The sequence below is a fragment of the Prauserella alba genome, from assembly GCF_024171735.1.
Lineage (GTDB): Bacteria > Actinomycetota > Actinomycetes > Mycobacteriales > Pseudonocardiaceae > Prauserella > Prauserella alba.
In genome coordinates this window covers 1-230,686 of the sequence record NZ_JAMTCH010000004.1, presented here as the reverse complement: position 1 = coordinate 230,686, position 230,686 = coordinate 1, and the positions used below count along the sequence as shown (strand labels likewise).

Sequence of the window (230,686 nt, the reverse complement as noted above, 5' to 3'; positions counted from 1 at the left end):
TGCGGATGGGGCCGGCCGCGGCGGCCATCGGGCCGATGCCGGGCTGGTCGATCTCGTGCACGACGGACGCGGCGTCGTCGAGCGCGAGGCGGGTGGCCTCGGCCATGTCCCGGTAGGGGCCCCACAGCACGCGGGACTCGTCCAGCAGGCGGGCGACCTCGGCGTAGGGGCGCGCGGCGAACCACGGCCGCAGGATCGCCTCGATCGTCTCCCGGAACCGGTAACGATCGGCTTCGTCGGACAGGTCGGCGCCGAGCGCCGGTTCGAGCGCCGCGAACACCTCCGCGGTGCCGGTGGCTCTGCAGAGTGCGCTCCACTGGCCGGACGTGAGTGCGACGACGATGACCCGGCGGCCGTCGGCCGTGGGGAAGTCGACGCCGAAGCTGCCGTAGGTGTGGTTGCCGATCCGCTCGCGGCCGCGGCCCGTCCGGTGGGCCTCGGCGAGCCAGCCGAGGTCACCGATGGCCGCCAGTGCGACGTCGGACAGCGCGATCGTCGACACCGATCCCGCGCCGGTGCGGGTGCGCCGGTGCAGTCCCGCGAGGATCGCCGTCACGGCGTACTGGCCGCACAGGAAGTCCCAGGCGGGCAGTGCGTGATTGACCGGTCCGTGGTGGTCGGCAGGGCCGGTGATGTCCGGAACGCCGACGGCGGCGTTGACCGTGTAGTCGACGCCGGGCTTGCCGCCCGCCGTTCCTTCGACGTGCACGTGGATCGTGTCCGCCCGGCGGCCGGACAGCTCGTCCGAGGTCAACCGGGTACGCCCCGCGACGTTGTCGAGGTAGATCCCGGAATCGGGCCCGGGTTCGGTCGCGAGCGCGAGGAGGAGTTCGCGGCCCTCGGGGGTGCGGAAGTCGAGAGCGAGTGAACGTTTGCCCTTGTTGAGGTTCGCCCAGTACAGGCTCGTGCCGTGCTCGTCGACGGGCCAGCGGTTGACGTCGCCCCCGCCACCCGGCGGGTCGACTCGCAGTACGTCGGCGCCGAGCCGGGCGAGTGCCATACCCCCGGACGGTCCCGCCACGAAGCTCGCGCATTCGACGACGCGGAGTCCGGCGAGCGGCTGGTCGGGAGATGCCGACGCCGTCATGCCCGCGGTCCTGCGGTGCCGCTCGGACGGGCGTGTGCACGAGGTGTGGCCGTGGCCGGCACGAGAGCGGCGGGCGTGGCCGCGGCGAGTGCGAGTGCGACCGGCACGTGCGCATCGGTCATGAGCGCGTCGGGCATGTCCGCGACCTCCAACGGTGCAGGCGGGCGTCCTTCTATTTTTTATAGCCTAAATATATAATCTGCGGAAGGGTGGAAGCTCGGCGAACGTGAGTGAGGCGGGTCATGACGAAGGCGGACAGGTCGAAGGGGGAGACGGTGCAGCGCACCAGGGGAAAGCGGTCCCTTCCCGATCAGGTCGCCGCGCACGTTCGCGAACTCGTCATGTCGGGGCAACTGCGGTTCCCCGAGTTCGTGCGGCTCGACCAGGTCGCCGCCGACCTCGGCATCAGCGTCACACCGGTCCGCGAGGGGCTGTTGACGCTGCGTGCCGAGGGGCTGCTGCAGCTCGAACCCCGGCGCGGGTTCATGGTCGCCCCGCTGTCGGGGGACGACGTCCGCGACCTGTTCTGGGTGCAGGCGCAACTGGAGGGCGAGCTCGCAGCGCGCGCGGCCCCGCGGCTGTCCGACGACGACCTCGGCCGGCTCGACGAGCTGCAGCAGGGGCTCGCCGACGCGCTCGCCGAGGGCAGGCTCGACGAGATCGAGGACCTCAACCACCGGTTCCACCACCTGCTCGCGATGGCGGGCCGGTCGCCGAAACTGACCTGGTTCCTCGGCCAGGCGGTCAAGCACACGCCGTCGCGCTACTACGAGACGATCGACGGCTGGGTGCAGGCATCCGTCGACGACCACTATCCGATCCTCGACGCGCTGCACGCACGCGACCCGGAGACGGCGCGAACGGCCATGCAGGACCACATCCGGCACGCCGGTGAGCTGTTGAGCCGGCACGTCGACCGCCGCACCACGGAGTGAAGCACCGGTACGGAAAGCGGCCGCACCTGGTGGGAGCCGTGCCGCCGGTGGGAGGCGCACCGTCGTGTGATGCGGCCGTGATGTCCGTACGCTGGCCGGCATGAGGATCAGGAAGACGATCGCGGCGTTGGCCGCGGTGAGTGCGCTCGGTGCGGTGGCCGCCTGTGACGAGCCGGTCGAGGACGACGGCAATCAGCAGGAGGAAGACGGCGGCGGCCAGTACGGCGACGGCGGCGGGGGCGACGGCGGCGAGGGTGAGGACGGCGGCGAGGGTGAAGACGGCGGCGAGGGCGATGAGGGCGGCGAAGGCGAGGACGGCGAGGGCTGATCGCCGCGGGCCTGGTCGGTCACGGCGGCCGATCGGGCCACGCCACCGGTCACGGGATTGGGTCGAGGTGCTGCCCGGGTAGTCCACGGCGACGTGGCAGACCCGGACACGAGGGGACCCGACATGGCCGGACAGGCGACCGTGACCGATGCCCATCTGCTCCACGACGACGAGCTGCGCTCACTCGATGCGTACTGGCGCGCGGCGAACTATCTGTCGGCCGGGCAGCTGTATCTGCTGGACAACCCGCTGTTGCGGGAGCCGCTGCGCGTCGAGCACATCAAGCCGCGGTTGCTGGGGCACTGGGGCACCACCCCCGGTCTGAACTTCGTCTACGCGCATCTGAACCGAATGATCCGGCGGCGCGAGCGCAACGTCATGTACGTGATGGGCCCCGGTCACGGCGGTCCTGGCGTGCTCGCGAACACCTGGCTCGAAGGCACCTACAGTGAGGCCTATCCCGCTGTCGGGCAGGACGAGGACGGCATGCGCCGACTGTTCCGTGAGTTCTCGTTCCCCGGCGGGATGCCGAGCCATGTGGCGGCGGAGACACCCGGTTCGATCCACGAGGGTGGCGAGCTCGGCTACTCGCTGGCGCACGCCTACGGTGCCGTGCTGGACAATCCGGACCTGCTGGTGGCATGTGTGATCGGCGACGGTGAGGCGGAGACGGGACCGATGGCCACCAGCTGGCACATCAACAAGTTCCTCAACCCGGCGACCGACGGTGCCGTGCTGCCGATCCTGCACCTCAACGGGTACAAGATCGCCAATCCGGCGGTTCTCGCCCGCATTCCGCAGGAGGAGCTCGACGCGCTGTTGCGTGGTTACGGATACCTGCCGTACTACGTCGAAGGTGACGAGCCCGCCACGATGCACCGGGCGATGGCCGCCACGCTCGACCGCATCGTGGACGACATCGGCGTCATCCAGGGCAGCGCGCGCGAACGGGGCCTCGCAGACCGTCCGCAGTGGCCCGTCCTCGTGCTGCGCACCCCGAAGGGCTGGACCTGTCCATCCGAAGTGGACGGAAAGCCGGTGGCCGACACGTGGCGTTCGCACCAGATCCCGCTGGCCGACGTCAGGGAGAACGCCGATCATCGGCAGCAACTGGAGTCGTGGCTGCGTTCCTACCGGCCGGAGGAACTGTTCGACGAGCACGGTGCGCCCCGGCCCGAGTTGGCGGCGCAGGTCCCGGCGGGCGAGCGCCGCATGGGCGCGAACCCGCACGCCAACGGCGGAAGACTGCTGAAACCGTTGCGGCTTCCCGATTTCCGCGAGCACGGCTCGGAGGTCACCAAGCCCGGGTCGACGATGTCGGAGCCGACCCGAGTGCTGGGACGCTGGTTACGGGATGTGCTGCGGGCCAACGAGGATCATCGCAACTTCCGCCTGTTCGGTCCCGACGAGACCGAGTCGAACCGGCTCGACGCGGTCTACGGCGCGAGCGGGAAACAGTGGCTCGGCGAGATTCGCGGCACCGATGAGCACCTGGCCAGGGACGGGCGCGTCATCGAGATGCTGTCGGAGCACGTGTGCCAAGGGTTGCTCGAAGGATATCTGCTCACCGGCAGGCACGGGCTGCTGTCCTGCTACGAGGCGTTCATTCACATCGTGGACTCGATGTTCAACCAGCATGCGAAGTGGTTGAAGACGAGTCACGGGCTCGACTGGCGCAGGCCCATCGCCTCGCTGAACTACCTGTTGACCTCGCACGTGTGGCGGCAGGATCACAACGGTTTCTCGCACCAGGATCCCGGGTTCATCGACCACGTGATGAACAAGAAGGCCGAGATCATCCGGGTCTATCTCCCGCCGGACACGAACACGCTGCTGTCGGTGGCCGACCACTGTTTGCGCAGCCGTGACTACGTCAACGTCGTGGTAGCCGGGAAGAACCGGACACCGGAGTGGCTGGATGCCGACGAGGCGGTGCTGCACTGCGCCCGCGGTGCGGGCATCTGGGAGTGGGCGAGTTCCGACGCCGGCAGGGAACCCGACGTGGTGCTGGCGTGTGCAGGGGACGCGCCGACGGTGGAAGTGCTGGCCGCGACGTCGATCCTGCGGGAGCGGCTGCCGGACTTGGCGGTGCGGGTCGTCAACATCGTCGATCTGATGCGGTTGCAGTCGGCGAGTGAACATCCGCACGGCATGACCGATGCCGAGTTCGACGCGCTGTTCACGACGGACCGGCCGGTGCTGCTCGCGTATCACGGCTATCCGTGGCTGATCCACCGGTTGACCTACCGCCGGCGCAACCACGGGAACATCCACGTTCGCGGCTACAAGGAGGAAGGCACCACGACCACGCCGTTCGACATGCTCGTGCGCAACGACATGGACCGGTTCCGCCTGGTCATCGACGTGCTGGACCGGGTGCCCGACCTCGGGGTTCCGACGGCGTGGCTGCGGCAGGACATGGCCGACGCGCGCACCCGGCACGACGCCTGGACCCGCGAGCACGGGGACGACCTGCCCGAGGTGCGGGACTGGGTGTGGCAGTCGTGACGGGATCACCCGTGCACGTCCTGGTCGTCAACGCCGGATCGTCGAGTCTGAAGGTGCGGCTGCTCGACGCGTCCGACGAGGTCGTCGACGACGTGACGATCGAAGACTGGGACGGCGCCGGCACGGCCGAGCTGGAGCGGTTCGTACGAGGTCTGCCGGCGGTCGATGCCGTGGGCCACCGCATCGTCCACGGCGGACGGCGGTTCCGCGAACCGGTGCGGATCGACGACGGAGTGCGCGAGGCGATCGAGGGGCTGGCCGACCTCGCCCCGCTGCACCAGCCGCGGGGTGTGGCCGGGATCGACGCCGTACGGCAGGTGCTGCCCGGCACACCGGCGGTCGCGTGCTTCGACACGGCGTTCCACACGACGATCCCGGATGCGGCCGCCACGTATGCGCTGCCCGCGGAATGGAACCGGCGGTGGGGGTTGCGACGGTACGGGTTTCACGGCCTGTCGCACGCGTACGTGGCCCGGCGGGCGGCGCAGCTGGCCGGGAGGCCGGCGCGGGAGTTGCGGATCGTGTCGTGTCACCTCGGGGCGGGTGCCTCGCTCGCCGCGGTGGCCGGTGGCCGGTCGGTCGACACGACGATGGGCTTCACGCCGCTGGCGGGGCTGGTCATGGCGACCCGCACCGGAAGTGTCGACCCCGGCCTGGTGCTGTGGCTGCAACAGCACGCGGGAACGGCCGCCGAGGACCTGTCTCACGCACTGGAGCGCGAATCCGGCCTGGCGGGGCTGGCGGGTGGGTCCGGCGACATGCGCGAGATCATGTCCGGAATGGAATCCGGCGACGAGGCGTCCCGGCTGGCGTTCGACGTGTACGTCCACCGGCTGCGGAGGGAGATCGCGGCGATGACGGGCAGTCTCGGCGGAATCGATGTGCTGGCGTTCACCGGTGGCGTGGGCGAGCACAGTGCCCGGGTGCGGGTGGAGGCCGCGGCCGGCCTGCGGTACCTGGGCGTGACCCTGGACGTGGCGAGCAACGAGGCGAGCGCGGGCGACGCCGACATCAGCACGGCGGCAGCACCGGTGCGCACCTTCGTGGTGGCTGCACGGGAGGACGTCGAGATCGCCGCCCACACCCGTCGCACGCTCGCCGAGTGACGGGTGTGGGCGGGACTCAGCGGTGGCCGGGTGGTGTCAGCAGTGCGCGCATGGCCACGACGTCCCGGTCACCGTGTCCGTGGACCACGGTACTGAGCAGCTGGGCCAGCGTCTGGGCGGACACCGGGGTGGGAATCCCGAGCCTACCGGCCGAATCGACGGCGAGCCGGAGGTCCTTCGCCGCGAGTTCGGCGCTGAACCGGGCCGTGTCGTCGCCCGCGATCATCCAGGGGAGACGGACCTGGGATTGGAACGAGTAGGCGCCCGTGTCGTCGAGCGCCGAGGCGAACAGCTCCGGGTCGATCCCGGCCTTCTCCGCGAGTGTGAGGCCCTCGCTCAGCACGGCGACGTTCGTCATCCCGATCATGTTCGAGATGAGCTTGAACACGGCCGCGGCCGACGGGGAACCGAACTCGTAGGTCCGCTCGCCCATGCGGTCGAAAACGGGTGCGAGGGTGGTGATCGCAGCACCGGAACCGCCGGTGAACAGCGGGATGGCGCCTTGCTCCGCAGCGGCCGGGGTCTTACCCAGAGCGCAGTGGACGAACGCGTTGCCGTGTTCCGCGAGCGTGGTCTCCAGGTCGTCCGCCGTGGTGGGGTCGATGGTCGACACGTCGACTGCTATCGCGGTTCCGGACAGGTGCGGTGCCACCTCGCGCCACACCTCGGTGACGATCTCCGGAGTGGGGAGGCTGGTGAACACGATGTCGGCGCCCTTGGCTGCTTCCACGGCGCTCCCGGCCGCAGCGGCACCGACCGCGGTACAGCGGTCCACTGCGGACGGTGAGTGGTCGGCGACCCGGACGTCGTACCCGCCGGTGGCAAGGCGCCGCGCGACGGCTCCGCCCATGTTTCCTGCGCCGATGAACGCAATTCTCATTCGAGCATCTCTCCTTCGTGGTGCCACGTGGGGTCGGACGTGCCTGGTGCCGTCACACCGCCGGATGTTCACACAGCCGGATGCCGGGCGGCGGCGGTCGCGGCGAGATCGGCCGCTTCCTCCGCGTCGACGTCCACGCTCGTGGGTTCCCATCGGATCGCCAGGAGGACGAGGAGGCCGATCAGCGGGGCTACTGCGACGACGTAGAACACCCCGGTACCCAGGTCGGCGCTGAGGATGGGGAAGAAGAACAGCGAGACCATGGATCCGATGCGCAGCATCGCCTGGCCGAAACCACTGCCGACGCCGCGAAGGGACGTCGGGTAGCTCAGGGTCGCGATGGTCATGCCCTGAGCGCCGGGACCGTAGGAGTGGAAGAACACGAACACGCCGAGCATCGCCCCGACGGCGACCAGCATCGCTCCTTCGGCGTTGCCGACCCAGCCAAGGCCGATGAGCATCGCGAAGCAGACGGCGAACCCGCTTGCGGCGAGCTTCCAGGAACCGAGCTTGTTGCTCAGCCGCACACCGAGAAGGCCACCGAGGACGCCGAAGACGAGGTTGAAGACCAACGGGCCCACGATGGATGTGAGCCTGCCCTGATGCAGGAGGGCGGCGATGATCACCGGCAACGCGAATCCGACCGCGTAGTACTGCACCGATTGCAGCGCGCTGACCGATGCGGCCAGAATCGTGCGTGCCCGGTAGCGCGGACTGAACAGGCGTGCGAACTCGCGCGGCCCGGATGACGGAGGCGTGGTCGCGGCGGATTCGGGTGCGGAGTCGTCGACGGTGACGGTGAGTCCGTACGACGACTTGAGGATCTCGGCGGCCCGGTGCAGATCGCCCTGCCGAGCGGCCCATGCAGGTGATTCGTTCATGTACCGGTGCCGGATGAGCATCACGGCGAGCGCAGGAACAGCGCCGAATCCCACGGCCCAGCGCCAGAGGTCGGTATGGCCCGATTCCGGTACGAGGAAGTAGAAGGGCACCAGCACCAGGAAGCTGCAGCCGGTGGCGAAGTACCACATAGGCTGCCACAGCGACACCTTTCCGCCGCGTCCGCGAAGTGCGTTGAACTCGGCGATGAAGGCCAGCGCGACGGGGAAGTCGATTCCTATCCCGATGCCGAGGACGAATCGCGCCCCGGTGAGTAGTTCGAAGGTGGGTGCGACCGCGCAGGCCAAGGCTGCGACGACGAAGAAGACCATGTCGGCCATGAACATCTTGTAGCGCCCGATGCGGTCGACGAGGTATCCGCCGACCAGGGCGCCGACGAGCGCACCGACCATGATGGAGGCCGACACGATGCCTTCTTGGATCGAGCTCAGCTCGAACGTGGCCGCGATGTCCTTGAGGCCGAAGGCGATCGCCGAGAAGTCGTAGGCGTCGATGAAGATGCCCCCGAGCGCGATGATGGTGATCGCGGTCGACTTTCCTCCCTTCGCCCGTCCGGAATTGATGAGCTCGTTGACGTCCGCCGCCGATGAGATGACAGGAGGCGGTCCGGAGTGTTCGGTCGGCATGATGAGACGTCCTTGTCCATGGCCGTTCGTGCGTACCGGGTCAGAGACCGATTGCGACGTACCTGGTCTCTTCGAACTCTTCAATGCCTGCGGCTGCGCCTTCGCGGCCGAGACCGGATTGCTTGGTGCCGCCCATCGGGGCGAACGCGACACTGGGAAGCGGGTTGTTGACCCCGACGATGCCGTTGTCCAACTGCTCCGACCAGCGCCATGCGCGTGCCTGGTCGCGGGTGTACACGTAGGCGGCCAGGCCCAGTTCCGTGCTGTTCGCCGCGGTCAGCGCCGCTTCCTCGGTATCGAACGAGAACACGCCCGCGACCGGGCCGAACACCTCGTCGGTCGCCAGTCCGACGTGGCCGGGAACGTCGGCCAGCAGGGTGGGCCGGGCGAAGTTCGGCCCCGGTACCTCGGCGTCGCGGGTCAGCTTCGTGGCGCCGGCGGCAACGGCCTCCTGGACGAGTTCGTCGACCTCGGTCACCCGATTACGGTCGATGCACGGGCCGAGATCGGGGGTGGGGTCGGCGAGTCCGTCCCCGATCGACATCGCATCCACGGCCGCTGCCAGACGTGTGGTGAACTCCTGATGGACGGCCGTGTGCACCAGGAAGCGGTTCGCCGCGATGCAGGATTGTCCGGTGTTGCGGAACTTCGCGAGCATCGCTCCCTCGACGGCGGCGTCGATGTCGGCGTCGTCGAACACGACGAAGGGCGCGTTGCCGCCGAGCTCGAGCAGTGGCCGCACGATCCGGTCTGCGGCCGCGGTCATGATGCGTCTGCCCACGTCCGTCGACCCGGTGAAGCTGACGACCCGTACCGCCGGATGGTCCAGATACGCATCGGTGATCTCGGCTGCCGGGCCGTGAACCAGGTTGAGCACACCGGGTGGCAGACCCGCGTCGTGGAGGCACCGCACGAGTTCGGTGGCCGCGAGCGGCGCCTTCTCCGATACCCGCGCCACCACGGTGCAGCCGGCTGCGAGAGCAGGCGCGAGCTTGCGAGCCTGGATGGAGCACGGGAAGTTCCACGGGGTCAGGCTCGCGACGACGCCCGCGGGTCTGCGCAGGCTGAGGTGCCGGCGATCCGACGACTCGTGGGTGTACACCGCACCGGAGGGCCGTCGCGTCTCCTCGGCGAACCAGCGCAGGTACTCGGCGGAGAAGGCGATCTCACCGATTCCCTCGGGAAGTCGTTTCCCCGCTTCTCTCGCCAACAACGTACCGAGTTCTGCCGAACGGTCGCGGAGTAGGTCCGCGGCCCGCAGGAGAATGTCGGCACGCTGTCGTGGTGGCGTCGCTGCCCAGCGGGGGAAGGCATCGGCCGCAGCGTCGGCCGCCGCAACGGCCTCCTTGCTGCCTCCGTAGGCGACGGTGTCGATCACGGTGTCGTCGACCGGATTCAGTACGTCCCGCACCGAATCCGTGCCGAACCATTCGCCGTTCACGAGCATGGTTCCGTTCCCCATCGACGACTCCTCCATGTTGGCGAGAGGTCTTACCTCTGCGGGGACGGTAGCGGGTGCGCGGACGCGGGACAAGCCCCGCGGTGATCACCGGCCGCGGTAATCACCGGCTCAGCTGCGGTCGCGTTCGGACTTCGCGTCCCGCGCGGATGCCGTGCGGGGTGAGGAACCGGCGCGGGAAGCCAGTGCCAGCAACTCGGCTGCTGCACCGGACGGCGCGGCGCCCGTGTGCCAGACCGCGCGCAGTGTCCGGTGCAGGTCGATCCCCGTGGTCGCCACCTCCCGTAGATTCCCCGCCGCGAGATCGGATGCGACGACGAGCTCACTGAGAAGCGCGGGCCCCGCTCCGGTGGCGACCGAACTGCGCACCGCGGTCGTGGAGCCCAGCTCCAGCAGTGGTTCCACGGGGGTGAGGCCCGTCGCCAGGAGCGCCTGCTCGACCGTGTCACGTGTACCCGAGCCGCTTTCCCTGCTGATTAACGGGGTGGTGGCGAGTTCGGCCGCGCCGACGGGCCTGCGCCTGCGCGCCCAGCGGTGGCCAGGGGCGACGACCAGCACCAGCCTGTCCCGCGCCACGATCTGCGAACGCAGGCTGCGGAGTCTGCGGGGGGACTCGATGAATCCGAGATCGATCTCGCCGCTGCGGACCAGCTCGCACACCCGTGTCGAGTTGAGCACCTGGAGGCCCACGTGAAGGTCGGCAACCTGCCGGCGCAGGTCACCGATCCACGTCGGCAGCAGGTGCTCGGCGACCGTCAGACTCGCCGCCAGCGACAGCTGCGCGGTGCGCTCTCTCCGCAGCGCGTTGACGCCTTCGACGAGCAGGTTGACGTCCTCGATCACCCGCTCCGCCCAGCTGCAGACGAGTCGCCCGTCCGAGGTCAGCGTCGATCCGGTGTGGGACCTGTCGAGCAACCGGACGCCGAAACGGCGCTCCAACGCGGAAATGCGCTTGCTCGCAGCGGGCTGGGTGGTGCCGACGTGCTCCGCGGCGGTGGTGAGGCTGCGGTGCTCACCCACGAGTACGAGCAGTTGCAAGGATTCGATGTCCGGCAGTTCGGTCATTCCCACAGGTTATGACGTGCGAACGAGTCGACGGTACCGCCGTCCGTGGCCCGGAACGACCATGAAGAGGTGACCAAACAAGAGTCGATCGTGGACCGATCCGCGCGTCGGCATGCACTACTGCCCGGTATCGCGGTGGCGACGGCGGGAACCGCCGCGGCGTTCGGACTGTCACGGCTGTGGCCGGTGCTGAGCGCCCTGACCGTCGCGGTCGTCCTCGGGGTGGCCGTCGGCCGCTGGATTCCCGAGCGGGCGAGGCCGGGCCTGGCGTGGGCGACCAAGCGGTTCCTGCGGGTGGGAGTCGTGCTGCTGGGCCTGCAGCTCGGCCTCGGCGAAGTGCTGGAACTGGGGCCCGGAGTGGTCGCCGCCGTCACGGTGACAGTGGTGGTGGCGTTCTTCGGCACGCTGGGCATGGGGCGCCTCCTGGGGGTGTCGCCGGGCCTGCGCCTGCTGGTGGCAACGGGATTCTCGATCTGCGGGGCCTCCGCCATCGCCGCGATGGACAGTGTGACCGAGAGCGACAGGGAAGACGTCGCCACCGGTGTGACTCTGGTGACGTTGTACGGCAGCGGGGCGATCGCCGCGGTTCCGCTGCTGGGCCGGTGGCTCGGCATGATGCCCGAGCAACTCGGCGCCTGGGCGGGCGTATCGATCCACGAGGTCGCGCAGGTCGTCGCCGCCGCCTCGCCCGCGGGTGCGGCGGCGGTTGCCGTCGCCGTGGTCGTGAAACTCACCCGTGTCGTGCTGCTGGCCCCCATGGTGGCGGGCGTCAGCGTTGCGAACCGCCGCCGCAACGGCACGGCGGCGGCCTCGGCCACCGGGAAGCGCCCGCCGCTCGTTCCGCTCTTCGTCGTGGCGTTCCTGGTGATGATGGCGGTCCGGAGCACGGGCGCGGTGCCGCCGATCCTGCTTTCGGTGTCCGATGTGGTCGGTACGTTGCTGTTCGCCGCGGCGTTGTTCGGTCTCGGTACGGGCGTGAACCTGGGTTCCCTGCTTCGGACAGGCAGGCGGGGACTGGCACTCGGCGCGCTCTCCACACTCCTGGTGGCTGTCGCCGGGTACACGGCACTGGCAGTGGCCGGTGCGGTCTGACCGATCCGGCCGGTCCGGACATGTGGACGGGGCACACCTTGATCGAGGTGTGCCCCGTCGCCGCGTGCGGTGGCCGACCGCCTATGCGCTGCGGTACAGCTTGGTGAGGGTGAACTCGCGGTGGTTGAGTGCCTCGGATGCAGTCACCCGGCCGTTGATGGTCCGCTCGACCAGATCGATCAGCGCGTCCCCGGCCTGTTCCACGGTGGCTTCCTGGGTCAGCACGTCGGAGCAGTCGACGTCGATGTGATCGGACATCGCCGACGTCGTCTTCGGGTTGGCGCTGATCTTCACCACGGGCTGGACCGGGTTGCCGATCACGTTGCCCTGCCCGGTGGGGAAGAGGTTGACGACGCCGCGCCCGGCCGCCATGAGCGTGACGCACTCGGCCGCCGCCGACGACGTGTCCATGAAGTGCAGGCCTGGGCCCGACGGGGCTTCGGCGGGGGCGAGCGCGCCCATGATCGGCACCGAACCCGTTTTCACGATGTTGCCCATGGCCTTCTCTTCGATCGTCGACAGTCCGCCTGCGATGTTGCCCTGCGTCGGCTGGGAACCGAGAAGGTTCGCCCCGGTCTGCTCGATCATCTCGACGTAGTCGTCGTAGAAGCCCTGGAATCGCTTGCGGACCTCCTCGCTGACGCAGCGCTCGGCGATGAGGTGCTCCCCGCCGGTCAGCTCACTGGTCTCCCCGAAGATCATGGTGCCGCCCGAATCGACCCACCGGTCGACGAGGTGGGCCGTGACCCGACAGGAACCCAGGCCGGTGGTGGTGTCCGACTCACCGTCCTTCATGGACAGCACGATGTCGGATCGATCCACCGGTTCCCTGGTGACCTCGCTGGCGTCCTGGAGGAACTTCTTCGCGTATCGGGACGCGCTCTCGATCACGCGGAGGTCGCCCCGCCCCTCGATCGCGATGCGATGTACGGGCTTGCCGGTTTTGGCGATGCCGTCGGCGACGACGTCCGTCCAGTTCGGCTCGATTCCGATCACGATGACGGCTGCGACGTTCGGATTGGCGCCGATGCCGATGAGGGTCCGGAACGTGAGGTCCAGGTCGTCGCCGAACTGCAGTCGCCCGAAAGCGTGCGGGAGTGCCAGGGTGCCGGGGACCAGTGACGCGATGCCCTCGGCGGCCGAGTTGGACAGGTCGTCCACCGGCAGGATGGCGACGTGGTTGCGGGTTCCGACCGAGCCGTCCGGTCGTCGGTAACCGGTCAGGCGACGCTGCTGAGCCACCGTGCGCTCCTAACGTTGTGCGTGTGGACGTAATCGCCACGTGCGATGTCCTGCGATGCGATCGCGGTCCGGACTCCGTACTCGATGACGTCGTCGCCCTCGCGGATGTCGCGGATGGCGACCTTGTGGCCGAGCGGAACCTCGTGGGCGAGTTGGAGTTCTTCGACGGCGTCGCTGTCGAGGTACCCGCCCGTGACGGGTCCCGGGGTGAGGTCCCGGACCGCGACGCCGACCGCGTCACCCGAGCGATGGGCCAGGAAGTCTGGCCGGGGAGCAGACATGTTCTCCTCTTTCGGTAAGTGGTCTTACCTCTTCCGGTTTCAGACGTTAGAAGCAGGGGAGAAGTGTTGTCAACGCGAGGCGAGGGTCCGCACGCGGTGACGGCCTTGTTGGCAACCGATGTTCGGTGCGTTACGTTCGTCGGACAGAGGTCAAACCTCAACGGGACGGGGATCGAGATCCAATGAACGGTGCGGAAATGGCCGGTCCGGTGGCGGTGGTCGAGAACGTGTGGGGCGAGGCATTCGACGCGCTCGCGCGGACACACGACGTCCGATGGGAGCCCGATGCGTGGGTGGACGACGACCTGCTGCGGCACACCCTCTCCGGCGCGCGTGCTGTGGTCGTGCGGAACAAGGCGAGCATCACGGCGGAGGTGTTGGCGGCGACACCGGAGCTGCGGATCGTGGCACGGGCGGGTACGGGTCTGGACAACATCGACCTCGATGCCGCCGACAGTGCAGGCGTCGTGGTGTCCGCGGCACTCGGCGTGAACGCGATGAGCGTGGCCGAGCACACGCTCGCGTTGGCTCTCGCGGTGCTGCGGGAGATTCCCGCCCATGACCGCAGGGTCCGGGACGGCCAGTGGAACCGGAGTTCGGGTCGCGAGCTCTCGGGCAAGACATGGGGACTGCTCGGCTTCGGCGCGACCGGTATGGCGGTCGCGCGCGTGCTACGAGGTCTCGACGTGCGTGTGCTGGCGTACGACCCGTACGTCGACCCCGCGGCTGCGGACGTGCGCGAGGCGGGGGTGACCGTGACGGACTGGGGCGACGTCATCGGTTCCGCCGATGTGCTCAGCGTCCACCTCCCGGCGACCGCCGAGACGCGGCACGTGCTGAGCGACGATGCGTTCGCCGCGATGCGGCCCGGCACGGTGCTGGTGAACGCGGGGCGCGGTGAGGTGATCGACGAACCGGCCCTCGCGGCGGCGCTGAGGTCGGGGGCCGTGGCCGGTGCGGGACTTGACGTGCGCGAGTCGGAACCGCCCGGCCGGAGCCCGCTCGACGCGCACCCGGCAGTCGTCTACACCCCGCACGTGGCGGGGCTGACGGTGGAGAGCCAGGAACGTATCGCGTCCGTGCTGGCCGAGGACGTCGGCGCCGTGCTGGCGGGGCGTCGCGCCGTGCACGCGGTCGGCAAACACGACCTGTGGACCCCGGCATGAGCGGCACGAACACGGCCGGGGAGCTGAGATCCCGCGCGCAGCAGCTGTTGACAGCGTCCGGGGTGCCCGAGCCGAACGCGGCCAGGACGGCGGAGATACTCGTGCTGGCGGACGCGTGGGGGGTGCACACTCACGGACTCATGCGGCTTCCGCACTACCTGGAACGGCTCGCCGCGGGCGGCTGCCGGGCCGACGCGGCACTGACACCGGTGTCCGACACGGGCGCCGTGGTCGTGTACGACGGCGGCGCAGGCCTCGGGCACTGGCAGCTGTGGCAGGCGGCCGAACGGGCTGCCGAACTGAGCGGCTCGACCGGTATCGCGGCCGTGGCGGTGCGCAACTCGTCCCATTGCGGCGCGCTCGGTACGTATGTGTACCCGGCCCTCGACGAGGGCTTGCTGACCCTGGTGTTCAGCAACGGTCCTGCGGTCATGCCGCCGTGGCAGGGCACGCGGCCGGTCCTGTCGACGAGTCCGCTCGCAGCCGGCGTGCCCGCGGAGCCGGGGCCCGTGGTGGTCGACCTGGCCACCAGTGCCGTGGCGCGGGGTGCCATCGCCTGGCGGGCGCAGCAGGGGCTCGAACTCGAACCGGGCTGGGCGTTCGACGCCGACGGCGCGCCGACCACCGACGCACAGTCCGCCCTGCAGGGCATGCTCGCGCCTATGGGCGGCAGCAAGGGATTCGTCATCGCGCTGCTGGTCGAAGCGTTGACGGGCGGTCTCGTGGGACCCAATCTGTCGTCGGCGGTGCCCGACATGTTCAACCGCGCCGACGACGCGGTTCCCCAGGGCATCGGCCACCTGGTGGTGACGATGCGGCCCGGCGCGTTCGATCCGGCGGCGGTGGAGCGATTCGCCGCGCTCGCCGAGCAGGTCGGTGACGCCGGCGGGCGCACGCCGGGTGCATCGCGGATCGCCCCGGCGGAACTGGCCGGCGACCACGTCGTCGAGGTCGCCGACAGCACCGTGACGTACCTGAACGACTGGGCGAAGCGCCTGGACACCGTCGCCGCGCGGGGGTGACCGTCACCCGGTCAGGGGGTGTCGTGCCGCGGTCGTCCCCGTGCGTGTCCCGTGTCGGGGTTGTCCTCGTTCCGAAGGTAGACTGGCCAGACCAGTTGGCCGGAAGGATGAGGCGTTGGACAACCTGTGGGAGCCGATTCAGCCACCGGGTTCGCTCGCCGGTCGGATCGCCGAGCGGATCGAGGAACTGATCACGGCGGAGCAACTGCGGCCGGGTGATCGCCTGCCGCCCGAACGGGAGCTCGCCACGATGCTGGGCGTGAGCCGTCCGTCGCTGCGGGAGGCCATCCGCTCCCTGTCCGCGCGCGGCCGGCTTGCGGTGCGTCACGGTCAGGGCGTCTTCGTCGAGGAGCCTGCGACGACGAAGCGGCTGACCCACAGCCTCACCTCGTACGAGCACGATCTCGACGAGCTGTTCGCCATGCGCGAGGTGCTCGAGGTGCCTGCCGCCGGCTGGGCCGCGAAGAACCGCACCGACGTCGGCATCGAGTGGCTTCAGGACGCCTACGACAAGCTCATCGAGGCCACGCGGGACCCGGTCGACTGGGACGAGGTGCAGCGGCTGGACGCCGCGTTCCACGAGGCGGTCGTGCGGGTCGCGGGCAACCGTTTCCTGATGCGCACCCTCGGGGTGCTGAACGAGATCATGGTGACCGGCATGGAGACGACGCTGCGCCTGCCGGGCAGGTTGGAGAAGTCGGCCGGCGAGCACACCCGGATCCTCGAGGCGATCAAGGCGGGCGATTCGCGCGCGGCACGTTCGGCGGCGCGGGCGCACATCCGCGGTGCGTACGCGGCGGCGCGCAGGCACATGGACAGCCCGGTGGCCGCGGAGGCCGGCGAGATGTGACCGGCCTCCGCCACCACGGATCCCGCTTCGGGGGTCGTCAACCGAAGACCATGGCCACCATGAGGGGCAGCAACAGCACCACCAGGACGATTCCGGCGATGTCGAAGGTGAATCCCGAGCGGACCATCTTGGTGATGGGCACCGCGCCCGATCCGTAGACGATCGCGTTCTGCGGCGTCGACACCGGCAGCATGAAGCCGAACGAGGCCGCGAACGTCGCCGCCAGTGCGGGAACGAACGGATCGACACCGGCGGCCGTCGCCACCGGGATCAGGATCGGCACCACCACCGACGCCGCCGCGGTGTTCGAGGTGGTCTCGGAGATGACGACCGCGAGGACGACGGCGAACACGAGGATCGCGATGTTGCTGCCCAGCCCGAGCGCCGCTGCCGCTCCGGTGCCGATCGACTCGGCGAGCTGGGTTTCGGCCAGCAGAGTGCCGAATATGATGCCGCAGCCGAACAGCACGATCGTTCCCCAGTCGATGCGGCTGGCTTCCGACCAGGTGAGGGTGAACTCCCGGTTGGACCATTTGGTCGGCAGTACGAAGAGCAGCGCAGCCCCGAGAACCGCGACGACGCCTTCGTCGAGGTGAGAGCTCACTGTTCGGTATGCGGCAGAGTCGTCGCCGGCGACCAGTGCCACGATGCCGGGCACGATCCAGAGGGTGACCGTCACTCCGAAGGCGATCAGGGTGTTGCGTTCCGCCCACGACATGCGGCCGAGCTTCGCGCGCTCGGCGGCGACGTAGTCCTCGATCCCGGAGAGCTTCTTGATCTCGGGACGGTTGAGCAGCAACAGCACGCCCGCGAGTAGCAGGAACATCACGATGCAGATCGGCAGCGCGGTGAGGAACCAGCTCAGGAACGAGATCTGCTGGCCGGTCGCCCGCTCGATGAACTCGCGGCCGATGAGGTTCGGCGCGGAACCGATCGGGGTGAGCAGCCCGCCGGCTCCCGATCCGTAGGCGAGCATCAGCATCAGCGCCACCCCGATGCGCAGCCGGAGTGGGTCGAACGGCGTGCCCTCGGGCAGATCCTTGCGAACAAGTTCCGCGATGACGGCGAGGATGCCGACCGCGGTGGGCAGCAGCATCGCGACCGTCGCCGTATTGGAGATGACCGCGGACAGTACGGCGGTGATCGCGCCGAACGCGCACACCACACGCGCCGACGTCTTGCCCACACCGGGCAGGGACAACACGAGGAAGGCGAACCGTCTCGCGAGACCGTGCCGGAGCATCGCCTGCGCCAGGATGAAGGCGCCGATGAACACGAAGACCGTGGAGGAACCGAACGGTGCCAGTGCTTCGTCGGCGGGTACGACACCGAACAGGACGATGGCGGACACCCCGATGAGCCCGCCGATGGGGATCGGTACGGGTTCGCAGACCCACAGCACGACCACGCCGAGGAGGATCGCCGCCAGTTTGTGCTGCGGGCCGTCGAGTGACGTGGGCAGGAACAGGAACAGCGTGGTCACCACCGGGGCCAGGACGAACCCGATGGTGCGACGGGCGCGTTCGAAGCGTTCCTCGGTGGGAGACAGTGTCTGTTCGCCGAGACTCCGGTACGTGGTGCCCGACAACAGGACGGAGGTGACATCACTCCCGGAGCTGCTCCGGGAGTGGCCGGGCACTCCGTCGGACCCGGCCTCGTCGTTGACCTCAGTAACCATGCGCCGCACCATACCGACGAGTGACACAGACCACTAGACCCAGACCACTGTCAACAGAGGTCTTACCTCTTTCTCTTCGAAAAGAATCGATTCTGGGCTAGGCTCGACCGCAGTCTGTGGAAGGGGTGGCCGATGTCGACGGTGATCGTCGGCGGTGCCGGGATCGTCGTCCTCGCGGCCGTGCTCGGCGGGGTGACCGGCTTCGGCTACAACCTCATCGCGACTCCGCTGATACTTCTCCTCGGATTCGATCCGCCGACCGTGGTGGCTGTGAACCTCGCGATCGCGCTCGCGACACGTGTCTCGGTCGTGGTGCGCCTGTGGCGTTCGATTCGATGGCGGCGTGCGATCCCGCTTGCCGTGGCGAGCTTTCCCGGTCTCGTTGCCGGTGCGCTGCTCGGTGGCTTGATCGATCCGTCCGGCATTCGGCTCGTCACGGGAGTGGTGGTGCTCGTCGTGGCACCGGTGATGGTGTTCCGGACGCCGAGTCCTGGCGAGCGGTCGCCGAGCCGCTACGCGCTCGCGGGGTTCGCCGGGGGAGCGCTGGGTACGACGACGTCGCTGAACGGTGTCCCGGTGGCGTTGACCCTGGCGGCCGACGCCCACGGTCAGCGCAGTTTCATCGCCGACCTGGCGGTGTATTTCGTGTCGAGCAACGCGGTCGGTCTCGTCGTGCTGGGTCTCAGGGACGGCGTGTTTCTCGGCGACATCGGGCTGTTGGCGTGGTGGTTGCCCGGTGCGCTGGTCGCGAACTGGATCGGCACGGCGTGGGGCGGCCGGGTTCGGCCGGACGTGTTCCGCACAGCAACGTTCCTGCTCGTGATGGCGGCGGGTGTCGCGACGCTGTTGTCGGTGTGATGTGGCCGGCGCCACTGCGGCGTTGACACCCGATCCGCGGGTGATGTTCATTACCTGAGGGCAGAGGTCAAACCACATCCGCATCGTCGCGGAGTTGGAGGTAACGATGCCGGCCGAGCGGATCTCCCGCGAACGACTGACCGAACCACCGGGCGAGATCTACACGACCACCGTGCTCGAGCCGAGCTTCCGGTTCATGCTCGACGAGTACTTCGGCGCCTTGCTCGACACCAACCGAGCCTGGGCCGTCATGTTGGGCGACACCGGAATCGTCGCGCCCGACAGCGTCCGGCTCCTGCTGGGGGCGCTGGATCGGATGTCGGCCGAGGGTGCGGAGGCGTTCGCCGAGTTCAATCCGGATTTCGAGTACTTCTACTCTCACCTCGAACACCGGCTGACCGAACTGGCCGGTGCGGCCGCCGCGGGCGAGATCAATCTGGGCAGAACGCGGCCCGAACCGCTCACGCGGATGGCGCTCCGGCCGCGGATCCTGCGGATCCACGGGGAGCTGCTGTCACTGGTCGAGGTACTGCTCGACCTCGCGGCCCGCGAGGCGGGCACCGTGATGCCGCAGTGGACGCACATGCAACCCGCGCAGCCGTCGACCTTCGGGCACTACCTCCTCGGCATCTCCGGGGCGCTGCTACGGGACACCGGCAGACTCGCGGCCGCCTACGGGACGACCAACGCGTGCACCCTCGGGTGCGGTGCGCTCGCCGGAACGTCCTATCCCGTCGACCGGGACCTCGTGGCCGCGCTGCTGGGGTTCGACGAGGTTCGGGAGAACACGATCGATTGTGTGGCGTCCGGGGACCACGGCCTCGAGACGGCTGCCGCCGTGGCGAACATCGGCGTCACGCTCAGCAGGCTCTGCGAGGACCTCTACATGTGGCACACCGACGAGTTCGGGCTGGTCGAGATCGGCGACTCGTTCGCGGGGTCCAGCAGCATGATGCCGCAGAAGAAGAACGCGTATCCCTTCGAGTACGTGCGTGCCCGCGGCGCACGCGCCGTCGGTGAGATGACCTCGGCGTTCGGGGCGTTGCACAACACGAACTTCGGCGACATCAAGGACGTCGAGGAGGAAATGGTGCCGCCGGTGTTCCGCGGGTGCGACGAGATGGTGACGTCGCTGCGCCTGCTGGGCGGGACGCTGGGCACGCTGGTGGTTCACCGGGACCGTTGCGCCGCCCGTGCCGCCTCGGGCTTCTCGACGGCCACCGAACTCGCCGCCGTGCTGCACCGGAAGTCCGATCTGGATTACCGGTCGGCACACCGTGTGGTCGGCCATCTGGTGCTGCTGGCGACGACCCGAGGGCTCTCGCCGGACGAGGTCGGCGCCGCGCTGCTCGACGAAGCGGCGCGGGACCTCCTCGGAAGGGACGCGGGCCTGGCCGATTCCCAGGTGCGCGAGGCGCTCGACCCGTCCGGGTTCGTCGCGGCTCACCAGGTTCAGGGTGGGCCGGCGCCCGAACCGGTGCGACACGCACTCGCCGGTGCGCGGCAGCAGCTGGCCGAACGGCAGGCGTGGCTGGACCGCGCCTGCCGTGGACTCGACGAGGCGTCGGACCGTCTCGACGTGCGGGTGCGCGAGTATCTGGGCGCGTCCCGTGGGTGAGGCGGCCACTGCGGATACGAACGCGGGAGAACTGCTGCGGGTGACCGTCACGCGCAGTGCCGACGATGCCCGGTCGGAGTTCCTCGTCACGCGTATCCGTCCGATGACGGTCCTCGACGCGCTGCTCGCGGTACAACGGGAACACGATCCCGCGGTGGCGTTCCGCTTCTCGTGCCGGGTCGGTATGTGCGGGACGTGCACGGTGCGGGTCGACGGACGTTCGGTACTCGCATGTCAGACGGACATCCCGGCCGACACCGTTCGGATCCGGGTGGACCCGCTCGCGGGCCTGCCCGTGGTGCGGGATCTGATCGTGGACACCGGTCCCTTCTGGCAGGCGTGGGGATCGGTGCGGCCGTACCTCGTGCCGGGCGAGGACGCCGACGTCGGCATGGACGGTGAACCGGCCGTGATCGCGCCGGATTCGGCTGAGCGCCGCGCCATCGATCCGGCTCTGGACTGCATCGGGTGCGCGGCGTGCTTCTCGAGTTGCGGTATCGCGAGCGCGCACCGGGACTTCGTCGGCCCGGCGGCGCTGAACCGCGCGATGGTGCTGATCGCCGACAGCCGGGACGATGCCACGGCCGAACGCCTCCGGGTCGTCGGCGCCGAGTCCGGTGTCGACCGGTGTCACTACATCTATGGCTGCAGCGCCGCGTGCCCCAAGGGGCTCGATCCCGCGGGTGCGATCCGCCGACTGCGTGGCAGGAGGTTCCGTGGCGACCGGTGAACTGTGGCGAGAACCCGAGGTGCTGGACACCGACGTTGCCGTGGTCGGCAGCGGAGGTGCCGGTCTCATGTGCGTGCTCCACGCATTGACGGCTCGTCCGGACCTGGACGTGACCGTGGTGAGCAAGGGCGCGGTGGGACGTTCCGGGTGCACCCGCATGGTGCAGGGCGGCTACAACGCGGTTCTCGACCCGGAAGACTCGGTGGAGCTGCACCTGCGCGACACCGTCCAGGGCGGCAAGTTCCTCAACGACCAGTCGCTGGCCAGGGCGCTGGTCGACGACGCGCCTCGGGTGATCAACGAGCTCGAGACCAGAGTCGGTTGCTTCTTCGACCGGCGAGCCGACGGCCGCATCCATCAGAAGGCCTTCGCCGGGCAGGCGTTCGACCGGACGGTGCATCGCGGTGACCTGACCGGCATCGAGATCATGGGGCGGCTCCGCGACCAGATGTTCCGGCTCGGTCCTCGTGAGCTGGAGGACGTGCGGGCCCTCGACCTGGTCCACGACGCCGAGGGTGAACTGGCCGGGTTGACGGCGTTGAACGTGCGTACCGGGGATCCGTTGGTCGTGCGGGCTCGTGTGGTGGTCGTGGCGACCGGCGGTTCGGCGACGATGTATCGCGTCGCGGCACCTGCGAGGGAGAAGACCGGTGACGGCGTCGCGATGTGCTGGCGAGCCGGTCTGCCGATGCGGGACATGGAGATGCTGCAGTTCCATCCGACCGGGCTGCTGGCTGGTCCGTCGCGGATGACGGGCGCGGTACTGGAGGAAGGGCTGCGCGGAGCAGGGGCGCACCTGTACAACGCGACCGGCGAGCGGTACATGGCCCGATACGACGCGGAACGGATGGAACGGTCCACACGGGACGTCGTGGCGAGGGCCGGATACCTCGAGATCATGGCGGGACGCGGCACGGACGAGGGTGGGGTGTCGATCGACATCTCGCATCTGGGCAGCGGCGAGGTCGAGCGGCGCTTTCCGGGCATGGTCGCGAGGACCCGGCAGATCGGACAGGACCTGGCCACCGGCCCGGTCCAGGTCTCGCCCACAGCACACTTCCACATGGGTGGCGTGCTCATCGACGCCGACTGCCGGACCGACGTCGACGGACTCCTCGTGGCGGGCGAGGACGCCGGTGGTACCCACGGCGCCAACCGGCTCGGCGGTAACGGTGTCGCGGAGTCGACCGTGTTCGGCGCACGTGCCGGGGACACCGCCGCCCGGCTGGCCCGGCAGCGCCCATTACGCACACCGGTGCAGACCGAGGTCAGGGCGTCGTTGGCGCGCGCGTACGCGCCGTTGACCCGATCACTCGGTCCGTGGCCGTTCGATCTGACGCGGCGGCTGAAGGAAATCATGTGGCGCTCGGTGGGCGTCGTACGCGACGGCGCCTCGCTCGAGAACGCGGGCAAGGAACTCGCGGCGCTGGCCGACGAGATCGAGCACATCGCCGTTCCCGGGCCCCCGCAGGTCAACTTCGCCTGGCAGGAGGCGCTCGACCTGGTCAACCAGGTGACCGTTGCCAGGGCCATGGCCCACGCGGCGGCCTGGCGCACCGAGACCCGCGGTGCACACGCACGTTCGGATTTTCCCGATACTCATGTCCGTGCGCGGTACCTGGTGCAGCGCGCGGGCGGCGACGGCCCGGCCGGTGCGATCGCCTCGGAGGAGCGTGACGTCGAGTTCAGCCACCTCCGGCCGGACGACCTCGAAGGGAGGCCGGGCTCGTGACCGTGGCGCAGTTCGTGTTCTTCTGTGGCTTCGCGCTGGTGGCCGTCGCGATCGTGGCGTTCGGCGTGGTGGTCGTGCGCAGCGCTCGCCGTGACGACGGCGGGCCGTTCGTGTCCCGTGCGCTGATGGCTCGGCTCGCCAGGCCGGGACGCGACCGTGCCGAGCTGCAACGGTGGGCGTTCTACCTGCACCGGGTCAGCGGACTGGGACTGTTCGCCTTCCTGTGCCTGCACGTCGGCGACGTCAGCCTGTACGTGATCTCACGCGAGATCTACGACGAGGTACATCAGGTGTACGGCAGCGTGCCGATGCGGCTCGCGGAGGTCGGGCTGTTGTTCGGGCTGCTGTTCCACACGGCGAACGGGTTGCGGCTCGTCACGGTCGACCTCGCCGACCTCGGGCTGACAGGCTCCACACGGGCGCTCTACGGCGTGCTCGGGATCAGCGTGGTCGGCACGCTCGTCGGCGCCGCGTTCATCCTGGGACCGGTGATCGCATGACGGTCGCCGACATCAGGGGTGATGCGAACTCCGCGCGCCGCAGGCGGGCGGCGTATGTCGCGTTGCGACTGTCCGGTGTGCTGCTCGCCGTGCTGGTGCTGGGCCATTTCGTCGCCACCCACGTCACGACGGACGTCGCAGACACCGACTCCCGCTTCATCGACCGGCGCTGGGCCACGGCATTGTGGCTGATCTGGGACGGGGTGATGCTGACCGCGACGCTCGCCCACGCGGTGCTCGGCCTGTGGACGGTGACCGCCGATTACACCGCGGGTGGGCGCAGGCGACTGTGGCGGGCGGCGCTGCTCGGCGGGGCGGGAATCGTCCTCCTCGGCGGACTGGCGTTGCTGTGGCTCGCGGCCACCGCGACGTGACCGGAGGCCGCGGCCCGGTTCCGGGCACGCTGCGGGACGGAACCGTCAGCACAGCGGAACCATCAGCACAGCGGAACCATCAGCGGGGCGGCGCCGTCAGTGCAGCGGAGCCGTCAGTGCAGCGTGGCCGTCAGTACAAGGGGGCGAGGACCGCGTGCTGGGCCACGGTCCGTGCGCCGAACGTGCGTTTCAGGTCCGTCATCTTCTTGCCGAGGACGACGCCCTTCTTGCCGGATGCGAGCGCGAACCGCACCGCCTGGGTGTACATGTCGAAGTACAGGTTCCGCCGTCCCCCGCGATGCAGCGGCAGTGTGGACCACGATCGCATCACTGGCCACTGTGGATGGTCGAGGATCAGCGCGAGGGCGCGCAGCGCACCGGAGAGCGGGTCGACGTACCGCACGCCGACGACGTCCGGCTGGCACAACAGGTTCTCGAGGTATCCGGTGAACATCGGCAACGGCACGATCGGCACGTCGTGGTGCTTCTCGGCGTTGTGCCGCAGCAGCGCGGCGACCTCTCCTGGGTCGGACTCGGTCATCGACCCGGTCCGCACCTCCAGGCGCGGATCGTCACCGATGGTCTGCTCGATCTGGGTGAGGCTGCGCCTGCGCGTCGTGCGCAGCTCGGACAGCCAGTGGTCCACGGATTCGAACGAGTCGGTGTCGAGCACGCTGATCGGTTCGGTGGGCCGCACGATCCGCGTCGGTGTTCCGATGGCCGCGGCATCGGTGTCGGCGAGCTGACGAGCGAGCAGCAGTCGCGCCCCGCCGACACGCTCGCGCATCGCCGGGACGTAGTCGGTCAGCAGCCGTTTCCCCGCGCCGTCGGCGAACCACCAGCCCGGCGCCGACGCGTTGTTCGGCGCCCGTACGTCGAGTCCCCCCAGCCGCCCGCCGCGTTTCGTGCGTGCGAAGCGGTGCCGTCTCGTCGGAGGTCCCACCCAGGCGGCCCACACGACCCCGTACGGACCGTCGCCGGAGTGCAGCACCGTCACGTACTGGGGCGTGCGCGCCGCCCACGCCTGTGCCGCGAGTGCGTCCCAGCACCAGTCGGCATGCAGGCCCGCGGTGGCGCGGAGCTCGCTCCAGTAGGCCGGTTCGGGGTCGAACCGCGGGTCGAGCACCTCGTGATCGGCGGTGCGAGCGGGTCTCGGCAACGCGCGGGTGGCCGTGCGGCCGCCGGACTCTGTCGAAGCCCCGGTCACCGGCACACCGGCCGCGCAGCGATGACGGTCCGCAGCGGCTGCGGTGCGAACCCGAGCGATCCCTTGACGTCCTGCATCCCGCGACCGGACGAGATCGACGGCCTGCCGTTGTCGATCATGAACCCGACCACTCGGGCGTAGGCGTCGAAGTACAGGTGCCGTCTGCCGCCCCGCTCGGGCGGGACGGCCGCCCAGTGCTGGTGCAGCGGTGTCACGACGTGGTCGAGCACGTTGGTGAACGCGAGCAGTCTGCCGGATGCAGCATCCCGGTACGTCAGGGTGGCCACGTCGGGACGGCGCACCAGCGCGTGCAGGTACTCGGCGGTCACGGCGCCGCGCAGGTCGAGCGGGACGCGGCCGAACTTCGCCCGGTGTGCGTGCAGCAGCGTGGCCAGCTCCGCGCCGGCGACGTCCTCCCTGGACCGTCCACATCGGATCGTCAGCGACCCGTCGGCGGCGATCTTGCGTCGCTGGCCGCGGATGCTGTGCCGCCTGCTCCGCGCGAGCGAGGAGACCCATTCGCCGACATCGGTGAAATCGTTCCTCAGCAACGTCGTGGGCACGGCATCGCGCACGACCCTGCCCCGGCCGGTGACGTCCGGGAGCTCGTCGTCGCCGAGGTAGCGGTGGATGACGCCGCCGCAGCCGGGGCCGATGAACGCCACGACCGCGCGCTCGGCCGCCCGCGTGATCTCCCGCCGTGCCGTGGCATCCAGCCCGGGTGCGAACACGCGGCCCGGCATACCGGGCATCCACGGCTGGTGCACCTCGGCGAGCCGGGGAAGGAACCGCGCCGGTCCGCCGACCGGTCTGCGGCGGTGCGGATCGCCGGGCCGTGCGACGGTGACCGACAGCGCGGCGACCGGTTCGCCCCGGTCGCGTGCGACGACCAGCAGGTTGGGGCATCGCGACGAGGCGGTCTCGAGGCGCAGCATGCCGTAGTCCCACGGCGCGGACAGTTGCCGGGCCGCGACGAAAGCGGCCCAGTCCGCGGGTTCGGGATCGTTGCGCGGATCCAGGACGTCGATGTGCACGGTCATGTCGTTCTCCCGGTGCGTGCTGGCGTGGTCGTGCGCTGCGGCGTCTCCCGCGGGGGTGCGGCCTGCGGGCCGCGCCGGTCGCCGAGCAGCGGGCGCGGGGCCGCAACGGTGTGCAGTTCGCGGACGTCGCGGAAACCGAGGGCGGCCTTCTCCTCCAGCATCGCTCTGCCCGCCGTCAGCGTGGTGGCACGCCGTTCGACGGCCTTGGCCACGGCCTGGGCGTAGGCGTGCCGGTGGAGGCCGGGCACGCCCCCGTCGGCCTTGGGCAGCGCCGCCCAGTGATGGAAGGCGGCCGCGGCCCGGTCGTTGATCATCGTGCTGAACCCGAGCAGTCGTCCCGCCGGTGTGCGGTAGGTACGCGTGAGGACGTTGGACCGACGCAGCAGCGACTCCAGGTACGCGGGCGACACCGGACTGCGGGTGTCCAGGTGCAGGCCGGCGAACCGCGAACGCTGGCCGCCCGCCCAGGCACGGGCGTCCTGACGTGCCCGGTGGGCGTTGAGGAGCGCGGCGAGTTCGGTGGGGTCCAGATCGCTGCGGCCCGCCCCGACGTCGGTGCACACCTCGGGGTCGGCGTCGATCGCGTCGATGGTGGCGCGGACGTCGTCGTCGAGGTGCGCGCGCCACGCCTCGAACGTCGCGGGCGGGTTCAGCACCGCGGCCGGGTCGATCTCCCGGCACGGCCGGCCAGGGCCGGCCATCGCACCGGCGAGGTCGGCGGTCATGGCCCGGTACAGCACTCCCAGCAGGCCCGGTCCGGCCCAGCGCACCAGCGCGCGTTCGAACTCGCGGACCGCGGCCCGCGCGTCGGCATCGGGGTGGAAGGCAGCGGCCGGGTAGCCACTGTGCAGCGGAAGGTAGACCTCCGCCCAGCGCGGTCGCCACCGGGCGAGCCGCGGGGCCGGCGGACCGAACCGGCCGGTGCGCCAGCTGCGGCACACCATGACCTGCAGTCCGCCGACCACCCGGCCGTGTTCGCGCACCACGGCGAGCACCGGGGGATTGCGTGCGGTCCAGGCCTCCAGCCGCATCAGGGGATAGCGCCAGACGGGGTGCAGGCCGTGGGAGCCCACGAAGCTCGCCCAGCCGGACGGTTCCGGATCGAACCGGGGGTCGGAGATCTCGACGTTCACCGGCCCATCACCGGCCTCGGCGCGATCACACCGTGCACGACCCGTGGCGTGAACCCGAGCGACGCCTTGACGTCGAGTTTGCCCCGGCCTGACGAGATGCGCGGCCTGCGGTGTGCGATGCACCATCGCACGGCGCGGACGTAGGCGTCGAAGTACAGCCCTGACCTGCCCCCGTGCTCGCGGGGCAGCGCCGCCCAGTGCTGTTTGACGACGACGTCCCGGTGGTCGAGCAGCGTGTTGAGTGCCAGCAGTCTGCCGTCGGTGTCGTGATAGGTGAGTGTGTGCACGTCGGGTCTGCGCACGAACGCCTCCACATACGGTGCCGTGATGGGTGAGCGCGTGTCGCCGGATCGCGCGGCGAACCGGGCGCGATGGTTGTTGAGCAGCTCCGCCACGGTGGCTGCGTCGAGGTCGGTCCGGCCGGGGCCGCCCCGGATCACGAGCGCGGGATCGGACTCGGCACGACGGTGGTGTCGGCGCAGCCCGCCGCGCCGACTCTTGCTCAGCGACGCGAGCCACTCGTCGACGTCGGCGAACGTGTTGTCGAGTACGGCGGACGAATCCGTGCGCCGGTGGATGCGGCCACGGCCGGCGAGTTCGGGAAGCAGGTCGGATCCGACCCCGCGGTAGAACACCCCGGTCAGACCGGCGCCGAGGTGCTGCGCGAGGACACGTTCCGCCGAGCGCACGGCCGCGTGCAGCCGGTCGCCGGAAACACCGGGCCGCCAGACGATCCCGGGCAGGCCGCTGAGCCACGGCTGGCTCACCTCGACCCACATCGGACCGCGACGGAAGCGGCGGGGAGCGTAGCTGGGTGAGCGCGTCGGCCGGCAGACCAGCGCCGACAGCGCCGCCACGATGCCACCGGTGTCGTGCACGGTGACCAGCAGCGGGGGATTGCGCGCCAACCAGCCTTCGACCCGCAGCAGATCCGGATCCCACACGGCGTGCGGGCGTGCGGCGTCGGCGAACTCCGCCCACCCACCGGGCGGCGGGTCGACACGCGGGTCGCAGATGCGCGCGGCGGCGGTGGTGCGTACGGACGCAGCCCTCATGTGTCGATCACGGGAGAGGCGTGCTTCGGACAGGCATGGACCTCACCCGGCACCCCGCCGCCGATGAGGACGTCGACCAGTCGCGGCGACGTGCGGTCGAGAACCGTGAACGCGAGACCACCCGGCGTCTCGCGCACGTAGACGTGCCTCCGGTCGACGTGCAGTCGGCCGCATTCCCTGAGGACACCGAGGTAGCCGAGCAGCGGATCGTGGAGCAGGCCGAACGGCCCGCCGCCCGGCCTGTCGATGCGGTGGTGCGGGACGCGATCGGGCGGTGGCAGCTCCGCGGGCAGCTCCGCGGACAGCATGTCGAGGTTCTTGGCCTCGCCAACGGCCAGCACTCGCTCACCCCGCCGCAGCGTGTCGACGATCTCCCTGAGGACGGGTTCGTCGCCTGCGGCGGTGGCGGCGTCGGGATGCAGGACGCAGCCGCGGGATCCGCGGGGCAGGCCCGTGGGCGGCCGGGCCACGTCGGAGTCCACCACGACGACGAGGCGGTGCGAGCGGCGCTCGGTGGCGTGGCCGAGCAGTCCGGCGAGCCCGCGTGCCGGGTCCGGTTCCGTCGAACCGCCCGCGAGTGGGGCGGTGTCGACAAGTCGGCGGTGTACCTCGTCGGCGGGCAGGGCACCGCCGCCGGTACCGGTCTTTCCAGGGACCAGCACCGGATCCGTACGGCCGCGCAGTGCCCAGGTCTCCCGGTACAGCGGCACCGTTGCGAAAGCCGAGGAGACGGCGCGCAGATAGGCGGCCCGCCACAACCGGAAGGCCAGCGAATTCCACATGCCGCGCAGTGTGCCACCGTTCCGACCGGATTCGTGCCGTGAATTCCGTGATTGCGCCGAAAGGCCCTCCGGGCCCCCGTTTCGGCCTCGGCTGAACGGCTCAATCCGGACTTTCCTCCTTGCTGCCGCAGTTTTGTCGGATATAACTCTCGAATCGTTCCTGCTGGGGGGCAGAGACTGCTGACGAGGAGAAACGCGAGGGCATTCATGCCGTGTTCGCCGAGATGGGTTCCGCTACGGGAATCCGCTCCGGTTCTGGTGTGTGACCTGTGATGGGGCCGAGTGTTGATCGCACCAGGATATCGAGTATCACAGTGGTGGTTCCGTGTTATAACGAAGTGGACAATATCACGGCATCGTACGAGGAGATCGTCGAGGAACTCGGCGACCTCGATCTAGAAGTCATCTATGTCGACGACGGAAGCGCGGACGGATCACTTGACATCATCCGCGGTCTGACGGAACAAGATCCGCGCGTCGGTTTCATTTCCTTCACGCGGAACTTCGGCTTCGAGGCCGCTTTTTCCGCAGGCTACCGATACGCCGCGCAGCCGTGGGTGCTGCACATCGACGCCGATCAGCAGTTCCCCGCCGCCGAGGCGCGCGTGCTGATCGACGAGGCGCAACAGGGTTACGACGCCGTGTTCGGGGTCCGGACGAACCGGCAGGACCCGTTGCTGCGGCGCTGGGGCACCGCGGTGTTCCACCATCTCGCCCAGCGAGTCCTGCGGGTCGAGATACCGCGTGGTGCGACCGCGTTCCGGCTGGTGCGTACCGATCTCGCACGTCGCGTCGTCGACCTCGAACTCGGCACGCCGTACTTCATGGCGACGGTGCCGCGGCTGACCAGTCGCTACACGACCGTGGCCGTCGGCCATCGGGCGAGGGAGCGCGGCGAGTCGAAGGTGGGCTTCCGTTTCCTCGCCTCGCACGCGGTGGAACTGTTCGTCGGCTTCACGCGCAGGCTGCCCGGCGTCGCCGCAGGTCTCGCGCTGGGGACCGCTGCGCTATGCGGTCTGCTGGCCGTGGCGGCGGGCACCGGAGTGATCGGCGGAGCCGCGGTGCCGGCCGCGCTGTTCGTGGTGCTCGCCGTGTTGACGGCCGTGCTGGCCGTGGGTGTCCGCTACCTCGTCACCGTCGGAGCCGGACAGCCGCGACCACGCCAGTTCTACATCCGGGAGACGTCCCTGCACGACCGGGTCGACCCCGCCGACCTGCTCCTCGACGAGCGGCCGGTCGCCCCGCAGCCCCGGCGGGCGGAGGTGACCTCGTGAAGACGCTGGTGGTACTGGGCGGCGCCGACGGTTCGGTCAGCGTGTATCAACGGGCGAGGGAACTGGGATACCGGACGATCTGTGTCGACATCCGGCCGAGCGCCCCGGGTGTGCTCCACGCCGACGAGTTCGTTCGGCTGAGCGTGCGCGCCCCGGAGCGGATCGCGAGCGCACTCGCCGGACGCGACGACATCGTCGGTGTGCTGTGCCCGGCCAGCGACGTCGGGTTGCCCGCTCTGGCATGGCTCACCCGGCACTGGAATCTCCCCGCGCGGCTACCCGACCTGGCGATGCGCGCCTCGGTCGACAAATCGGTGTTCCGCGAGCTGTGCGCGGAGCTGGACCTGCCGGGGTACCGGGCGGTCAGCGGTGCGCCGGACGACGACCTCGTCAAGCGGGCCCGCGAACTGCGCTTCCCCGCACTGGTCAAACCGGTCGACTCGTCGGGAAGCAGGGGAGTGGTGGCGTGTGCCGGACCGGGTTCCCTGCGTTCGGCGTTCACCGAGTCGGTGGCGTTCTCCCCGGAGGGCAAGCTCGTCGTGGAGGAGTATCTGACGGGGATGCACCTCACTGTCGAGGTGCTCATGCGCCGCGGCAGGGTGGCCTTCCACGCCGTCACCGAACGGACGATCACACCGCCGCCGTACTTCGTGACCACCTCGCACCTCGTACCCGCGGAACTTCCGTCCGGAGTGGACGCTGAGCTGGTGGGCATGCTCGAAGCGGTCTGCGATCGGATCGGTTACCCCGACGGTCCGCTGACACTCGATGCGGTACTCGGCCGTGACGGCAGGCTGTACCTCGTGGAGATGGGTGCGCGCATGGGCGGCAACGGCCTCGCCGAGCTCATCGAGTCGTGCTACGGCGTGGACGTCATGGCGGCGACCATGGCGACGGCGGTGGGTGACGAGCCGGTGCTCGCACCCCGGGAGCCGGTGCCGACGATGGTGCAGGTCTTCGGGGCCGACCGTGCGGGCAGGCTCGCCGAGGTCTGCGGCATCGACGAGGTCGCCGCGCATCCCGCTGTGGTCGACCTGCGGATGTTCGCCGACGAGGGGACGTTCGTGCGCGCCTACGAACAGGCGGGCTACAAACTCGGTTACGCGGTCCTTCAAGCAGCCACGATGGACGATCTGCGTGACTCGGCGGAAGTGGTACGCGGCGCACTGAAGTTCCGCCTCGACGACGTGGCTCAGGCGGTGCCGCAGCCGTGACCGGCGCTGCGGTGAGCGCGGCGCCCCGCCGGTCGATGATGCTCCGGCTGCTCCTCGGCCGGGGCTCCTTCCGTGCCAGCGTGCAGCTGATGCAGGTGGTGTTGGCCGTCGTCTGGGGCACGGTCGCCTACGGTCCGTTCGCCAACGCCCTGGGTGCGTGTGCGTGGCTGGTGTTCCTGCCCAACGCGGCCGAGAAGAGCGCCCTGAAGCTGGCGCCGAGGGTGCGGGTGACACGGGCGACGGTGGCCGCGCTGGCGGTGCGGTTCGCCGTCGCGCCGGTGCTGGCGTTCGCGGCCGCCCTGATCGTGACCGCGTTCGTGGCGCCGGAATCGGCGCTGGTGCCGTACCTGGCCGCAGCCTGCTGGCACACGTGTTCCGGCATGCTGATGACGGTGTCCGGGCTGCATCGGCTCAGGGGCAGCGCCTCGCTCGATGCCTGGGCGTTCACGGCGGGAGCGGCGCTGGTACTCGTGGTGACACTGACGACGTGGCTGGCCGACTGGTCCCCGCGCACGGTGCTGCTGGTGCTGCCCGCCGGGCTGGCCGCCGTCGCGTTGACGGCCGTCGGCCTGCTGCCCCGCGACTGGCGGCGGCCCGAACCGCTGCGGCGACGACGGCTCGTGCTCGCCTACGGGCGCACCACCTGGCTCCTCGGTGTGCCGGAGCTGCTCGACGCCCTGACCGTCGCGGTGGTGTTCTTCGTGCTCGCCGCTGTGGGCCGGGTGTCCGACAGCGGGCCGTTCTACCTCGCGATGCTCGCGGCGGGGGCATTCTGCTCGATCGTGCGGTACCAGCTCCGGATCCACCAGCCGGGCGTATCGCTGCGGCAGCGGGGCGCCGGTGCGGTGACCGCGCGGTCGAAGGCCACCGCGATCCTGCGCTCGGTCGTCGTGGGCGGGGCGGCGTTCGCCGTGCTGTTCGGGGCCGCCCTGCTGGTGCCCGCATCCCGCGACGCGCTGCTCGCCGACACGGGCATCGCCATGTGGACGGCGCTCGCCGCGTTGACCGTCGTCGAGATCGCCGTCGCGATCGCCGTGATGTACGGAATCTTTCTGATCGAGAACACCGGAGGCCCGTTGCTGGGCGTGAGTCTCCGGGGAGCGCTGTGCCGTCTCCTCGCGACGACGGTGGGCGCGCTGTGCCTGGTGCCGCCCCTCGGCGCCGCGGGCGGGTTCGCCGCAGTCGTGTTCGCGTTGGCGGCCGAGGCGGCGGCGCTGCACCACATGGTGCGAAGCCGGCCGTCCGGTCTGCCCGCCGGACGGCCTGCACGGTCCGACCTGTCATCCACCACGTAACACCACGGAGCGAGAGCATGTACGTACTCGGTATCAGCAGAGTCCACGACTCGGCGGCAGCGCTCGTCCACGACGGCACGATCGTCGCCTTCGCCGAGGAGGAGCGGTTCACCCGCGTCAAGCACGACGGGGGTCTGCCCGCGAACGCGATCAAGTTCTGCCTCGACCAGGCGGGTATCACGCTCGCCGAGGTCGACCACGTCGCCTACTACTGGCAGCGGTGGAAGGAGGCGATCCACGCAGCGAAGGTGTTCGCGCGGTACTTCCCCGGCACCCTCGACGTCTTCCGCAACCCGGACGGCGCTTCGGGGGGCAGGGCCGCCGGTCTGCTGAAGACACTCCGCAGCGGCGGGGGCAAGGGCGTCGACGACTACCACGTCGGCGGTGCGGTGCTCGCCCACATCAAACGCACCTACACCCTCGAACGCGACATCAAGGAGGCCGTCGGCCACTCCGGGCCGGTGAACTTCACGGTGCACCTGGTCGATCACCACCGCGCCCACGCAGGCAGCGCGTACTACATCTGCCCCTGGGACGAATCGGCGGTGCTGACCCTCGACGGCATCGGCAGTGACGGCGCCTCGACGCTGCTGGCGCACGGCAGGGGCGACACCATCCGAGAGCTGCGGCGGATCAAGTTCCCGCACTCGCTGGGGGCGATGTACGCCGGTGTCACCGGGTACCTCGGCTTCTACCCGACACGGGACGAGGGCAAGATCATGGGCCTGGCCCCGCTGGGCGACGACACGTACGTCGAGGCGTTCCGCGAGCTGGTGCACCTCGGCCCGGACGGCGGGTTCGAACTCGACCTCAGTTGGTTCGAACACCACCGCACCGGCAAACACGTGATGTCGCAGAAGTTCCACGACCTGTTCGGCCCCGCCCGGCCGAGAACGCGGGTGACGGCGGAGAACCCGGTGCCGCAGCACTACTGCGACATCGCGTACGCGCTGCAGGTGACGCTCGAGGAAGCCGGGCTGCACCTCGCCAGGTGGCTGCAGGCCGAAACCGGATCGACGAGGCTGAGCGTGGCCGGTGGGGTGGCGCTCAACAGCGTCATGAACGGGCGGATCCTGTTGGAGACCCCGTTCGAGGACTTCTTCGCCCAGCCCGCCGCGGCCGACGACGGGTGCGCCGTCGGCGCTGCCCTCGACGTCAGTGTGGGGACCTACCGCAGGCCGCGGCCGCGGAGCGGCTTCACCTACACCGGCCCCGAGTACACCGAGACCGACATGGAACTGGCGCTCAAGGATGCGGGGCTGGACTACGAGCGCCATGACGACATCGCGGCGCACGCGGCCAGGCGGATCGCCGACGGGCTGATCATCGGCTGGTTCCAGGGCCGGATGGAGTGCGGACCGCGGGCACTCGGCAACCGGTCGCTCGTGGCCGATCCGCGCGATCCCGAGTCGAAGACACGGATGAACGAGAAGGTCAAGCATCGGGAGGCCTTCCGGCCGTTCGCACCGTCCTGCTTGGCCGAACGTGCGGGCGAGTTCTTCGCCAGCGGCTATCCGTCGCCGGTGATGCTGCTCGTGTTCGACGTGCTGGAACACCAGCGGGAGGTCGTACCGGCGATCACCCATGTCGACGGCACCGCCCGGGTGCAGACGGTGTCGGAGGAGGACAATCCCCTCTACTACCGCATGATCCAGCACTTCGAACGGCTCACCGGTGTGCCGATGGTCGTCAACACCTCGTTCAACGACAACGAGGAACCGATCGTCATGAATCCGGCGGACGCCGTCGCGTGCTATCTCAAGACCGATGTGGACGCGCTCGCGCTCGGCCCGTTCTGGGTGGAGAAGCCACGCTTGGAGGACGACGACGCATGACCGCGACGATGCCGGGAGCCGGGCCGCCCGCTGCCGACGGCAGGGGCGACGACCGTCGACGGGGCTGGGTGGCCGCTCTGTATCGCGCGCGCGGCTGGCTGTGGGTGGTGCCGACGGTCCCCGCGGCGGTACTGGCGCTGCTGATCATGGTGGTGCTGCCGCCCGACCAGACGCTGGACAACCTTGCGGAATGGGCGTTCAAACTGAGCCCGTTCGCGTTCGCCGTGGTGGCGGTGGCCCTGTTGCCGAAGTGGCGCATGGCCCCTGGGCTACTGCTGCTCTGCGTGATCGGCTACATGGCCTACATCGACACCGAGATGGTCATGCGCATCCAGGAGTTCGGGCGCACGGCCGATCAGGACGGTTCCTTCGAGCCGGTGTACCAGTTCGAGCTGTTCATCACGACGTTCATCGTGCTGCTGATGCTGCTGGCCTACCGGCTGGGCGGGGCCAGGACGGCGAACGTGCTCAAGACTGGCGTCGCGGCGATCCTGGTCGTCGTGTCGGGGCTCAACGACCTGACGTTCTGGGCGCTCAACGACGTGTGGGCCGCGGGATCGCGGCCGTCGGAGTTGCCGTGGGCCTCGCACATCATCGTGTTCACCGGCGTACCGAGCGTCGCCACGGCAGTGGTGTTCATGGTCCTCCACGTCGTGCTGGCGGCCGTGGTCATCGCGCTTCCCGTGGGCCGGTGGGTGGACCGGGCGCTCGGCGTCGCGCCCGCGCGCCGCTGACCGGCGGGCGGTTCCCGGGCCCGGTTCCCCGCGTTGCTCCGGGTCGCGGGGCCGCTTAGGGTCGGGGACGTTCGCACATCCCGACCGGCCTGCCAGGCCGCCGTCCGCGATTCGTCCCGGCCGTGTCGCCGGTTCGCTTCCGCGGCGAAAGGACGGTGTTGTCGATGTCCGCGTTGCCTCCGCCCGACCGGTCCCGGTTGGCGGCACTCGACGAGCACTTCGGGTTCGGACTGTCGCAGGCCGAACTCGACGAGTTCGCTCCCGCCGTGGCGGGCACCCTCGAGCATCCGGAGGCCGTCGAGGAGCTGTACCGCCGCAGTGCGCCCGCTCCTGAGCAGCGGCAGTGGTCGTATCCACACGACAACCCGTGGGGCGCATGGCACGTGACGACGTCCGTGAGGGAGTCGGAGCAGGGGCCGCTCGCCGGCAGGACCGTCGCGATCAAGGACAACGTGGCGGTGTCGGGGGTTCCGATGATGAACGGTTCCCGCTCGGTCGAGGGCTTCATCCCGATTCGTGACGCGACGACGGTCACGCGCCTACTCGGTGCGGGCGCGACGATCGCCGGCAAGTCGGTGTGCGAGGACCTGTGCTTCTCCGGCGGGAGCTTCACGTCGAAGCCCGGGCCGGTGCGCAACCCGTGGGACGAGTCCCGCAACGCGGGCGGTTCCTCCAGTGGCAGCGCGGCGCTCGTCGCGAGCGGCGAAGTGGATCTCGCGCTGGGCGGGGACCAGGGCGGTTCGGTGCGGATGCCGAGTGCGTTCTGCGGGATCGTCGGGCACAAACCGACCCATGGTCTCGTTCCCTACACCGGTGCGTTCCCGATCGAGCGGACGATCGACCACCTCGGTCCCATGACCCGCACCGTCGAGGACGCCGCCCGCATGCTCACCGTGCTCGCCGGTGCGGACGGGGCGGATCCGCGCCAGCCCACGGCGATCTCCGGCGTCGACTACCTGGCGGCACTCGACGAACCGGCCGCGGGCATGCGCATCGGCGTCGTGACGGAGGGCTTCGGCACCCCGGTGTCCGATCCCGCCGTCGACGAGGCCGTCCGGGCGGGCGTGGACCGGTTGCGCGCGGCGGGGCTGGCGGCCGAGGACGTTTCGATCCCGTGGCACGTCGACGTGATGCACGTCTGGAACGTCATCGCCACCGAAGGCGCCGCCTACCAGATGCTGGACGGCAACGGGTTCGGCATGAACGTCGAGGACTTCTACGATCCCGAGCTCATCGCCCATTACGGCCGCGGCCGGCTGGAACACGGCGCCGAGTTGTCGAAGACGGTCAAGCTCGTCGGGCTGTCAGGGCGCTACACGTTCGAGGAAGGCGGCGGCCGGTACTACGCGATGGCGCGTCACCTGGTGCATCGGGCGCGCGCCGCCTACGACGCCGCGCTGACCCGCTGCGACGTCCTCGTCATGCCGACCGTGCCCTACCCGGCGCGCCCGTTGCCAACGGCCGACGTCCCGCTCGGGCAGTACCTGGACACCGCGTTGTCGATGATCGGCAACACCGCGCCGTTCAACACGACCGGTCACCCGGCGTGCAGCGTGCCCACCGCGTCGGTGGACGGCCTGCCCACGGGCATGATGATCGTCGGCAGGCACTTCGAGGACGCGGCGGTGCTGCGGGTGGCACGGACGTTCGAACAGGCCGTCGGCGGTTTCCCCGGCCCTCCCTCCGGCGACCGGTGACGCGCCGGTCAGCCGGGTGCGCAGGTCATGGCCAGGCCGCCGTCGACGGGCAGGCACACGCCGTTGACGTAGGCGGCCTCGTCGGAGGCGAGGAACAGGCTCGCGTTCGCGACGTCCCACGGCGTGCCCATGCGTCCCGTGGGACTCGCCGCGTGGCGGGCCGCCATCAGCTCGTCGAGCGATCCCGCCTGCGACGCCAACTGCTGGCGAACGAGGGGCGTCTCGATGAAGCCCGGCGCGACCGAGTTGGCGCGGATCCCCCGCGCTGCGTACGTCAGAGCGAGTGACACCGTCGCCTGGTTCACGGCCGCCTTCGCGGCCATGTACGCCGGATAGTCGTAGCCGACGTGGCGCAACGCCGCGAGCGAGGAGACGTTGACGATCGCTCCGCCGCCGCGGTTCAGCATCGCAGGCAGCACGTGCTTGCACGCCAGGAACACACCGTCCACATTGAGCGCGAACGCCCGGTGCCATTCCTCGAGGCTCAGGTCCATCGGACCGCCCAGCACCGTGACGCCCACGTTGTTGTGCAGGATGTCGGCGGGTCCGAACGTCTCGGCCGCCCGGCCGACGGCGTCGGCGACCTGGTCTCCGTCGGTGACGTCGGCGGTGATCGCCGTCGCCGCGCCGCCCTCGGCGCGGATGGCCTCGACGGTGTGGCCGGCCGCCTCGCCGCTGACGTCCACCACGGCGACCGACGCCCCGTGCCGGGCATAGGTCAGCGCGGCGGCCTGGCCGTTGGTCGCGCCGTCCGGCCCGCCACCGCCGCCGAACACGAGCGCCGTCCGCCCGGCCAGCCTGGACCCTTCGGTCATCCCTCTGCCTCCTTGGCATCGGTGTCGACGGCGCCGGTTGGCGCGCCGCTGCGGGTGCCTTCGACGTACAGTTCGAACGTCACGGCCACCGGGTTCTGCCCCGGCAGCACGAGCCCGGAGTGGACGTCACCGTTGCGGTCCACCAGCGATGCGGTGAGCACGGCCTCGCCGTCGGTGACGGTGCCGGTGAGCGAGGTGAACTCGGTGGCGGGCCAGTCGGCCTCCGCGATCCGGCCGGGACCCGTGCGAAGCCGGGCGCCGACGGTGCTGCCCAGGCCGGCGCGGACCACCGCGGAACGGAACCCGGCCCGTGCCGCCACGTCCGTCACCGCGGTGTGCAGGTCTTCACCGGGACGGAGGCGCGCCGCCACGGCGTTCGGGGAAGTCGCCTGCCCGCGCGCGTGCGGGGTGAACGCCGGCATGGCCGTTTCCGGGCACGTGTCGCTGATGTACGCCACGTCGTGCAGTAGCCGCACCGTCGCCTCGATCGCCGCAGCGCCGACCGTCGTCTCCGGCAGTAGGTGACCGCCGCGGACACGCCCGTGCTCGTCGATCCAGGTGGCGTGGACGTGCGCGAACCCCGCGCCGTCGCGGGTCCCCACCGTGGCGGAACCGCCCAGAACGAAACACGGGCCCGCGGGTTCGCAGGTCTCGCTGAAGTAGGCGGGCCGCTCGGCGCCGACGGCCGGGTGCACGTAGCGCAGCGTGCCGAAGCCGCCGTGCGCCAGTTCGACGCACGCCGCACGGTGGCCTGCGGATTCGGTGATCCGCCACAGCTCCGCCGCGATGTTCGCACCGGGCGGCAGCTCCGTCCGCACCACCGTCACGCCGGTGGGAACCGACACGATGCGTTCCGGTGACGGCGGCCCGGGGTGCTGCAGCGGAACCCCGGCCCTGCACTCGGCTCCGCGCCCGGTCACGAGCCGGCCAATCGCTGCTTGATGGTGCGTTTGACGACCTTGCCGTAGCCCGACTTCGGGATCTCGTCCCACCACACGAAGCGTTTCGGGATCTTGTACCGCGCGAGGGAATCCCCGAGCCACGACCGGAGTTCGTCCTCGTCGGCCGCGTGGTCCTCGGAGGCGACGCACACCGCGACGCCGATCTCGCCCCACTTCGGGTCCGGCACACCCACGACCGCAGCCTCGGCCACGGCCGGATGGTGCAGCAGTCGCTCCTCGATCTCCCGCGGGTACACATTGGACCCGCCGGAGATGAACATGTCGGAGGCCCTGCCCGTGACGTAGACGTATCCCTCGTCGTCGATCATGCCCAGATCGCCGGTGCGGAACCAGCCGTCGCGGAAGGACTCCGCGTTGGCCGCGTCGTTGCGCAGATAGCCGGGGAACACCGCGGGGCCCGCGACACAGATCTCGCCCTGCGTACCGGCGGGCAGTTCCGCGCCGCCGGAGTCCTGGATGCTGACCTGCATGCCGGTGCGGGGATAGCCACAGGTGCCGTACTCGACGCCCTCCGGCGGCCTGCGGTCGTGCTCGTCCGGCGGCAGCACCGTGATGTTGCCGGTGACCTCGCCCAGCCCGTAGTACTGCACGAGAACGTCGCCGAGCACCTCGCGGGCGCGCTGCTGATCGGCGCGGTACATCGGTGCGCCCGCGTAGATCACGTAGCGCAGCGAGCCGAGGTCGTGGCTGGCGGCCTCCGGCGCCTGGGTGAGCGTCGTGAGGATCGTCGGCACGGTGAAGGCGTTGGTCACGCGTTCGACGTCGACGAGCCGCCAGATCTCCGCGGGGTCCAGCCGGGTCGACGTCGGCAGCACCGTCTTCGCACCCCGTGCCACCTGCGGCAACAGGTGGATCCCGGCACCGTGGGACAGCGGTGCCACCACGATCTGCGCGTCGTCGGCACCGAGGCCGGGCAGCAGGTCGCAGAGGTGGTTGTTGACGACGAAGCCCAGCTGGTCGTGGGTGAGCACGACCGCCTTGGGTCTGCCGCTGGTGCCGGAGGTGAAGAAGTACCAGGCGTGGTCGCCGTTCCACACCGGCTCGTCCGCCTCGCGTTCGGCCGGAACGGGCAGGCCGGCCACGGCGCCGTCGGCGTCGGCCGCGGCGCCGATCCAGAGCGTGCCGCCGGTCAGCTCCGCGGCACCGGTGACGGCGCCGGCATGGTCGGCGTAGTCGGCGTGGCAGATGAGCGCGGCGGGGGTCGTCAGTTCGGCCAGCCCGGCGACCTCGGACGGAGTCAGGCGGAAGTTGGCCGGAGCGAACACGGCTCCCGCACGCCACACCCCGAACATCGCCGCCACGAACTCGATGTGGTTGGGGGAGTGCACCAGAACCGCGTCACCACGGCCGATGCCGCGGCGGCGCAGCTCGGCCGCGACCGCGGACGCCCGCGCGTCCACGTCCCGCCACGTCAGCCGCGTCGAGCCGGACACGACGGCGTCGCGGCCCGACAGCCGGGTGGCCGTCGCGGTCAGCAGATGGGCCAGGTTGACAGCGCGCAGCGTCATCGCACCCGCTCCAGCACCGAGCAGTAGTTGGCGACGGCGACACCGCCCATGTTGAACACCGCGGCGAGTTCGGCGTCGGGCACTTGCATGTCCCCGGCTTCACCGGTCAGTTGCAGGGCGGCCATGACGTGCTGCGACACCCCGGTGGCGCCGATGGGATGTCCCTTCGACTTCAGCCCGCCCGACGGGTTGACCGGCAGGTCGCCGTCGCGTTCGGTGAGTCCGGCGTCGAGCACGGTCGCTCCCTTGCCCGGTTCGGCGAGTCCGAACGCCTCGTACTGCAGCAGTTCGGCCACGGTGAAGCAGTCGTGGGTCTCGATGAGGTCCAGGTCCGACAGCCCGGCACCCGCCTCGTTCGTGGCCCCGGCGAACGCCGACCTGGCGCCCGCGAAGGCGAGCACGTCGTCACGGCGGCTCAGCGGCAGGTGGTCGTTGGCGTGCGCGCGGCCGCGCCACCCCACGGCGCGCGGCGCGGTCGCGGCGACGTCGGGCGACGCGACGACGACGGCGGCCGCCCCGTCGGAGACCAGGGAGCAGTCCGTGCGGCGGAGCGGATCGGCCACGAACGGGTTGCGGTCCGACACCTCGGCGCAGAACTCGAAGCCGAGGTCCTTGCGCAGGTGCGCGTACGGATTGCCGACCCCGTTGCGGTGGTTCTTCGCGGCGATGCGGGCGAGCGTGTCGCGGTGGTCGCCGTACCGCTCGAAATAGTCACGGGCGATCCCGGCGAACACCCCGGCGAAGCTGCCGGCCTGCTCCTCCTGCCTGCGGTAGGAGGCGGTCAGCAGCGCGTCGTTCACGACCTCCGCCTCGGCGGCCGTCATCTTCTCCGCGCCGGCGACGAGTGCGATCCGGCCGCGGCCCGACTGCACGAAGTCCAGCGCCGTGAACAGTGCCGACGACCCGGTCGCGCACGCGTTCTCGGTGTGCACGGCGGGCACGGTCGCCAGTTCGGGCGTGCCCGCACCGACCAGTCCCGCTTCGAATCCCTGCCGGGAGAATCCGCCGTTGAACACGCCGACGAAGATCCCGTCGACGTCTCCCGGCTCTGTTCCGGCGTGGTCGAGGGCCGCGCCGGTGACACCGGCCAGCAGCGCTTCCACGTCCGGTTCGGACGCCTTGCCGAACCGGGAATGCGCCCAGCCGATGATGGCGGGGGTGGCTGTCATGGTTGTCCTCTCGCGGGTCGGGACTCCTGAGAACGGGTCAGTGCGGCGTGGATGGTTTCGGCCTCGGTCTGCAGCAGTGCGGCGAGTTCGTCGCGCCGCTCCGGGTCGAACCGCTCGGCGATGCTGGCGACGCTGAGTGCGGCGACCGGACGGCCTGCGGCGTCGTGCACCGCGACGCCGAGCGCCCAGGACCCGGCGATGACCCGGCCGTCGTTGAGCGCATATCCGGCCTGGCGAGATCGTCGGACGAGGTTGCGCAGCGTCTCGTCGTCGAACCCGGGGTAATGGCTGCGGGTCGTCGCGGTCGCCGTCAGCACGGCCTCGACGTTCTCATCGGACAGTGCGCTGAGAACGGCGAGACTGCCGGCGCCGACGCCCAGCGGATGCCGGTCGCCGACGGCCAGGGCGTAGTTGCGGATCGGGCCGGGGCCCTCCTGCCTGCGCGTGCACACTCCGTAGCTGCCGTGGCGCACGGTGAGGAACGTCGTGTCGGTCGATGCGTCGGCGATCCTGATGAGACTGTCCGTGCTGACCTCGCTGAGGTCGCCTGCGCGGTGACCGGCCAGCTCACCGAGGACGCCGGCCTGCAGGCCGAGGCGATAGCACGCCGTGTCGGGATCTTGTTCGACGTACCCTTCGGCGACGAGCGCGACGAGGACCCTGCGCACGCTTGCCTTGGGGCGGCCACTGACGCGCGTGAGCTCGGCGAGTGACACGCCGTCGGGACGGTCGCGCGCGAGCACGCCGACGAGGTTCAACAGGACGAACGCCCGCTGGATGCTCTGTGATCCGGACGGCCGGTCGGTGTCGTCGGCGGTGTGAGCAATGGTCCATGATGCGGACCTCCGTGCTGCTTTCCCGTGCTCGGGTGGGGGCGCTGCGGGTCGCGGCGCGTCGGCATTGGCGCTCACAGCAGCCATCATGAGTCGATTCCCGCCTGACCGCAACGGTCCATATTGTGGACCACTGATCCCGGTTGTGCATTGACATTGCTGATCGGCTTCTCTCAATATCGGTGTGCCCTTCCGGGGCGGACGAGGAGAACGGACAATGATGTCGAAGCGCCTTCGGGGCGCCGTCGCACTGCTGGCCTGCCTGGTGCTCGGCGCATGCGGCTCGGTGACGGCCACGCCGGACAAACCGGTCTACACCTGGGACATGACCGTCACGGTCGGAGAGTCCTCCACCTGGTACCAAGCGGCCCAGCGGTTCGCCGAGACCCTGTCCCGCGAGTCCGGTGGCCGGATGAAACTCCGGATCTTCACCGGCGAGCAGCTCTCGGCGGGCGACCCCGCAGCAGGGGTCGAACAGCTGATGAACGGCGACAAGGACTTCTCCTACAACTCCACGATCATCTACGCGGGCATCGACCCGCGGTTCGGCGCGATCAACGCCCCGTTCCTGTACCGCGACTACGACGAGGCCGACCGCGCACTGCAGGGCGGTGCGACCGCCGCCTACGAGAAGCTCTCCTCCGAGATCGGTGTGAAGATGCTCGGGTTCGGCGAGAGCGGCTTCCGGCAGCTGACGAACAACGTCCGCCCGGTGAACGAGCCCGCCGACCTGGCCGGCATCAAGGTGCGCATCCCCGGTATCGGCATGTTCACCGACATCTTCCGCAGGCTCGGTGCCAACCCGACGACGATGAACTTCTCCGAGGTGTTCACCTCGCTCCAGCAGGGCACGATCGAGGGCCAGGAGAATCCGATGGACGTCATCTCGTCGGCAGGGCTCGCCGAGGTGCAGCGGCATCTGACCGTGTGGAACTACGTCTACGACCCGCTGATCCTCGGGATGAACCAGGACCTGTTCCGCTCGCTGAGCCCGGCGGACCGGAAGATCGTGGAGGCGGCCGCGGCCGATGCGAACGCGTTCCAGATCGAGACCAACCGGGGGCTGGAACAGCAGCAGATCGACGAGCAGTCGAAGCTGATGAAGACGACCGTGCTGACCGATGCGCAGGTCGCCCGTTTCCGTGCGGCGGTGCGGCCGCTGTACGAATCCTACGAGCCGGTGTGGGGCCCCGAGATGGTCCGCGCCGTGAGCCCGGAGCGCTGAGCCATGCAGAGGTCGAGTTCGGAACGCGTGCTCACGACCGCGGAGAACGTGCTGGCCGCCGTCCCGTTCGCGGTGGTGGCAGTGGTCGCGTTCGTCAACGTCATCAGCCGGTACTTCCTCAACGCATCACTGGCCTTCACCTCGGAACTGACCGTGAACCTCGCGGTGTGGATGGTGATGATGGGCGCGGTGATCGGACTGCGGGAAGGTGCTCATCTCGGGTTCAGCGCACTGCACGAGAAGGCCACCGGGATCGCGCGGCAGGTCATGACGGTGCTGATCACGGTCGCGATCCTGACGTTCCTGGTCGTGCTGCTGTACTTCGGTGTCGACATGGCGATCGCGCAGCTCGACAGCGGCAGGGCGACCCCGTCGATCCGGATTCCGCAATGGTTGTTCACCGCCGCCCTTCCGGTGGGTGCGCTCTTCGGCGTGTACCGGACCGTGCAGGCGAGCCGGGCCGGCTTCCGCAGGTCCACAATGGATTCGCAGCCGAGTGAGGAGGCCGACCGGTGATCGGTGTCGTGCTGTTCGGCAGCTTCTTCGTGTTGCTGCTGCTGGGTGTTCCCGTGGCGTTCGCGCTCGGGATGGCGGCCTGTGTCTCGCTGGTGGCGATGGGCGGCTTCGGCGAACTGTCGATCGTGCCGAACGTCTTCACCGCGTCGGTGGCATCGGAGACGTTGCTAGCCATCCCGTTCTTCATCCTCGCCGGCGTGATCATGGAGTATGCCGGCATCTCGCGCAGGCTCGTGGATTTCGCACACGCATGCGTGGGCAGGCGCAAACACGGGCTGGCGATCGTCGTCATCATCGCCGCCTTCTTCTTCTCGGCCATCTCGGGCTCGGGTCCCGCGACGGTGGCGGCCATCGGATCGATCCTCATTCCGGCGTTGATCCGCCAGGGCTACGCCGCCCGGCATGCGACGTCGCTGCTCGCCAGCGCGGGTTCGATGGGCATCATCGTGCCTCCCAGCGTCGCGTTCATCATCTTCGCGGTGGTCGTCAGCGACTACGCGGGGGTGTCGATCGTGCGGCTGTTCGTGGCGGGCATCGTGCCGGGCATTCTGCTGGCGGCCGCGCTCGTGGTGGCCAGCCTGTTCCTGCCGCGGACCCAACCGGTCAAGGTCGCCGCGGGGGCGGGCGCGGGCTCGGGCGGCGGTCACGGTGGCGACCGCGGCGATGGCGGTGACGCGGGCTCGCCGCCCGCCGGCGAGGGTGCCGAGGCGGCCGCATCACGCGGGCTCGGCGCGTCCTTCGGGAAGGCCGTCCCCGGCCTCCTGGTCCCGTTGATCATCCTCGGTGGCATCTACGGCGGCATCGTCACGCCGACCGAGTCGGCGGTCGTCGCGGCGGTCTACGCGCTGCTGGTCGGCCTGTTGGTCTACCGGGAGATCAGCCCGCGGCAGCTGTACCGCATCCTCGTGACCGCGTCGGCGCAGTCGGCCGTGGTGATGTTGATCGTGGGTGCCGCGTCGGTGTTCGCCTACGTGGTGACCGTCAACCAGATCGCGGAGAACCTCTCCGACGCCCTGCTGGGGCTGACCGGCAACACCGTGCTGATCGTGCTGCTGGCCATCGTGGTGCTGTTGATCGTCGGCGCGTTCATCGACGCGGTGTCCGCGCTGTACCTGTTCGTCCCGATCATCGCGCCGGTGCTGCTCGAAGCGGGTGTCGACGTGACGACCATCGGCGTGATGATGGTCGTGAACCTGGCGCTCGGGCTGGTCACACCGCCGGTCGGCGTCAACCTGTTCGTCGCGGCCGGCATCGCGAAGGTGCCGCTGGCCGAAGTGGTCAAGGGCATCCGCCCGTTCTTCGCCGCAGGCCTGGTCGTGCTGCTGCTCGTGGCATACGTGCCGGAACTGTCCAACTGGCTTCCGGATCTGCTGGGCTTCTAGAAGGGAACACGGGAGTGAATCCGTTCGACCTCACCGGTCGGGTCGCGCTCGTCACCGGCGGCGCACGCGGCATCGGGCTGGCCATCGCGCACGGCCTGGCGAGGCAGGGTGCGCACGTCGTGGTCGTCGACCTGGCCGACGCGTGCGACGACGTCACCGCGCTCGCCGCCGACTTCCCGGATCAGCACGTGCTGTACCGGCAGGTCGACGTGCGTGACGAGGAGGCGGTGCGCGCCTCCGTCGACGCGGCGGCCGAACGGCTCGGCTCGCTCGACGTGCTCGTCAACAACGCCGGGACGGCCAGCAGGAACGGGCTGGGCACGCTCACCGACGACGAGTGGTACCGCGATCTCGACACCAATCTGCGCGGGATGTTCCTCTACTGCCGCGCCGCCGAACCCCACATGAAGGCACAGGGGTCGGGGCGGATCATCAACATCAGCTCGATCTCCGGGATCATGGGCGGACCGCGGTCGGGAGGTGCAGGCGGCGGTCGTTCCGGTCCCGCGTACGCGGCCTCCAAGGGTGGCGTGATCGCGTTGACGAAGTGGCTCGCCAAGGAGCTCGGCGCCGACGGGATCACCTGCAACTCGGTGGCGCCCGGCCCGATCGCGACGGCGCTGACCGCGGACGTCGCCTACGCCCTTGACGACCAGGTGATCAACCGCATGGGCACGCCGGAGGAGGTGGCCGCGGCGGTGGGCTACCTGGCGGGTCCGGGCGCGGGATACGTGACGGGCCAAGTGCTCAAGGTGTGTGGCGGTGCGGCCATCGGCTGACGCCGTGGCATCCGGAGCCCGGTCGGCAGCGCGAGCGGGTCTCACGGCCGACCGAACGCCCATTCCGCTGGCCGCAGCCGGTGTGACGGAACCTGCCGCGGGCGGAGGCCCGGCATCGCCGAAGGCCTCAGCCCCAGTCCCAGCCCCCGGCCGCTGTCCGCGTGTCGATACGTGACAGCGGCCGGGTCGCAGGCGCCGGGCTACGAGACGCGCCCGCCGGTCGCCTCCGGCCGACCGGCGGGTTCGGCGTCGGAGGAGGCGTCGGCTCCTGCGTGGCGATGTGCCACCGACAGCACACATGCCGTCGTCACCAGGCACACCCCGGCGAACACCGCAGCCACCAACCACGGCTCACCACCGCCGGCGACCAGCAGCGAGGTGGCGACGGCGGGTACGTACCCACCCGCGATCGCGGAGACCTGGTAGGCCAACGACAGGCCGGTGTAGCGTACGTCCGCCCCGAACAGCTCCGAGAAGAACGTCGATTGCACGGCGAACATCATCGTCGGCACGAACACGTAGGCGATCACGAACGCCAGCGTGATGAGCGGTATCGACCCCGAGTCGAGCATCAGGAAGAACGGGACGGCGAACACGGTGCCGAACACCGACCCCGCGAGATAGATCCTTCGTCGGCCGATCCGGTCGGACAGAGCTCCGATGATCGGTACGGCGACCAGTCCGATCGCCGAGGCCAGCAGCATGCCGTTCAGCGCCGTCGACTCGGCGACGCCGACCTGGGTCGAGACGTAGTAGATACCGAACGCGTTGATCGCGTTCGAGGTGACCGTCTCGCCGAGGCGTGCGCCGAAGGCGAGCAACAGGTTACGGGGATGCTTGCGGAACACCTGCAACAGCGGGATCGGCTGCTTGCCACTGTTGTTCCTCCGACGTTCCGCCGCGGTCCGCTCGAACTCGGGACTTTCGCTCACCTTCAGCCTGATGACCAGGCCGACACCGAGCAGTACGAGGCTGACGAGAAACGGCATCCGCCAGCCCCAGGACAGCAACTCCGCCCGGTCCAGTTGGCTGACCAGGGCGAAAGCGCCGGTGGACAACAGGATGCCACCGGACGCGGCGGCTTGCGGGAGACTGCCCCAGAACCCGCGCCGGGCCTCGGGTGCGTGTTCGATGGTCATCAGGGCCGCGCCGGCGTACTCGCCACCGAGTCCGAGTCCCTGCGCAAGGCGGAAAACGACGAGCAGGATCGGAGCGGCGATGCCGATCTGGTCGTAGTCGGGCAGACACCCGATCGCGAACGTACCGACGCCCATGATCATCAGAGTGATCACGAGCATCGACTTGCGCCCTACGCGATCGCCGAAGTGTCCGAACACGACACCGCCGAGCGGACGAGCGACGAAGCCGACGCCGAACGTCGCGAATGCGGCCAGGGTGCCGACGGTGGGGTCCGCATCGGGGAAGAACACCGGGCCGAACACCAGTGCCGAGGCAGTACCGAACAGGAAGAAGTCGTACCACTCCATGAGAGCGCCGATGAAACTGGCGATGGCGACGGTGCGCATGCGGGTCCGCTCGCCACGCTGCGAGACGGTTGTCATGTGTGCTCCTTCAGTCGAAGAGCTGGACGAGAACCTTGACGGTGTCGGGGTCGGCTGCCGCCGGGTAGGCGGCCGGGGCGTCGGCGAGTGGGAAGCGTCGGGAGATGAGGGGACCGGGGTCGATGGTGCCGTCGGCGATGAGCGACAGCGCGCGGTCGATGTCGGTGGGCAGGTACATACCGCTGCCGACGAGATCGACCTCGAAACGCTGCATTCGCGGCAACGGCAGGGTCAGCTCGGTTCCGGACGGCACGCCGACCACCACGACGTGTCCGCCACCGCGCGTGCCGTCCACGGCCGCGCGCAGCGTGTCCGCCCCGGCCACGCAGTCGAACGCCGTCGTGAATCCGCTGAGCTCGTCAAGGTGCTCGGGCTCCACCACCCGATCGGCTCCCAGCCGGGAAGCCAGCGCGCGCTTCGCCGCGACGGGTTCGACGAGGGTGACGCTGCCGGCACCGTGGGCCCGAGCGGCCAGCAGCACGGCCAGCCCGATACAGCCGCCGCCGATCACCAACACGTTCTCCATGGCCGACGATCCGTGCGGGCGGCCCACCGCGTGGACGGCGGTGGCCAGTGGCTCGGCCAGGCAGGCGACATCCGTGGCCACCTCGTGGGGGACGCGATGCAGTCGCGACGCGTGCTGGACGGTGCGGGTGCGCGCCGTGCCCGGTAGTTTGAAACCGAGAACCCGCGCGGATTCGCACGTGTTGAGGGAACCGGCCGCGCACGCCACGCACTGTCCGCAATGGACCAGCGGATTGATCAGCACGCGGTCGCCGCGGGCGATCCCGGCGACGCCGTCGCCGACCGCGACCACGTCGCCGACGCTTTCGTGCCCGGTGACCACGGGAGGCCGGACGAACGGATGTCGTCCGGCGTAGACGTGCAGATCCGAGCCGCAGATGCCCACGTACGAGGGTGCCACCAGTGCTTCTCCCGGACCGGGGCGACGATGGTCGTTCACCTCGCCGACTTCGACCGCACCGACGTCGGGGAAGCGGATCTCCTTGACCAGCACCATGTCCTCCTTCAGTGGGTGGGAGCGGTGACCGCGCGATCGACCAGCTCCGCCAGCCGCCGCAACCGCGGGACGGCGTCCGCCTCCAGCGCGTCGGCGAGGTTCTCGGCTCCGACACATGTGCGCCACACGGCACGGCCCGCGAGGAACCCGGACGCCCCTGCCGCGCAGGCGATCTCGACGGCACGGGGAAACTCGTCGGCGTCCACACCGGACGACAGCACCACCCACGGTGACGCGATCCGTGCGCCGAGCCGGGTGCATTCGCGGTGCAGGACGTCGGTGTCGGCCCTGCCGTGCAACGGAACCTCGGACTTGTACAGATCGGCGCCGAGCCCGCCGAGCTCGTCGGCTGCCGCGTGGACGCCGGCGTTCCAGTCCCAGTCGCCTCCGCGGCGAGGAGCTTTCGACACCGGTTCGATGATGCTGACGAGGCCCGCTGCTCGGCACCGGGCGACGAAGCGCTCGACCATGGCGACTCGGCGGCGGGTGTCCTCGTCGGGCCGCCACACGACGAGAAGCTTCATCGCCACGGCACCTTGGGCACGCACCGTGTGCGGGTCGACGGTCTCGTCCAGTACCGAGTCGGTGACAGCCTCGCCGTCGCCGGGCACGAACCGATCGGCGGCGGCGATGAGCCCACAGTCAGGGGCAACGGCTCCCGTGTCGACGGCGGCGTCGAAGACGAACTGTTTGTCCAGCAACACACCCGAGGCGTGCGGGGTGAGCGCACGGGTGGCGGCGAGCTTGAACTCCGTGAGCGTCGCGTCGTCGACGCGCCGGAGCACGTCGTCGGGCGTCGTGCCGTCCGGGGCGGGGCCTGCCGCCCCCGCCAGCATGAGTCGCAGTGCCTCACGCTGGTCCACCGCCAGCATCGCGAAGCCGCCCGACGGTCGTGCCAGGTCGGTCAGGTCGTAAGGCGCAGGGTTCGTCACGCGTACTCCTTCAGTTCGCTCATGCGGGTCTCGATCTCGTGGCGGGTGGGGATGCCGGAACGGCCGTCGACGGCCCGGCACGAGAGCGCCGCGGCGATACCCGCGTATGTCATCGCTTCGTGCAGCGGACGTTCGCGGACGACGGCAGCGAGCAGCGCGCCGTGGAAGACATCGCCCGCGCCGAGGGTGCTGACCGGCTCGATGGGCAGGCCCGGCACGCGGTACAGCTCACCGCGTTCGTCGCGGCCGATCGAGCCGTTCGCACCGTCGGTGGCCACGACGGTGTTCGCCGTGGAGGCGACGAGAGCTGCGTGGAGGTCGGTCGATGCGTGCTCGGCCCGCAGCCGGTCGGCCGTGGGTGCGTACAGGGTGACCTCGTCGGGGCGGCAACGGAGGTCTTCGACTGCGTAGCCCACATCGACGGACAGCTTCGGACGATCGGCGGGCGACATGCCCGCGAGCAGGCGTGCGACCGGTGGCCACCCGTGGTGGTCGACGTGGACCCAGCCGGCGGATCGCACGGCTTCGGCGGCGGCCGCGTCGAGGTCGAGGGGCGGGGCGACGGTGGTGCAGATCGCACGGGTGGCGTCGCTGCGGCTGCAGATGACGACGACCGACTGGGTTCGCGCGTCCGGGGTCACCTGCACGTGGCGCGTGTCGACGTTGGCCGCGTCGAGGCCGTCGATGACGTCGCGTCCCGGCCGGTCGTCTCCCACCGCCGCGATGATCCGGGCCGGGATGCCGAGTCGTGCGGCCGTGACTGCCGCGGTCGCGGCAGGGCCGCCGCCACTGCGGACCAAGTCGTCGACGACGACGCGTTCGTCAGGGGATGGGTGATGCGCGGTGACGGCGATGGCGTCCTCGGTCGCCGCACCAACGAAGACAACATTGTCCACGATTCCTCCTCGCCGGATGGCGCCCATAGTGTCGACCGGAGATGTTCATAAGTCAACATCCACTGTCGGAAATAGAACATGATGCGGATGCACTGATGCCCCGGAAGTCGGAGCGGGCCGGGTCAGTCCGTGGCGAGGTCGAGATCGACGCCGGCGTCGTCGAAGAGTTCGGCGAGCGCTGGCCTGCGGTCGCTGACCACGGCGTCGAGCCGGCTCAGCGGACACAGCAGGACCGCCGCGGAGGCGTCGAACTTGCTGTGATCGGCGAGGAGAACCACGCGGTCGGCGATGTCCATCAGCGCGAGCTTGGTCGGGCGTTCCCGGTCGGTCGCGACGTACACGCCGCGGTCGTCGATGGCCGCAGCGCCCAGGAAGAACGTTTTCACCCGCAACTGGGCCGCGGTGTCCACGGTGATGGGCCCCACGAAGGCCTGGCTGTCGTGGTTGAGGTCACCGCCGAGCGCGACCGTGCGGGCGGCAGGCAGGCTCAGCATGCGCTGCAGTACGGGAACCGAATGGGAGACGACCGAACCGGCGAAGTCGTCGGGCAGTGCGAGCGCGAGTTCGTACGGCGTCGTACCGGCGTCGACGGCGATCGTGTCCGACCCGGTCAGCAGTCCGGCCGCGTGCGAGCCGATTCGCTGCTTGGCCTCGTGGCTGGCACGGACCCGGCCCTCGAAAGCCGGTGGCTGGTCGGCCGGGGGGAGGCTGACCCCGCCGTGCACGACCCGCACCTTGCCGTCCCGTTCGAGCCGGCGCACGTCGCGCCGCACGGTCATGTCCGATACGCCGAGCTGTTTGCTGAGGTCGCTGATCGCGAGGAACCCCGCGGCGTGGAGTTGTTCGAGGATCACACCGCGGCGCGCGGGGGCGTCGTCGTAGCGCAGCAGTCCGGCAGGTGCCCCGTCCACGCCACATCCTCCCTCTTAGTTGTTCGAAATAGTACACGTGCGGCGTCGGTGATTCGGGAAGCGACTGCGGAGATGTTGGAAAATCAACATCATTGGGGAGCTCGTTGTTCGGTCGCGCGATGCCGCGCGTGTTCCCGGTGCGACGTTCCCGAAGGCCTCAGCCGGTGGTCGGGGTCAGTGTGTACTCCTCGGGTGCGAGCTTGCCTGCGAGTTCCCGAACGAGTGCGCCGACCTCGGCCAGTCGGTCGGTGGTCATGCGGTCGGCGGGTCCGGTGACACTGATCGCGACGTCCTGTCCGGTCCCCGATGTGAGGGCGACGCCGACGCAGGCGATGCCGGGTTCGTTCTCCTCGTTCTCGACCGCCCAGCCGAGCGTGCGTGCCGATTCGACGGCGTGGCGGAACCTCGTGGCGAGGGTCGGGTGGTGCCCGTCGGGGTCGGCCTCGTCGACGTAGCCGGTCAGCAGTGCGTCGCTCGGGGGAGCGGCGGCGATGAGTGCACGCCCCAGCGCCGTGCTCGCGATGTGGGCTCGCCTTCCGACGCGCGACCAGACGCGGACGGAACGCTCGGGCTCGATCTTGTCGAGGTAGACGACGCGGCGTCCGTCGAGCATGCCCAGGTGGACGAGCTCCTCGGTGCGGCGGGACAGTTCGAGCAGCAGCGGCCGGAACAGCAGTGGGAGGTTCTCCTCCGCGCCGAACGTGCGCACGATCCGCCGGAGCGCCTCGCCGAGGAGGTAGTTGCGGTCCTCGTCGTCACGCGTCACGTATTCGCGGTGTGCCAGCCCGCGGAGCAGCCGGTGGACCGATCCCTTGTTGATGCCGGTGCGTGCCGCGATCTCGCCGAGCGGCATGCCCTCCGGCCCGGCGGCGGCGACCGTCTCGAGCACGACGAGTGCACGGTCGAGGCTCGTCACGGGCGGCGTTTCCGATGTGGGTTCGGTCTCCATGGCTCCATTGTCGCCGGGGTCGGTATTGCGTCGCGTTCAGTGCGAGTTTAGCTTATGGTCCGACATACAAAACGACCGGTTCGCGATATGAAACGAACATGGTGACGTCGCAGTCGTCGCCGTGCGTCGCGGAAGGACAAGGACGTCATGACACAGGGACTCGGGCGCCGCAGCGTGCCCGCGGGAACGCTCATCGGGGCATCCGCACCCGACCGGACCGGCATCGTGCACCTCGGTCTCGGCAACTTCCACCGCGCGCACGGTGCCGTCCACACGGCGCAGGCGATGGCCGCTGCCGGTGGTGACTGGGGCATCCGCGGTTTCGCGCACTCGTCGGACCGGGTCGTCGCGCCGATGCGCGCCCAGGACAACGTGTACTCGATCCTGCAGCTCACCGAGCACGGCGCCAGGGCAGGTGTCGTCGACGTCCACCGCGACACCGGCGTGGCGGCTCACGACCCCGCTGCCGTCGTGGCCGCGATCGCCGACCCGGCCCATCGCATCGTCTCGCTGACCGTGTCCGAGGTCGGGTACACGCGTGATCCGGCGACCGGCCGGCTGGCACTCGACCATCCCGAGGTCGCTGCGGACCTCGTCGCCGGTGCTACACCGCGTACCGCGATGGGCATGATCGCCAGGGGGCTCGAGCTGCGCGCCGACACGGGGGCGCCGCTGGCCGTGCTGTCGTGTGACAACCTTCAAGCCAACGGCGACGTGACGCGGGCCGTGGTCGAGCAGTTCCTCCACGCCGCGGGCGCGAGCGACGACGTACTGTCCTTTGTGTCCTCGTCGGTGTCGTTCCCGAACGGGATGGTCGACCGCATCGTGCCGAAGACGACCGACGAGCACACGCGGCAGGTGGCCGAACTGCTCGGTGTGACCGACCGTTGTCCCGTCCCCGCCGAGGATTTCAGCATGTGGGTCCTCGAGGACGACTTCGCCGGCGGCCGCCCGGCATGGGAAGAAGCGGGCGTGACGTTCTCGACCGAGATCGAGGCGTACGAGATGGTGAAGTTGCGGCTGCTGAACGGGTCGCACTCGCTCATCGCCTACCTCGGCATCCTCGCCGGCGCTCCCACGATCGACGCCGCGTGGAGCTTGGACTTCGTCCGCGAAGCGGTGCTCGGCGGCATCGCCGACGACTATCTGCCCACGTTCACCCCGCCGACCGGGTTCGACCCCGACGCGTACGTGTCGGAATTGGACGCCCGGTGGCGCAACCCCCTGATCGGGCACGCCACCACCCAGGTCGGCTCCGACGGTTCGGTCAAGCTGCTCCAGCGCATTCCCGACGCTGCGCTGGTGCACCTCCGGCGCGGCCGCATGCCGCACCGGCTCGCGCTGTGCACCGCAGCATGGATCGCGTGCGTCGCCCCGCCCGCGGGTTTCACACCGGACCCGCTGGCCGAGCGCATCGCCGAGCCCGCACGTGACCGGCTCGCCGCGGCGACCGACGGCACCGTGGCCGCGGGCGACCACGTACGCCGGATCATGACCGGCGGCTTCTTCCCCGAGGCGCTCGCCGACCAGGACGCCTTCACCGCCCGCGTCGCCGAGCTGCTGGCGATCATCACCCACGACGGGGTGCGCGCCGCGGCCGCCGATGTGGCCGCCGCCGCCCGCTGAGCCCGCCCCGACCCCTGGAGCTGATCACCCGTGAAAGGCCTGTTCATCCACGGCGCCGAGGACATGCGCCTCGACGACGTCGCCGTGCCCGAACCCGGCGAGGGCGAGGTGCTGCTGCGCGTGCGCTACGTCGGCATCTGCGGTTCGGACCTGCACTACTACTTCCACGGCAAGAACGGCGAGAACCTCGTCCGCGAACCGTTCGCGCCCGGCCACGAGTTCTCGGCCCTCGTCGAAGCCGATCCGAGCGGGGAGTGGGCGCCGGGCACACCGGTGACCGTGCACCCCGCGCGGTACGGTCCCCCGGCGCCGGGCCTCGACGATCGGCCGCACCTCCGGCCCGGCGGCGACTACCTCGGCAGTGCCGCGGACTTCCCCCACCGCCAAGGTGCGGCGGCGGAATACGTGCTCGTCGAGAAGCCCATGCTCCGCAGGCTGCCCGACGGGCTGTCACTGCGGGAGGCCGCGCTCGCCGAACCGCTCGGCGTCGCGTTGCACGCGCTCACCGTCGCGGGCGGCGACCTGAACGATCGCGCCCTCGTGCTGGGTGCCGGCCCCGTCGGCCTGCTCACCGTCGCGGCGCTCGCCGCGCGGGGCGTCGGCCACGTGGCGGTCGGCGACATCCAGCAGTCCGCACTCGACCGGGCCCACGAACTCGGCGCCCACGAGACGTTCCTCATCGGACGCGACGACGTGCCTGCGACGTCGTATCCCGTCGTGTTCGAATGCTCCGGTGCGCCGGCCTCGCTGACGCAGGCGGTCGCATCCGCGGCACGGGCGGGAGTCGTGGTCCAGGTCGGCATGCTCGCCGACACCTCCATCGACGTGAACCTCGCCCCGCTCGTGTCGAAGGAGCTGCAGCTGCGCGGCACGTTCCGCTTCTCGACGGAGATCGACGACGCCGTCGAGATGCTCGCCGCCCACCCCGCGATCGCCGGGGTCGTCACGCACGTCCTGCCCGCCGCCGATGCGGTCGAGGCGTTCGCGACGGCGAAGGACTCGGCCGCCTCCGGCAAGGTCCTCATCGAGTTCTGATCCCTACCCGCCCTCACCTCCCCGTCCGACACCGCAGAAGGAACAACGATGTCCACTTCAGCACCGCCGCCCGAAACGGGCACCGCCGAAGCAGGCAGGGCCGAACGCAGTACCAGTGACCTGACGCGCGCCGCGATGTCCGGCTGGCTGGGCACCGCGCTCGAGTTCATGGACTTCCAGCTGTACTCGCTCGCGGCCGGCCTCGTCTTCGGCCAGCTCTTCTTCGTGGGCGACAGCGCCGCGCTCGCCGTCGTCGCCGCGATGGCCACCTACGCGGTCGGCTACGTCGCACGCCCCGTCGGCGCCTGGTACTTCGGGCGCCTCGGCGACCGGGTGGGGCGCACCAAGGTCCTGTTCATCACGATCGCGCTCATGGGTGGTTCGACGACGCTCATCGGCGCGCTGCCCACGGCCCACGACATCGGCATCCTCGCGCCGATCCTGCTCGTGGTGCTGCGCCTCGGCCAGGGCTTCGGAGCCGGTGCTGAGATCTCCGGTGCCGGTGTCATGCTCGCGGAGTACGCACCCCGACGGCGGCGCGGCGTGATCGCCTCGCTCGTGGCCCTGGGCACGAACTGCGGCACGCTCGGGGCGTCCGCGATCTGGGGCATCCTCGTGGCCGTCCTCTCCGAGGAGCAGCTGCTGGCATGGGGCTGGCGCATCCCGTTCCTCGGCAGCGCCGTGATCCTGCTGGTGGCCGTGTGGATCCGGTTCCGGCTCAAGGAGAGCCCGGTGTTCGAGGAGAGCTCGCACGTCTCCGACGGCGTGGCCATGTCGACCGACGAGGTCAGGGCGAAGGCCGAACGGGAGAACGACACGCGCATGCTGGAAGCGCTGGAGCAGAAGAAGTGGCGCGCATTGGTGCCCGCGTTCCTGCTGCGGTTCGGGCAGGCCGGAAACTCGGGGATCCTGCAGACCTACATGGTCTCGTTCATCACCGTGACGCTGGCGATGTCGGCCTCGGTGGGGACCAGCGTCGTGATCATCTCGTCGTTGTGCGCGTTCGCCACGGTGCCCATTGTCGGTGCGCTCGGCGACAGGTTCGGCAGGCGCCGCATGTACCAGGTGATGAGCGTGATCTCGCTCGTGCTCATCGTTCCGACGATGATGCTGATCGCCGGTGCGGATGTGCCGCAGGTGTTCGTCGGCTACATCGTCATGCACAACGTGTCGGTCATGGCGCTGGCCTCACTCGAGAACCTGACGCTGCCGGAGATCTTCGGCTCGCGCCACCGCTACGCCGCGACCGGTGTCATCAGGGAGATCGCCGCGATGATCGCCACGGGTATCGGCCCGGTGGTCGCAGCGGCCTGGGTCGCCGCGACGACCGGTTCGTGGATCCCGGTCGCGATCCTGCTCGGGTTCTTCACGCTGTGCCCGCTCATCGGCACCCTGTTCATGCCGGAGGTCGCGGGCCGCGACCTGCGGGATCCGCGTAACGCGGTATGAGCCTGCCCCGGGTGCGGCCGCCGCGGCCGCACCCGCCGGCCGCCGCACCGTCCACTGTCGACACATCAGTCAGGAAGTAGGGAAGTACCCGCCGTGAGCATCGCGACCGCCGACGTCATCGTCACCAGCCCCGGACGCAACTTCGTCACGCTCAAGGTCGTCACCTCCGACGGGGTCGTCGGCTGGGGCGACGCGACCCTCAACGGGCGGGAACTGGCCGTGGCCTCGTACCTGCGGGACCACCTGGTGAGCACGCTCGTCGGCAGGGACGAGGACCGCATCGAGGACACGTGGCAGTACCTCTACCGCGGGGCGTACTGGCGACGCGGGCCGGTGACGATGGCAGCGATCGCCGCCGTGGACGTGGCGTTGTGGGACATCAAGGCCAAGAAGGCTGGCGTTCCGCTGTATCAGCTGCTCGGCGGCGCGAGCCGCGACAAGCTCCGCGTGTACGCCCACGCCTCCGGCAACGACTATCCGGCGCTGGCGCGGGCGATTCGCGGGTACGTCGACGAGGGTTACACGGCGGTACGCATCCAGACGGGCGTCCCCGGGCTCCACCGGGTCTACGGCGTGTCCGACACCGCGGAGCCGGGCGAACGCTACGACTACGAACCCGCGCACCGCGGTGCCGACGGCGGCGCCGCGACGCGGCCCGAGGAGGAGGACTGGGACACGCCCGCCTACCTGCGGCACGTGCCGGCGATCTTCGCGAAGGTGCGGGAGGAGTTCGGCCCCGAACTGCGGCTGCTCCACGACGCCCACCACCGCATGTCACCGATCGAGGCTGCGCGGCTGGCGAAGTCGCTCGAACCGTACGACCTGTTCTGGCTGGAGGACGCGACCCCCGGCGAGGACCAGGAGGCGTTCCGGCTGGTCCGGCAGCACAGCACCACGCCGCTGGCCACCGGTGAGGTCTTCAACTCGGTGCACGACTACCGGACGCTGATCACCGAGCGGCTCATCGACTACGTGCGCTCGGCGCCCACCCACACCGGTGGTGTCACCGGGATGAAGAAGCTGCTCGACTTCGCGGCGATCTACGGCATCCGCTCGGGCATCCACGGCCCGACCGACGTCTCGCCCGTCGGCATGGCGGCCGCGCTGCACCTCGACCTGGCGATCCACAACTTCGGTATCCAGGAGTACATGCCGCACAGCGAGACGACCCTGGAGGCGTTCCGCACCTCGTACACGTTCGACCGCGGCTTCCTGCATCCGGGCGACACTCCGGGACTGGGCGTGGAACTCGACGAGGACGTCGCCGCCCGCCACCCGTACACGGCCGCCTACCTACCGGTGAACCGGCTGCTCGACGGCACCGTGCACGACTGGTGAGCAGGGAGAGGACACACGTCATGAGTCAGCGACAGGCACTGCCGCGGTGGACGGCCGAAACCCGGCTCGTCGTCGTGATCCGCGGTGAACGCGCCGACGACTACGTACCGGTGATCGACACCATGGTCGAAGCCGGGGTGCGCAGCTTCGAGCTGACGCTCACCACGCCCGGCACGGTCGCCGCGCTGCCGGGCCTCGTCGAACGGTACGGCGACACGGCCGACATCGGCGTCGGCACCGTGACCCGCCCCGGCGAGGTCGACGCCGCCGCCGACGGGGGAGCGCGGTATCTCGTCACCCCGGTATCGGACGTCACGGTCGTCGACCGGGCCCTGGCCCGCGACGTCGCCGTCGTCCCCGGCGGGCTCACACCGACCGAGGTGTGGTCCACCTGGAGACGCGGGGTACCCGCGGTGAAGGTGTTCCCGGCCGGCCAGGTGGGGCCGGGGTATCTCAAGGATCTGCGCGGCCCGTTCCCGGACCTGGCGGTCGTTCCGTCCGGAGGGGTGGATCTCGACGCGGCCGGGGCGTGGCTCGCGGCCGGCGCCGCGGCCGTCAGCGTCGGCGGGCCGCTGCTCGGGGACGCGCTCGCCGGCGGCGACCTGGCCGCCCTCGCCGCCAGGTCGCGCCGGTTCGTCGACGTGTGCGCGGGGAGTGGAAGCGCATGAGCGACTCCCCGGTGCTGACACTCGGCGAGACGATGGGCCTGATCACCGGCGGCCGCATCGGGTCGCTCGCCCACGTGTCGGAGGCGCACGTGGGCATCGGCGGTGCGGAGACGAACGTCGCCGTGAGCCTGAGCAGGCTCGGGGTGCCCGTCACGTGGCTCGGCCGGGTCGGCGACGACTCCCTCGGAAGGCGGATCGTGCGTGAGGTCCGCGGTGAGGGTGTCGACGTGCGAGCGCAGGTCGACACCGAAGCGGCGACGGGGCTCATGCTCAAGGAACTCACGGGCCGGGGGACCGCGCGGGTGTACTACTACCGTGCGGGCTCGGCCGGTTCCCGGCTGGCCGCGGCGGACGTTCCCGTCGGCCTGGTCGAGAACGCCGCGCTCGTGCACCTGACGGGCATCACACCGCTGCTGTCGGACTCGGCGCGGGAGGCGTGCCGGTCGGTGGTCGGCCGCGCGCGGGCGGCAGGCGTGCGGGTGAGCGTCGACGTGAACTACCGGTCGACGCTCGCACCCGCGCCCGTCGCCGCCGAGGTGCTCGGTGAACTGGCCGAACAGGCAGACCTCGTGTTCGGCTCACCCGACGAGCTCGCGCACATCGCCCCCGACGGTGCCGCCGGGCTGCCCGACGCGGCGGCCACCGAGGACATCGCTGCGCTGGTCCGTGCGCTCGATCCCGGAGGGACGCGCGAGATCGTCGTCAAGCGCGGCGCCGACGGTGCGAGCGCGTACCGCGACGGGGCCTTCGTCGACGCCCCCGGGCACCACGTCGACGTGGTCGACACCGTCGGTGCAGGGGACGCGTTCGTGGCCGGCTACCTCAGCGGCGACGTGCACGGCTGGAGCGTCGAGAAGAAGCTCGCGCGTGCGAACGCCTGCGGCGCCGTGATGTGCACGATGCCCGGCGACTGGGAGGCGGCGCCGACCCCGTCCGAGCTGGAGGCGTTTCTCGCTTCGGGAGGTGACCCGGTCCAGCGCTGAGCATCGGCGGGCGGATACCCACCGACCGGCAGTGGACGGCGTCGTTCGTCATCGGCCGGTGTGGACCAGCTGACGGCTCGGACTGCTGCTCCGTCCACCGCGGGCTAGCGTTGCGGCCATGAGCGAGGGGCACGCACTGGTCGCGGATCTGCTGTCGGTGTGGTGGATCGTGCTCGCCGCCGCGCTGGGGCCCGTGCTGGCGTTGATCACCCGGCGTGCGATTCCGGACGTGGTGTGGTTGCTGGTGTTCGGCGCGATCATCGGACCCCACTCCCTGGGATTGGCCGCCGAGACCGAGGCGGTCGGGTTCCTGCGCGAACTCGGGCTCGGCTTCCTGTTCCTGCTCGCCGGGTTCGAGGTGCGGGTGGAGGACATGCGCGGCAGGCAGGGCGGTCACGCGGCGTTGACGTGGCTGGCCTGTGCGGTCCTGGGGGTGGGCGCCGGGCTGCTGCTGGTGCGGGGTGACGTCCAGGTGGCGATCGTGCTCGCGATCGCCTCGACGTCCACGGCGCTGGGCACGTTGCTGCCGATCCTCAAGGACTCCGGTGCACTGGCGACACCGTTGGGGAGGGCGGCGATGACCCACGGCGCCTACGGTGAGCTGTTGCCCATCCTGGCGATGTCGGTGCTGTTGTCGACGCGGGCGACGTGGCAGGCGGCAGTGGTGCTGTTGGCGTTCGCCGCGGCCGCGGTGGTCGTCGTGGCGCTGCCGGCGAGGATTCTGCGCCGCGTGCCGCTGCTGGGACGTGCCGTGATGCGGGCGTCGAACACGACGATGCAGACCACGGCCCGGATCACCGTCCTGGTGCTGGTGACACTGATGTTGTTGACGGCCGTGCTGGAACTCGACGTCGCACTCGGGGCGTTCTCCGCGGGCCTGTTGTCCAACGCGATGCTGCGGGCGGTCGCGCCCGGCCACTCGGAGGAGATCGCGCACAAGTTGGAGATCGTCGGGTTCAGCCTGCTCATCCCCGTGTTCTTCGTGACGAGCGGCATGGCCATCGACCTGGGCGCCGTCGCGTCGAAGTGGCCCCTGCTGCTCGCGTTCGTCGGCGTGATCCTCGTCGTGCGCGGGCTGCCGGTGTTCGCGCGTGAGATGTGGACGACCACCCATTCCGGCGTCACGGCGACCCGCGACCGGCTCGCCCTGGGTCTCTACGCGGCGACCGGCCTGCCGATCATCGTGGCCGTCACGCAGATCGCCGCCTCGTCGCAGTTGATCACCGCGGCCACCGCCTCGGTCATGGTGACGGCGGGCGCCGTCACGGTGCTGGCGTTCCCGTTCGCGGCGAGCCGCATCGCCGTCCGGCCCGGGGACACGGCACCGAACTCGCCATGAACGACGCCGCTCCCGATGAACGACGCCGCCTGCAAGGGCGAGGCCGCCTGCGAGGGTGGTGAACGCAGGTGCCGCCCCGCGGCCTGGTGCGGGGCGGCACCGGGTCGTCACGCGTCCAGGTCGAAGACCTCGAGTGACGGCACGGCGACCTCGCCACCGGTGGCGAACGTGCTCGCCCGGGTGCTTCCGCCGTCAGGGAAGACGAGGTCGGTGATGACGGCCTGGCCGCGGTCGCCGAACACCTGCACGTTGGCCCGGTCCAGCACGATGCGGATGCGGAGGACGTCGTCCACCGGTGTGAGCGCGACGGTGTGCTTTGCCGGGAAATCGGTGTGGACGGTCGTCTGCCCGGAATGCCGTCGGTCCACGAACAGCTCCTGCGTGGTGACGTCGTAGCCGATGCGGGTGCGGTGGGAACCGTCCGCGAAGACGTCGAATCCGAACGAGGTCGCCGTCGCGCCGGTGAGCCGGAACTCGACGGCGATGTCGAGCACCGTTCCCTCGGTATCGGGAGCCCCGCCCTGTTCGGAGACCGTGCCCTTCCACGTGCGCCGGTTGCGGCGTACTCGCTCGAGCTCCCTGACCGGCTGCTGGGCGAGCCGTGTTCCGGCCGCGGTGGAGACCAGTCCGAGTTCGCGCGGGACGGACATGCCACCGCGCCAGGGAGAGGTGGGGATGTCGGCGGCGTAGGACCAGTTGCTCATCCAGCCCAGCCACAGTCGCCGGCCGTCGGGAACGTCCGACCAGGACACTGCGGCGTAGAAGTCCGCGCCTTCGTCGGCCCACAGGACGTCGCCGGGTGCGCCGTCGGCCGTGAACGTGGTGCCGTCGAAATCGCCCAGGAAGTACTGCATCCCGGAGCCGCCGGCCGGTCCGCCCGGGTTGATGCTCACGATGAGGACCCACTTGCCGCGCCGGTGATCGCCGTCCACCGGGAGCTGGAACAGGTCCGGGCACTCCCATACGCCACCGTGTGCGCCGTGGTTCGCGCCGAACTCGCTGAGCTGCTCCCACTGCAGCAGGTTCGGCGAGCCGTAGAACCGAATGCGGTCACCGACGGCTATCGACATCACCCACCGGCTCGTCGGCGCATGCCAGAAGACCTTGGGGTCGCGGAAATCCGCTTCGCCGGAGTTGGGAATCACCGGATTCCCGGAGTACTTGGTCCAGGTGCGGCCTCGGTCGCTGCTGTAGGCCAGGCTCTGCTGCTGCGTGTCGCCCGCGCTGGTGTAGAGCGCGACCAGACCGGGCCCGCCACCGAAGAGACCGCTGGTGTCGTGGTGATCGACCACGGCGCAGCCGGAGAAGATCGCCCCGAGTTCGTCGGGTTCGAGTGCCACCGGCAGCTGTTTCCAATGCACGAGATCGGTGCTGACCGCGTGGCCCCAGGACATGTTGCCCCACTGGTCGCCGTAGGGGTTGTGCTGGAAGAACAGGTGGTACTCGCCCTTGAAGTACACCATCCCGTTCGGGTCGTTCATCCAGTTGCGCTCCGGGGTGAAACACACCGACGGACGCCACTGCGACGTTTCCGAGCTCGTGCCGGTCGTTGCGGCGCGGGCGGCCGGTGAACCGGGCAGCGCCGCCGTCAATCCCAGACCGGCCAGTGCGCCCGCCCCTGCCAGGAAGCTGCGGCGCCCGAATCCCCCTTCCACCGGTTGCCGGGAGTCGGCGGTGTTTCCAGCGGAGTGTTCCATCGTTCGCTCCTCGTCTGTTCCCGCCGTGTGTGGGCACGCGGGAGTTCGTGGGTGGATGTCCTGCGGATTCCGGAGCGGCGTTCTACCGGTGTCGACCGGCCGGGGCCGGGCCGTCTCGTGCCGGCCGGTCGACACCGGGCAAGCCATGCCGGTTCGCGTCGGGAGTGGGAACGGACGACCGTGGCGAGCCTGCAGTCACGCGATCCTCCTTGATCGGGGTGACGGACGGGTCGGGGGAGCCGGATTCCGTGGCGGGATGCCGCTGCACCGGTTGCGGGGGTCCGGCGAGTCCCTCGGAACTGCCGGAGGTGGCTCGGAGTGTCCGGATGCCGCGCCCGGTCGATCCTCGCCGTGGGCCCGGTTGCGTATGCCCGGTTGTAGCCGGTTCATCTCTGGTGCCGACTGATTGTGCTTGTTGTTGCGGGATTGTCAATGCCGTGAAGCCCGCGGACGCGCACCCGCCTCGCCGCACGGGGCGGACGCCTCCTGCGTTTCGATCGCTCCCTGAGCGTTGTCCGGCATCTTTCGTGTGCCCGGCGGGACTCGCTGTGCAGGAAACAGGTCCGCCGAGGTCCGTGTCGTGAGGTGCCGGTGGGGAGCCGGCTCGACCGCGGTCACGTCCCGTCGGTTCGGCCTGCGAGGGTTGACAAGTACGTAACAACAGTCAGAATCAGGCAAAACCAAATCGCACCGGAGGTAAACGGGCATGTATGGTGCGGAGCGGCAACAGCTGCTGGCACAGCAGGTGCGCACCGACGGGCGGATCGATGTCACCGCCACGTCCGAGGAGCTGGGGGTAGCGCCCGAGACCATCCGACGTGACCTCGCAGCCCTGGAACGGCAGGGCCTCGTCCGCCGGGTCTACGGCGGCGCGATCCTGCTGGAACGACTCGACTTCGAGCCCGCGGTCAGCGACCGGGACCGGACGCGCTCGGACGAGAAGGATCGGATCGCGCGGGCCGCACTCGACCTGGTGCCCGGGCGCGGAACCGTGCTGTTCGACGCCGGTACCACCAGCAGTCGTCTTGCGGCCTTGCTGCCGCAGGGGCGGGAACTGACGATCGTCACGAACTCGCTGCCCATCGCCTCCCAGCTCGCCGCCCGCACCGACGTCGCCGTGCACATGCTGGGCGGCCGGATCCGACCCGCGACGCTGGCGACGGTCGAGTCCTGGGCGCTCGACGTCCTGGCCGGGTTGACCGTGGACATCGGCTTCTTCGGGACCAACGGATTCTCCGCCGCCAGGGGCTGTACCACTCCGGACACCGCCGAATCAGCGGTCAAGGCGGCGATGGTGGGCGCCTGCCGTCGTCGCGTACTGCTCAGCGATCACAGCAAATACGGCGACGACCAGTTCGCCCGCTTCGCCACGCTCGGTGAGATCGACGTCGTGGTGACCGACTCCGGCCTCGACGAACAGGCCGTGGCCGAACTCAACGAGGCCGCGATCGAGGTGATGCTCGCATGATCGCGACGCGTGCCGGCCCGCGTCGGCACGGCCTTCGTCCCGTCCGCGAACCAGCGGATGTCCCCGATCCGCTGGTTCGCGCTGCCAATCCGGCCCCGGGCAACAGACCCGCCCCCGCGTAGCAACACACGGCTGCACAGCAACCCCGCTCGGCTGCGCAGCAAACCGGCCCCGACGTAGTTCGCCGGCCTCGCGCCACGCTCCCCCTACCCGTTCCTTCAACGAGGAAGGTTTCCCGCCATGCAGAACGCACCGACCCGGGCAGGCACGTCCGGGAGCCGACTGGCCATGCGCAGTGCCGTCATCGCCGCGCTCGGCGGTCTGCTGTTCGGTTTCGACACCGCCGTGATCTCCGGTACCACCGACGCGCTGCAGGACGTGTTCTCCCTGACCGCGGGTGGACTCGGATTCACCGTCGCGACCGCACTGATCGGCACCATCGTGGGCGCCGCGGCGACCGGACTCTGGAAACCGGCCGACCTGTTCGGCCGCAAGAAGGTCCTCTACGCGATCGGCATCCTCTACTTCGTATCCGCCGTCGGTTCCGCCCTCGCGCCGGACTGGGTGACGTTCATGGTGTTCCGGTTCGTCGGCGGCGTCGGGGTCGGTGCCGCGGCGGCGGTCGCACCGATCTACAACGCCGAGGTCTCTCCCCCCAAGCTCCGCGGCCGCATGGTGGGGCTCTTCCAGTTCAACATCGTGCTCGGCATCCTGCTGGCCTACCTGTCGAACTACGTCATGCTGCAACTGGCGCCGGAGGCGACGGCGTGGCGGTGGATGTTCGGTGTCGAGGCACTGCCCGCACTCGCGTTCGTGCTGTTGCTCGTTCTGGTGCCGGAGAGCCCGCGCTGGCTGATGAAGGTGGGCCGGGTGGCCGAGGCCGACCGCGTGATCACCGCCCTCGCACCGGATCCGGACGAGGCGCGGCTCGCCCACCAGGAGATCGCCGAGGCTCTCGAGACCGACGACGCGGAGCAGCACGCCACGTTCTTCACCCGCCGCCACCGGAAGGTCATCTTCCTCGCGTTCGCGATCGCCGCGTTCAACCAGCTCTCCGGGATCAACGCGGTGCTCTATTACGCCCCGTCGATCTTCGCCTCGGCAGGGATGGGCGAGAGCGCCTCGTTCCTCAGCAGCGGTGGTGTCGGGCTGATCAACCTGATCTCGACGATGCTCGCGCTGTTCGTGATCGACCGGCTCGGCCGGCGGAAGTTGATGCTCATCGGATCGGTCGGGTATCTGGTGACACTGGGCCTTCTCTCGGTGGTCTTCTTCGTTCAGGGGCAGGACTTCTCCGGCACCGCCAGCATGTTCGTGGTCCTGCTGGTGATGCTGTTCGTCGCCGCGCACGCGTTCGGTCAGGGCGCGGTGATCTGGGTCTTCATCTCCGAGATCTTCCCGATCTCCGTCCGGGCCCGCGGGCAGGCGTTCGGTTCGCTGGTCCACTGGGGATTCGCGGCCGCCATCTCCTGGATCTTCCCGCTGCTGGCCGAGGTCGTCGGCGGCGGTGCGGCGTTCGCGTTCTTCTTCGTGTGCATGGTCGCCCAGCTCGTGTGGGTGCTGCTGCTGATGCCGGAGACCAAGGGCGTTCCGCTCGAGAAGCTGCGGGGCGTACTCGGCGTCGGCGACCGGCAGCGGAATCGCTCGGGTTCCTCCAGGTAGCGCACCGGCGGCCCAGCGGCAACGGCTCCCCGGTCCCGATGCGGTGACCGGGGAGCCGTGACGACGTCGGCCGGCCGGGTCAGCGCACGGCCGCTCGGTCCCGCCAGTACCGCTTGCGGACGTCCAGCAGCACCGACACGTCGAACGACAACACGCCGGGCAGCGCGCCGAGATCGTTGGTGAGGAACGCCGCGAGACCGTCCTCGTCGCGGAACACTCCCTGGTGGATCACCGACGAGTTGCCGGCGACGATCGAGACGTAGCGCGCCGAGGCGTGGCGCCCGAGCGACTCGCTGACGGCGCGGATGGAGCCGGGTGCGACGGTCAGTGCGACCACCGCCTCCAATCGGTATCCGAGCAGCCGGGGCTCGATCTCGACGCGTGGCCGCACCGTGCCGCGGTCCAAAAGCGTGTGCAGCAGGCGGTAAGCGGTGGACTGGGTGCTGCCGAGCTCCCTGGCGACCTGTGCTGCGGTGACTCTGCCGTGATCGCGCAGTAGGCGCGCCACGCGCAGCGCGTCCTCCGAGAGTTCGCCCGGCGGGCCCGTGCCGGGCTCCTCGGCCTCCGCGTGCGGCCGTAGCGCGTCGACCTGATCGTCGGACAGTCTGGGCAGCTGCCACGAATCGGCCAGGGCCACGCCGCGCAGCACCAGCTCGCTGTGCGCCGAATCGACGCCGGGGATCGCGGCGATCCGCTCACCGAGCAGGTCCTGCACGGTGTGCTGATCCGTGGCCTGCACCGCGCAGTAGACGTCCGCGCGGCCGGCGGTGGTCGCGACGAGCTGCGACTCGGGCAGCTCCGCGATGGTGGCCGCCACCTGCCGGGCGCGGCCCGCGCCCGCGTTGACCCACACGTGCCACGGGTTCCCGTGCCCGGTCACCGACCAGTCGAGCTGCCCGATGACGCGGAGCACGCCGTCGGCCTCGAGACGCGCCATCCGCCTGCTGACGGTGCTGGAGGAGACGGCGAGTGCCGAGGCGATCGCGGCCAGCGGGGCGCGCGGCGCGACCTGCAACGCGGCGACGAGGTCGAGATCCCCGGGTTCCAGTTCCCCTGCGTTCGTCAACTCCCCAGCGCTCATCGAATGAAACTAGCACTCAGCCTGGGTTCAGCGCGTGAAGCGTGCGACACCAACTCGTAACTTGACCAAAGCGTTCGTTAGGTTCTCTAATCAAGCAACTTCCCACCCACGGCGAACGGGGGCCTTCGTGACTTCCACCGAGACGAACGCGGTGCCGCCGGAGACATCGCGACCGCTGCGGTTGCTGTTGCGGTTGCTCGGCGTCATCGAGCGCGTCGGGAACAAGCTGCCGCACCCGTTCTGGCTGTTCGTGCTGATGGCGGGCGTCGTCATCGTGCTCAGCGCCGTCCTGGACGCCGTCGGCGTGTTCGCGGTCTCGCCGGCCGACGGCGAACGGGTCGAGATCACGAGCCTGCTGTCCCGGGACGGGCTGCACGTGATGCTCGGTGAGGCCGTCGACAACTTCGCGTCGTTCCCGCCGCTGGCGCTGATCGTCGCGGTGATGCTCGGCGTCGCGGTCGCCGAGCGCAGCGGCATGCTCACGGCGTTGCTGCGGCGCACGGTGACGCGGGTCCAGCCGAAGTACCTGACGTTCGCGCTGTCGCTCGCCGGGATCTCCGCGAGCGTGGCCTCGGACGCCGCCTACGTCGTCCTCGTGCCGCTGGGTGCGCTCGTGTTCAAGGCGGCGGGCCGGAGCCCGATCCTCGGGCTGGTCGTCGCGTACGCGTCGATCGCGGCGGGCTACGACGCTTCGGTCTTCATCACCGCGGGCGACGTGCTCTTCGCCGGGATCACGACCAGCGCCGCCGAACTCGTCGAGCCGGGCCATGTGGTCAGCCCGCTGGCCAATTACTTCTTCACCGCGTCCTCGGCGATCGTGCTCGCGCTGGTGATCACGGCCGTCACCGAGTTCGTGCTGACCCGGCGTGCGCAAAGCATCGAGGTCGACGGCGACGGGGTCGACGAGGAGCTCGGCTCGATGACGCTGTCCGATGCGGAGCGTAAGGGGCTGCGCAACGCAGGCTGGGTGTTGCTGGGCATCGTCGGCGTGGTGGCGGCCGCGTTGATCCCGCCGGGTTCGCCGGCGCGCGGCGAGGACGGCGGGGTGCTCGACTCGGCCGTGGTCACGGGTATCGCCGTCGTGCTCGGGCTGACGTTCCTGCTCACCGGGTACGTCTACGGCCGCACCACCGGCAGTCTGACGAGAGCTCGCGAGATCCCCGTCGCCATGGCGCAGGGCGTGCGGGACCTGGCACCCGTGATCGTGTTGTTCTTCGCGGCCAGCCAGTTCATCGCCTACTTCAAGTGGACGAACATGGGCGAGGTCGTCGCGATCCGGGGTGCGGAGCTGCTGGATCACGCCGATGTGCCGACGGTCGTGATGTTCCTCGGCATGCTGGTCGCGGCTTCGGTGATGGGCGTGTTGTTGACCAGCGGGTCCGCGTTGTGGACGCTGATCGCGCCGGTGTTCGTGCCGATGTTCCTGTTGTTGAACGTTCCGGCGGAGACGACGCTCGCGCTGTACCGCATCGCCGACTCGGGTACGAACCTGATCAGCCCGATGAGCCCGTACTTCGCGATGGCGCTCGGCTTCCTGCAGCGGTACCGGAAGCAGGCGGGCATCGGGACGCTGATGTCGTTGACGTTGCCGATCGCGCTGAGCGTGCTCACGGCGTGGACGTTGTTGTTCTTGGTCTGGTGGGGAATCGGCCTCCCGCTCGGACCCGGCGCACCCGTGCGCTGACGAAGAGGAGGGGAGACAGTGTCGGAACTGACGATCCAGGGCTGGGCGGAGCGCGCACTGCCGGACATGACCGCCGACCTGCGCACGCTCGTCGAACTGGAAACCCCCAGCGACGACAAGGCGTTGCTGGGTACGGGGATCGGGGAGATCGAGCGCTGGCTGGCCGAACGACTCGGCGAGCCGGGTGAGCGGCGGCTGCACGACGGCGGGAAGTACGGGGACGCGCTGGAGGTCGGCTACCCCGGTACCGCGCCGGGGACGGTGCTCGTGCTGTGCCACTACGACACCGTCTGGCCGGAGGGAACGCTGACGGCGTGGCCGTTCTCGGTGGACGGTGACCGTGCGACTGGGCCCGGCGCGTTCGACATGAAGTTGGGTCTCGTGCAGTCGGTGTGGGCGTTGCGGTGCCTCGCTGAGCTCGGCATGCCGCGTCCCACGGTTCGGCTGCTGCTGAACGGTGACGAGGAGATCGGAAGCCCGGTCGCGCGGCCGCTCATCGAACGACTCAGCGAGGACGTGCTGGCGACGCTGGTGTTCGAGGGGGCTGCGGACGGGAACCTGAAGACCGTGCGCAAGGGGGTCGGACTGTTCGACGTCACGGTCGCCGGTGTCGAGTCGCATGCGGGGCTCGACCCCGACGCGGGTGTCAGCGCGATCCACGAGCTCGCGCGGTTGGTCGGGCAGATCGCTGCGTTCGGGGACCGCGACCGGGGGACGACCGTCAACGTTGGTCTCATCGAGGGCGGCACCGGTTGCAACGTCGTCGCGGGGTCCGCGACCTGCGGTATCGATGTGCGCGTGTCGGAGCCCGACGAGATGGGCAGGATCGACGCGGCGTTCGCGGCGTTGCGGACGTCCGACGCGCGGGCGAGCGTGACGGTCGAGGGGGAGTGGAACCGGCCGCCGATGGTGCGCAATCCCGGTTCCGACGAGTTGTTCCGCCTCGCCGAGAGCATCGCGGCCGAGGCGGGCTGGGAACTCGGGCAGGTCGGTGTCGGCGGTGCCAGCGACGGCAACTTCGTGTCGGCGCTGGGCAGGCCGGTGCTGGACGGGCTCGGTGCGGTCGGCGGCGGTGCCCACGCCCGGCACGAGCACGTGCTCCTCGATCACGTGCCCGGCCGCACGGCGCTGATCGCAGAGCTGCTCATGGCACTGGCCGACAGGTGATCGCGTCACAGGGGTGCGCATCGGGCGGATGAGGTCGGTGGCCGGGCACATGTCTCGGCCGGCCACCGAGCCGGGCATCGTGCTCCCGGTCGTCGACCACCTGTGGCCGTCGGCGGTACAGCGCGGCGGCGGGTCGTTGATCCCGGCCGTGCCCGGTCATAGTGTTGCGCGGGGATCCCGGGCGGTATCGAGGACGGTGTCGACGTGGTGGGAGTGGCGACGGTGAACGAAGCGGGCAGCGGCCGGGACGGCCGGGTCGAAGGAACGCTCGTGGTGGTGGAGAAGAGCGGCCACGCCGTCGCTTTCCACGACGTCGCCGACGGCAGCCTGCTCGACCGGATCGAGCTCGGCAAGTACCCGCACGAGATGGTGGTCGACGGTGCGCGGGAGTTCGCCTACATCGGACACTACGGCGTGCGCATGTCCGGCGACGTGGGCGCCGGTGGGTCGAGCGTGTTCGTCGTCGATCTGGCGGCACGTGCGCTCGTCCGGACCATCGATCTCAGCCCGTTCAACCGGCTGCACGGCATCGCGATCGACGAACGGGACCGCCTCTACGTGCTGAGCGAGGAGAAGGCGGTTCTGCTGCGCGTCGACGATCCGCAGCGTGCCGAGGTGCCCTCCGCCGCGGTGCACACCGCCGGGATCAAGACGCACATGGTGGTGACGAACCGTGCCGGGTCGCTGGCCTACGTCACCGGCCTGCTGTCGCACACCGTGAGCAGGGTCGACCCGCACGACGCCGCCGAGCCGCCCGTGGTGGTCTCGCCGGGACGGTTGCCGGAGAGCTGCGCGCTGAGCCACGACGAGAAGTGGCTGTACGTGGGCGCCAGGCAGGACAGGGAACTCGTCGCGCTGGACGCGCGGACGCTGCAGGAACGGAAGCGGGCGACCGTGCCGGGTGACCCGTTGCGCGTCTACGTCGTTCCGGGGCAGGACGCGTTGCTGACCACCGACATCGAGAACCGCACCGTCACCCGGTACGACTCCGACCTGCGGGAGGAGCGTTCCGTCCGGTTCGAGGGCATCCCGGCGGGGATCTCGTTCCACCCGTCCGAGCCGACGGCGTTCGTCACCCTGCTGGACATCGACACGGTCGCGATCCTCGACCTCGAGACGTTCGAGCCGGTCGGAACGATCTCCACCGGCTCCGAACCCGACGTGACGGCGTTGATCTGACGACCGCGCCCGGCTTCCCCGTTACCGGCGTCGCGTGGCGGGTTCGCACGCCACGATCGGCGACGACCTCATCGTCGGCTATCGGCGCAGTCACGAGCGGAGGGGCGGTCACGGTCCGTGCCGCGGTAGGGATCCCGCGGAACGACCGGCACCACGAAGGGAGCACCAGCCGGCAGGATCTCTCGGCGCCCGCAGAAAAACCTGCAGGTCAGAGAGGGCGCCCCCGGCAGGACTCGAACCTGCGACCTAGAGATTAGAAGGCTCTTGCTCTATCCAGCTGAGCTACGGAGGCCTGGCGCGACCGTGCCGACCGCGGTGAGCCAGCTTAGTCATCGCCGTGTATGTGATCGTGCGATGTGCCCGATTCGTTTCACTCGTGTCTCATGGTGCTACGTGGATCACACTCGCCCCGCCCCAACGGGCCACCGTGCCGCGGGTGCCCCGCGGGCGTCGTGTCCGCATCCCGCCGGTCGCGCATGTCGGCCGTGTCCGACACCACGGTGGGCGGCGGTGTCCACTAGAACCGAGGGCCAGGATACGGCGCGGACCGCCGCGGGTGAACGAGGAGGTGCCGTGGGGGCGCCGGGCGCGGGGCGGAGCGCGGGGAGCACGCTCCATCGGACGGCGCCCCCACGGCGCGGTCACGGTCGGGGCTACGTGACCGCATCCTGACCGGCCTCCCGGACGTCACGGGTTCCCCATCCGCGACGTCCCGGTGAGCCGGCCGGGTTCGGGGCCTGCGGTGCCGTCACTCCCAGACCTGGATCGCGCGCACGACGTACGGTGCCTGCGGAACGAACGTCCCCGGTCCCGGATAGGTGCTGAAATCGGCCTGCGTGGCGCATTCACTGTCCTGGTAGACGGTGACATGCCGTTCCATTCTGGTTACGAACGAGTGTGCCTCCATTGCATCGTCCAGCGTCACGCATTGTTCCGTCTGCGTATTGCGAAGGTCGAACCGCTGTAGCTTTCCGCCGTAGAACTCCTCCTGCCAGGCGCAGAACTCCCCCGAGTTGCAGGCGAACTCCGGATGGTGCGGATGCTCTGACCCCGGCGAGGGTGACGCGGAGGCCGGGGCAGCAGAGTGTGCGCTCGCAGAGCGCGGGGCTGCGCCGTCGGGCGTTCCCGCCGTGGCCGGTGCGGCCAGGCCGGCCGTCGCGGCGACGGCGCCGAGCAGAACGGCCGGCAACGCGGTGCGGAAGGTGACGTGGCGTCGGGTCATCGGTTTTCTCCCCCATGGTCGAAACGTCGTGTTCGGGTGTGATCCAACGATGGCGAAGGATGACCGGAATGTCAGTAGGAAAACGCGATTCTGTGGACAACTCACGAGGAAAGACTCGTTCGAGTTACGGGTACCTACTCACGTTCGCCGGTTGTCCACAGTTTCCGAGAACCTGCTTGTGGCCCGTGTCGAACGCTGCTATGTCGAGGCCTTCGCGGCGTGCCCGGCGTCACGCGCCCACCGGCGGACCCGGCCGCTGGTCGGCGGCCTACCCTCGTAACCGTGTCCACCGAAGCCGACCCCGAGTCCGACGTCCGCGTGCCGCGCGGAGCGGGTATCGCACCCCTCCTGACGGTCGGCGCACTCCTCGGCATCGTCGTCGCCGTCGGCCTGATAGCGCTGACGGGCGGACTCGGCGCGGTCGCCGGTATCTCCGACCCGGGCCCGCTCACCACCTACGGCATCACCGTTGTGCGGGTCGCCGCCGACCTCGCCTCGGCTGTGTGCATCGGATCGCTGCTGCTCGCCGCGTTCCTCGTGCCACCCCAGCGGTCCGGCACGCTCGCCGCCGACGGATACGCGGCCGTCCGCACCGCGGGCCACGCCGCGTGGGCCTGGTTCGTCCTCGCTCTGACCTCGGTGTTCTTCGTCGCCGCCGACGGTGCCGGCCGTCCGGTCACCGACCTGCTCGATCCCGAGGTGTTCCTCAACTTCGTCGGGGCCATCGAACAGCCGAAGGCCTGGCTCATGACGTCGGGCATCGCGCTGCTGCTCGTCCTCGGCTGTCGCTTGGTACTGACGTGGGGCTGGACGACGGTGCTGTTCTTCGTGGCCGTCGCAGGCCTGCTGCCCGTGGCCGTGACCGGCCACTCCGCCAGCGGCGGCTCCCACGACATGGCCACGAACAGCCTGCTGTACCACCTGCTCGGCGCGGCATTGTGGGTCGGCGGGCTCATCGCGCTGCTCGCCCACGGGCGAAGGAGAGGCGCCCACCTGACGCTCGCCGCAACCCGGTTCTCGAAGATCGCGCTGGTCGCCTGGATCGTCATGGCCGCGTCCGGGGTCGTCAACGCCCTCGTGCGGGTCGCGCCGGGTGACCTGCTCACCACCGACTACGGCCTGCTCGTGCTGGCGAAAGTGGTCCTGCTGCTGATGCTCGGCGTGTTCGGGCACCAGCAGCGCAGCCGCAGCATCGCTGGGCTCCGCGACGGCGCGGGAGGGGGGCAGCTGCTGCGTCTCGCCGGTGTCGAAGTGCTGATCATGCTGGTCACCATCGGACTCGCGGCGGCACTCGCACGGACCCCTCCGCCCGCGGAGATCGCCGCACAGCCGTCGACGACCGAGCTGCTGCTCGGCTACGAGCTCTCCGGTGCCCCCACGTCCTGGACGCTGCTCACGGCATGGCGGTTCGACCTCGTCTACGGCACCGCGGCGATCGTGCTGGCCGGTCTCTATCTGGCCGGGGTGCGCAGGTTGCGCCGCCGCGGTGACCCCTGGCCCGTCGGCCGCACCTGGGCGTGGGTGCTCGGCTGCGCCATGCTGCTCGTGGCGACATCGTCCGGAATCGGGCGCTATTCGCCGTCGATGTTCAGCATGCACATGGTCAGCCACATGTTCCTGTCGATGGGCGTGCCCGTGCTGCTCGTCCTCGGCGGACCGGTCACGTTGGCCCTGCGCGCGCTGCCGACCGCGGGCAGGGACGCACCGCCTGGGCCACGGGAGTGGCTGCTGGCGTTCGTGCACTCGCCTGTGACGCGAGCGCTGACCAACCCTGTGGTGGCGACGACGTTGTTCGTCGGTTCCTTCTACGGCCTCTACTACTCGGGGATGTTCGACTCCGCGCTGAACTATCACTGGGCGCACCTGGCGATGAAGGCCCACTTCCTGCTGGCGGGCTACGTCTTCTACTGGCCGGTGATCGGCATCGACCCGTCCCCGCGCAAGCTGCCGCACCTGGCCAAGCTCGGCATGGTGTTCGTCTCGATGCCGTTCCACGCGTTCTTCGGCGTGACGCTGATGAACATGCAGACGGTGATCGGTGAGCCGTTCTACCGCGGTCTCGGGCTGCCGTGGGTCGAGGACCTGCTGCTGGACCAGCGAACCGGCGGAGGTATCGCATGGGCGACGGGTGAGATTCCCGTGGTGGTCGTGATGGTCGCTCTGCTCGTCCAATGGGCCAGGGCCGACGACCGGGAGGCACGTCGCCGCGACCGGCGGGAGGACGCCACGGGCGAGCAGGATCTGGCCGCCTACAACGCGATGCTCAAGGAACTCGCGAGCGGCACCCGGCGCGAGTAGCACGCCCCACCGACGATTTCAGTGCGACCCAGCCCGATCGCGGCTGGTTGTCCACGTCGCCGACGGCTGTCCACAGATTCGCCGCGGCGGCGCCGCGGGCCGTCCTCGCAGGGCACGGTGGAGTCACCGAACCCCGGCGAGAAAGGAACGGCAATGGCGATCGGTGAGACCACGGTGACCGTGGTGGGCAACATCTCCAGTGACGTGTTCATGAAGGACACCCACAGCGGCGCGGTAGCCGGATTCTGGCTGCGCAGCAACGAACGGCGCTACGACAAGGAAACGGGGGAGTGGTGCAACGGCCGTTCCCTCGCGGTGCGCGTCTCGTGCTGGCGACGGCTCGCGGAGAACGTGCGGGACTCGCTGTCCAAGGGTGATCCGGTCGTGGTCAGCGGACGGTTGTATACGACGGAGTTCGTCACCGACGGGCAGCCGCGCACGGTCACCGAGCTGGAGGCACAGGCCGTCGGCCCGAATCTGTCGTGGTGCACCAGCGGTGTCCAGCGGCGCCCCCGGGGCAGGAACCGTCCCGCTCCTGGTCACGAAGCCGGGGAAACGGCGGAGCCGGCGATGGCGGCCGCCTCGGCGGCCTGACCGTGTCCGCAACGTCGAGAGCCGAGATGCGGACCGTCGCGGGCGACAAGGCGAGGCGCCGTCAGCCGGTTCACGGCTCGGCTCTACGATCGCGGTATGGCCGAGTTCATCTACACCATGAAGAAGGTGCGCAAGACCGTCGGGGACAAGGTGATTCTCGACGATGTCAGCACCGCGTTCTTCCCGGGCGCGAAGATCGGCGTCGTGGGCCCGAACGGTGCGGGCAAGTCGACCGTCCTGAAGATCATGGCGGGACTCGACCAGCCCAGCAACGGCGAGGCGTTCATCCAGCCGGGCGCCAGTGTCGGAATCCTGCAACAGGAGCCGCCGCTGAACGAGGAGAAGACGGTGCGCGGCAACGTCGAGGAGGGCCTCGGCGAGATCAAGGTCAAGCTCGACCGGTTCAACGAGATCGCCGAGCAGTTGGCGACCGACTACACCGACGAGCTCATGGCCGAGATGGGCAAGCTCCAGGAGGCGCTCGACCACGCCGACGCGTGGGAGCTCGACTCGCAGCTCGAGCAGGCCATGGACGCGCTCCGCTGCCCACCCGGCGAGGAGCCCGTCGAGCACCTGTCCGGTGGCGAGCGGCGCCGTGTCGCGCTGTGCAAGCTGCTGCTGTCGAAGCCGGACCTGCTGCTGCTCGACGAGCCCACCAACCACCTGGACGCCGAGAGCGTGCTGTGGCTCGAACAGTTCCTGGCCAACTACCCGGGCGCCGTGCTCGCCGTCACGCACGACAGGTACTTCCTGGACAACGTGGCCGAGTGGATCATGGAGCTCGACCGTGGCCGCGTCGAAGGCTACGAGGGCAACTACTCCACCTACCTCGAGAAGAAGCGGGAACGGCTCGAGGTACAGGGCAAGAAGGACGCCAAGCTCGCCAAGCGGCTCAAGTCCGAACTGGAATGGGTGCGCTCCAACGCCAAGGCCCGCCAGACCAAGTCCCGCTCGCGCCTCGAGCGGTACGAGCAGATGGCCGAGGAGGCGGAGAAGAGCAAGAAGCTCGACTTCGAGGAGATCCAGATCCCGCCGGGTCCGCGGTTGGGCAACACGGTGGTCGAGGTCGAGCACCTCAAGAAGGGCTTCGACGACCGCCTGCTGATCGACGACCTGTCGTTCATGCTCCCGCGCAACGGCATCGTCGGCGTCATCGGCCCGAACGGTGTCGGTAAGACGACGCTGTTCAAGACGATCGTCGGCCTCGAGGAACCGGACGAAGGCAGTGTCAAGATCGGCGACACCGTCAAGCTGGCCTATGTGGACCAGAATCGGGCCGGTATCGACCCGAACAAGTCCGTGTGGGAGGTCGTCTCCGATGGGCTCGACTTCATCAACGTCGGCCAGGTCGAGATGCCGTCCCGTGCCTACGTCAGTGCGTTCGGGTTCAAGGGCCCCGATCAGCAGAAGAAGGCAGGAGTGCTCTCCGGCGGTGAGCGCAACCGCCTCAACCTGGCGCTGACCCTCAAGCAGGGCGGCAACCTGCTCCTGCTGGACGAGCCGACCAACGACCTGGACGTCGAGACGCTGGGCTCGCTGGAGAACGCACTCGAACAGTTCCCGGGCTGCGCCGTGGTCATTTCCCACGACCGCTGGTTCCTCGACCGCATCGCCACCCACATCCTCGCGTGGGAGGGTGACGACGAGAACCCGGCGAAGTGGTTCTGGTTCGAGGGCAACTTCGAGGGCTATGAGAAGAACAAGATCGAGCGCATGGGCCAGGAGGCGGCGCGTCCGCACCGGGTGACCCACCGGAAGCTCACCCGGGACTGATCACCCGGACCAGGGACCGCTGCAACGTTGGATAGGGTCGGTCTCTCACGAGTCGGCGGCCGGGCCGGGTAACCCGAGCGGGGCCCGGCCCCGGACCGTCGACTCGTCGGCACGCCCATCTGCAGGAATGGAAGGCCTCACAGAGCGGAGTCCCCGTGGTTGCCACTGAGTCGGCCGGTACGCACGCGGTCAACGACCGCGACACCGCGGTTCCTCGTGGTGTGCACCGAGACGACGTCACGTCGGGCGGCGTCGGCGACCTCTCCGCGGTGGAGCAGCTCCTGGACCGTGCCGAGACGATGGAGTGGCGTGCGCCGGAACTCGCCGCGATCCTCGGGGAACGGGCAGCGAGCCTGGCAGAAGCCGCCGGCGCGAATGCGCTGTGGGTCCGAGCCGAGGCCACCGTCGTCCACGCCCACGTGCTGCTCGGGCATCGTGCCTCGACCGTCGGCCGCGCGGTCGCGGCCCTGCGTGCAGCGGAGGACGCCGAGCTGCCGGTGATCGCCGCGCAGGTCCGCACCGACCTGGCCGTGTGCGCGCGCAGTGTCGGCGCGCCCCTCACCGGCCTGGCCATCCTGCGGCCGGTGCTCACCGTGAGCGGCCTGTCGACCGTGCGCAGGGCGACCGCGTTGTGCCATCTCGTTGGCTGCCTCGGCACGCTGGGACGCAAGGCCGAACTCGACCGGGTGCTGCTCGAAGGCGATCGTCTCGTGGCCGGTGACGCCACGCTCGACGAGGACGACAAGCTCATGGCGCGCGGCATGATCCGGCTCGGGGTGTCGGCGCACCGCAGGCGGCACGGCGACACGATGGGTGCCGCCGACGCAGCCCGCACCGGCATCGGCTTTCTGGACCGGATGGAAGACCCGGCTCGCGACGGCGGCGTCGCGAGGGTGCGGCTCGTCCTCGAGCTGGTGTGCTCGCTGCTGGACCGCGGCGACGGAGAGCCCGCACTGGAAGCGGCGCAGTCACTGTTCGACCAACCGGAACGCGCCGCGGCCGTCGCGCCCACCGCGTGGCTCCGTGCCGCACTGGCTACACGGGTCCTGCTCAGCAACGGTGCGGCCGAATCCGCCGCCACGATGTTGCGTGACGCCCTGTACGGAGTCGTGCGCCACGACCTCGACGCGGTGGTCGCGCGGCTGTGGCTGGAGTTGGCGAACGTCGAGGAACGCATCGGCAATGCCGCCGAAGCCGTGACGTGCCTGCACAACGCCAGGGCAGCCGAACAGCGGTACGCGCGGGCCCGCAGCCAAGCGCGTGCCGTACTGCACGGCGAGTTCGGTTCTGGCGAACAAGCGCCGGTCGACCTCGCGGAGATCGTCACCTCGGCCCGCCCGCAGCAAACGCCCTCCGCCCCCGTAGCGGCCGCCGAGCCGGAGCCCGCGCGTCCTGCCCCCTCGCAGGTCGCCGTCGGAGCCGAGCACGCCGGTGCGGCCAACGGCACTCCGGTCGCCGGCCATCCCACTCAGCGAAACGGCTCCGGGCTCGCCGGCGGCACGGCGGTGAACGGTCATCAGCCGGTCAACGGCCACGGTGCGAAGCCCCGGAACGGAGCGGCAGTCGCCGGCGACGCCGCATCGACAGCGGGCACGGCATCGTCGGCGTCGAGCGACGGGACGACCGCTGCCGACGACCGGCGCTCCACGCACGAGCCGGCGGAGACAGCAGCCGAAGCCACCATGGTCATGCCCGCGATACCGCGTTCGGACGGGCCGCCGAGGGATCGGTCCACGACCGCGGAGTCGGCCGCTCCTACGGCCATGCGCACCGACCCCGCGGACACCGCTCCGACCGACACCGCTTCGGCCGACACGGCACCCGCGGAGACCGCGCAGGCGCACACGGCCTCTCCTGGCACGGAACAGCAAGTCACAGAACAGCAAGTCACGGAACAGCGGGCAGCGGAACGGGCGGCCTCGGCGCCCACCAGGACCGACGACGCCGCTGCCGGTGCCGAACCCACCGACGGGGCGGCGACGGCTGACACGTCCTCCGGCGAGGCGGCCTCCGTGGGAGGCGACGTCGCGCCGGACGGGTCGACTGCCGCCGCTGCCGACACGGCGTCCGAACAGTCCGCCGAGCGGGGCTCTCCGAGGAAGCGGCGGCGTCACGACGTGGAGCACGGCTCGATCACTGCACGTTCGGTCCTGGACCGGCTGGGCATTTCGCCGTCCCGGGGCGGGCGCCGCCACGCAGCCGCATCGGACACTCCCGAGGTGGACGGGTCCGGCGAGGCCGCGTCGCACCGGGTTCCGGACGCGGCTTCTCCGGTGGCCGGATCGCCGCCGGAGCGCACGGTGCCGGGAACGGCGGCATACTCGTCCGCGTCGGCGGGTTCGGGAATGTCAGGCTTGCCGTCGGCCGCCGAGACAGACGCCCTGGCCGCCAGGACGGCCGAGCTCGACGCAGCGACGTCCCGATCCACGGAGTCGGCGGCTTCGGACGTGCTGGATTCCGGAACGGCCGGAGCCAGCGTCGAGCCGATCCTCGCTGCAGCGACGGCCTCCGCACCCCAGCTCGACGACTCCACGGCGATCATCTCCGCCGTCACTGACGAGACCACGGCGGCCCCGTCGCATGTCGAGACCGCGGGTTCCGACATGCGCGGGGCGCCCGGCGGGCACAGCGGCAACGATCCCAACACCACGGATCACAACACGACGGATCGCAGCATTACGGATCACAACACCACGGATCGCAGCATTGCGGGTCCCAGCACCACGCATCACGCCATGCCTGATGGCGGCGCACCGGGTGTGGGTGCCACCCACCACGGTGCCGCTGAACACGGTGTCACCGACCGCCGTGCCGGTGAGTGCGCCGATGTCGGCTACGGCGCGTTCGGGGCCATAGCCGAGACCGGAGGTTCCGACAGTGGTTTCGGTGCCGCCCACGAGTCCGTAGCGGACCCGTGGCTGCCGCGGGTCAAGTTGCCGCCGCCGTTGTTGCCGATCGAAGCGTTCACGTCGGGCGGGGATCCGGACTCCGGTGAGGGCGCCGCGGCGGCCGAGCCGGAACGGGCGGCGACGGCCGATGCGGAAGCGGACCTGCCTGCCACTCGTGCGTCCTCCGCTCCCGAACCCGCAGCTCCCGAACCCGCAGCTCCCGAACCCGCAGGTTCCGAACCCTCCCGTTCGGAACCTGCTGCGTCGGAACCCGCAACCCCGGAGTCGGCGACCCCGGAATCCGCGAACCCGGAATCCGCCGCCCTGTCGTCGGCCGTCTCGGAGCCCAGCCGGTGGGAGCCCAGCCGGTGGGAGCCCAGCCGGTGGGACCCCAGCGTGTCGGACTCCGACGTCGGCGAACCGGCAGTGTCCGACACCGCGGCCGGGGTGCCGGACCTGCCCCGGCACGAGCTCCCGCTCGACGAACCGCCGGAGGACGCCGGGTTGGCGGAGTTGCTCGCGCGCGCCCTCGCCGAGCACCAGGTCGCTTCGGGTGCCGCGCTCGCGTCGACGCCGAGTGGGGAGGACCGTGAGGGCCACGCCGTCGGCAGTGGCGTGGGCGTGAACGGCAGCCGCCGCAACGGCAGCACGCATGCTCGGGGGCGCGGCGGTCGCCACGATCGCTAGACCGGCGCCATCCGGCGACCCGAAGGGCAGCGTCCCGATACAGTGGCGACGACCGAACGGCATGTCCGAGCTGTCATCGCCAGAGTTGGAGAGTTGCGTTGCCCGACATGAGCTCGACCGGTGTCCAGTCCCGTCCGCAGAACGCGGACCGGGGAGGCCCGACCCCCAGCCGGCGGAGCCCGGAACAACTCCGGGACGACCTGATCGCCGCCGCTGCGGCGCAGGCGCCGGACATCGGCGACCTCATCGGTCACTACTACCGCCTGATCCCCGCCGAGGAGATCATCGGTGAGAGCCCGCACGATCTCGTCGGCGCCGTGCGGTCGCACCTGGAGCTGGCGCGCAACCGGGTTCCGGGCAGGCCCGCGCTCCGCCTGTTCAATCCGACGACCGCGGAGGACGGCTGGTCGAGCGAGTCGACCGTCATCCAGGTCGTCACCGACGACATGCCGTACCTGGTCGACTCGGTCGTGGCGGAGCTGGCGCGAGGCGGTGTGCACGTGCAGCGCATCGTGCACCCGATCATGTTGGTCACGCGCGACATGTCCGGCGGGTTGCAGGAGCTCCATCCGGGTGGCGACGTCGAGCAGCCGCCCGCGGGCGCGACCGTCGAGTCGTGGATGTACCTGGAGATCGACTCGATCACCGATGTGGACCGCGCCCGCGAGTGCGACCATCGGCTGCTGGCGGTGCTCGAAGACGTCCGGGAGGTCGTCGAGGACACCGATCGCATGGCCGCCACCGCGGTCTCGCTGGCCGACGAACTCGACGTCACCCCGCCGCCGTTGCCGGAGCAGGAGGTTCGCGACGGTGCGCAGCTGCTCCGCTGGCTGGCCGACGGTCACCTGACGTTCCTCGGTTACCGGCACTACGAGGTGATCGACGACGGCGGTGAGGCCGCGCTGCGTGCGGTACTGGCGTCGGGACTGGGGGTGCTGCGGCAGGACAGCCTCGCCGCGCGCAACCTCACCGCTGGGCCGGATTCGACGGCTCAGGCGCTGAAGCCGGAGCTGTTGGTGCTCACGCAGGCCGGCGCGCCGTCGACGGTGCACCGGCCGATCTACCCGTACTACGTCGGCGTGAAGACGTTCGACAACGACGGCAACGTCACCGGTGAGCACCGTTTCCTCGGCATGTTCACCACGACCGCACTGCACGAGGACGTACTCGACATCCCGGTCGTCGAACGCCGTGTCCGGGAGGTCATCCACCGGGCCGGGTTCCCGATGCAGTCCTACTCCGGCCAGCGGATGCTGGAAGTGCTGCAGAACTGGCCGCGGGCGGACCTGTTCTCGGCGGATCCGGATTCGTTGTACGCCACGGCGACGGGCGCGATCACGCTGGCCGATCGCCGTAGGCTGCGACTGTTCCTCCGCCGCGACACGTACGGCAGGTTCTACTCGTGCCTGGTGTTCCTGCCCCGCGACCGGTACACGACGCGGTCGCGGCTGGCGATGCAGCAGGTGCTGTTGGACGAGCTCGAGGGCACGCACCTGGAGTACGCGACGAGGCTGGGTGAGACGCAGCTCGCGCAGGTGCACTTCACCGTCCACACCGATCCGGGTGCGACCGTCGAGCCCGACACGCTGCGCATCCAGGAGCGGCTGTCCGAGGCCATGCGCAGCTGGGACGACCTGATGGTGGAGGCGATCCTCGCCGAGCGGCGCGAGCGCGCGGGGGACGGCAAGGCCGTGACGTTCGCGGGCGAGGAATCGGCCACGGAACAGGCGCAGCGCTACGCCACGGTGTTCCCCGAGGCGTACAAGGAGGACTTCGACGCCGAGTCGGCGTTGCGCGATCTGAGGCTGCTCGAGTCCCTCGACGGCCGTGGCGACGTGCGCATGTCGTTCTACCTGCCCGACGATGCGGCGCCGGGGGAGCGCCGGTTCAAGCTCTACACCCAGGGCGACGGCGTGACACTGTCGACGATGCTGCCGTTGTTGCAGCGCATGGGTGTCGAGGTGGTCGACGAGCGGCCGTACGAACTCTCGCGGGAGGACGGCGCCCGCCTGTGGATCTACGACTTCGGCCTCCGTATCGACCCGGACGTGCTCGCGGCGATCGAGGCCGAGAAGGACCTCCAGGTGCGCTTCCAGGACGCCTTCGCCGCCGAGTGGCGGGGTGACGCCGAGGTCGACGGGTTCAACGCTCTCGTGCTGCGTGCCGGACTGGACTGGCGGCAGGTCGCGGTGCTGCGCTCCTACGCCCGCTACCTGCGGCAGGCGGGTTCGCCGTACTCGCAGGACTACATCGAGACGACGCTGCTGGCCCACACCGACATCGCGACTGCGCTGGTGCGGCTGTTCGAAACCAGGTTCGGTCAGGACGACGCGCTGCGCGAGGACGGTGCGAGCGAACAGGTCGACGAGATCAACGCGATGATCGACGAGGTCACGAGCCTGGATCAGGACCGGATCCTGCGCAGGCTGCTGTCGGTCATCGTGGCAACGCTGCGCACGAACTACCGGGTGACCGACGCCGACGGCGCCGCGCGTCCGTACCTCGCGTTCAAGCTCGATCCGCAGCAGGTGCCGGACCTACCCGAACCCCGTCCGGCCTACGAGATCTTCGTGTGCTCACCGAGGGTGGAAGGTGTCCACCTCCGGTTCGGCTCGGTCGCCAGGGGTGGGCTGCGCTGGTCGGACCGCCGCGAGGACTTCCGCACCGAGGTGCTCGGTCTGGTGAAGGCGCAGGCGGTCAAGAACGCGGTCATCGTGCCGGTCGGGGCCAAGGGCGGGTTCGTCGTCAAGCGCCCGCCGATGGCCACCGGCGACCCGGGTATCGACCGCGAGGCGCAGCACTCCGAGGGCGTGGCCTGCTATCGCATGTTCATCTCCGGCCTGCTGGACCTCACCGACAACCTCGTCGACGGCGTCACGGTGCCCGCGCGCGACGTCGTCCGTTACGACGGGGACGACAACTACCTGGTCGTCGCCGCGGACAAGGGCACCGCGACGTTCTCCGACATCGCCAACGAGGTCGCCAAGAGCTACGGCTTCTGGCTGGGCGACGCGTTCGCCTCCGGCGGTTCGGTCGGCTACGACCACAAGGACATGGGCATCACCGCGAAGGGTGCCTGGGAGAGCGTCAAGCGGCATTTCCGCGAGGTCGGCGTCGACACGCAGAGCCAGGACTTCACGGTCGTCGGCATCGGCGACATGGGCGGCGACGTGTTCGGGAACGGCATGCTGCTGTCGGAGCACATCCGGCTCGTGGCCGCGTTCAACCACCTGCACATCTTCCTCGACCCGAACCCCGACGCGGCGAGTGCGTTCGCCGAGCGCACGCGCTTGTTCGAGTTGCCGCGTTCGACGTGGGACGACTACGACCGCTCGTTGATCAGCGAGGGCGGCGGGATCTACCCGCGCAGCGCGAAGACCGTCCCGATCACGCCGCAGGTGGCCGAGGCCCTGGGAATCGACGGCGTCGACAGCATGTCGCCGGCCGAGCTGGTCCACGCGATCCTGCAGGCGCCGGTCGATCTGCTGTGGAACGGCGGCATCGGCACCTATGTGAAGGCTGAGAGCGAACGGCACGCGGACGCGGGCGACAAGGCCAACGACGCCGTGCGTGTCAACGGCAGCCAGGTCCGCGCCAAGGTCATCGGGGAGGGCGGCAACCTCGGCCTCACGCAGCGCGGGCGTATCGAGTTCGCCCGGCACGGCGGCAAGGTCAACACCGACGCGCTCGACAACTCGGCGGGCGTGGACTGCTCCGACCACGAGGTCAACATCAAGATCCTGCTCGACAAGCTCGTCGAGACCGGGGAGCTGGCCGTCTCCGAGCGCAACGAGCTGCTCGAGGTCATGACCGACGAGGTCGGCGAACTGGTGCTGCGGGACAACTACACGCAGAACGCGGTGCTGGGGGTCGCGCGCCACCACACGGATGCGATGGTGTCCGTGCACCGCAGGCTGGTCGGTGCGCTCGAGGCGAAGGGTGCACTGGACCGGCAGCTGGAGGCGCTGCCCGCCGACCCCGGGTTCGGCGAGCTCGAGAAGGACGGGCAGGGGCTGACGTCGCCGGAGCTGGCCACTGTGCTGGCGCACGTCAAGCTGGACCTGAAGGACGAGATCCTCGCCAGTGAACTGCCCGACGCCGAGGTGTTCAGCCGCCGCGCCGCCGAGTACTTTCCGACGCCGCTGCGCAACCGGTTCGGCGCGTCGGTGGCCAAGCATCCGCTGCTGCGGCAGATCACGACGACGTGGCTGGTCAACGAGGTCGTCGACGGTGCGGGCCTGACGTACGCGTTCCGCCTCGCCGAGGAGCTCAACGCCACGGCGACCGACGCGGTGCGGGCCTACTCGGTCGTCACGAACGTCTACGGCCTTTCCGAGGTGTGGCAGGCGATCGCGGAACTCGACAACCTCGTGGCGACCGACATCGCCGACGAGATGGTGCTGGAGACCCGCAGGCTCCTCGACCGGGCGTCCCGATGGTTCCTGACGAACCGTCCGCAGCCGCTGGCGGTCGGCGCGGAGATCAACCGGTTCGGCGAGCCGGTGCGGGCGATGAACGGTCAGCTGGGCAAGCTGGTGCGCGGGCGCGAGGCCGAGAAGGTCCGCGCCGAGGTCGGCAGGCTGACCGCCGCGGGTGTTCCCGCTGCGCTCGCGGAGCGCGTCAGTGAGCTGCTGCTCGGGTATGCGCTGCTGGACATCACGGAGGTGGCCGAGCTGGCCGAGCCGGACGGCGAGGGCACCCCGGTGGACGTCGCCGAGCTGTACCTCGCCTTGTCGGACCACCTGGGATTCGACCACATGCTGGCGTCGGTGAACCAGCTCGAGCGGGACAACCGGTGGCACGCGCTGGCGAGGCTCGCGCTGCGTGACGACCTGTACGGCTCGTTGCGGGCGATCACGCGGGACGCATTGCGGCACAGCGACCCCGGCGACTCGGTCGACGACAAGATCGCCAAGTGGGAGCAGGCCAACGCCTCCCGGCTGGCCCGTTCACGCGTCACGCTCGACGAGATCTCGCGATCCGGGCGCATCGACCTCGCGACGCTGTCGGTGGCAGCACGGCAGATCCGGAGCACGGTCGGATGAGCGCCGGTGAGTACGTGACGCATGTCCGGCCGCGCTGGTCCGATATGGACGCGTTCGGTCACGTCAACCATGCGCGTATGGTGACGTTGCTGGAGGAGGCGCGGGTGCCGTTGCTGTTCGACGACGCGAGCGCGCAGGGCCTCGGCGAGTTCGCGAAGGGTACGGTCGTGGTGAAGCTCGGGGTCGACTACAAGGAGCCGGTGATCGTTGACGGCAAACAACTGCGGGTGGGTATCACGATGACCCTGCTGCGGAGGGCATCCTTCACCCTCGCCTACCGTGTCCACAACGGACCGTCCGAATCGGATCCGGTGGCCGTCACGGCGTGGACGCTGCTGGCGCCGTACGACGTCGGCTCCGCCCGTCCCCGCAGGCTCGCCGATCAGGAGCGTGCGTTCCTCGCGGACCATATCCCGGAGAGCGGCGATGCCTGAGTTGCGAATCCCCGACGCGGCCGACCGGGAATCGCTCGGCGCGTTCATCGCCAGGGCGGTGCGCCTGGACGGGCAGGCGGTCGTGCGGCTGCGCATGCGCGGACCCGGCGTGCTGGAGGCATGGGCGAGCACCCCGTTCGAGGTGCTCGTGACGCGCGCGGTGGAAGGTGAGATCGATCCGGGCGACGTGACCGTGTCAGGGTCGGAACTGCTCGCTGCGCTGACCGTCGCGCCGGGAGAGCGGATGGACCCAGGGCCGTCGCGCGATCTGCTGTGGCGTTCCGAACTGCCGGCCGGAGCGGGATGGCGCCAGGTCGACACTCTCCCTGCGGCCGTCGTCGCCGACCTGGCCGATCGTGGGGTCGCCGTGGCCAAGGAGAACGTCGGCCCGCAGGGCACGCCGCCCGCGTCGCTCATGGACCAGACCGTGCTGACCGTGTCCGGCGACGACACCGAACTCGAGGTGCCGATGCGGTGCCTGTTCGCCCTGTCCGGCATGGGGTTCGTCGACTCCTCGGTCGACGGCGACGTCGTGCGTGTCACGGCCACCGACGCGTGGCTGCGGCTCGACGGCCGGTACGGCGCGGTCGTCCGCCGCAGGCACGCGTTGCTGCCGCTGCTGTTCTGAATCCGCCCATCGGGGCGGTGGCACTGCGGTGATCTCGGCGAACCAGTGGCAGCGGCCCGTTGCCGGTGTCATCGTTGGCCGATGAGCGACGACCAGCGGGCCGACGACCAGCGGGCCGACGAGCAGTGGGCCGACGAGCAGTGGGCCGACGATCCTGCGGATCCCACAGCCGAGTTCCTGGCGGACGTGCGTCCCGAGGAAACTCCGTGGCGGATCGAACGTCCGCCCGCCGAGCAGGCCGCGCAGCCGATTCCCGACGCCAACGAGCGGACCCGTTTCCAGCGGGTCGCGGGCGCTCTCGGCGGCGCAACGCCCTATCTGGCGGCGGGCAGCGCGGCGGGCTGGGTCAGTGCCCGGGCCTACGACGACCATGCCGAGGAGTCCGTCGACCCCGGCGGGATGGGCGACCTGGGCATGGGTGGCGAGGGCTGACCGGAGTCGCAGCCGACCGGAGCTGCATCCGACGGAGCTGCATCCGACGGAGCTGCCGGTCAACCCACGGTTGACGGCCAGCGGGGGTCAACCTATGGTTGACGCATGACCGACACGCCGAAGCCACGCGTCACCGCATACCCGGTCAGGCTCGACGACCTGATCGACGCCATCAAGACCGCGCGCACCGATGTGCTCGACCAGCTTTCCGACGCCGTCCTCGCCGGTGAGCACCTCGGTGAGATCGCCGACCATCTGATCGGGCACTTCGTCGACCAGGCACGTCGTGCCGGGGCCTCGTGGACCGACATCGGCCAGAGCATGGGTGTCAGCAAGCAGGCCGCGCAGAAGCGGTTCGTCGCGAAAGGCGACGACGTGCTGGACCCCGAGGAAGGGTTCTCGCGGTTCACCCCGCGCGCCAGGAACGCGGTCATGGCCGCGGGCGACGTCGCCCGCGAGCACGGCCATTCCGCGATCACGCCCGCCCACCTCGTGCTCGGCCTACTGACCGAACCGGATGCGCTGGCCGCGAAAGCGCTCGCCGACCAGCGCGTGACCGGCGAAACCCTCCGGACGGCCGCGACCGCGGCACTGCCCGAGGACGGCGAGTCCGGGACGGCTCCGGACCTGCCGCCGTTCTCGGCGGAGGCGAAGAAGGCGCTCGAACTGACCTACCGTGAGGCGCTGCGCCTGGGGCACAACTACATCGGCACGGAGCACGTGCTGCTGGCGCTGCTCGAACACGAGGACGACGACGGTGTCCTGACCGCGGCCGGTGTCACCAAAGCCCGCGTCGAGACGTTCGTCAACGCCGCACTCGCCGAGCTGGTCGCGCGCCGCAGCGACTCGTGACTCCGGCCGTCCCGGGCGAGTTCGGAATCCGCCCCGCCCGCCGAACCCGCAGTCAGGACGGGCCGCCGATGCACCAGGGTGCCGTGACCGTGCGATCACAGCACCCTGTCTCGGCCGGCGGTCAGACCCAGCTGTTCATCATCGACTGGGCCGCCATCTCCAGGTAGTCCCACAGTTTCGTCCGGTAGGGCTCGGGGATGCCGGTCTCGTCGACGGCGATGCGCATGGCCCGCAGCCACGCGTCCCGTTCGATCGGGCCGATCTTGAACGGCGCGTGCCGCATCCGCAGTCGCGGGTGGCCACGCTGCTCCGAGTAGGTCTGCGGACCGCCCCAGTACTGCATGAGGAACAGTCGCAGGCGGTCCTCGGCCGGGCCGAGGTCCTCCTCGGGGTACAGCGGCCGCAACACCTCGTCGTCGGCGACCTCGGCGTAGAACCGCGCCACGAGTTTCCGGAACGTCTCCTCACCGCCCACCGCGTCGTAGAACGTGCGCGGGTCGGCGGTTCCGCCGCTGGCCTCAGACACTTCGGGCACCTCTGTTGTCTCGGACGTTGGGGTTGTTTCGAACGTTGGGGCTATCTCGAACAGTGCTGGGTTTCATTGTCCCCGGGGCGTCATGCGTTGTTGCCCCCGTTCGGGAACAGTCGCCGCAGCGGTGGCTGGAAGCCGGCGCGCTCGAAGGCGGCCATCGCGTCGGCACGCAGTGCACGTTGGATGGCCCACTGCTTGCCGGGGCGCACCTTCACGGTCAGGCGCAGCAGCACCGCCTCCGGGGTCACGCTCTCGACGCCCAGCACCGCCGGGGCTTCCAGGATGTCGGGCGCGAGGTCCTCGCGTTCGGCCGACGTGGCCAGGACGTCCTTGAGCAGCGTCGTGGCGCGGTCCAGGTCGGCGTCGTAGGCGACCGGGATGTCGACGACGCCGACGGCGAATCCCTGGCTGAAGTTGCCGACCCGGAGCACCTCGCCGTTGCGGACGTACCAGACGGTGCCGTTGAGGTCGCGCAACGTCGTGATGCGCAGCCCCACGGCCTCGACGGTGCCGACGGCCTCGCCGACGTCGACGACATCGCCCACGCCGTACTGGTCCTCCATCATCATGAAGATGCCCGACAGGAAGTCGCGGACGAGGTTCTGCGCGCCGAACCCGACGGCCACGCCGACGATGCCGGCGGAGGCGATGATCGGGGCCAGGTTGATGCCCAGCTCGCCGAGGATGAGCACCACCGCGATCGTGTACACCACGACGGTCGTGATCGACTTCAGCACCGAGCCGATGGTCCTGGCCCGCTGCCTGCGGCGTTCGAGGATGCCGGGGCCGATGAGGTCGGGGGCCTTCTCCTTGAGCGGCTTCAGCAGCGCCGGGACCTTGTCCTTGCCGTCATCCTCGGGAGTGCGGGTCATCCGGTCGATGAGCCTGCGGATGACCAGGCGCACGACGAACGCGACGACGGCGATGAGCAGGATGGTGAACGGCTTCGCGATCAGCCAGTTCGCCGAACCGGCCAGCCATTCGTTACCGGTGAGCTGCCAGATCTGCTGGCACCAGGTGCCCGCCTCCTGGATGCAGGACGGGGGTTCGCTGAGCAACTGGTCCACGGGGGTTGGTTGTCCTTCCGTCGCATGATCGAGCGATGTGTGACGCCGCCCACTTCACTGGTCCCGCCCGGGCGCAGGTGAGGCATGTTGACCACGTCGAACTCCACAGCCACGGTACTCGGGGCGGACACGTGCATTAACACACGTGCGTTTCAGGGGCGATGTGTGGTCGACTAGGGCAGCACCGGTGGAGGTGGTCGCGTGCCAGACCGACAACCGAGCCCTCACGGCGCTCACCCCCGGCAGCCGGCCGGGACGGCGTCGGAGGTCATGCTGTGCGCGCCGGCATCCGGCGTGAACCGCGGTGGAACGGCTCCGACGGGGCCGCATCCCACCGGCCCGCCGCGTGCGGGCAGGGTTCCCCGGACGCCCGGGGCGTGGCGCTCCCGTGAGGCTGGCTCCGGTTCGTCGGGCCCCGGCTGGGGAAAACGCCGGGTGCTGCTGCTGAACGCGACGTTCGAACCGCTGACGGCGCTACCGTTGCGGCGGGCGATCGTCCTGCTCGTCTGTGGCAAGGCCGAAGTCGTGCACGAGGACCCGGCGGGGCTCACGTTGCATGCCGCGACGATGACCGTGGACGTGCCGTCGGTGATCCGGTTGTCGAACTACGTTCGCGTGCCCTACCGTGCGCAGGTGCCGCTGACCCGCGCCGGTCTGATGCACCGGGATCGCTTTCGGTGCGCCTACTGCGGCGGCCGTGCCGAGACGATCGACCACGTCCAGCCGCGCAGCCGCGGCGGCGAACACTCGTGGGACAACTGCGTCGCCTGCTGCGCCAAGTGCAACCATCGCAAGGCCGACAAGCTGCTCTCGGAACTCGGCTGGACGTTGCGGACCATCCCGCGGGCGCCGCACGGCCCCCATTGGCGGCTCCTGGCGCATGCGAAGGAAACCGATCCACTGTGGCGGCAGTACCTCGGAGCACCCGCCGCATAACGCGTGCCGCCACCGGCGTCGGCAGTGGCACCGGCAGCGGCGCCGCCAGTGGTGTGGTCCACAGCGGTGTGGCCGGCAGCATCCCCGCCGGCAGCGGTTCGGGCATCCGGCCGGTGCCGGCCTGGCCGGGTGTCGGCCCGGCGGATATCAGCCCGGTCGGTATCGGCCGGGTAGGTATCAGCAGAGCGCCGCGGACGGCGGTGTCCGAGCGCTGCACGAAGCCTTGTTCTCGGGCGCACGGTTGTCGGGACCCTTACGGTCGCGGTGCGGGCCGCATCAGCGACGTCGCCCGCCACCTCGGAGCACGTATCCGCCGGGTGGCAGTCGCCTGCGGCGGGTACGTGCCCCGGGTCGTCCGTGCGGGTGGGCCTGCTGGCCGGCCGCACGTGACTCCGTCCTTACCCGCACGGTCCTTACCCGCACGGTCCTTCCCGGCACGTCCCGTCCCGACACGTCGCCGCCCTTCCCGCACGTCGCTCGGGAAGCGGTGCTCGTGGGGTTGTGGACGGTCAGGTGCGGCGGTCGCCCATGGAACTTTCGTCGGGAACGTCGCCGAGGGTGGAACGCCACGGCGACGTTCCGGGTCGTACCGGTCAGGCGGTGACCCGGGTGCCGCGGGTGACGCGGGTGCCCATGGTGGCGTCGGTGTCCATGGTGACGCGGGTGCCCATGGTGACGCGGGTGCCACTGGTGACCCGGGTGCCGCGCGTGACACGCGTGCCCATCGTGGCGTCGGTGTCCATGGTGACGCGGGTGCCACCGGTGACCCGGGTGCCGCGGGTGACACGGGTGCCCATCGTGACGCGCGTGCCACGGGTCACCCGTGTACCGCGCGTGACACGCGTGCCCGCCGTCACTCGGGTGCCACAGGTGACGCGGGTACCGCGCGTGACTCGCGTTCCGAGCTCTGCGGGGCGGGCGGCGTCGTACGACGTCGCGTTGTCGCTCGTCGCGGCGGGGCTCAGGACGTGAAACATGTGGGCCTCCTGTGACAGGCGGAAATCAGTGGGGTTGGGAACATCGGGGCGCAAGAACCCGTACGTGTGAAAAACGTACGAGGGTCCCTGACCTCTGACAAGCACGATGCGGCCGGTGAGTCCGGGTGTACGTCGAGTTGCAACCGTCTGCCAGCTGCGCTTCAGCCCAACGTGCCATTACGTCTCCGGCAAGCGGCGGACGGTGGTTGAGATGCGGCGAGCGGCACGGGACAACGCGGCGTGGCGGAGGCTCCAGGTGGCCGCACCCGCGGGCTGGTCGGATACCCTGCGCTCGTGAGCATCCTCGAGACGACCCTGGTCTTCGCGGTGATCCCACTCGCCATCTGCGGCGTGTTCGCCCTGGTCACCCTGCGCACGAAGTTCGCAGGCCGGCCACGCTATCGCCCGGGGCAGGAGTGGGACCACCCAGCGACATGGTGGAGTGCCAACCCGGTGAGTGCCGGCACGTCCGGCAAACCGTCGACGGACCGAGGAGGTGCCCGTGGGAACTGGTGAGCTGGTCCACGACCGTGAATCCGCGGTCGACCCCGCCGACCTGCCGTACGGGGCCGCGGTTACGGAAAGCGGGCGCATTTCCCGCGCCCAGGAGTACGTACCCGATGCTCCGAACGGCCCATTCACGACCCAACAGCTGAGCCGTATCGACGAGGCGCTCGCGCTGGCGACGCGTGACACCGGGATCGACTTCAGCATCTACCTCGGCCCACTCGGCACCGAGGACACGCGCGCGGCCGCCGAGCAACTGCACGACCGGCTCGGCGAGCAGGGCGACGACGCCGTGCTGATCGCCGTGTCGCCGGGCGAGCGGGTCGTCGAGATCGTGACCGGTGCGAACACGACCCAGCGGGTGCCCGACCGTGCCGTGAAGCTGGCCGTCATGAGCATGGTCGCCTCGTTCAAGGAAGGCGACCTGACGGGTGGTTTCGTCGGTGGTCTGCGCATGATGGCCGACCAGGCGGGCAGCCGCCCCGCCCACTGACGGCCGATCCCGAACGGCGACGCCGTTCGCGGCGCGGCCGCCCAGCACAGCCGAACTGCAGCGCCCCGGCACCGATTCGTTCGGTGCCGGGGCGCTTTGCTGCTCGGAGCCGCGTCAGCTCTCGTCGAACTCTCTGGCGGCGAGGGCGCGCGCCACCCCGGCCCGGCCCTCGGAGACGAGCCTGCGCAGCGCGGGTGAATGTTCACCCTCCAGCCACGCGTCGGCCGCGGCGATGCACTCGCGCGTGACCGACCAGGACGGGTACAGGCCCACCACCGTCGGCTGGGCGGCCTCGCTGGAACGGCGCGCCCACACCTCGTCGATCGTGGCGAAGTAGGTGTCGACGTAGCCTTCGAGCAGGTGCTTCTGGCCCGGGTGGGAGAAGCCGGTGATGATGGCTTCGTTCACCGCGTTGGGCAGCTCGTCGTCGTGGACCGCGCGCTCCCACGCCTCAGCCTTGGCCTCGGCCGTCGGACGCAGCGCGCGGGCACGCTCGGCGTGGCGGCGGCCCGTCGCCGTGTTGTCCCGCTCGTGTTCGGCCGCGATCTCCGCTTCACCCGCCCTGCCGTGGGCGACCAGCGCATGCAGCAGCCGCCACCGCAGGTCGGTGTCGACGACGAGGCCGTCGAGGGTCGCAGAGCCGTCGAACCAGCCAGCCAGCACCGACAGCGTCTGCTCGTCGAGCACCGCGGCGGTCAGCGCGTTGACGAACGCGAGCTGGTGGTCCGAGCCGGCCTCGGCGGTGCGCGCCAACTCCAGCAGTCGTGCGGTGAACGCGGGCCAGCCCTCCCGCTGCGCCCACGTCGGTTCGGCGTAGGAGTTCAGTGCCGTCTGGGCCTGCATCAGCAGTCGCTGGACCACGCCCACCTCGGTCTCCGCACCGATGCCGCGCTGCACGAGCGTGACGAAGTCGCGGGCCTTGAGCTCGGCCTCCCGCGTCATCTCCCACGCGGCCGACCAGCACAGGGTCCGGGGGAGCGGATCGGTGATGTCGCCGATCCGATCGACCAGCGTCACCAGCGAGTCGGCGTCCAGCCGCATCGTGCAGTAGGTGAGGTCGTCGTCGTTGACCAGCACGAGCTTGCCGCGGTCGGCGCCGACGAGATCGGGCACCGCTGTGCGGTCGCCGTCGATGTCGAGCTCGACGCGGGTGGTGCGCACCAGCTTGCCGTCGACGTCGTCGTAGATGCCGACGGCCGCGCGGTGGGTCCGCAGCTCGCCCGCACCCGGCTTGGCGCCGCCCTGCAGGATCTCGAACGAGGTGAACCGGCCGTCGGCGTCGGTCTCGAACGCCGGGCGCAGCGAGTTCAGCCCCGTCGTCTCGAGCCACTGCGCGCTCCACCACGACAGATCGCGGCCGGACGCCTCTTCGAGGGCGGCGAGCAGATCGGCCAGCGTCGCGTTGCCCCATGCGTGGCGGTCGAAGTACACCTTGAGCCCCGACAGGAAGTTGTCCTGCCCGACGTAGGCGACGAGCTGTTTGAGCACGCTCGCGCCCTTGGCGTAGGTGATGCCGTCGAAGTTCACCTCGACCGCCTGCAGATCGACCATGTCGGCGGCGATCGGGTGGGTGGAGGGCAGCTGGTCCTGCCGGTAGGCCCACGACTTCTCGATATTGGCGAAACTTGTCCAGGCACCGGTGTACTCGGTCGCCTCGGCCTGCGCGAGGACGCTGGCGAACGTCGCGAACGACTCGTTCAGCCACAGGTCGTCCCACCAGCGCATGGTGACGAGGTCGCCGAACCACATGTGCGCCATCTCGTGCAGCAGTGTCTCGGCGCGGCGCTCGTAGGAGTAGCGGGTGACGCGGCTGCGGAAGACGTAGTCCTCCCGGAACGTGACGGCTCCCGCGTTCTCCATCGCACCCGCGTTGAACTCCGGCACGAACAGCTGGTCGTACTTCGAGAACGGGTAGGTCACGCCGAAATTCTCGTGGTAGAAGCCGAAGCCCTGCTTCGTCTCGGCGAAGAGCCGGTCGGCGTCCATGTACTCGGCCAGCGACGCGCGGCAGTAGATGCCGAGCGGGATGGTGCCGTGCTCGTCGCGGTACTCGTCGCGCCACTCGGCGTACGGGCCCGCCACGAGGGCGACCAGGTACGTCGAGATGCGCTCGGACTCGGCGAACACGAGCCGCACCGCGCCCTCGGGCGTCTCGGACTCCGATTCGACCCGCGCGTTGGAGACGACCTTCCAGCCCTGCGGCGCGATGACGGTGAGCCGGTAGGTGGCCTTGAGGTCCGGCTGGTCGAAGCACGCGAACATGCGCTTGGCGTCGGCGGTCTCGAACTGCGAGTACAGGTACACCGACTCGTCGACCGGATCGACGAAGCGGTGCAGCCCCTCACCGGTGTTCATGTAGCGGCAGTCGGCCTCGACGGTGAGTTCGTTGGTCTCGGCGAGGTCCGGCAGGGTGAGTCCGTCGTCCTCGACGTATCCGTCGACCGGCAGCGGGGTGCCGTTGAGCGTCGCGGACCGCACACCCTCGGCGGCGATGTCCACCCACGACTCGGCCGCGGGGCGGGCTGCGGCGAAGGTGATCGTGGTCCTGGAGTCGAACGTCTTCTCGCCGGGGCGGCCCTGGCCGTCGGTGAGGTCGAGAAGGATGTCGTAGGACTGGACGTCGAGCAGGTCGGCGCGCTGCTGGGCAGCGTCCCGGGTCAGGTTGGGGGCGGGCACGGACACCTCGGTCATCGATCGTGGGCGGACAACAGGACGTCCGCCGATCCAATCATGGCCGCTGCTCCGCCCGCACGCGGAATCGTCTCAGCGGCCCGCCCGGGCCCGGTGTGATCCGCCGGGCGGGCGGACGCGGCAGGTGAGGGCGTCCGAATCCGCCGCAGACCACGCCGCCCCGTTCGCGGAGCGGGATCACGTGCACCGGGGCGGGGCCGGCCCGGGCAACGGGAAACCGGGCCGGTCGTGGGAACAACATCCGTGCCGGTGGTGTTGGCCGGGATAGATCCGACCAGGCAGACCGAGGAGCTACCTTCATGACCGAGTCCCGCACCCGTGTCGACTTCTACTTCGACCCGATGTGCCCGTTCGCGTGGATCACGTCGCGCTGGATCCTCGAGGTCGAGAAACACCGGGACATCGACCTCAACTTCCGCGTGATGAGCCTGGCCCTGCTCAACTCCGGACGCGACCTGCCCGACGAGTACGTCGAGCTGATGCAGAAGGCGTGGGGCCCGGTGCGGGTGGCCGTGGCGCTCGCGCAGCAGCAGGGGGAGCAGGTGCTGCGCGACTACTACACGGCGTTCGGCACGCGCTACCACAACCAGGACAACAAGGACATCGACCTGGTACTCAAGGAGGCGCTCGCCGAGGTGTCGGCACCGACGCAGCTGCTGGACGCGGCGACCTCGACCGACTACGACGAGGCGCTGCGCAAGAGCCACCACGAGGGCATGGACCCGGTGGGCATGGATGTCGGCACGCCGACGCTGCACGTGGACGGCGTCGCGTTCTTCGGCCCGGTGCTCTCGTCCATTCCGCGTGGTGAGGACGCGGTGAAGCTGTTCGACGGCGCCGTCGCGATGGCGAGCTACCCGGACTTCTACGAGCTCAAGCGCACCCGTACCGGCGAACTCAACTTCGATTGACCGCGGGCGGGTCGAGTGACGTTCCGCCGGTGCGACGGCCCGGTGGGGCCTGCACCAGCGGAACGTCGGGGGAGCGCAGGATGTCGGCGCTGCGGCGGTTCGCGCCAGTGTTGAGGGCATGACGTCCACCTCGGCCGACACGGCCTCCGCAGCCGAACCATCCGTCCAGGGCGGACCCTCCGAGACCCGGCGGGGCAGCGACTTCGCCGTGCTGTCCCGCCGTATCGCCGCCGCAGGGCTGTTCGCCCGGCGCCCGGGCTACTACGCCGCGCGCGGGGGCATCGTCGCCGCCCTGTACGGCGGCGGCATCGCCGCGTTCTTGTCGCTCGGCGACACCTGGTGGCAGTTGCTGCTCGCCGCGTTCTTCGCGGTCGTGTTCGCGCAGGTCGCACTGGTGTCGCACGACCTGGCGCACCGACAGGTGTTCCGCACTCGCAGAGCGGGCAAGATCGCCGGGCTCCTCGCCGGCAATCTCGGTATCGGCATGAGCTACGGCTGGTGGATGGACAAGCACACCCGGCATCACGCCAATCCGAATCACGAGGAACACGACCCGGACGTGATCCCGGACATCCTGGTGTGGTCCCGCGAGCAGGCACTGGCCAGCAGGGGACTGCCGCGCAGGATCGGGCGCAGGCAGGCGCTGTGGTTCTTCCCGCTGCTGACGCTGGAGGGGTTCAACCTGCACTTCTCCAGCGTGCGAGCGGTGATCGGCCGGCGCGCGAACCGGCGCATCGAACACCGGGCGGTGGAGGCGTCCTTGCTCGCGCTCCACATCGCCGGGTACCTCGGCGCGTTGCTGCTCGTCCTCTCCCCCGGGGAAGGCGATCGCGTTCGTGCTCGTCCATCAGGCGTTGTGGGGCGTCTACATGGGATCGGTGTTCGCGCCGGGGCACAAGGGGATGCCGACGCTGAAGGCGGGCGAGAAGCTCGACTTCCTGCGCAAGCAGGTGCTGACGACCCGCAACGTCCGCGGCGGCGTACTGGTCGACAACCTGATGGGCGGGTTGAACTACCAGATCGAGCACCACCTGTTCCCGCACCTGCCGACGCCGCACCTGCGGAAGGCGCAGCCGATCGTGAAGCGGTACTGCGCGGAGATCGGAGTGCCGTACCACGAGACGGGACTGATCGAGTCGTGGCGCGAGGCGCTCGGCCATCTGCACCGTGTCGGCGAGCCCCTTCGCCGTGGCGGGACGGCCTGACCGCCGTGGCGCGACCGCCCGAACGCCCGGCGGGACGGCCCGAACGCCTGGCGGGACCCGAGGTGCGGGCCCGGTCGAGCGTGGCCGTTCACGACAGCGCGGCCCGGCACACCTCCGGCGGCAGGGGTGCGGCGTCGACGGCCGCGGCGAGGGTGAGCGTGCCGGCGCGGACCCCGGCCCGCAGATCCGCCAACGTGTGCAGATCCTCCCGCGCCCGCGCGACGAACGCGGCGTCGACGGGGTCGCCGTGGCCGGGAACGACCACCCGTGGCCGGTGGGCGAGCACGCGGTCGAGGGCGGCGGGCCACGCCGCGAGGTGCGTGTCGGGCCCGAAGGACTCCTCGGAGAACGATCCACCCGGTGCGTGCTCGACGAGGTCGCCCGCGAACACGACGTCACCGGCGAGGGCGATCACGTCGTGGCCGGTGTGAGCGGGACCGGGGTGGACGAGTTCGACGGTGCGGTCGCCGAGATCCAGCAGTGCTGCGCGGTCGAAGGTCCGTGTCGGTGCGGCGATCGGCGTCGCCGCGAGGTCGGCGGCCGCCGCGTGCCGCTTCTCGGCCCGGTACCGCTCCATCCATTCGCGACGGTCGGACTCGGCGTGCTCTTCCAATGCGTCCCTGCACCCCGCGTGCGCCCATATCGGACAGTCGCCGAACGCCGCGGACAGCGAGGCGGCACCGAAGGCGTGGTCGAAGTGGGCGTGCGTCAACACGATCACCGGTGGCACCGATGTCACCGCACGGACCGCCGCGGCCAGCTCGTCACCCTGTTCTCGTGATCCACGGGTGTCGATGATCAGGCACCGCTCGGTTCCGACGACGAGTCCGACGGTCAGGTCCAGCTCCGTGTAGCGGCGCGCGTACACGCCCGGTGCCTGTTCGGACCAGTCAGGCACGGGCCAGCGCCCCGTCGGGGCCCAGTCTCGGCGCACAGGCGGACGCGCCGACCTCGACGGCGCGCTCGATGATCTCGCAGTCGCCGTGTGCCGTCAGTTCGCGGCCCGAGGCCGAGCCGCGCACCACGGCGGGCACGTCGGCCACGGCGAACGCCTGCGCCGCCACGACGGCCTCGGGGGAGACGGCGCCGTAGGACTGCAGTCCGGCGACGACGGCCCCTGCGCCGAGCTGGTCCTCGACGCACGGGCGGAGCGGTCCGTCGGTTCCCGCCGCGGCGCCCGGCTGCACGCTCCACCGTTCGCCCGCGGCCAGCACGCCGATCGGTCCTCCGGCCGCCAGCTCCGCGGCGCTCTTCGCCACGGCGTCCGCGTTACGGAGACAGGCCGTGAGCACGTGAGCACCCGTCGTGGCGGCATCGGCCGTCAGCGTCGCCCCGTTCGGCGACCGCAGCGGCTCGGCAGGGTCAGAGGTCGCTGCCGTCTCCTCGTCGGCCCACCGCACCGGTCGCACCGGGGTGCCCGCCGCGACCGACAGATCCACCTGCGTGGAGAAGGAGAGGACGTCCACGATCACCAGCACCGCGCAGCCTCCGCTCAGCGCCGCCAGCCCTGCTGGGCCCCAGTCGAGTCGTACGTCGTGGCCGTCCTGGGTGAGGACAGCAGGGACCTGCGTGGCCGCGGCGGCAGGTGTCGCAGGAGTCGGGTTCGCGGGCAACGCATCCGTCATGTCTCCCACCCTGCCGGGTGGCCCGAGGCCATGTGCAGCGGGGATGGCACACTGCCGCTGTGCGTGTCTATCTGGGATCCGACCATGCCGGCTTCGAGCTGAAGAATCACCTCGTCGCCCACCTCGAGCAGCAGGGCCACGACGTCACCGACGTCGGCCCGCACGTCTACGACGCCGCCGACGACTACCCGCCGTTCTGCATCGAGACCGCGCGCCGTGTCGTCGCCGACGAGGGCAGCCTGGGCGTCGTCATCGGCGGTTCGGGCAACGGCGAGCAGATCGCGGCCAACAAGGTGCCGGGCTGCCGCGCGGGACTGGCGTGGAGTGTGGAGACCGCGGAACTGACGCGGCAGCACAACCACGCTCAGGTCATCGGCGTCGGTGCGCGGATGCACAGCACCGACGAGGCCAGCGCGATCGTCGAGGCGTTTCTGGACACGGCGGTCGACGACGACCCGCGGCACACGCGCCGGGTGCAGCAGCTGACCGACTTCGAACAGACCGGCAACGCCCCCGCCCTGCCGGAGGCCTGATGCCCGAAGGGCACACCCTGCACCGGCTCGCCCGGCTGCATCAGCGGCGTTACGCGGGTGCGCCGGTGCGGGTGAGCAGCCCCCAGGGCCGGTTCGCGACCGAGGCCGCGCGGCTCGACGGTGCGACGTTCGTGAGGGCCGATGCACACGGCAAGCACCTGTTCCACGACTACGGTCCGCTCGGCGTCGTCCATGTGCATCTCGGGCTGTACGGCGCATTCGCCGAATCTCAGCTTCCCGAGTCGGAGCCCGTGGGGCAGGTGCGGATGCGGCTCGCCGGCCGCACACATTGGACGGACCTGCGCGGTCCCACGCGATGTGAACTCCTCACCGAGCCCGAGGTCGATGCGATCACCGCGCGGCTCGGCCCCGATCCGCTGCGGCGGGACGCCCGGCCGGAGCAGGCCTGGCAGCGCATCTCGCGTTCTCGCACGTCGATCGCGGCGCTGTTGATGGACCAGAAGGTGCTGTCGGGGGTCGGGAACGTCTACCGCGCCGAGGTGCTGTTCCGGCACGGTGTCGCTCCGACGCTGGCGGGTCGCGACCTCGACGAGACGCTGTGGAAGGCGATGTGGGACGACCTCGTCGCGCTCATGCGTGTGGGTGTGCGCAGCGGACGGATCGACACCGTCGCCGACGAACACCTGCCCGAGGTCACCGGCCGTGCGCCGCGCCAGGATCGGCACGGCGGCGAGGTGTACGTCTACCGGCGGGCCGGGCAGCCATGCCTGGTCTGCGCCGCGCCGATCGCCCACACCGAACTGGCGGGCAGACACCTCTACTGGTGCCCGGCCTGCCAGCCCGCGTGAGGTGACCTACCGGGGCCGTCAGAACCCGAAGTCGAATCCGCCCATGTCGCCCATGCCGCCCATGTCGCCACCGAAGTCGCCGCCCATGTCACCGCCGGCGTCGCCGCCCATGTCGCCACCGTCACCGGCGTCGCCACCACCGTCGCCGCCTTCGCTCATGGCGTCCTCCTGGCCCGCGTCGTAACCGTCGGCCCATGCCTCGCCGCTCGGCATGCCGGCCATGCCGGAGAACATGGCGCTGAACAGCATCATCGAGCCAAGGCCCCATGCGCCCGCCACCAGCGCGGGCTTCCACCACGGCTCGCTGTACCAGCCCTGGGGCACGGGCCTGCCCGCGACGCGGCCGCCGGGGTAGTAGTGCGGGGTGTCGGCGCCCGGCTCCGGCGATGCCTCGTAGTGCCTGCCTTCGACGTCGACGGAGCGATGCTCGGTGACCTTGCCCGCGGCCTGCCGCTCGCGGTCCTCGGGCAGCGCAGGTCCCGGGTCGAGGCCCATCGCCTCCCGCGCGGCGCGAACGTAGTAGAGCCCTTCGAGCGCGGTTTCCTTGACGAGCTTGGCCTGCTCCTCGGTCTGCGCCTGTTCCATCTGCGACCCGGCTGCGTTGTAGCGCTCGGAGGCGTCGGCGATCGCCTGCTGTGACGCCGCGTCGGTGCCGGTCAGGTTGAGCACCTGGCCGCCGAGCCGCTCCAGCCAGCGGCGTGCCTCGGCCTTCGCATCCTCGAGCCGGTTGCGTTTCGCCTTCTGGTGCGACTGTATCAGGTAGTACCCGCCACCGACGATGATCAGTACGAGGACGACGAGGACGAGCTCCATGAGGTACTCCGCTCCATGAGGCGCTCCAGGGGCGTGCGCGGTGCAGAGGGAGGCCGCCGGCGGACCGGACAAACTCCTTCGAACAGGACAACGCCCGTGGTGTCCCGGGAGTTCCCGTCGCTGTCACCAGGCGCGGCCCGCATAGTACGTGTCCGTCCAGATCCGCTGTTTGCGCACGACGTCACCACTCTCCGGCGCGGCCCACACGTGGTCGCCGCCCGCGTAGATGCCGACGTGGTAGACGGAGCCACCCTCGTGGAAGAACACCAGGTCACCCGGCACCTTCGCGTGATTGGCCGCGGCCCGCACGGCCCGGTGTTGCTGGCTCGACGTGCGGGGCAGCCGGATACCGACCTGGCGGTGGACGAACTGCGCGAACCCGGAGCAGTCGAACCGCTGAGGGCCCGAGGCTCCGTACGCGTACGGCTTTCCCGCCTGGGACGCCGCGACGTCCACGATCTGGCGGCCGATCGGTTTCACGGGCCGCTCGGGTGCCGGCGGTGGTGGTGGCGGAGGAGGCAGGCGCACCTCGACCCGCTGGGGCGGTGAGGCCGACGGGTCGAGGAACGTGCTGCCCTCGTAGCTGAGCCGCCACTCGGCCGTGCGGTGTGGGGTGCGGTGGAACGTGGCGGTGCCGTCGTCACCGGTGGTCGCGGCACCGATGGCTTCCCACCCGCTTTCGGCCGTCCGGCGTTCGAGGGTGATTCGCTCACCGCTCACCGGGCGGTCCCGTTGCCCGGTGAGGGTGCCCGACAGCGTCACCCGTGTGCCCTTCTCGACGGTGTCGGATACGTCGTGCAGGGACTGTTCGCTGGGTACGACGGCCGCGGCGTTGCCCGCGAAGGCCACGAGGGCCGTGCCGCCGACCAGTCCGACGACCGCTGTGCGCTTCCACGGTGTGGACACGCCGATCCTCCAACAGGAACGTCACACGTCATGGTCCCCCGACCTCGCCGAGGCCGTCGTGACATCGGCACCGTGCTGGGCCGATGGGGTGAACCACCGGCCGGGACGACGGTAAACACGGGTTCCGCGGCCGCCGCGAGTCGAGAGCACCCACATCGGTGAAGCCGTGAACCGTTCCGGATGGCCGTCCACCCTGGCGCACGCAACTAGAACACGTTACTGTTTTGCGGCATGAGGTTCACACTGTCGGTGGCCCTGACCCCGCTGGATCAACTGACCGAGCTGGCCGTCACGGCGGAGGAGTGCGGGTTCTCCTCGATCGCCCTTCCCGACTCGCTTTTCTATTCCGAGCAGGTGTCCGCGGACTATCCGTACACTCCGGACGGGAGCCGGTTCTGGGACGAGAACACCCCGTGGGTCGACCCGCTGATCGCGGCGGCGTCGATGGGGGCGGCCACGGACAGGATCACGTTCTACACATCCGTGTTGAAGCTCGGTTCGCGCAATCCGGTGCTGTTGGCACGGCAGGTGGGGTCGGTCGCGAACCTCACGGGCGACCGGTTCGGGCTGGGGCTCGGCGTTGGCTGGGCCCCAGAGGAGTTCGAATGGTGCGGGGTGCCGTACCGGCGGCGCGGCAAACGCGTCGACGAGGCCATCGACGTGCTCCGGCTGATCCTCGGCGGCGGCATGGTCGAGTACCACGGCGAGTTCTTCGACTTCGACAAGTTGTGCATGAGTCCCGCACCGAAACGGCACGTGCCGTTCTACATCGGCGGGCACAGTGAACCGGCGTTGCGCCGTGCCGCACGGGTCGGTGACGGCTGGTCGTCGGCGATGATGAAGCTCGACGACCTGCGCGACACGATCGCCCGGCTGAACGCGTTGCGCGCCGAGTACGGCCGAGCCGACGAGCCCTTCGAGTTCCAGGCCGTGTGCATCGACCGGTTCGGCCTCGACGGTTACCGCGAACAGGCCGACGTGGGCGTGACCGACGTGATCACCGTGCCCTGGGTCTTCGACGGTCTCGGGTTCGACGCCCCGGTCGAGCAGAAGAAGGACTCGATCAGGAAGTTCGCCGACGAGATCATCGAGCGGTTCTGAGGAAGGCGGAAGTATGGGTGTCACGGTGTGCTGGGACGCCGACGCGCAGCAGCCGCCGGCGCGGCTCGCGGCGTTGCGTTCGATGGAGGCCGTCGCGGCGGGGGACAAACAGCGCTGGCTCGCCCTGTTCGACCCTGCGGCGGTGATCGAGGACCCGGTCGGTCCTTCGCCCTTCGACGAGCAGGGCAAGGGGCACCATGGCGCGGAGGGCATCTCGGCGTTCTGGGATCTGACGATCGCGAACGTGCGCAGCTTCGAGTTCGTCGTCCGCGATTCGCACGCCGGTGGCGACGAGGTGGCCAACGTCGCCACGATCACCACGTTCTTCGACGGCGGCTACCGCGTCGACACGGACTGCGTGATCGTCTACCGTGCCGGTCCCGACGGGCGGCTCCTGTCGGTCCGCGCGTTCTGGGAGACCGACCGTGCGGCGGCAACGGCACGTCAGGTGGAGGGCGACACGGCCTCGTGACGGCGGGTGCTGTGACGAGAGTCGACGCGGTCTGGACGGGACGTCGCACGAGTGGTGTCCTCTCGGGGACGCTCCGCAACCAGTTGCCGGGGCCGGGAATCCGGAGGTTCCGTGGCGCCGCACGTGTACGACCGCATCGGCACCGGTTATGCCCGTGGCCGGCGCACCGATCCGCGGTGGATGGCGCGGATATCACAGGCCGTGGGCGACGGCGCGCTCGTCGATGTCGGTGCGGGTACGGGTTCGTACGAGCCCGACCGGACCACCGTGCTGGCGGTGGAACCGTCACGGCGGATGCTCGCGCAGCGGGCCGGTCCGGCGGCGCCGGCGGTGCAGGCCGTCGCCGAGCAGCTGCCGTTGCGCGACGATGCCGCCGACGTCACGTTGGCCGTGCTCACGGTGCATCATTGGGGTGACTGGCGCCGCGGCCTGGCGGAACTGCGCCGCGTCTCCAGCCGTCAGGTGATCGTGGCCTACGAGACCCGCCTGCACGCCGAGTTCTGGCTGACGCGCGACTACATTCCCGAGATCGCGCGGTTGGAGGTCTCGCGGCCGTCCGCGACCGACATCGCCGACGAGCTCGGCGCCGAGAACGTATCGGTGCTGCCCGTGCCGTGGGATTTCACCGACGGTGTCTTCCCGGCGTACTGGCGGCGCCCGGAGGCGTATCTGGACGCCCGGGTCCGGTGGAACTGTTCCGCACTGGCCCAGACCGATGCGGCGGCGGTCTCGCGGGGTGTCGAGCGACTGCGGCGGGACCTGGAGTCCGGTCGTTGGCATGAACGTCACCGTGATCTGCTGGGCCGCGACGAACTGGATGTCGGCTTCCGGCTCGTGACACGTGACGGTCGGGGCTGAGTGGTGGGCAGGACCGAGTGGTGGGCAGGACCGAGTGGTGGGCAGGACCGAGTGGTGGGCAGGACCGAGTGGTGGAGGCGCGCATGAGGATCGTCGTCGACGATCTGTCCGGACCGCGGATCGCGGAGTTCCTGGCCGATCACCTGCGGCAGCTGCGGGCCACGTCGCCGCCCGAGAGCAAGCACGCCCTGGACCTCGACGACCTGCGCAAGCCGGAGGTGACCTTCTGGTCCGTGTTGGACGGCGACGTGGTGGTCGGCTGCGGCGCGATCAAGCGTCTCGACGTCGGACACGGCGAGCTGAAGTCGATGCGCACCTCGTCCGACCGCGTCCGTGGCGGTGTCGCGTCCGGGCTGCTGAAGCACATCCTCGCCGAGGCACGGGGAATGGGACTGTCGCGGCTGAGCCTGGAAACCGGTTCGGACGAGTTCTTCGTCCCCGCGCGGAAGCTGTACGAGAAGTTCGGCTTCTCCTACTGCGACCCGTTCGCCGACTACCGGCCGGACCCGAACAGCGTCTTCATGACGAGGACACTCTGACGACGCGCCGGTGTCGGAGGCGGTCCGCGGCCCGGCGGTAACGGGTCCGTTGCCGGACCACATGGTCGCCGGGCACACGAAAGGCCAGGGCCCTGCGGGCACCTGACCTGGGTTTCGTGCTCTGAGCGGGCGACGGGAATCGAACCCGCACCACCAGTTTGGAAGACTGGGGCTCTACCATTGAGCTACGCCCGCATGCTGCCGGTGACCGGCTGCGTGGGCAGTCTACCGGTAGCGCTATGGTGTATTCACACCACCCCGCGTGGTGGACGGGGTGTGGCGCAGCTTGGTAGCGCATTCGCTTTGGGAGCGAAGGGTCGCAGGTTCAAATCCTGTCACCCCGACCGTAGCGAAACCGCCCCTGACCTGCAGAAACACTGTCGGTCAGGGGCGGTTTCGTCGTTGCCGTGCCCCATGCGTGTAGGTGGGTTGCCCATGCTCCGGACATCGCCTGCCCGGGGTCGGCACCGCTAGATGCGGATGCCGGCCCAGTGCGCGAATCCGCCGAGCGTGTCGCCGCGACGGCGTTCCCGCCGGGCTGTCGGGTCAGCCGGTCGAGTTCAGCACCTGACCCAGCCGCGGCCATCGCCCCAGCCGCACCCGTCGAGCCACCGGCCGTGGGTGTCGCGCAGCGTGGCGCCGTCGCCGGTGTTGTTCCAGACGTACGAGGTGCGGCCCCAGTAGCGGTGCCACGGGTTGTTCTTCCCGCGGCCGGTGTGCACCGTGATCTCCTTGCCGGGCATCACGGTCGTCTGCGGGAAGCGATACGTGTGTCCTTGGCGGTCGTGCACTCGGAACCTCGTGATGTTGATGGGCACCCGGGACGTGTTCCGCAGCTTGACCCACTCGGCGTTGAGACTGCTGTTGCCGCCTCGATCCGTGCCTGGCGAGTCGTACTGGACAGCGGCGATCTGCATCCGTGCCGCGGCCTCCGCCGGGAGCGCCGTGACGAGGCCGAGTGCCAGCATGCCGACCGTGAGCAGAGCTGTGGCGAGGGATCTTCGCATGGCGAACCTTTCGGGAACGCGGCCTGGACGGTGCCGCGATTTGCCGATGGATGTGCCTTGACGTCGGATTCCGGCCCGCCGTCGTTACAGGCGCGACCTTCGGGTGCCGCGCCGGTCCGCCGAGCGGGTCAGCCGGCTGCCGTGAGGTCCTCGACCGCAGCCACGAGGGCATCCACCTCGGATTCGGTCGTGTACGGGGCGATCCCGGCGCGGACCGCGCCCGTGTCGCCGAGGCCGAGGCGCCGCGAGCATTCCAGTGCGTAGAACGTGCCTGCGGGGGCGTTCACGCCGCGTTCGGCCAACCGGGCGTAGACGTCAGCCGGGGCGAGGCCGTTCACCGAGAACAGCACCGTGGGCGTCCGCCGCCGCACCGGAGAGCCGTACAGCCTCACCCGGCCGGTCGCGGCCAGGCCGTCCTCCATCCGCGCCATGAGCGCGTCCTCGTGCCGGGCCACGACGCCGAACGTGTCCGCGAGTGCCTCTCGTCGCGAGGCACTCGCGGACGAAGCCTGCGCGATGCCGGCGAGGAAGTCGACGGCCGCGGTCGTGCCGGCGAGCAGTTCGTACGGCAGCGTGCCGAGCTCGAACCGTTCCGGGACGGCGTTCGTGGACGGAGCGAGCTTGTCCGGGGTCAGCGTCTCCAGCAGTTCCGGCCGCGCCGCGACGAAGCCGAGGTGCGGGCCGAAGAACTTGTACGGCGAACACGCGTAGAAGTCCGCGCCGAGCGCATCGACGTCGATCAGCGCGTGCGGCGTGAGATGCACGCCATCCACATAGGACAACGCGCCCGCCTCGCGGGCCGCGGCGGTGATGGCGGGAACGTCCGGCCGGGTTCCGAGGAGGTTGGACGCGGCGGTCACCGCGACCGCCCGCGTGCGCTCCGAAAGCAGTTCGGTCACCGCGGTGACGTCGAGTTCGCCGGTGGCAGGGTCGAAGTCCGCCCACCGGACCGTGGCGCCGCGAGCCTCGGCCGCCTGCACCCACGGCCGGATGTTCGCGTCGTGATCCAGCGTGGTCACGACGATCTCGTCGCCAGGGCCCCAGCCCTTCGCGAGAGTGCGCGCGAGGTCGTAGGTCAGCTGCGTCATGCTGCGCCCGAACACGATCCCGCCGGGCGCACCGCCCACGAGGTCGGCAGCGGCGCGGCGCGCATCGAGCACGATCCCGTCGGCGCGCCGTTCCGCGGCCGTGTTGGCGCCGCGGTTCGCCACTGCTGAGCAGAGCACCTCGGCCACCGCCGAGGCGACCGGCCGAGGTACCTGCGCACCGCCCGGCCCGTCGAAATGGGCGGCGCCCTCTGCGAGAGCGGGGAACTGCGATCGGAGTTCGGTGACGTCGAAAACGGCCATGCCCCGAGTATGGACCAGTCCACGCGAAGGGCCGCCCGGTGCAAACGCGCCGGGCGGCCCCTCCTGCGGTGCGGGCCAGCCCGCTAGTGCACAGTCGCCTTTTCGGCGCCGGCACCGGTGAGCGAGCGGACCTCCATCTCCTTGTGCTTCTCCTCGAGGTGTTCCTTCGAGGTGAGCGTGCCGATGACGCCGAGCAGGAACGACACCGGAATCGACACCAGGCCCGGGTTCGACAGCGGGAACCACGCGAAGTCCGCACCCGGGATCATCGCGCTGTCGCTGCCCGAGACGGCCGGCGAGAACACGATCAGCACGAGTGTGGTCGTCAGACCACCGTAGATCGACCACAACGCGCCGCGGGTGTTGAACCGCTTCCAGAACAGCGAGTAGAGGATCGTCGGCAGGTTCGCCGACGCCGCGACCGCGAACGCGAGCGCCACGAGGAACGCGACGTTCTGTTCCTTCGCGAGGATGCCGCCGATGATCGCGACCGCGCCGATGACGCACGCGGTGATGCGGGCGACCTTCACCTCGGTGGTCTTGCTGTCGACGTTGCCCTTCTTGATCACGTTGGCGTAGACGTCGTGCGCGAACGACGCGGACGCCGTGATCGTCAGGCCCGCCACGACCGCGAGGATCGTCGCGAACGCCACGGCCGCGATGAAGCCGAGCAGCACCGGCCCGCCGAGTTCGAGTGCCAGCAGCGGGGCTGCCGCGTTCTCGCCACCCGGTGCGTTGTTGATCGTCTCGGTGCCGACCAGAGCTGCGGCGCCGTAGCCCAGCACGAGCGTGAACAGGTAGAACAGGCCGATCCACGAGATCGCCCACACGACGCTGCGCCGCGCCTCCTTCGACGTCGGCACCGTGTAGAAGCGCATCAGCACGTGCGGCAGACCCGCCGTACCGAGGACCAGTGCGATACCGAGCGACAGGAAGTCGAGCTGTGTCGTCCCGCTCTCGCCGTACTTCTCACCCGGGTTCAGCAGTGCATCGCCGCCGCCCGCGGCCTGCGACGCCGAGCCGAGCAGCTCCGACAGGTTCAGGCCGTACTTTCCGAGCACCCACACGGTCATCACGGCCGTACCGGCGATCAGCAGGCCCGCCTTGATGATCTGCACCCAGGTCGTGCCTTTCATGCCGCCGACCAGCACGTAGATGATCATGACGATGCCGACGACCGCGATCACAATGCTCTGCCCGAGGTCGCCCTCGACACCGAGCAGCAGCGACACCAGGCCGCCCGCACCGGCCATCTGCGCCAGCAGGTAGAAGAACGACACGGCCAGCGTCGACGTGGCGGCGGCCGCGCGCACCGGACGCTGCCGCATCCGGAAGGCCAGCACGTCGCCCATCGTGAACTTGCCCGTGTTGCGCAGCAGTTCCGCGACGAGCAGCAGCGCCACCAGCCAGGCGACGAGGAAGCCGATCGAATACAGGAAGCCGTCGTAGCCGTAGACGGCGATGGCGCCCGCGATGCCGAGGAACGACGCGGCCGACAGGTAGTCACCGGCGATCGCGGTGCCGTTCTGCGGTCCGGAGAACGACCGGCCCGCCGCGTAGTAGTCGGACGCGGTCTTCGTGTTCCGCGACGCGCGGAAGACGATCACCAGTGTGATGATCACGAAGAGGGTGAAGATGCCGATGTTGACCAGCGGGTTACCGCCCTCGACGCTGCCCTGAGCGAGTGTGCTCACTGCTTGTCACCACCTTCGACCTCGTCCCGGACACTCTCGGCGATCGGGTCCAGCTTGCGGTTGGCGTAACGCACGTAGAGCCCGGTGATCACGAACGTCGACACGAACTGCAGCAGGCCGAGGATCAGGCCGAGGTTGATGTTGCCCACGACCTTGATCGACATGAAGTCGTGCGCGTAGTCGGCCAGCAGTACGTAGGTCAGGTACCAGACCAGGAACAGCGCGGTCATGGGGAAGACGAAGTTCCGCAGCCGTTTGCGCAGCCGCTGGAAATCCTCGCTCGCGTGGACTCGCGCCCACGTTTCCGCCTCAGGTGGCTGAGGCTCGGTGGAATTCACGGTGACCTCCTTGTCACGGTGCACGCCTCGGAAAAGGCACGGGGAGTGTGCTGTGCGCGACACCGTAAGCGCGGGTCGGATCCGGGTGAACCGGTCAGCGGCCCAACCGGCGTGTGATGCGACGAACGGCCGACGAGCGGCGTGCGGGCCACGACGAGTGGCCCAGGTCACGCGCGGCGCCGTCGTGCTGAGTGCGGGAGACGAACGGCGAGAGACGGTGTTCGTGCAGGTGCAGTCGCAGCATCGCGGCGGTCGCCCACGGCGCCGGCCTGCCCAGCCGTGACACGACGATCATGGTGAGGAACGCCAGCGGAACGGTCCACGGTGCCGGTTGGGCGACCAGGATCGCCACCCAGCCGTGCAGCTCGGGCCCGCCGACGTTGACCAGGAACGAGCCGAGCGTCGATGCCAGGCCCGCGGCGACGCCCGTGATCGCCCCTGCCGCCGTGAGGCGCCGCCACCAGATGCCGAGCACCAGCAGTGGACAGAACGTCGACGCCGCGACCGTGAATCCCCAGGTGACGAGTGTGCCGGCGTCGAAGGCCGCTGCGGGCAGCGCGAGCAGCACGATCACCGCCGCCGCGCCGACGACCGCCAGGCGCAGCTGCCGCAACCCGCCGGGCACGAGGTCGTGGGAGATCGCCCCCGACACCACGAGCAGCAGTCCGAGTGACGTGGCCAGGAACGCCGCGAACGCGCCCGCGGTGAGCAGCCCGGTGAACACCGTGCCCGCGGTGCCGTCATCGACCTGGGCTGGCAGGGCGACGACGGCACTGTCGGTGGCGCCGGTCAGGTACAGGTGCGGCACGAGTACGCGGCCGAGCACGCCGTAGATGCCGGGGAACAGGTAGAACACGCTCAGCAGGGCGACGGTGAACGCGGCCGTACGGCGGGCCGCACGGCCGTCGGGGCTGGTGTGGAACCGCATGATCACGTGCGGAAGGCCCATCGTGCCGAGCATCGTCGCGATCAGCACGGCCCACGTGCCCAGCAGCGGATACCCCTCGTTGTCGAAATCGAGCAGCGGCCGTTCCCAGCCGTCGGCGCCTGGCACGGCTTCACCGCGCACCTCGGGCACGGGGGTGCCGTCGGCGAAGGTGACGGTCGTTCCCGGCGGTACCTCCCACGCGCCGGGCTCCAGCGTCCGCGGGCCGTCCTCGCGGTCGACGACCGTTGCGCCGGGAGGGACGTCCAGCGTCGCGCCGACGCGGAAGGTGACCGTCGTGTCGTCGCGGAAGTGGGTGAACTCGGCCGGTTGGGTCGCCTCGGTGCGCACCTCCGGTCCCGCCTGGATGAGCAGCCACATCGCGGGCACGATGAACATCATCAGTTTGAACACGAACTGGAACGCCTGGACGTAGGTCGCCGCCCGCATGCCGCCGAGCGCGAGCGTGGCGCTGACGACACCGCCCGCGAGGACCACACCCACCCAGTAGGGCGTCTCGGTGACGACACTGAGCACGAGCCCGGCCGTGCGGAACTGCGGCACCAGGTACAGCACGCCGATCACGAGGACGACCACCGCGGCGAGGCGGCGCAGCGCGGCGGAGCCGAGGCGCGCCTCGGCGAAGTCCGGCACGGTGAGGGCTCCCGAGCGGCGCATCGGGGCGGCCACCAGTGCGAGCATCGCGATGTAGCCGGCGGTGAAGCCGACCGGGTACCAGAGCGAGCCGATGCCGTCCTTGACGACCAGGCCCGCGACACCGAGGAACGAGGCCGCGGACAGGTACTCGCCGGACACGGCTGCGGAGTTCAGCAACGGCGACACGCGGCGGGAGGCGACGAGGAAGTCCGACGTGGTGCGCATCGCTGCGACACCCCGCAGTCCGATGAGCATCGTCACCAGCACGACCGGCGCGACCGCGAGGGCGACGATCATGAAGCGCCCTCTCCGGGGGTCTTCCCGGCACCGGCAGCCGGGCCGCCGCTGCCGTCGTCATCGGCGTCCGCCGTCGCCTCCGGGGCCAGCAGGTCGCGTTCGGTCCGCTCGGCGCGGCGCAACTGCCAGAACGCCACGGCGACCATCGCGGGGAACGGCACCAGCACGATCGCGGCCCACGACACCGGTACACCCGCCACGCGCACCTCGTCCAGCGCGGGCCACAGCCACAGCAGGAACGGCAGTCCGAAGACCAGCGCCCCGAGCGCCGCGAGCGCGGCCACCGCACGGCTGCGGCCTGCCCGGTACAGCGCGATCGCCCGCGGCATCTCCGCCGGATCGAGCGTCGTCGGCCGCCACGGCCCGCGGTAACGCCTGCGGGCGTGCGCGAGCCGGGTCTGCGGACTGGTGACGGCGACACGGCGACCGGTCATGTCGGCCGTTCGAACTCGCCCTGCTGCGCGGCTTTCAGCAGCCGTTCCCGCAGCTGCCGCGCATGCCGCCTGCTGACCGGCACATCGCCCAGATCGGTGTGGGCCAGTACCCCACCGACCGAATCGCTCCGCAGTTCCCGCACCGCCGACAGCGCGACGAGGAACCCGCGGTGGGTCCGGACGAACCCGGCGCCCTCCCAGTACTCCTCCAACCGCGAGATCGGCATGCGCACCAGGTGTACGCCCGACGGCGCGTGCAGCCGGACGTAGTCGCCGTGTGCCTCGGCGAAGCGCACCTCGCTGCGCTGCACGTACCGGGTCCTGCCGCCGACCTCGACCGGCAGCGCGGCCATCGCGTCCGGCACCGGTGCGTCCGCCGCCTGCCGTGCGGGGTGCTCGTCGGCTCCCGCCATCCTGGCGACCCGGCCGAGCGCATCGGCGAGCCGTTCCGCGCGCACCGGCTTGAGCAGGTAGTCGATCGCGCCGATGCCGAACGCCGCGATCGCGTGCTCGTCGTAGGCCGTCACGAAGACGATCACGGGCGGCGTGGCGAGCTTACGCAGCAGCTCACCCAGTTCCAGTCCGTCGAGCCCCGGCATCGCGATGTCGAGGAACACGGCGTCGTACTCGCCGCCCCGGATGGAGCGCAGCGCGTCGAGCGGATCGGCGGCCGCGGTCACCGACGCGACCTCGGGAGCCTCCCGTAGCAGGCTGCAGAGGTCGTCGAGCGCGGCCGGCACGTCGTCGACGGCCAGCACGCGAAGCCCGGGCGCCGAGGTGGGCACCGGCTGGGGGTTCTCCTGGACCGTCACGGCACGACCCCCGGCTGGAACCGCGGCACCCGCACCACGACGCGGGTTCCCTCGCCCTCGGCGGTCTCCACCACGAGCCCGAACCACGGCCCGTACACGTTGCGCAGTCTCCGGTCCACGTTGGCCAGTCCCATGCCTCCGGTATCCCGTGTGTCGGTGCCGCCGGCCGCCAGCAGGCGCTCGGCGTCACGGGGGTCCATGCCGGCGCCGTCGTCCTCGACGGTGATGACGCAGTCCGATCCTTCCGCCTCGCCCAGCACCTGCACGGCCCCACCCCCGGTGCGGCGTTCGATGCCGTGACGTACGGCGTTCTCCACGAGTGGCTGCAGCACGAGGTAGGGGATCGCGACGGCGAGGACCTCGGGTGCGACGCGGACCTGCACCTTCAGCCGGTCGCCGAGGACAGCACGCTGCAACGCCAGGTAGGTCTCGATCGCGTGAAACTCGTCCGCCACGGTCGTGTACTCACCGTGTCCGGCCAGGCTGTAGCGGATGTAGTCGGCGAAATCGAGCAGCAGTTCGCGGGAACGCGCCGGATCGGGGCGCACCAACCCGGCCACGACGGTGAGCGCGTTGTAGACGAAGTGCGGTGAGATCTCGGCCCGCAACGCCCTGAGCTCGGCCTCGGCCGCTTCCTCCGCGGACGCCTCCAGCCTGCCGCGCTCCAACGCGGCCACCAGCACACCGCTCACCTCGCGCAGCGCCGACATCCGCGTGGTGCCCGCGACCACCAGCACCCCGGCCAGTTCGTCGTGCACGACGAGCGGCTCGGCCACGACCTCGGCCCGGCGGCGCCGATGTTCGCTGTGCAGGACGTCGTCGACGAGCGCCGCGAGGTCGACGTCACGGGGGAGTGCGCCCGCGACGGTGAGTTCCCCGGACAGGTCCGCCAGCGCCACGCCGTCGGAGGCGAGGAGCCGCCGGATGCCGCGGGCCGCGGAACGCACCCGCGGCCCGCTCAGTCCGTCGACCAGGTCGTCGGCGACGTGCCGTGCCGTCCGGAGGATCGCCGCGGGATCGCGCAGCCTGCGCGGCCAGGCGAGCCCGCCGACGGGCTCGTGCTGCGCGGGCACGGACATGCGAACTCCCGGTAGCGCCGACGACTGTGTCCTACGTGGCGTGCTGCGTGCTGTGTCCTACGTCGTACTGCGTCCTACGTCCTGGGCGGCTCACCGATGTGGATCACCGACAGCGTGGATCTACTGTGAATCTAGCGGCCCGGCGTGGCGAGCGTGAAGGCCCGTGCACCTGGCTGCCCTGCCCGGCGACTGCGTCGGCAGCGGCACGGGTGAGCGGCCGCATCCGTCGCGGCTCCCTGCCCGATGTGGCTGTCGGGCAGGGAGCGGACACCCGGGTGGGACCGGGATCGAAATCGATATCGATTGGGACTGTCCGTAGCGGTCGTGCTGATCCATAATCGGAGGTGGTGATGCCGTATGGGCCTGCGTGACGAGGAACGGCGACAACTCGCCGAGATCGAACGCCGCCTGGGCGAGGACGACCCACGTCTGGCCCAGCGCCTGGCCACCCTGCGGCCCGGCACCTCCCGGACGCTGTGGATCGTCGCGGGCCTCATCGCTCTCTTCATCGTCGGCGGCGTCGTGATCGCCCTCGGTGCCGGTGCGGGCGCGCCCGTGGTGGTGGCGCTCGGAGTGATCATCGCCGCCGGGGTGCCGACAGCCGTCATCTGGCGGGTGTGGCTGCGCAAACTCGGCACCGGTGGTGGGGACGCGACCGACGACGGCTCCGTGCGGGGCGGCACGTCCGGCGGGCGCTCGGCCAAGGGCAACGGCGGCGGCTCGGGAAACGGCAAGGACTCGGGCGACGGCCGCGGGTTCGGCAACCGCAAGGGCGGCACCGGTGACGGGCCGGACGCGGGCCCCGGCTCCACCGACTGACGGCCTGTCGCGCGCCGGTCCGCGTACGGTCCGTGAGGGGCGGCCCCGCCTCCGGAGGTCCGCTGACCTAGACTCGGACATCGGTTCCCCCATCGTCACCTGCGGTGCCCGTGGGTGGGCCCGTGAACCATACGCACGCCGCCGCGCTCACGGGCGCGGACCCGCGCGTGCGACATGAGTCCGAAATACCGACCGATACCACTGTCCCGGCTAGGAGAAAACGTTGAAGAGCACCGTCGAGCAGCTGAGCCCGACGCGCGTGAAGATCAATGTCGAGGTGCCGTTCGACGAGCTCAAACCGAACTTCGACCGCGCCTACAGCAAGATCGCTCAGCAGGTCCGGATCCCCGGCTTCCGCCCCGGCAAGGCACCGGCCCCCGTCCTCGAGAGCAGGATCGGCCGCGCCCCCGTGCTCGACGAGGTCGTCAACGAGGCCATTCCGGCCAAGTACATGGAGGCCGTGCAGACCGGTGACGTCCGCACGCTCGGCCAGCCCGAGTTCGAGGTCACGAAGCTCGAGGACAAGAACGTCCTGGAGTTCACCGCCGAGGTCGACGTCCGTCCCGAGATCACGATCCCGGATCTGGACGACCTGTCGGTGACGGTGGCCGACGTGGAGGTCACCGACGACGAGGTCGGTGAGGAGCTCGACAACCTTCGCGCCCGGTTCGGCACGCTGACCGGTGTCGACCGGCCCGCCGCCAACGGCGACTTCACGTCGATCGACCTGTCCGCGACCGTCGACGGCCAGGAGGTCTCGGAGGCCTCGACGTCCGGCCTGTCGTACGAGATCGGTTCGGGGCAGCTCATCGACGGCATCGACGACGCGTTGGTCGGTCTGTCCGAGGGCGAGTCGGCCACGTTCACCACGAACCTCCTCGCCGGTGAGTACGCGGGCAAGGAAGCCGAGGTCACGGTCACGCTCGGCAGCGTCAAGGTGCGGGAGCTGCCCGAGGCCGACGACGAGTTCGCCCAGCTGGCCAGCGAGTTCGACACGATCGACGAGCTGAAGGCCGACCTGCGCGAGCGTCTCGGCCGTTCCAAGCGCATGCAGCAGGGCGTCGAGGCGCGTGACAAGGTCCTCGAGCAGCTGCTCGAGCGGGTCGACGTGCCGGTGCCGGAGAAGGTGCTGCAGGGCGAGATCGACAACGCCAAGCACGAGGCGATCCACCAGTACGACCACGACGAGGAGGCCTACAAGAAGGCCCTCGAGGCTCAGGGCGGCGACCCTGAGGAGTGGGAGAACGAGGTTCGCACCGAGGCCGAGAAGTCCGTGCGCACGCAGCTGCTCCTCGACACGCTCGCCGACGAGAAGGACGTCCAGGTCGGCGACCAGGAGCTGACCGAGCGGATCATCTACCAGGCCCAGCGTTTCGGCGTCAGCCCGGACGAGTACATCCAGCGTGCCCAGCAGTCGGGCCAGCTGGGTGCGATCTTCGCCGACGTCCGCCGTGGCAAGGCGCTGGCCGCCGTCGTGCGCGGCGCCTCGGTGACCGACGAGTCGGGCGAGGCGCTCGACCTGACCGAGCTGTTCGGTGAGGAAGAGGGCGAAGCCGAGGCCGACGACGCGGCGACCGGTGCGGACGACGCACAGGAGGACACCGAGGCCGAGGAGAAGGACACGTCCTCGGACAAGTGATTTCCCTTCATGCTCTGAGCGAACTCGGGCGGTGTCAGGACTTCTGCGCCGCCCGAGTTCGTTAGGGTCGGTTGCAAGATCTGAGACTTCGAAAAAAGGCAGGCAGACGTGACGCAGCACATGCCCGAGGGGCGCACCAGCACCGCGGGGCTGAACCTGACCGACTCGATGTACGAGCGGCTGCTCCAGGAACGCATCGTGGTGCTGGGCTCCGAGGTCAACGACGATGTCGCCAACCGCATCACGGCGCAGCTGTTGCTGTTGTCGGCGGAGGACCCGCAGTCCGACATCCGCTTCTACATCAACTCGCCGGGCGGTTCGGTCACGGCCGGTTTCGCCATCTACGACACGATGCAGCTCATCGAGCCGGACGTGGCGACCTACGCGATGGGCATGGCGGCTTCGATGGGCCAGTTCCTCCTGTCGTCCGGCACGCCGGGCAAGCGCTACGCGCTGGAGCACGCGCGCATCCTCATGCACCAGCCGTCGGCCGGTGTCGGCGGCACGGCGTCGGACATCGCCATTCAGGCAGAGGTCTTCGGTAAGTGGAAGCAGGAGCTGGCGCGTATCACGGCCGACCAGACCGGCCAGACGGTCGAGCAGGTCCTGGCCGACGGCGACCGCGACCGCTGGTTCACCGCGCAGGAAGCTCTGGACTACGGCTTCGTCGATCAGGTGCTGACGCGGGAGAACCCCGCGCCGGGCTCGAACTCGAACTGACCGGGACCCGAGAAGGAGACCACCGATGAGCAACTTCCAGCTTCCTCAGTCCCGGTACGTGATGCCCTCCTACGTGGAGCGCACCAGTTACGGGATCAAGGAGTCGAACCCGTACAACAAGCTCTACGAAGAGCGCCAGATCATGCTCGGCGTGCAGGTGGACGACGCGTCGGCCAACGACGTGATGGCCCAGCTCCTGCACCTCGAGCACGAGGACCCGGACCGCGACATCACGATCTACATCAACTCGCCCGGTGGTTCGTTCACCGCGCTGATGGCGATCTACGACACGATGCAGTTCGTGCGGCCCGACATTCAGACCGTCGTGCTCGGCCAGGCGGCGTCGGCCGCCGCAGTGCTGCTCGCGGCCGGTAGCAAGGGCAAGCGCATGGCCCTGCCGAACGCCCGCGTGCTGATCCACCAGCCCGCCACGGAGGGCACCTACGGTCAGGTGTCCGACCTGGAGATCCAGGCCGCCGAGATCCAGCGGATCCGCCGGCTCATGGAGACGACGCTGGCCCAGCACACGGACAAGACCGAAGAAGAGGTCCGCAGGGACGTCGAGCGTGACAAGATCCTGACGGCCGAGGAGGCCAAGGAGTACGGGATCATCGACGAGGTGCTGCCGTACCGCAAGGGCACCGGCTCGAACTGATCAGGCCCGCCGCTGGGCGGGAGCGTGTCGTCACCCGACAGGTTCCCGTCCGGCGGGCTATGGTGTCGGGAAGGCCGTCGAGTGCTCCCCGCGTGAGAGTGGGGTGATCCGGCGGTCTCCCATCGGTCCCGCCCGGCGGGTACCGTCAAGAGACAGCGCGTGGCGCCTGTTCACTGTGTCCACCAGGCGGCACGGAGACGAGTCAGGTGCGCCTGACGCACCGGAGGGGACGAGGTCAGCGGCCATGGCACGCATCGGCGAGGGCGGAGACCTGCTCAAGTGCTCGTTCTGTGGGAAGAGCCAAAAACAGGTGAAGAAGCTCATCGCCGGACCAGGCGTCTACATCTGCGATGAGTGCATCGATCTCTGCAACGAGATCATCGAAGAGGAACTGGCCGAGGCCGGCGACGTCAAGCTCGACGAACTGCCGAAACCCGCCGAGATCCACGACTTCCTCGAGCAGTACATCATCGGCCAGGACGAGGCGAAGCGTTCACTCGCCGTCGCGGTGTACAACCACTACAAGCGCATCCAGTCGCAGGGCTCCGCGGGCCCGAAGGACTCGAAGGACGAGCCGGTCGAGCTCGCCAAGTCGAACATCCTGATGCTCGGCCCGACGGGCTGCGGCAAGACCTATCTCGCGCAGACGCTCGCGAAGATGCTCAACGTGCCGTTCGCGATCGCCGACGCCACGGCGCTCACCGAGGCCGGCTACGTCGGCGAGGACGTCGAGAACATCCTCCTCAAGCTGATCCAGGCCGCCGACTACGACGTCAAGCGCGCCGAGACCGGCATCATCTACATCGACGAGGTCGACAAGATCGCGCGCAAGTCCGAGAACCCGTCGATCACCCGGGACGTCTCGGGCGAGGGCGTCCAGCAGGCGCTGCTGAAGATCCTCGAAGGCACCACGGCGGCAGTGCCCCCGCAGGGTGGGCGCAAGCATCCGCACCAGGAGTTCATCCAGATCGACACGACGAACGTGCTGTTCATCGTGGCCGGTGCGTTCGCGGGTCTGGAGCAGATCGTCAACGAGCGCGTCGGCAAGCGCGGCCTCGGTTTCGGTGCGGAGATCCGCACGAAGCAGGAGATCGAGCAGAGCGACGTGTTCAGCGAGACGATGCCGGAAGACCTGATCAAGTTCGGGCTGATCCCCGAATTCATCGGCCGTGTTCCGGTCATGGCCAGTGTGACGAACCTGGACAAGGCTGCGCTCGTGCAGATCCTCACGGAGCCGCGGAACGCGCTCACGAAGCAGTACACGAAGCTGTTCGAGCTGGACAACGTGGAGCTCGAGTTCACCGACACCGCCCTCGAAGCGATCGCGGACCAGGCACTGCTGCGCGGCACGGGCGCTCGCGGCCTGCGGGCGATCATGGAAGAGGTCCTGCAGCCGGTCATGTACGACATCCCGAGCCGTGAGGACGTGGCGAAGGTCGTCATCACCGAGCAGACGGTGCGCGAGAACGTGAACCCGACGATCGTGTCGCGGCAGCCGTCCCGGCGACGTAGCGGTGAGCGCGGGGAGAAGTCCGCCTGACCGGGCGGGCGCCGCTGATGAGGACGTCGCACGGCTCGCTCTCGAGGGAGCTGCCGACGCTGCAGCGGACAGCTGGGGACATGGTGAACGAATCCGACGACGTGGCGGCACGTCTGGTCGCGGCCTTGCGCCTGCGGCAGCCGCGGGTGCAGGTGGCGATCGCAGGCTGCCTGGTCGTGTTCATGGTGGTGTGCGTGGTCGCGACGATCACGCGCATGTCGGTGTGGCCGCTGCTGCCGTTGCTGGCGTTCGCCGGGGCCTCGGCCGCCGCGTGGCGGGCACGGACCGCCGCCGGCGACCGGCAAGCGTTCGCGTGGGCGACGGTCGTCGTCGGCGGGGTGGCGCTCGGGTTCTGGTTGCTCGGCATGGTCAACCGGCTCTGGTGAACGCCGGGCGACGATCCGTCCACCGGGAGGTTTCGTGAACCCGTGTCGTGGCTAACCTCTGCCGGTAGGGTGTGCCGACGCGAAGAGGACGCCACGCTGTGACCACGAGGGGCGAGTCCGTCACCGGCCAGTTTTCCCACGAGGCTTTTCTTTACCGCGACGAGGACGCGTACGTGAAGACGATTACGGCGTTCGTGGTCGACGGTGTTCACAACGACGAGCCGGTCGCGCTGGCGCTGCCCACCGACAAGCTGTCGGCGGTCGGAGAGTTCCTCGGCGACACCGCCGCCGACGTCGAGTTCGTCGACATGGCCGAAGCCGGTCGCAATCCGGCAGCGATCCTCAGCGGGGTGCTCCGCTCGTTCGCCGACGGCCACGACGGGCGGGTACGAGTCGTCGGCGAACCGATCTGGCCGGGGCGTTCGGCGGCAGAGTGCACCGCCGCCGTCGAACACGAGGCCCTCGTCAACGAGGCCTTCGCCGGCAGCGCGGCGCTGTTCCTCTGTCCCTACGACGCGTCCCGTCTGGGACGAGCCGTGCTGGACGACGTCGCGGCGACCCATCCGGAGCTGGTCGACGAGACGGGCAGACACGCCAGTGACGCCTACGCTCCGCACGCGGTGGTCGACGGCTGCAACCGGCCGCTACCCGTGCCGTCGTCCGCATCGACGTTGCGGTTCGACCTGCACACGCTCGCCGAGGCACGGCGCTTCGCCGCGGCGCACGCGGAGTGTCACGGCGTGGATGGCGGCCGGCTTCCCGACGTCGCGCTCGTCGTCGGCGAGCTCGCCGCGAACAGCGTGCAGCACGGAGGCGGATCGGGAACGCTGCGGGTGTGGCAGGACGCCGTCACCGGCGCCGTCGTGTGCCAGGTCGACGACGCGGGCAGTCACACCGACCCGTTCGCAGGACGGGTGCCTGTGCCCGCCGATCAGCTCGGCGGGCGCGGACTGTTGCTCGTGAACCGGCTCGCCGATCTCGTGCGGACATATCGCGGCGTGGGCCACACCGCCACCCGGGTGTGGTTCGACCGGTAGCCGCTCAGGTCCGGGATTCGGCCCGCTCGGGAGCGTATTCGCCGAGGAACGAGACGAGGCCGGGTACCGCCGAGGTGTAGAAGTCGCCGGTGTGGCCCCCGTCCCGGAAGACCGCGACCTCGGGGTGGGCATGCCGCACGAGCCGACGCGTCCCGGCCACGAACGGATCCGACGTGCCGCACCACACGCCGAGGGGCGTGTCCCCGAGCGAGTCCGGGTGCCGCAGCGGGTCGAGCGCCGCCCACGCCCGCCGGTCGCGGAACGCCTCGCGTTCGCTCATCTCGTCCCACTCGGTCAACAGTGCCGGTGCGATCACGCCGGTCGCGGCGAGCGGGTTCCCGCGTTCCCGGCGCCGTCGCGTGTACACGAGCGCGCCGAAGCCGCCCATCGACGTCCCGGTCGCCGCGAACGGCTGTCCGGATGCGCCGCCGAGGCCGCGGGCGGCGAGCCATACGGGCAGCTCGTCGAGCAGCATCGCCATGGGGTCGTCGCCGGGGTCGGACTCGTGCCAGTAGGCATACGGGCCGCCGTCGACCGCGACGAGACCGAACGGGGGCACCCGACCCGCTGCGACGGACTGCGCCAGGTACCGCGCCATGCCGTTCGGTGTGGCCCCGCGCGCCGTGCCGCCACGTGCATGCAGCACTGCCACCATCGGCAGCCGCTGCGCGGGGCGCTCGGGTGGCAGAATCAGCACGAGGCCGACGTACTGCCCGCGGGCCCGCGAGAACACCGACTCGGAACGAATGTCCGGGGCGGTCGCGACGACCGACCGATACGCCGCCGACGACCCCGTCAGCGCGGCGAGGCCCGCCGTGGCCAGGACCGCGGTGCCGCCCAGTACCACCGAGCGGCGGTCAGGTCTCGGCAACGCGATCGCCTCTGGTGTAGACGTTCATGCTCGTTCCTCGCAGGAAGCCGACGAGTGTCATGCCCTGTTCGGCGGCCAGCTCCACGGCCAACGAGGACGGAGCGGAGACGGCGGCCAGCAGCGGGATACCCGCCATCGCGGCCTTCTGCACCAACTCGAACGAAGCGCGTCCGGACACGAGCAGGCCGTGGTCGGCGGCAGGGATGGCTCCGTCGAGCAGTGCTTTCCCGAGGACCTTGTCGACGGCGTTGTGCCTGCCGACGTCCTCGCGCACGTGAAGCAACGTTCCGTCGGCGGTGAACAGCGCCGCGGCGTGCAGCCCACCGGTACTCGCGAAGACCTTCTGCCGCTCGCGCAGCGCGTCGGGCAGCGTGGACAGCATCTCCGGCGTGACGGGGAGATCGGCCTCGGCGGGGGAGTACCGCGTGGTGAGCGCGACCGCGTCGAGCGCAGCCTTGCCGCACACCCCGCACGACGACGTCGTGTAGAAGTTGCGCTCCACACCGGGGTCGGGGCCGGGAACGCCGGGGGAGAGGGCGACGTCGAGCACGTTGTAGGTGTTGCGGCCGTCGTCGTCGGCTCCCGCGCAGTACCGGGCGGTCATCACGTCCTCACGGTCGCCGATGACGCCTTCGGACAGCAGGAACCCGTGTGCCAGTTCGACGTCGTTGCCGGGCGTGCGCATGGTGACGGCGAGGGGCGAGCCCGCCACACGGAGTTCCAGGGGTTCCTCGGCTGCCAGCGCGTCCGGGCGCGTGCGCTCGCCGTTCGGCGTGAGCATGCGTACCGGCCTGCGTACCGTCACTCGGCCCATCGGTGCGTCCACTCCAGACGTGGTTCGGCGGTTCGGGGGTGCCGCGTCGCGGCCGGGTGGCCTACGGTGATGCGAGCACCGTGCCTCCAGAGTAGGAGAGGTGAGCGAGTGGCCCTCGGCTTTCTCGACCGTTCGCGGACCGTAGCACCGCCGGACTGGAGCCGCTGGCTCGTCCCGCCCGCGGCGCTGGCCGTGCATCTGGCGATCGGACAGGTCTATGCGTGGAGTGTGTTCAAGCCGCCCCTCGAGGGGTCCCTGGGGCTGAGTGGCACGCAGAGCGCCCTGCCGTTCCAGCTGGCCATCGTGATGCTGGGGCTGTCGGCGGCGTTCGGCGGCACCCTCGTCGAACGCAACGGGCCGCGCTGGGCGATGTTCGTGTCCATGACGTGCTTCTCGTCGGGGTTCCTGATCTCGGCGCTCGGCGTCGCCACGGAGCAGTTCTGGCTGGTCGTGCTGGGCTACGGCGTCGTCGGTGGGGTCGGTCTCGGCATCGGGTACATCTCGCCGGTGTCGACCCTGATCAAGTGGTTCCCCGACCGGCCCGGCATGGCGACCGGTATCGCGATCATGGGATTCGGCGGCGGTGCGCTGATCGCGTCGCCGTGGTCGGCCCAGATGCTGGAATGGTTCGGCACGGGCAGCGGGGGCATCGCGACGACGTTGTTCGTGCACGGCGTCGTCTACTTCGGCTTCATGGGGCTCGGGGTCGTGCTGGTGCGGGTGCCGGCGCCGGACTGGACCCCGCCGGGTGTGCCGGTGCAGCAGTCCGTTGGCCGCCCGGTGGCGGTATCGGCCAACAACGCGGTGCGCACGCCGCAGTTCTGGCTGCTGTGGCTCGTCCTCTGCCTCAACGTGACCGCGGGCATCGGCATCCTCGAGAAGGCCTCGCCGATGATCACCGAGTTCTTCAGCGGCACGTCGATGCCGGTCAGTGCGGCCGCGGCGGCCGGGTTCGTCGGACTGCTGTCGCTGACGAACATGCTCGGCCGCTTCGTGTGGTCCTCCACATCGGACATCGTGGGCCGCAAGAACATCTACCGGCTGTATCTCGGCGTCGGCGCGCTGCTGTACCTGACGATCGCGTTGACGACGAACTCCTCGACGCTGGTGTTCGTGCTGTGCGCGGCACTCATCCTGTCGTTCTACGGCGGTGGGTTCGCCACGATCCCGGCCTATCTGAAGGACCTGTTCGGCACCTACGAGGTGGGTGCGATCCACGGCAGGCTGCTCACGGCGTGGTCGACGGCGGGAGTGCTCGGCCCGCTGATCGTCAACGCCATCGCGGACAGCCAGGAGGCGGCGGGCAAGCAGGGTCCGGACCTGTACGGGATGTCCCTGCTGATCATGATGGGGCTGTTGATCGTCGGGTTCGTGGCGAACGAGTTCGTCCGCCCGGTGCATCCGCGGTTCCACGAACCGGGCGTCGGCCAGTCTGAGGGGTCCGCGGCCGGTGATCCCGCGAGGGAGGGGCGATGACCGGCTGCGGCAGCGCCGAACGGGACGGCGCTGCGCCGAACGGGACGGCGCAGGGATGAACGGGACGGCACAGTGACGAACGGGACGGCGCAGGGATGAACGGGGTGGCGCAGGGATGAGCGGACGGCACAGCGATGAGACGGACGGCGCAGCCGTGAGCCGGCCGGCAGCGGGTCGCAGGGGGCTGCTGGTGCTGGCGTGGCTGTGGGTCGGGCTGCCGTTCGCCTACGGCGCCGTCGAACTCGCGCGGAAACTGGTGCAGCTCTTCGGAGGTTGACGCGCCGTGTCCGGCCGGGTGGCGGGATTACAGCGGGCGGGTGGTTTTACGTCCGCGTTACCCGCCGCGTCTTGCGGCACTCGTTAGCGGTGCGAAAGGCTGGGCGGCCGATCCCGACAGGGGAGTAGCTGCCGACCGGAGGTTCTCGTGGCCGTATCCCGATCCGTCCGCCGCGGGCTCGCCGCACTCGCCGTCCTGGTGACGCTGCCTGTACTGACCACACCCGCGGGTGCGCAGGAGTCCGGGGCGCCGGATGGCCCCGGCGGTGTCGCGCATCGCGAATCCGGACACCTGGCCCGCAGCGGCGCCACACCTGCAGCCACCCGGTTCGCGACAACGGACGAGAACCGCCGGGTCGGGGATCAGACCGGCTACCCGCGGCAGACCCGGTTGCGGGAATTCCCGGAGAACCCCGACGACACGGCGATCAAACTCGGACTGACGCCGTATCACGCCATCGCGCCGCAGCTGAACGAGCTGCAGCAGCGCAGCGATCGCGTGTCCGCGGAGGTCGTCGGGCACAGTACCCAGGGCCGGGACCTGTACCTCGTGACGCTCACCGCCCCTGAAACTCCCGCGGAAACGGCCCGGCAGGCGCGCTGGCGCGAGCTGATCGAGGACGACCCGGTCGCGGCCGCGGGCAACGAACGGCTGGCGCGCGAGTACAAGGCCCCGGTGTGGATCAACGCCAACATCCACGGTGACGAGTGGGAGGGCACCGACGGCGCGCTGGACGTCGTCGAACGGCTCGCCACCAGCACCGAGCGGGCCGACGTCGAGCTGCTCGAATCGACCCGGATCTACCTGACGGTCACCAACAATCCCGACGGCCGCGTCGCGGGCACGCGTGCGAACGCCGCGGGATTCGACGTCAACCGTGACCACCTCACCTCGACCCAGCCGGAATCCCGCGCGGTGCGGGACGTGCTGATCGAGACCCAGCCGTTGGTGATGATCGACGAGCACGGCTACACGGGCACGACGCTCATCGAGCCAGGAACGCCGCCGCACGGTCGGGACTACGAGTACGACCTGTACATCAAGCACGCCTACGAGAACGCACTCGGCATGGAACGCGCCATCGGGAAGCTGGGCCACGACGAGACCGCGCGGGCGGACATCCCGTTCCGGGACTTCGAGCCGGGCGAGTGGGACGACTGGCCGCCGATCTTCACTCCGATGTACTCGATCTACCACGGCGCGGTGGGCCACACCGTGGAGGTGCCGCTCCGGGTGAACCGCGCCGAGTACGAGGAACTGCCGGTCGAGGAGCTGCGGCGCCGATCGGCCGTCAACCGGGACGTGGCCGACGCGACGATCACCTCGGCGATCGACTACGCCGAGACCCACCGCACCGAGCTGATCGACGATCAGATCGAGACGTTCCGCCGTGGCTGGGCGGGCGAGTCACAGCGCGAGATTCCCGACGGCTACGTCCCCGGTTTCGGGGAGGAGGACCGCTACTCGGTGGAGTTCCCGCGCGCCTACGTCATCCCGGCCGGCGTCGGCCAGCGGTCGGCGCCCGCGGCGGCGCGGCTCGTCGACCACCTGGTCGCGCACGACGTGCGCGTCTCGCGTGCCGAGCACACGTTCCACGTAGGCGGGCAGCGTTATCCGAAGGGCTCGTACGTGGTCGACCTGCATCAGCCCAAGCGCGGCCTGGCGAACGCCATGCTCTCGGCCGGCCAGGACATCTCGGGGGACGTCCCGCGGATGTACGACATCTCCGGCTGGAGTCTCGGACTGCTGTGGGGCGCCACGGTCGACGTCTCCGCCGACGAGGCGCCCGCGGTGCGCACCACGCCGGTGGCGGCGGCAGGGCCGACGGGGTCGCTCCCGCGCTCGCCGAACGCGGACCTCGAACTCGCGCTCACCGACGGTGCCGACGTGCAGGCCGTGACGTACCTGCTCGATCAGGGCGTCGAGGTGACCCGTGGCGACGACGGCGGGCTCGTCGTCCCCGCATCGGCGCGCAGTGAGGCGGCGAGGGCGGCCGATCGGTTCGGCGTCGTCTTCACCAGGGCGGGCAAGGACGCGACCGGAACTCCGCTGGCAGCGCCGGTGATCGCCGCCGCGGTGTCGGCCGACGAACTAGCCGTGCTGCGCGGACTCGGGTTCGACGTCCGTCCGATCTCGACCGCGGCCCTCAACGACGGGTTCGACTTCGACGGTGTCGGCGCGCTGCTGGTCTCCACCGGACTCGACTACGACGCGTTGACGGCCGAGGCGAAGCGGCGGTTGCGGGCGTTCCTCGACGACGGCGGGGTCGTGACCCGCGGTGCGGGCGGCGCCGCGTTCAACGAGGCCGCCGGGCTGCTACCGGCCACCGCGGTCGAGGGCAGGGCGGACGCCAACGGCGTCGTGTCGGTGACCGACGGCGAGGGCGGCGTGCTCGACCGCGCACCCGCGCATTCGTTCGTCTACTCGCCGGTCTGGTTCACCGGCCTCGGCGAGTCGGTGACCGCCGAGCAGCGCTACGCCCGTGATCCGCTCGTCGCGGGGCACTGGCTGCCGAGCGATGACGGTCACGGCCCCGCCGAGGCGGCCGGTGAGGCGTCCGTCGTCTCCGGGGTGTCGGCAGGGGGCACGCGGGCGGTGCTGTTCGGCACCGAGCCGATGTTCCGCGACCACCCGAAGGGCCTGTACGCGCAGGTCGCCGACGCGGTGTTCTGGACGGGCTCGTAGCGGGCGAGCCGCGTGAACCGGTGGTGGCCGCCCGCCGCCGCGGCTAGGGTGCGGCCATGCTCATCGCGGAGGACCTACTGCTCCTGGCGTTCGACGACACCGAGGGCACACCCGTCTCGGGCGTCCACAACCTCGATCAGGCGGTGGCCGGTGCGCTCCTGCTCGAACTGACCCTGCTCGGCAGGGTCGACATCACGGGTGAGGCGGACGAGGGCGAGGCGGGTCGCGTCGTGGTGCGGGACGCCACGCGCGTGGGTGAGGCCGAGCTGGACGGGGCGCTCGAGGCGCTCGCCGAGCAGGAGGGCGCGAAGCCGAAGGACGCCGTCAACCGGCTGGCGAAGGACGGCCCCGTCGACCGGCTGTTGTCCGGCCTCGCCGATCGCGGCGTGCTGAAACGGGAGAGCAGGAAGGTGCTCAAGTTGTTCCCCGTCACGCGCTGGCCCGCGGCCGACTCCCGGCACGAGGAGCGGCTCCGCGCCGAGCTGCACCGGGTGCTCGTCGACGGTGCCGAACCGGACGAGCGCACCGCCGCGGTGATCGCGTTGCTCGTCGCCACCAAGTCGGTCCGGCACGCGTTCCCGACCGATGATCCCGACCGGACGGGGAAGCGGGCCGAGCAGGTCGCCGAGGGCAATTGGGGCAGTGACGCGGTGCGCAAGGCCATCGACGAGGTGACGGCGGCCGTGATGGTCGCCGTGATGGCGGGCGCGGTCGCCGCCACCACCACCGCGTAAGCGGTCCCTCCGCCGACGAGGCCACGCCGGTGGTGAGCCGCCGGAACCGGGTTCGTAGACTTACCGGCTGTGACGGAGAACGCGAACCAGCAGCACACGGACCTTCCCACCGCATGGAACCCGGCCGACGAAGAGGCCGCCCTGTACCAGCGCTGGGTAGACGCGGGCTACTTCACCGCCGACGCGTCGTCTGACAAGCCGCCGTTCTCCATCGTACTGCCGCCGCCGAACGTCACCGGCAGTCTGCACATGGGCCACGCCCTGAACCACACACTCATGGATGCCATGAGCAGGCGCAGGCGGATGCAGGGCTACGAGGTGCTGTGGCTGCCCGGCATGGACCACGCCGGTATCGCCACGCAGAACGTCGTCGAGCGGGAGCTGGCGAAGGAAGGCGTCTCCCGCCACGATCTCGGCCGCGAGAAGTTCGTCGAGCGCGTCTGGGAATGGAAGCACGAGTACGGGGGCAAGATCCTCGGCCAGATGAAGCGGCTCGGAGAGAGCATCGACTGGTCCCGTGAACGCTTCACGATGGACGACGGCCTCTCGCGTGCCGTGCAGACGATGTTCAAGCTCCTCTACGACGAGGGGCTGATCTACCAGGCCGAGCGCATCATCAACTGGTGTCCGCGGTGCATGACCGCGCTCTCGGACATCGAGGTCGACCACTCCGACGACGACGGCGAACTGGTCTCCATCCGCTACGGCGAGGGCGAAGCGTCGGTCGTCGTCGCCACGACGCGTGCGGAGACGATGCTCGGTGACACGGCCGTCGCGGTGCACCCCGACGACGAGCGCTACCGGCACCTGGTGGGCACCGAGGTCGAGCTGCCGCTCACCGGCAGGCGCATCCCGATCGTGGCCGACGAGCACGTCGACCCCGAGTTCGGCACCGGCGCGGTCAAGGTGACGCCTGCCCACGACCCGAACGACTTCGAGATCGGCAGGCGCCACGACCTGCCGATGCCGTCGATCATGGACGAACGCGGGGTGATCACCGCGTCCGGCCCGTTCGAAGGCACGGACCGCTTCGAGGCGCGCCCCGCGATCGTGGCGGCGCTGCGCGAGGACGGCCGGATCGTCGCGGAGAAGCGGCCGTACGTGCACGCCGTCGGTCACTGCTCGCGTTGCGACACGGTGATCGAGCCGCGGCTGTCGCTGCAGTGGTGGGTCAGGGTCGGCCCGCTCGCCGAGGCCGCGAGTGACGCCGTGCGTGACGGCCGGGTGCAGATCCACCCTCCGGAGCTGGCCAAGCGCTACTTCGACTGGGTCGACAACATGCACGACTGGACGATCTCGCGCCAGCTGTGGTGGGGGCACCGGATTCCGGTCTGGTACGGCCCGAACGGGGAGAAGGTCTGCGTCGGCCCGGACGAGCAGCCGCCGTCGGGTGACGGTTGGTACCAGGACTCCGACGTGCTCGACACGTGGTTCTCCTCAGGCCTGTGGCCGTTCTCCACGATGGGCTGGCCGGACGAGACCGCGGATCTGGCGAAGTTCTATCCGACGACCGTGCTGTCGACCGGCTACGACATCCTGTTCTTCTGGGTCGCGCGGATGATGATGTTCGGCCTGCACGGCATGCGTGAACGCGGTGCCGAGCAGTCCGTGCCGTTCCAGCACATCTACCTGCACGGGTTGATCCGCGATCAGCACGGCAAGAAGATGTCGAAGTCGAAGGGCAACGTCCTCGACCCGATCGACTGGATGGACAACTACGGCGCCGACGCCACGCGGTTCACGCTCGCCCGCGGCGCCAACCCCGGCACGGACATGGCTCTGGCCGAGGACTGGGCCGCCGGTTCGCGGAACTTCTGCACGAAGCTGTGGAACGCGGCGCGGTTCGCGATCATGAACGGTGCGACCACCGCGCGTCCGCTTCCCGCGGTCGAGGACATGACCGAGGCCGACCGCTGGATCCTCGGCCGGCTGTCCACGGTGCTGTCCGAGGTGGACGAACTGCTCGAGGAGTTCCAGTTCGCCAAGGCCACGAACACGCTTTACCACTTCACGTGGGGCGAGTTGTGCGACTGGTACATCGAACTGGCCAAGGTGCAGCTCTCCGGCGAGAAGGCCGACGACACCCGTGCCGTGCTCGGGCACGCGCTGGACACGGTGCTGCGGCTGCTGCACCCGTTCGTCCCGTTCGTGACCGAACGGCTGTGGACGACGCTGACCGGTGGGGGTACCCCCACCAATGAGGGCGTAGCCGGTGGGGGAGGGGGAGCGTCGCTGGTCGTGGCCGACTGGCCGACGGGCGAACTGCTCCCCGCGGCCGACTCGGCCGCGGAGGGCAGGATCGGCGACGTGCAGAAGCTCGTCACCGAGGTGCGCCGGTTCCGTTCCGACCAGGGCCTCAAGCCGGGCCAGAAGGTGGCCACGCGGGTGACCGGCCCCGGTTTCGAGGCCATCTCCGCGCACGAGGAGGCAGTCCGCTCGCTGGCGAAACTGACCGAGCCGGGCGACGAGTTCACGGCCACGGCCTCGATCGAGGTCGCACTGGCCGACGGCACCGCGACGGTCGAGGTCGACACCTCGGGCACGATCGACGTGGCGGCCGAACGCAAGCGGCTGGAGAAGGACCTGGCCGCCGCCGAGAAGGAGCTCAAGCAGACCGAGGGCAAACTGGGCAACCAGGCCTTCCTCGACAAGGCGCCTGCCGACGTGGTCGACAAGATCCGGGTGCGCCGTGACACGGCAGCCTCCGACATCGAGCGCATCACCGCTCGGCTGGAGTCGCTTCCCGCCTCCTGACCGTCAGGACGTGGTGTTCAGGGTCCGCCGGATCTCGGTGGCGATGCCGTACATGCCGGCGGCGTTCGGGTGGTACGACATCGCGACCAGCGGATTGGTGTCCTTGCCCTGGACCCACGCCTGAAGGCCCGCGCACGCGTCGTGACCGTAGGACGCCGGGTACATGTCCACAAAGGACGCCCCGTGGGTCTCGGCCGCTGTCCGGAGTGCGCCGTTCAGTGCGGTCTCGATGTCGTCGGCCCACGCCAGGTCGCCGTCGGCCAGCGGCATGACGTCCGGACAGGTGACGCCGCTGCCCGGGGCGGGCGTGATCCGCGGATATCCCACGACGAGCACCGTGGCGTGCGGCGACCGCGCCGCGATCTCGTCGAGCACTGCGCCGGCCCGCTTCCCGGTGCGGGCGACGGCCTCGGCGAGGGTGTCGGTGCCCGCCTCGGTGAAGTGCTCCCGGCACGGGCTTCCGGAAGGGTTCTCGTCGCGGAGTGTGGGGCAGGTGCCGATGATGTCGCCGAAGACGCCCTCGTCGTTGCCACCGATACCGAGTGTCACGAGGTCGGTGCCGGGGCGCAGGGCGTCGAGCTGGGGCGGGTTCGTGCCGAGTGGGGTGCGCTGCGGCTCGGTCATGTGGTCGGTGGTCGCCCCGCCGCAACTCACGTCGCGAAGCGATCCGACCCGGGCCTTGACGGCGAGAATGGTCGGGTAGTTGCTCGTCGAGCGGGCGCAGCCGAGCGGCGCGGTGGGCTTCGGCAGCGGGATCAACGGCCCCGAGGTGTACGAGTCGCCGAGCGCGACGTAGTGGTCGAACCGCGGCTGCGTCCGAACGGCCGACGCCGACGGGGTGGTCGCGATCGTCATGGCCAGTGTGAGGGCCAGTGCGCCGAGTATGGTCGGAACCCGTGCCGGCCGCCGGGTTCGGCGCGTGGACGCCGTCCGGGGGAACGGTGAGTGCCGTCGGCGACGTGGTGGCCGTCGGGTGTCGGTGTGGCCGGATCGCTGTGTCCGCATGTGTCCCCGATCGCCGTCGAACAGGTCTGTTATGTCCTATCCGTCGGCGAGCGCCACTGGCCAGACGGCGAATGTGTGGACACCGTCGCCCGACCTGCTGATGTTGTGGTCACGACCCGTGAGCATCCGGGCCCGGGTGACTTCCGGGAAGCGGTTGCCCGGTCGGCCCGGCGCCGACGTCCGCCGAGCCCCGCTCCGCCGGCGCCCTGCCGGTGCGGAGCGGCGACAGCACGAGCAGCAGCGTGGCGCCGACGGTGGCGACCGCGAACACCCACACGGTCGAACGAAGCCCGATCGTCTCGCCGAGGACGCCCCCGCTCAGCGCGCCCAGGGGCACCGTGCCCCATGCCAGGAAGCGGAATCCCGCGTTCATGCGGCCGAGTAGGCGGTCGGGGCAGATCGCCTGCCGGTAACTCACCTGGCCGATGTTGTACACCGTCATCCCGTGGCCGAGGACCGCGAGTGCGGCGCCGACGAACCATGCTCCGGTGCCCGGCTGTGCGAGCGGCACCACGAGTGCCGCCGGCGCGGTCAGCAGCGGCACGATCCACACCGTCCGCACGCTCCCGAACAGTCGTGTCCACGTGCCGGCGGCGAGCGCGCCGCTCACGGCCCCGCACCCGCCCGTCGCCAGGACGGCACCCACCTGTGCAGGCGCGAGTTGGAGGGTGCGGGTCAGATACAGCACCTGCACGGCCGTGAGCACGGCGAACGCGACGTTGCCGACGGCCGTGTACGACGTGATGGCGCGCAGGTCCCGCCTTCCGAGTACGAATCGCAGTCCGTCGCCGATGTCGGCCCGGATCGTACGGCGGCCGCTGGAGACGGGTGCGGGCTCGCGGGCGCGGATGCGTGCGAGTGCGACTGCCGAGGTGACGTATCCGAGCCCGACGGGCAACACGGCGTACGCGGCTCCGAACACCTGCACGAGGCCTCCGCCGATCCCGCGCCCGGTCACGTCGGCGACGGAGTGACTGGCCTGCAGGCCGGTGTTGGCCGGAACGAGCTGGTCCCGGCCGACGAGCGTCGGCAGGTACGACTGGTGTGCGACGTCGAACACCAGTGCGCCGGCTCCGGCCAACAGTGCCACGACGACCAGCTGCGGCATCGTCAACACGTCCGCCCACCACGCGAGCGGGACGGTCAGCAGAAGGCAGCCGCGGAACAGGTTGGCAGTGATCATCAGTGGCATGCGGCGCGCGCGATCGATCCATGCTCCGACGGGCAGGCCGAGGAACAGGAATGCTGCCTTGTCCGCCGCCGTCAGCAGGCCCATCTGCCACGGTGACGCAGCGAGCGCGGTGGCTGCGAGCAACGGAAGGACCGCGCCACCTGCGAACGTGCTGAACTGACTCGCCGATGCTCCGGCCCACAGCCGACGGAAATCCGGCTGCCGCCACGGGGATCTCGCTCGCATCCGCCGGAGTGTTTCGGAGTGATTGGAAAGTGTCAATCACTCCGGGTCGGAGCAGCGGTGTAGTGGGTCGGCGCGGCGCCGTGGCCACGTATGCTCGTGCGAATGGGATCGCGGCGACGGACGGCGACCGAGGATGAGGCGACTGCGCTCGCGTCGGGAATACGCCTGCGCATCATCCGGTTGACCCATCACGAGGCGCTGACCAACAAGGAGATCGCTCGGCGGCTCGACCGGGACCCCGCGACGACGCTGTACCACGTGCGCAAACTCGTCGAGGCGGGCTTTCTCACCGCTGAAGCGGAACGCCGAGGTGTGCGTGGTGCGAAAGAGATTCCCTACCGGTCGACCGGCCTGTCCTGGCGGCTGAGCGGACCGTGGAACGCGCCGGTGGAAGACGCAATGCTGGAGGCGTTCCTGACCGAGATCGCGGACCTCGAACCCGCAGAGTTGCACCAGACGCGGGCGGTCGCACGATTGCCGGAGGGCCGCCTCGACGAGTTCCGCGGCCGGCTGGCCGAGTTGATCGACGAGTTCGCGGCCGGCGACGAGGACGGTGCCCGGCCGGAGGGCGGCGCTCGGCCTGGGGACGGTGACCAGCCTGGTGTCCGGCCTGAGGGCACCGCCGAGACACCGGGAGCGACCGCCATCTACCTCGCGCTGTACCCGAGCGGGTAAACGGGTCGGCGAATTCGGCGGAACGTGGGACGATGGACCTTGAGGCGCCGTGCATGCGGCGACGACAACCGACATGGAGGCTTGTGAGTAACCGGAATCGCGGCGACGTCCTGACGTCGCAGGCGGATGTGCCCGCCGAATCGCTGGACGAGGTGTTCGACGGCGCACCGTCGACCGGCGAACTGGAGCTCGAGGACCGCGCGTCGCTGCGCAGGATCGCCGGGCTGTCCACCGAACTGTCCGACATCACCGAGGTCGAGAACCGGCAGCTGCGGCTCGAGCATGTCGTGCTCGTCGGTGTGTGGACCGAAGGCACGGCTGCCCAGTCGGAGGCCTCCCTCGAAGAACTCGCCAGGCTCGCCGAGACGGCGGGTTCGACGGTGCTCGAAGGCTTGGTGCAGCGGCGCAACCGGCCCGACCCGGCGACGTACGTGGGCTCGGGGAAGGTCCGCGAACTCGGCGACATCGTGGCAGCCACCGGCGCGGACACCGTCATCTGCGACGGCGAGCTCTCTCCCGGCCAGCTCCGCCAGCTCGAGGACAAGCTCAACGTCAAGGTCGTCGACCGTACGGCCCTGATCCTCGACATCTTCGCCCAGCACGCGCGGTCGAAGGAAGGCAAGGCGCAGGTCGAGCTCGCACAGCTGCAGTACCTCATTCCGCGACTGCGCGGTTGGGGTGACACGTTGTCCCGGCAGGCCGGTGGCCGTGCGGGCAGCAACGGCGGTGTGGGCCTGCGGGGACCGGGTGAGACGAAGCTCGAGATCGACCGCAGGCGCATCAGCAAGCGCATGGCCAAGTTGCGACGCGAGATCTCGGCGATGGACACGATTCGCGAGACCAAACGCGGGCGCCGCATGGCGAACGACGTGCCGAGCGTCGCGATCGTCGGCTACACCAACGCGGGCAAGTCGAGCCTGCTCAACGCGGTGACCGACGCCGGGGTGCTGGTCGAGGACTCACTGTTCGCCACGCTCGACCCCACGACGCGTCGCTCGGTCACCCCGGACGGCAGGGCCTACACCCTGACCGACACCGTCGGCTTCGTCCGGCACCTGCCGCACCAGCTCGTCGACGCCTTCCGCTCGACGCTCGACGAGGCCGCCGACGCCGACGTCCTGCTGCACGTCGTCGACGGCTCCGACCCGGCACCCGAGGAACAGGTGCAGGCCGTCCGGACCGTGCTCGCGGAGATCGGCAGCAACCGGTCCGAGTCGCTGCCTCCGGAGCTGATCGTCATCAACAAGGCCGACGCCGCCGACGCGGTGTCGCTGGCGCGGCTGCGGCACCTGCTGCCGGATGCGCACGTCGTCTCGGCTCGCACGCAGGAGGGTATGGAGAAGCTGGTCGCCGCGATCGCGGACCGGTTGCCCCGGCCCGAGACACTGGTCGACGTGCTCGTGCCGTACGCGAGGGGTGAGCTCGTCGCGCGTACGCACGCGGAAGGCGAGGTGCTGACCGAGGACCACACCGCCGATGGCACCCGGCTGTGCGCGCGGGTCCACGCGGACCTCGCCGGTGCGCTCGATCCGTACCGCATCGTGGCTGGCAACGCCGCTGAACCGGGCGAGGCGAACGCGGTCGACGAAGCGGCAGGCTGACGACCGCGTACCCCTGGGACAGTGACCACACGTTCAGCAGCGCTTTCTGCGACCAGGCCCCGTTGCTCAGGGGAGCGCACCGCCACGGGGCGCAGGTGCGCGGGACGAAGGATCGCCGCGCTCGTGGCCGCCGTCCCGTGTGCGGCCGCGGTGTTGGGCCTTCCGCCGGCCGTACCGGTGGCGGAGGCACAGCGTACCGGCAACAGCCCGCCCGATCCTGAAGCGGTGTGCCGCATCGACGACCACGCCCTGGGCGAGGCATCGGGACTGGTAGCCGGCGACGGCCGGTGGTATGCGGTCAACGACGGGGGTGCGGCTCTGCGTATCTACGCGCTCGACCGGCACTGCGCCGTCACCGACGTGATCACCGATCCCGCCGACCCGTACGACGTCGAGGACCTCGCCAGGTCAGCGGACGGCACGTTCTGGCTCGCCGACATCGGCGACAACCGCTCGGCCCGAGACACCGTCGCGTTGCACGCACTGCGTCCGGGAGAAGGGTCGACGCTCTACCGGCTCACGTACCCCGACGGCGCGCGCGATGCCGAGGCGGTACTCATAGACCGGGAAGGCGCGCCGTACATCGTCACGAAATCCGCGACGGGGACGTCGGGCGTGTATCGACCGGCCGGGGCGCTGCGAAGTCCGGGGCCGACGCCGCTGGAACAGGTCGGCACCGTCACCGTCTCACCGACAACGACTCCCGGAGGCCCCGTGGGCACTGCCGGAACGTGGCTCATCACCGGTGGCGCGACCAGCCACGACGGACGGGTCGTCGCACTGCGCACCTACACCGACGCATACCTGTATCCGGCTCCCGACGGGGACATCGTGGCCGCGCTCGAACGGGAACCGGTGCGCGTCCCGCTGCCTGGTGAACCTCAGGGCGAGGCCATCGCCTTCCAACCCGACGGTACGCTCGTGTCCGTGAGCGAAGGCGTGGGCAATCCGGTTCGCATCGTGCCCGATGCCGCCTCTCTCGTCGCTGGTCCGGGAGAGGCCGGTTCGGAGCACGATGGGGCCGGGAGCGATACGTCGGCGGATGGCGGAGCAGCGGGGGATGGTGCGCAGGGCCACGGGCGGCCGACCGGGCCGGACGACGGCCGGCAGGCGGACCGAGCGCCCGCTGGCGATGCCCGGCGGGACGACGACGGGTCCGGGTTTCCCGTCGTACCGGTGGGTGCGGGTGCAGCTGTGATCGGACTGCTCGGGGCGGCCCTCGTGGTCATCCGTCGCCGCAGGCCGTGACGTCCGTCCGCGGCGCGCGGGGCGAGCCTCACAGCCGGCGCAGCACCGCCACGACCTTGCCGAGAATCTGCGCGTCGTCCCCGGGAATCGGTTCGTACGCCTCGTTGTGCGGCAACAGCCAGATGTGGTCGTCCTTGCGCTTGAACGTCTTGACGGTCGCCTCACCGTCGATCATCGCCGCGACGATCTCGCCGTTCTCCGCGTCCTCCTGCTGGCGGACGACGACCCAGTCGCCATCGGTGATGGCCGCGTCGACCATCGAGTCACCGGTGACGCTCAGCAGGAACAGATTCCCCTCGCCGACCAGGTCCTTCGGCAGCGGGAAGACGTCCTCGACCGCCTGCTCAGCCAGGACCGGACCGCCTGCGGCGATGCGGCCCAGGATCGGTACGAACGCGGGGGTCGGCCGGTCTTCGGAGGGGTTCAGCTTCGAGATCGACTCGGTGGTCAGCATGCCTACCGCGCGAGGGCGGTTGGGGTCCCGCCGTAGGTAGCCCTTCCGCTGCAGCGCTCCGAGTTGGTGGTGTACCGACGAGGTCGACGTGAGACCGACGGCCTCGCCGATCTCGCGCACGCTCGGCGGGTAGCCGTAGCGATCCACCCACCACCGGATCACGGCCAGCACGCGCTGCTGTCGTGGGGTGAGGCCTTCTTCGGTGACCTCCGGCAGGTCGTGGACAGTGCTGCCGGGACCGCGCTTTCCGCCGGTCTCGTCGTGCGTCTTGCGTGCCACCGTGTCGCCTCCCAGTCGCGGACAGCGGGTACGGCTGCCCGGTGATCGCGGTGCCGTGCGGCAGCCGCGGGTCGTCGTGTGCTCGGTCGTGTTCGGCGGGCCACGACAGGCCGTGATGGCCGGATGGCGCGCCGTACACCTCCGACGCTAGCCTGCCCGGCTGCGAATCTCAAACATCTGTTCGAGGGACACGCCGTGTGGGTCTCGATTTTGTCGGACCCGGGTGGTAGACATCGTACAGGCGTTCGATCGATCGGATGTTCGAGGAGGTGGCCATGTCGATCGTACTGCAGCGGGAGCAGCCGCTGGAGCACGGGCATGCGAGGTATAGCAGGCCGGACCGATCCGGTGGGCCGGGTGGGGGCTCGGGGTTCAAGGGCGTCGCGCCGGGTGCCGGCGCGGACCGGACCGGGCGACCCGGGCGCGGCGTGTTCGGCGGTGCCGGCGGTGGACGTGACGCGTGGGGAGTGGCGGCCGCGCCCGAGTCGGCCGGTGAGGCCGTTCGCGACCCGCGAACGGCTCATTGGGTCCGTGTCGTACCCGCGGACCCGCGTCGCCCGCCGACGAGGCCGGGTCCGGTCCGGCCACGTGCGCGTGTTCCGGTGCGGGCGTGTGCGCGGACGCGGATCACAACACGGGGGTGGCTGTTGATCGCCGTGGCGGTCGGTGTGTTCTCCTTCGTCGTGGCGTCCGGGTTGATCGCCAACACGCTCGCCGGGCTCGGCGGCTCCGGTGCCGCCGAGGTGCCCGCGGAGACGACTGTGGTGTCCGTGGGCGCGGGTGAGTCGCTGTGGGACGTCGCGGAGTCCGCTGTGCCCGGGGCGGATCCGGCGGCCGTCGTGACACGGATCGAGGAACTCAACGATCTGGCCGGGGGTGCGGTGTCGGCGGGTACTCCGTTGGTCGTGCCCGTCGGGTCGTGACGACCGGAATCCGGCCTTCCTGTCGGTTGCCCTGGGACGTCGCCCGGATCAGCTCCCCCATGGCGGTGAGCTATGTCGGTGATCACCCCTCCGATGGCTGTGTCAGCTTGCGCATCGGGTGGGTGCACTCCTAAAGTCAACCCCCACATCTAGTAGTTACACGGCTGTAGTTGGTCCACAAATTGGGGTAAACTCGGACAGGGTTATCCACAGCTCGTCGGCCTTCGCCCACCGGGTATCCACAGATTGATCACCAGGATCGCCCTGGTGAACGACAGTTCTCGCCGAGCCTTCACGACGTGTCACGTCATCGGGTTCCGGAGGCCGGCGGGGCACTCGAGAGTCGTCGGCGGTGCGTCAGGGCACGCCGGCAGCCGGTGTCGCGTGACATGACCCGGCGACGGTCGCGGCGCACGGTGCGCCGGCGCCTGTGATGGGGAGGTGGTTCGGTCATGCGGTGTCCGTTCTGCAGGCATGCCGATTCCCGCGTCGTCGATTCTCGTGAGGTGGATGAAGGGCAGGCGATCCGGCGTCGGCGTTCGTGCTCGAAGTGCGGTCGCCGGTTCACGACCTCGGAGTCGATGGTGCTCGCCGTCGTCAAACGCTCCGGGGTGACGGAACAGTTCAGCAGGGACAAGGTCATCCGGGGCGTGCATCGGGCCTGCCAGGGGCGCCCGGTCGACGACGACGCGCTGCAGCAGCTCGCGCAGCGGGTCGAGGAGTCGATCAGGGCCGCCGGCGTGGCGGAGATCCCGAGTCACGAGGTCGGCCTGGCCATCCTCGGTCCGCTGCGGGAGCTGGACGCTGTGGCGTATCTGCGGTTCGCCAGTGTTTACCGCGCTTTCTCCTCCATCGAAGACTTCGAGAAGGAGATCACGGACCTTCGTCAGGCGATTGCGGATTCGGTCGACTGAGAGCTTCTCGGTCGACAGCGGGAGTAAATGCGGACGACGCCCGGCGTCGCCGCTTGGTGCCAATCGCGGGAGTGGGAGTCATGACAGAAACGGTCGGAGCCGGCGCCGAGGCCTCGAAGACGTCGAAGAAGCGGTCCGGTGGCGGCGGTGGCACACGGAAGGGCCTGCGGGTCCAGCGTGTGTTCACGACCGAGGGGGTGCACCCGTACGACGAGGTCGCGTGGGAGAAGCGTGACGTCGTCATGACCAACTGGCGCGACGGGACGGTGAACTTCGAACAGCGGGGTGTCGAGTTCCCCGAGGCCTGGTCGATCAACGCCACGAACATCGTCACCAGCAAGTACTTCCGGGGCGCCGTCGGCAGCCCGGAGCGGGAGAGCAGTCTCAAGCAGCTGATCGACCGCGTCGTGAAGACCTACGTCGCCTCGGGCACCGAACACGGCTACTTCGCCTCGCCCGCCGACGCCGAGATCTTCGATCACGAACTCACCTGGATGCTGCTCCACCAGGTGTTCAGCTTCAACTCGCCGGTCTGGTTCAACGTGGGCACCACGTCGAAGCAGCAGGTCTCGGCGTGTTTCATCCTCTCGGTCGACGACACGATGGAGTCGATCCTCGACTGGTACAAGGAAGAGGGCCGGATCTTCAAGGGCGGCTCCGGTGCCGGTCTGAACCTCTCGCGGATCCGTTCCTCGAAGGAACTCCTCTCGTCCGGCGGCACGGCATCGGGCCCGGTGTCGTTCATGCGCGGCGCCGACGCCTCGGCGGGCACGATCAAGTCCGGTGGGGCCACCCGCCGTGCGGCGAAGATGGTGGTACTCGACGTCGACCACCCCGACATCGACGAATTCATCGAGACCAAGGCCAAGGAGGAGCACAAGATCCGGGTGCTCCGCGACGGCGGGTTCGACATGGATCTGGGCGGCACCGACATCGCGTCGGTGCAGTACCAGAACGCGAACAACTCGGTGCGGGTGTCCGACGAGTTCATGCGCGCCGTGGAGTCGGACGACAAGTTCGGCCTGCGCGCCCGCACCACCGGTGAGGTCATCGACCAGACCGATGCGAAGCCGCTGTTCCGCAAGATGGCGCAGGCCGCCTGGGAGTGTGCGGACCCCGGGCTGCAGTACGACGACACGATCAACGACTGGCACACGTGCCCGGAGTCGGGCCGGATCACCGCGTCCAACCCGTGCTCTGAGTACATGCACCTCGACAACTCGAGCTGCAACCTGGCGTCGCTGAACCTGCTCAAGTTCCTGTCCGACGACGGGTCCTTCGACGCGCAGCTGTTCGCGAAGGCGGTCGAGCTGGTCATCACCGCGATGGACATCTCGATCTGCTTCGCCGACTTCCCGACCGAGGCGATCGGTGACACCACGCGGAAGTTCCGCCAGTTGGGTATCGGTTACGCCAACCTGGGCGCGCTGCTCATGGCGACCGGTCACGCCTACGACTCGGACGGCGGTCGTGCGCTCGCCGCGTCGATCACGTCGCTGATGAGCGCGGTGTCCTACCGCCGGTCGGCCGAGATGGCCGGTGTGGTCGGCCCGTACGAGGGCTATGCCCGTAACGCCGAAGGCCACCAGCGGGTCATGCGCAAGCACGCGGCCGCGAACGAGCTCGTGCGGACGCTGCACCGCAACGACGCGAACGTGCGGGCTCTCGCCACCGACGAGTGGAAGCGCGGCATCGAGATCGGCGAGCGCTCCGGCTGGCGCAACGCCCAGGCGAGCGTGCTCGCGCCCACGGGCACGATCGGGTTCATGATGGACTGCGACACCACGGGCATCGAGCCGGACTTCTCGCTGGTGAAGTTCAAGAAGCTCGTGGGCGGCGGGTCGATGCAGATCGTCAACAACGCCGTGCCGCGCGCGCTCCGTGCCCTCGGGTACCAGGAGGAGCAGGTCGAGGCGATCGTCGACTACATCGCCCAGCACGGCCACGTCATCGACGCCCCGGGCCTGCGGAGTGAGCACTACGAGGTGTTCGACTGCGCGGTCGGCGAACGCTCCATCGCGCCGATGGGGCACGTGCGGATGATGGCCGCGGTGCAGCCGTTCATCTCGGGCGCGATCTCGAAGACCGTCAACATGCCGGAATCGGCCACGGTCGACGAGGTTGCGGAGATCTACTTCGAGGGCTGGAAGCTCGGACTGAAGGCCCTGGCGATCTACCGCGACAACTGCAAGGTCGGCCAGCCGCTGTCGACGGGCAAGCAGGAGAAGGGCGAGGCGGAGCCGGAGAAGGTCGTCGAGTACCGCCCGGTGCGCAAGCGCCTGCCGAAGAAGCGCCCGAGCCAGACCGTGTCGTTCACCGTCGCCGGTGCCGAGGGGTACCTGACGGCCGGTTCGTACCCGGACGACGGGCTCGGCGAGATCTTCGTCAAGCTCGGTAAGCAGGGCTCGACGCTCGCGGGTGTGATGGACGCCTTCTCGATGTCGATCTCCGTGGGGCTGCAGTACGGCATCCCGCTCGAGTTCTACGTGCAGAAGTTCCAGAACCTGCGCTTCGAGCCCGCGGGCATGACCGACGACCCGGACGTGCGGATGGCCACGAGCGTGCTCGACTACCTGTTCCGCAGGCTCGCGCTCGACTACCTGCCGTACGAGAAGCGGGCCCAGCTCGGCATCTTCACCGCGGACGAGCGCGCAGCCCAGGTCGAGGCCGACTACAGCGGAAGCAGTTCCGAGGGTGACGGCGTCGACCTGGAGACGCTGCGCAGCACGGTGGACTTCGGCGGAACACGGGTGGCCGAACAGCCCGCCGGAGAGGAAGCCGGCTCCGAGGACGAGGCGCACACGACGACGGAGCTGGTCGAGCTGCAGCTCGGCAAGGCCGCGGACGCCCCGCTGTGCATGACCTGCGGGACCAAGATGCGTCCCGCAGGTTCGTGCTACGCCTGCGAGGGCTGTGGCGCCACGTCGGGCTGCAGTTGATCGGAGGGGTGACGCCCGGTCCCCGATGAGCGGGCGATGGCCGGACGGCGCCACCAAGGGAGAGGGCCGGAGATCACGACGATCCCCGGCCCTCTCCCTCGTGCACCGGACCACCACGAGGTGGTGTCACCCACGCGTGTCGTGCCCGATATCGGTCGTTGTGCGATATTCGCTGCTGTCCAGTTCACTGTGTAAGGAACTTTCGGCCGTAGGTGCCTACCTGTGGGTGCCCTAGCGTGAACGCGGTCGCTGTACCGGGTGTGCCGACTCCGCGGAGTGGTCGCCCGGTGGAGCGCCGGAGTACGTCACTTCACCTGCTCGTAGGACGACCACCTATGGAAGGGACGGCATGACCAAGCTGAGAACAGGATTACTGACCGGCCTCGCCCTGTCGGCACTGACGGTGGGACTGGCGGCACCCGCGGCGGCGGACGAGGACTCCGACGCGCTGCTGCGGCCGGGTGGTCACATTCCGGCGGCCGAGGCTCCCGTGGGGATCAACTGTGAAGTTCCCTCGGACGCCGACGACGACGTTCTCGTCACCATCGAGAACGTCCTCGACGCGGAGGAGGCCAGCGAGAAGGTGCGGCTGGCCACCTACGAGGCGGCGTGGGTGGAATCGCACGCCAACGATCTCGACTGCGGACACGCGTCGTCGATCGGTGTGTTCCAGCAGCGACCCGACTTCGGCTGGGTCAACGCCGGCGATCCGGAGCTCGCGACGTACGACTTCCTCCACGGCAATCCGTCGGACGGCACGGCCGGTGCGATCGAGATCGATGCGGCGAATCCGGACTTCACCGCGGGACAGGTCGCCCAGTCCGTGCAGCGATCGGCCTATCCGGACCGGTACGACGAAGCCGAGCCCATCGCCCTCGAGCTGCAGGAGCGCGCCCAGGAACTCGACGGGGAGTTCTCCGCCTGACGCCACGCCGGGACACGGACGGGCTGAGGGGCCGCCCGTGATGTGATCCGATGACGCCGTGCCACCCGGATCGCCGTACTGCCCACGCCCACCGCGGCGCGGTTCGGTGCCGCGCCGCGGTCTCGGGTCAGTCGCCGAGTCGTTCCCACAGGAACTCGTAGGCCAGCGCGGTCTTGAACGCCAACTGTGCGTTGTCGGCCGCGCCGCCGTGGCCGCCTTCGATGTTCTCGTAGTAACGGACGTTCTCCGGCGCATAGCCCGATTCGAGCAATCGTGCCACCATCTTGCGGGCGTGTCCCGGGTGTACTCGATCGTCCCGTGTGGACGTCAGCATCAGCAGTGGTGGATAGGTGTGTCCACTCCGGACGTTCTGGTACGGCGAGTAGGTACGGATGTGCTCCCACTGTGCGGGCTCGTCGGGGTCGCCGTACTCGGCCATCCACGAGGCACCCGCCAGCAGCAGGTGGTAGCGACGCATGTCGAGCAGCGGCACCTGGCAGACGATCGCGCCGAACAGCTCCGGGTACCGCGTGAGCATCACACCCATGAGCAGCCCGCCGTTGCTCCCGCCCTGGATGCCGAGCCGGTCGCGCGTGGTGATGCCGCGCTCGGTCAGGTCCCGTGCCACGGCGGCGAAATCCTCGTAGACGCGGTGTCGATGCTCCTTGACGGCCTGGTTGTGCCAGTCCGGACCGTATTCGCCGCCGCCGCGGATGTTGGCAAGCACGTAGGTTCCGCCCCGGGCGAGCCAGCCGCGACCGATGACGGAGCTGTAGTACGGCGTCTGCGAGACCTCGAAGCCGCCGTATCCTCCGAGTAGCGTCGGCCCTGGCTCGGCGCCCGGCTTGCGGACCACGAAGTACGGAATTTCGGTGCCGTCGTCTGATGTGGCGAAGAACTGCTCGGTGGTGAGCCCGGTGGCGTCGAACCGTGCCGGTGCGTGCTTGAGCGTCTCGTACTCGCCTCCGACAACGCCGTGCAGGAGGGAGGACGGCTGGGTGAAGCCGGCGACCTCGAGCATGATCTCGTCGTCGACGTCCGGTTCGGTGTCGACCAGGTCGACGGTCCCGACGTCGGGAACACCGGTGAGCGGTTCGTCGCGCCAGCCGTGCGCCTCGGGAGTGAGTACGCGCAGGCGCGTCTTCACGTCGTGGAGGGTGCCGACCACGAGGTGGTTGCGGGTCCAGACGTAGTAGTCGAGCGACGTGTGGGCGTCCGGGGTGAACAGGGCCGTCATCGTGGTGTCGCCGGCGAGGAACGCGTCGAGGCGGGCGGCCAGGAGCGATCCGGCGGGGTGGTCGCCCCACGGGGAGCGGGTGCGGACCAGCAGCCATTCCCGGTGCAGCGACGCGACGGCGTCGTCGGGCACGTCGATCCGTACGAGCCCGTCCTCGGTGTGCAGGTGGAGTTCGCTGCGGTAGAACTCGATCGTCCGGCGGACCAGGTCGCGCTCCCAGCCTTCCGTCGCGTCGTGGAACCCGCGTACGGCGACGTCCTCGGGTTTGCCCTCGAAGACGGTTTCGGCGTCGGCGAGGGGAGTGCCGCGCCGCCAGCGTTTCACCACCCGCGGGTAACCCGACGTGGTGAGCGAGTCATCGCCGAAGTCCGTGCCGACGTAGATCGTGTCGGCGTCGATCCAGCTGACGGAGCTCTTCGCCTCGGGCAGCTGGAATCCGTCGGTGACGAACTCCCGGCGCTGCAGGTCGAATTCACGCACCACCGCCGCATCGGCGCCGCCGCGGGAGAGTTCCACGAGGCAGCGGTCCAGCGACGGCCGGAGCACTGTGGCGCCCTGCCACACCCAGTTCTCGCCTTCGGTCTCGGCGAGCGCGTCGACGTCGATGAGTACGTCCCACCGCGGGTCGGCCGTGCGGTACTCGTCGAGCGTCGTGCGGCGCCACAGCCCGCGCGGGTGCTGCGCGTCGCGCCAGAAGTTGTAGAGGAACGCACCCCGTCGCACGACGTACGGAATGCGGTCGTCGGCGTCGAGGGCCTCGCGCAGTTCCTGTTGCAGGGCTGCGAAGCGAGGCCGGTCGGTGTAGGCGGCCGTCGTCTCCTCGTTGCGGGCGCGAACCCAGTCGAGGGCACGCCGGCCGGTGACGTCCTCGAGCCAGAGGTGCGGATCGTCGGGAGTCGCGGCGGGGTCGGGCGCGTCGGTCATGCGCACAGTCTGCCAGCAGGCGTGGCGAGTCAGTCGCGGCCGAGGGCGCGGGCCAGGGCGCGTGCTCCTTCGGTCAGTGCGTCCCGGGCCGTGGCGAAATCGGTGTCACCGGGCAGCACGACGGGCAGGGCGACGACGAATCGCCCGTCCTCACCGACGACACCGGTCGTGTTCAGCACCACGTCGTCGCCGACCGGCATCCAGCCCTGTTTCACCGCCACCGTCGCGTCGCCGAACGCCGTCGGCAGGCCGAACCGTTGGTCGAAGCCGTCGGCGGCGGTCGCGTCGAAGTGTGCGAGCGTGCCGAGCACCGCGTTACGGGCAGGTCGGGGCAGGTCCTGCTGCAGGTAGGTGTAGGTGCGCACGATGTCACGGGGGCTCATGCGGGTGAGTTCCCACTCGCCCGGCTCATCCGGTGGTGATGTGGCGTCCAGTCCAACGAGCTCTGCGGTGCGGCCGATGATGGCGGAGCCGCCGAACTCGTCCCACAGCCGCGTCGCGGCGCCGTCGTCGCTGGCTGAGAGCATCGCCGCCAGGTCGGAGCCGGTGTCTCCGCCGGGCATGCGCCAGTCGTGGGCGCGCAGGACGTCGATGGCGATCAGCAGTTTGACGACGGAGGCGGTGTAGAAGGGCTGGTCGGGGCCGGCCCCGACGACCATCGCGTGGGTGCGTCGGTCGTAGACGGCCAGCCCCACCTTCGAACCGGGCACGACCGCACCGACCGCGTCGACGACGGCGGTGGCAGCCTGCTCGCGGCCCTGCGCGGTGGCCGGAGGTTCGAGTGCGGTGCGCTCACCGCTGCGTCCGGGGGCGGCCGCGATCACGGAACGGCGGGTGTCCTCGGCGGGATCCTCCGAGACCCCGCCCGCGGTGAGGGTGACGCCGGCAGCCAGTACCGCACCGGCGACGACACCTGCCGCGACGACGCGATGTCCCATGTCTCCATCCGACCATGCCGCGGCGGGTTTCGCCGCGCGCGGCGGTGCTGCGGTAGTCGGGCGCCGCGCCAGTGACGGTGATTCCCCGCCGGCGAACGTAATTCGCGCGATCTTGACAGTCCGATGGATCGGCGGAAGGGTCGGGCCGCTTCTGTGCGCGCAGCGCGCGCACCGTCCCTGCCCGACGAGCCGATCGAGGTGTTTCGTGTTGAGAGCCAGAGGGAGAGCCAGACGTTTCGCGCCGTTGCTGGCAGCGGTCATCGCGCTGCCGTCGTTCGCGCCTGCTGCAGCCGCCGAGCCCGCGGGATCGCCGCAACGGCCCGTGTTCCAGGGCGGCGAGGCGCAGCCGGTGTTCGATCCCGCTGATGTCGTGCGGGAAAACCTGTGGGTACGCGCCCCGGTGGACAGCGACCGCGACGGCGCCGACGACGAGATGCACGTCCGCGTGGTGCGTCCCGCCGAGACCGAGCGCGGCCTGAAGGTGCCGGTGGTCTACACCGCGAGTCCCTACTTCTCGGGCGGCAACGACGTGCAGAATCACGACGTCGACGTGGAACTGTACGTGCCGCGCGCGGAGATGACGTCCCGGTACGAGGACTACCTGCTCTCACGCGGGTTCGCCGTGGTGTACGCCGAATCGCTCGGCACCGGCGCGTCGACGGGCTGCCCGACCACCGGGGGTGAGAACGAGACGATCGGTGCGCGCTCGGTCGTGGACTGGCTCAACGGCCGTGCGGCTGCGCGCACCGCGGGTGGTGCGTCCGTGCAGGCGGACTGGACCACGGGGAAGACGGCGATGATGGGCGTGTCCTACAACGGGACGCTGCCCAACGCCGTGGCGAGTACCGGGGTCGAGGGTCTCGAGACGATCGTGCCGATCGCGGCCATCTCCGAGTGGTACGACTACTACCGTGAGAACGGTGCGGTCGTCGCGCCCGGCGGGTTCCAGGGTGAGGACGCCGACGTGCTCGCCGAGTACGTCTACACCCGGGACGACAGTGAGATCTGCCGGCCCGTGATCGACGAGCTCGCACGACGGCAGGACCGGATCACGGGTGACGACAGCGATTTCTGGCAGCGTCGGTCCTATCTGGACGATGCGGGTGACGTGCGGGCGTCGGTGCTGGCGGTGCACGGACTCTCAGACTGGAACGTGACGCTCAGCCAGACCGCGCGCTGGTACGAGGCACTGGCCGACCACCGTGTCGAGCGGAAGATCTGGCTGCACCAGTCCGGGCACACCGATCCGTACGGTGTGCGCAAGGAGGCATGGCTGCGGACGCTGAACCGCTGGTTCTCGCACTACCTCTACGGCGTCGACAACGGTGTCGACTCGGAACCGCGCGCCACGATCCAGCGCGAGGACGAGTCGTGGCACGACGAGGCGGACTGGCCCGCCGTCGGTGCCGAGGACGCGCGACTGCACCTCCGCCCGGGCGGTGACCGTGTCGGCGGACTGTCGACCGACGGTGCGAAGCGCGGACGGCCGGTCACCGAGTCACTGACCGACGACGCATCGAAGAAGGTTGAACGGCTCGTGGATGCGGACACGTCGCCGCACCGGTTGCGTTACACCACCGAAGCCGTTGCGGACCCGGTGCGGTTGAGCGGAACGCCGTCGGTGGACCTGCGCGTCTCGTTCGACCGGCCTGCCGCGAACGTGACCGGTGTGCTCGTCGATCGCGCTCCGGACGGTGGGTCGCACGTCATCACGCGTGGCTGGGCCGACCCGCAGAACCGGCACGACCGCGCAACGACCCGGCCGGTGCGGCCGGGGCAGTGGTACCGCATGTCGTTCGACCTGCAGCCGCAGGACTACGTGGTCGACGCGGGGCATCGTCTCGAGTTCGTGCTGCTCTCCAGCGACCACGACTTCACGCTGCGGCCACAGCCGGGCGCCGGCATCGCTGTGGGGGTGAAGCACTCCTCGGTCACCGTGCCGGTCGTCGGCGGAGCCGACACTGTGCGGTAGCCCGAGGCCGATGTTCGGTGGGTCGACGTGGGATAATCCGATGTGGACCAGGCCAATCTGGACCAGGCCAATCTGGAGCACTGCGCGGTGGGTCCCTGGCCGGCCGGTCTTCGGGGCCGGCGACCGGGACCGGGCCGGTGTCCGGACCCGCTCGGCCCGCGATGGGAGCGGTTGTCGGTGGTGGGCGCGGCATCCTAGCGCCCGCCACCGACAGTTCCGCGTTCCGGCACCGCTCCGGCCGCGAGTTGTCCACGTCGTACGAGCGTGTCCACAGATTTCCCGCGCTGCCACCCGCTGCTCTCGCGCCGCTGCATCGTGGAGACATGACCACTTCATCGACGACCCGCCCCGATCTCGGCACGCGGGTCGACCTGCGCCGGCCCGAACAACTCCTGGCCTCGCTTCCGTACCTGCTCGGGTTCACGCCCGCGGATTCGCTGGTGCTGCTCACGCACACACCGGACGGTACGGAGGCCCATACCATCGGCCACGTCATGCGCACGGACATCCCGGATGTGACGGCGGTTCCGGAGCTGGCGTCGCCGCTGCGCGTTCCGCTGTCGGATGCCGTTGCCGTGACCGTCGTTCTCGTCGGCGGTGACCCGCCGGACGACGGGCCTGCGCATCGGGACGTCCTGCAGGCGCTCGCCGTGGTGATGACCGATCTCGGCGTACCGATCGACCACGCACTGTGGACACCGGAGATCCGCCTCGGGGCCCGGTGGTGTTGCTACCGGGACGAGCAGTGTGGCGGCGAGCTGCCCGATCCGACGGCCTCGACCATGGCGGCGGTGACGACGCACGCGGGGCAACTGACCTACGGCAGCCGGGAGGCGATGGAACACGCGCTGGATTCGGACGGGGACGAGGTACTTGCGCGCCGTGCGGCGTTGCTGGACCTGGCGGCTTCCCGCGACAAGACGCGTGCGACGGCAAGGGACGAGGAGCTCGAGGGCGCCTATGCGCTTGTCGGCGACGTACTCGCGCGGTTCCGGAACGGTGTGGACGGTGGCATCGATCCGGTGTTGTCCGATCGGGAGGTCGTGGCACTGTCCCGTGCCCTGACACACCATGAGCTGCGGGACGCGGCATTCGGGGTGTGCTGGCCACCGCGTAGCGACCTCGCGGTGGCAGCGGAGCGCCTATGGACCGTGCTGGTGCGCGGCGCTCCGGCCCCGGAACGGGCGGAAGCCGCGGCACTGCTCGCCTACACGGCTTACCTTCGCGGCGACGGTCCGCTGGCCGGTGTCGCCGTGGCGAAGGCACTCGATGCGCATCCGGGGCATACGCTGGCTCGACTTCTCGACCAGGCGCTGGCACGCGCCGTGCCACCCGAGACCCTCGCCGGTCTGGCGCAGAACCGGGGAAGGCCGCTGGTGCTGCGTGCCGACGGGTCCGGCGTGCCCCGCGCAGCCCGTGGTCCGGGAGGCGCCGGGCAGCAGGTCACCGGCGATCCGCGGAACGGCGGTCCTGCGTGAACCGCCATGCGTCGGTCACGATGCCGTGCAGGTCCGTGTGCACCGGCTTCCAGCCCAGGTCCGCACGTGCTTTCTCGGACGAAGCCACGAGCACTGCCGGGTCACCGTCGCGCCGCGGCGCCACGGCTGCCGGGATGTCGTGTCCCGTGACCGCGCGGCAGGTGTCGATCACCTCGCGCACGGAGAAGCCGGTGCCGTTGCCGAGGTTGTAGATCTCGTGCCGGCCTTCGCGGGCGTGTGCGAGTGCGAGCAGGTGCGCATCCGCGAGGTCGGTGACGTGGATGTAGTCGCGGACCGCGGTGCCGTCGGCGGTCGGGTAGTCCTCGCCGAAGATCTGCACCTGTTCGCGGTCGCCGGTGGCGACCTGCAGCACGATCGGGATCAGGTGTGTCTCGGTGGCGTGGCGTTCACCGAACGCGCCGTGGGCGCCGGCCACGTTGAAGTAGCGGAGGCTGGTCGCCGCGAGTCCGTGGGCGCGGGCGTAGCTGGTGATCGCATAGTCGATGGCCAGCTTCGTCGCACCGTAGGTGTTCGTGGGCCCGGTCGGGGCCGTCTCCGGGATCGGACTGACGTCCGGCTCGCCGTAGGTGGCGGCCGTCGAGGAGAACACGAGCCGGGGCGTGTTGTGCGTCCGCATCGCGTCGAGCAACCGGAGGGAGGTGAGCACATTGCCCCGCCAGTAGAGGCCCGGGTCCTGCATCGACTCACCGACGAGCGACTTCGCCGCGAAGTGCAGCACGCCGTCGAATCCCTGGCTCAGCAGCGTCTGCGCGACATCGGCCGCGTCGCCCTGGATGAAGCGGACTCCGTCAGGAACCGCGTCGGCATGGCCCGTGGACAGGTCGTCGACGACGGTGACATCGTGCCCGGCCTCGACGAGCCGGGCGGCGCACACGCTGCCGACGTACCCGGCACCGCCGGTGACGACCAGTTTCATCGGACTGCGGGACGGGGCCGGTTCGGTGGGCATGTTCCGGGCCTTCCTGATCGGGTGGGAACGGTGGGCGGGCGGCTCGCACCCCAGCGCCGTTGCGGCGTGGTGATGCTGTGCCGCCGGGTCGTTACGGCGTGGTGTCGCTCTATGCCGTGGTCGCTGTGCCGTGGTGCTGTGCCGTGGTGATGCCGTGCCGTGCCGCTGCGGAGGGACTGGTGCGGCGGTGCGGTCGTCACCGGTCGCGGCTCGCCCCGGCGGACGGGACGGCGACGAACATGCGCGGTCTGCGGTAGCCGGCCGTGTCGAATGCCGTGGTCACGGCAGCCTCCACGGCGTGGCGATCGTTCTCCCTGACCAGCGCGATGGCGGAACCGCCGAAGCCGCCGCCGGTCATGCGGGAGCCCAGTGCGCCCGCCGTACGGGCCGTGTCGACCGCGAGGTCGAGTTCGGGACAGGAGATGCGGTAGTCGTCGCGCATGCTCACGTGGGAGGCGTCCAACACGGGCCCGATGTCGGCGATCCGGCCGTCCCGCAGGTACCGGGACGCTTCGAGCACGCGTTCGTTCTCGGTGACGACGTGCCGGACGAGCGGTACGAGGTCCGCGGGCAACCGGCCGAGGGCGTCGTTCAGGGTGTCCGGGGTGACATCGCGCAGAGCCGGCAGGCCGAGCAGCTGTGCGGCCTTCTCCGTGCCCTCCCTCCGGTCGCCGTACTCGGACCCGCCCAGCGAGTGCTTGACCTGCGTGTCGATGACAAGCACGGACAGCCCCGCGCCCGTGGCGTTGAACGGCACCTGTTCGGTCTCCCCGGACCGGCAGTCGAGGAACAGCACGTGCCCGTCGACGCAGCACATCGACGCCGTCTGGTCGAGCGAGCCTGTCGGGACACCGACGAACTCGTTCTCGGCGCGCTGCGCCCACCGCGCGATCTCGGCGCGCCGGGCGGCCTCCTGGTCGTGCTCGCCCGCCAGCCCGAGCAGGGCCATGGCCGTGGCGCATTCGATGGCGGCCGAGGACGACAGTCCGGCCCCGGTCGGCACGTCCCCGGCGATCACCAGGTCGGCGCCCCTGTCGACGGTCCAGCCGCCCGCACCGGCACGGCTCGCACCGATACCGGCCTCGCGCAGCACCCAGGCCACTCCTGCCGGGTAGCCGGACCAGCCTTCCGGTGTGCCGGGCTGCAAGTCGCCCACGGCCACGGGGGCCTCGGTGTGGACGCGGCCGTCGGAGCCGACGGTGGCGAACGTCAGCTTGCCGTCCTCACGGGGCGCCGCGGCGGCAGCGAGGCGGTGGGGAAGCGCGAACGGCAGCACGAACCCGTCGTTGTAGTCGGTGTGCTCGCCGATGAGGTTCACTCGGCCCGGGGCCGACCACACTCCCACCGGGTCCCGGCCGTGGACCGATCGGAACGCGTCGCCTGCGGTGTCGGCGGGGCCGGCCGCCGTCGCCTGGTCCGAGGCCGTCACCGGGTCTGAGCCAGAACGGCGTGCAGTACGTTCGTGTTCACCGTGCCCGAGGCCGCGTCGTCCGACACCTCGACGGAGGTGCCCGCGTTCTTGCCGACGTGGACCGTCCTGCCCGGCACGATGCCCACCGCTTTGAGCTGCGCCATGAGCGTCTCGTCGCTCTGCACGTGCTCGGCGATGCGGCGGATCTCCACCTTGCCGCCACCGGAACGTGCCACGTCGTCGAGCCGCACGAGGTCGGCCTCGGCGGGCGGGGCGGGTTCGCCGCCGTCACCGAGCTTGTCCAGGCCCGGGATCGGGTTGCCGTACGGCGAGGTGGTGGGCTGGTTCAGCAGTGTGACGAGCTTGCGCTCCACGGCTTCGCTCATCACGTGCTCCCAGCGGCACGCCTCGCTGTGGACGTGTTCCCACTCCAGGCCGATCACGTCGACGAGCAACCGCTCCGCCAGGCGGTGCTTGCGCATCACGGCGATCGCGAGCTCGCGTCCGTGCTCCGTCAGCTGCAGGTGCCTGTCGTCTGCCACGACGACGAGACCGTCCCGTTCCATGCGAGCGACCGTCTGGCTCACCGTCGGGCCGCTCTGCTCCAGCCGCTCCGCGATCCGTGCGCGCAGCGGGGTGACACCTTCCTCTTCGAGCTCGAAGATGGTGCGCAAGTACATCTCTGTGGTGTCGATGAGATCGTTCACGCCTGTCCCCTTTGTTCGCCGAACTCATGGTAGTCCTCGCCCCCGACGAAGCGGTCGGCCGTCACGCGCCGCGATCCCGCGCGGGTGGTGTGGTAATCACTGACCCGTCTCCGTCGAGGAGGCGGATCGGCAGCGGCGGAGAGTGGCCGCATCGCTCCGCCTCCCTAGGTAAGGAACGTCACCGATGCCCGAAACCATGCCCGAGTCGCAGTCCACGTCGTTCGGCCCGGTCGTGAGCACCGCCGAGCTGGCCGCGGCGCTCGACGGTCCGGACGCCGACCGTCCGGTGGTGCTCGACGTGCGCTGGCGGCTGCTCGGACCGCCGGGGGCGGAATCGTACACGGCCGGCCACCTGCCAGGAGCCGTGTTCGTCGACGTCGACACCGAACTCGCCGGTGCACCGGGTGAGGCCGGTCGTCACCCGCTGCCGGCGCCCGGTGACCTGCAGCGCGTGCTGCGGGCCGCCGGAGTGCGCGGTGACCGGCCGGTCGTCGCCTACGACGACGCCGATTCGTCCGTCGCCTCCCGGGCGTGGTGGCTGCTGCGCTGGGCGGGCCACGACCGCGTGGCCGTGCTCGACGGCGGGTTCGCGGCCTGGCAGGCCGAGGGCAGGCCCGTGACCGCCGAGGTCCCGGCCCCGACCTCGGGTGACGTGACCGTCGAACCCGGCCACCTGCCCGTGCTCGACGCCGACGGCGCGGCCGCGCTTGCCCGGGACGGTGTCCTCCTCGACGCGCGAGCCCACGAGCGGTACACCGGCGCACACGAGCCGGTGGACCCGCGCGGTGGGCACATCCCGGGTGCGCGCAACGCCCCGTTCGCGGACCACGTCGAGGCCGACGGGCACTGGCGCAGCCCCGACCGGCTGCGGGAACACTTCGCGCGGCTCGGCGTGCGCATCGGCGGCGTGGACCCGGACACCGAGCGCACCGGCACCGGGAGCACCGGCACCGGGACACCAAGCGGCACCGAGACGCCAAGCGGCACCGAGGAACCAAGCGCCGCGACCACCGATACGCCGGTTCCCGGGGATCCGGGGGCTGCCGGTGGTGCAGCGATCGGCGTCGGTGCCTACTGCGGATCGGGCATCACCGCCAGTTCGGTCGTGCTCGCCCTCGAACACGCGGGCGTCGAGCGCCCGGCTGCGCTGTACGCGGGCTCGTGGTCGAACTGGTCGGCGGATCCGGAGCGGCCCGCCGCGACGGGCGACGAGCCGGGCTGATCTTCACCCTCGACTCGTCGCCGGTGGCAGCTACGCTCTGGGCATGTCTCCCTCCGCCGTCGTCTGGGACTCCGCGCTGCTGGCCTACGACATGGGTGAGCAGCATCCGTTCAACCCGGTGCGGCTGCACCTGACGATGCGGCTCGCGACGGCGCTCGGCGTGCTCGACGACGTGCCGCTGCTGAGTCCCGAGCCCGCGGGAGCCAAGGAGCTCTACCGTGCGCACTCGGCCGAGTACCTCGAGGCGGTGCAGCAGGCCCCGATGGCCGGCTGGGACGTCGGCCACGGGCTCGGGACCGAGGACAACCCGGTCTTCACCGACATGCACGACGCCGCCTCCCTCGTCGTCGGCTCCACGCTGCTGGGCGCCCGGTGCATCGCCGAGGGGAGGGCGCAGCGCGCGGTGAGCATCGCGGGCGGGCACCACCACGCCATGCACGACCGTGCCGCGGGGTTCTGCATCTACAACGACTGTTCCGTCGCTATCTCGTGGCTGCTCGAACAGGGTTACGACCGCATCGCGTACGTCGACACGGACGTGCACCACGGCGACGGGGTGCAGGCGGCGTTCGTGGGTGATCCGCGCGTGTTGACCGTGTCGCTGCATCAGCATCCGTTCACGCTGTTCCCCGGCACCGGGTACTCGGGCGAGATCGGGATCGGCGACGGCGAGGGCGGAGCCGTCAACGTGCCGCTCCCGCCGAACACCGGGGACGCCGGGTGGCTGCGCGCGTTCCACGCCGTGGTGCCGTCCCTGCTCGAGGCGTTCCGCCCGCAGATCCTGGTCACGCAGTGCGGTGTCGACTCGCACCGGGAGGATCCGCTCGCGGACCTGTCGCTCACCGTCGACGGGCACCGGACGATCTACCGGGAGCTGCGTGCGCTGGCCGAGCGCTGGGCGGAGGGCCGCTGGCTCGCCGTCGGCGGCGGCGGTTATCAGCTGATGCGGGTCGTGCCCCGGTCCTGGACGCACCTGATCGCCACGGTGCTCGACCACGACGTCACGCCGGATGCCCCGGTACCCGCGGAGTGGACGGAACTGGTCCGCGGGATGGCGCCGTCGGCCGAGGTGCCGCCGACCATGTCCGACGGGGCCGACGCCGGGTACTCACCGTGGGGTGACGGCCTCGACGATGCCGTGGACGCGGCGATCCGTGACACCCGCCGGGCCGTGTTCCCGCTGCACGGACTGGATCCGGACGATCCGAGGGACTGAACCGCTATGACCGACCAGCAGCATTCCTCCGGTCCGCCCGAGCCGGCGCCCGCCTCGGGCGGACCGGGGGCCGGGAGCGGTACCGACACCGCCGGCGCGACGGACACCGACGCCGGTACGGAGACCGCAGCCGGTACGGACACCGGCGCCGATGCGGGCGAGAAGAGGGAGCCGGGCGAGGACGGGGAGCCGGACCCGTTCGACTATCCCCACGAGTGGGAGGCCGACGTCGTGCTCTCCGACGGCGGCACCGTGCACATGCGCCCCATCGTGCCGAGCGATGCCGATCTGGTCGTCGCGCTGCACAGCAGATTGTCCGAACGCACGCGGTACCTGCGCTACTTCGGGGCCTATCCGCGGATCCCGGCGCGTGATCTCAAGCGGTTCACCACGGTCGATCACCGCAGTCGCGTGGCGTTCATCGCGCTGCTCGGCGACGACGCCGTGGCGGTCGGGCGCTACGAGGGGCTCGACGGCGACTCCGCGGAGGTGGCGTTCGTCGTGGACGACGCCCACCAGGGCCGTGGCCTGGGGTCGATCCTGCTGGAGCACCTCGCCGCGGCGGCGCGCGAGTCGGGGCTGCGCCGGTTCGTGGCCGAGGTCCTCGCCGAGAACTCGGCGATGGTGCGCGTGTTCCGGGACGCGGGCTACCAGGTGAGCCGTGCCTTCGAGGAAGGCGTCGTGCACCTGGAGTTCGACATCGACCCCACCGAGGATTCGCTCGAGGTGGCGCGTGCCCGTGAACAGGCCGCGGAGGCGCGCAGCGTGCACAACCTGCTGCACCCGCGGTCGGTGGCCGTCATCGGAGCCTCGACCGATCCGACGAAGATCGGCTACGCGGTGCTGACGAACCTGCTGGGCGCCGACTTCTCAGGGCCGGTCTACCCGGTCAACGCCGAGCACGCCTCGGTGCGCGGGGTGCGGGCCTACCGGTCGGTGCTGGACATCCCCGACCCGGTCGATCTCGCGGTGGTCGCCGTGCCCGCCGACCAGGTCGAGGCGGTGCTCGACGGCGCGCTGGAGAAGGGTGTGAAGACGCTCGTCATCGTCTCGGCGGGGTTCGCCGAGGCGGGCCCGCACGGTGCGCACGCGGAGCTGCAGCTCGTCGGTGAAGCGCGGGCGCACGGGATGCGGGTCGTCGGTCCGAACGCGCTCGGTGTGCTCAACACCGACCGGCGGGTGCGGCTCAACGCGACGCTCGCACCGCAACTGCCGAAAGCCGGCCGCACGGGCTTCTTCTGCCAGTCGGGTTCGCTGGGCACGGCGATCCTCGCCGACGCAGAGGCGCGCGGGCTCGGGTTGTCGACGTTCGTCTCGGCGGGGAACCGCGCCGACGTGTCCGGCAACGATCTGCTGCAGTACTGGGAGACCGACCCGAACACCGACGTCGTGCTGCTGTACCTGGAGTCGTTCGGCAACCCGCGCAAGTTCGCGCGTCTCGCGAGGCGGCTCGCGCGCACCAAGCCGATCGTCGCGGTGAAATCGGGCAGACACGCCGTCCGGCCGCAGCTCGCGGCGACGTCGACCGAGATCGACGAATCGAGCGTGCAGGCCCTGTTCGAACAGGCCGGGGTCGTGCGCGTGGACTCGCTGGCCCAGTTGTTCGACACGGCGCTGGTGCTGGCACACCAGCCGTTGCCCGCCGGGTCGCGGGTGGGGATCGTGGGCAACTCGAGTGCGATCGGCCTGCTCGCGGCGGACACCGCGAGGGCGAACGGGCTCGAGCTCGGCATCGACCCCGTCGACATCGGGCCGCAGGCTTCGCCGGAGGAGTTCGCAGGGGCGGTCGGCGAGGCGCTCGACTCGCCGCACGTGGATGCGCTGGTCGCCGTGTTCGCCCCGCCCGTGTCGATCCCCGGCACGGCGTACGCACGCGCGTTGCGCGAGACGGTGCAGGCGAGGGAGGCGGCGGACAAACCGATCGTGTCCACGTTCCTCGCCGTCGAAGGTGTGCCTGCCGAGCTGGCGACCCTCGGCGAGCAGGGCCAGCCGGTGGTCGGTTCGATACCGAGTTACCCCAGCCCCGAGCGGGCGGTGAACGCGCTCGCCAGGGTCATCAGGTACGCCGAGTGGCGCGCGCGACCCCAGGGATCGGTCGTGCGGCCCGACGGGCTGCATCCGGAACGGGCGCAGGGATTCGTGCGGGAATGGTTGCCGCCGGAGGCCAGGCACCCGACCGCGGACCACAGCGCAGCCGGAAACCACAGCGCAGCCGGAAACCACAGCGCAGCCGAAAAGGACGGCGGTGCCGGAAAGGACGGTGCCGCCGGCACGGACGGCGTGGGTGTACAGCCGCCGGACGCGTCGGCGGCCGCACACCCTGCGGGGCAGCGCTCCGGCGACCGCGACGTCCGGCTGGCCGACGCGGAGCTGGTGCGGCTGCTCGAGTGCTACGGCATCGACGTCGTGCCGTTCCGGGTGGTCACCGGTGAGGACGAGGCCGCCGCGGTTGCGGCCGAGCTCGGCTACCCGGTGACGCTGAAGGCCTACGACGACACCCTGCGGGGCAGGCCGGACCTCGCCGGGGTGCGGCTCGATCTCACCTCGGACGACTCCGTGCGCACGAGTTACCGCGATCTGCGCGACACCTCGGGCATGGCCGAGATCTACGTGCAGCGGATGGCACCGAAGGGGATCTCGTGCGTCATCGGCCTGCAGGACGACCCGTCGTTCGGCACTCTCGTCTCGTTCGGACTGTCCGGAGTGGTCAGCACGCTGCTCGGCGACCGTGCGTTCCGGGCGGTTCCGCTGACCGATGTGGACGCGGCGACGCTGGTGCGGGAACCCCGGACCGCGCCGCTGCTCATGGGTTACCGTGGTGACGAACCCGCCGACCTCGACGCGCTCCAGGACCTCATGCTGCGGGTCGCGGCGCTGGGGGAGGACAACCCGGAGGTGCGTTCGCTGGTCCTCGACCCGATTCTCGCCTCGCCGGAGGGTGCGTTCGTCACCAACGCGCGGATCGTCCTCGGTTCCCCGCCGTCCCGTCCGGACACCGGACCCCGGCGGCTGCGCCAGCTCAACGCGCCTGCCGGCTGACCGGTGCGTGCCGGTCGGGCTCGGCAAGCGGCCGGTAGGTGGCGCCGGTGCGTTCCCACACGGTGTCACCGCACGCGGTGCCGTCGGCGGCGAGTCGCCGCTTGACCACCTTGAACGTCGCCGTTCGCGGCAACTCGGCGGTCACGCGGACGTACCGTGGGCGTTGTTTCGGGCCGAGGTCGTCCTGCCGGTCGAGGAACCGCGCGAACTCGTCCGGATCGGGCGCCGCCCGGCCGGCCGGGACGATCGCTGCCATGACGTCGTCGCCCACCCGTCCCGGGACGGCGTACACCGCGGTTTCCGCGATCGCGGGGTGGCGCACGAGGACGCGTTCGATCGGTGCCGTGCCCAGGTTCTCGCCGTCGACGCGCACCCAGTCGGCCGTGCGTCCGGCGAAGTAGACGAAACCGTCGGCATCGGCGTAGGCCAGATCGCCCGTGTGGTACCGGCCGTCCCGGATGCGATCGGCGTCGGCCGCGGGGTCGTTGTAGTAGCCCGCGAACCAGCCTGCGCCCGACACGTTGACGAGCTCGCCGATGGCGGCGTCGGCGTTGCGGAGCTGTCCGTCCGGGCCGAACTCGGCGGCCTCGCAGGGCTCGCCGGTGTCGGGGTCGAGAATGTGCACGCCGTCGCCGAGCCTGCCCAACGAGCCGGGCGGCGTGTCGGGCGTCCTCGCGAAACCGATGCCGCCCTCCGTCGAGCCGTAGGCGTCGACGACCCGGCAGCCGAATCGCTCCGCGAACGCGACGAGGTCGGCCTCGGCGCCTTCGTTGCCGTAGACGATGCGGAGCGGGTTGTCGGCGTCGTCGGGCCGGGGCGGAGTGGCGAGCACGTAGGAGAGCGGAGTGCCGACGTAGTCGGCGTAGGTGGCGCCGAACCGGCGGACGTCGGACAGGAATCCGCTCGCGGAGAAGCGGTCGCGGAGCGCGACGGCCGCGCCCGCGGCGAGGCCGACCGCCCAGCCGGCCATGACCGCGTTCGAATGGAACATCGGCATCGCGACGTAGGCCGTGTCCGTGGTGGACAGTCCGAACCGGTCGGCCAGCATCCGTCCGGGAAAGGCGATCTTCCCGTGGGTGCAGCGTACGGGCTTCGGGTCGCCGCTCGTGCCGGAGGTGAAGATCAGCATCAGCAGGTCGTCCGGGCTCGCGGCAGCCGGTTCGGCCGGTGCTCCCGCATGGGCCGAGACCAGGCGCGTCCATTCCGGACCGTCGAGATCGAGTACGTCGACCCCGGGGTCGACGTCGAGCAGTGGCCGGTACGAGGTCTGCGTGAGCACCACACGGCAGTCCGACACCCGAACGTCCCGCGCCAGCGCGGGACCACGCCGCGTCGGGTTCAGCCCCACGAGGACCGAACCCGACAGCGCGCATCCGCCGAGCAGGAACGCGAACTCGGGAGAGTTGTCGGCGAGGATCCCGACATGCGGCGGGCCGTCGCCGGGCCGGGTACGCAGTAGCTCCCGTACGGCGGCCCCGCGGGCGGCGGACGCGGCGACGACCTCGTCCCAGGTCCACGTGCCGTCGTGGGTCTTCAGGCCCGGATCCCGGCGCCCGGCCCGCGCGAGTAGTAGCTCGGCCACGGTCGGCGCCGCCGTCATGCCAGCAGCTCCCCGAGTCGGTGAAGCTGCGCCGTCGCGCCGCCCCCGGTGAACTCGGCCCGTTTCGCCGCCACGAAGTACCGGTGCACGTCGTGTTCGACGTCGATACCGACACCGCCGTGGACGTGCACGGCGGTGTGCGCCACCCGGTGGCCGGCCTCGGCCGCCCAGTACTTCGCGGTGGCGATCGCGACGTCGACGTCGGTGTCACGCTGGTCGCTCCCGCCGTCGCCGCCGCCGGTTCCGGAGCCGGGTGGCTCGTCGGCCGAGGCGAGCAGCCACCCCGCCTGCCAGAGCGTGAGTCGCACGGCGTCGACGTCGACGTAACCGTCGGCCAGCCGGTGCCGCACCGCCTGGAAGCCGCCGATCGGCGTGCCGAACTGGTGGCGCTCGCCCGCGTAGCCCGCCGTGAGCTCCAGTGCGCGTTCGACGACGCCGAGCTGGCGCGCACATCCGCCGAGCGTGAGGCGCCGCCGCAGGAACGGCACCGATGCGGTGGGCAGCACCGCCTGCGGCCGGACGCCCTGCGCGCGGACGAACGCGGCGTCGGCGTGGTCGACCACGCGCTGGCGTCGGAGATCCAGACCGGGAGAATCGGCGGCGACCAACACGAGCACGTCGCCGTCGGCCATGGCCGCCTGGACCAGCACGCCGTCGGCGAACGCCCCGTACGGCACGGCCTGTGCCTCACCGCTCAACCCGCCCACCGGGTCCAGGGCGAACCCCGTGGGAGCGCCGTCGTCGGGCACGGCTGCGCTCACCACCGCCCGGCCCCGCACGGCGGGCACGAGCCAGCGTTCCAGCAGTTCGCCGCCGCCGAACTCGGCCAGCACCGACGCCGCGGGAGCGATCGTGGGCACGTACGGCACGGCCGCGACGGTTCGTCCCAGTTCGTGCCCGATCGCGCACTGTTCCAGTACGCCGAAGCCCCCACCCCCGACCGTCGACGGCAGTGCCGCGTCCAGCACGCCGGCGGTGGCCAGCGCCCGCCACAGCTCGCGGTCGAACCCGCCGGTCCCGTGCGGTGCCGTCGGCGGGTGGTCCCCGGCGATCCTGCGGGTCAGCTCCGCGAGGTCGCGCTGCGCCTCGGTGTAGGTGAAATCCATCGACGTCTCCTCGCTCGGTCCGACAGGCAGCCGTGAGAACCGGCTGTGTGAGGGGAAGTTGTTCCGTAGTGGCGCTCGTCAGCGGGTCACGGGAAGGCCGAGCGCGGTCGCTCCGATGATGTCCCGCTGGATCTCGTTGGTGCCGCCGCCGAACGTGAGGATCAGTGCCGAGCGGTGCGCGCGTTCGATACGTCCCTGCAGCACCGCACCCGGACTGCCCTCGCGGACCAGCCCGCCCGCGCCCAGTACCTCGAGCAGCAGCCGGTAGGCGTCGGTGGCCAGCTCCGTGCCGAACACCTTCGTCGCAGATGCGTCGGCGGGCGCGACCCCACCGGTGTCGGCCGTCGAGGCGATCTTCCAGTTGCGCAGTTTGAGGTAGTCGGCGTGGGCGTGCACGCGCGCCAGGTGTGCCCGCACCCACGCCTCGTCGATCACTCGGCTCCCGTCGGGCCGCTTGGTCTCCCGTGCCCACGTGACGACCTCGTCGAGCGCCGCCCGCAGCGGAGCGGCCGACGTGAGCGCGACGCGTTCGTGGTTGAGCTGGTTGGTGATCAGTGGCCAGCCCGCGTTCTCCTCGGCGATCCGGGAGGAAACGGGTACGCGCACGTCCGAGTAGTACGTCGCGCTCGTGCCGGGACCGGCGACGGTGTGGACCTTCGTCCACGAGAAGCCCTCGGCCGACGTCGGCACGGCCAGCACGCTGATCCCCTTGTGACGCTTGGCGTCAGGGTCGGTGCGCGCGGCGAGCCACACGTAGTCGGCGTACTCGATGAGACTGGTCCACATCTTCTGGCCGTTGACGACGTACTCGTCGCCGTCCCGCACCGCGCGGGTCCGCAGCGCGGCGAGGTCGGTGCCCGCGTCGGGCTCGGAGTAACCGATCGCGAAGTGGAGGCGCCCGCTCGCGATGCGCGGCAGGAAGTACTCCTTCTGCTCAGGAGTGCCGTACCGCATGATGGTCGGGCCGATCGTGTTGATCGTCAGGAACGGCACCGGGACGCCCGCGATCGCCGCTTCGTCGGTGAAGATCAGCTGGTCGAGCATCGACCGCGCCTGCCCGCCGTACTCCTCCGGCCAGCCGAGCGCCAGCCAGCCGTCCTCGCCCAGCTGTCGCACGATCTCCTTGTACGCGACGCCGTCGCCGTACTCTCCCCCGCCGGCTACGCCCTCATTGGCGGGGGGACCCCCATTCCCGCCGGCTACGCCCTCATTGGCGGGAGGATGGACGACGTCGCCGCCCGTGCGGAGCCCGGCGCGCCGTTCCGGCGTCATGAGCGTCGCGAAGTACGCGCGGAGCTCGTCACGGAGCCGGTCGTGCTCCGGTGTGTACGCGATCCGCATCCGATCCTCCTGTGGGCCGTTGGACGTAGTGAGGGACCTGACCGTGGCGCCTGCCGGTCGGGTCGCGTCGCCGTCGACCCGGCCCGGCCACAGCGGCGGACCCTGTCGACGCCAAGTGTAGAACAGGTTCTATTTAGCGGACCAGGGTCGATCATGTCGACTCGTCGCTTCTGCGGCATCGTTCCCGCTCAGTGGTTCAACACGCCGCGCATGGCGTCGGTGACGACCCGCGGAACCCACCCTTGCGGAGAATGAGAACAAATTCTATTGTCGGTCGCGATGTGAGCCGCGGTGAGCCAGCACACACCATCGGCCGCGTCGCCCACCGAGCAGGCTTCAACGAGGAGGCAGTACGTGAGAGCGGCCGTTCTGCACGAGATCGGGAACGACAAACTCGACCTGCGCGACGACGTGACGGTCGCCGGACCGGGCCCGGGCGAGGTGCGCGTACGTGTGCGTGCCTCGGGTATCTGTCACAGTGATCTGTCCGCAATGACCGGAACACTGCCCGCGATGGCGCCGGGTGTCGTCGGGCACGAGGGCGCGGGCGAGGTTCTCGCCGTCGGCGAGGGCGTGGACCATCTGCAACCCGGTGACCACGTCACGATGTCGTTCGTCCCGCCGTGCGGGCACTGCCCGGACTGCGTACGCGGGGAACTGAACCTGTGCGCGGTACATGTCGTCGAAGCCTTCACCACGGCGCGGTTCCGGATCGGTGACCAGCAGCTGTTCGGTTTCTCCGGACTCGGCACGTTCGCCGAGGAGCTGGTCGTACCGGCGCCCGCGGCCGTGAAGGTCGATGCCGACGTACCGTTCGAGACCGCGGCACTCATCGCGTGCGGCGTGCTCACCGGTGTCGGGGCGGTACTCAACACCGCGAAGGTCGAGCCGGGCTCGACCGCGATCGTGTACGGCTGTGGTGGCGTGGGCATTTCGGTCATCCAGGGCTTGCGCATCGCCGGAGCCACCACGATCGTCGCCGTCGACCCGGTCACGGCCAAGCACGACGTCGCCAAGCGGTTCGGTGCGACCCACGCGGTGACGCCGGATCAGGTGGAGGAGACCAAGCACCAGCTGACGGCCTCCCAGGGGTTCGACCACGCCTTCGACGTCGTCGGCGCTCCGGCGACGATCCGTGCCGGATGGGACCACGTGCGCCGCGGCGGCGCCGTCGTCGTGGTGGGCGCGGGCAAGGCCGACGCGATGGTCGAGTTCAGTGCGCAGGAGCTGTTCCTGCACGACAAGAAGATCCTCGGCTCGCTCTACGGGTCCGCGCACGTCGAGCGGGACACGGCCGCCATGCTGCGGTTCTGGCGCGCGGGCATGCTCGACCTCGACGGCATGATCAGCCGCCGCATCGCCTTCGACGACCTCAACGCCGGACTGGACACGCTGCGCGACGGCAGCGGCGACGTGATCCGCCAGGTGGTGACCTTCGAGTGACGGCCCCGGCAGGTGGCCCGGCCGGAACCGTGCTCGACGGCCGGGTCGCGATCGTCACCGGCGCGGGTGCCGGGCTCGGCAGGGCCGAAGCGCTCGAACTGGGCCGGCAGGGCGCCGCGGTGGTCGTCAACGACGTCGCCGACGAGGCCGCCCGGGCCACGGTGGCCGCCGTCGAGGACGTGGGCGGCAAGGCGCTGGCCGTGCCCGGCGACGTCGGTGACCGCGTCACGGCCGATGCGCTGCTCGGCGCGGCGACCGAACACTTCGGTGGACTGCACCTCGTGGTGAACAACGCGGGCCTGGTGCGGGACAAGATGCTGTTCAACCTCACCGACGACGACTGGGACACCGTCGTCCGGGTGCATCTGCGCGGGCACTTCCTGTTGTGCCGCGGCGCGTTGCAGCACTGGCGCGGAGTGTCCAAAACCGACGGCGGACCGGTGTACGGCCGGATCGTCAACACCGCGTCCGAGGCGTTCCTGTCCGGTCCCGCCGGGCAGGCGAACTACGGCGCGGCGAAAGCGGGCATCACGGCACTGACGGTGTCGACCGCGCGGGCGGGCGCCCGGTACGGCGTGCGCGCCAACGCGATCTGCCCGCGTGCGCGCACCGCGATGACTGCCGGCACCTTCGGTGCCGAAGCGCCCGACGGCGACGATCCGTTGTCGACCGACCACGTCGCCCCGTTCGTGGCCTACCTCGGCTCACCGGGTGCCGGCCACATCAACGGCCAGGTGTTCGTCGTGCACGGCGGACACGTGGCGCTGCTGACTCCGCCGTCGATCGAACAGGACTTCGTCACCGGCGGCGAGGCCTGGACCGTCGGCGAGCTCGCCGAGCGCATCGGCGGCTACTTCGACGACCGCGACCCCGCACGCATGTTCTCCGCGACCGACGTGCTGGAACTGGGACAACCGGGACAGGAGACGCACCCATGACGCTGACCATGCAACCGCACCGCGAAACGGTGGGACTCAAACCGGGTCTGCTCTACATCGACGGCGAATGGGGAGGCGCCACCGGCGGCGCCACCTGGACGCACCGGCACCCCGCCACCGGCGAGGACATCGGTGAACTCGCCGTCGCGTCGGCCTCCGATGTGGACGCCGCAGTCGCCGCGGCCCGCAGCCGGTTCGACTCCGGCGAATGGTCGAACACCCGCGCGCAGGAACGCATCGCCGTGCTCCACCGCTGCGGTGCACTGCTGCGCGAGCACGCCGAGGAGCTGCGCGGACTGCAGGCCCTGGACAACTCCGTGCCCGTCGGATTCGGGGCGGGCGTCTACGCCGTATCCGTCGAGGTCGCCGCGGACGTGTTCGACCACCACGCCGGCTGGGTCGACAAGCTCGGCGGCGAGACGCTCACGCCGTACCAGGGCGGGGACCACCTGGCGATGACGTTCCGCGAGCCGATCGGTGTGGTCGCGGCGATCCTCCCGTGGAACGCGCCGTTCCTGCTGTTCGCGCAGAAGGTCGCGCCGGCGCTCGCGACCGGCTGCACCGTGGTGCTCAAGCCGTCCGAGTACTGCACGTTCACGGTGCTGCGGATGGTGGAACTGCTGGAACAGGCGGGCGTGCCTGCCGGGGTGCTCAACGTCGTCACCGGCCCGGGCGACCCGACCGGCGAACGCCTCATCACGCACCCCGACGTCGACAAGGTCAGCTTCACCGGATCACGCGGGGTCGGCGGCCGGATCGTCGAGGCCTCGGCGTCGACGATGAAGCGCGTGTCGCTGGAACTCGGGGGCAAGAGCCCCGCCATCGTGTTCGACGATGCCGCCGACGTCGGTCTCGCCGCGGCCACGACGATCGGTGCCGTGACCCTGGGCCTGTCCGGCCAGGCCTGCGTGGCCAACACGCGTGCGCTCGTGCACCGCGGCGTCTACGACGAGTTCATCGCCGCGGCGCAGGGCATGGCGGGCATGGTGAGTTACGGCGACCCGTTCGACCCGGCCGTGATGTCCGCGCCGCTGATCAACGGCAAGCAGCTCGAGCGCGTGCTCGGCTACATCGAGCAGGGCAAGGCCGACGGCGCCCGGCTCGTGACCGGAGGGGAGCGCCTCGACGGGGACTACGCGGGCGGCAACTTCGTCGCGCCGACGATCTTCGCCGACGTCGACAACTCGTCGAGGTTGGCACAGGAGGAGGTCTTCGGCCCGGTGCTGGCCGTGATCCCGTTCGACGACGAGGACGAGGCCGTCGCGATGGCCAACGACACGGAGTACGGCCTCGGCGCCAGCGTGTTCAGCGCGAACGCCCAGCGCTCGTTCCGCATGGCCCGCAAGGTGCGCGCGGGCACCGTGTGCGTCAACGGCTTCCAGATCGAACCCCACCTGCCGTTCGGCGGATTCAAGCAGTCGGGGCTGGGCCGGGAGGGCGGCAAGTCGTCGATCGAGTCCTTCACCGAGCTCAAGACCGTACTGATGCCGCTCGGCGACGAGATGATGTGAGCGGGGCGATGACGACACCGAACACCGCCGCGCACGGATCGCGGCTCGACGGCAGGATCGCGCTGATCACCGGGGCCGCGGGCGGTCAGGGAGCGGCGTTCGCGCGCAGACTGGTCGCGGAAGGCGCGCGTGTGCTGGTCACCGACGTCGAGGACACCGACGGCAAGGAGGTCGCGGCCCGGCTGTGCGCCGAACGCGACGGTGCGGCCGCCTACCAGCGGCTCGACGTCGGGTCCGAAGAGGACTGGAACTCGGCGATCGAGCGGGTGACCGAGGAATTCGGCCCACCGAACGTGCTGGTCAACAACGCGGGGCTGTTGCACTTCTCGGAGCTGGAACACACGTCCCTGGCCGACTACGAACGGCTGCTGCGCGTCAACCAGGTCGGTACGTTCCTCGGCATGCGTGCGGTCGTCGCACCCATGACGTCGGCGGGCGGCGGTTCGATCATCAACCTGTCCTCGGTCGAAGGGCTGGCCGGAATGCCGTACGTCGCGGCGTACACGGCGACGAAGTTCGCGATCCGCGGCATGACGAAGGTGGCGGCCCTGGAACTCGGCGGCAAGGGGATTCGCGTCAACTCGGTGCACCCGGGCATGATCGACACCGCCATGGTCCGCAGGTTCACCGGTGAGGACACCGACCTCTCCCCGGTGGGCGGAAAGGTCGCTCTCGGCCGGGTCGGCAGACCCGAGGAGATCGCCGGTCTCGTCGCCTTCCTCGCCAGTGACGACAGTTCGTACAGCACGGGGGCCGAGTTCGTCGCCGACGGAGGTGCGACCGCGACCCACGCGCTGAAGCCCTGAGGAAAGGGCCGGGAGACAGCAGTCGACAGCCGGTGCAGGAGGTGTCATGACCGCACGGACGGGTTCGCTCCCGGGCACCGCCGCGTTCGCACAGGTCGGCCGGCTCACGACGCTGTCGTGGCAGGTGCTCGTCGCCATCCCGCGGCGGCCGTTCCAATGGCGGGAGTGGATTCAGCAGTGCTGGTTCTTCGCCAGTGTCACGATCCTGCCCACGGCGCTGGTCGCGATTCCGTTCGGCGCGGTGATCGCGTTGCAGCTCGGGTCGCTGACCCAGCAGATCGGGGCGCAATCCTTCACCGGTGCGGCCAGCGCACTCGCGATCGTGCAGCAGGCGAGTCCGCTCATCACGGCGCTGCTCGTCGCGGGAGCGGGCGGCAGCGCCGTCTGCGCGGACATCGGCGCCCGCAAGATCCGCGAGGAGATCGACGCGATGGAGGTGCTCGGGGTCAACCCGATCCAACGCCTCATCGTGCCGAGGGTGCTTGCGGCGATCGTCGTGTCGGTGCTGCTCAACGGCCTCGTCAGCGTCGTCGGCGTGCTCGGCGGCTACTTCTTCAACGTCGTCATGCAGGGTGGCACCCCCGGCGCGTACCTGGCGAGTTTCAACGCGCTCGCCCAGCTGCCCGATCTGTGGATCAGCGAGATCAAAGCCGTGATCTACGGGTTCTTCGCCGGGGTGGTGGCCGCGTTCCGTGGACTCAACCCGTCCGGCGGACCGAAGGGTGTCGGTGACGCCGTGAACCAGGCGGTCGTGATCACGTTCCTGCTGTTGTTCCTCATCAACGTCGTGCTGACCGCCGTGTACCTGCAACTCGTCCCACCGAAGGCGCTGTGACGCCATGACCGCGACCCAGGACCGAGACACCGGATCCGCCCCGCAGCCGCAGCGCGGCCCGCGTTCCGACGCGCGCGTGCTGGAGGCCATCGCGCGGCCGGGTGCGATGTTCGAGGGGCTCGGCCAGCAGTTGCTGTTCTACCTCAAGGTGCTCGCCTGGGTGCCGCGCACGGTCCGGCGCTACAGCAAGGAGACCCTGCGGCTGCTCACCGAGGTCTGCTTCGGCACCGGGGGACTGGCCGTCATCGGCGGCACCCTCGGCGTGATGATCGGCATGACCCTGTTCACGGGCCTCATCGTCGGCATTCAGGGTTATGCGGCGCTCGAACAGCTCGGCACGGCCGCGCTCACGGGCTTCATCTCCGCCTACTTCAACACCCGTGAGGTGGCGCCGCTCGCCGCGGGACTGGCCCTGTCGTCCACCGTCGGCTGCGGGTTCACCGCCCAGCTCGGCGCGATGCGGATCTCCGAGGAGATCGACGCCATGGAGGTCATGGGCATCCCGAGCCTGCCCTACCTGGTCACGACCAGGGTGATCGCCGGTGTCGTGGCGGTGATCCCGCTGTACGCGGTGGGCCTGCTGTCGTCGTATCTGGCCTCCCGTCAGGTGACGATCTGGATGTACGGGCAGTCCGCGGGCACCTACGACCACTACTTCCACCTGTTCCTCCCGCCGGAGGACGTGCTGTGGTCGTTCCTCAAGGTGATCATCTTCAGCACGATCGTGATCATGTCGCACTGCTTCTACGGCTACTACGCGCGCGGCGGGCCCGCCGGGGTGGGCGTGGCCGTGGGCAGGGCGGTACGGACCTCGATCGTGCTGGTCGCGGTGCTGGACTTCTTCCTCAGCCTCGCGATCTGGGGTGCGACGACGACGGTGAGGTTGTCCGGATGAACCCGCGGAAGGCTGTGCTGCACCGGCTCGGGCTGCAACTGCTCGGGCTGATCTTCCTCGTCGTGGCGGCCCTGTTCATCGCCACGACGATCGCGATCTACAACAAGGCGTTCTCCGACGCCGTCCCCGTGCGGCTCGAGGCCACGACCGCGGGCAACCAGCTGCGCACGGGCGCCGACGTGAAGATCCGCGGGATGCGCGTGGGCGAGGTGCGCTCGGTGACCACCGACGGCGAGAAGGCCGTCCTGGAGCTGGCGATCGAGCGGGACCGGATCGAGGCCGTGCCCGCGGACGTGTCGGCGCGGCTGCTGCCCAAGACCCTGTTCGGCGAGCGTTACGTGGCGCTGCAGCCGCCGGAGCGGCCGGCGGCCTCCGGCGAGGTGGCGGCGCTCGCGGCCGGCGACGTGATCACCCAGGATCGCAGTCGCTCCGCCGTCGAACTGGAGGAAGTGCTGTCCAATGTGCTCCCGCTGCTCCAGTCGGTGCAGCCCCAGAAGCTCGCCGGGACGCTGTCGTCGGTCTCCGACGCGCTGGAGGGGCGCGGCGAGAAGTTCGGCGACACGCTCGTGGGGCTGTCGGAGTACCTGAAGGACCTCAACCCGTCGTTGCCCGATCTGTCGCACGACATCACGGCGGTGGCCGACGTGGCGGACGTCTACCACGAGGCGGCCCCCGATTTCCTCGCCGCGATGCGTGATCTGACCACGACGACGCGCACGATCGTCGAGAAGCGACAGGGTCTCGCCGGCGTGTACAACAGCGTGGCGGGCGCGTCGGCCGACCTGGAGCGGTTCCTCGCCGCCAACGAGCGCAACATCATCGGCCTGACGACCACGTCCCAGCCCACCCTGGACGTGCTCGCCAAGTACGCACCGCAGTACCCGTGCATGTTCCGGCAGTTCGCCGAGGCGGTGCCGAACGCGAAGGCGGCGTTCGGATACGGCGACGACGAGATGAACCACGTCGTGATCCGGATGCTGGCCGACAACCGTGGCAAGTACGAACCTGGAGTCGACGAGCCGCGGTACAACGACAAGCGCGGCCCGCGATGCTATCCGCAGAAGGTGCCGCCCGAGCGGTTTCCGCAGTACCCGCCGGAAGGGCCGCTCAAGGACGGGTCGACCCACCCTGCGCCGTCGAAGAACTCCGGCCCGCTGCCCGGTCCGGTACTGGGCTACGACGTGCCGTTCCCCGCCGACGGGGACGACAAGGCCGCGCTGCAGGGTGGCTCCGGCGCCGCCGCGGGCGGCGAAGCGGCGGGCGGTGGCGGTTCGACCCAGGGCCGGATCTCCTCGCCGGCGAACTCGGTGGCCGAACACCGGCTCGTCGGGGTCCTGCAGTCGCCGCGCACCGGGATCGCACCGGACGAGCTGCCGGGCTGGGGTGGCGTGTTGCTCGGCCCGCTGTACCGCGGGATGACGGTGGAGCTGCGATGAGGAGTTTCGTTCCCGCGCTGCTGAAGATCTCCGCGTTCGCACTCGTGACGGTACTGCTGACCGGTCTGCTGGCCGCGACGATCGCCAACACCAACTTCGGCGACACCTCGGGCTACACCGCGCGGTTCGTCGACGTGTCCGGACTGTCCGAGGGCGACGACGTGCGGATCGCGGGCGTGAAGATCGGACAGGTCAAGGAGATCACCGTCGGGGAGGGCGACCACGCGCAGGTCCGGTTCGACGTCGACGGTGAGCGCAGGCTGCCCGCGCTGGTGACGGCCACCGTCAAGTACCGCAACCTCATCGGGCAGCGGTATCTCGCGCTCGGCACCGACGTGCCCGACCGGGGCAGGCTCGAACCGGGCGGGATGATCCCGCCGGAACGGACGAGTCCTGCGCTGAACCTGACGGTGTTGTTCAACGGCTTCCAGCCGCTGTTCCGCGCACTCGAACCGAAGGAGATCAACCAGCTCTCCTACGAGATCATCCGCGTGTTCCAGGGCGAGGGCGGCACGGTGCGGAGCCTGTTGTCGCACACCGCGTCGCTGACCTCGACCCTCGCGTCGAAGGACCGGGTCATCGGGCAGACCATCGACAACCTCAACCGGGTCCTCGGCACGGTCAACTCGCGCACGCCGCAGGTGAAGAACCTCGTGTCGACGACGCAGGAGCTGGTGAGCGGGCTGGCGAAACAGCGGAAACCGATCGGCGAGGCCGTCTCCGGGCTGGCCGAACTGACCACGGCGACCAGCGGGTTGCTCGAGGACGCACGGCAGCCGCTGCGCCAGGACGTGAGGGCGCTGCGGAAGCTGGCCGGCGGCCTGGCCGGTTCGCGCGAGCTGATCGACGAGGTGCTGACGACGTTGCCGGGGCACCTCCAGAAGTTCACGCGTGCGGTCAGCTACGGCAGCTGGTTCAACTACTACCTGTGTGATCTGAGCGGGACGGTCGGCATCAAGGCACTCAACGTCGAGGTGCCGATCCTGCCGTTGCCCGCGACACAGCAGCCGGAGAGGTGTCAGACAGAGTGAAACCGCTGACCGAACGGAATCAGGCCGCGGTGGGACTCGTGGCCCTGGTGCTGGTGGTGCTCGTGACCGTCACCGTCTACCGGGCCGACGAGATCCCGATACTGAGCGATCGCACGAGTTACGCCGCACACTTCGCCGAGTCCGCCGGTCTGGCCGAGGGCAACGACGTGCAGCTGGCCGGGGTCCGGGTCGGCGAGGTCGACGAGGTCGTGCTCGACGGCACCCGCGTGCGTGCGACCTTCTCGCTCGAAGGTATCGACACCTCGAGGATCGGCGACCGGACGAGGGCGTCGATCGAGATCAAGACGCTGCTGGGGGAGAAGTACCTCGCGCTCGATCCGGAGGGAGAGGCGCCGCAGGATCCGGCCGAGCCGATACCGGTGGCGCGCACGGAAACCCCGTTCGAACTGCAGGACGCGTTCGACCAGCTGTCCGGGACCGTCGACGAGATCGACACCGACCAGCTCGCGAAGAGTTTCGACGTGGTGTCCGAGACCTTCGCCGACACCTCCGAACCGATGACCGAGGCGCTGCAGGGGCTCTCGGCGCTGTCGGAGACCGTGTCGTCACGGGACGCCGAGCTCGGCAGGCTGTTGTCGAACACCAGGAAGATCACCGGAACGCTCCGCAGCAGGAACCAGCAGCTGCGCAAGGTGATCGGTGACGGCAACACGCTGCTGACCGAACTGCAGAACCGGCGCCAGGCGATCAACCGCCTCCTGGTCGGCACCCGGCAGGTGTCACAGCAGCTGTCCGGGGTCGTCGACGACAACCGGGAGCAGCTGCGGCCCGCGTTGCGGGAACTCGGCAAGGTCACCACCGTGCTGCAGCGCAACCAGAACAACCTGGACCGGGGGCTGGAACTGCTGGCGCCGTTCACCCGGCTCGGCACGAACGTCACCGGCAACGGCCGCTGGTTCGACGGCTACATCTGCGGACTGCTGCCGCCGACGATCAACACGGGCACCGGCTACGAGTACAACTCGGAGGGCTGCATCGGCGACATGGCCGCACCCGACCAGGGCGTCGGGGGTGGCCGATGACGATGGACACGCGCGCGGGCAGGAGCGTGTACCGCTGGCTGGCGACGGCCTGCGTCGCGGTGCTCCTGCTCACCGGCGGCGGCTGGTGGCTGCTGCGCGAGGAGGCCGGCATCAGGCTCACGGCGCACTTCGACCGTGCGGTGGGGTTGTACGCCGGGTCGACGGTGCGGGTGCTCGGCATCGAGGTCGGCGAGATCACGCGGGTGCAGCCGCGTGGCGACCAGGTCGTGGTGAGCATGCGCGTCGACGACGGGGTCCAGGTCCCGGAGAGCGCCGACGCGGTCGTCGTCGCGCCGAGCCTCGTCAGTGACCGCTACGTGCAGCTGACACCGGTGTACGACGGCGGGCCGGTGATGTCGTCCGGCACCGTCATCCCGCGCGAGCGCACCGCCACCCCGATGGAGATCGACGACCTGTACGCGAGCCTGGACGAGCTGTCCACGGCGCTCGGTCCGGACGGGGCGAACTCCGACGGTGCGCTGTCGCGGGTCCTCGACACGACCGCGGCCAACCTCGACGGCAACGGCCGGAACCTGAACACCACGGTGACGAGACTGTCCGAACTGGCCACGACGCTCGACGGCTCGTCCGACGACCTGTTCGCCACGGTGCGGAACCTGCAGCAGTTCACCGAACTGCTCGCGACCAGTGACGCGCAGCTGAACCGGTTCTACCAGCGGCTCGCCGAGGTGAGCGGATTCCTGGCCGAGGACTCCGACGACGTCGGGAAGGCGCTGTCGTCGCTCGGCGGTGCGCTGGGCAAGGTGAAGGGCTTCGTCGGCCAGAACCGCAAGGCGCTCTCGGACAACATCGGCAAGCTCGAAGGCATCACCCAGGTCCTGGTCGATCAGCGCGCCGCGGTCGCGGAGATCGCCGACGTCGCGCCGCTCGGGCTGTCCAACTTCATCAACTCCTACGACGCCGCTTCCGGGTCGATCGCGATCCGCTACAACTTCAACGAGGTCACCAACCCGCTGATGACCAGTGCCTGCAAGCTGACGAAGTCGCTGGCCGACCATCGCACGCCGGCGGCACTGGACAAGCTGTGCGAGATTCTCGGCCCGGTCGTCGACGGCGCCGCGGACCTGCCGTCGGTCTCGCAACTGCTGGCCTCGATCCAGAGCGGGGAGCTGCCGCCGCTCCCGCTCCCGTCGATCGTGGCACCGGGAGGCCGGTGATGACGGTGACGACGGTGCCGGCGGCGCAGCGAAAGCCGAACGGGCGGCCTGGCAAGGCGCGCCGGGCGCTGCACCTGTCGCTGGTGTGCCTGTTGCTGCTGGTGGCAGGCTGCGGCGACGGTGGCTTCTCGGGTCTGTACAACGCGCCGTTGCCCGGCGGCGCCGACCTCGGCGACCGGCCCTACCGCATCACCGTGCGGTTCAACGACGTGCTCGACCTCGTGCCGCAGGCGGCGGTGAAGGTGAACGACGTCGCCGTCGGCCGGGTCGAGCGGGTGCGGCTCGCCGACGACGGCAAGACCGCGCTCGCCGATCTCGCCGTGAACGGCGACATCGACCTGCCTGCCGATGCGGTGGCGGAACTGCGCCAGTCCAGCCTGCTCGGTGAGAAGTTCGTCGAGCTGCGGCCGCCGGGTGACGGCGGCGGCACCGGAACGCTCGGTGACGGCGACGTGATCCCGCTCGATCGCACGAACCGCAACCCGCAGGTGGAGGAGGTACTGGGGGCACTGTCGCTGCTGCTCAACGGCGGCGGGGTGGAACAGCTCAGGGACATCGTCGGCGAGCTCAACGACGCGCTGGCAGGGAACGAACCGGAGATCAGGGCGCTGCTGACGCGTGTGGACGAACTCGCGACCACATTGGACCGGCAGCGCGGCGAGATCGTACGGGCGATCGACGGGGTGCACCGGTTGTCGGGCACCCTGTCGAAACAGCGCGGTCACCTGGCCACGGCGCTGGATCACCTGGAGCCGGGTCTGAAGGTGGTCTCCGGGCAGCGGCAGCAGCTGGTCGGCATGTTGACGTCGCTACGGAAGCTGTCCGGGACCGGTACCCGGGTGGTCGACGCGAGCAAACAGAGTCTCGTCGCGAACCTGCGCGCGCTCACGCCGACGCTGGAGAAACTCGCCGAAACCGGCGCCGATCTGCCCAAGGCGATGCAGCTGCTGCCCAGCTATCCGATCCCGGTGTTCGGCGAATCGATCATGCACGGCGACTACGCGAACGTGAGCGTGCGACTGGACCTGCAACTCGACGCGATCCTCGAGAACATCCTCAACGCACGCAGACCGCCGGTGCAGCTCCCGCACGACGACGGCACCGGCGCCGACGGTGCCATCCCGTTCAACGACGGGGACGCACCGCCGCCACTGCCACTGCCCGACCCGTCGGGTTCGCTGACCGCGCCGCAGTCCGGCGGCGGTCAGGGGCGGCCGGGTGGCGACGGCGGGGGCGTCGGTGGTCTGCTCGGCGGCCTACTGGGAGGTGGCTGATGCGCCTGGAACGCAAGAACCGGCTGCAGCTGCTCGTGTTCGGTCTCATCTCCCTGCTGGCGGTCGGCTACGCCGGAGGCACCTATGCGGGGCTGGACCGGCTGCTGGGCAACCGCGGGTACGTGGTCCACGTCCAGCTCAGCGAGTCGGGTGGCATCTTCGAGAACGCGGAGGTCGCCTACCGGGGCGTGACGGTCGGCCGGGTGGCCGCCCTCCGTCTCGAAGGCGACGGTGTGACCGTTGATCTGGACATCGAGGACGGCACCCCGGACATCCCCGCCGACTCCGAGGCCGTCGTCGCCAACCGGTCGGCGGTCGGCGAGCAATATGTCGACTTGCGGCCTCGTTCCGACGGCGGGCCGTATCTCGGACCCGGCTCCACGATCGACAGTTCCCGAACCGATACGCCGGTGCCGCCCGGACAGTTGCTGGGCAACCTGAACCGGCTCGTGTCCAGTGTGGATCCGGAGTCGTTGCGGACGGTCGTCGACGAACTCGATACCGCGTTCACCGGTGCGGGTCCCGACCTCGGGCGGCTGCTGGACTCGGCGGGGTCGCTGACCGCAGAGGCCACGGAGAACCTGCCGGAGACCGCGCAACTGCTGCGGCAGAGCCGGACCGTGCTCGACACGCAGCGCCGGAACGCCGATCAGCTGCGGTCGATCGCGGGCGGATTCCGCGACATCGCGGCTCAGCTGAAGAGCTCCGACTCCGATCTGCGCACCGTCATCGACCGCGCACCCGGGGCGAGCCGCGAGATCTCGGCACTGCTCGACGAGTCCGGGACGAGCCTGTCCGTGCTGATCGCGAACCTGCTGACGACCTCGCAGGTGCTCGAACCGCGGACGGACGCACTTGAGCACATGATGGTCGCGCTGCCGATGGTGTCGGGCTTCTCGCGGTCGGTCGTGTCCAACGGCGAAGGGCATCTCGGTTTCGTGCCCACATTCTTCGACCCGCACGGCTGCACCAAGGGGTACGAGGGCACGCAGCGCCGTCCCGCCAACGACACGCGCGACATCGAGCCGAACACCGAGGCCTACTGCGCCGAGCCGCCGGGGAGTCCGAGCAACGTCCGCGGCGCGCAGAACGCTCCGGTGGCGGGTGACCCGGTGCAGGTGCCGGGTGGTGACCAGGACGCGAGCGGTGGCGCCGACCGGGAGACAGCCCCGGGCGGGGACCGGGACGGGCGCGGGGACCGGCCCGGCGGGCTGCCCGGGTTGCTCGACTTCTCGGTCACCGGTGCCGGCGACCGCGGTTCCGGGCGGGACGACTCGGCGGGATCGGGGTCCTCCGGCCTGGGCGGCCTGCTGGGGGTGGGCGGATGAAGCCGGCGCAGCTGCGGCGCGTGGTGGCCCGTGACCGTACGGTTGCCGTACTGCTGGCCGTCGCCGTGATCGCGACGCTCGCCGGTGCCGGCCTGGGCTGGCGCTGGTGGGCGGTCGCCCACAGCGAGCCCGCCCGCACCGCCGCGGTCCGCGATGCGGCCGTGCGCGAAGGAGTCAGGGCACTCGAGGTGCTCCATACGATCGACCACCGCACCGCCGCGTCGGACCTCGACGCCTGGGCGCGAGTGACCTCCGGCGGCCTGCACGCCCGGCTGACGGGTGACCGGGAACGGCACCTCGATCGCGCCCGCAACGCCGAAACGGTCGCCACGGCAACGGTGACCAGGTCCGCGCTGTCCGAACTGGACGTCGAGGGCGGGACGGCGCGGCTGCTGGCGGTCGTGGACACCGACGTCGGGAAACAGCAGCGGCGCAGCACGTTCATCGCATCCCTGGCGCGGAAGGGACAGCGGTGGACCGTGTCGAACGTGCAGGCGGTGGGCTCGTGACGGGGCGGACGGGGACCTGGCGGACGGGCACCTGGCGGACACGTGGCGACCGCGAGGACGAGGCGGAGGTCCCGGAAGCCGGGGCCGAGCCCGGCGACCGCAGCGACCAGCGGGACACCGCGGATCGGCGAGCGGTCGAACAGTGCGAATCCGGCGAACAGTGCGATTCCGGGCAGGAGCGGGATTCCGGACAGGAGTGGGAACCCGGCGACGAGGATGCGCCCGGTGACCCCGGCGGGGCCGACGACGCGGCGAGCCGCCCCCGGACCCCGGCGGCGCGGCGTGCCACGGTTCTCGCCGTTCTCGCCGCGGTGTGCGTCGTGGCGTCGGCGGGTGCGGTCTGGCTGGGCATGCGCGCGGCGGATGCGGCACCGGACGATGTGGCCCACGTCGACGTGGCGCGGACGGAGCAGCTGACCTCGGAGATCGACGCCGCCGTCACGGCCGTGTTCTCCTACGACCGCGGTGACCTCGCGCGTACCGAGCGCGCGGCCGATCGGGTGCTGACCGGAGCGGCGCGCCGGGAGTACGAGGCCACCTTCGCCCGTCTCCGCGAGCAGGCGAACGGGAACCGGGACGGTGGGAACCAGGGAGCGGACCAGGAGGGCGGGAACCCGGCGGACGGGGGCCGTGGGGCCGGGGGCGAGCCCGCATCGGGTGCCGTGCAGTCGACGACGGTCCGGTCCGTCGGGGTGCGCAGTCTGGAGGACGGGCGGGCGGAGTTGCTCGTGCTCGCGGACCGGCGCGTGCTGGGCGAGGACATGTCCTCGCGTGGTTCGGACTCGGTGTGGATCGACGTCGTGGCTGTGCGCAGCGAGGGGAGTTGGCGCATCGCCGAGATGTCGCCGGTGTGAGTGCCGAGCGGGTGCGCGCGGGCCGCTCCTGTGGTGATCATGGACGGCGGGCCGGTGCGGCCGGGGGAACCGGCATTGCCCGGAAGTGAAACATGTTCTAGTCTTGCTCGATGATCATGGCGGTCGTCCGGCGGGTGCGGGTGAGGTGATCGGATGCGTATCGCGTTGTTGTCCTACCGGAGCAAACCGCACTGCGGTGGGCAGGGAGTGTACGTGCGGCATCTCAGCCGGGGGCTGGCCGAACTCGGACACGACGTCGAGGTGCTGTCCGGGCAGCCCTATCCGGAGCTCGACGACCCGGTTCGGCTCACGACCGTGCCGAGTCTCGACCTGTACCGGGACCCCGACCCGTTCCGCACGCCGCGGCTCGGTGAGTACCGCGATGCCGTCGACCTGCTCGAGGTCGGGGCGATGTGGACGGCCGGTTTCCCGGAGCCGCTGACCTTCAGCCTGCGCGCAGCCCGGATGCTGCGGCGCAGGGCGGCCGAGTTCGACGTCGTGCACGACAACCAGTGCCTCGGCTACGGACTGCTCGGACTGCAGCGTGCCGGCGTTCCCCTGCTGGCGACGGTGCACCATCCGATCACCCGGGACCGGGTCGCCGATCTGGCGGCGGCGCCGTGGCGGCGCAGGCTCGCGGTCCGCCGCTGGTACGGCTTCGTGACGATGCAGGCGCGGGTGGCCCGGCGCCTGCCGCGGCTGATCACCGTGTCGCAGGCGTCGGCCGACGACATCGCCGATGACTTCCGGGTGGCACGGGAACGGCTCACGACGATTCCGCTGGGCGTCGACACGGAACTGTTCCGGCCCACCGGCGATCGGGTCCCGGGCCGGATCGTGGCGGTGGCCAGTGCGGACGTGCCGCTGAAAGGTGTCCGCCACCTGCTCGAATCGGTGGCGAAGCTGCGGGCCGAACGTGACGTCGAACTGGTGCTGGTCAGCAAGCTCGCCGACGACGGGCCCACCCGCAGGCTCATCGACGAACTGGCGATCGGCGACGTCGTGCGCGCGGTGCACGGGCTGGCCGACGACGAGCTCGCCGGCCTGCTGGCCTCGGCGGACGTGGCCTGTGTGCCGTCCCTCTACGAGGGCTTCTCGCTGCCCACGGTCGAAGCGATGGCCTGCGGCACGCCCCTGGTGGCCAGCCGGGCAGGAGCGTTGCCCGAGGTGGTGGGCGACTGCGGACGGCTCGTGCCTCCCGGCGACACCGAGGCGCTGACGCGGGAGCTGGCCACCGTGCTCGACGACCGGGATCTGCGCGGTCGCCTCGGCGAAGCGGGAAGGGCGCGGGCTCTCGAACGGTACAGCTGGCGATCCGTCGCTGCGTCCACAGTGGATGCATACCGCGAGGTGATCGACCGGACACGGCGAAAGGCGAGGTAGATGCTGACGGTGGATTTCGACCGGATCGGGGTCGGACCGGGTACGACCGTGATCGACGTCGGCTGCGGTGCGGGCAGGCACGCGTTCGAGGCCTACCGCCGCGGCGCCGATGTCGTGGCGTTCGACCAGGACAAGTCCGCGCTAGCCGAGGTCGAGACGATGTTCGCCGCGATGTCGGCCGAAGGTCAGGTGCCGGCGGGGGCCGCGGCCACCACGGTGGCGGGCGATGCGCTGCGGCTGCCGTTCCCGGACGGGGCGTTCGACTGCGTGATCGCCTCGGAGATCCTGGAGCACGTCCCCGAGGACGAACGGGCGATCGCCGAGCTCGTGCGCGTGGCGCGGCCCGGCGGGTCGGTCGTCGTCACGGTGCCCCGCTGGCTGCCGGAGCGCGTGTGCTGGCTGCTCTCGGACGCCTATCACGAGGTGGAGGGCGGGCACGTGCGGATCTACCGGGGCGATGAGCTGCGCGCGAAGCTGCGTTCCGCAGGGCTCCGGCCGGTCGGCGGCGAGCACGCGCACGCGCTGCATGCCCCCTACTGGTGGCTCAAATGCGCCGTCGGGCCCGACAACGACGACAACCCACTGGTCAAGGCCTATCACCGGGTGCTGGTGTGGGACATGATGCGGAAGCCCTGGCTGACCCGGACCGCCGAGCGGCTGCTCGATCCCGCGGTGGGCAAGAGTCTCGCGGTGTACAGCGTCAAGGACGCGGCCGGCGCCGACGGCCGCGGCGCGAGCCAGGGGGCCGCCGGTGACTGACCCGCCCGGAGTTCCTGCGGTTCCCGGGGTGCTGACCGCCGTGGACGTGACGGCCACGGCGGAGTCGATCGCCGCCGTGCAGGAGAGTTCCGGTGCCGTTCCGTGGTTCCCCGGCGGCCACACCGACCCGTGGGACCACGTGGAGTCCGCCATGGCGCTGACGGCCGCGGGCCTCCACGACGAGGCGGCGGCGGCCTACGACTGGTGCCGCCGCACCCAGCGGGCCGACGGATCGTGGCCGGCGAAGATCGTCGGTGGCCGCGTCGAGGACCCGACCACCGACACCAACTTCTGTGCGTACGTGGCGGTCGGCGTGTGGCACCACCTGACGTGCACCGGGGACGAGGAGTTCGCCCGCGGTATGTGGCCGGTCGTGCGGGCCGCCGTCGACCTCGTGCTCGACGCGCAGGCCGAACGCGGTGAGGTCGCCTGGGCGCGTGGCGGGGAGGGGGCATGGGCGGGCGAGGCTCTGCTGTCCGGATGCGCCAGCATCCACCAGAGTCTGCGGTGCGCGCTCGCGCTGGCCGACCACGTCGAGCGGCCCCAGCCGGACTGGGAGGTCGCGCTCGGCAGGCTCGGGCACGCGCTACGGGCCCACCCCGAGGCGTTCGCGGACAAGAGCCGGTACTCGATGGACTGGTACTACCCGGTGCTCGGGGGTGCCGTCCGCGGGCAGGCGGGGCTGGACCGGATCCACCGGCGCTGGCACGAGTTCGTCGTCGACGGGCTCGGCGCCCGGTGTGTCGACGACCGGCCGTGGGTCACCGGGGCGGAGACGTGCGAGCTCGTGCTCAGCCTCGATGCGCTGGGGGAGGCCGCGCGGGCCAGGGAGCTGCTGGCGGCCATGCAGCACCTTCGTGACCCGGACGGCTCGTACTGGACGGGCCACGTGTTCGCCGACGGCAAGCGCTGGCCCGAGGAACGGACCACGTGGACCGGTGCGGCGGTGATCCTGGCGGCCGACGCGCTGTCGCGCACCACTCCGGCGTCGGCGATCTTCCGCGGCGACGGCCTCCCGCTCGGTCTCGCACCCGTCGGCGCCGGGTGTGGCTGCGACACCTACGTGACGGGCGTTCCCGGCTGACCGGCGATCCGCCGCAGCAGGCGCATCGAGCCGGTCGCCGTGTGTTCGGCGAACTGCCCGGAGGCCAGCGCGCGGCGGAAGATGTGGAACGGCGGACGGCCGCCGTCGCGGGGATCGGGGAACACGTCGTGGATGGCCAGCAGGCCACCCGGCCGCACCCACGGTGCCCAGCCGGCGAGGTCGGCGTCGGCGGCTTCCTCGGTGTGGCCGCCGTCGATGAACACCAGGTCGGCCGGGGTCCGCCACAGCGCCGCGACCTCGGGGGACCGGCCGACCACGGCCACGACATGGTCCTCCAGCCCGGCTCCGGCGATGGTCCGGCGGAAGGCGGTCAGGGTGTCGAGCAGGCCGGTGTGGGGGTCGACGAGCCCGGGGTCGTGGTACTCCCAGCCGGGTTGGTGTTCCTCGGAACCGCGGTGGTGATCCACCGTCACGACCCGCGCACCCGTCTCCTGCGCGGCCGCGCCCAGGAAGACGGTCGACTTGCCGCAGTAGCTGCCGATCTCGACCGCGACGGGCCGCTCGTCGGCGTCGCCCGGCCGTGCGGCCACGGTCTCGTGCAGGGCGTCGTAGAGGGCGAGACCCTCGTCGGTGGGCATGAAACCGGGAGCGTCGAGTGCGGCGGTCAGCAGGTGGGGCGGCATGGCCGTGGCGGCGGGCATGCCGGGCACTGTAGGCGCGGCACACGGCGGGCTCAAGAATCGTCGTCCGAACCTGCAACACGATGCGGCCCTGTCGGGTGGTGGCGGTGCCTGCGCCCGGCCACAGCCGGTTCCGAATCCCGCCAAGAGTTGAAACATGTTTCAGAAATCGGCATCATGGTCCGGGCGATCAGCTCGCCGGAAGGAGTCTGCGATGCCGCACCGGGAATGGGACGCCGAAGCCGACGTCGTGATCGTCGGTTTCGGGGGTGCAGGGGCGTGCGCCGCCGTCGACGCCTGCGACCGCGGCGCCGACGTGCTCGTCCTCGATCGGTTCCAGGGCGGCGGCGCGACCGCCATCAGCGGCGGCGTCGTCTACGCAGGCGGCGGCACACCGCACCAGCGGGCCGCAGGATTCGCCGACACCACCGACGCGATGCTCGACTACCTCCGGCTCGAGACCGACGGCGTGGTCTCCGACGAGACGCTCGCTCGGTTCTGCGCGCAGAGCCCGGAGAATCTGCGCTGGCTCGAACGCCACGGCGTGCCGTTCGAAGGCAGCATGGCGCCGCGCAAGACGTCGTATCCCACCAACGAGCACTACCTGTACTACTCGGGCAGTGAGCTCTCCCCACCGTTCTCCGACGCCGCGATGCCCGCCCCGCGCGGGCATCGCGCGAAGGGCGCAGGCGTGTCCGGCAAACCGTTGTTCGGCGCGTTGCGCAGGGCCGTGGCCCGCAGGCCGATCGCGGTGCGGACACAGACGAAGGCGAGGCGGCTCGTCACCGATGGTGACCGGGTGACCGGGGTGGAGGTCTCGGAGATCCGCGGCCCGGTGCCCCGTGGCCTGCACCGGGTGCTCTCGTCGGCGGGCCGCAAACTCAACATCTACTATCGTCCGCTCGGCCGGATGCTGGACGGGCCGATCGCGAACCTGGAACGCCGGTACGGCGCGGTGCGCCGGTACCGCGCCCGCCGCGGCGTCGTGCTGGCGGCCGGTGGATTCGTGTTCAACCGGCCGCTGGTGGCCGAGCACGCGCCCGGCTACCGCCGTGGCTCGTCGCTCGGCACGATCGGTGACGACGGCAGCGGTATCGCCCTCGGTCAGGCGGTGGGCGGGCGGACCGACCGGATGCACCGGGTCTCGGCGTGGCGGTTCTTCAACCCGCCGCTGGCGATGGTCGACGGGGTACTCGTCAACAATCGCGGCGAGCGCATCTGCAACGAGGCGTACTACGGCGCGCGCATCGGCGACCGGGTCGCGCGGCAGCCCGGCTCGGAGGCGTATCTGATCATCGATGCGCGCATTCGTGAGGAGGCGCTCCGGCAGGCCCCGTCGCAGACACTGTGGTTCCAGCGACTGCAGGCCGAGTACGTCCTGCGGATCGGGCACGTCAGCGGCGGCGACCTGCCGACACTGGCCCGCAGGCGGGGCATCGATCCGGACGGGCTGTCGCACGCGATCGAGGAGTACAACGCCGGCGCCGCCACCGGTCACGACCGGATGGGCAAGGATCCGGCACACGTGAGGGCGCTGTCGACCGGCCCGTTCTACGCGATCGACTGCTCCATCCGTACGCAGCCGGGATTCCCGATCCCGATGATCACCCTCGGCGGCTTGACCGTCGACGAAACGACCGGTGCCGTCACCCGCGGCGACGGCACGCCGGTGCCGGGGTTGTACGCCGCGGGCCGCAACGCCGTCGGCGTGTGCTCGGAGTCCTATGTGAGCGGTCTGTCCATCGCGGACTGCGTGTTCTCCGGGCGCAGGGTGGCGGCCGCACTGACCGAGAAGCGATTTCAGGAGGAACAGGCGTGAGGATCGTCGTCGACTGGGACCTGTGCGAATCGAACGGAATCTGTGAGGCGGTCGCCCCCGACGTGTTCGAACTGGACGAGGACGAGAACCTGATCCTCAAGGCGGACCCGGATGCCGAGAACCGCGGCCGGATCCTGCAGGCCGTCGAGTCGTGCCCGAAGGCCGCGCTGTCGCTGGACGAGTCCGAGTGACGGGCGAGCGGAAGGCCGGAGCCGAGCCGCGGGACGGCGCGGAGGAGTTCGACGTCGTCGTGGTCGGCAGCGGTGCGGCCGGGCTGACCGCGGCGTTACGCGCCGCGCATCTCGGGCTGTCCACCGTGGTGTTGGAGAAGGCGGCCGCCTTCGGCGGGTCCACCGCCCGGTCGGGCGGTGGTGTGTGGGTTCCCGGCAACGACGCGCTGCGGCGAGCGGGCGTGCCGGACACGCCGGAGGCCGCCCGCGAGTACCTGCACGCCATCGTGGGGGAGGCGGCCGAGCCGGAACGTATCGACGCGTATCTCGAACACGGGCCCGCCGTACTGTCGTTCGTCGAACGGACCACGCCGTTGCGGCTGCGCTGGGTGCGCGGCTACTCGGACTACTACCCGGAAGCGCCCGGCGGGAAGGCGGCAGGCCGCTCGGCCGAGCCGAAGCCCGTCGACGCCCGGCTGCTCGGCGAGGATCGCGATCGGCTCGAACCGCCGTACAGCGCGCCGCCGCTCGGCGTGCCGCTCGGGCAGGCCGACTACCGGTGGCTGAGCCTGATCGCCCGCCACCCGCGGGGCCTGTTGACGTTGCTGAGCCTCGGCGTGCGCTGGCTCGGAGGGCTGTTGCTGGGCAAGCGCCAGCTGGTCATGGGGCAGGCGATCGCGGCCGCGCTCCGGATCGGCGTCCGCCGTGCCGGTGTCGAGGTCAGGCTCGACCGGCCGCTGTCGCGCCTGGAGACCTCGGGCGGCCGCGTGACCGGCGTCGTCGTCGACCGTGACGGCGAGGAGACCGTGGTGCGCGCCCGCTGCGGAGTGGTGCTCGCCGCGGGTGGATTCGAGCGGAACGCGGCGATGCGCGAGCAGCACCAGCGCGCCCCCATCGGTACGGAATGGACGGTCGGTGCCCAGGCCAACACGGGCGACGCCATCACCGCGGCGACGGCCGTGGGTGCGGCGGTGGACCTGATGGACGACGCCTGGTGGGGTCCGTCGATCCCGCTGCCCGGTGGGCCGTGGTTCGCCCTGGCCGAACGGTCCCGGCCCGGCAGCATCATGGTGAACGAGCACGGCCGCCGGTTCGTGAACGAGTCCGCGCCCTACGTGGACGCCGTGCACGCGATGTACGGCGGCGACCAGGGTCGCGGCGACGGCCCCGGCGAGAACATCCCGACCTGGCTGGTGTTCGACCAGCGGTACCGCAACCGGTACATGTTCACCGGCCTCGGCCCCCGCCAGCCGTTGCCGGGGCGCTGGTACAAGCACGGCGTCGTGGTGCAGGCGTCGTCGGTGGGGGCGCTGGCCGAGAAGATGGGCGTGCCCGCCGATGCGCTCGAATCCACAGTGGAACGCTTCAACGAGTACGCGAGGGCGGGCGAGGACGCCGAGTTCGGCCGTGGCCGGAGCCGCTACGACCACTACTACGGTGATCCGCGGAATCGTCCCAACCCGAGCCTCGGCGAGCTGGCCCAGGCGCCGTTCTACGCCGTGAAGATGGTGCCGGGTGACCTCGGCACGAAGGGCGGTGTGCGCACGGACACGCGGGCGCGCGTGCTGCGCGAGGACGGTTCGGCGATCGGCGGGCTCTACGCGGCGGGGAACACCAGCGCCGCCGTGATGGGCCGTACCTACGCCGGGCCCGGGGCGACGATCGGCCCGGCGATGGTCTTCGGCTATCTGGCGGCCGAGGATCTGGCTGCGGCCGGCACCGCGGCCGGAGCCGGCACCGTCGCCGAGCCGCAGGACGCGAACACGGACGCCGCTTCATAGGGACCCAGCTTCATAGGGGTGACCTCGCCGCGGGACGACGGCCTCGCAGGGCGCGGTGGCGGTGGCCGGATCCGGTGCCGTAGGGGTGCCATCGGTCGGCAGGGCAGCAGGCGACGCCGGACGTCGGCGGCTGCCGGCGACCGCTGAGTGGCGTCGCCGCGGGCGTGGGTAACCTTCCCGCGTGTCTGTCAACAAGGACGAGCGCGGTGGCGCGGCGCCCGGTCCCGCGGAGTCCGGTGGTGCTGCGTCCGGTGTGTCCGGTCCGCCCGCGGCGCCGCCGGGTCGCACCGGTCCGCCGCGGCCCGCGTACACCGAACCGGTTCCCGTGACGACGCTCGTGGCGCGCTCCGGTTCCCGCCTGCTCGCCGACCCGTCCGCGCCCGAGGTGACGGTGACGGGGGCGACCCTGCGTGGGCAGGACGTGCGGCCGGGTGACCTGTTCGCCGCGCTGCCCGGCGCGCGGGTGCACGGTGCCGATTTCGCCGCCGACGCGATCGCCGCGGGCGCCGCCGCGATCCTCACCGACGAGGCGGGCACCGAACGTCCCGCGATCGCCGACACCGAGCTGCCCGTGCTCGTGCATTCCGAGCCGCGTGCGGTACTCGGCGAGATCGCAGCCTGGATCTACGGCGAACCGTCGCTGACGCTCAACGTCCTCGGAACCACGGGCACATCGGGCAAAACCACCACGGCGTACCTGGTCGAAGCGGGGCTGCGCGCGGCGGGCCACACCACCGGTCTCATCGGAACGGTCGAGACCCGCGTCTCGGGCGAACGTCTCTCCAGCGCTTTCACCACGCCGGAGGCACCGGACCTGCAGGCGCTGTTCGCGCTCATGGTCGAGCAGGGCGTGACGCACGTGCCGATGGAGGTCTCCAGCCACGCGCTGAGCCTCGGGCGGGTGAACGGCACGCGGTTCACCGTGGGGGCGTTCACGAACCTGTCGCAGGACCACCTCGACTTCCACCGCGACATGGACGACTACTTCGCGGCGAAGTCGCTGCTGTTCGACGGCCGGTCGACGAGCGAGGTCGTGGTCGTCGACGCCGAATGGGGCCGCAGGCTCGTCACCCCGCAGACGGTCACGGTCGCCACCGAACCGGGTGTGGACGCCACGTGGCGGGCGAGCGACATCGCCACGACGCCCACGGGGGAACAGGCCTTCACCCTCCACGGGCCGGACGGGCGCACCGCACGGGCCAGTATCCCGCTGCCGGGGGAGTTCAACGTCGCCAACGCGACCCTGGCCGCGGCGATCCTCGACACGGCAGGCGTCCCGCTCGACGCGATCGTGGCGGGGCTGGCCGCCGTCGAGGTGCCGGGCCGGATGGAACGCGTCGCGCTGGGCCAGCCGTTCGCCGCGGTGGTGGACTACGCGCACAAGCCCGCGGCCGTCAGGGAAGCGCTGCGCGCGCTGCGGGCCGGCACGCACGGGCGCATCATCACGGTGCTCGGATGCGGCGGCGACCGGGACACCGCCAAACGGCCCGTCATGGGCGAGGCGGCCGTGCGCGGCAGTGAGCTGGTCATCGTCACCGACGACAATCCGCGCAGCGAGGACCCCGCCGCGATCAGGGCGGAGATGCTGCAGGGCGCCAGGGCCGTGGACTCGGCCCAGGCCGGCGAGATCCGGGAGATCGGCGACCGCAGGGAGGCCATCGTCGCCGCCGTGGCCGAGGCGACTCCCGGCGACGTCGTGCTCGTGGCGGGCAAAGGACACGAGAGCGGGCAGAACATCGCGGGCGTGGTGCATCCCTTCTCCGACAGGGATGAACTCGCGGCCGCCATCCGCGACAGACTCGAGGTGAGCGTGTGATCGAGATGAGCATGGCCGAGATCGCCGAGGTGACCGGCGGCCGGCTTCACCGTGCCGAGGGCACCGAGCGCGTGACGGCGTCGGTGGAGTTCGACTCCCGCAGGCTCACCGAGGGCGGGCTGTTCGTCGCACTGCCCGGTGAACGAGTCGACGGGCACGAGTTCGCCGCGAAGGCCGTCGCCGACGGTGCCGCCGGTGTGCTCGCGGGCCGTGCGGTCGACGCCCCCGCCGTGATCGCACCGCCGGTCGAGGCCGCACCGGCGAACGCCATGGCGCTGGCGGGCGACAGCGACGGGTCGGGCGCCGCGGTGCTCGCGGCGCTCGGCAAGCTGGCCAGGCACGTCGTCCTCCGGCTGACCGAGGCCGGGATGACGGTCGTCGGCGTCACCGGGTCGTCCGGCAAGACCTCGACCAAGGACCTCATCGCGCAGCTGCTCGAACCGCTCGGCCCGACGATCGCGCCGCCGGGGTCGTTCAACAACGAGCTGGGCCATCCCTGGACCGCGTTGCGCGCCGACGCCGCGACGCGCAACCTCGTGCTGGAGCTGTCGGCCCGCGGTCCCGGTCACATCGCCGAGCTGGCGCGGATCGCGCCCCCGACGATCGGTGCGGTCCTCAACGTCGGCACCGCGCACGTCGGCGAGTTCGGCTCCCGCGAGGGCATCGCGCAGACGAAGGGCGAGCTGGTGGAGGCGCTGCCCGCCGACGGCGTCGCCGTGCTCAACGCCGACGACCCGCTGGTCGCCGCCATGGCCTCCCGCACCTCGGCGCGCGTCGTGTTCGTCGGCGAGAGCGCCGAGGCGACGGTGCGGGCCGAGGACGTCCGCCTCGACGACCAGGCGCGGGCGTCGTTCCGGCTGGTCGCCCCGCAGGGCACGGCCGATGTGACGCTGTCGTTGCACGGCGAGCACCACGTCGGCAACGCCCTCACCGCCGCGGCGATCGCGCTCGAACTCGGTACGCCCGTCGCCGAGGTTGCCGCCCGGCTGTCCGGGGCCGAGCGCCGCTCCGCCCGGCGCATGGAGGTCACCACGCGCGCCGACGGCGTCACGGTGCTCAACGACTCGTACAACGCCAACCCCGAGTCGATGAAGGCCGCGCTCAAGACGCTCGCGTCGATGACCCGGAGCGAGGGCAGGCGATCATGGGCGGTCCTGTCGGAGATGGGCGAACTGGGTACCGATAGCGTGTCCGCGCACGACGAGATCGGCAGGCTCGCGGTGCGCCTGAACATCAGCAGGCTCGTGGTGGTCGGAGACGCGGCCGCCCCGATGCACACCGGTGCCAGCCACGAAGGTTCTTGGGGAGAGGAGTCGGTTCTGGTTCCCGACACCGACGCGGCCGTCGCCCTGCTGCGCGACGAACTGCGTCCCGACGACGTGGTCCTGGTGAAGGCCTCCAAGGTCGCCGAGATGTGGCGCGTGGCCGACGCGTTGCTGGAGGGCACCGAGCTGGAGGGCACCCAGTGATCAGCATCCTGATCGCGGCCTCGGTGGGGCTGCTGATCTCCATCCTGTTCACCCCGTACCTGATCAGGCTGTTCTCGAAGCAGGGCTTCGGGCAGGAGATCCGTGAGGAAGGGCCTGAAGGGCACCGGTCCAAGCGCGGCACCCCGACGATGGGCGGCGTGGCGATCATCGTGGCGATGGTCGTCGCGTACTTCGTGGCGCACCTGGTCGACGTGCTGCGGGACTCGTCGAACTCCGGGCCGACGGCGTCCGGTCTGCTCGTGTTGTTCCTGTCCGTCGGGCTCGGCCTCGTGGGTTTCCTCGACGATTTCATCAAGATCCGCAAGCAGCGCAACCTCGGCCTCAACAAGACGGCCAAGCTGGTCGGCCAGCTGCTCGTCGCGGTCGTGTTCGGCATCCTGGCGCTGCAGTTCGTCAACGACGACGGCCTGGCACCCGCCTCACAGCACCTGTCGTACGTGCGGGACCTGTCGCTGATCTTCCTCCCGGTCCCGGTGTTCATCCTGTTCTGCTACCTGCTGATCTCGGCGTGGTCGAACGCGGTGAACTTCACCGACGGGCTCGACGGCCTCGCGGGCGGCGCGGGCGCGATGGTGCTGGTCACCTACGTGGTGATCGCGTTCTGGCAGGCCCGGCTGAGCTGTGTCGAGACGCCGCAGGCCGCGTGTTACGACGTGCGGGACCCGCTCGATCTCGCCGTGGTGGCCGCGGCGGCGGCCGGTGCGTGTGTCGGGTTCCTGTGGTGGAACGCCGCACCGGCGAAGATCTTCATGGGCGACACCGGGTCGCTCGCGCTCGGTGGCCTCATCGCGGGCCTGTCGATGACGACGCGCACCGAGCTGCTCGCCATCGTCATCGGCGGTCTGTTCGTGGTCGAGATGGTGTCGGTGGTGCTGCAGATCGCGGTCTTCCGGACCACCCGCAAGCGGCTGTTCCGCATGGCGCCGTTCCATCACCATTTCGAGCTCTCCGGGTGGGCCGAGACGACGGTCATTATCCGCTTCTGGTTGCTCTCGGCGGTGTGCTGCATGTTCGGTCTCGGCCTGTTCTACAGCGAACAGCTCGGTCTCGGCGGGGGCTGAGACGGTGAAGCTGGCTGGAACGCGGGTCCTGGTCGCAGGCGCCGGAGTGACCGGCCGGTCGGTGACCGAGGCGCTGACCGAGCTCGGCGCCGACGTGACCGTGACCGACGGCAACGCGCAGCGGCTCGCCGAACTCGACGGGCTCGGTGCCACCCTGGAGCCCGGGCTCGACGCGCCGCCCGAAGGCACCCGTCTGGTCGTGACCAGCCCCGGCTGGCGGCCGACGGCGCCGCTGCTGCAGGCAGCGGCGGAGGCCGGTCTCGAGGTGATCGGTGACGTCGAACTGGCCTGGCGGCTCGGGCAGGAGCGCGAGCGCCCGCCCGTGTGGCTGGTCGTGACCGGGACCAACGGCAAGACCACCACCGTCGGCATGCTCGAGTCCGTGCTGCGCGCCGCCGGCGCCGACGCCGTGGCCTGCGGGAACGTGGGCTTCGCCGTCCTCGACGCCGTCCGCGCGGGTCACGACGTGCTGGCGGTCGAACTGTCCAGCTTCCAGCTGCACTGGTCGGACACCCTCGCCCCGCGCGCCTCCGTCGTGCTGAACGTCGCGGAGGACCACCTCGACTGGCACGGTGGTCTCGACGCCTACGCCGCCGCGAAGGGCAGTGTGCACGCTCGTTCGGCGACGGTCGTGCACAACGTGGGTGAGGAGTGGTCGCAGCGCCTCGCCGACGAGTACGCACCCGAGGGTGCGCGTCGCGTCGGGTTCCGCCTCGACACCCCGCGTCCCGGTGAGCTCGGCATCGTCGAGGACCTGCTCGTCGACCGCGCCTACGTCGGCGACCCCGTCCAGGGCGCCGAGGAACTGGCCACGCTCGCCGACGTCCGGCCCATCGGTCCGCACAACGTCGCCAACGCCCTCGCCGCCGCCGCCTTGGCGCGCGCCCACGGCGTCCCGTCCGCCGCGGTCGCCGAAGGCCTGCGCACCTTCACCCCCGGCGCGCACCGTGCGGTCGTCGCAGGGGAGATCGACGGGGTCCGCTACGTCAACGATTCGAAGGCCACCAACCCGCACGCCGCCACCGGTTCGCTGCTCGCGCAGGACGGTGTCGTCTGGATCGCGGGCGGCCAGCTCAAAGGCGCGTCCGTCGACGAACTCGTGCACGGGGTGGCGGCCCGGCTACGCGGTGTGGTCCTGCTCGGCGTCGACGCGGACGTGATCGGCGCCGCTGTTGCGCGACACGCGCCCGATGTTCCCGTCACACGCGTCGATCCGGGTGACCATGAGCCCATGACATCGGCGGTGAACGCGGCTCACGCGCTCGCAACGGCGGGCGACACGGTGGTGCTGGCGCCCGCGGCGGCGTCGCTGGACATGTTCCGCGACTACGCGGCGAGGGGCGAGGCGTTCACGACTGCCGTCGACGTGCTGAGACGGGAACGCCTCGGTGACGGCGATTGACGAGAGCCGATCCGGTTCCGCCGACTCCGCCCGGCGGAGCGAAGAGCGGAACCGGAGGAGGAGGCGCACCGAACGCGGATTCGCGGCGGTTCGCAGCGCGCTGACCGCGTGGCTGTCCCGCCCGCTCGCCGACTTCCACCTGATCCTCGCCGTGTGCGGGCTGCTCGTGGTCCTCGGCACCGTGATGGTGCTGTCGGCGTCGTCGGTGTCGTCCTACGATCCGGGCAACGCGAGCAGCGTGTACGCGCTCTTCCAGCGGCACCTGGTGTTCGTGGCCGTCGGCGCGGTCGTGTTCTGGCTCGGTGTGCGCATTCCGCTGCCGCGGATCCGGACCCTCTCGCCCGCCGCGATGGTGGTCGCGCTGGGCCTGCTCGCGCTCGTGCTCACCCCACTGGGCACCGAACAGAACGGTTCGCAGGGCTGGTTCGTCCTCGGGCCGCTCTCGCTGCAACCGGTGGAGCTCGGCAAGGTCGTGCTCACCCTGTGGGGAGCCCACATCCTGGTGACCAAGTATCAGGTGCTCCATCAGTGGCGGCACCTGCTGGTGCCGGTGGTGCCAGGGGCGCTGTTGATGTGCGCCCTCGTCATGGCCCAGCCCGACCTCGGCGGCACCGTGCCGCTCGGCATCGTGCTCGTCGCGCTGTTGTGGTTCGCGGGTGCGCCGAAGCGGCTGTTCGCCATCGTGCTGACCTCCGGTATCGCGGGGGCGGTGGTGCTCGCACTGATCGCCGACTACCGGCTCGACCGGGTCATGACGTTCCTCAACCCCGACGCCGACCCGCTCGGCAAGGGGATGCAGGCCAACCAGGCGCTGTACGCCCTCGCCGACGGCGGGCTGTTCGGCAAGGGGCTCGGGCAGGGCCAGTCGAAATGGATGTACCTGCCGAACGTGCAACACGACTTCATCTTCGCGCTGATCGGGGAGGAGCTCGGGTTCGTCGGCTGCATCGTCGTGATCGGCCTGTTCGGGCTGCTGACCTTCGTCGGCCTCCGCATCGCGATGCGTAACCTGGACCCGTGGATCCGGATCGTCGCCGGGACGCTGACGGTGTCGATCGTGTCGCAGGCCGCCATCAACATCGGTTACGTCGTCGGGTTGCTTCCCGTCACCGGCGTGACACTGCCGATGATCTCCTACGGCGGTACCTCGCTGCTGGTGACGATGCTGTTGTTCGGCCTCCTCGCCAACTGCGCGCGGCACGAACCGGAGGCCGTGGCGGCGTTGCGCACCCAGGGGCCCGGTAAGTTCGGGCGTCTGATGCGGTTGCCCGCGCCGGACCCGTACCGGCCGCCGGCCACCCGGCGCGGCGGTTCGAGGGGCGGTGGCTCGAGGGGCGGTGGCCGTGGTCAGGGCGGCACACGGTCGTCCGGCGCCAAAGCAGGCAGGCCCGCCACGCGCGGGGCACGGTCGGCCTCGACGCCCGACCGCCGCGGCTCGGCGCCGGAGTACGGTCGCCGCAGCCGGGGTGAACCGGCGCGTGGCGGACCGCGCAGGCCGAAACCGGACCGCTCCACGGGAACCAGTCGATCGACACGGAGAGGACGCAGGTGAGCCAGCCCGACACCGGTGCGCAGAAGACACCGGCACGCACCGCACCGACGGTTGTGGTCGCAGGGGGCGGCACGGCCGGCCACATCGAGCCCGCGCTCGCACTGGCCGACGCCGTCACGCGGCTCCGGCCGGACGCCACGGTCGTCGCGCTGGGCACGGAGCGCGGCCTGGAGACCACGCTGGTGCCGGACCGCGGTTACCCGCTGGAGCTGATCCCGCCGGTGCCGATGCCGCGCAAGCCCACGGCGGAGCTGCTGCGGCTCCCGCTGAAGGTGCGTGACGCGGTTCGCCGCACCCGCGAGGTGCTCGACCGTGTCGGCGCCGACGTCGTCGTCGGGTTCGGCGGCTACGTCGCGCTGCCCGCCTACCTGGCGGCCCGCGGTCGGACACCCATTGTCGTCCACGAGGCCAACAAACATCCGGGCCTCGCCAACAAGATCGGCGCCAGGCTCGCCGCGAAGGTCGCCGCGGCCGTGCCGGGGACGCCGCTGCCCGGCGCCGAGGTCGTGGGTATCCCGCTGCGGCACTCGATCACGTCCCTCGACCGCGCCGCGCTGCGCGCCGAGGCGCGCGCCCACTTCGGGCTCGACCCCGACGCGCCGACCGTGCTGGCCTTCGGCGGATCGCAGGGCGCACGGTCGATCAACGAGGCGGTCTCCGGTGCCGCGCAGACGTTCGCCGAGGCCGGTGTGGGCGTGCTGCACGCACACGGCCCGAAGAACTCCGTCGCGGTACGCGAATTCGCCGGCGCCCCGCCGTACGTGCCGGTGCCGTACCTGGAGCGGATGGACCTCGCCTACGCCGCGGCGGACCTGGTGCTGTGCCGATCGGGAGCGATGACGGTCGCCGAGGTGTCCGCCGTCGGTCTGCCGGCGGTGTTCGTCCCGCTGCCGCACGGCAACGGCGAGCAGGCGCTCAACGCCGAACCCGCGGTGCACGCCGGCGCCGGCCTGCTGATCGCGGACGACGCGCTGACACCGGAGGCGATCGCCGAACAGGTGGTCCCGCTGGTGACCGACGCCGAGCGGCTCGCGAAGATGAGCGCGGCCGCCGTCGGGTTGGGACACGGCGCGGCCGACGAAACACTGGCGCGGATGGTCTTGGAGGCCGGGGGACATGGCGATGACAGCTGACACACCCGAGGAGGCCGGCATGAACGCCGTCGCGTCGCGGCCGCCCGAGGTGCTGCTGCGGGCACACCTGATCGGTATCGGCGGTGCCGGCATGAGCGGCATCGCGCGGATCCTGCTGGCACGGGGCGCGCAGGTGTCCGGCTCCGACGCGAAGGAATCGCGGGCCTTCCTGACGCTGCGTGCCCAGGGCGCGCACATCGCGGTCGGCCAGTCGGCCGACAACCTCGGCCTCGCCGGAAGCGAACCGACGGCCGTGATCGTGTCGACGGCGATCCGCGACGACAACCCCGAACTGGCGGCCGCGCGCGCCCGCGGCATCCCGGTGCTGCACCGCGCCGAGGCGCTGGCCGCCCTGATGGCGGGTCACCGCGTCGCGTGCATCGCGGGCACCCACGGCAAAACGTCGACGACGTCGATGCTCACTGTGGCGCTGCAGCACTGCAGGCTCGACCCGTCGTTCGCGATCGGCGGCGACCTCAACGAATCGGGAGCGAACGCCCACCACGGCGAAGGTGGGGTGTTCGTCGCGGAGGCCGACGAGAGCGACGGATCGTTCCTGAGCTACACACCGGACGTGGCGGTCGTGACGAACGTCGAGCCCGACCACCTCGACCACCACGGCACCGTCGAGGCCTACATCGCCGTGTTCACGGAGTTCCTCCACCGGATCGCGCCGGGCGGTGCGCTCGTGGTGTGCGCGGACGACGCGGCGGCCGCCGAACTGGCGTGCCGCGCCGAGTCGGCAGGCGTGCGTGTGCTGCGGTACGGCCGGTCGGCGACCGGTGAGCACGACGCGCGGGTCGTGTCGTACGAACCGGCCGAAGAGGGCGGCACGGTGCGCCTGGCGCTCGGCGGTGAGGAACTCGAGGTGCGGGTGACCGTGCCGGGTGAGCACATGGCCTTCAACGCCGTCGCGGCGTTGCTGGCCGGTCTGGAACTGGGTGCCCCGGTCGACGGGATGCTCGCCGGCCTCGCCGTGTTCGGCGGCGTGCGCAGGCGGTTCGAGTTCAAGGGCCGCGCCGCCGACGTGCGCGTCTACGACGACTACGCCCACCACCCGACCGAGGTCGACGCGCAGCTGCGGGCCGTGCGGCACGCCGCGGGCACCGGCCGGGTCGTGGTCGTGTTCCAGCCGCACCTGTACTCCCGCACCGAGGCGTTCGCGGGGGAGTTCGCCGAAGCCCTCGGCCTGGCCGACGAGGTGATCCTGCTCGACGTCTACGGCGCGCGGGAGGAACCGAAACCGGGGGTGAGCGGCGAACTCGTCGCCGAGCGGATCACCGGTGCCGCCGTGCACTACGAGCCGGCCTTCGACCGCGCCACCGTGCTCGCGGCCGACCTCGTCAAACCGGGCGATCTGCTGGTGACCATGGGGGCGGGCGACGTGACACAGCTCGGCCCGGAGATCCTTGCCGAGCTGGACCGTCGCGGGACCTGAGAACGGCGAACGGACACCCGACATGACCAGCACGAGCCGACGTGGGCGGCGCGGGGGCGACGAGGAGGCTCCGGCGCGGCCCGCCAGGGCGGCCCAGCGGCGCGGTCGCCCCGACCCCGGACGGCGGGGCCGGGCCGGGGCGGGCCCCGCCCCCGAGCAGGCCGGGGCCGGTTTCGTGTCGCGGGCCCGCGCGCTGCGGCGGCGCTGGATCGCCGTGCTGAGCGTGCTCACGGTGCTCGGTCTGGCCTACGTGCTGCTGTTCACGTCCCTGCTGGGGGTGCGGTCGGTCGAGGTGACCGGGAACCGCGACGTCGGGGCGGACCGGGTGCGCGAGGTGGCCGAGGTGCCGGAGCGGCGCGCGATGCTCCGCGTCGACACCGACGCGATCGCCGACCGGGTCGCCGGGATTCCCGGTGTCGCGACCGTCGACGTCTCGCGGTCGTGGCCGTCGACGATCGAGATCGCGGTCACCGAGCGGACCCCCGCCGGGGTGTACGACACCGGTTCGACGCTGTACCTCGTCGACACCGGCGGGGTGGTGTACAAGGAGATTTCCGAGCGGCCCCAAGGACTTCCGGAATTCAAGATGTCCGAAGTGGGCGCCGACAAGGCAGCGACGCGCGCGGTGATCGCGGTACGCAGGGCACTGCCGGAACAGCTGCGGGACAAGGTCACGCAGTGGCGCGCGGACTCACCGGGCAGTGTCGAGTTCACGCTGCGCAGCGGCAAGACGGTGCGGTGGGGCGATGCGTCGGACAGTGACCGCAAGGCCAAGGTGCTCGGCGCGCTGATGACGCGACAGGGCAAGGTGTACGACGTGTCGAGTCCGGCGCTTCCGACCGTGTCCTGACGCTCGAGCCGGGGGTGATCCGCGCGGCTCCGTCCGCGTGGTTCCCGTCCCCGTGGTTCCCGCCGTGGTTCCCGTTCCCGTCCCCGTGGCGTCGGCCGCTGCTGCCGGTTTTCGTTGTGCGGCAACGTGCTCCGGGGGTGTTCGGGCCCCGGCGGGCGGTGGCGCAGCTAACGCCCGGCGTGGTGCAAACATCCGGCGACACGCGGCGTGGCGCCTGGATTCGGGCCCGCGCGATGCCTACCGTCCTACCGCAACGTTGGTAGTTGACATAAGTCTGACCCTCGACTTGAGGTTGAGGGTTTCCGGGAGTCCGAGGTCGACATCCAGCGCGAGCCAGGGACAAGCACCACGATCAGGAAGGCGAACCCGATGACGCCCCCGCACAATTACCTCGCGGTGATCAAGGTCGTCGGTATCGGCGGCGGCGGCGTGAACGCCGTGAACCGCATGATCGAGGTCGGCCTCAAAGGTGTCGAGTTCATCGCGGTGAACACCGACGCCCAGGCACTGCTGATGTCCGACGCGGACGTCAAACTCGACATCGGCCGGGAGCTGACCCGGGGACTGGGTGCGGGTGCCGCACCCGACGTCGGCCAGCAGGCGGCCGAGGACCACCGCGAGGAGATCGAAGAGGTCCTCAAGGGCGCCGACATGGTGTTCGTGACCGCGGGCGAAGGCGGCGGTACCGGCACCGGCGGTGCTCCGGTCGTGGCGCAGATCGCGCGCAAGCTCGGCGCACTGACCATCGGCGTGGTCACCCGCCCCTTCTCGTTCGAGGGCAAACGCCGCGGCAAGCAGGCCGAGGACGGGATACAGGAGCTGCGCAACGAGTGCGACACGCTCATCGTGATCCCGAACGACCGGCTGCTGCAGCTCGGCGACATCGGTGTCTCCCTGATGGATGCCTTCCGGTCGGCCGACGAGGTGTTGCTCTCCGGTGTGCAGGGCATCACCGACCTGATCACCACGCCCGGTCTGATCAACCTGGACTTCGCCGACGTCAAGAGCGTCATGTCGGGCGCGGGCAGCGCACTCATGGGCATCGGCTCGGCGCGTGGCGAGGGTCGCGCCGTGCAGGCCGCGGAGAAGGCGATCAACTCCCCGCTGCTCGAGGCGTCCATGGACGGTGCGCACGGCGCCCTGCTGTCGATAGCGGGCGGGTCCGATCTGGGCCTGTTCGAGATCAACGAGGCGGCGTCGCTGGTGCAGGAGTCGGCGCACCCGGAGGCGAACATCATCTTCGGAACGATCATCGACGACTCGCTCGGTGACGAGGTCCGCGTGACGGTGATCGCCGCCGGATTCGACGCGGGCACGCCCACGCACAAGAAGCTGGACCCCGGGACGCTCACGGCGAACGGTTCGACCATGACGGTCGAGGCGGGCGAGACCGGCGGCGCACCGGCGGAATCCGGCGGGCCCGCAGCCGCCACCCCGCCGCAGCCCGCCGCGGGAAATCCTGCCGAGCAGTCGGCCCCTCCCTCGGCGGGGGCGACCCCCGCGAACGGGGCGGCGTCGGCTCACGCCGGCGGTTCGGCCGGGGCTCCGCCGTCGGGTGGGGCACAGCCCGTGCCGGGCGGCCAGCAGGGCAGGCCCGCGCCGCAGCCGTCCGCACCCCAGGGCTCGCCGCAACAAGGGGCAGCGCCCCAGGGTTCGCCGCAGCAGGGTTCGCCGCAGCAGCCGGGGCCCCCTTCGGCGCCGGCGTCCGGCCAGGCCCAGGCGGGGGCGCCGCGTCCGCAGACCGGGCTGCCGGGCGGCACCCAGCCGGTGACGGAGGACCCGTCCGACGACGAGGTCGACGTCCCGCCGTTCATGCGTCGCTGAGGCACGTTCGGAAGCACCCGGCTCGCTCTCGAGGGTCACCGTTCCCGCAGCAGGGGATGGTGGCCCTCGGCGTGTGTCCGGGGTCCGTAGGCTTTCCGGTGCCGACGGCCCGCAGGGGCCGATCACGGAGGCCCGAGCGAAAGGACGAATCGGTGCGCATCAGGCGCGTGATCACGACGAGGGCGGGCGGCTACTCGAAACCCCCGTACGACTCGTTCAACCTCGGGCTGCACGTCGGGGACGACCCCGACGCGGTGCGCGCCAACCGGGCGCGGCTGGCCACCGAGCTGGGCCTCGCCGAGGACCGCCTCGCCTGGATGGAACAGGTTCACGGCCGCACCGCGACGATCGTGGACGGCACGGAGACCGAACCGGCGGAGGCAACCGACGCCCTGGTGACGGCGACGCCCGGCGTGGTGCCGGTGGTGCTCGTCGCGGACTGCGTGCCGGTACTGCTCGGCGACGCCGAGGCGGGCGTGGTCGGCGCGGTGCACGCGGGACGGGTGGGCGCGCGCGTGGGCGTCGTGCCCGCCGCGCTCGACGCCATGCGTTCCGTGGGCGCCGAGACGGGGCGGATCGAGGCGCTGCTGGGCCCGTCCGTGTGCGGTTCCTGCTACGAGGTGCCCGCCGACATGGCCGCCGACGTCGAGGCGCACCTGCCGGGCAGCCGCTGCCGGAGCCGGAAGGGGACGGCCGCGCTCGACCTGCACGCGGGTCTGTGGCGGCAGCTCGCCGACGCGGGCGTGGGCAAGATCGGCGTGGATCCGCGCTGCACCGTGGAGGACCACACACTGTTCAGTCACCGCAGGGACAACCCTTCGGGCCGGATCGCTGCGCTGACGTGGATCGAGGAGTGAGCGTGACCCCCGAGACGCAGGGCGATCCGCACCAGCGCCGCGCGGAGCTGGCGGCGTCGCTGGAGGCCGTCCGTGGCCGGATCGGCGAGGCGTGCGCCGCGGCGGGGCGGGACGCGGGTGAGGTGCGGTTGCTCGCCGTGACGAAGACCTTTCCCGCGTCCGATGCCGCCTTGCTGAGTGATCTGGGGGTCACGGACCTGGCCGAGAACCGCGACCAGGAGGCGGGCCCGAAGGCGGCGGAGGTCGCCGGACTCCGGCCTGCGGCGTCCGTGCGCTGGCACATGGTCGGACGGCTGCAGCGGAACAAGGCGAAGTCGGTCGCGGAGTGGGCGAGTGAGGTGCAGTCGGTCGACTCGCAGCGTCTCGCCGAGGCGCTCGCCAAGGCGGTGCACACCGCTCGCGAGGCGGGCATCCGGTCCGGACCGCTGGACGTGCTGCTGCAGGCGAGTCTCGACTCCGCGGCCGGCGCCGCAGGGCGCGGCGGGTGCCCGCTCGGTGACCTGCCGCAACTGGCCGACATCATCGCTCGGTCGGGTGAGTCACTGCGACTGCGGGGAGTCATGGCCGTCGCCCCGCTGGGGGTGGATCCGGAACCGGCGTTCGCCCGGCTCGCCGAGGCGCACGCGAGGGTGAGACGTGATCATCCCGACGCCGTGGAGCTTTCAGCAGGAATGAGCGGGGATTTGGAGGCCGCAGTGGCGCACGGCTCGACTTGTGTGCGTGTCGGAACCGCGTTGCTCGGTGGCCGCGGTCTAGCCTCGCCATAGAGACGTTCACCCACAGTGGCGTTTTGCGGTGACTCAGCGTCAAGGGTGGGGACGCGACCGTGCGGGCGAGGGAGAGGCATGAGCACGCTGCACAAGCTGAAGGCCTACTTCGGGATGGTCCCTGCCGAGGACGAGTACGACTACGACGACTACCGGCGCGGCTACGCCGACGACCCGGACGCGTACGACTCCTACGAGGCCTACGACTCCTATGACGCGTACGACCGCGGCAGGAGCGAGTACCGCGAGGCGGACTACGACGAGCCGCCGCGCCGCGGACGCTCGCGGTACCACGTCATGGACGAGTTCGAGGAGCCCGAGCCCGTCCGCTCGCGGCGTTCGGCCCCCGAGCCGTCGCCGGTCCACGGCTCGCTCGCCGTCGACCGGCAACCGGAACCGGTCACCCGGCTGCGGCCGGCCCCCGAGCCGCCTGCGCGCGCCCCTGCGGCGAGCCGGGACCCGCTGAGCCGGATCCGCACGTTGCACCCGACGAGTTACACCGAGGCCCGCGAGATCGGCGAGGCCTACCGGGACGGCACTCCCGTGATCATCAACCTGACCGAAATGGACAATGCGGACGCGAAGCGGGTCGTGGACTTCGCGGCCGGGCTGGCGTTCGCGCTGCGCGGCTCGATGGATCGCGTCACCAACAAGGTGTTCTTGCTCTCGCCCCCGGACGCGGACGTCTCGGCCGAGGACCGCAGGCGCATCGCCGAAGGTGGCCTGTTCCTCCGCCGCTGAGTCCCCGCCTGTCCTGCCGAAGTCCCTGCTGACGCATGCCGCCGACTCATGCCGTCCACCCCGGCTGTCGCTGACCCCTGCCGCCGGTCACCCGGTCACCGCCGGGCGCCGGTGGAGGGCCGCCGGGCGCGTTGCCGGGCCGGTGGCCCACAACGCCGCCGGTTGTGGCTAGAGTGGCGGCGTGGATGCGGTCCGGATGGTCTTTTATTGGCTGCTCTTTGTCTTCTGGCTCCTGCTCACGGCGCGGATCGTCGTCGAGCTTGTACGGGCTTTCGCGCGCGAATGGCGACCCGCGGGAGGGGTTGCGGTCGCGGTCGAGAGCATCTACACAGTGACAGACCCACCGGTCAAGCTCGTGCGACGTGTTATTCCCATCGTGCGGATAGGCGGCGTGGGCCTGGACTTATCGATTATGGTGCTGCTGTTGGTTGTGTTCATACTGATGCAACTGGCGCTACCCGGGTGACGGGGAACCCGGATCGTCCGACAGCCCATGGAGTGCGTGAGGTGATCTGATGTCGTTGACCCCTGCTGACGTGCATAACGTCGCGTTCAGCAAGCCGCCTATCGGCAAGCGGGGCTACAACGAGGACGAGGTGGATGCGTTCCTCGACCTGGTGGAGACGGAACTTGCCCGGTTGATCGAGGACAACAACGAGCTGCGCCAGCAAGTGGAGCAGCTCGACGCCGAGCTGGAGTCGACCCGCGGTGAGCTGGAGTCGGCGAAGGCCGGCGGTACCGCGCAGGCGGCACAGTCCGCCCCGCAGCGCGGATCCACCGACGAGGCCCCGTCGCGGCGACTCGCCCCGGTGCCACCCCCGTCGTCGACCGAGCAGACACAGGCCACGGCCGCGGGCCTGCTCGGCGGTGAGAACGGCGAGCCGAACGTGCAGGCCGCCAAGGTCCTGGGCCTGGCCCAGGAGATGGCCGACCGGCTGACCGCCGAGGCCAAGACCGAGTCCGACGGCATGCTCGCCGAGGCCAGGACGAAGTCCGAGCAGTTGCTGTCCGACGCCCGCTCGAAGGCGGACTCGATGGTCAACGAGGCGCGTACGCGCGCCGAGAGCATGCTCAACGACGCTCGGACCCGGGCGGAGACGCTCGAGCGTCAGGCGCGCGACAAGGCGACCACTCTGGATCGCGAGGCGCAGCGCAAGTACACCGAGACGATGAACAACCTGAACACCGAGAAGGGCGAGCTCAACAAGAAGATCGAGGAGCTGCGCACGATCGAGCGCGAGTACCGCACGCGGCTCCGTGGCTTCCTGGAATCGCAGCTGCGCGAACTCGACGATCGTGGTTCGGCCGCGCCCGCCTCGGCGGCGACGTCCTCCTCGTCCGAGTCCTCGTCCTCATCGACGTCGACGGGCAGCTCGAGTTCGAGCTCGAACTCCTCGAACGGCGGGCAGGGCTACTCGTTCGGTCCGCGCGCCGAAGCGGGCTGACACCGAAACGGCACTACCGGGCTGATGTTCACCGAGAGAGACGGTTCCGACACCCTGAGGAAGGGGTCGGGACCGTCTCTTTCGCGTTCGTGCTGTAATTCACTGTGCTCTACATCGTTCTGATTCTCGTGCTGGGAGCCCTCGGCCTCGTGGTCGCGGCGCTGATCACCGCCGACTCGCTGTGGGCCTGGGTCTCCCTGGGCGTGTCCGTGGTCGCGGCGATCCTGCTCGTGATCGACTGGTGGCGTCGCCGGTCGGCAGGGGGCGATGCGAAGCCGGAGGAGTCCGACGGCGAACCGGCGGAGGCCGACGCGGCGGAGGCAGAAGCGGCCGGTGCGGAGCAGTCCACGGCCTCGGACACCGATGACGAGGACGTCGACCGGGCCCTCGCGGAGGCCGACGAGGACGGTGAGTCCGTCGCCGACGGACAGACGGAGCTGATCGCCGCCGAGGGCGACCTGGCCGATCCGGACGACGAACCGGCCACCGAGGACTCGGCCACGGAGGATGCGCGGCTCGTGGCTCGGCTGGAGGAGGAGGTCGTCGTCGTGGACGAGCGGCCCCGGTACCACCTCGCCGAGTGTGCGTGGCTCGAGACGCGCGAGACGATCCCGCTGCCGGCGAGGGAGGCCAGGGAACTGGGGTTCAGCCCGTGCGGCCGGTGCCGTCCGGACGCGACGCTCGCGCAGCGGCACCGTGACTCGGCGGGTGCGTGATTCCGTGGGTGTGTGATGCGCCGGTTCGTGACCGGTTATCCTGAACACACACGGCGTTGATCCGGCCATCACCGGGGAGCTTCCGGAAGAACGGACGCCACGCGGCGACACGCCCGCGGCGGCTCAGTAGAACCGGACGGCAGCGGCCCGTCACAGCCGCCGAACGAGAGGTCCGCGCCGATCGGCGCGGGCAAGCGGGGTGGTACCGCGGAACGTGCGCTCATGCAGCGCTCGCGTCGTCCCCGTGTGGGCCGGGAGGCCCGTACGGCAACACGGACATTTCCGCGAGGAGCACACCGGATGTACCCCAAGGCATCCGTCGGCGCGCAGGCCGCCGACGAGGTCCCGTCGCAGCCGTCCTTTCCCGCCCTGGAAAAGGACATCCTGGCCTACTGGGAGAGCGACCGCACGTTCCAGGCCAGCGTCGAGGCACGCGATGCGGGTACCGGCGGCGACAACGACTACGTCTTCTACGACGGCCCGCCGTTCGCCAACGGACTGCCGCACTACGGCCACCTGCTGACCGGGTACGTCAAGGACACCGTTCCCCGCTACCAGACGATGCGGGGCAAGCGGGTCGAGCGCCGGTTCGGCTGGGACACCCACGGCCTGCCCGCAGAGCTGGAGGCGGAGAAGCAGCTCGGCATCACCGACAAGTCGCAGATCGACGAGATGGGCATCGCCGAGTTCAACCGGGCGTGCCGCGAGTCGGTGCTGCGCTACACCGCCGAGTGGCAGGACTACGTCACCCGGCAGGCGCGGTGGGTCGACTTCGACAACGACTACAAGACGCTCGACGCCACCTACATGGAATCGGTGATCTGGGCGTTCAAGCGGCTGTGGGACAAGGGCCTGGTCTACGAGGGTTACCGGGTGCTGCCGTACTGCTGGCGGGACGAGACGCCGTTGTCCAACCACGAGTTGCGGATGGACGACGACGTCTACCAGTCGCGGCAGGACCCGGCGGTGACCATCGGTTATCGCGTCGAGGGAAACGACAGCGAGCTGGACGGCGCGTACCTGCTCATCTGGACCACCACGCCGTGGACGGTGCCGTCCAACCTGGCCACGGCCGTGCATCCGGACGTCGACTACGTCCAGGTCGCCGACGCCGACGGCCGGCGATTCGTGCTCGCCGAAGCCCGCGTCGGCGCCTACGCGAAGGAGTTCGGCGAACAGCCGGCGGTCGTCGCGAGGTACCGGGGAGCCGACCTGCTGGGCACTCGCTACGCCCCGCCGTTCCCGTACTTCGTCGGCAGGGAGAACGCCCACCGGGTGCTGTCGGCCGACTACGTCACCACCGACGACGGCACGGGCATCGTGCACATCGCCCCTGCGTACGGTGACGAGGACAAGGTCGTGACCGACGCCGCGGGCATCGTGCCCGCGACACCGGTCGACGCCAAGGGCCGGTTCGACGCGCAGGTGCCGGACTACGAGGGTCAGCAGGTGTTCGAGGCCAACCCGAACATCATCCGCGACCTGAAGAACGGCACCGGCTCGGCCGCGCAGCAGGGTGCGATCCTGCTGCGGCACGAGACGTACGAGCACAGCTATCCGCACTGCTGGCGGTGCCGGAACCCGCTCATCTACCGCGCCGTGTCGTCGTGGTTCGTGGCCGTGACCGAGTTCAAGGACCGGATGGTCGAGCTGAACCAGCAGATCACCTGGTATCCGGAGCACATCAAGGACGGCCAGTTCGGCAAGTGGCTGGAGAACGCCCGCGACTGGTCGATCTCACGCAACCGCTACTGGGGCACGCCGATCCCGGTGTGGACCTCCGACGACCCGAACCATCCGCGGGTCGACGTCTACGGTTCGCTCGACGAGCTGGAACGCGACTTCGGGGTGCGGCCCATCGACCTGCACCGGCCCTACATCGACGAACTCACCCGGCCGAACCCTGACGATCCCACGGGCGCTTCGACGATGCGCCGCGTGCCGGACGTGCTGGACGTGTGGTTCGACTCGGGGTCCATGCCGTACGCCCAGGTGCACTACCCGTTCGAGAACACCGAGTGGTTCGAGGACCACTACCCGGGCGATTTCATCGTCGAGTACATCGGCCAGACCCGCGGCTGGTTCTACACCCTGCACGTGCTGGCGACCGCGCTGTTCGACCGGCCGGCGTTCCGGACGTGTGTGTCGCACGGCATCGTGCTCGGCTCCGACGGGCAGAAGATGTCGAAGTCGCTGCGGAACTACCCGGACGTCAACGAGGTGTTCGACCGGGACGGTTCCGACGCGATGCGCTGGTACCTGATGGCGAGCCCCATCCTGCGCGGCGGCAACCTCGTCGTCACGGAGAAGGGCATCCGCGACGCGGTGCGCCAGGCGGTTCTGCCGCTGTGGAACTCGTACTACTTCCTCGCGCTGTACGCGAACGCCGAAGGCGTCGACGGCGAGTTCCGCACCGACTCCGATCACGTGCTCGACCGGTACATCCTCGCCAAGACCCGCGAGCTCGTCGCCGACACACAGTCCGCAATGGACGGTTACGACATCGCCGGTGCGTGTGCGGCACTGCGGGACTACCTCGAGGTGCTGACCAACTGGTACGTGCGCCGGTCGCGCGACCGGTTCTGGGCGGGCGAGAAGGCCGCGGTCGACACGCTGCACACGGTGCTCGAGACGGTGTGCCGGGTGGCGGCGCCGCTGCTGCCGATGACGACGGAAGCCGTGTGGCGTGGGCTGACCGGTGGCCGCTCGGTGCACCTGGCCGACTGGCCGGACGCGGAGTCGCTGCCCGCCGATGCCGACCTCGTCACGGCGATGGACCGGGTGCGGCAGGTGTGTTCCGCGGCGCTGTCGCTGCGGAAGGCGCACAAGCTCCGGGTCCGCCTGCCGCTGGCGTCCCTGCTCGTGGCCGCCGACGACGCCGAGCTGCTGCGGCCGTTCGCCGACATCGTCGCCGACGAGGTGAACGTCAAGTCGGTCGAGCTGACCACCGAGGTCGCGGCGCACGGATCGTTCGAGGTCGCGGTCAACGCGCGTGCGGCGGGACCGCGGCTGGGCAAGGACGTGCAGACCGTGATCAAGGCGGTGAAGGCGGGCGACTGGTCCACCACGGCCGAGGGAGCGGTCGTCGCGGCCGGGATCGAACTGGTCGAGGGCGAGTACGAGCGCAAGCTGGTCGCGTCGGGTGAGGGCGTCGCCGGTGAGCTGCCGCAGGGGTCGGGGCTCGTGCTGCTCGACACCGACGTGACGACCGAGCTGGCCGCCGAGGGGATGGCGCGTGACCTGGTGCGCGTGGTGCAGCAGGCCCGGCGCGATGCGGGCCTCGACGTGGCCGACCGCATCGCGCTGACGATCGACGCGCCGGACGCGGTCGTGGCGGCGGTGCGGGTGCACCAGGAGTTCGTGGCGTCGGAGACGCTGGCCACGGAGGTGGACTACGCGACGGTCACCGACGGTTACGCCGGTGCGGTCGGCGACGGTGACAAGGTGACCGTCGCCGTGCGCCCGAACGCGGGTTGAGGTTCGCGTCCGCTCGGAGAGCAGGCCCGGATGAGCCGAAGATGAAGACGTCTTCATCTTCGGCTCATCCGGGCTTCGCCGTATCGGGGGAGAGTGGAGGCCATGAAACCGACACCGAGGGCGCTGGCGCTCGTGGCCGTCCTGGCGCTGCCGGTGGCCGCGGTGGTCGTGACGTTGCTGCTGCGCGGGTCCGACGCGCCGGTCAACGAGAGTCCGGTGGTCCGTATCGGCGGAGCCGACGGATCACGCAGTGAACTGCCGTCGCTCCCGTCCGGCGACTCGGCGTCGCCGCCGTCCACCACGACGGACGGGAACGGCACCGGTCCCGACGGGCCGGAACGACCGCCGTCGCATCCCCGGCCGGAGCCGACTCGCGATGTGGTCCCGCCACCGCCACCGGTAGACGACGATGACGATGACGACGCCGGAGGCGATGACGACGGCGGTGGGGGCGATGACGACGGTGAAGAAGACTGACGGGCGGGGCCCGCACGGACCGGCAGACGCGGTGCCCGATGCCTGACGTGTTCACCACGCAGGAACTCGCCGCCTCCGATACGGACGGGGCAGCGTCCGCCTCGGCTGGGGGCCGGGGAAGGCCCGTACCCGGACGCAGGCGGGGGACGCGCATCCCGGCCCGGCTGCAGATCACCGGCTGGCTCGCAGCCGTCATGGCGGCAGGTCTCGCGTCGGTCGTCCTGCTGGTCGTCGAATTCGAGTACCGCGCGATCGACGACCGGGTCAACGCGGCCCTGGCCCAGGACGCCGAGGAGTTCCGGCGGTTCGCCGAAGCGGGCCTGGACCCGGCGACCGGCGAGCCCGTGACCGACCCCGCCGACCTGTTCTACCGCCACCTGAGCAGCCAGTATCCGGACGACGCCGAGATCATGCTGGGTATCCGGAACGCAGCGGGCGGGCTCGAGGCGATCCGGCAGGCCGACGAGACGTTCCGCGACGTGCGGTTGTCGGACGCGGTGCTGCGCGACATCGTCTCGCGCGGGGACGTCACGGGCACGGCGGAGACACCCGCCGGCACGTTGCGCTGGCTGCGTGTCGACGTGCTGCCGCGCCAGGGAGGCAGCGAGGCCGACGCGTGGTTCGTCAGCGGGTACTTCGTCGACGAGGTCAGGGCCGAGGCCGGCGCGACGGTCCGCACCCTGATCATCGTCAGCGCGGTGGCGCTCGTGCTGGCGGCCGGGGTGTCGTGGCTGGTGGCGGGGCAGATCCTCGCCCCGGTCAACACGGTGCGGAAGGCGGCGGGCCGGCTCACCGAGGCCGACCTGACGCGGCGGATCCGGGTCGAGGGCCGGGACGACGTCGCGGCGCTGGCCGAGCAGTTCAACGCGATGCTCGACCGGCTGGAGGGGGCGTTCGACACACGCAGGCAGTTCCTCGACGACGCGGGCCACGAGCTGCGCACGCCGATCACGATCGTGCGCGGGCACCTCGAACTCATGGGTGACGATCCGGCCGAACGCGCGGAGGTCGTGCGCCTGTGCACCGACGAACTCGACCGCATGGCACGGATCGTGGACGACCTGCTGTTGCTGGCCAAGGCAGAGCAGCCGGACTTCGTGCACCCGGCATGGACATCGGTTCCCGAGCTGACGAGCGACATCGACGCGAAGGTGCGCGCGATCGCACCGCGGTCCTGGACGCTCGAGGCGGTCGGGGAGGGCGATGCCCGCGTCGACGCGCAGCGCATCACCCAGGCGGTGGTGCAGCTGGCGCAGAACGCGGCGGGCCACACCACCGAAGGGGCGGTGATCCGCATCGGCTCGGCGGTCACCGTGGAGACGGTCTCGTTCTGGGTGAGCGACACCGGCCCCGGATTGGCCCCCGGGGACGAACAGCGGATCTTCGACCGGTTCGTGCGTGGCGGCGCCGGTGCGCGCGACGGCACGGGGGCCGGTCTCGGCCTGGCGATCGTGAAGGCGATCGCCGATGCGCACCACGGGCAGGTGCGGGTGATGTCGACACCGGGGCAGGGTGCGACGTTCGGATTCGAGTTGCCACGACAGGGAGGAGACCGATGAGCCGCATCCTGATCGCCGAGGACGAGGCGAAGATCGCAGCGTTCATCGAGAAGGGATTGCGGTCCAACGGCTTCACCACCTCGGTCGTCGACGACGGCGACACGGCGCTCGCGCAGGTGGTGGCCGGCGAGTTCGACCTCGTCGTCCTCGACCTGGGACTGCCCAAACGCGACGGTTTCGCGGTGCTGCAGGCGATGCGGCGGGCCCACGTCCACATCCCGGTGATCATCCTGACCGCCCGCGACACGGTGCACGACACGGTCGCGGGCCTCGAAGGCGGCGCCGACGACTACATGACCAAGCCGTTCCGGTTCGAGGAACTGCTGGCGCGCGTGCGGTTGCGGCTGCGCTCTTCCGACCGGGCGCCCGAGGTCACCGTCCTCCGGCACGGTGAGCTGTCGCTCGACCTGCGCACCCGCAGGGCCGAGACTCCCGGCGGGGTCGTCGACCTCACGGCGCGCGAGTTCTCTCTGCTCGAACTGTTCCTGCGGCATCCGCGCCAGGTGCTGTCCCGCGAACAGATGCTCTCGCACGTGTGGGGCTACGACTTCGACCCCGGCTCCAACGTCGTCGACGTCTACGTGCGCACGCTGCGCCGCAAGATCGGCCAGGACCGCATCGTGACGGTGCGGGGCATGGGCTATCGCCTCGACTGAGGCGACGCCGGCTCGTCACCCGTGCGTGGCCGGACCGTCACCGCCGGTGCGGCAGCCGTCACGTCCGCAGTGGTGGCTGTGCCGACGCGGCCCCGGCGCGGCCCGATACCGTATCTCCATGAAACGACCGCGGCGCGGGTGAGACCCGGCCGGAGGGCGGAGTCGCGGGGGTGACGGCGCCGGCGGCGAGAGCGAGGGACGTGCGGCAATGAACGAGCTTCCGGTCATTCTCGGCTCGGGGGCCATCGTCCTGCTCGCGTCGGTGTTCGCGGTTCGCTTCTCGATCCGGCTCGGGCTGCCGTCGCTGCTGATCTACCTCGGTATCGGCGTACTGCTGGGTGAAGCGGGCCTCGGCATCGAGTTCGACAACCCCGACCTCACCCAGAGTCTCGGGCTCGCCGCGCTCGTGATGATCCTGGCCGAAGGCGGGCTGACGACCAGGTGGGAGTCGGTGCGGGGCGCACTCGGACCCGGGATCGCGCTGTCCACAATGGCCATCGTGGTGACGATCCTCGTCACGGGAGCGGCGCTGCACTGGCTGCTCGACCTCGACTGGCAGCTGGCGTTCCTGTGGGGAGCGGTGCTGGCCAGTACCGATGCGGCGGCCGTGTTCTCCATGCTGCGCGGGTCGGGGATCAACCGGCGGCTGTCGGGCACGTTGGAACTCGAGTCCGGTCTCAACGACGCGCCCGCCTACATCGCCGTGGTGTTGCTGGCGAGCGGTGCCGACGTGCAGTGGACGCTGCCGCTGGTCGTGCTGTACCAGCTGGGCGCTGGCGCCGGTATCGGACTGGCCCTGGGCTGGCTCGGCGCGCAGGCGCTCCGGCGGATCGCGCTACCGGCGACCGGCCTGTACCCGCTCGCGACCGTCGCGGTGTGCGTGGTCGCCTACTCGGCGGGACAGCTCGGCCAGGCGTCCGGGCTGCTCGCGACCTATTTGGCCGGGCTGGTGCTCGGCAACGCACGGCTCCCGCACCGCGGCGACACGCTGTCGTTCGCCGAGGGCCTCGGCTGGCTGTCGCAGATCGGACTGTTCGTGCTGCTCGGCCTGTTCGCCTCGCCGGAACGGCTGGTCGACGGCATCGTGCCCGGCCTCGTCGCCGGCGCGGTCGTCCTGCTGTTCGCCCGCCCGGTGTCGGTGCTGGTGTCGATGCTGCCGTTCCGGTTGCCGTGGCGCGAACAGCTGTTCCTGTCCTGGGCGGGGCTGCGGGGTGCCGTGCCGATCGTGCTGGCGACGATCCCGCTCGCCGAAGGACTACCCGGTGCGCAGGGACTGCTCGACGCCGTTTTCGTGATCGTCATCAGCTTCACGCTGCTGCAGGGCGCGCTGCTCGGGCCGGTCTCGCGGTTGCTGGGGCTGGCCCGCACGGGCCAGCCGGAGGAGCTCGACGTCGACGCGGCGCCGCTGGACGAGCTCGGCGCCGTGTTGCTGCAGGTCGCGATCCGGGCGGATTCCCGGTTGCACGGCGTCTACCTGCGGGAGCTGCGCCTGCCCACCGGTGCGGGCGTGAGCCTGGTCGTGCGTGACGGCGCGAGTTTCACCCCCGGCGCGGGGACGCGGCTGAAATCGGGGGACCGGTTGCTCGTCGTCACCACCAGTGAGGCGCGCAGCCGTGCCGAACGGCGGATCCGCGCCGTCGACCGGGCGGGCCCGCTGGCCGCGTGGAAGGGCGAGTCCGGCGACTGACCACCGGCGAGGGCCGGGGCGGCCGGGGTGGACAATGGACCGGTGAACACCGAGCGTGAATCCGAGACCGCCACCTCCGGCGAGCGGGCGGGCGACGGCGGCCGGCCGGCCCGGTACGTCGTGCTGCTCGCCTCCGTGGCGGTGGTCGCCTACCTGATCGACCTCGTCACGAAGGTCGCCGCGACCGCCGCGCTGGAGGGTGAGGAGCCGGTCCGCATCCTCGGTGGGATCGTGTACCTGCAGCTCATCCGCAACCCCTACGCCGCGTTCGGCATGGACTTCGGGGGAACGTGGATCCTCGCGCTGGTCGCGCTCGCGGTCGTGGGCGTGATCATCTGGTTCGCCGGGAAGCTGCGTTCGACGGGCTGGGCGATCGGGCTCGGCCTCGTGCTCGCCGGTGCGCTGGGCAATCTGACCGATCGGGTGTTCCGGGCCCCTGCGCCGCTGCAGGGCCACGTGGTCGACTTCCTGTCCGTGTTCGGCCCCGACGGCCGGTACTTCCCGGTGTTCAACGCGGCCGATTCGGCCATCACCGTCGGTGCGGTGCTGATCGTCGTGTTGTCGGTCCTCGGCCGGGACTACGACGGCACGATCACGCGCGGGCCGAAGAAGAACACCGGCGACACGGGCGAGACCGACGACGAAGCCGCGGAGACGGCGTCCGGCACCGATACCGACGCACCGTCCGAGACTGCTCCGGAGCCCGAGACCGCCCCGGAGGCCGCCCCCGAGACCGCGGCATCCGGATCAGCCGACGACGGACGACGGTCCTCCACGACCGCGCGGAAGGACGCGGAGGACGAGGCGTGAGCGCCCGGATGCTGCCCGTTCCGGACGGGCTCGACGGCATGCGGATCGACGCGGGGCTGGCCAAGCTGCTCGGCCTGTCGCGCACGGTGGTGGCCGAGATCGCCGCGCGGGGGGACGTGCTCCTCGACGGCGCGCCCGCGGGCAAATCCGACCGGTTGGTCGCGGGCGGACTGCTCGAGGTCACGCTGCCGGAGCCGGAGGAGCCGCCGCAGGTCGTGGCCGAGCCGGTCGACGGCCTGAAGGTGTTGCACGAGGACGACGACATCGTCGTGGTCGACAAACCGGTCGGTGTCGCCGTGCATCCGAGTCCCGGCTGGGAGGGCGCGACCGTCATCGGCGGGCTCGCCGCCGCGGGACTGCGGATCTCCACGTCGGGAGCCGCGGAGCGGCAGGGCGTGGTGCACCGTCTCGACGCCGGCACGACCGGCGTGATGGTCGTGGCGAAGAGCGAGCACGCCTACACGGTGCTCAAGCGTGCGTTCAAGGAGCGCACCGTCGAGAAGCGCTACCACGCGCTGGTGCAGGGCCACCCCGACCCGATGCGCGGCACGATCGACGCGCCCATCGACCGCCATCCGACCCGGGACTACAAGTTCGCGGTCGTGCAGGGCGGGCGGCCGTCGGTGACGCACTACGAGGTGATCGAGGCGTTCCGCGCCGCATCGCTGGCGGACGTCAAGCTGGAGACCGGCCGGACCCACCAGATCCGGGTGCACTTCTCCGCTCTGCGGCATCCGTGCGTCGGCGATGCGACCTACGGCGCGGACCCTGCCCTGGCACACCGGCTCGGCGTGACGCGCCAGTGGTTGCACGCACGGGCCCTCGGTTTCGCCCATCCGGCCGATGGCCGGTGGGTGGAGTTCACCAGCGATTATCCGGACGACCTGGCCCACGCGTTGGAGATTCTGCGCGCCGAATCCTGACGCCGCCGGAACCGGGACGCAGCCCGGCGCCGACGACGTCCGAGCCGGGAGCAGTGGTCAGGTGCCGCCGTGCCGGGTCCACGACGCGCTCTGCGGCGGGCCCACGGCCCTGCGGCGCGGACGTAGACGGTGCCGCGATCCGACGCGGACGAGACCGCGGTCGAAACGGGCGGCCGGAACGCGTCACAGCCGTTATCCTCATCGCCCATGGATGACGTCGTGGCGCTCGCCGATGAGTACATGGACCTGATGTTCGACGTGAACCCGCTGATGCCGGCGATTCTCGGGATCGACCCCGAGCGATCGGGGTTGGAGGACCTGGGCGAGGAGGCCGAACAGCGGCAGTGGCGGACCCTCACCGACATCGTCGCGCGGGCGAAGGCGATCGACCCGGCGCGGCTGTCGGGTGAGAGCAGGACGACGCGGGACGTGCTGATCGCGGCGGCCCAGGCTCGCCTCGAGAGCCTCGACGCGAAAACCGTGGAGTTCTGTGTCAGCGACGGATTCCAGGCACCGGCGACGGGTGTGCTGATGCTGCTGCCGATGACGCCCGTGACGACGGCAGGGCAGGCCGCCGCGCAGCTCGACCGCCTCCGCGCCGTCCCCGGCTTCCTCGAGGAGGCAGCCGAACGGCACCGCACGGGGCTCGCGGCGGGACGTCGGCCGGTGGCCCGTGGGGTGCGCAACGCGATCGCCCACATCGACCGCTATCTCGCCGACCCGGGTGCCGACCCGTTGCTGCGCCAGGAGGCGCCCGCCGACGCGCCCGACTTCGCCGCCGAGCGAGAGCAGGTCCTCGCCGAGCGCGTCCGGCCCGCGTTCCGCCGGTACCGTGACGTGCTGGAGACCGAGATCCTGCCCCGCGGCAGGCCCGACGAGGAGTCCGGCGTGTGCCACGTTCCCGGCGGGGAGACGATCTACCGTTCGCTGGCGAGGGTGCACACGACGACCGATCGCAGCGCCGACGAGTTGCACGAGACGGGAGTGCGGCTGATCGGCGAACTGGCCGAGGAGTACCGCGAGATCGGCGGGCGCGTGTTCGGGACCGGAGATCTGCAGGAGATCTTCCGCCGGTTGCGCACCGACAAGGAACTGCGCTGGAACAACGGCGACGAGCTGCTGGAGGCGTCCAGGGAGGCCGTTGCCCGCGCCGAGCGGGCCACCCCGGAGTGGTTCGGCACGATCCCGTCGGAGTCGTGTGTCGTGGAGCCGGTGCCCGACGCGGAGGCCCCCGGGTCGGCGCCCGCGTACTACCTCTCGCCCGCGACCGACGGGTCACGTCCCGGCACGTATTTCGCCAACACGTACAAGGCCGAGGAACGCTTCCGGCACACCGTCGAGGCGACCGCGTTCCACGAGGCCGTTCCGGGCCACCATTTCCAGATCAGCCGTGCGCTGGGGCTCACCGAGCTGCCGCTGTTGCGCAGGCTCGGCGACTTCAACGCCTACACCGAGGGCTGGGGCCTGTACGCGGAACGGCTGGCGCACGAGATGGGCCTGTACTCCGGTGATGTCGCGTTGCTCGGCATGTTGAGCAACGACTCGATGCGCGCGGGCAGGCTCGTCGTGGACACGGGGCTGCACGCGAAGGGCTGGAGCAGGCAGCAGGCGATCGACTACCTGCTGGAGAACACACCCATGGCGGAAGTGGAGATCGTCTCGGAGGTCGATCGCTACATCAACTGGCCGGGGCAGGCCCTGGCGTACATGGTGGGCAGGCTGGAGATCGAGCGAGTGCGAGCGAAGGCCGAGGAGGCGCTGGGAGACGCGTTCGACATCCGCGGGTTCCACGACGTGGTGCTGGGCGGCGGTGCGATGCCGCTGTCGGTGTTCGACGGCGTCGTCTCCGAGTGGGCGGGTGCGAACGAGGCCGCCGCCTCGTAGCCGCCGCCTCGCTGCCGTTGCTTCGCTGCTGTTGTTTCGCCGCCGTTGCCGCGTCAGCCGGCGTCGACGCAGATGCCCGCGCCCTTGTCGATCATGCCGTCCGGGCAGCTGCGGGTCTGATCGGAGCCGAGCAGCGTTCCCGCCGTGACCAGGACGGCGAGCGCCAGCAACGACGGCACACCGATCAGCGTCCACCAGCGGCGCAGGCAGGTGGCCCGGCCACAGGCCGGCATCTGCTCGGAATGTGACGACGCCTCGCCGCACTGGCACGGCGGCCACATCCGCTGACGACGTTTCCCCATGGCGCAGAGGATAGCCGCTGCACGCCGCGGCCGCGCCCCTGTCGGCGACGTCGACAGGGGCGCGGCATGGGGGTACACCTCGGGTATGGGCGATCACCGCAATCCCGACGACCCGAGGATCGGCGAGCAGACCGAGCCGGAGCCGCCGAATCCGTCGGACGTACCCGTGCCGCCCCATCCGGACGCCGGTGGCGGCACCGAGGAGGTGCCGGAACCGCCGAACCGCGACGAGGTCGACACCGGACTGCCCGGCCGGGAACACCGCGAGCTGTGGGGCACCGACGACGTCAACCCGGATGCCGGAGCGGTCGAGCCACCCGACTAGCTAACGGCCGCTCACCCTGCCGTCCTCCGCTCCGGTCACCGTGCCCTGCACGAGGGAGGCAGGGGCGGCGACCCCGGCGGCGGCGCCGGGCCCCGGCCGTGGCCGCCGCCGCTGCGGTGCGCGGCCTTCGGGCTGTGCCGGACGCGTCAGGTCGGGTGGTTCGGGCAGCGGCAGCGTGACCGGCTCTCCCGTGAGCGTCACCGTGTCGCCGTAATGGCGCACCGACACGGGCCCGCCGTCGGTGAGCGTGTACGTCGCCTCCTCCTGCCGCACGTCGATCCGGAACCGCGCCTGCCGGAAGCACACGTGGAAGGCGATGCGCTCGAGGTCGCGCGGCAGCTGCGGCCGGAACGACAGCTCACCCTCGTGGTCGCGCATGCCGCCGAAGCCGGCGACGAGCGCGATCCACGCTCCTGCGAGCGAGGCGATGTGCAGGCCGTTGCGTACGTTGCCGTGGACATCGCGCAGGTCGACGAGGGCGGCTTCGGCCAGGTAGTCGTAGGCCAGGTCGGAATGGCCGCACTCGGCCGCCAGTACCGCCTGCGTGGCGGCCGACAGCGACGAGTCCCGCACGGTGAGCGCCTCGTAGTAGGCGAAGTTGCGCCGCTTCTCCTCGTCGGTGAACGCGTCGCCGCGCAGGTGCATGGCCAGCACCAGGTCCGCCTGCTTGACCACCTGCTTGCGGTACAGGTCGAAGTACGGGAAGTGCAGTAGCAGCGGGTAGGCCGACGCCGGTGTCGCCTGGAAGTTCCAGCGTGCGTGTTCGGTGAAGCGTTCGGACTGCGGGTGCACCTCGAGCAGATCGTCGTAGGGCACGAGCATCGCCCCGGCAGCGGTCAGCCACGCCTTGATCTCGTGCTCGGTGACCGACAGCCGAGCGGCGACATCGGGCTGCCGGGTACACGACGCGGCTGCCTCGAACAGGTTTCGCTGGGCCATCAGATTCGTGTAGACGTTGTTGTCCACAATGGCCGAGTACTCGTCGGGCCCGGTGACACCGTCGATGCGGAACCCGCCGTGCGGATCGTGGTGGCCGAGCGAGGTCCACAGCCGTGCGGTCTCGACGAGCAGTTCCGTGCCGTGATCACGTTCGAACTCGGTGTCACCGGTGGCGGCGAGGTACCGGGCGACGGCGTCGGCGATGTCGGCGTTGACGTGGAACGCAGCCGTGCCCGCAGGCCAGTACGCGGAGCATTCGTCGCCGTTGATCGAACGCCAGGGGAACGCCGAGCCGCGCAGCCCCAGCTGTTGCGCGCGGGCGCGCGCCTTGTCCAACGTGGAGTGTCGCCAGCGCAGGGCGTCTCCCGCCGCTCCCGGCAGGGTGTAGGTGAGGGCCTGCACGACGAACGTTTCGCTGTCCCAGAACGCGTGCCCGTCGTAGCCGGGGCCCGTCAGGCCCTTGCCGGGGATGGCGCGGCTCTCGCCGCGGGCGCCGGCCTGCAGCACGTGGAACAGCGAGAACCGGAGCGCCTGCTGCAGCTCCGGATCGCCCTCGATCTCGACGTCCGCCGAGGCCCAGAAGTCGTCGAGGAACTGCCGCTGTTCGGCAAGCAGGCCCTCCCACCCGGTCTGCCGGGCCCCGGCGAGTGCCGCGTCCACCTGGGAACGCAGTGCCGGGATCGAGCGCTGGGCCGACCAGCCGTAGCCGAGGTATTTCGTCAGCTGCAGTTTGCCGCCCTCGGTGACGTTGACGGCGACCGTCAACCGGGCGAGGTCGTCCTCGACATCGATGTCGGTGCGCAGGCCGGTGCCGCCGGGGGCATCGATCTCGTGGTCCATCGCGGCGGCCATGCGCAGGTCGGACCGGCTGGTGCGGTGAACCAGCACCGCGCCGTAGTCGGCCGCCGTCATGTACTCGCTGTGCAGCGGCGCCTCGAGGGCCGCGGCAACGCGCGGATCGCCGGTCTCGGCCTCGATCGGTTCGTTCGTCAGCAGGTCGGACTGCGCCACGACCTGCAGCTCGCCGTCGAGCGGTTCGACCTCGTACCGGATCGCCACCACCGCGCGCTGCGTGAACGACACCAGTCGCTCGGTGCGCACGCGCACGCGCCTGCCGGTCGGCGACGTCCATTCCGTCTCACGCCGCAGCGTGCCGGAGCGGAAGTCGAGGACGCGGTGGTGGGCCGTGGTGTGGCCGTAGCGCAGGTCGAGCGGCTCGTCCTCGACGAGCAGGCGGATGATCTTGCCGTCGGTGACGTTGACGACCGTCTGGCCCGCCTCGGGGTAGCCGTACCCCGCCTCGGCGTAGGGCAGCGGGTGCTCCTCGTAGAACCCGTTCAGAAACGTGCCCGGTCTGCCTCGCGGCTCGGCCTCCTCCAACGTGCCTCGCACGCCGATGTGCCCGTTGGACAGTGCGAACGTCGATTCCGTCTGGGTGAGACCCCTCAGGTCGAGGCCCCGCCACAGCAGCTGCCACGGCGCGCATTCGTAACCGCGCGTGCCGGTCATGACACCTCCAACAGGTCGGCGAGGTCGGCGACGACGACGTCGGCGCCGTGCTCGCGCAGCGCGGCGGGCTGCCCGGCCCTGTCGACGCCGACCACATGGCCGAACCCGCCCGCTCTGCCCGCCTCGACCCCGGCGAGCGCGTCCTCGAACACGGCGGCCGCGTCGGGCGCGGCTCCCAGCAGCCGGGCGCAGGCGAGGAACGAATCGGGTGCGGGTTTGCCGCGCAGGCCTTCACCGGAGATCGTCACTCCGTCGACGCGCGCCTGCACGAACCCGTCGAGGCCCGCGGCCCCGAGCACGTGCGCGGCGTTCGCCGACGAGGTCACGACGCCGATCGCCAGGCCGGCCTCCTGCACGGCCTTCAGGTACCGCACGGACCCCGGGAACGGCGTCACGCCGGTCTCGTCGATGAGCCGCAGCACGAGGTCGTTCTTGCGGGTGCCGATGCCGTGGACCGTTTCCGCGTCGGGCGGGTCGTCCGTACCGCCCTCCGGCGGGTCGAGGCCACGCGACGCGAGGAAGGCACGCACGCCGTCGAGCCGCGGCCGTCCGTCGACGTAGGTGGCGTAGTCCTCGTCGGTGAACGGGGTCTGCCCGTGGCGGGCGAGCAACTCGTCGAACGTGCGCTTCCACGCGGCCCGGTGCAGCGACGCCGTGCTGGTGAGCACGCCGTCGAGGTCGAAAAGGCAGGCTGAGATCGTCGCGGGAAGGCCGATCATGTGCCTCCACGCTAGTGGGCTCGCGGCCACCCTGCCATGTGCCGGTCGCCCTGCCGTGCGCACGGCGCCGCGGATCGGCGCTGGTACCGGCCCGGGTGGGGACGGCCCCGGTGGATCAGCCCGGGCGTGTTCTTCTCCGCGCGCCGGTGGTGTCAGCAGGGACGGGCCGGTGCCAGGGTCCTGCCCGGCCGCCGCGCCGCCCGCGAGCTCACCCGGACGCTTCCGTATCGGCCGGGACGGTCAGTCCCGCCATGAGGTCGGTCTCAGTGATGCCCGGCCCGGCGCCGGCACGGATGAACCACTCGGTGCCGAAGGCGAATGCGAACGCCTCGCCGGGCATCGCGAGGAAGAACGACTGTTCGGCGATCTGACTGGCGTGCGCCCGCATGGCCGCGCGTTTGGCGTCCAGGTACGGGGTGACGTCGACGGCCGCGGTGAGGACCGATTCGGGGCTCCCGAACTCGGGTTCGGCGCCGATGTCGGGTAGCTCGATGCCCGCGAGTTCCGGATTGTCGGCCAGCTGGGCGAATCCCCGGACCATGTGTTCGCGGTTCTGCGTGGCCTCGTAGACCCGTGGCGTGCCGGCGAGCTCCGCCGCGCGCAGGCCCACCCGGTGCACCTGGATGTGATCCGGGTGGCCGTAGCCGCCGTGGGAGTCGTAGACGGTGAGCACGTCGGCGTTTTCCTCACGGAGGATGGCGGCCAGCCGCTGCGCGGCGTCGGCGACGTCGGCCTGCCAGAAGGTGCCTGCCTCGTCGTTGGATGGTTCGCCCATCATGCCGGAGTCGGTGTAACCGAGGAACTCGACGCGGGCGGCCCCGAGGATGCCTGCGGCGGCGTGGGTCTCGGCGACCCGGCGCTGCCACAACGGTTCTCCCGGTTCGAGTACACCGTCGGTCACCTCGCCGAGTTCGCCTCGCGTGGCGACCACGAGCACCACGCGGTGGCCCTGGTCGGCTGCCATGCGCATCACGCCCCCGCACGTGATGCACTCGTCGTCCGGATGCGCGTGAAAAGTCACCAGCGTCGCCATGGAAACGACCGTAACGGCTCCGGTCAGGGCCGGTTCCGGCGCCGGTCGTGATGCGGTCCGGCCGGTGCCGTCCCGCCGGTGCGGTCACGGCGGTGCGGTGGTCCCGGGTGCGGCCGCCACCGCCCGCGTGGAGGCGGTGGCGGCGTGCGTCGTGGGGACGCCCCACCTCGGCCGTGGCCGATGTCCGGCAGCGCCGGGTTCGGGGAGTTCCGCGGATTCGGATTTGGCGATTAATCGTAGATCCGAATGGAGTTTGTCAGTTTCTTTCCAAGCAGGGTCCATTAAGGACATCCCAGGGCCGGGTGAGGTCGGGTATTGAAGTTCGATTGCGACGGGCGTACCGTTTTCCGCAGCGGCGTCGGGGCCGTTGACGCATCGCCGATCGGTGACAGGTTCGACGATTCGCGATGGGTTTCGCCGAGCGAATTCGGCTCGGGGCAGGCGAAATCGCAGACGTCGGCTCCGATTCTGTTGGCCGCTGTGGATGCTCGCCATATCGCGGGATGTGGCGTGATCCTCCGGTGAGTCCGGCGGACCGCGGGTCGATGACGAGCTACGGGACGGCGGACGTCACGGATGGCGGGGTTTCGCCGAACGACGGGGCTTCGCCGAGCGTGCAGTGTCATTGCACGGCTGGTGGCGCTGAGCGGGAGAGCGTCGGGTGATGCGGTGCTTCGGGGCACCGATCCGGGGTGCCGACGTCGGGGGTTGGACAACAGAGTGTGGAATCCGGGGGAGGGAATTTCATGGAGACTGTCGTCGGCGCAAGATTCGGGGCGGGCACGATCTCGGCCACCGGTGTCGAAGTGGTGATCGAACCACGGGGCCGCGGGCTGGTGGTGACGCATGTGCTGGGGGAGATCGACCTACTCGGTGTCTCGCTGCTGCGGCCGTGCTTCGAACGTCAATTACGGAGTGTGCGTGCCTTGGTTCTCGATTTCACCGAGACGAGTTACCTGAGCGCGGCGGGATTGTCTCTGCTGTTACAGACCGGAGTCGATGCCCGGTCTCGGAACATTCCATGGGCGCTCGCGGCGGCGCGCCCGGTCCTGCGGCCGATCGAGGTGACCGGTCTGGAACGGCAGCTTCCGGTCTATCGCGACGTCCCGCCCGCCGTCGATGCGGTGTGCATGCCCAGCAGGCTGTCGGCATAAGACCGCCGAGGCCGCCGGGTGACAGGCCTGACTCGTCCGGAGGTGCCGGCGTGGGCCGGATCCTCCCGGCCCGTACGGCCGGCATCGGACGTACTCGACTGCCGTGCTCGACTACGGCCGTGCTCGACGTCGGTCGTACTTTTCGTCGGCACAGTCTGCGCGGTCGATCGGCCGAAGGAGCGGTGACTCACCGATGTCGCGGCCGTTCCTGGTGGATGAACCACTGCTGAACAGTGAGCGCGGGGTGCTGCGTACCTGTTCCGTCGTCCCCGACCGTGGCGCCCCGTCGGCCGGCGCACCTCGTCGGCCCACCCTGTCGACGGAGTGCCGGGCCGCCGCGGGCCCAGTACGGTCGCGCCCATGGACACCACCGCGCTGCCCGGCGCCGTGCGCCGCACCCTCCCGCTGCTGACCGGTGCGCGGGCGGCCGCGTCGCTCCGGGACGGCTACCTCGACCTGCTGGACACCGAGGAGCCGCAGCCGAGCGGCCCGGTGCAGTCGCTGTGGGAATCCCGCGCGGGCACCGCCGTGTACGAACCGGTGCAGGCGTTCGCCAGGAAGGTCGTCGCGCGCCTGCGGCCGCCCGCCGAGCGGCTGCACCTGCCCGACGGCGGCACGGTGCTCGACGTGGGCTGCGGGCCCGGGACGGTGACAGCGGAGCTCGGACGTGATGTCGGTCCCCGGGGGCTCGCGATCGGCGTCGACCTGTCACGGTCGATGCTGCGCCGTGCGGCGGATGCCCATGCGGCGGCCAACGTGGGTTTCCTCAGGGCCGACGTCACGAACCTGCCGCTGCGTGACGCGAGCGTCGATGCGGTCACCTGCCTGATGGTGCTGCAACTCGTGCACGATCAGGAGACGGCCTTGGCCGAATGCGCCAGGGTCGTCGCGCCGGGCGGCCGGATCGCGGTCCTGCAACCGGGGTATGCCGGGCCGGGCGCAGGTGTCGTCGCCGCGGTCGCGGGAGTCGCCGGACTTCGGATGCCCGGGCACCGAGCGATCGCGGCCACGCTGCGGGCGCATGGCTTGACCGTCGTGGAGTCGGAGACGACGGCTCCCGTCGCGCGCGTACTCGCCGAGAAGCCGGCGGAGCGTTCCTGACGAAGCGGGCCGGGTCAGAGCAGGCTGCTCGGATCCGTCGGGACGTCCACCGCGTGGTCCCGGAGCACGTCGAGCGGGATGACCTCGGCGGCGCGCTCGTGCGTGGCGGCCAACACGACCGGAGGGGCGGCGCCCGCCTCATGGGCCTGGAGCCAGCGGTCGGCGCAGACACACCACCGGTCACCCGGGGTGAGGCCGGGGAAGCCGAACTCCGGGCGTGCGGTCGTGAGGTCGTTGCCCGCGGTCCGCTGCTGGGTGAGGAACTCGGTCGTGACCACGGCGCAGACCGAATGGTTGCCGGGGTCGTCCTCGCCCGTGTCACAGCATCCGCTGCGGTAGTACCCGGTCAGCGGATCGGTACCGCACGGTTCGAGCTCGTCGCCGAGAATGTTGCGCTCGCTCATGGTTACACGGTGACACGTCCGGCGGCCGAACCGTAAGCGGTGGGCCCGGATTCGGTGTCGCCGGCCGGAGGTGAGCGGTTCAGTCGGGGTGGGCGACGAACGTGCCCTTCGACTTGAGGGTCTGCACGAGACCCCGTTCGCGCAGGATGCGGGTGGCCTTGCGGACGGTGTCGAGTGCGACGCCGTACTCCTCCGCGAGGGATCGTTCCCCTGGCATGCGCCTGCCCGGGATCCATTCGCCACTGGAGATGAGTCCGGCGAGGTGCTCGGCCAGCAGTTCGTACTCGTAGCCGGTCTTGTTGTCCGGGTTGTACTTACGTGGTGCAGGACCGCTCATGACTTCGACATTAGAACGGTCCCGAGCTGCACGAAGTTGTGGAACGCGGCACACCGCGTCGGTCGGCGTCGGACCGCGTCAGACCATTGGGCAACGCGCTGTAGCGCGGTCTGCTCGTTCCGTGCTAGCTTGACCGTCATCAGCACGCGTCGCGGGCCGCTCACCAGCGACAACGCGCAGATATCGACAACACGTAGGTACATGGAGAGGCCGCAACACCGAGAGGTCACACCCGCGCCGATGCAGTACATGCGCCGATGCAGTACAGCGCCGATGCGGTACACGCGCCGGTGTCGAAACGGGGCCGTGCGTTGCGGGCCGACGCACATCGCGGTCCGCGTCGGCGCGGTGAAAGCGGAGGACGTCAGAAACGGGGGAAGCCGATCGTGGGGATCAGTGGCAGAGCCGATCTGCCGTGGACGGCGGCCGCCGTCCACGAGGTGCGCCTGCGGGCCGCGGAGTCCGATCCGCAGGACTGCGGCAGCGATGCGTTGCTCCGTCGTCAGGAGTTGCTGGACGTCGAGGCATGGGAAGGACGGCGACGAGGGCGGACGGTGCGGCTCTGGTGTGCGGAGTTGCTGGTTCGGACGGCGGCCCGGGATGCCGAGGACGCGGCCTTCCGGCTCGTGACACTGGCGCACCCGTTCCACCGCACCGGTCACGCCCCGCGGCTGTACTCGGTGGCGGGCCCGGTCGTGTGGCATCCGCCGGAACCGGGGGAGACCGCACCGGCCGGGTGTCCGCCCGGCGGTGCCGTGCCGCAGGCGCCCGAGTATCAGGTGCTGGTAGGAGGCCTGCCGAGCGGCCGGCACACGGCCCGCGGGGACGCGGAACGTGCGCAGGCCGCCGATCACGCGGCGGCCCTCGAACTCGCGGCCCACAGCGTGCGGCGAAGGCTGCCGCAGACGTACCCGCCGGGGCCGTGCTGGCAGGCGTGGCAGCGGGTGTCCTTTCTGGCCGGCCCCGGTGATGCACCCGCCAGGGCCGCCGAGCTGGCGGCGACGGTCGTCGACACGCGAGGTGCACCAGCAGCCGTGGTCACCCGGATCGAACCTCAGGACGGCAGGCGGGATCCGGTCGAAGGTCGCCTCCTGCATCCGGCCTGTGACGCCGGGCCGCACCTGATCGATGCGTTGTGGGACGACTTCGACGCGGTGGAGGCCGGCCTCGGTGACCCGGGTGAACCCGTCGCGCTGGCCGCGGTCTGCTTGGCGGCCGCGCGGGAGGTGCGCGCCGAGTTCGGTCTCGCGTCCGGCCGTCCGCTGCCTGCTGGTGGCCGGGTCCGCTGCGCAGCGACGGGACGCGTGGAGGGAGGCGAGCCGGGCACGGACCGGTGAGAGGTCCGCAGCTCCGAGAGGTGGTCCTTCAGACCGCCGAGGCCGATGACCCGGGGCCGCCGGGCGTGCCGCGCAGGACCTCGACGTGGTCGGTGCCCGGCTTGCCGTACACCCAGCTCGACCCTGCGAGGTTCTTGGCGTGCTTCTTCAACGGTGCCAGCAGCCGGGATATCTCGCTGTAGGACTCGATCGACCGTCGCGGGCACCACAGCGTGGACAGCGACACGGTCACCGGCAGGCCGTCGGCCGACCAGTGGGTGTCGAGCATCGCGTCGGCGAGCGGGCGGATCGTGTCCGGTCCGCACGAGACGAGGAAGTCGTCGCCGCCGACGTGGCTGACGGTCACACCGCCCAGGTCGGTCGCCAGGCGCGTGAGCGCGCGCCCGATCGAGCGGATGACGTCGTCGCCCGCGGCGAAACCGGCCGTGTCGTTGATCGTCTTGAACGAGTCGATGTCCAGCCAGCCCACGACGAGCGGCTCGTTCGTGGCGAGGCGGCGGTCGACGTCCCTGGCCACGGCGTCACTGCCGGGCAGCCGGGTCAGCGGGTTGAGGGCGGCGGCCTGTTCCACCTTGGCTTCGGCCATGCCCCGGACCAGTTCGTGCATCAACACCACGCCCTGGCAGCGGCCCGATTCGTCGATGACGACCACGTCGTCCGAGGCGCGGCCCGACGGCCCGTCGCTGACGAGGTCCAGCACTTCCAGTGCCGACGCCGAGTTGCGGATCACGTGCGGTGGGTCGGCGAGACGTTGCGCCGGGCGGTGGGCGTGCAGCGCGTGGCCGAACGGGCCGGTGACGGCGAGCAGGAACCGGGTGCGGTCGATCGACCAGCGGGGTTTGCCGTCGGCATCGACCCCGACGAGGCCACTGAGTGCGACGTCGTCGACGAGAACGGTGCGCACCTCGTCACACGTGGCGTCGGCGGAGACGGTCCTGGCCGGGCGGAGGAAGTCCTTGATCCCGGGTGTGCCGCCGGACGGGTACGCGTCACGGCCGGGGTGGGCGGGGGCGATGGCTCCGGCGGGGACGGAGCCGGGGCCTGCCGGCGCCAACAGGTTTCCCTGGACGAGGCCGATCCCGAGGCCGCGCACCGTGTCCAGCTGGTCCTCGGATTCGACGCCGGTCGCGACGAGCCGTATGCCGGTGCGGTCGGCGAAGTGCACCAGCGCCTCGGTCAGTGCCGTCGTCGGGGTGTCGTCCCGCAGCCGGCCGAGTGAGCTCCGATCCAGCTTCACCATGTCGGCCCGGGACTCGGTGAGCATGTTGAGCGGAAGGTCGGCCGCGCCGAGTCCGTCGAAGGCGAGCCGGAAACCGTGCGCGGTGAGCCGGTTCAGCCCGTCGAGCAGCGCGGCGGGCGGGGCCGTGTGGAACGGCGGACCGACCTCGAAGACGACGTCGTGGGGTCGGCGCCCGGTGTCGCGCAACGCGGTCAGCAGCGGTTCCAGCGAGGCCGAGGGTGAGGCGGCCGTGAGCGCCGTGATGTTGAGATGCAGCGGAAGGCGCGTGGCCTGCTGTTCGGCCTCGTGGATCGCGCGGGCCGCGAGGCCCGTGTCGGCCTGAACCAGCCTGCCCAGGCGCATGGCCGATTCAAGCAGTTCGCTTATGCGCCCCGCGGCCGGGCGGGCCAGTGCCTCCACAGCGACCGCACTGCCGGTGTGCAGGCTGTAGAGCGGTTGGAACGCGAACTGAACGTGGTTCAACCCCGACTCCTGTCCGTCCGAATCCGAGTGTATCCGGACCGACTCAGCGAGCAGTTGTCCGATACTCACACAAGCCTGCTGAGTCCATCAACCACGACGGTCACGCGCGAGCGTCGGTTCCCGTCCATCCGGGCGAAATCTGGCTGAACGAACCGGCTGCGCCCCGTGACACGAACGTGTGGCGTCGGCAAGGGTGCCAGCGTGAACACGATGAACAGAAGACAGGTGCTGCGAACGGGTTCGCTGGCGACAGTGGGCGGCGTCACATTTGCCGGGCCTGCGCTCGCGGCCGAGCCCGAGCAGCCGTTCCGGCACGGAGTGGCCTCCGGGGATCCGCTTCCCGACAGCGTGCTGTTGTGGACGCGGCTGACCCCGTCGGCATCCGCCACACCCGGTTCGGGCAGCGGAGCGGAGTCGGTCGTGGGCTGGGAGGTGGCCCGCGATGCGGGTTTCCGCCGGATCGCGGCGCGGGGGACGGTGAGGACCGGCCCGGATCGCGACCACACGGTCAAGGCCGACGTGACCGGGCTCGAACCGGACCGCTGGTACTACTATCGGTTCTCCTGGCGCGGCAGCCGCTCACCCGTCGGCCGTACCCGCACAGCCCCCGCCGCAGGCAGCGCGGTGGCGAGGCTGCGCTTCGGCGTCGTCTCGTGCTCGAACTGGCAGGCCGGTCACTTCGCGGCCTACCGGCACCTGGCCGAGCGCGGCGATCTCGACCTGGTGATCCATCTCGGCGACTACCTGTACGAGTACGGCGCCGAGTCCGACGCACCGCGTCGGCACGATCCGCCGATCGAGATGATCGCACTGGCCGACTATCGCAGGCGGCATGCGCAGTACAAGACCGATCCGTCGTTGCAGGCGCTCCATGCGGCGGCGCCGTTCGCCGTGACGTGGGACGACCACGAGTCGGCCAACGACGCGTGGGCGGGTGGGGCCGAGAACCACACGGAGCCGGAGGAGGGCGGGTGGGCCGACCGCAAGGCGGCGTCCCAGCAGGCGTACGCGGAGTGGATGCCGGTGCGTTACGAGCCCGGCGGCAAGCTGTACCGGAGGCTGAGCTTCGGATCGCTGGCAGAACTGTCCATGTTGGACCTCCGGTCCTATCGGAGTGAGCAGGTGGCGCACCCGTTCGACGGTGGCGTCCACGACGATGAGCGGACCATCACGGGCAAGCAGCAGCTGGACTGGCTCACGGCCGGCCTGACGTCGGCCACCGCGCAGTGGAAGCTCGTGGGGAACTCGGTGATGATCTCCCCGGTCCAGTTTCCATCCACATTGAACACACGCGAACTCGAGGCGGTCGCGGACATGATCGGCCCCATCGAAGGAGTTCCGTACAATGTGGACCAATGGGACGGGTACACGTCCGACCGGGCCGCGGTGTTGCGCGCGTTGCGTGACCGCGGTGTGACCGGAACCGTGTTCCTGACCGGTGACATTCACTCGGGCTGGGCCGCCGAGCTGCCCGCCGACCCGTTGACCTATCCGCTGAGCGGCGATTCCGTCGCGACCGAACTGGTCTGCACCTCGGTCACGAGCGACAACCTCGACGATTATCTGAACCTTCCCCCTCGCACACTGTCGCTCGTCGTCGAAGCCCTCATCAAACTGGCGAATCCGCACGTGAAGTACCTGGACTTCGACTCGCACGGGTTCTCGGTCCTCGAAGTCACGCCCGCCCAGGTGCGCATGGACTGGTTCCGGCTCGCCGACCGTGCCGATCCCGCCAGCACCGCCGAGGTCACGGCGTCCTACCGCGTACCGGCCGGTTCCGAGAAGCTCGAGCGCGCTCCGCGTTCGATGGACGGGGACGTGCCGCGCCACGAGGCGGCGGCCGAACACGAGCTCGCGGCCGCACATCGACAGGCACTGGCACGACAGGAGGCGCGATGAACGACGAGATCACCACACCCGGCGACGCGGTCCCCTCCAGGCGGCGGTTCCTCCGGGTCGCCACGACGACCGGTGCCGCGGTCGCACTGTCCACGGTTGCGGGCGTACCTGCGGTGTCGGCGGTGCAGGCGGCGCCGTCCGGCGCCGGTGGCCCCGGCGGGAAGAAGCTGCGCGTGTACGTTCTCGTCGTCGACGGGCTCCGGCCCGACGAGATCGCACCCGACGGGACTCCCCACCTGTATGCACTGCGGGCCGAAGGAACGAACTTCCCGCAGGCGCGGGCGCTGCCGGTGATGGAGACGTTGCCCAATCACGTGATGATGATGACCGGCGTGCGGCCGGATCGATCCGGTGTGCCGGCCAACGACGTCTACGACCGCGAGGAAGGTGCGGTGCGGACGCTCGACCGGCCGTCGGACATCCGGGTGCCGACGTTGCTCGAGCGTGTCGCGGACACGGGGCGGGTCAGCGGCAGCGTGCTCAGCAAGGAGTACCTGTACACGATCTTCGGGGAGCGGGCGAGTGTCCGCTGGGAACCGGAGCCGCTGATCCCGATCACCGATCATGCGCCGGACCTGGCGACGAAGCTGGCGCTGTCGGCCATGGTGGAGGAGACCGATCCCGACCTGGTGCTGGTCAATCTCGGTGACGTGGATCGGGTCGGTCATGCGGATCTCACCGGGACGTCGCTGGGACTGCTGCGTGCGGGTGCGCTGAGTGCGACGGATGCCTACGTCGGCCGGTTCGTCGACGAACTGCGCAGCAGCGGCCGCTGGGAGTCGAGCGTGGTCATGGTGATCGCGGACCACTCGATGGACTGGTCGCACGCCCACAAGGTGATCTCACTGCAGGCGCCGCTGGAGGCGGACGAGGCGCTGGCCGGCAGGGTCGCGATCGCGCAGAACGGCGGGGCGGACCTGCTGACCTTCACCGGCAAGGAGGCCGACCGTGCCGCGGCGGTGGCGCGGATGCGGGAGATCGCGGCCGCCACGCCGGGTGTGCTGTCGGTGCACCGGCCCGGCTCACTGCGGCTCGCGCCGGACTGCGCGGACCTGGTCGTGTACTGCAAGGCGGGCTGGCGCTTCTCCGACCCGAGCCCGATATCGAATCCGATCCCGGGCAACCACGGCCACCCGGCGACCGAGCCGATCCCGTTCTTCATCGCGGGCGGGCATCCGCGGGTGCGCAAGGGCGTGACGTCGTCGGCGCCGGCGACGACGGTCGACGTGGCGCCGACCGTGGGCGAGCTGTTCGGCCTGCCGCCGGTCGAGGGCGGCTACGACGGCGAGATCCGACGTGAGGCGCTGTTTTCAAGGGGATGGTAGGCCATCTCATAGAAATTCCGATTCGCAATCCGAATCGGCCGGTGACAATGATCTCGGTCACCGGAATTGTGCCTGTTCGCACACCCCGAAATCGCACTCGATGCACATTGCAGTGTTTCTCGACGATGTCACAATGGTAACAGAACGATAACGGTGCAACATTCTGGCAACCAGAATGCCGACCGGGCGAGCGCCCTCGCGAAGATCTCGGGATTCTCGCGAGGGCGTTCTTGTTGAGCTATACGCAACGCGTTGCCGAATACGCTACGAACGTAGATCCTGTATCACTCATCAGGCTCGTGGACTAGAGCTGCGGCGGAATCTGGCCTCAAACACACCGTGGGTAGTTCTTCTTCGGCCGAACGTGTCGGCATGTTGCGGAGGTCACAAAACCCTTGGACGTGTAACGCGGGCACGGTTGCGCATGGCGCGCACAAGCGCTCCGACCTGGCAGAACGCGGCTCGCCGCGTTCCCGTGAGCGCGGCTCTTCCGCTCGCGGGACGCCGCTCGAGCGGTATACGAGGGGTGAAAATTCACGTCACGCCATGGACCCATTGATCGAACGGCGAGTTTGTGAATAGATTGAGGCTCAGGCGGTTTGCGCGGGATCAGTGCGGATACGGCGCAATTCCGCCCAGTCGGGGCGAAGGGCCGCGTCAGGTGTGACGCGCGATACTCGGGCTGCGCACAATGCGCGCCGCGGGCCGATTTGAACCGCGATCGATACATCGCGTCGTCGGCCCGGGATTTTTCTGTGCCCTTCCCCGACGTGTTCGCGGCCGTATCTCCGCACGTCACGTGCGCCGAGAGGTGGGACGAGACTGCGGTGAGCCGGCCACGGACGATCAAGCACCGATCCGCCGAACGTGGAGGGAACCTAATGCAGGAATCAGCGGCTGGCACCACCGATGCGCCGGACGAAGTCGCCGAGAAGAGCCGCGCCGACGCGCATCCCGACCAGGCGTTCGGTTCCGACCCGCTGGCCGTTCGGGAGAGCGACCACTACGCCGAGGAGTACAACGAGGGCTTCGTCGACAAGTGGGACGAGCTGATCGACTGGAAGGGCCGGTACGAGAGCGAGGGCAGCTTCTTCGTCGACCTGCTCCGTAAGCACGGTGTCGAGTCCGTGCTCGACGCCGCCACCGGCACGGGCTTCCACTCCGTGCGCATGCTCGAGGCCGGCTTCGACACGACCAGTGTCGACGGCGCCGCGGAGATGCTGGCCAAGGCGTTCGAGAACGGCAAGGAGTACGGCGACTACGTCCTGAAGGTCGTGCACTCCGACTGGCGCTGGCTCAGCAAGGACGTGCAGGGCAAGTACGACGCGATCGTCTGCCTCGGCAACTCGTTCACGCACCTGTTCGACGAGAACGACCGCCGCAAGGCGCTCGCCGAGTTCTACGCGGTGCTCAAGCACGACGGCATCCTGATCATCGACCAGCGCAACTACGACTCGATCCTCGACGACGGGTTCTCGAGCAAGCACACGTACTACTACTGCGGCGACCAGGTCAGCGCCGAGCCGGAGTACGTCGACGACGGCCTGGCCCGCTTCCGGTACGAGTTCCCGGACGGCTCGCTGTACCACCTCAACATGTTCCCGCTGCGCAAGAACTACCTGCGCCGCCTGCTGCGTGAGGTCGGTTTCCAGAAGGTCGACACCTACGGTGACTTCCAGGAGGCCTACGGTAACGACAACGCGCCGGACTTCTTCGTGCACGTCGCGACGAAGGAGTACCTCGAGAGCGCAATGACGGAGAACTACTCGAGCGCGGTCAACACCGCTCGCGAGTACTACAACTCCGAGGACGCGGACAACTTCTACTACCACGTCTGGGGCGGCACCGACATCCACGTCGGCCTGTACCAGTCGGACAACGAGGAGATCGCCGCGGCCAGCCGCCGCACGGTCGAGCAGATGGCGAACAAGCTCGACCTCAAGAAGGGGCAGAAGGTGCTGGACCTGGGTGCCGGCTATGGGGGTGCCGCCCGTTACCTGGCCGAGACCTACGGTGTGCACGTGACATGCCTCAACCTGTCCGAGGTCGAGAACGACCGGAACCGGCAGTTCAACAAGGACGCGGGCCTCGCCCAGCTCATCGACGTCGTCGACGGCGACTTCGAGAACCTCGCGTTCAACGACAACGAGTTCGACGTCATCTGGTCGCAGGACGCGTACCTGCACAGCGGTGACCGCGTCCGCGTGGTCGAGGAGGCCGTGCGCGTTCTCAAGCCGAACGGTCAGATGGTCTTCACGGACCCGATGGCTGCGGACAATTGCGACACTTCGTCGCTGCAGCCGATCCTCGACCGGCTGCACCTCGACAGCCTCGGCTCGCCCGGCTTCTACCAGAAGGAGCTGACGCGCCTCGGCATGAAGTCGGTCGAGTTCGACGACCACACCCACCAGCTCTCGAACCACTACGGTCGCGTGCTGGCCGAGCTGGAGAAGCGCGAGACCGAGCTGGCGGGCACGATCAGCCAGGACTACCGCGACCGCATGAAGCTCGGCCTCAAGAACTGGGTTGCAGGCGGCAAGTCCGGCAACCTCGCGTGGGGCATCTTCCACGTCAAGGCGTGATCCGGCGCCACATCGCAAGAAAATTCACGAGTAAGACCGCTCCCGTCGACAAGAAGGAAGCATTTTGACTACAGGCAGGTTGTTCACGAGTGAGTCGGTGACTGAGGGTCACCCGGACAAGATTTGTGACGCGATTAGCGACACGATTTTGGATGCGATGTTGGCGCAGGACCCGCGGTCGCGGGTTGCGGTGGAGTCGTTGGTGACGACTGGCCAGGTGCATGTGGCTGGTGAGGTGACCACGGCGGCGAACATCGATACGACGGCGTTGGTGCGTCAGGCTGTGTTGGATATCGGGTATGACTCGTCGGAGAAGGGCTTTGATGGCGCTTCGTGTGGGGTGAGTGTCTCGATTGGTGCGCAGTCGCCGGATATTGCGCAGGGTGTGGACACGGCGTATGAGTCGCGTCTGGAGAACGCTCTGGATGATTTGGACAAGCAGGGTGCTGGTGATCAGGGGTTGATGTTCGGGTATGCCTGCTCGGACACGCCGGAGTTGATGCCGTTGCCGATTGCGTTGGCGCACAGGTTGTCGTTGCGGCTCTCGCAGGTGCGCAAGAACGGCACGGTGCCGTATCTGCGTGCGGATGGTAAGACGCAGGTGACGATCGAGTACGACAAGGACAAGCCGGTTCGGTTGGACACGGTGGTGCTGTCGTCGCAGCATGCTGAGGGGATCGATCTGGACAAGCAGCTGGCTGCGGATGTGCAGAAGCATGTGATTGATCCGGAGATCGAGGATCTGGGTCTGCAGGCGGAGAATCCGAACATTTTGATCAATCCGACGGGCCGGTTCGTGGTCGGTGGTCCGATGGGTGATGCGGGTCTGACGGGTCGGAAGATCATTGTCGACACGTATGGCGGGATGGCGCGTCATGGTGGTGGCGCGTTCTCGGGTAAGGACCCGTCGAAGGTGGACCGGTCGGCTGCGTATGCGACGCGGTGGGTGGCCAAGAACGTGGTGGCTGCTGGGTTGGCTGATCGGGCCGAGGTGCAGGTCGCGTATGCGATCGGTAAGGCGGCTCCGGTGGGGTTGTTCGTGGAGACGTTCGGGACGGAGAAGATCGCGCCGGAGAAGATCCAGGCGGCGATCAATGAGGTGTTCGATCTGCGTCCGGCCGCGATCATCCGTGATCTGGATCTGCTGCGGCCGATCTACGCGCAGACCGCGGCGTATGGTCACTTCGGCCGTCCGGATGCGAACCTGCCGTGGGAGAACACCAACCGC

General features: G+C 70.2%; 195 protein-coding genes, 3 tRNA genes and 1 pseudogene (1 of these 199 cut by a window edge). 132 read left to right on the top strand and 67 right to left on the bottom strand.

Annotated features, from left to right (window positions below; translation table 11 throughout):
* Together LY12_RS09990 and LY12_RS09985 are read right to left on the bottom strand one after the other, a co-directional pair.
* Positions 1 to 1,087, bottom strand: partial view of a CoA transferase gene (locus LY12_RS09990; protein WP_253855346.1) — the 5' portion only. Its footprint begins 140 nt before the window's first position; 1,087 of the gene's 1,227 nt are visible here — the first part of the coding sequence; its start codon is at positions 1,085 to 1,087; the stop codon falls past the left edge of the window.
* Entirely contained in the window at positions 1,084 to 1,224 is a 141-nt protein-coding gene (locus LY12_RS09985) for a hypothetical protein (RefSeq protein ID WP_253855345.1), read from the bottom strand. The genes LY12_RS09990 and LY12_RS09985 overlap by 4 nt, the downstream gene beginning before the upstream one ends.
* A gap of 105 nt (positions 1,225 to 1,329) precedes the next feature.
* Here LY12_RS09985 and LY12_RS09980 point away from each other — a divergent pair, with 105 nt between their 5' ends.
* The 4 genes from LY12_RS09980 to LY12_RS09965 all read left to right on the top strand — a co-directional run bounded on the left by LY12_RS09980 (position 1,330) and on the right by LY12_RS09965 (position 5,964).
* Positions 1,330 to 2,022: a GntR family transcriptional regulator gene (locus tag LY12_RS09980; protein WP_253855344.1), complete on the top strand. Its 693-nt coding sequence runs from the start codon at positions 1,330 to 1,332 to the stop codon at positions 2,020 to 2,022.
* Positions 2,023 to 2,122: 100 nt separating this feature from the next.
* On the top strand, positions 2,123 to 2,350 hold the full coding sequence (locus LY12_RS09975; protein ID WP_253855342.1) for a hypothetical protein: 228 nt from the start codon (positions 2,123 to 2,125) through the stop codon (positions 2,348 to 2,350).
* Positions 2,351 to 2,473: 123 nt separating this feature from the next.
* Positions 2,474 to 4,858 (top strand): phosphoketolase family protein, encoded by a 2,385-nt coding sequence (locus LY12_RS09970; protein ID WP_253855340.1) that lies wholly within the window; start codon positions 2,474 to 2,476, stop codon positions 4,856 to 4,858.
* Complete coding sequence (locus LY12_RS09965) at positions 4,855 to 5,964, top strand: acetate/propionate family kinase (protein WP_308292096.1); 1,110 nt, start codon at positions 4,855 to 4,857, stop codon at positions 5,962 to 5,964. The genes LY12_RS09970 and LY12_RS09965 overlap by 4 nt, the downstream gene beginning before the upstream one ends.
* A 16-nt stretch (positions 5,965 to 5,980) precedes the next feature.
* Here the strand turns inward: LY12_RS09965 and LY12_RS09960 are convergent, their stop codons facing one another.
* The 4 genes from LY12_RS09960 to LY12_RS09945 all read right to left on the bottom strand — a co-directional run bounded on the left by LY12_RS09960 (position 5,981) and on the right by LY12_RS09945 (position 10,894).
* A complete protein-coding gene (locus tag LY12_RS09960; protein WP_253855336.1) occupies positions 5,981 to 6,844 on the bottom strand; it encodes an NAD(P)-dependent oxidoreductase in 864 nt (287 codons plus the stop codon).
* A gap of 68 nt (positions 6,845 to 6,912) precedes the next feature.
* Entirely contained in the window at positions 6,913 to 8,370 is a 1,458-nt protein-coding gene (locus tag LY12_RS09955; RefSeq protein WP_253855334.1) for an MFS transporter, read from the bottom strand.
* A 40-nt stretch (positions 8,371 to 8,410) separates the two neighbouring features.
* Positions 8,411 to 9,832, bottom strand: coding sequence for an NAD-dependent succinate-semialdehyde dehydrogenase (locus LY12_RS09950; protein WP_253855332.1), 1,422 nt, complete (start codon positions 9,830 to 9,832; stop codon positions 8,411 to 8,413).
* A gap of 108 nt (positions 9,833 to 9,940) precedes the next feature.
* A complete protein-coding gene (locus tag LY12_RS09945; protein WP_253855330.1) occupies positions 9,941 to 10,894 on the bottom strand; it encodes a LysR family transcriptional regulator in 954 nt (317 codons plus the stop codon).
* A 69-nt stretch (positions 10,895 to 10,963) separates the two neighbouring features.
* Between LY12_RS09945 and LY12_RS09940 the strand changes: the two genes are divergently transcribed.
* A complete protein-coding gene (locus LY12_RS09940; RefSeq protein WP_253855328.1) occupies positions 10,964 to 11,986 on the top strand; it encodes a YeiH family protein in 1,023 nt (340 codons plus the stop codon).
* A gap of 81 nt (positions 11,987 to 12,067) precedes the next feature.
* Here LY12_RS09940 and LY12_RS09935 read toward each other — a convergent pair whose 3' ends face one another.
* Positions 12,068 to 13,228 (bottom strand): UxaA family hydrolase, encoded by a 1,161-nt coding sequence (locus LY12_RS09935; protein WP_253855326.1) that lies wholly within the window; start codon positions 13,226 to 13,228, stop codon positions 12,068 to 12,070.
* Positions 13,207 to 13,509: a UxaA family hydrolase gene (locus LY12_RS09930; RefSeq protein WP_253855324.1), complete on the bottom strand. Its 303-nt coding sequence runs from the start codon at positions 13,507 to 13,509 to the stop codon at positions 13,207 to 13,209. The genes LY12_RS09935 and LY12_RS09930 overlap by 22 nt, the downstream gene beginning before the upstream one ends.
* Positions 13,510 to 13,691: 182 nt before the next feature.
* Between LY12_RS09930 and LY12_RS09925 the strand changes: the two genes are divergently transcribed.
* The 3 genes from LY12_RS09925 to LY12_RS09915 all read left to right on the top strand — a co-directional run bounded on the left by LY12_RS09925 (position 13,692) and on the right by LY12_RS09915 (position 16,547).
* Positions 13,692 to 14,675 (top strand): hydroxyacid dehydrogenase, encoded by a 984-nt coding sequence (locus tag LY12_RS09925; RefSeq protein WP_253855322.1) that lies wholly within the window; start codon positions 13,692 to 13,694, stop codon positions 14,673 to 14,675.
* The gene (locus LY12_RS09920) at positions 14,672 to 15,697 is read left to right on the top strand and encodes an Ldh family oxidoreductase (RefSeq protein WP_253855320.1); all 1,026 of its coding nucleotides are present in this window, start codon (positions 14,672 to 14,674) and stop codon (positions 15,695 to 15,697) included. Before LY12_RS09925 ends, LY12_RS09920 begins: the two co-directional genes overlap by 4 nt.
* Before the next feature lie 115 nt (positions 15,698 to 15,812).
* Positions 15,813 to 16,547: a FadR/GntR family transcriptional regulator gene (locus tag LY12_RS09915; RefSeq protein WP_253855318.1), complete on the top strand. Its 735-nt coding sequence runs from the start codon at positions 15,813 to 15,815 to the stop codon at positions 16,545 to 16,547.
* 37 nt (positions 16,548 to 16,584) lie between these two features.
* On the opposite strand, the gene LY12_RS09910 is transcribed toward LY12_RS09915, so the two are convergent.
* Positions 16,585 to 18,225 carry an SLC13 family permease gene (locus LY12_RS09910; RefSeq protein ID WP_253855316.1) on the bottom strand — a complete coding sequence of 547 codons (1,641 nt, stop codon included), beginning with the start codon at positions 18,223 to 18,225 and terminating at the stop codon, positions 16,585 to 16,587.
* Positions 18,226 to 18,357: 132 nt separating this feature from the next.
* On the opposite strand from LY12_RS09910, the gene LY12_RS09905 reads away from it, so the two are divergent.
* From LY12_RS09905 to LY12_RS09880, 6 genes are all read left to right on the top strand, one after another.
* Positions 18,358 to 19,083, top strand: a complete 726-nt coding sequence (locus LY12_RS09905) for a sulfite exporter TauE/SafE family protein (protein WP_253855314.1) — start codon at positions 18,358 to 18,360, stop codon at positions 19,081 to 19,083.
* A 106-nt stretch (positions 19,084 to 19,189) separates the two neighbouring features.
* Positions 19,190 to 20,701, top strand: coding sequence for an argininosuccinate lyase (gene argH, locus LY12_RS09900; RefSeq protein ID WP_253855312.1), 1,512 nt, complete (start codon positions 19,190 to 19,192; stop codon positions 20,699 to 20,701).
* Positions 20,694 to 21,431: a succinate dehydrogenase/fumarate reductase iron-sulfur subunit gene (locus tag LY12_RS09895; protein WP_253855310.1), complete on the top strand. Its 738-nt coding sequence runs from the start codon at positions 20,694 to 20,696 to the stop codon at positions 21,429 to 21,431. Before argH ends, LY12_RS09895 begins: the two co-directional genes overlap by 8 nt.
* Complete coding sequence (locus LY12_RS09890; RefSeq protein WP_253855308.1) at positions 21,418 to 23,163, top strand: FAD-binding protein; 1,746 nt, start codon at positions 21,418 to 21,420, stop codon at positions 23,161 to 23,163. Before LY12_RS09895 ends, LY12_RS09890 begins: the two co-directional genes overlap by 14 nt.
* A complete protein-coding gene (sdhC, locus tag LY12_RS09885; RefSeq protein WP_253855306.1) occupies positions 23,160 to 23,663 on the top strand; it encodes a succinate dehydrogenase, cytochrome b556 subunit in 504 nt (167 codons plus the stop codon). The genes LY12_RS09890 and sdhC overlap by 4 nt, the downstream gene beginning before the upstream one ends.
* Entirely contained in the window at positions 23,660 to 24,037 is a 378-nt protein-coding gene (locus LY12_RS09880) for a succinate dehydrogenase/fumarate reductase transmembrane subunit (RefSeq protein WP_253855304.1), read from the top strand. The genes sdhC and LY12_RS09880 overlap by 4 nt, the downstream gene beginning before the upstream one ends.
* A 130-nt stretch (positions 24,038 to 24,167) precedes the next feature.
* Here the strand turns inward: LY12_RS09880 and LY12_RS09875 are convergent, their stop codons facing one another.
* Genes LY12_RS09875 through LY12_RS09855 form a run of 5 tightly spaced genes read right to left on the bottom strand, consistent with a single transcriptional unit; the run spans position 24,168 to position 29,254 of the window.
* Positions 24,168 to 25,244, bottom strand: coding sequence for a GNAT family N-acetyltransferase (locus LY12_RS09875; protein ID WP_253855301.1), 1,077 nt, complete (start codon positions 25,242 to 25,244; stop codon positions 24,168 to 24,170).
* Entirely contained in the window at positions 25,241 to 26,284 is a 1,044-nt protein-coding gene (locus LY12_RS09870) for a GNAT family N-acetyltransferase (RefSeq protein WP_253855299.1), read from the bottom strand. Before LY12_RS09870 ends, LY12_RS09875 begins: the two co-directional genes overlap by 4 nt.
* A complete protein-coding gene (locus tag LY12_RS09865) occupies positions 26,281 to 27,417 on the bottom strand; it encodes a hypothetical protein (protein WP_253855297.1) in 1,137 nt (378 codons plus the stop codon). The genes LY12_RS09870 and LY12_RS09865 overlap by 4 nt, the downstream gene beginning before the upstream one ends.
* Positions 27,414 to 28,472 (bottom strand): GNAT family N-acetyltransferase, encoded by a 1,059-nt coding sequence (locus LY12_RS09860; protein ID WP_253855295.1) that lies wholly within the window; start codon positions 28,470 to 28,472, stop codon positions 27,414 to 27,416. Before LY12_RS09860 ends, LY12_RS09865 begins: the two co-directional genes overlap by 4 nt.
* Complete coding sequence (locus LY12_RS09855; protein WP_253855293.1) at positions 28,469 to 29,254, bottom strand: hypothetical protein; 786 nt, start codon at positions 29,252 to 29,254, stop codon at positions 28,469 to 28,471. The genes LY12_RS09860 and LY12_RS09855 overlap by 4 nt, the downstream gene beginning before the upstream one ends.
* A gap of 272 nt (positions 29,255 to 29,526) precedes the next feature.
* On the opposite strand from LY12_RS09855, the gene LY12_RS09850 reads away from it, so the two are divergent.
* From LY12_RS09850 to LY12_RS09825, 6 genes are all read left to right on the top strand, one after another.
* Complete coding sequence (locus LY12_RS09850) at positions 29,527 to 30,528, top strand: glycosyltransferase family 2 protein (protein ID WP_253855291.1); 1,002 nt, start codon at positions 29,527 to 29,529, stop codon at positions 30,526 to 30,528.
* Positions 30,525 to 31,742 carry an ATP-grasp domain-containing protein gene (locus LY12_RS09845; RefSeq protein WP_253855289.1) on the top strand — a complete coding sequence of 406 codons (1,218 nt, stop codon included), beginning with the start codon at positions 30,525 to 30,527 and terminating at the stop codon, positions 31,740 to 31,742. The genes LY12_RS09850 and LY12_RS09845 overlap by 4 nt, the downstream gene beginning before the upstream one ends.
* Complete coding sequence (locus LY12_RS09840; RefSeq protein ID WP_253855287.1) at positions 31,739 to 33,037, top strand: hypothetical protein; 1,299 nt, start codon at positions 31,739 to 31,741, stop codon at positions 33,035 to 33,037. Before LY12_RS09845 ends, LY12_RS09840 begins: the two co-directional genes overlap by 4 nt.
* Before the next feature lie 17 nt (positions 33,038 to 33,054).
* Complete coding sequence (locus tag LY12_RS09835) at positions 33,055 to 34,872, top strand: carbamoyltransferase family protein (RefSeq protein ID WP_253855285.1); 1,818 nt, start codon at positions 33,055 to 33,057, stop codon at positions 34,870 to 34,872.
* Positions 34,869 to 35,606 carry a hypothetical protein gene (locus LY12_RS09830; protein ID WP_372493491.1) on the top strand — a complete coding sequence of 246 codons (738 nt, stop codon included), beginning with the start codon at positions 34,869 to 34,871 and terminating at the stop codon, positions 35,604 to 35,606. The genes LY12_RS09835 and LY12_RS09830 overlap by 4 nt, the downstream gene beginning before the upstream one ends.
* Positions 35,607 to 35,770: 164 nt before the next feature.
* The gene (locus LY12_RS09825) at positions 35,771 to 37,303 is read left to right on the top strand and encodes an amidase (protein ID WP_253855283.1); all 1,533 of its coding nucleotides are present in this window, start codon (positions 35,771 to 35,773) and stop codon (positions 37,301 to 37,303) included.
* Positions 37,304 to 37,311: 8 nt separating this feature from the next.
* On the opposite strand, the gene LY12_RS09820 is transcribed toward LY12_RS09825, so the two are convergent.
* The 5 genes from LY12_RS09820 to LY12_RS09800 all read right to left on the bottom strand — a co-directional run bounded on the left by LY12_RS09820 (position 37,312) and on the right by LY12_RS09800 (position 42,668).
* Positions 37,312 to 38,118 (bottom strand): SDR family NAD(P)-dependent oxidoreductase, encoded by an 807-nt coding sequence (locus LY12_RS09820; RefSeq protein ID WP_253855281.1) that lies wholly within the window; start codon positions 38,116 to 38,118, stop codon positions 37,312 to 37,314.
* Complete coding sequence (locus tag LY12_RS09815) at positions 38,115 to 38,963, bottom strand: PPC domain-containing DNA-binding protein (RefSeq protein ID WP_253855279.1); 849 nt, start codon at positions 38,961 to 38,963, stop codon at positions 38,115 to 38,117. The genes LY12_RS09820 and LY12_RS09815 overlap by 4 nt, the downstream gene beginning before the upstream one ends.
* Positions 38,964 to 39,034: 71 nt before the next feature.
* On the bottom strand, positions 39,035 to 40,588 hold the full coding sequence (locus tag LY12_RS09810; RefSeq protein ID WP_253855278.1) for an AMP-binding protein: 1,554 nt from the start codon (positions 40,586 to 40,588) through the stop codon (positions 39,035 to 39,037).
* Positions 40,585 to 41,757 carry an acetyl-CoA acetyltransferase gene (locus LY12_RS09805; RefSeq protein WP_253855276.1) on the bottom strand — a complete coding sequence of 391 codons (1,173 nt, stop codon included), beginning with the start codon at positions 41,755 to 41,757 and terminating at the stop codon, positions 40,585 to 40,587. Before LY12_RS09805 ends, LY12_RS09810 begins: the two co-directional genes overlap by 4 nt.
* Positions 41,754 to 42,668, bottom strand: coding sequence for an IclR family transcriptional regulator (locus tag LY12_RS09800; RefSeq protein ID WP_253855274.1), 915 nt, complete (start codon positions 42,666 to 42,668; stop codon positions 41,754 to 41,756). Before LY12_RS09800 ends, LY12_RS09805 begins: the two co-directional genes overlap by 4 nt.
* A 139-nt stretch (positions 42,669 to 42,807) precedes the next feature.
* Between LY12_RS09800 and LY12_RS09795 the strand changes: the two genes are divergently transcribed.
* Genes LY12_RS09795 through LY12_RS09780 form a run of 4 tightly spaced genes read left to right on the top strand, consistent with a single transcriptional unit; the run spans position 42,808 to position 46,492 of the window.
* A complete protein-coding gene (locus LY12_RS09795; protein ID WP_253855272.1) occupies positions 42,808 to 43,815 on the top strand; it encodes a DctP family TRAP transporter solute-binding subunit in 1,008 nt (335 codons plus the stop codon).
* A 3-nt stretch (positions 43,816 to 43,818) separates the two neighbouring features.
* Positions 43,819 to 44,331 carry a TRAP transporter small permease gene (locus LY12_RS09790; RefSeq protein WP_253855270.1) on the top strand — a complete coding sequence of 171 codons (513 nt, stop codon included), beginning with the start codon at positions 43,819 to 43,821 and terminating at the stop codon, positions 44,329 to 44,331.
* Complete coding sequence (locus LY12_RS09785) at positions 44,328 to 45,713, top strand: TRAP transporter large permease (protein ID WP_253855268.1); 1,386 nt, start codon at positions 44,328 to 44,330, stop codon at positions 45,711 to 45,713. Before LY12_RS09790 ends, LY12_RS09785 begins: the two co-directional genes overlap by 4 nt.
* 14 nt (positions 45,714 to 45,727) lie before the next feature.
* Positions 45,728 to 46,492 carry an SDR family NAD(P)-dependent oxidoreductase gene (locus LY12_RS09780; protein ID WP_253855266.1) on the top strand — a complete coding sequence of 255 codons (765 nt, stop codon included), beginning with the start codon at positions 45,728 to 45,730 and terminating at the stop codon, positions 46,490 to 46,492.
* Between the two features lie 200 nt (positions 46,493 to 46,692).
* On the opposite strand, the gene LY12_RS09775 is transcribed toward LY12_RS09780, so the two are convergent.
* The 6 genes from LY12_RS09775 to LY12_RS09750 form a co-directional block, all read right to left on the bottom strand.
* Positions 46,693 to 48,054 (bottom strand): MFS transporter, encoded by a 1,362-nt coding sequence (locus LY12_RS09775; RefSeq protein WP_253855264.1) that lies wholly within the window; start codon positions 48,052 to 48,054, stop codon positions 46,693 to 46,695.
* Positions 48,055 to 48,064: 10 nt separating this feature from the next.
* The gene (locus LY12_RS09770) at positions 48,065 to 49,075 is read right to left on the bottom strand and encodes a zinc-dependent alcohol dehydrogenase (protein WP_253855262.1); all 1,011 of its coding nucleotides are present in this window, start codon (positions 49,073 to 49,075) and stop codon (positions 48,065 to 48,067) included.
* A gap of 8 nt (positions 49,076 to 49,083) precedes the next feature.
* Positions 49,084 to 50,007, bottom strand: a complete 924-nt coding sequence (locus tag LY12_RS09765) for a hypothetical protein (protein WP_308292095.1) — start codon at positions 50,005 to 50,007, stop codon at positions 49,084 to 49,086.
* A complete protein-coding gene (locus LY12_RS09760; RefSeq protein ID WP_253855260.1) occupies positions 50,004 to 50,903 on the bottom strand; it encodes a carbohydrate kinase family protein in 900 nt (299 codons plus the stop codon). The genes LY12_RS09765 and LY12_RS09760 overlap by 4 nt, the downstream gene beginning before the upstream one ends.
* A gap of 122 nt (positions 50,904 to 51,025) precedes the next feature.
* A complete protein-coding gene (locus LY12_RS09755; RefSeq protein WP_253855258.1) occupies positions 51,026 to 51,814 on the bottom strand; it encodes a DeoR/GlpR family DNA-binding transcription regulator in 789 nt (262 codons plus the stop codon).
* Between the two features lie 157 nt (positions 51,815 to 51,971).
* Positions 51,972 to 52,763 (bottom strand): IclR family transcriptional regulator, encoded by a 792-nt coding sequence (locus LY12_RS09750; RefSeq protein WP_253855256.1) that lies wholly within the window; start codon positions 52,761 to 52,763, stop codon positions 51,972 to 51,974.
* Between the two features lie 147 nt (positions 52,764 to 52,910).
* Here LY12_RS09750 and LY12_RS09745 point away from each other — a divergent pair, with 147 nt between their 5' ends.
* The 7 genes from LY12_RS09745 (at position 52,911) to LY12_RS09715 (ending at position 61,201) form a co-directional block, all read left to right on the top strand.
* Positions 52,911 to 54,389 (top strand): mannitol dehydrogenase family protein, encoded by a 1,479-nt coding sequence (locus LY12_RS09745; RefSeq protein ID WP_253855254.1) that lies wholly within the window; start codon positions 52,911 to 52,913, stop codon positions 54,387 to 54,389.
* A gap of 30 nt (positions 54,390 to 54,419) precedes the next feature.
* Positions 54,420 to 55,424: an L-idonate 5-dehydrogenase gene (locus LY12_RS09740; protein WP_253855252.1), complete on the top strand. Its 1,005-nt coding sequence runs from the start codon at positions 54,420 to 54,422 to the stop codon at positions 55,422 to 55,424.
* Between the two features lie 48 nt (positions 55,425 to 55,472).
* Positions 55,473 to 56,873 carry an MFS transporter gene (locus LY12_RS09735; RefSeq protein ID WP_253855250.1) on the top strand — a complete coding sequence of 467 codons (1,401 nt, stop codon included), beginning with the start codon at positions 55,473 to 55,475 and terminating at the stop codon, positions 56,871 to 56,873.
* A gap of 93 nt (positions 56,874 to 56,966) precedes the next feature.
* On the top strand, positions 56,967 to 58,211 hold the full coding sequence (gene manD, locus LY12_RS09730; RefSeq protein ID WP_253855248.1) for a D-mannonate dehydratase ManD: 1,245 nt from the start codon (positions 56,967 to 56,969) through the stop codon (positions 58,209 to 58,211).
* 20 nt (positions 58,212 to 58,231) lie between these two features.
* Positions 58,232 to 58,879 (top strand): bifunctional 4-hydroxy-2-oxoglutarate aldolase/2-dehydro-3-deoxy-phosphogluconate aldolase, encoded by a 648-nt coding sequence (locus LY12_RS09725; RefSeq protein WP_253855246.1) that lies wholly within the window; start codon positions 58,232 to 58,234, stop codon positions 58,877 to 58,879.
* Positions 58,876 to 59,862 (top strand): sugar kinase, encoded by a 987-nt coding sequence (locus LY12_RS09720; protein ID WP_253855244.1) that lies wholly within the window; start codon positions 58,876 to 58,878, stop codon positions 59,860 to 59,862. The genes LY12_RS09725 and LY12_RS09720 overlap by 4 nt, the downstream gene beginning before the upstream one ends.
* A 118-nt stretch (positions 59,863 to 59,980) precedes the next feature.
* The gene (locus LY12_RS09715; protein ID WP_253855242.1) at positions 59,981 to 61,201 is read left to right on the top strand and encodes a cation:proton antiporter; all 1,221 of its coding nucleotides are present in this window, start codon (positions 59,981 to 59,983) and stop codon (positions 61,199 to 61,201) included.
* A 107-nt stretch (positions 61,202 to 61,308) separates the two neighbouring features.
* Here LY12_RS09715 and LY12_RS09710 read toward each other — a convergent pair whose 3' ends face one another.
* A complete protein-coding gene (locus LY12_RS09710; RefSeq protein WP_253855240.1) occupies positions 61,309 to 62,898 on the bottom strand; it encodes a glycoside hydrolase family 32 protein in 1,590 nt (529 codons plus the stop codon).
* Positions 62,899 to 63,604: 706 nt separating this feature from the next.
* Here LY12_RS09710 and LY12_RS09705 point away from each other — a divergent pair.
* Complete coding sequence (locus LY12_RS09705) at positions 63,605 to 64,366, top strand: DeoR/GlpR family DNA-binding transcription regulator (protein ID WP_253855238.1); 762 nt, start codon at positions 63,605 to 63,607, stop codon at positions 64,364 to 64,366.
* Positions 64,367 to 64,606: 240 nt separating this feature from the next.
* Complete coding sequence (locus LY12_RS09700; RefSeq protein WP_253855236.1) at positions 64,607 to 66,028, top strand: sugar porter family MFS transporter; 1,422 nt, start codon at positions 64,607 to 64,609, stop codon at positions 66,026 to 66,028.
* A 79-nt stretch (positions 66,029 to 66,107) separates the two neighbouring features.
* On the opposite strand, the gene LY12_RS09695 is transcribed toward LY12_RS09700, so the two are convergent.
* On the bottom strand, positions 66,108 to 67,109 hold the full coding sequence (locus LY12_RS09695; protein WP_253855234.1) for an Lrp/AsnC family transcriptional regulator: 1,002 nt from the start codon (positions 67,107 to 67,109) through the stop codon (positions 66,108 to 66,110).
* 127 nt (positions 67,110 to 67,236) lie between these two features.
* Here LY12_RS09695 and LY12_RS09690 point away from each other — a divergent pair, with 127 nt between their 5' ends.
* From LY12_RS09690 to LY12_RS09680, 3 genes are all read left to right on the top strand, one after another.
* Entirely contained in the window at positions 67,237 to 68,793 is a 1,557-nt protein-coding gene (locus LY12_RS09690; protein ID WP_253855232.1) for an AbgT family transporter, read from the top strand.
* A gap of 18 nt (positions 68,794 to 68,811) precedes the next feature.
* A complete protein-coding gene (locus tag LY12_RS09685) occupies positions 68,812 to 69,960 on the top strand; it encodes a M20 family metallopeptidase (RefSeq protein WP_372493490.1) in 1,149 nt (382 codons plus the stop codon).
* Positions 69,961 to 70,164: 204 nt separating this feature from the next.
* Positions 70,165 to 71,139 carry a YncE family protein gene (locus LY12_RS09680; protein WP_253855230.1) on the top strand — a complete coding sequence of 325 codons (975 nt, stop codon included), beginning with the start codon at positions 70,165 to 70,167 and terminating at the stop codon, positions 71,137 to 71,139.
* A gap of 218 nt (positions 71,140 to 71,357) precedes the next feature.
* Here LY12_RS09680 and LY12_RS09675 read toward each other — a convergent pair.
* Positions 71,358 to 71,431, bottom strand: a tRNA-Arg gene (locus LY12_RS09675).
* A 456-nt stretch (positions 71,432 to 71,887) separates the two neighbouring features.
* Positions 71,888 to 72,361, bottom strand: a complete 474-nt coding sequence (locus LY12_RS09670; RefSeq protein ID WP_253855229.1) for a peptidase inhibitor family I36 protein — start codon at positions 72,359 to 72,361, stop codon at positions 71,888 to 71,890.
* 336 nt (positions 72,362 to 72,697) lie between these two features.
* On the opposite strand from LY12_RS09670, the gene LY12_RS09665 reads away from it, so the two are divergent.
* The 9 genes from LY12_RS09665 to LY12_RS09625 all read left to right on the top strand — a co-directional run bounded on the left by LY12_RS09665 (position 72,698) and on the right by LY12_RS09625 (position 87,992).
* A complete protein-coding gene (locus LY12_RS09665) occupies positions 72,698 to 74,659 on the top strand; it encodes a bifunctional copper resistance protein CopD/cytochrome c oxidase assembly protein (protein WP_253857265.1) in 1,962 nt (653 codons plus the stop codon).
* Between the two features lie 153 nt (positions 74,660 to 74,812).
* Positions 74,813 to 75,253 carry a single-stranded DNA-binding protein gene (ssb, locus tag LY12_RS09660; protein WP_253855228.1) on the top strand — a complete coding sequence of 147 codons (441 nt, stop codon included), beginning with the start codon at positions 74,813 to 74,815 and terminating at the stop codon, positions 75,251 to 75,253.
* Between the two features lie 96 nt (positions 75,254 to 75,349).
* Positions 75,350 to 77,026 carry an energy-dependent translational throttle protein EttA gene (gene ettA, locus LY12_RS09655; RefSeq protein ID WP_253855227.1) on the top strand — a complete coding sequence of 559 codons (1,677 nt, stop codon included), beginning with the start codon at positions 75,350 to 75,352 and terminating at the stop codon, positions 77,024 to 77,026.
* 155 nt (positions 77,027 to 77,181) lie between these two features.
* Entirely contained in the window at positions 77,182 to 80,601 is a 3,420-nt protein-coding gene (locus LY12_RS09650) for a hypothetical protein (RefSeq protein WP_308292094.1), read from the top strand.
* Between the two features lie 107 nt (positions 80,602 to 80,708).
* The gene (locus LY12_RS09645) at positions 80,709 to 85,646 is read left to right on the top strand and encodes an NAD-glutamate dehydrogenase (RefSeq protein WP_253855226.1); all 4,938 of its coding nucleotides are present in this window, start codon (positions 80,709 to 80,711) and stop codon (positions 85,644 to 85,646) included.
* Positions 85,643 to 86,080, top strand: a complete 438-nt coding sequence (locus LY12_RS09640) for an acyl-CoA thioesterase (RefSeq protein ID WP_253855225.1) — start codon at positions 85,643 to 85,645, stop codon at positions 86,078 to 86,080. Before LY12_RS09645 ends, LY12_RS09640 begins: the two co-directional genes overlap by 4 nt.
* Positions 86,073 to 86,708, top strand: coding sequence for a DUF8010 domain-containing protein (locus LY12_RS09635; protein ID WP_253855224.1), 636 nt, complete (start codon positions 86,073 to 86,075; stop codon positions 86,706 to 86,708). Before LY12_RS09640 ends, LY12_RS09635 begins: the two co-directional genes overlap by 8 nt.
* An 81-nt stretch (positions 86,709 to 86,789) precedes the next feature.
* Positions 86,790 to 87,140, top strand: a complete 351-nt coding sequence (locus tag LY12_RS09630) for a hypothetical protein (RefSeq protein ID WP_253855223.1) — start codon at positions 86,790 to 86,792, stop codon at positions 87,138 to 87,140.
* 105 nt (positions 87,141 to 87,245) lie between these two features.
* Complete coding sequence (locus LY12_RS09625; protein ID WP_253855222.1) at positions 87,246 to 87,992, top strand: Clp protease N-terminal domain-containing protein; 747 nt, start codon at positions 87,246 to 87,248, stop codon at positions 87,990 to 87,992.
* A gap of 121 nt (positions 87,993 to 88,113) precedes the next feature.
* Here the strand turns inward: LY12_RS09625 and LY12_RS09620 are convergent, their stop codons facing one another.
* Both LY12_RS09620 and LY12_RS09615 read right to left on the bottom strand, forming a co-directional pair.
* Positions 88,114 to 88,518, bottom strand: coding sequence for a globin (locus tag LY12_RS09620; RefSeq protein WP_253855221.1), 405 nt, complete (start codon positions 88,516 to 88,518; stop codon positions 88,114 to 88,116).
* An 89-nt stretch (positions 88,519 to 88,607) separates the two neighbouring features.
* Positions 88,608 to 89,591 (bottom strand): mechanosensitive ion channel family protein, encoded by a 984-nt coding sequence (locus LY12_RS09615; protein WP_253855220.1) that lies wholly within the window; start codon positions 89,589 to 89,591, stop codon positions 88,608 to 88,610.
* Between the two features lie 438 nt (positions 89,592 to 90,029).
* Here LY12_RS09615 and LY12_RS09610 point away from each other — a divergent pair, with 438 nt between their 5' ends.
* The gene (locus LY12_RS09610) at positions 90,030 to 90,527 is read left to right on the top strand and encodes an HNH endonuclease (protein WP_308292126.1); all 498 of its coding nucleotides are present in this window, start codon (positions 90,030 to 90,032) and stop codon (positions 90,525 to 90,527) included.
* Between the two features lie 593 nt (positions 90,528 to 91,120).
* On the opposite strand, the gene LY12_RS09605 is transcribed toward LY12_RS09610, so the two are convergent.
* Entirely contained in the window at positions 91,121 to 91,384 is a 264-nt protein-coding gene (locus tag LY12_RS09605) for a hypothetical protein (RefSeq protein ID WP_443678884.1), read from the bottom strand.
* Positions 91,385 to 91,798: 414 nt separating this feature from the next.
* Between LY12_RS09605 and ctaJ the strand changes: the two genes are divergently transcribed.
* Both ctaJ and LY12_RS09595 read left to right on the top strand, forming a co-directional pair.
* Complete coding sequence (gene ctaJ / locus LY12_RS09600) at positions 91,799 to 92,020, top strand: aa3-type cytochrome oxidase subunit CtaJ (protein ID WP_253855217.1); 222 nt, start codon at positions 91,799 to 91,801, stop codon at positions 92,018 to 92,020.
* On the top strand, positions 92,007 to 92,504 hold the full coding sequence (locus LY12_RS09595) for a DUF5130 family protein (protein ID WP_253855215.1): 498 nt from the start codon (positions 92,007 to 92,009) through the stop codon (positions 92,502 to 92,504). Before ctaJ ends, LY12_RS09595 begins: the two co-directional genes overlap by 14 nt.
* Positions 92,505 to 92,618: 114 nt before the next feature.
* On the opposite strand, the gene pepN is transcribed toward LY12_RS09595, so the two are convergent.
* Positions 92,619 to 95,180 (bottom strand): aminopeptidase N, encoded by a 2,562-nt coding sequence (gene pepN / locus LY12_RS09590; protein WP_253857261.1) that lies wholly within the window; start codon positions 95,178 to 95,180, stop codon positions 92,619 to 92,621.
* A gap of 314 nt (positions 95,181 to 95,494) precedes the next feature.
* Here pepN and LY12_RS09585 point away from each other — a divergent pair, with 314 nt between their 5' ends.
* The gene (locus LY12_RS09585) at positions 95,495 to 96,106 is read left to right on the top strand and encodes a mycothiol-dependent nitroreductase Rv2466c family protein (protein ID WP_253855213.1); all 612 of its coding nucleotides are present in this window, start codon (positions 95,495 to 95,497) and stop codon (positions 96,104 to 96,106) included.
* A gap of 118 nt (positions 96,107 to 96,224) precedes the next feature.
* Positions 96,225 to 97,311: pseudogene (locus tag LY12_RS09580) on the top strand (fatty acid desaturase family protein).
* Positions 97,312 to 97,399: 88 nt separating this feature from the next.
* Here LY12_RS09580 and LY12_RS09575 read toward each other — a convergent pair.
* A complete protein-coding gene (locus LY12_RS09575; RefSeq protein ID WP_253855211.1) occupies positions 97,400 to 98,209 on the bottom strand; it encodes an MBL fold metallo-hydrolase in 810 nt (269 codons plus the stop codon).
* A complete protein-coding gene (locus LY12_RS09570; RefSeq protein WP_253855209.1) occupies positions 98,202 to 98,936 on the bottom strand; it encodes a 2-phosphosulfolactate phosphatase in 735 nt (244 codons plus the stop codon). Before LY12_RS09570 ends, LY12_RS09575 begins: the two co-directional genes overlap by 8 nt.
* Positions 98,937 to 98,995: 59 nt before the next feature.
* Here LY12_RS09570 and LY12_RS09565 point away from each other — a divergent pair, with 59 nt between their 5' ends.
* Positions 98,996 to 99,469, top strand: coding sequence for a ribose-5-phosphate isomerase (locus tag LY12_RS09565; RefSeq protein ID WP_253855207.1), 474 nt, complete (start codon positions 98,996 to 98,998; stop codon positions 99,467 to 99,469).
* Positions 99,469 to 100,278, top strand: coding sequence for an Fpg/Nei family DNA glycosylase (locus LY12_RS09560; protein WP_253855205.1), 810 nt, complete (start codon positions 99,469 to 99,471; stop codon positions 100,276 to 100,278). Before LY12_RS09565 ends, LY12_RS09560 begins: the two co-directional genes overlap by 1 nt.
* A gap of 18 nt (positions 100,279 to 100,296) precedes the next feature.
* Here LY12_RS09560 and LY12_RS09555 read toward each other — a convergent pair whose 3' ends face one another.
* Both LY12_RS09555 and LY12_RS26085 read right to left on the bottom strand, forming a co-directional pair.
* Complete coding sequence (locus LY12_RS09555; protein WP_253855203.1) at positions 100,297 to 101,091, bottom strand: hypothetical protein; 795 nt, start codon at positions 101,089 to 101,091, stop codon at positions 100,297 to 100,299.
* A gap of 123 nt (positions 101,092 to 101,214) precedes the next feature.
* A complete protein-coding gene (locus tag LY12_RS26085; RefSeq protein ID WP_308292092.1) occupies positions 101,215 to 101,997 on the bottom strand; it encodes a C40 family peptidase in 783 nt (260 codons plus the stop codon).
* A 231-nt stretch (positions 101,998 to 102,228) separates the two neighbouring features.
* Between LY12_RS26085 and LY12_RS09545 the strand changes: the two genes are divergently transcribed.
* The 4 genes from LY12_RS09545 (at position 102,229) to LY12_RS09530 (ending at position 104,967) form a co-directional block, all read left to right on the top strand.
* Entirely contained in the window at positions 102,229 to 103,098 is an 870-nt protein-coding gene (locus tag LY12_RS09545; protein WP_253855201.1) for a TIGR03619 family F420-dependent LLM class oxidoreductase, read from the top strand.
* Between the two features lie 13 nt (positions 103,099 to 103,111).
* Positions 103,112 to 103,570 carry a nuclear transport factor 2 family protein gene (locus LY12_RS09540; protein ID WP_253855200.1) on the top strand — a complete coding sequence of 153 codons (459 nt, stop codon included), beginning with the start codon at positions 103,112 to 103,114 and terminating at the stop codon, positions 103,568 to 103,570.
* Positions 103,571 to 103,750: 180 nt separating this feature from the next.
* Positions 103,751 to 104,428, top strand: a complete 678-nt coding sequence (locus tag LY12_RS09535; protein ID WP_253857260.1) for a class I SAM-dependent methyltransferase — start codon at positions 103,751 to 103,753, stop codon at positions 104,426 to 104,428.
* A gap of 83 nt (positions 104,429 to 104,511) precedes the next feature.
* Positions 104,512 to 104,967 (top strand): GNAT family N-acetyltransferase, encoded by a 456-nt coding sequence (locus tag LY12_RS09530; protein ID WP_253855199.1) that lies wholly within the window; start codon positions 104,512 to 104,514, stop codon positions 104,965 to 104,967.
* Between the two features lie 124 nt (positions 104,968 to 105,091).
* On the opposite strand, the gene LY12_RS09525 is transcribed toward LY12_RS09530, so the two are convergent.
* A tRNA-Gly gene (locus LY12_RS09525) sits at positions 105,092 to 105,162 on the bottom strand.
* A gap of 75 nt (positions 105,163 to 105,237) precedes the next feature.
* Between LY12_RS09525 and LY12_RS09520 the strand changes: the two genes are divergently transcribed.
* Positions 105,238 to 105,311: transfer RNA gene (locus LY12_RS09520), tRNA-Pro, on the top strand.
* Positions 105,312 to 105,527: 216 nt separating this feature from the next.
* On the opposite strand, the gene LY12_RS09515 is transcribed toward LY12_RS09520, so the two are convergent.
* The 8 genes from LY12_RS09515 to LY12_RS09480 form a co-directional block, all read right to left on the bottom strand.
* Positions 105,528 to 105,974 (bottom strand): lamin tail domain-containing protein, encoded by a 447-nt coding sequence (locus LY12_RS09515; RefSeq protein WP_253855198.1) that lies wholly within the window; start codon positions 105,972 to 105,974, stop codon positions 105,528 to 105,530.
* 128 nt (positions 105,975 to 106,102) lie between these two features.
* Entirely contained in the window at positions 106,103 to 107,323 is a 1,221-nt protein-coding gene (locus LY12_RS09510) for a cysteine desulfurase-like protein (RefSeq protein WP_253855197.1), read from the bottom strand.
* An 83-nt stretch (positions 107,324 to 107,406) separates the two neighbouring features.
* Complete coding sequence (locus tag LY12_RS09505; protein WP_253855196.1) at positions 107,407 to 109,017, bottom strand: monocarboxylic acid transporter; 1,611 nt, start codon at positions 109,015 to 109,017, stop codon at positions 107,407 to 107,409.
* Positions 109,014 to 109,355 carry a DUF485 domain-containing protein gene (locus LY12_RS09500; protein ID WP_253855195.1) on the bottom strand — a complete coding sequence of 114 codons (342 nt, stop codon included), beginning with the start codon at positions 109,353 to 109,355 and terminating at the stop codon, positions 109,014 to 109,016. The genes LY12_RS09505 and LY12_RS09500 overlap by 4 nt, the downstream gene beginning before the upstream one ends.
* Positions 109,356 to 109,449: 94 nt before the next feature.
* Positions 109,450 to 111,234 carry a sodium/solute symporter gene (locus tag LY12_RS09495; protein ID WP_253855194.1) on the bottom strand — a complete coding sequence of 595 codons (1,785 nt, stop codon included), beginning with the start codon at positions 111,232 to 111,234 and terminating at the stop codon, positions 109,450 to 109,452.
* Complete coding sequence (locus tag LY12_RS09490) at positions 111,231 to 111,668, bottom strand: hypothetical protein (protein WP_253855193.1); 438 nt, start codon at positions 111,666 to 111,668, stop codon at positions 111,231 to 111,233. The genes LY12_RS09495 and LY12_RS09490 overlap by 4 nt, the downstream gene beginning before the upstream one ends.
* Entirely contained in the window at positions 111,665 to 112,480 is an 816-nt protein-coding gene (locus LY12_RS09485) for a LytR/AlgR family response regulator transcription factor (protein ID WP_253855191.1), read from the bottom strand. Before LY12_RS09485 ends, LY12_RS09490 begins: the two co-directional genes overlap by 4 nt.
* Positions 112,477 to 113,559 (bottom strand): sensor histidine kinase, encoded by a 1,083-nt coding sequence (locus LY12_RS09480; protein WP_253855189.1) that lies wholly within the window; start codon positions 113,557 to 113,559, stop codon positions 112,477 to 112,479. Before LY12_RS09480 ends, LY12_RS09485 begins: the two co-directional genes overlap by 4 nt.
* Before the next feature lie 357 nt (positions 113,560 to 113,916).
* On the opposite strand from LY12_RS09480, the gene LY12_RS09475 reads away from it, so the two are divergent.
* The 7 genes from LY12_RS09475 to LY12_RS09445 all read left to right on the top strand — a co-directional run bounded on the left by LY12_RS09475 (position 113,917) and on the right by LY12_RS09445 (position 120,355).
* Positions 113,917 to 114,378 carry a DUF3040 domain-containing protein gene (locus tag LY12_RS09475; RefSeq protein ID WP_253855187.1) on the top strand — a complete coding sequence of 154 codons (462 nt, stop codon included), beginning with the start codon at positions 113,917 to 113,919 and terminating at the stop codon, positions 114,376 to 114,378.
* 223 nt (positions 114,379 to 114,601) lie between these two features.
* Positions 114,602 to 116,017: a trigger factor gene (tig, locus tag LY12_RS09470; protein WP_253855185.1), complete on the top strand. Its 1,416-nt coding sequence runs from the start codon at positions 114,602 to 114,604 to the stop codon at positions 116,015 to 116,017.
* Between the two features lie 108 nt (positions 116,018 to 116,125).
* Positions 116,126 to 116,737: a ClpP family protease gene (locus LY12_RS09465; RefSeq protein ID WP_308292091.1), complete on the top strand. Its 612-nt coding sequence runs from the start codon at positions 116,126 to 116,128 to the stop codon at positions 116,735 to 116,737.
* Positions 116,738 to 116,762: 25 nt separating this feature from the next.
* Positions 116,763 to 117,392: an ATP-dependent Clp protease proteolytic subunit gene (locus tag LY12_RS09460; RefSeq protein ID WP_253855183.1), complete on the top strand. Its 630-nt coding sequence runs from the start codon at positions 116,763 to 116,765 to the stop codon at positions 117,390 to 117,392.
* A 244-nt stretch (positions 117,393 to 117,636) separates the two neighbouring features.
* Complete coding sequence (gene clpX, locus LY12_RS09455; RefSeq protein ID WP_253855181.1) at positions 117,637 to 118,932, top strand: ATP-dependent Clp protease ATP-binding subunit ClpX; 1,296 nt, start codon at positions 117,637 to 117,639, stop codon at positions 118,930 to 118,932.
* A gap of 80 nt (positions 118,933 to 119,012) precedes the next feature.
* The gene (locus LY12_RS09450) at positions 119,013 to 119,318 is read left to right on the top strand and encodes a hypothetical protein (RefSeq protein ID WP_253855178.1); all 306 of its coding nucleotides are present in this window, start codon (positions 119,013 to 119,015) and stop codon (positions 119,316 to 119,318) included.
* Between the two features lie 98 nt (positions 119,319 to 119,416).
* Positions 119,417 to 120,355, top strand: coding sequence for an anti-sigma factor RsbA family regulatory protein (locus LY12_RS09445; RefSeq protein WP_253855176.1), 939 nt, complete (start codon positions 119,417 to 119,419; stop codon positions 120,353 to 120,355).
* Positions 120,356 to 120,359: 4 nt separating this feature from the next.
* Here the strand turns inward: LY12_RS09445 and LY12_RS09440 are convergent, their stop codons facing one another.
* Both LY12_RS09440 and fdhD read right to left on the bottom strand, forming a co-directional pair.
* Complete coding sequence (locus LY12_RS09440) at positions 120,360 to 121,226, bottom strand: alpha/beta hydrolase (RefSeq protein WP_253855175.1); 867 nt, start codon at positions 121,224 to 121,226, stop codon at positions 120,360 to 120,362.
* Complete coding sequence (fdhD, locus tag LY12_RS09435) at positions 121,213 to 122,040, bottom strand: formate dehydrogenase accessory sulfurtransferase FdhD (protein ID WP_253855173.1); 828 nt, start codon at positions 122,038 to 122,040, stop codon at positions 121,213 to 121,215. The genes LY12_RS09440 and fdhD overlap by 14 nt, the downstream gene beginning before the upstream one ends.
* A 108-nt stretch (positions 122,041 to 122,148) precedes the next feature.
* On the opposite strand from fdhD, the gene LY12_RS09430 reads away from it, so the two are divergent.
* The 5 genes from LY12_RS09430 (at position 122,149) to LY12_RS09410 (ending at position 129,966) form a co-directional block, all read left to right on the top strand.
* A complete protein-coding gene (locus tag LY12_RS09430; protein ID WP_253855171.1) occupies positions 122,149 to 123,516 on the top strand; it encodes an OFA family MFS transporter in 1,368 nt (455 codons plus the stop codon).
* Positions 123,517 to 123,631: 115 nt separating this feature from the next.
* Positions 123,632 to 123,793 (top strand): MFS transporter small subunit, encoded by a 162-nt coding sequence (locus tag LY12_RS09425; RefSeq protein WP_253857453.1) that lies wholly within the window; start codon positions 123,632 to 123,634, stop codon positions 123,791 to 123,793.
* A 147-nt stretch (positions 123,794 to 123,940) separates the two neighbouring features.
* Entirely contained in the window at positions 123,941 to 126,478 is a 2,538-nt protein-coding gene (locus LY12_RS09420; RefSeq protein ID WP_253855169.1) for a M14 family zinc carboxypeptidase, read from the top strand.
* A gap of 56 nt (positions 126,479 to 126,534) precedes the next feature.
* A complete protein-coding gene (locus tag LY12_RS09415; RefSeq protein WP_253855167.1) occupies positions 126,535 to 127,212 on the top strand; it encodes a GOLPH3/VPS74 family protein in 678 nt (225 codons plus the stop codon).
* 69 nt (positions 127,213 to 127,281) lie between these two features.
* Positions 127,282 to 129,966, top strand: a complete 2,685-nt coding sequence (locus LY12_RS09410; protein WP_253855165.1) for a valine--tRNA ligase — start codon at positions 127,282 to 127,284, stop codon at positions 129,964 to 129,966.
* Positions 129,967 to 129,969: 3 nt separating this feature from the next.
* Here the strand turns inward: LY12_RS09410 and LY12_RS09405 are convergent, their stop codons facing one another.
* The gene (locus tag LY12_RS09405; RefSeq protein WP_253855163.1) at positions 129,970 to 130,821 is read right to left on the bottom strand and encodes an SGNH/GDSL hydrolase family protein; all 852 of its coding nucleotides are present in this window, start codon (positions 130,819 to 130,821) and stop codon (positions 129,970 to 129,972) included.
* A gap of 259 nt (positions 130,822 to 131,080) precedes the next feature.
* A complete protein-coding gene (locus LY12_RS09400) occupies positions 131,081 to 132,388 on the bottom strand; it encodes an MFS transporter (RefSeq protein ID WP_253855161.1) in 1,308 nt (435 codons plus the stop codon).
* Between the two features lie 102 nt (positions 132,389 to 132,490).
* On the opposite strand from LY12_RS09400, the gene LY12_RS09395 reads away from it, so the two are divergent.
* The 3 genes from LY12_RS09395 to LY12_RS09385 all read left to right on the top strand — a co-directional run bounded on the left by LY12_RS09395 (position 132,491) and on the right by LY12_RS09385 (position 135,912).
* Positions 132,491 to 133,063, top strand: coding sequence for an ArsR/SmtB family transcription factor (locus tag LY12_RS09395; RefSeq protein ID WP_253855159.1), 573 nt, complete (start codon positions 132,491 to 132,493; stop codon positions 133,061 to 133,063).
* A gap of 128 nt (positions 133,064 to 133,191) precedes the next feature.
* A complete protein-coding gene (hflX, locus tag LY12_RS09390; RefSeq protein ID WP_253857258.1) occupies positions 133,192 to 134,664 on the top strand; it encodes a GTPase HflX in 1,473 nt (490 codons plus the stop codon).
* A 123-nt stretch (positions 134,665 to 134,787) separates the two neighbouring features.
* Positions 134,788 to 135,912, top strand: a complete 1,125-nt coding sequence (locus tag LY12_RS09385) for a hypothetical protein (protein WP_372493489.1) — start codon at positions 134,788 to 134,790, stop codon at positions 135,910 to 135,912.
* Positions 135,913 to 135,940: 28 nt separating this feature from the next.
* On the opposite strand, the gene lexA is transcribed toward LY12_RS09385, so the two are convergent.
* Positions 135,941 to 136,645, bottom strand: a complete 705-nt coding sequence (gene lexA, locus LY12_RS09380) for a transcriptional repressor LexA (RefSeq protein ID WP_253855157.1) — start codon at positions 136,643 to 136,645, stop codon at positions 135,941 to 135,943.
* Positions 136,646 to 137,292: 647 nt separating this feature from the next.
* On the opposite strand from lexA, the gene LY12_RS09375 reads away from it, so the two are divergent.
* The 4 genes from LY12_RS09375 to LY12_RS09360 all read left to right on the top strand — a co-directional run bounded on the left by LY12_RS09375 (position 137,293) and on the right by LY12_RS09360 (position 142,346).
* Positions 137,293 to 137,568 carry a hypothetical protein gene (locus LY12_RS09375; protein WP_253855155.1) on the top strand — a complete coding sequence of 92 codons (276 nt, stop codon included), beginning with the start codon at positions 137,293 to 137,295 and terminating at the stop codon, positions 137,566 to 137,568.
* Positions 137,569 to 138,020: 452 nt separating this feature from the next.
* Positions 138,021 to 138,482 (top strand): transcriptional regulator NrdR, encoded by a 462-nt coding sequence (gene nrdR, locus LY12_RS09370; RefSeq protein WP_183657185.1) that lies wholly within the window; start codon positions 138,021 to 138,023, stop codon positions 138,480 to 138,482.
* Between the two features lie 80 nt (positions 138,483 to 138,562).
* Positions 138,563 to 141,421: a vitamin B12-dependent ribonucleotide reductase gene (locus LY12_RS09365; protein WP_253855153.1), complete on the top strand. Its 2,859-nt coding sequence runs from the start codon at positions 138,563 to 138,565 to the stop codon at positions 141,419 to 141,421.
* A gap of 349 nt (positions 141,422 to 141,770) precedes the next feature.
* Positions 141,771 to 142,346, top strand: coding sequence for a hypothetical protein (locus LY12_RS09360; RefSeq protein ID WP_253855151.1), 576 nt, complete (start codon positions 141,771 to 141,773; stop codon positions 142,344 to 142,346).
* Positions 142,347 to 142,473: 127 nt separating this feature from the next.
* On the opposite strand, the gene LY12_RS09355 is transcribed toward LY12_RS09360, so the two are convergent.
* Positions 142,474 to 144,507, bottom strand: a complete 2,034-nt coding sequence (locus tag LY12_RS09355) for a prolyl oligopeptidase family serine peptidase (RefSeq protein WP_253855150.1) — start codon at positions 144,505 to 144,507, stop codon at positions 142,474 to 142,476.
* A gap of 29 nt (positions 144,508 to 144,536) precedes the next feature.
* On the bottom strand, positions 144,537 to 145,445 hold the full coding sequence (locus LY12_RS09350) for a serine hydrolase (protein WP_253855148.1): 909 nt from the start codon (positions 145,443 to 145,445) through the stop codon (positions 144,537 to 144,539).
* Between the two features lie 205 nt (positions 145,446 to 145,650).
* Between LY12_RS09350 and LY12_RS09345 the strand changes: the two genes are divergently transcribed.
* Entirely contained in the window at positions 145,651 to 147,417 is a 1,767-nt protein-coding gene (locus tag LY12_RS09345) for a Xaa-Pro dipeptidyl-peptidase (protein ID WP_253855146.1), read from the top strand.
* 323 nt (positions 147,418 to 147,740) lie between these two features.
* On the top strand, positions 147,741 to 148,895 hold the full coding sequence (locus LY12_RS09340) for a DUF4192 domain-containing protein (protein WP_253855144.1): 1,155 nt from the start codon (positions 147,741 to 147,743) through the stop codon (positions 148,893 to 148,895).
* On the opposite strand, the gene galE is transcribed toward LY12_RS09340, so the two are convergent.
* From galE to LY12_RS09325, 3 genes are all read right to left on the bottom strand, one after another.
* On the bottom strand, positions 148,861 to 149,865 hold the full coding sequence (galE, locus tag LY12_RS09335) for a UDP-glucose 4-epimerase GalE (RefSeq protein WP_253855142.1): 1,005 nt from the start codon (positions 149,863 to 149,865) through the stop codon (positions 148,861 to 148,863). The genes LY12_RS09340 and galE overlap by 35 nt on opposite strands.
* 196 nt (positions 149,866 to 150,061) lie before the next feature.
* A complete protein-coding gene (gene galK / locus LY12_RS09330) occupies positions 150,062 to 151,294 on the bottom strand; it encodes a galactokinase (protein WP_253855140.1) in 1,233 nt (410 codons plus the stop codon).
* On the bottom strand, positions 151,291 to 151,983 hold the full coding sequence (locus LY12_RS09325; protein WP_183783986.1) for an iron-dependent transcriptional repressor DtxR: 693 nt from the start codon (positions 151,981 to 151,983) through the stop codon (positions 151,291 to 151,293). The genes galK and LY12_RS09325 overlap by 4 nt, the downstream gene beginning before the upstream one ends.
* A 184-nt stretch (positions 151,984 to 152,167) precedes the next feature.
* Between LY12_RS09325 and LY12_RS09320 the strand changes: the two genes are divergently transcribed.
* Genes LY12_RS09320 through LY12_RS09310 form a run of 3 tightly spaced genes read left to right on the top strand, consistent with a single transcriptional unit; the run spans position 152,168 to position 157,460 of the window.
* Positions 152,168 to 153,205 carry a sulfurtransferase gene (locus LY12_RS09320; protein ID WP_253855138.1) on the top strand — a complete coding sequence of 346 codons (1,038 nt, stop codon included), beginning with the start codon at positions 152,168 to 152,170 and terminating at the stop codon, positions 153,203 to 153,205.
* A gap of 43 nt (positions 153,206 to 153,248) precedes the next feature.
* Positions 153,249 to 154,421 carry an acetoin utilization protein AcuC gene (locus LY12_RS09315; protein ID WP_253855137.1) on the top strand — a complete coding sequence of 391 codons (1,173 nt, stop codon included), beginning with the start codon at positions 153,249 to 153,251 and terminating at the stop codon, positions 154,419 to 154,421.
* Positions 154,422 to 154,427: 6 nt separating this feature from the next.
* Entirely contained in the window at positions 154,428 to 157,460 is a 3,033-nt protein-coding gene (locus LY12_RS09310) for a bifunctional acetate--CoA ligase family protein/GNAT family N-acetyltransferase (RefSeq protein WP_253855136.1), read from the top strand.
* On the opposite strand, the gene LY12_RS09305 is transcribed toward LY12_RS09310, so the two are convergent.
* The 3 genes from LY12_RS09305 to LY12_RS09295 all read right to left on the bottom strand — a co-directional run bounded on the left by LY12_RS09305 (position 157,441) and on the right by LY12_RS09295 (position 161,507).
* The gene (locus tag LY12_RS09305) at positions 157,441 to 159,060 is read right to left on the bottom strand and encodes a long-chain-fatty-acid--CoA ligase (RefSeq protein ID WP_253855135.1); all 1,620 of its coding nucleotides are present in this window, start codon (positions 159,058 to 159,060) and stop codon (positions 157,441 to 157,443) included. The genes LY12_RS09310 and LY12_RS09305 overlap by 20 nt on opposite strands.
* Positions 159,057 to 160,166 carry an acyl-CoA dehydrogenase family protein gene (locus LY12_RS09300; RefSeq protein WP_253855134.1) on the bottom strand — a complete coding sequence of 370 codons (1,110 nt, stop codon included), beginning with the start codon at positions 160,164 to 160,166 and terminating at the stop codon, positions 159,057 to 159,059. Before LY12_RS09300 ends, LY12_RS09305 begins: the two co-directional genes overlap by 4 nt.
* A gap of 78 nt (positions 160,167 to 160,244) precedes the next feature.
* Positions 160,245 to 161,507 (bottom strand): acyl-CoA dehydrogenase family protein, encoded by a 1,263-nt coding sequence (locus LY12_RS09295; RefSeq protein ID WP_253855133.1) that lies wholly within the window; start codon positions 161,505 to 161,507, stop codon positions 160,245 to 160,247.
* 354 nt (positions 161,508 to 161,861) lie between these two features.
* On the opposite strand from LY12_RS09295, the gene LY12_RS09290 reads away from it, so the two are divergent.
* The 17 genes from LY12_RS09290 to LY12_RS09210 all read left to right on the top strand — a co-directional run bounded on the left by LY12_RS09290 (position 161,862) and on the right by LY12_RS09210 (position 179,814).
* Complete coding sequence (locus LY12_RS09290) at positions 161,862 to 162,950, top strand: Zn-dependent alcohol dehydrogenase (RefSeq protein ID WP_253855132.1); 1,089 nt, start codon at positions 161,862 to 161,864, stop codon at positions 162,948 to 162,950.
* Between the two features lie 29 nt (positions 162,951 to 162,979).
* Positions 162,980 to 163,888: a 3-oxoacyl-ACP reductase gene (locus LY12_RS09285; protein WP_253857256.1), complete on the top strand. Its 909-nt coding sequence runs from the start codon at positions 162,980 to 162,982 to the stop codon at positions 163,886 to 163,888.
* Positions 163,885 to 165,399 carry an aldehyde dehydrogenase family protein gene (locus tag LY12_RS09280; RefSeq protein ID WP_253855130.1) on the top strand — a complete coding sequence of 505 codons (1,515 nt, stop codon included), beginning with the start codon at positions 163,885 to 163,887 and terminating at the stop codon, positions 165,397 to 165,399. The genes LY12_RS09285 and LY12_RS09280 overlap by 4 nt, the downstream gene beginning before the upstream one ends.
* A gap of 8 nt (positions 165,400 to 165,407) precedes the next feature.
* Complete coding sequence (locus LY12_RS09275; protein WP_253855129.1) at positions 165,408 to 166,205, top strand: glucose 1-dehydrogenase; 798 nt, start codon at positions 165,408 to 165,410, stop codon at positions 166,203 to 166,205.
* A gap of 46 nt (positions 166,206 to 166,251) precedes the next feature.
* Positions 166,252 to 167,040 (top strand): MlaE family ABC transporter permease, encoded by a 789-nt coding sequence (locus tag LY12_RS09270; RefSeq protein WP_253855127.1) that lies wholly within the window; start codon positions 166,252 to 166,254, stop codon positions 167,038 to 167,040.
* A 106-nt stretch (positions 167,041 to 167,146) separates the two neighbouring features.
* Positions 167,147 to 167,935, top strand: a complete 789-nt coding sequence (locus LY12_RS09265) for an MlaE family ABC transporter permease (protein WP_253857254.1) — start codon at positions 167,147 to 167,149, stop codon at positions 167,933 to 167,935.
* Positions 167,932 to 169,371: an MCE family protein gene (locus LY12_RS09260; protein WP_253855126.1), complete on the top strand. Its 1,440-nt coding sequence runs from the start codon at positions 167,932 to 167,934 to the stop codon at positions 169,369 to 169,371. The genes LY12_RS09265 and LY12_RS09260 overlap by 4 nt, the downstream gene beginning before the upstream one ends.
* Positions 169,368 to 170,402 carry an MCE family protein gene (locus LY12_RS09255; protein WP_253855124.1) on the top strand — a complete coding sequence of 345 codons (1,035 nt, stop codon included), beginning with the start codon at positions 169,368 to 169,370 and terminating at the stop codon, positions 170,400 to 170,402. Before LY12_RS09260 ends, LY12_RS09255 begins: the two co-directional genes overlap by 4 nt.
* Positions 170,399 to 171,445 (top strand): MCE family protein, encoded by a 1,047-nt coding sequence (locus LY12_RS09250; RefSeq protein ID WP_253855122.1) that lies wholly within the window; start codon positions 170,399 to 170,401, stop codon positions 171,443 to 171,445. Before LY12_RS09255 ends, LY12_RS09250 begins: the two co-directional genes overlap by 4 nt.
* Entirely contained in the window at positions 171,442 to 172,623 is a 1,182-nt protein-coding gene (locus LY12_RS09245) for an MCE family protein (RefSeq protein WP_253855120.1), read from the top strand. Before LY12_RS09250 ends, LY12_RS09245 begins: the two co-directional genes overlap by 4 nt.
* Positions 172,623 to 173,897, top strand: a complete 1,275-nt coding sequence (locus LY12_RS09240; RefSeq protein WP_253855118.1) for an MCE family protein — start codon at positions 172,623 to 172,625, stop codon at positions 173,895 to 173,897. Before LY12_RS09245 ends, LY12_RS09240 begins: the two co-directional genes overlap by 1 nt.
* On the top strand, positions 173,897 to 175,225 hold the full coding sequence (locus LY12_RS09235) for an MCE family protein (protein ID WP_253855116.1): 1,329 nt from the start codon (positions 173,897 to 173,899) through the stop codon (positions 175,223 to 175,225). Before LY12_RS09240 ends, LY12_RS09235 begins: the two co-directional genes overlap by 1 nt.
* Positions 175,222 to 175,734 carry a hypothetical protein gene (locus LY12_RS09230; protein ID WP_253855114.1) on the top strand — a complete coding sequence of 171 codons (513 nt, stop codon included), beginning with the start codon at positions 175,222 to 175,224 and terminating at the stop codon, positions 175,732 to 175,734. Before LY12_RS09235 ends, LY12_RS09230 begins: the two co-directional genes overlap by 4 nt.
* Positions 175,731 to 176,588, top strand: coding sequence for a hypothetical protein (locus LY12_RS09225; RefSeq protein WP_253855112.1), 858 nt, complete (start codon positions 175,731 to 175,733; stop codon positions 176,586 to 176,588). Before LY12_RS09230 ends, LY12_RS09225 begins: the two co-directional genes overlap by 4 nt.
* 153 nt (positions 176,589 to 176,741) lie before the next feature.
* Positions 176,742 to 177,971: a glycosyltransferase family 4 protein gene (locus tag LY12_RS09220; RefSeq protein ID WP_253855110.1), complete on the top strand. Its 1,230-nt coding sequence runs from the start codon at positions 176,742 to 176,744 to the stop codon at positions 177,969 to 177,971.
* The gene (locus tag LY12_RS09215; protein WP_253855108.1) at positions 177,972 to 178,730 is read left to right on the top strand and encodes a class I SAM-dependent methyltransferase; all 759 of its coding nucleotides are present in this window, start codon (positions 177,972 to 177,974) and stop codon (positions 178,728 to 178,730) included. It begins immediately after the preceding gene.
* The gene (locus LY12_RS09210; RefSeq protein WP_253855107.1) at positions 178,723 to 179,814 is read left to right on the top strand and encodes a prenyltransferase/squalene oxidase repeat-containing protein; all 1,092 of its coding nucleotides are present in this window, start codon (positions 178,723 to 178,725) and stop codon (positions 179,812 to 179,814) included. Before LY12_RS09215 ends, LY12_RS09210 begins: the two co-directional genes overlap by 8 nt.
* Here the strand turns inward: LY12_RS09210 and LY12_RS09205 are convergent.
* Positions 179,790 to 180,476: a class I SAM-dependent methyltransferase gene (locus tag LY12_RS09205; RefSeq protein WP_253855105.1), complete on the bottom strand. Its 687-nt coding sequence runs from the start codon at positions 180,474 to 180,476 to the stop codon at positions 179,790 to 179,792. The genes LY12_RS09210 and LY12_RS09205 overlap by 25 nt on opposite strands.
* Positions 180,477 to 180,669: 193 nt before the next feature.
* Here LY12_RS09205 and LY12_RS09200 point away from each other — a divergent pair, with 193 nt between their 5' ends.
* The 26 genes from LY12_RS09200 to LY12_RS09075 all read left to right on the top strand — a co-directional run bounded on the left by LY12_RS09200 (position 180,670) and on the right by LY12_RS09075 (position 212,790).
* Complete coding sequence (locus LY12_RS09200) at positions 180,670 to 182,274, top strand: FAD-binding protein (RefSeq protein WP_253855103.1); 1,605 nt, start codon at positions 180,670 to 180,672, stop codon at positions 182,272 to 182,274.
* Positions 182,271 to 182,465, top strand: coding sequence for a ferredoxin (locus LY12_RS09195; protein ID WP_183784025.1), 195 nt, complete (start codon positions 182,271 to 182,273; stop codon positions 182,463 to 182,465). The genes LY12_RS09200 and LY12_RS09195 overlap by 4 nt, the downstream gene beginning before the upstream one ends.
* Positions 182,462 to 184,225: a 3-oxosteroid 1-dehydrogenase gene (gene kstD / locus LY12_RS09190; RefSeq protein ID WP_253855101.1), complete on the top strand. Its 1,764-nt coding sequence runs from the start codon at positions 182,462 to 182,464 to the stop codon at positions 184,223 to 184,225. The genes LY12_RS09195 and kstD overlap by 4 nt, the downstream gene beginning before the upstream one ends.
* A 253-nt stretch (positions 184,226 to 184,478) precedes the next feature.
* Positions 184,479 to 186,041, top strand: a complete 1,563-nt coding sequence (locus LY12_RS09185; protein WP_253857253.1) for a UDP-N-acetylmuramoyl-L-alanyl-D-glutamate--2,6-diaminopimelate ligase — start codon at positions 184,479 to 184,481, stop codon at positions 186,039 to 186,041.
* Positions 186,038 to 187,510 carry a UDP-N-acetylmuramoyl-tripeptide--D-alanyl-D-alanine ligase gene (locus tag LY12_RS09180; protein ID WP_253855099.1) on the top strand — a complete coding sequence of 491 codons (1,473 nt, stop codon included), beginning with the start codon at positions 186,038 to 186,040 and terminating at the stop codon, positions 187,508 to 187,510. The genes LY12_RS09185 and LY12_RS09180 overlap by 4 nt, the downstream gene beginning before the upstream one ends.
* Positions 187,507 to 188,592, top strand: a complete 1,086-nt coding sequence (gene mraY / locus LY12_RS09175) for a phospho-N-acetylmuramoyl-pentapeptide-transferase (protein ID WP_253855097.1) — start codon at positions 187,507 to 187,509, stop codon at positions 188,590 to 188,592. The genes LY12_RS09180 and mraY overlap by 4 nt, the downstream gene beginning before the upstream one ends.
* Before the next feature lie 4 nt (positions 188,593 to 188,596).
* Positions 188,597 to 189,994 carry a UDP-N-acetylmuramoyl-L-alanine--D-glutamate ligase gene (murD, locus tag LY12_RS09170; protein WP_253855095.1) on the top strand — a complete coding sequence of 466 codons (1,398 nt, stop codon included), beginning with the start codon at positions 188,597 to 188,599 and terminating at the stop codon, positions 189,992 to 189,994.
* Positions 189,981 to 191,546 carry a putative lipid II flippase FtsW gene (gene ftsW / locus LY12_RS09165; RefSeq protein ID WP_372493488.1) on the top strand — a complete coding sequence of 522 codons (1,566 nt, stop codon included), beginning with the start codon at positions 189,981 to 189,983 and terminating at the stop codon, positions 191,544 to 191,546. The genes murD and ftsW overlap by 14 nt, the downstream gene beginning before the upstream one ends.
* Entirely contained in the window at positions 191,543 to 192,679 is a 1,137-nt protein-coding gene (gene murG / locus LY12_RS09160) for an undecaprenyldiphospho-muramoylpentapeptide beta-N-acetylglucosaminyltransferase (protein ID WP_253855093.1), read from the top strand. Before ftsW ends, murG begins: the two co-directional genes overlap by 4 nt.
* Entirely contained in the window at positions 192,669 to 194,117 is a 1,449-nt protein-coding gene (gene murC, locus LY12_RS09155; protein WP_372493487.1) for a UDP-N-acetylmuramate--L-alanine ligase, read from the top strand. The genes murG and murC overlap by 11 nt, the downstream gene beginning before the upstream one ends.
* Positions 194,118 to 194,139: 22 nt before the next feature.
* On the top strand, positions 194,140 to 194,967 hold the full coding sequence (locus LY12_RS09150; RefSeq protein ID WP_253855091.1) for a cell division protein FtsQ/DivIB: 828 nt from the start codon (positions 194,140 to 194,142) through the stop codon (positions 194,965 to 194,967).
* Positions 194,968 to 195,336: 369 nt separating this feature from the next.
* Positions 195,337 to 196,791: a cell division protein FtsZ gene (gene ftsZ / locus LY12_RS09145; RefSeq protein WP_253855089.1), complete on the top strand. Its 1,455-nt coding sequence runs from the start codon at positions 195,337 to 195,339 to the stop codon at positions 196,789 to 196,791.
* A gap of 152 nt (positions 196,792 to 196,943) precedes the next feature.
* Positions 196,944 to 197,648 (top strand): peptidoglycan editing factor PgeF, encoded by a 705-nt coding sequence (pgeF, locus tag LY12_RS09140; RefSeq protein ID WP_253855087.1) that lies wholly within the window; start codon positions 196,944 to 196,946, stop codon positions 197,646 to 197,648.
* A 2-nt stretch (positions 197,649 to 197,650) separates the two neighbouring features.
* Positions 197,651 to 198,415, top strand: a complete 765-nt coding sequence (locus LY12_RS09135) for a YggS family pyridoxal phosphate-dependent enzyme (RefSeq protein WP_253855085.1) — start codon at positions 197,651 to 197,653, stop codon at positions 198,413 to 198,415.
* A 78-nt stretch (positions 198,416 to 198,493) separates the two neighbouring features.
* On the top strand, positions 198,494 to 199,156 hold the full coding sequence (locus tag LY12_RS09130) for a cell division protein SepF (protein ID WP_253855083.1): 663 nt from the start codon (positions 198,494 to 198,496) through the stop codon (positions 199,154 to 199,156).
* 196 nt (positions 199,157 to 199,352) lie between these two features.
* Positions 199,353 to 199,622 (top strand): YggT family protein, encoded by a 270-nt coding sequence (locus LY12_RS09125; protein ID WP_183657479.1) that lies wholly within the window; start codon positions 199,353 to 199,355, stop codon positions 199,620 to 199,622.
* A gap of 49 nt (positions 199,623 to 199,671) precedes the next feature.
* Positions 199,672 to 200,601 (top strand): DivIVA-like cell division protein Wag31, encoded by a 930-nt coding sequence (wag31, locus tag LY12_RS09120; protein WP_253855079.1) that lies wholly within the window; start codon positions 199,672 to 199,674, stop codon positions 200,599 to 200,601.
* A 104-nt stretch (positions 200,602 to 200,705) separates the two neighbouring features.
* Entirely contained in the window at positions 200,706 to 201,317 is a 612-nt protein-coding gene (locus LY12_RS09115) for a hypothetical protein (protein ID WP_253855077.1), read from the top strand.
* Between the two features lie 300 nt (positions 201,318 to 201,617).
* Positions 201,618 to 204,794: an isoleucine--tRNA ligase gene (gene ileS, locus LY12_RS09110; protein WP_253855075.1), complete on the top strand. Its 3,177-nt coding sequence runs from the start codon at positions 201,618 to 201,620 to the stop codon at positions 204,792 to 204,794.
* A 102-nt stretch (positions 204,795 to 204,896) separates the two neighbouring features.
* Complete coding sequence (locus tag LY12_RS09105) at positions 204,897 to 205,271, top strand: hypothetical protein (RefSeq protein WP_253855073.1); 375 nt, start codon at positions 204,897 to 204,899, stop codon at positions 205,269 to 205,271.
* A 38-nt stretch (positions 205,272 to 205,309) separates the two neighbouring features.
* A complete protein-coding gene (locus LY12_RS09100; protein ID WP_253855071.1) occupies positions 205,310 to 206,830 on the top strand; it encodes a sensor histidine kinase in 1,521 nt (506 codons plus the stop codon).
* Positions 206,827 to 207,486 carry a response regulator transcription factor gene (locus LY12_RS09095; protein WP_253855070.1) on the top strand — a complete coding sequence of 220 codons (660 nt, stop codon included), beginning with the start codon at positions 206,827 to 206,829 and terminating at the stop codon, positions 207,484 to 207,486. The genes LY12_RS09100 and LY12_RS09095 overlap by 4 nt, the downstream gene beginning before the upstream one ends.
* A gap of 208 nt (positions 207,487 to 207,694) precedes the next feature.
* The gene (locus LY12_RS09090; RefSeq protein ID WP_253855068.1) at positions 207,695 to 209,173 is read left to right on the top strand and encodes a potassium/proton antiporter; all 1,479 of its coding nucleotides are present in this window, start codon (positions 207,695 to 207,697) and stop codon (positions 209,171 to 209,173) included.
* Positions 209,174 to 209,215: 42 nt separating this feature from the next.
* Positions 209,216 to 209,983: a signal peptidase II gene (lspA, locus tag LY12_RS26080; RefSeq protein ID WP_253855066.1), complete on the top strand. Its 768-nt coding sequence runs from the start codon at positions 209,216 to 209,218 to the stop codon at positions 209,981 to 209,983.
* Positions 209,980 to 210,906, top strand: coding sequence for an RluA family pseudouridine synthase (locus LY12_RS09080; protein WP_253855064.1), 927 nt, complete (start codon positions 209,980 to 209,982; stop codon positions 210,904 to 210,906). Before lspA ends, LY12_RS09080 begins: the two co-directional genes overlap by 4 nt.
* A gap of 207 nt (positions 210,907 to 211,113) precedes the next feature.
* Entirely contained in the window at positions 211,114 to 212,790 is a 1,677-nt protein-coding gene (locus LY12_RS09075) for a DUF885 domain-containing protein (RefSeq protein ID WP_253855062.1), read from the top strand.
* A gap of 53 nt (positions 212,791 to 212,843) precedes the next feature.
* On the opposite strand, the gene LY12_RS09070 is transcribed toward LY12_RS09075, so the two are convergent.
* Positions 212,844 to 213,092 (bottom strand): hypothetical protein, encoded by a 249-nt coding sequence (locus LY12_RS09070; protein ID WP_253855060.1) that lies wholly within the window; start codon positions 213,090 to 213,092, stop codon positions 212,844 to 212,846.
* On the opposite strand from LY12_RS09070, the gene LY12_RS09065 reads away from it, so the two are divergent.
* Positions 213,091 to 213,417 (top strand): hypothetical protein, encoded by a 327-nt coding sequence (locus LY12_RS09065; RefSeq protein ID WP_253855058.1) that lies wholly within the window; start codon positions 213,091 to 213,093, stop codon positions 213,415 to 213,417. The two genes, LY12_RS09070 and LY12_RS09065, sit on opposite strands and share 2 nt — an antisense overlap.
* Here LY12_RS09065 and LY12_RS09060 read toward each other — a convergent pair whose 3' ends face one another.
* From LY12_RS09060 to LY12_RS09050, 3 genes are all read right to left on the bottom strand, one after another.
* Positions 213,418 to 215,865, bottom strand: coding sequence for a glycoside hydrolase family 65 protein (locus LY12_RS09060; RefSeq protein ID WP_253855056.1), 2,448 nt, complete (start codon positions 215,863 to 215,865; stop codon positions 213,418 to 213,420).
* The gene (locus LY12_RS09055) at positions 215,862 to 216,584 is read right to left on the bottom strand and encodes a beta-phosphoglucomutase family hydrolase (RefSeq protein ID WP_253855054.1); all 723 of its coding nucleotides are present in this window, start codon (positions 216,582 to 216,584) and stop codon (positions 215,862 to 215,864) included. Before LY12_RS09055 ends, LY12_RS09060 begins: the two co-directional genes overlap by 4 nt.
* 208 nt (positions 216,585 to 216,792) lie before the next feature.
* The gene (locus LY12_RS09050; RefSeq protein WP_253855052.1) at positions 216,793 to 217,617 is read right to left on the bottom strand and encodes a PIG-L family deacetylase; all 825 of its coding nucleotides are present in this window, start codon (positions 217,615 to 217,617) and stop codon (positions 216,793 to 216,795) included.
* 722 nt (positions 217,618 to 218,339) lie between these two features.
* Here LY12_RS09050 and LY12_RS09045 point away from each other — a divergent pair.
* Entirely contained in the window at positions 218,340 to 218,771 is a 432-nt protein-coding gene (locus LY12_RS09045) for an STAS domain-containing protein (RefSeq protein WP_253855051.1), read from the top strand.
* A gap of 360 nt (positions 218,772 to 219,131) precedes the next feature.
* Positions 219,132 to 219,872, top strand: coding sequence for a class I SAM-dependent methyltransferase (locus tag LY12_RS09040; protein WP_253855050.1), 741 nt, complete (start codon positions 219,132 to 219,134; stop codon positions 219,870 to 219,872).
* A gap of 14 nt (positions 219,873 to 219,886) precedes the next feature.
* Here LY12_RS09040 and LY12_RS09035 read toward each other — a convergent pair whose 3' ends face one another.
* Together LY12_RS09035 and LY12_RS09030 are read right to left on the bottom strand one after the other, a co-directional pair.
* Positions 219,887 to 220,276, bottom strand: coding sequence for a DUF2237 family protein (locus tag LY12_RS09035; protein ID WP_253855049.1), 390 nt, complete (start codon positions 220,274 to 220,276; stop codon positions 219,887 to 219,889).
* A 79-nt stretch (positions 220,277 to 220,355) separates the two neighbouring features.
* Positions 220,356 to 220,613 carry a winged helix-turn-helix domain-containing protein gene (locus LY12_RS09030; RefSeq protein ID WP_253855048.1) on the bottom strand — a complete coding sequence of 86 codons (258 nt, stop codon included), beginning with the start codon at positions 220,611 to 220,613 and terminating at the stop codon, positions 220,356 to 220,358.
* A 386-nt stretch (positions 220,614 to 220,999) separates the two neighbouring features.
* On the opposite strand from LY12_RS09030, the gene LY12_RS09025 reads away from it, so the two are divergent.
* On the top strand, positions 221,000 to 221,950 hold the full coding sequence (locus tag LY12_RS09025) for a hypothetical protein (protein WP_253855047.1): 951 nt from the start codon (positions 221,000 to 221,002) through the stop codon (positions 221,948 to 221,950).
* Between the two features lie 28 nt (positions 221,951 to 221,978).
* Here LY12_RS09025 and LY12_RS09020 read toward each other — a convergent pair whose 3' ends face one another.
* A complete protein-coding gene (locus LY12_RS09020; protein ID WP_253855046.1) occupies positions 221,979 to 223,652 on the bottom strand; it encodes a GGDEF domain-containing protein in 1,674 nt (557 codons plus the stop codon).
* Positions 223,653 to 223,862: 210 nt separating this feature from the next.
* Here LY12_RS09020 and LY12_RS09015 point away from each other — a divergent pair, with 210 nt between their 5' ends.
* The 4 genes from LY12_RS09015 to metK form a co-directional block, all read left to right on the top strand.
* Positions 223,863 to 225,551 (top strand): alkaline phosphatase D family protein, encoded by a 1,689-nt coding sequence (locus LY12_RS09015; RefSeq protein ID WP_253855045.1) that lies wholly within the window; start codon positions 223,863 to 223,865, stop codon positions 225,549 to 225,551.
* Positions 225,548 to 226,876 (top strand): alkaline phosphatase family protein, encoded by a 1,329-nt coding sequence (locus LY12_RS09010; protein WP_253855043.1) that lies wholly within the window; start codon positions 225,548 to 225,550, stop codon positions 226,874 to 226,876. The genes LY12_RS09015 and LY12_RS09010 overlap by 4 nt, the downstream gene beginning before the upstream one ends.
* Before the next feature lie 881 nt (positions 226,877 to 227,757).
* Positions 227,758 to 229,458, top strand: coding sequence for a glycine/sarcosine N-methyltransferase (locus LY12_RS09005; protein WP_253855039.1), 1,701 nt, complete (start codon positions 227,758 to 227,760; stop codon positions 229,456 to 229,458).
* A 61-nt stretch (positions 229,459 to 229,519) separates the two neighbouring features.
* A partial coding sequence (metK, locus tag LY12_RS09000; RefSeq protein ID WP_253857249.1) for a methionine adenosyltransferase occupies positions 229,520 to 230,686 on the top strand: 1,167 nt, incomplete at its 3' end.

Bases quoted from the DNA above. Each gene is read 5' to 3' on its own strand.
- LY12_RS09985 (WP_253855345.1), bottom strand. From the start codon at position 1,224: ATGCCCGACGCGCTCATGACCGATGCGCACGTGCCGGTCGCACTCGCA.
- LY12_RS09200 (WP_253855103.1), top strand. From the start codon at position 180,670: ATGCCGCACCGGGAATGGGACGCCGAAGCCGACGTCGTGATCGTCGGT.
- LY12_RS09030 (WP_253855048.1), bottom strand. From the start codon at position 220,613: ATGAGCGGTCCTGCACCACGTAAGTACAACCCGGACAACAAGACCGGC.
- ssb (WP_253855228.1), top strand. From the start codon at position 74,813: ATGGCGATCGGTGAGACCACGGTGACCGTGGTGGGCAACATCTCCAGT.
- LY12_RS09275 (WP_253855129.1), top strand. From the start codon at position 165,408: ATGACGACACCGAACACCGCCGCGCACGGATCGCGGCTCGACGGCAGG.
- LY12_RS09235 (WP_253855116.1), top strand. From the start codon at position 173,897: ATGCGCCTGGAACGCAAGAACCGGCTGCAGCTGCTCGTGTTCGGTCTC.
- LY12_RS09545 (WP_253855201.1), top strand. From the start codon at position 102,229: ATGAGGTTCACACTGTCGGTGGCCCTGACCCCGCTGGATCAACTGACC.
- LY12_RS09300 (WP_253855134.1), bottom strand. From the start codon at position 160,166: ATGGATTTCACCTACACCGAGGCGCAGCGCGACCTCGCGGAGCTGACC.
- LY12_RS09825 (WP_253855283.1), top strand. From the start codon at position 35,771: ATGTCCGCGTTGCCTCCGCCCGACCGGTCCCGGTTGGCGGCACTCGAC.
- LY12_RS09635 (WP_253855224.1), top strand. From the start codon at position 86,073: ATGCCTGAGTTGCGAATCCCCGACGCGGCCGACCGGGAATCGCTCGGC.
- LY12_RS09360 (WP_253855151.1), top strand. From the start codon at position 141,771: ATGACCAAGCTGAGAACAGGATTACTGACCGGCCTCGCCCTGTCGGCA.
- LY12_RS09495 (WP_253855194.1), bottom strand. From the start codon at position 111,234: ATGATCGTCGCCCTCGCGGTCGCGCCGGTCGTGCTGGTGACGATGCTC.
- LY12_RS09100 (WP_253855071.1), top strand. From the start codon at position 205,310: ATGCCTGACGTGTTCACCACGCAGGAACTCGCCGCCTCCGATACGGAC.
- LY12_RS09090 (WP_253855068.1), top strand. From the start codon at position 207,695: ATGAACGAGCTTCCGGTCATTCTCGGCTCGGGGGCCATCGTCCTGCTC.
- LY12_RS09245 (WP_253855120.1), top strand. From the start codon at position 171,442: ATGACGATGGACACGCGCGCGGGCAGGAGCGTGTACCGCTGGCTGGCG.
- LY12_RS09270 (WP_253855127.1), top strand. From the start codon at position 166,252: ATGACCGCACGGACGGGTTCGCTCCCGGGCACCGCCGCGTTCGCACAG.
- LY12_RS09705 (WP_253855238.1), top strand. From the start codon at position 63,605: ATGTATGGTGCGGAGCGGCAACAGCTGCTGGCACAGCAGGTGCGCACC.
- LY12_RS09850 (WP_253855291.1), top strand. From the start codon at position 29,527: ATGGGGCCGAGTGTTGATCGCACCAGGATATCGAGTATCACAGTGGTG.
- LY12_RS09310 (WP_253855136.1), top strand. From the start codon at position 154,428: ATGACCGACCAGCAGCATTCCTCCGGTCCGCCCGAGCCGGCGCCCGCC.
- LY12_RS09405 (WP_253855163.1), bottom strand. From the start codon at position 130,821: ATGACGATCGCGACCACCCCGTCGGCGTCGGCCGTTCGGACGCAGCCG.
- LY12_RS09775 (WP_253855264.1), bottom strand. From the start codon at position 48,054: ATGACAACCGTCTCGCAGCGTGGCGAGCGGACCCGCATGCGCACCGTC.
- LY12_RS09400 (WP_253855161.1), bottom strand. From the start codon at position 132,388: ATGCGAGCGAGATCCCCGTGGCGGCAGCCGGATTTCCGTCGGCTGTGG.
- LY12_RS09035 (WP_253855049.1), bottom strand. From the start codon at position 220,276: ATGAGCGAGCGCAACATTCTCGGCGACGAGCTCGAACCGTGCGGTACC.
- argH (WP_253855312.1), top strand. From the start codon at position 19,190: ATGCCGGCCGAGCGGATCTCCCGCGAACGACTGACCGAACCACCGGGC.
- LY12_RS09570 (WP_253855209.1), bottom strand. From the start codon at position 98,936: ATGACGGATGCGTTGCCCGCGAACCCGACTCCTGCGACACCTGCCGCC.
- LY12_RS09015 (WP_253855045.1), top strand. From the start codon at position 223,863: ATGAACAGAAGACAGGTGCTGCGAACGGGTTCGCTGGCGACAGTGGGC.
- LY12_RS09205 (WP_253855105.1), bottom strand. From the start codon at position 180,476: ATGCCCGCCGCCACGGCCATGCCGCCCCACCTGCTGACCGCCGCACTC.
- LY12_RS09720 (WP_253855244.1), top strand. From the start codon at position 58,876: ATGAGCGACTCCCCGGTGCTGACACTCGGCGAGACGATGGGCCTGATC.
- LY12_RS09925 (WP_253855322.1), top strand. From the start codon at position 13,692: ATGAACGGTGCGGAAATGGCCGGTCCGGTGGCGGTGGTCGAGAACGTG.
- wag31 (WP_253855079.1), top strand. From the start codon at position 199,672: ATGTCGTTGACCCCTGCTGACGTGCATAACGTCGCGTTCAGCAAGCCG.
- LY12_RS09930 (WP_253855324.1), bottom strand. From the start codon at position 13,509: ATGTCTGCTCCCCGGCCAGACTTCCTGGCCCATCGCTCGGGTGACGCG.
- LY12_RS09710 (WP_253855240.1), bottom strand. From the start codon at position 62,898: ATGGAACACTCCGCTGGAAACACCGCCGACTCCCGGCAACCGGTGGAA.
- LY12_RS09530 (WP_253855199.1), top strand. From the start codon at position 104,512: ATGAGGATCGTCGTCGACGATCTGTCCGGACCGCGGATCGCGGAGTTC.
- LY12_RS09230 (WP_253855114.1), top strand. From the start codon at position 175,222: ATGAAGCCGGCGCAGCTGCGGCGCGTGGTGGCCCGTGACCGTACGGTT.
- LY12_RS09415 (WP_253855167.1), top strand. From the start codon at position 126,535: ATGCTCATCGCGGAGGACCTACTGCTCCTGGCGTTCGACGACACCGAG.
- LY12_RS09970 (WP_253855340.1), top strand. From the start codon at position 2,474: ATGGCCGGACAGGCGACCGTGACCGATGCCCATCTGCTCCACGACGAC.
- LY12_RS09540 (WP_253855200.1), top strand. From the start codon at position 103,112: ATGGGTGTCACGGTGTGCTGGGACGCCGACGCGCAGCAGCCGCCGGCG.
- LY12_RS09510 (WP_253855197.1), bottom strand. From the start codon at position 107,323: ATGGCCGTTTTCGACGTCACCGAACTCCGATCGCAGTTCCCCGCTCTC.
- LY12_RS09475 (WP_253855187.1), top strand. From the start codon at position 113,917: ATGGGCCTGCGTGACGAGGAACGGCGACAACTCGCCGAGATCGAACGC.
- LY12_RS09215 (WP_253855108.1), top strand. From the start codon at position 177,972: ATGCTGACGGTGGATTTCGACCGGATCGGGGTCGGACCGGGTACGACC.
- LY12_RS09750 (WP_253855256.1), bottom strand. From the start codon at position 52,763: ATGGAGACCGAACCCACATCGGAAACGCCGCCCGTGACGAGCCTCGAC.
- LY12_RS09480 (WP_253855189.1), bottom strand. From the start codon at position 113,559: ATGTCCGTGCCCGCGCAGCACGAGCCCGTCGGCGGGCTCGCCTGGCCG.
- LY12_RS09075 (WP_253855062.1), top strand. From the start codon at position 211,114: ATGGATGACGTCGTGGCGCTCGCCGATGAGTACATGGACCTGATGTTC.
- LY12_RS09150 (WP_253855091.1), top strand. From the start codon at position 194,140: ATGACCAGCACGAGCCGACGTGGGCGGCGCGGGGGCGACGAGGAGGCT.
- LY12_RS09040 (WP_253855050.1), top strand. From the start codon at position 219,132: ATGGACACCACCGCGCTGCCCGGCGCCGTGCGCCGCACCCTCCCGCTG.
- LY12_RS09715 (WP_253855242.1), top strand. From the start codon at position 59,981: ATGAGCGAGGGGCACGCACTGGTCGCGGATCTGCTGTCGGTGTGGTGG.
- LY12_RS09910 (WP_253855316.1), bottom strand. From the start codon at position 18,225: ATGGTTACTGAGGTCAACGACGAGGCCGGGTCCGACGGAGTGCCCGGC.
- LY12_RS09535 (WP_253857260.1), top strand. From the start codon at position 103,751: ATGGCGCGGATATCACAGGCCGTGGGCGACGGCGCGCTCGTCGATGTC.
- LY12_RS09955 (WP_253855334.1), bottom strand. From the start codon at position 8,370: ATGCCGACCGAACACTCCGGACCGCCTCCTGTCATCTCATCGGCGGCG.
- LY12_RS09830 (WP_372493491.1), top strand. From the start codon at position 34,869: ATGACCGCGACGATGCCGGGAGCCGGGCCGCCCGCTGCCGACGGCAGG.
- LY12_RS09220 (WP_253855110.1), top strand. From the start codon at position 176,742: ATGCGTATCGCGTTGTTGTCCTACCGGAGCAAACCGCACTGCGGTGGG.
- LY12_RS09305 (WP_253855135.1), bottom strand. From the start codon at position 159,060: ATGACGGCGGCGCCGACCGTGGCCGAGCTACTACTCGCGCGGGCCGGG.
- LY12_RS09945 (WP_253855330.1), bottom strand. From the start codon at position 10,894: ATGACCGAACTGCCGGACATCGAATCCTTGCAACTGCTCGTACTCGTG.
- LY12_RS09280 (WP_253855130.1), top strand. From the start codon at position 163,885: ATGACGCTGACCATGCAACCGCACCGCGAAACGGTGGGACTCAAACCG.
- ftsZ (WP_253855089.1), top strand. From the start codon at position 195,337: ATGACGCCCCCGCACAATTACCTCGCGGTGATCAAGGTCGTCGGTATC.
- LY12_RS09425 (WP_253857453.1), top strand. From the start codon at position 123,632: ATGAGCGGACGGCACAGCGATGAGACGGACGGCGCAGCCGTGAGCCGG.
- LY12_RS09920 (WP_253855320.1), top strand. From the start codon at position 14,672: ATGAGCGGCACGAACACGGCCGGGGAGCTGAGATCCCGCGCGCAGCAG.
- LY12_RS09670 (WP_253855229.1), bottom strand. From the start codon at position 72,361: ATGACCCGACGCCACGTCACCTTCCGCACCGCGTTGCCGGCCGTTCTG.
- LY12_RS09060 (WP_253855056.1), bottom strand. From the start codon at position 215,865: ATGACCGGCACGCGCGGTTACGAATGCGCGCCGTGGCAGCTGCTGTGG.
- LY12_RS09560 (WP_253855205.1), top strand. From the start codon at position 99,469: ATGCCCGAAGGGCACACCCTGCACCGGCTCGCCCGGCTGCATCAGCGG.
- LY12_RS09320 (WP_253855138.1), top strand. From the start codon at position 152,168: ATGCCCGAAACCATGCCCGAGTCGCAGTCCACGTCGTTCGGCCCGGTC.
- LY12_RS09350 (WP_253855148.1), bottom strand. From the start codon at position 145,445: ATGGGACATCGCGTCGTCGCGGCAGGTGTCGTCGCCGGTGCGGTACTG.
- LY12_RS09515 (WP_253855198.1), bottom strand. From the start codon at position 105,974: ATGCGAAGATCCCTCGCCACAGCTCTGCTCACGGTCGGCATGCTGGCA.
- LY12_RS09260 (WP_253855126.1), top strand. From the start codon at position 167,932: ATGAACCCGCGGAAGGCTGTGCTGCACCGGCTCGGGCTGCAACTGCTC.
- nrdR (WP_183657185.1), top strand. From the start codon at position 138,021: ATGCGGTGTCCGTTCTGCAGGCATGCCGATTCCCGCGTCGTCGATTCT.
- ileS (WP_253855075.1), top strand. From the start codon at position 201,618: ATGTACCCCAAGGCATCCGTCGGCGCGCAGGCCGCCGACGAGGTCCCG.
- galE (WP_253855142.1), bottom strand. From the start codon at position 149,865: ATGCCCACCGAACCGGCCCCGTCCCGCAGTCCGATGAAACTGGTCGTC.
- LY12_RS09010 (WP_253855043.1), top strand. From the start codon at position 225,548: ATGAACGACGAGATCACCACACCCGGCGACGCGGTCCCCTCCAGGCGG.
- LY12_RS09745 (WP_253855254.1), top strand. From the start codon at position 52,911: ATGACACAGGGACTCGGGCGCCGCAGCGTGCCCGCGGGAACGCTCATC.
- fdhD (WP_253855173.1), bottom strand. From the start codon at position 122,040: ATGGGCCGAGTGACGGTACGCAGGCCGGTACGCATGCTCACGCCGAAC.
- LY12_RS09860 (WP_253855295.1), bottom strand. From the start codon at position 28,472: ATGAGGGCTGCGTCCGTACGCACCACCGCCGCCGCGCGCATCTGCGAC.
- LY12_RS09555 (WP_253855203.1), bottom strand. From the start codon at position 101,091: ATGGAGCTCGTCCTCGTCGTCCTCGTACTGATCATCGTCGGTGGCGGG.
- LY12_RS09070 (WP_253855060.1), bottom strand. From the start codon at position 213,092: ATGGGGAAACGTCGTCAGCGGATGTGGCCGCCGTGCCAGTGCGGCGAG.
- LY12_RS09795 (WP_253855272.1), top strand. From the start codon at position 42,808: ATGATGTCGAAGCGCCTTCGGGGCGCCGTCGCACTGCTGGCCTGCCTG.
- LY12_RS09005 (WP_253855039.1), top strand. From the start codon at position 227,758: ATGCAGGAATCAGCGGCTGGCACCACCGATGCGCCGGACGAAGTCGCC.
- LY12_RS09805 (WP_253855276.1), bottom strand. From the start codon at position 41,757: ATGACAGCCACCCCCGCCATCATCGGCTGGGCGCATTCCCGGTTCGGC.
- murC (WP_372493487.1), top strand. From the start codon at position 192,669: ATGACAGCTGACACACCCGAGGAGGCCGGCATGAACGCCGTCGCGTCG.
- LY12_RS09130 (WP_253855083.1), top strand. From the start codon at position 198,494: ATGAGCACGCTGCACAAGCTGAAGGCCTACTTCGGGATGGTCCCTGCC.
- LY12_RS09450 (WP_253855178.1), top strand. From the start codon at position 119,013: ATGGTGAACGAATCCGACGACGTGGCGGCACGTCTGGTCGCGGCCTTG.
- LY12_RS09855 (WP_253855293.1), bottom strand. From the start codon at position 29,254: ATGTGGAATTCGCTGGCCTTCCGGTTGTGGCGGGCCGCCTATCTGCGC.
- LY12_RS09950 (WP_253855332.1), bottom strand. From the start codon at position 9,832: ATGGGGAACGGAACCATGCTCGTGAACGGCGAATGGTTCGGCACGGAT.
- LY12_RS09725 (WP_253855246.1), top strand. From the start codon at position 58,232: ATGAGTCAGCGACAGGCACTGCCGCGGTGGACGGCCGAAACCCGGCTC.
- LY12_RS09700 (WP_253855236.1), top strand. From the start codon at position 64,607: ATGCAGAACGCACCGACCCGGGCAGGCACGTCCGGGAGCCGACTGGCC.
- LY12_RS09265 (WP_253857254.1), top strand. From the start codon at position 167,147: ATGTTCGAGGGGCTCGGCCAGCAGTTGCTGTTCTACCTCAAGGTGCTC.
- LY12_RS09125 (WP_183657479.1), top strand. From the start codon at position 199,353: ATGGTCTTTTATTGGCTGCTCTTTGTCTTCTGGCTCCTGCTCACGGCG.
- LY12_RS09395 (WP_253855159.1), top strand. From the start codon at position 132,491: ATGGGATCGCGGCGACGGACGGCGACCGAGGATGAGGCGACTGCGCTC.
- ettA (WP_253855227.1), top strand. From the start codon at position 75,350: ATGGCCGAGTTCATCTACACCATGAAGAAGGTGCGCAAGACCGTCGGG.
- clpX (WP_253855181.1), top strand. From the start codon at position 117,637: ATGGCACGCATCGGCGAGGGCGGAGACCTGCTCAAGTGCTCGTTCTGT.
- LY12_RS09790 (WP_253855270.1), top strand. From the start codon at position 43,819: ATGCAGAGGTCGAGTTCGGAACGCGTGCTCACGACCGCGGAGAACGTG.
- LY12_RS09315 (WP_253855137.1), top strand. From the start codon at position 153,249: ATGTCTCCCTCCGCCGTCGTCTGGGACTCCGCGCTGCTGGCCTACGAC.
- LY12_RS09050 (WP_253855052.1), bottom strand. From the start codon at position 217,617: ATGGCGACGCTGGTGACTTTTCACGCGCATCCGGACGACGAGTGCATC.
- LY12_RS09255 (WP_253855124.1), top strand. From the start codon at position 169,368: ATGAGGAGTTTCGTTCCCGCGCTGCTGAAGATCTCCGCGTTCGCACTC.
- LY12_RS09460 (WP_253855183.1), top strand. From the start codon at position 116,763: ATGAGCAACTTCCAGCTTCCTCAGTCCCGGTACGTGATGCCCTCCTAC.
- LY12_RS09065 (WP_253855058.1), top strand. From the start codon at position 213,091: ATGGCGCAGAGGATAGCCGCTGCACGCCGCGGCCGCGCCCCTGTCGGC.
- LY12_RS09055 (WP_253855054.1), bottom strand. From the start codon at position 216,584: ATGATCGGCCTTCCCGCGACGATCTCAGCCTGCCTTTTCGACCTCGAC.
- LY12_RS09980 (WP_253855344.1), top strand. From the start codon at position 1,330: ATGACGAAGGCGGACAGGTCGAAGGGGGAGACGGTGCAGCGCACCAGG.
- LY12_RS09355 (WP_253855150.1), bottom strand. From the start codon at position 144,507: ATGACCGACGCGCCCGACCCCGCCGCGACTCCCGACGATCCGCACCTC.
- LY12_RS09295 (WP_253855133.1), bottom strand. From the start codon at position 161,507: ATGCGGATCGCGTACACACCGGAGCACGACCGGCTCCGTGACGAGCTC.
- LY12_RS09095 (WP_253855070.1), top strand. From the start codon at position 206,827: ATGAGCCGCATCCTGATCGCCGAGGACGAGGCGAAGATCGCAGCGTTC.
- LY12_RS09880 (WP_253855304.1), top strand. From the start codon at position 23,660: ATGACGGTCGCCGACATCAGGGGTGATGCGAACTCCGCGCGCCGCAGG.
- LY12_RS09365 (WP_253855153.1), top strand. From the start codon at position 138,563: ATGACAGAAACGGTCGGAGCCGGCGCCGAGGCCTCGAAGACGTCGAAG.
- LY12_RS09960 (WP_253855336.1), bottom strand. From the start codon at position 6,844: ATGAGAATTGCGTTCATCGGCGCAGGAAACATGGGCGGAGCCGTCGCG.
- LY12_RS09240 (WP_253855118.1), top strand. From the start codon at position 172,623: ATGACGGTGACGACGGTGCCGGCGGCGCAGCGAAAGCCGAACGGGCGG.
- LY12_RS09770 (WP_253855262.1), bottom strand. From the start codon at position 49,075: ATGGTGCTGGTCAAGGAGATCCGCTTCCCCGACGTCGGTGCGGTCGAA.
- LY12_RS09870 (WP_253855299.1), bottom strand. From the start codon at position 26,284: ATGACCGTGCACATCGACGTCCTGGATCCGCGCAACGATCCCGAACCC.
- LY12_RS09490 (WP_253855193.1), bottom strand. From the start codon at position 111,668: ATGACCGGTCGCCGTGTCGCCGTCACCAGTCCGCAGACCCGGCTCGCG.
- LY12_RS09835 (WP_253855285.1), top strand. From the start codon at position 33,055: ATGTACGTACTCGGTATCAGCAGAGTCCACGACTCGGCGGCAGCGCTC.
- LY12_RS09905 (WP_253855314.1), top strand. From the start codon at position 18,358: ATGTCGACGGTGATCGTCGGCGGTGCCGGGATCGTCGTCCTCGCGGCC.
- LY12_RS09585 (WP_253855213.1), top strand. From the start codon at position 95,495: ATGACCGAGTCCCGCACCCGTGTCGACTTCTACTTCGACCCGATGTGC.
- LY12_RS09820 (WP_253855281.1), bottom strand. From the start codon at position 38,118: ATGACCGAAGGGTCCAGGCTGGCCGGGCGGACGGCGCTCGTGTTCGGC.
- LY12_RS09625 (WP_253855222.1), top strand. From the start codon at position 87,246: ATGACCGACACGCCGAAGCCACGCGTCACCGCATACCCGGTCAGGCTC.
- LY12_RS09105 (WP_253855073.1), top strand. From the start codon at position 204,897: ATGAAACCGACACCGAGGGCGCTGGCGCTCGTGGCCGTCCTGGCGCTG.
- LY12_RS09810 (WP_253855278.1), bottom strand. From the start codon at position 40,588: ATGACGCTGCGCGCTGTCAACCTGGCCCATCTGCTGACCGCGACGGCC.
- LY12_RS09695 (WP_253855234.1), bottom strand. From the start codon at position 67,109: ATGAGCGCTGGGGAGTTGACGAACGCAGGGGAACTGGAACCCGGGGAT.
- LY12_RS09340 (WP_253855144.1), top strand. From the start codon at position 147,741: ATGACCACTTCATCGACGACCCGCCCCGATCTCGGCACGCGGGTCGAC.
- LY12_RS09630 (WP_253855223.1), top strand. From the start codon at position 86,790: ATGAGCGACGACCAGCGGGCCGACGACCAGCGGGCCGACGAGCAGTGG.
- LY12_RS09975 (WP_253855342.1), top strand. From the start codon at position 2,123: ATGAGGATCAGGAAGACGATCGCGGCGTTGGCCGCGGTGAGTGCGCTC.
- LY12_RS09735 (WP_253855250.1), top strand. From the start codon at position 55,473: ATGTCCACTTCAGCACCGCCGCCCGAAACGGGCACCGCCGAAGCAGGC.
- LY12_RS09640 (WP_253855225.1), top strand. From the start codon at position 85,643: ATGAGCGCCGGTGAGTACGTGACGCATGTCCGGCCGCGCTGGTCCGAT.
- LY12_RS09645 (WP_253855226.1), top strand. From the start codon at position 80,709: ATGAGCTCGACCGGTGTCCAGTCCCGTCCGCAGAACGCGGACCGGGGA.